Consider the following 228,084-nt stretch of genomic DNA (forward strand, 5'->3'; position numbering starts at 1 on the left):
AGTGTACCGGTACGTTCGCCGGGAAGGCGATTTCGTTAACGGTAGCAATACCCTGTTCCGGATAGATAAAGAACCATTTCCAGTCCATCGATACGACTTCGATGGTGATTGGCTTCTCGTCATGGACAAGCGGTTTGCTTGGTTCCAGTGCGTGAGTGGTTTTCCAGGTCAGAACGGCCAGGAACAGGATGATCAGAATAGGTACCGTCCAGACCACAGCTTCCACTTTGTTGGAGTGTGACCAGTTCGGGCTATACTTCGCATCTTTATTGCTCGCGCGATACTTCCAGGCAAATCCTACTGCCATCAAGACGGCGGGAATAACGACAATCATCATCAGGCCGAAGGCCGTCAGAATCAAAGAGCGTTGCTCCAGTCCAATCTGTCCTTTTGGGTCAAGGAGTGCAGAATCACAACCACTGAGTAATACAGTACCTGCGATTAATGACATCCATCCCAAACTTTTATTGTATTTCCTGAGTCTCATTGAACGACCTCAATTCCACGGGATCTGGTGGCGTTTAAAGTGTATGGGCATTTTACGGTAAGGTTGCATTACTGTAAACATGATTGGATCTCTGTCAGTTCTGTGTTAGCGGCTTCTGCTTGGTTTGTCACATATGTAACGTAGTGTTACTTAATCGCTTGCAAAGCCTGATTTTCGTGGGATTGATAACGAAAGGGATAAGAAAAGGAGTGCTTAGCGGCTAATGGGCATAACCACCCACAAATTAGAACAATTGTTTAACATTTAATTATCAAATAAAAGACATTGTGAAAACGAAAAATAAAATCCCCGGAGCTGAATCGGTTAAATTATTTAAAGAGTCGAACGAAAACTGTCAATAATTTCCAGAAATCAAAAACGCACAAAACAACAAATAGCGCGGCGGACAATATAAAAGCGTTAATAAGCCGTTATAATTACGTTTCGTAATTACAACGGCTAATAATGATGCTGGATCCTTAAATCAGGCGGGTTTTACGCAGCGCCAGATAGTCAAGCAGGCCGCCGAACAAAATCCCGCCGACGGCGGTGAGCGCGGCAACCTCCAGCAGGCCGGACAGGAAGGAGAACGACGTATAATCCAGCGCGTTGAGGATCAGCAGCGCCAGCCACACCGCGAGCAGCAGGCAGCCCAGTGTCAGGATCCCCAGCGCCAGCGCATAGGCCTGCGGGAACTCGCTACGCGGCATAAAGCTTGCGGTGCGTTGGGTATGCTCAAGCGTTTGCCGGCACAGCAGCAATAGGGCAATCCCCGGCACCGCCGCAACGACAGAGAAGAGATAGAAGGTCGACCAGCCGTGAGCCTCGACAAACCAGCCGGCAATCGGCCCAACGTATACGCGACCGACCGCAGAGAGCGCCGAGAGCAGCGCGAACTGGGTGGCGGAGAACGACTTATTGCATAGCGTCATCAGCAGCGCGACAAATGCCGCCGTCCCCATTCCCCCGCACAGGTTTTCAAAGAATACCGCGGTCGCCATGGAATAGAGGTGCTTATCGGTAATCGACAGCAGCCAGTAGCCGGCGTTAGAGACCCCCTGCAGCAAACCGAAAATGAGCAGTGCCCGAAACAGCGTCAGCCGCTGCATCAGGACGCCTCCGTACAGGGCGCCGAGAATGGTGGCGAACAGGCCTAAGGTTTTGTTCACCATTCCCACTTCGCCAGCGTCAAATCCCACGCCGCGGATCAGGAAGGTGGTGGTCAGGCTCATGGCAAACGCATCGCCAAGCTTATAAAGGACGATGAGCAGCAGAATCAGCCAGGCGTTGTTGCGGCCGAAAAAATCGCGCAGCGGTTCGGCTACCGCCTGCTCGAGCGATCTGGGAACCGGGATAACGTCGCTCGGTTCGGGCGCCAGCAGCGTGGCGATAATGCAGGGCACCAGCAGCGCCGCCATCAGCCAGTACATCCCCTGCCAGCCGAGATAGCGGTCGGCAAGCCACAGGGCCAGTCCACCGGAGACCAGCATCCCCAGGCGATAGCCCAGCACGCTGATCGCGGCGCCGGCGCCACGCTCTTCTGCTGGCAACACGTCGGTTTTCCAGGCGTCGAACACAATATCCTGCGACGCCGAGCAGAATGCGATCACCACCGCCAGCGCCGCCATCCAGCGTAATTGGGTGACCGGCTCAAGAAAGCCCATCGTCGCGATCGCCAGCAGGAGTAATACCTGGGTGGTCAACAGCCAACCGCGACGACGCCCAAGAAACGGCGGCGTGTAGCGGTCCATCAGCGGGGACCAGAGGAATTTAAAGACATAGGCCTGGCCGACGAGCGAGAAAAAACCGATCGTTTTCAGATCGATATTTTCCACCGTCATCCAGGCCTGCAGGGTACCGGAGGTGAGGGCCAGCGGCAGACCGGAGGCGAAGCCAAGGATCAGCAAAATGGCTGATTTCGGCTGCTGAAAAATGCGTAAGTAATGACTGGACATAGCATAAAGCACGAACCCGGCGGAGGCCGGGTTCGCGATAGCATTAACGCGCGTTTTGCTTGATGAAATCGTGGATGCTGGTGTCCTGCGCCATATCGGCGATGGTATCGGTCAGGACGCTGTTGACGGCATCAGCGATGTTTTTGTTCGAGGCCTGGAAGGCGCCTTCAACGGAGTAGCTGGCACGGTAGTTTTTGGTCATTTTCGTGCCGTTTGCCGCGGTGGCGATGATGGCGATATCGGCTTTGGTGGCGATGTTATAGCGCACGTTACCCTGAGAGACGTCAGCATAGAGTTTGTTGACGATGATCTGCAGATCGACCGCGCCGTTCGGGCCAATCATGTAGCCGCGAGACGTCATCTGTTTCTCCAGCACTTCCTGCAGCAGGAAGCGCAGATCGCGGGAGGCGGTGAGAGTGACCAGCTGATTGTCACGCGTCACTTTCGCCAGCGCCTGGTCCGGACGCTGATCGGCGCCGTTGATGCTGACGGTCACGCCCATCAGGCTTGGATCCTGCTGCGGCAGCGTGATTTTCGGCGATACTTCAATGGTGGTCGGCGGCGTGGCGCATCCTGCCAGCATAAACATGGCGACCAACGGGAAAAGAATCTTCTTAAGCATGTTCAGGTCTCAACGCATGGTGTTGTTATAAGGAAAATTACCGCCATCATAGCATTGCCAACGGCAAGGGGAAGTGGCAACGCGTGTAAATCCATCGTGCTGGCGGTTTTCTGAGCGTCCCGCCACGGTTAATGGCTCGTTCCCCGACGGATTTGGCGACCAGAGCCAGTAAACGTGATACTTTTGAATGAAAATATCAGAACAATGCTAATTTTTTGTTGTTTTCTCCTAATGGAAGCGGTAAAAGCGGCTAACATTTAAATGGAGTGGCGGCATCTCAGCGTTGTCGGAGGAGAAAATTCATGATGATACGTGAACAGATCGAAGCAAAACTTAGAGCAGCGTTCGACCCGATGTATCTCGAAGTCGTGGATGAAAGTTATCGTCACAACGTCCCTGCGGGCTCTGAAAGTCATTTTAAAGTGGTGTTAGTGAGCGATCGCTTCACTGGCGAGCGTTTCCTCAATCGCCACCGTATGATCTACGGCACGCTAACCGAGGAGCTGTCGAATACGGTGCATGCCCTGGCGCTGCACACCTACACGATTAAAGAATGGGAAGCATTACAGGATACGGTATTTGCTTCGCCGCCGTGCCGCGGCGCAGGGAGTATCGCTTAGAAATCCCATTTGCAACCGCTGGCGCTTTTCCAGTATGTTGCTTGCAGATTTAGCAAAAACGGCCTACGGGCCGTTTTGTTTTGCCTGGAAAATGCGCAAAGTCAGCGCTTTTGCGGGCAAATTTGAGCGGGAAATGTGAAAAATGCCGCAGCACCAGGCGACAACCGTTCTCGACTCACAAAAGTGATGCCGCTATAATGCCGCGTCTTATATATGAATGTCTTCGGGATGATTCTGACGACAGGGAATGTGTTTCTGATTTGAAGAGGGCATCCCGGTTCTGCGAAGCCACCTACACGCGCTTCCAGAGTTGACCGAGCACTGTGATTTTTTTGAGGTAACAAGATGCAAGTTTCAGTTGAAACCACTCAGGGCCTTGGGCGCCGTGTAACGATTACTATCGCCGCTGACAGCATCGAGAATGCTGTCAAAAGCGAGCTGGTCAACGTAGCGAAAAAAGTTCGCATTGACGGCTTCCGTAAAGGCAAAGTGCCGATGAATATTGTTGCTCAGCGCTATGGCGCTTCCGTTCGCCAGGACGTGCTGGGCGACCTGATGAGCCGTCATTTCGTTGACGCGATCATCAAAGAAAAAATCAATCCGGCCGGCGCGCCGAACTACGTTCCGGGCGAATACAAACTGGGCGAAGACTTCACCTACGCGGTAGAGTTCGAAGTGTATCCGGAAGTTGAACTGCAGGGTCTGGACGCGATCGAAGTTGAAAAACCGGTTGTTGAAGTCACCGACGCTGACGTTGATACCATGCTGGAAACTCTGCGCAAGCAGCAGGCGACCTGGAAAGAAAAAGAAGGCGCGGTTGACGCTGAAGATCGCGTAACCATCGACTTCACCGGTTCTGTTGACGGCGAAGAGTTCGAAGGCGGCAAAGCCTCTGACTTCGTACTGGCGATGGGCCAGGGTCGCATGATCCCGGGCTTCGAAGACGGTATCAAAGGCCACAAAGCGGGTGAAGAGTTCACCATCGACGTGACCTTCCCGGAAGAGTACCACGCAGAAAACCTGAAAGGTAAAGCGGCTAAGTTCGTTATCAACCTGAAGAAAGTCGAAGAGCGTGAACTGCCTGAGCTGACCGAAGAGTTCATCAAACGTTTCGGCGTGGAAGATGGTTCCGTCGCTGGCCTGCGCGCTGAAGTGCGTAAAAATATGGAACGCGAGCTGAAAGGCGCTGTGCGTAACCGCGTGAAGTCTCAGGCTATCGAAGGTCTGGTTAAAGCCAACGAGATCGACGTTCCGGCTGCCCTGATCGACAGCGAAATCGACGTGCTGCGTCGTCAGGCTGCTCAGCGTTTCGGCGGCAACGAGAAACAGGCTCTGGAACTGCCGCGCGAGCTGTTCGAAGAGCAGGCTAAACGTCGCGTCGTTGTTGGTCTGCTGCTGGGCGAAGTGATCCGCACCAACGAGCTGAAAGCTGACGAAGAGCGCGTAAAAGCCCTGATCGAAGAGATGGCTTCTGCGTACGAAGATCCGTCTGAAGTCGTTGAGTTCTACAGCAAGAACAAAGAGCTGATGGACAACATGCGCAACGTGGCGCTGGAAGAGCAGGCTGTTGAAGCCGTGCTGGCGAAAGCCAAAGTGTCTGAAAAAGCCACTTCCTTCAACGAACTGATGAACCAGCAGGCGTAATTTCGCCGCTATCGTTTAAGGTTCGAGCAAAAACCCGTTGCCGAAAGGCGGCGGGTTTTTTTTTAAGATAATGATAGCCACAGGCACGGTGCGAAAACGCATTAACCATGATAGCGTTACAGCAAAAGCTTGTTATGCTTGAAATATGGCAACACCATCCCCATTACCGGGGGAGGCAACTGCATCCGCAATCGCACGCGTATTGAAGAGGCGGTGACGCATTCAGCGGATAGAAACTGTGGCTGATAATCCGTCCGTAAGGTTACAATCAGTGCAGCAGGTATTTTAAAATTACTCCAGGAGACGGAAATGTCATACAGTGGCGAACGAGACAACTTTGCACCCCATATGGCCCTGGTGCCGATGGTCATTGAACAGACCTCACGCGGTGAACGTTCTTTTGATATCTACTCCCGTCTGCTTAAGGAACGCGTCATTTTTCTGACCGGCCAGGTCGAAGACCACATGGCAAACCTGATCGTGGCGCAGATGCTGTTTCTGGAAGCGGAAAACCCGGAAAAAGACATTTACCTGTACATTAACTCTCCGGGCGGGGTAATCACCGCCGGGATGTCGATTTATGACACCATGAAGTTCATCAAGCCGGATGTCAGCACCATCTGTATGGGGCAGGCCGCTTCTATGGGCGCGTTCCTGCTGACCGCCGGGGCGAAAGGCAAGCGCTTCTGCCTGCCGAACTCCCGCGTGATGATCCACCAGCCGCTGGGCGGCTATCAGGGACAGGCGACGGATATTGAGATCCACGCCCGTGAAATCCTGAAGGTGAAAGGACGCATGAATGAGCTGATGGCGCATCATACCGGCCAGTCTCTTGAGCAGATTGAGCGTGACACCGAGCGTGACCGCTTCCTGTCTGCTGCGGAAGCCGTGGAGTACGGGCTGGTCGACTCTATTTTGACCCATCGTAATTGATGCCCAAGGCGCAAGGGTGCCGCTTTACGCTTCATCCTTCTCGCCACGTCTGTGCGAGCGGTTGGCTTTTATTCGGCCGCTTGTCTGGCAGGCTTGCGGCCGGTGGCTTCGCTACCGGCTCGATGTAGCGCGAAGGATTTTGTGTATATACTAATGAAGGGCGGCACAACGCTATATGGCGGCTTGCGCCTGAGAATGGCATTTGCGTCGTCGTGTGCGGCACAAAGAACTTAAAAAGAGGTTTGGACTCATGACAGATAAACGCAAAGATGGATCGGGCAAATTGTTGTATTGCTCTTTTTGCGGCAAAAGCCAGCATGAAGTGCGTAAGCTGATCGCCGGGCCATCCGTGTATATCTGCGACGAATGCGTTGATTTATGTAACGACATCATTCGCGAAGAGATTAAAGAAGTGGCGCCGCACCGCGAGCGCAGCGCGCTGCCGACGCCGCACGAGATTCGCCACCACCTTGATGACTACGTCATCGGTCAGGAACAGGCGAAGAAGGTGTTGGCGGTCGCGGTATACAATCACTACAAGCGTTTGCGCAATGGCGATACCAGCAATGGCGTAGAGCTGGGTAAAAGCAACATCCTGCTGATCGGGCCGACCGGTTCCGGTAAAACGCTGCTGGCGGAAACGCTGGCGCGCCTGCTGGATGTGCCGTTTACCATGGCGGACGCCACTACCCTGACCGAAGCCGGTTATGTGGGTGAGGACGTCGAAAATATCATTCAGAAACTGCTGCAGAAGTGCGATTACGACGTGCAGAAAGCGCAGCGCGGCATCGTTTATATCGACGAAATCGACAAAATTTCGCGTAAATCCGATAACCCGTCGATTACGCGCGACGTCTCAGGCGAAGGCGTGCAGCAGGCGCTGCTGAAGCTTATCGAAGGGACCGTTGCCGCCGTTCCGCCGCAGGGCGGGCGTAAACATCCGCAGCAGGAGTTCCTGCAGGTTGATACCTCCAAGATCCTGTTTATCTGCGGCGGCGCGTTCGCTGGCCTGGACAAAGTGATTTCCCACCGTGTGGAAACCGGCTCCGGCATTGGTTTTGGCGCGACGGTAAAAGCGAAGTCCGACAAAGCGAGCGAAGGGGAACTGCTGGCTCAGGTCGAGCCGGAAGATCTGATCAAGTTTGGTCTGATCCCGGAGTTCATCGGCCGTCTGCCGGTAGTGGCGACCCTGAACGAGCTGAGCGAAGAAGCCCTGATCCAGATCCTGAAAGAGCCGAAAAACGCCCTGACCAAGCAGTATCAGGCGCTGTTTAGCCTTGAAGGCGCAGAGCTCGAATTCCGCGACGAAGCGCTGGACGCTATCGCCAAGAAAGCGATGGCGCGTAAAACCGGCGCCCGTGGCCTGCGCTCAATTGTGGAAGCGGCGCTGCTGGATACCATGTATGACCTGCCTTCGATGGAAGATGTCGAAAAAGTGGTCATTGATGAGTCGGTTATCGCCGGTCAGAGCAAACCGCTGCTGATCTACGGCAAACCGGAAGCTCAGCAGGCATCTGGTGAATAATTAACCATTTCACTCAAGCAGTTAACAAAAAGGGGGGATTTTATCTCCCCTTTTATTTTTCCTGCATTCCCGCCGTTGAATGTGTGGAATACATCCCCATATACTGGATTACATATTAACGACGATGCAGTGGAGTGTGGCGTCGTCGGCTACCTGGCGGACTTTAAACTAAGAGAGAGCTCTATGAATCCTGAGCGTTCTGAACGCATTGAAATCCCCGTATTGCCATTGCGCGATGTGGTGGTTTATCCGCACATGGTCATACCCCTGTTCGTAGGGCGGGAAAAATCTATCCGTTGCCTCGAAGCGGCCATGGACCATGATAAAAAAATCATGCTGGTTGCGCAGAAAGAAGCGTCGACGGATGAGCCGGGTGTAAACGATCTTTTCACCGTTGGAACCGTGGCGTCTATTTTGCAGATGCTGAAGCTGCCGGACGGCACCGTGAAGGTGCTGGTCGAAGGGCTGCAGCGTGCTCGCATTTCTGCGCTGTCTGATAATGGCGAGCATTTCTCGGCGAAAGCGGAGTATCTCGACTCGCCGGCGATTGACGAACGCGAGCAGGAAGTGCTGGTTCGCACCGCTATCAGCCAGTTTGAAGGCTATATCAAGCTGAACAAGAAGATCCCACCGGAAGTGCTGACGTCGCTGAACAGCATCGACGATCCGGCGCGCCTGGCGGATACCATCGCGGCGCACATGCCGCTGAAGCTGGCTGACAAGCAGTCTGTGCTTGAGATGTCCGACGTTAACGAACGTCTGGAATATCTGATGGCGATGATGGAATCGGAAATCGATCTGCTGCAGGTTGAGAAGCGCATTCGCAACCGCGTCAAAAAGCAGATGGAGAAATCCCAGCGCGAGTACTATCTGAACGAGCAAATGAAAGCGATTCAGAAAGAACTCGGCGAGATGGACGACGCCCCGGACGAAAACGAAGCGCTGAAGCGTAAGATCGATGCGGCGAAAATGCCGAAAGAGGCGAAAGAAAAAACCGAAGCGGAACTGCAGAAGCTGAAGATGATGTCGCCGATGTCTGCGGAAGCGACCGTCGTGCGTGGCTACATCGACTGGATGGTGCAGGTGCCGTGGAATGCGCGCAGTAAGGTCAAAAAAGACCTGCGTCAGGCCCAGGAGATCCTCGATACCGATCACTATGGCCTGGAGCGCGTGAAGGATCGCATCCTTGAATATCTCGCGGTGCAGAGCCGGGTGAACAAAATCAAGGGGCCAATCCTTTGTCTGGTGGGACCGCCGGGGGTAGGTAAAACCTCGCTGGGTCAATCCATCGCCAAAGCGACCGGACGGAAATACGTTCGTATGGCGCTTGGCGGCGTGCGCGATGAAGCGGAAATCCGCGGTCATCGTCGGACCTACATTGGCTCGATGCCGGGCAAACTGATCCAGAAAATGGCGAAAGTGGGGGTCAAAAACCCGCTGTTCCTGTTGGACGAGATCGACAAAATGTCTTCCGACATGCGCGGCGACCCGGCTTCCGCGTTGCTTGAGGTGCTGGATCCGGAACAGAACGTGGCCTTTAACGACCACTATCTGGAAGTGGATTACGATCTCAGCGACGTGATGTTCGTGGCGACTTCCAACTCCATGAACATTCCGGCGCCGCTGCTGGACCGTATGGAAGTGATTCGTCTCTCCGGCTATACCGAAGATGAAAAACTGAACATCGCCAAACGTCATCTGCTGCCGAAGCAGATCGAACGTAACGCGCTGAAGAAAGGCGAGCTGACCGTCGACGATAGCGCCATTATCGGCATTATTCGTTACTACACGCGGGAAGCGGGGGTACGTAGCCTGGAGCGTGAAATCTCCAAGCTGTGCCGCAAGGCCGTTAAGCAACTGCTGCTGGATAAATCGCTGAAACACATCGAAATTAACGGTGAGAATCTGCATGATTATCTCGGCGTACAGCGCTTCGACTATGGCCGCGCCGATAGTGAGAACCGCGTCGGTCAGGTGACCGGTCTGGCGTGGACGGAAGTGGGCGGCGATCTGCTGACCATCGAAACCGCCTGCGTGCCGGGCAAAGGCAAGCTGACCTACACCGGCTCGCTGGGCGAGGTGATGCAGGAGTCGATTCAGGCTGCGCTGACGGTGGTACGTTCGCGGGCTGACAAGCTGGGCATTAACGCCGACTTCTACGAGAAGCGTGACATTCACGTGCACGTGCCGGAAGGGGCGACGCCTAAGGATGGTCCGAGCGCGGGGATCGCCATGTGCACGGCGCTGGTCTCCTGCCTGACCGGCAACCCGGTACGCGCTGATGTGGCGATGACCGGTGAAATCACTCTGCGTGGTCAGGTGCTGCCGATCGGCGGTCTGAAGGAAAAACTGCTGGCGGCGCATCGCGGCGGCATTAAGACTGTTCTGATTCCTGATGAGAACAAACGCGACCTTGAAGAAATTCCGGATAACGTTATCGCCGATTTGGATATCCATCCGGTGAAACGAATCGAGGAAGTTCTGACACTTGCGCTGCAGAACGAACCGTTCGGCATGCAGGTTGTGACCGCGAAATAGTGATTCTGCGCAAATTGCGCTAATAAAAATAGGGCTGGTAAGTCATTTCGGACTTGCCAGCCTTTTTTTGTGTAGCTAACTTAGATCGCTGGCAGGGGGGTCATCGACAACTGCTGTTGTAAGGGCATGACAGTCCTGATATAACTGCTGCGCGGTCGCACTATGAAGGACTCAGGTGCGATATAAATTATAAAGAGAGGAAGAGAACAGTGAATAAATCTCAACTGATTGACAAAATTGCTGCGGGTGCGGACATTTCTAAAGCTGCAGCTGGACGTGCGTTAGATGCTTTAATCGCTTCTGTTACTGAATCTCTGCAGGCTGGGGATGACGTTGCGCTGGTAGGTTTTGGTACCTTTGCTGTTAAAGAACGTGCCGCCCGTACTGGTCGCAACCCGCAAACAGGTAAAGAAATTACTATCGCTGCCGCAAAAGTGCCGGGCTTCCGTGCTGGTAAAGCGCTGAAAGACGCGGTGAACTGATCGGCTTTCCCGTCAGGGAATGTGACGAAGTACAAGGGCGCATCGTGAGATGTGCCTTTTTTATTGCCTTTTCAGACCACTTTATGTGTGTTTATCGCCACTTGTGGGCTGACAATCACCCTGTTTTCTTGTCAAAATACGTCCTCACGCGCGGCGGCCATCACGTGCTATGCTGCGCGAGCTAAAGTCATCTACAGCGGAGCGTTGTTACACCATGATGGACAACCTACGCACGGCCGCCAACAGCGTCGTGCTCAAGATTATTTTCGGTATCATTATCGTCTCGTTCATTTTGACCGGGGTGAGTGGTTACCTGATTGGCGGTGGCAAAAACTATGCCGCAAAAGTGAATGGCCAGGAGATTGGCCGTGGGCAGTTTGAAAACGCCGTCGCCAGCGAACGTAACCGTATGCAGCAGCAGCTTGGCGATCAATTCTCCGAGCTGGCGGCGAACGAAAACTACATGAAAACCATGCGCCAGCAGGTGCTGAACCGCCTGATCGATGAGTCGCTTCTGGATCAGTATGCCCGCGAGCTGGGCCTCAGCATCAGCGATGAGCAGGTGAAGCAGGCGATCTTCCAGACCCAGGCGTTCCAGACGAACGGTAAGTTCGACAACCAGCGTTTCAGCGGTATTGTCGCCCAGATGGGGATGACCACCGATCAGTACGCCCAGGCGCTGCGTAACCAGCTGACCACGCAGCAGCTGATTAACGCCATTGCGGGTACCGACTTCATGCTGCCGGGCGAGTCCGATCAGCTGGCGGCGCTGGTATCTCAACAGCGGGTGGTCCGCGAAGCGACCATCAACGTAAATGCCCTGGCGGCAAAACAGACCGCCAGCGATGAGGAAATCAACGCCTTCTGGCAGCAGAATCAGGCCCGTTTTATGGCGCCGGAGCAGTTCCGCGTCAGCTACATCAAAATGGATGCCGCCAGCATGCAGGAGAGCGCCTCTGACGAAGAGATTCAGTCATGGTACGACCAGCACAAGGATCAGTTCACTCAGCCGCAGCGCAACCGCTACAGCGTGATTCAGACCAAAACTGAAGCCGATGCGAAAGCGGTACTGGCCGAGCTGCAAAAAGGAGCGGACTTCGCCACGCTGGCGAAAGAAAAATCGACCGATATTATCTCTGCCCGCAACGGCGGCGATATGGGGTGGATGGAAGATGCCTCTACCGTGCCTGAGCTCAAAGATGCCGGGCTGAAAGAGAAAGGCCAGCTGTCTGGCGTGATCAAATCCTCGGTTGGCTTCCTGGTGGCCCGTCTGGACGACGTCCAGCCGGCGCAGGTGAAGCCGCTGGCTGACGTGCGTAATGACATTGCGGCGAAAGTGAAGCAGGAAAAAGCGTTGGATGCTTACTACGCGCTGCAGCAGAAGGTGAGCGATGCGGCCAGCAACGATAATGAATCGCTGGCGAGCGCAGCGCAGGTCGCCGGGCTGAAGGTCGTAGAAACCGGCTGGTTTGGCCGCGATAACCTGCCGGAGGAGCTGAACTTTAAACCGGTCGCTGACGCTATTTTCAACGGCGGTCTGGTGGGTGAGAACGGCGCGCCGGGCAGCAACTCCGATATCATTACCGTTGACGGCGATCGCGCTTTTGTTCTGCGCATTAGCGAACACAAAGCCGAGGCGGTGAAGCCGCTTGCCGAAGTGAAGGCACAGGTTAGCGATATCGTTAAGCACAATAAAGCGGAACAGCAGGCGAAACTGGAGGCCGACAAGCTGCTGGCGGCGCTGAAAGACGGCAAAGGCGATGAAGCGATGAAGGCGGCTGGCCTGAGCTTTGGCGCGCCGCAGACGCTTTCTCGTACCGGCCAGGATCCGCTGAGCCAGCTGGCATTTACCCTGCCGCTGCCGCAGCAGGGTAAACCGGTCTACGGCGTGGGCAGCAATATGCAAGGCGATGTGGTGCTGGTAGCGCTGGATGAGGTGAAAGCCGGCAGCATGCCGGAAGAGCAGAAGAAGGCCATGGTTCAGGGGATCACCCAGAACAATGCCCAAATCGCTTTCGAAGCGCTGATGAGCAACCTGCGCAAGGCGGCGAAAATTAAGCTCGGCGACAGCATCGACCAGCAGCAGTAATTTCGCGTCGTCTCGCAAAAATGAGCAACACGATGTAATCCTCAAGGGCCGCTTTCGCGGCCCTTTCCATTTCTGTGATTTGCCTTTTGTCGACCATCCGCACTGACGCTATCGTGACCTTGCTGTCTACACACAAGGAGATATCAGCATGAAATATGGAATAAAAGCACTGATGGCCGCGGGCGTTCTGGTTTTTGCGGTAGGGGTACAGGGGGCGCTGGCGGCACCCGCCAGCGGCAAAGCGGCGGTGAATAAAGAAAATGTGCAGGCGTCCTCTTCGGCGAAGGCGGAAGCGGTGCCCGGCGAGTCTGACATCGGGGCGACAAAGGTCAGCATTAACCGCGCCAGCGCCGAACAGCTGGCGCAGGCGTTGAATGGCGTAGGATTGAAAAAAGCCCAGGCTATTGTCAGCTACCGCGAAGAGTACGGGCCGTTCAAAACCCTCGATGATCTGAAGCAGGTCCCGGGAATGGGGAGCGCGTTGGTGGAGCGCAATTTAGCCCATCTGACGCTGTAAATTTTATGCCAGACCTTGCACAGCGGTGATTTTTTGCCAGGATAAAGAGGTTGCATCAAGTGGTGTGACCTCTTACCTCATAAACAACAATAACAGAAAGGCATTAATGCTATGCAGACACAAATTAAAGTTCGCGGCTATCATCTGGACGTCTACCAGCATGTGAACAACGCTCGCTACCTGGAGTTCCTTGAGGAAGCCCGCTGGGACGGCCTGGAAAACAGCCCAGCGTTTCAGTGGATGATGGAGAAAAACATCGCCTTCGTGGTGGTGAATATCAATATTAACTATCGTCGTCCGGCGGTACTGGGCGATGTGCTGACGGTGAGCAGCAAACTGGAGCAACTCAACGGCAAAAGCGGCACCCTAAGCCAGGTGGTCACCCTCAACCCCAATGGCGAAGTAGTGGCCGATGCGCTGATTACCTTCGTTTGTATCGATTTGAAAACCCAGAAGGCGCTGCCGCTGGAAGGGGAATTGCGTGCGAAACTTGACCAGATGAACCTGCGCTGACAACCGTCGTGCGAGTGGCGGGCCCACGGCAGGTGATGAACCCGTAGCCCCGCTAAGCATCGCGCCACCGGGGAATTTGAGTCAAAGCTCCGGTAAATCGATCCCCGGAGATTATGCCTGCGCCAGTCCGGTTTTTTGCTGCATAACCGCCATTACCCCGACCTTGTCCGCCAGATACTGGTTGAGTCCGTTTGCGCGCAGGTTACAGGCGGCGCACTGGCCGCAGCCATCGCCCTTAATGCCGTTGTAGCAGGTGAGGGTTTCCCGGCGCACCAGATCCAGCTGACCCCAGTAGTCGGCGAGCGCCCAGGTCTCGGCCTTATTCAGCCACATCAGCGGCGTCTCAAAGCGAATGTCTTTCGCCATCCCCAGGCTGACGGCGTGGTGCAGCGCTTTGACAAACTCATCGCGGCAGTCCGGGTAGCCAGAGAAGTCGGTCTCGCACACGCCGGTGATGATGGCTTCGGCTTTTACCTGATAGGCGTAGATTGCCGTCAGGGTTAAAAACAGAATATTACGCCCGGGGACAAAGGTGTTGGGAATGCCCTCGGCATCAGGCTGATAGTCCGGTACCGGAATGTTATCGCGGGTCAGGCTGCTGACTGCCAGTTCGTTGAGCAGAGTGACGTCCAGCACTTTATGCGCGACGGCGCCCAGTTTCAGGGCGAGTTCGCGCGCAACGTCGATTTCCGCGCGGTGGCGTTGGCCATAATCAAAAGTGACGCAATGCACTTCATCATACTGTTGCAGAGCCTGCACCAGACAGGTGGTTGAATCTTGTCCTCCGCTGAAGACAACTACGGCGCGTTTCATGGCAATTCCTGACTAAATGAATAAAGGCGATATGGTAGCGCCAGACGCCCTCCATCACCAGCTCTCTCACGTCGACGAGGCCGGCAGCCAGGCGCTGGCGAAGTCGAACCAGCCCCGGGCGTTGAGGCGCAGACCATTGACCCCCGGTGGCGCGCTGATCCGATAGTTATACTTGAACAGCGGCGTCATGATGGCGTCTTCCATCAGGCTGTTAAATACGTTGTGCAGCGCATCGTTGCGGCTGCGAGCGTCGGGCTGAGACTGCACCGCGTCTAATGTCGCCTGCAGATGAGCATATTGCGCCCCGGTCAGCAAATTAGGCCACAGCATATCGCAGCGCAGCCACTGTTCCAGGGCGTACTCCGGCGCTTCGCCGATCAGACGGTCGCCCATCATCAGGTCGGCCTGACCCAGATGCTGGCAGCCTTCCCAGTTTTTAGCGTCGTGAAACATGAGCGTCAGCTCGCAGCCCAGCAGAGCCAGACGTTGCCTCAGCTGTTCGGCCATCGCATGTAGCTCGACCGGCAGATGATAGAGCAGGGTGAGCCTGGCCGGCAGCGGTACCGCGTTGTTTGCCGGTCCCTGCGGGATGGACCATCCCGGCAGCACCTCATGGCTTGGCGTAATCAGATCCTCCTCCAGCGGCAGCGTATCCAGTAGCGACGAGTGATGGATTATCGACACCAGCCGCTGGGCCTGCGCTTTGCTAAGCCGAGGGCTGTGGCGCAGGGTCAAATAGCAGAAGCCAAGGCTGATACGGTTGCTGACCTGACGCAGATTATGCAGCTCTTCGCGATCGCCGATGGTGATCTGCACCGGATGGCGGCAGCTGGTGCCGAGATCGCGGTCAAAGAGCTGAGGAGTGATCCAGTACTCCACCGCCTGGATCAGCGGATGCTGCAGGTGGTAGCGGGGATGGTTTTCCAGGCGGACGAGTTCCGGACTAAACCGCTTCAGGCGGAACGGTCCGCAGCCAATGGCCGGATCGTCGGGATGCGCCAGCACGCTGCAGTAGCTGGCGAGGCGGAACGGCAGCCAGTAGTCAGGGCGATGCAGGGTTATTGTTAAACACTGGGCATGGGTGACATCGATACGGCTGATGCTGGCGAAGAGGGTCCGCAAGGCGGGCAGCTCAAGCAGCAGCAGTAACCGCTGTCGCAACTGCGCGGTTTCCACCGTATCGCCATTGTGCCAGCACAGCGTGGAGCGGATATAAAAATGCCAGCGCAGGCCGTCCGGGGAGACCTGCCAGTGGTGCGCCAGATCGCCGATCGGCATATTGTCGCCTTCGTCGAAGCGCGTCAGCCCGGCATAGATTTGTCCGGCCAGATGCTGCTCGGCGCGGCCGGGGAGAAAGCCGGGACGCAGCGGCTCCAGCGGGCGATAGTAAGGAATACGCAGCGTGGGGGTATTGTTTTGCCACTGACCGCCGAGGAAGGGATGGAGCAGGGCTTTCAGCTCCACCGGGGCAAGCTGCGCCAGCTCCAGCGCGGTTTGTTGCTGACCGTTGTTCAGCGCCTGCTCCATCATCTCGTTGCGCAGACTTTCCGGGGTTTTGTGAAATAAGAGCTGTCCGCGTTTGCCGCGCCCGGAGTTGGCCTGCCAGCTTAGCCACCCGGCCTCCTGCGCCTGACGCAGCAGAGTACGGACGTGGCGCTCGCTGCAAAAACAGCGCTCCGCCAGTTCGCCGACGGTGACCTGCTGCGGCGCCCCGGCTGAGGGTTGCCATAGGCGCTGGTACTGATTTAAACGGTGTAAGAGTCGCATGGGGGCCGTCGTCCACCGGGCCGCTGTAAACCCGGAACAATTAATAATATCTATTCACTATTACTTCCGTATATCCCAGGTGATACTGCAACACAAGCGAAGCCCATCACACATCGGGGAATATACCATGGCAAAACTGGCGGCATTTGATATGGACGGCACCCTGCTGATGCCGGACCATCGTCTTGGAGAAAAGACGCTTTCCGCGCTGAAACGGCTGCGTGAGCGCGATATCACCTTGACCTTCGCCACCGGCCGCCATGTGCTGGAGATGCACCATGTGATTGGCGAATTTTCCCTTGATGCATTTCTGATCACCGGCAACGGGACGCGCATCCATTCGCTGGAAGGGGAGGAGCTTTATCGCCAGGATCTCGCTCCCGAGGCGGCGGAAGCGGTGCTGCACGGCAAATGGGATACCCAGGCCAGCATGCACGTCTTTAACGATGGCGGCTGGTTCACCGGCCAGGCAAGGCCTGAATTGTTGCAAGCGCATGTATTCAGCGGCTTTCACTATCAACTGTGCGATCTGAAGCGTATGTCGGCGCAGCATGTCACCAAGATCTGTTTCTGCGGCGATCATGACGATTTGCGCCGTCTGCGGATCCAGCTGAATGAGACGCTGGGCGATCGCGCATTTCTCTGCTTCTCGGCAATGGACTGTCTGGAGGTGCTGCCGGTTGGCTGCAATAAAGGCGCGGCGCTGGCGGTGCTCAGCCAGCATTTAGGCTTCACCCTGCAGGAGTGCATGGCCTTCGGCGATGCGATGAACGACCGCGAGATGCTGGGCAGCGTTGGGCGGGGGTTCATCATGGGCAACGCGATGCCGCAGCTGAAAGCCGAGCTGCCGCATCTGCCGGTAATTGGCGACTGCCGGAATCAGGCAGTCTCCCATTTTTTAACTCATTGGCTGGATAATCCTGATCTTCCTTATTCCCCCGAATAGAGAGACCCTTCCAGCAAGCCAGATAGGCTTCTATCTGGCTTTTTTTATCGCCTTTCGACCAGACCGGCGATCTCCGCCTGCCAGGGCGCAATATCGCCGATATTGTCCGCCACCCACTGCGGGTTGTAATAGCTTTCCAGGTAACGCTCGCCGCTGTCGCACAGGAGTGTCACTATCGAGCCGGTGCGACCTTCCTCGCGCATCCGCGTGGCCAGCTGCAATACGCCCCACATATTGGTGCCGGTCGAGGCGCCGACCTTGCGCCCAAGCTGCGTTTCCAGCCACAGGGCGGTGGCTACGCTCGCCGCATCCGGCACGCGCAGCATCTCATCGACAACGTCGGGAATAAACGACGGCTCGACGCGCGGCCGTCCGATGCCTTCAATTTTGCTGCCGACCGGGCTGCGCAGGCTGGCGTCGCGGGTCTGCCAGTAATCGAGGAACACCGAATTCTGCGGATCAACGACCATCAGCTGCGTCTCGTAGCCCTGGCTGCGAATATAGCGGCCAATGGTCGCTGAGGTGCCGCCGGTGCCGGCGCTCATGACGATCCATGACGGCTGCGGGTGCGGCTCATGGCTCATCTGGCGGAAAATACTGTCGGCGATATTGTTGTTGCCGCGCCAGTCGGTGGCCCGCTCGGCGAAGGTAAACTGATCCATATAATGGCCGTTCAGCTCGCGGGCCAGCGTTTCGGAAGCCGCGTAGATTTCGCCGGCGCTCTGCACAAAATGGCAGCGTCCGCCGTAGAACTCGATCTGTTCGATTTTGCGCTTGGCGGTGCAGGAAGGCATCACAGCGATAAACGGCAGCCCCAGCAGGCGGGCGAAATAGGCCTCCGAAACGGCGGTTGACCCTGAGGAGGACTCTATAATTGGCGTGCCTTCTTTGATCCAGCCGTTGCACAAGCCATAGAGAAACAGCGACCGCGCCAGGCGATGCTTCAGGCTGCCGGTGGGGTGGGTGCTTTCATCTTTCAGATACAGGTGGATGCCCGGAAAAGCGGGCAGCGGCAGACGGATCAGGTGCGTGTCGGCGGAGCGCTGATAGTCAGCGTTGATTTCGCTAATGGCATGTTTAACCCAGGCGCTATTCATCGTGATTTCCTGTTTGTCATTTTGTGCCTAGCTTAGCGGAAAGCGCAGGAAAAATTGTTGCCATTTAACCTGTGGATTACCATTATGAGAGCAAAATTTTCTCTTAGGATTCCCAATGCTAGATAAAATTGACCGTAAGCTGCTGGCGCTACTGCAGGAAGATTGCACCCTCTCTTTGCAGGCGCTGGCCGATGCCGTTAATCTGACCACCACGCCCTGCTGGAAACGCCTGAAACGGCTCGAAGACGAGGGCATTCTCCGCGGGCGCGTCGCCCTGTTGGACGCGGAAAAGGTGGGGCTTGGGCTGACGGCGTTCGTCCTGATCAAGACTCAGCATCATAGCAGCGAATGGTACTGTCAGTTCGTGAGCGAAGTGACGCAGATGGCGGAAGTGCTCGGCTTCTGGCGGATGGCGGGGGAGTATGACTACCTGCTACGGGTGCAGGTGGCTGATATGAAACGCTATGACGACTTTTATAAACGTTTAGTGAACAGTGTGCCCGGTTTGTCGGATGTCACTTCGAGTTTTGCCATGGAACAGATAAAATATACCACCGCCTTGCCTGTCGAATAACGGTATTGCGCCGTAACCCATTACAAAATCAGGATTTTATTGCTTGCGATTATTTGCTCAACTCAGCTGGTACTTCCGCCGGGAGTGGCGCCGCTATCTTGGCGCAATTGCCCTGCTGGTCATTATTGCCGTCCTGCAGCTTATTCCACCGAAGGTGGTGGGCATTGTGGTCGACGGCGTGACGCAACAGCATTACACCGCGGAGAAGGTGTGGATGTGGATCGGCGCGCTGGTGCTGATCGCGGTGATGGTCTACCTGCTGCGCTATGTCTGGCGCGTGCTGTTGTTCGGCGCTTCTTACCAGTTGGCGGTTGAGCTGCGGGAAGATTTTTACCGGCAACTGAGCCGCCAGCATCCGGCGTTCTATTTGCGCCATCGCACCGGGGATCTTATCGCCCGCGCCACCAATGACGTGGACCGGGTGGTGTTTGCCGCTGGCGAAGGAGTATTAACCCTCGTGGATTCCCTGGTGATGGGCTGTGCGGTATTGATTGTAATGTCGACGCAGATTAGCTGGCAGCTTACTCTGCTGGCGCTGCTGCCGATGCCGCTGATGGCCCTGGCGATCAAACGCAACGGCGATGCGCTTCACGAACGTTTTCGCGTTGCTCAGGCGGCCTTTTCCAGCCTCAACGATCGCACGCAGGAGAGCCTGACCAGCATCCGCATGATTAAGGCGTTTGGGCTGGAGGATCGCCAGTCGGCGCAGTTTGCTGCCGATGCTGCCGATACCGGCGCGAAAAACATGCGCGTGGCACGCATTGACGCCCGCTTCGACCCCACCATCTATATCGCCATCGGGGCCGCTAACCTGCTGGCCATCGGCGGCGGCAGCTGGATGGTGATCCACGGCAGCCTGACCCTGGGCCAGCTGACCAGCTTCGTGATGTATCTTGGCCTGATGATCTGGCCGATGCTGGCGCTGGCGTGGATGTTTAACATCGTGGAGCGCGGTAGCGCGGCCTATGGTCGTATCCGCACGATGCTTGAAGAGGCGCCGGCGGTGGATGACGGGACCGAGGCGGTGCCGGCAGGCCGCGGCGTCCTGCAGGTTGCTATCCGCGATTTCATCTATCCGCAGGCGAGCAAACCTTCGCTGGAGCAGGTAAATTTTACTCTCCAGCCGGGGCAAATGCTGGGCATCTGCGGGCCGACGGGCGCCGGCAAAAGCACCATTCTGGCGCTGCTGCAGCGCCATTTTGACGTCACTCACGGCGAGATCCGCTTTCACGATCTGCCGCTGCCGATTCTGCAGCTCGACAGCTGGCGCGCCCGGTTGGCGGTGGTCAATCAGACGCCATTTTTATTCTCCGATACCGTCGCCAATAATATCGCGCTGGGAAAACCGGACGCGACGCAGGCGCAGATTGAGCGGGTTGCTCAACTGGCCAGCGTGCATGACGACATTCTGCGTCTGCCTCAGGGCTACGAGACCGAAGTGGGCGAGCGCGGCGTGATGCTCTCCGGCGGCCAGAAACAGCGCATCTCTATTGCTCGCGCCCTGCTGCTGGAGGCCGAAATTTTGATCCTCGACGATGCCTTATCGGCGGTGGATGGCCGCACCGAGCACCAGATCCTGCATAACCTGCGCCAGTGGGGGGAGGGGCGGACGGTCATTATCAGCGCCCACCGCCTGTCGGCGCTCACCGAGGCCAGTGAAATTTTGGTACTGCAGCATGGGCATATTGCCCAGCGAGGCCGCCACGAGGCGCTGGCCGTGCAGCCCGGCTGGTACCGCGACATGTATCGATATCAGCAGCTGGAGGCCGCGCTCGACGAGGTTCCGCAGACGCAAGAGGAGGCCCTGGATGCGTAGCTTTACCGAACTCTGGCCGACGCTTAAACGCCTGCTGGCCTATGGTTCACCGTGGCGCAAGCCGTTGGCCATCGCGGTGGCGATGATGTGGATTGCGGCGGCGGCGGAAGTGAGCGGCCCGCTGCTTATCAGCTATTTCATCGACAACATGGTGGCGAAACATACGCTGCCGCTGAAGCTGGTGGCCGGCCTGGCGGTAGCCTATATCGGCCTGCAGCTGCTGGCGGCGCTCCTGCACTATAACCAGTCGCTGCTGTTTAACCGCGCCGCGGTCGGCGTCGTCCAGCAGTTGCGCAGCGACGTGATGGATGCCGCCCTGCATCAGCCGCTCAGCGAGTTTGATACCCAGCCGGTTGGGCAGCTTATCTCACGGGTAACCAACGATACGGAAGTCATTCGCGATCTGTACGTGACGGTGGTGGCTACGGTACTGCGCAGCGCCGCGCTGATCGGCGCGATGCTGGTGGCGATGTTTAGCCTCGACTGGCGGATGGCGCTGGTGGCGATCGCGATTTTCCCGGCGGTGCTGATCGTGATGATTATCTATCAGCGCTATAGCACGCCGATCGTGCGGCGGGTGCGCGCCTGGCTTGCCGACATCAACGATGGCTTCAACGAAGTGATCAACGGCATGGGCGTCATCCAGCAGTTCCGCCAGCAGGCGCGCTTTGGCGAACGGATGCGCGAGGCCAGCTATGCCCACTATCTGGCGCGGATGCAGACGCTGCGCCTGGACGGTTTTCTGCTGCGCCCGCTGCTGAGCCTTTTTTCCTCGCTGGTGCTGTGCGGGCTGCTGATGCTGTTCGGCTTTAGCGCGGTGGGCACGATCGAGGTTGGGGTCCTGTACGCGTTTATCAGCTATCTTGGACGCCTTAACGAGCCGCTTATCGAGCTGACCACCCAGCAGTCGATGCTGCAGCAGGCGGTGGTCGCCGGCGAGCGCGTTTTCGAGCTGATGGATCGCCCGCGCCAGGCGTGGGGTAGGGATGACGCGCCGCTGAGCAGCGGTCGGGTGGAAATTGACCATCTCTCCTTTGCTTACCGGGGGGACCGTCTGGTTCTCCAGGATATCACGCTGGATATTCCCTCCCGCAGCTTCGTGGCGTTGGTCGGACATACCGGCAGCGGAAAAAGTACCCTCGCCAGTCTGATGATGGGCTATTACCCGTTAACCCACGGCGAGATCCGCATCGATGGTCGACCGCTCGCATCCCTCAGCCACAGCGCGTTGCGTCGGGGCATCGCGATGGTGCAACAGGATCCCGTAGTGCTGGCGGATACCTTCTACGCCAACGTCGCGCTGGGTCGGGACATCAGTGAGGCGCAGGTTTGGGAAGCGCTGGAGGCGGTGCAGCTGGCGGCGGTGGCGCGCAGCATGAGCGATGGGCTATACACCCAACTGGGCGAGCAGGGCAATAATCTCTCCGTCGGGCAGAAGCAGCTGCTGGCGCTGGCGCGCGTGCTGGTGGACACCCCGCAGGTACTGATTTTGGATGAGGCGACGGCAAACATCGACTCCGGTACCGAGCAGGCGATCCAGCAGGCGCTGGCGAAGGTCCGCCAGCATACCACCCTCGTGGTTATTGCCCATCGGCTGTCGACCATTGTGGAGGCCGATACCATCCTGGTTCTGCATCGAGGTCAGGCTGTCGAGCGGGGCACCCATCAGCAGCTGCTGGCGGCGAAAGGCCGCTACTGGCAGATGTATCAGCTGCAGCTGGCCGGCGAAGAGCTGGCGGCCAGCGCCAGAGAGGAGTCGCTCAGCGCCTGATGCACCACCAGCAGGCAGGGAACGCTGGGCGGCCTGCCATGGTGCAAAAACGTTACATCAAATGCACCGTTGTGGTGCATTTTTGCGCGCCAGGCGCCGTTGCGCAGGATATTGCCTGACCTGTCCCCTGTTTTTTGCCATCAAAGGGCCGCTTTGCGGCCTTTTTTCATTTCTGGCATAGCCCTTGCTTTATATCCATCGTGTTAGCTGCGGCCATTACCGAATACTGACTGGAGGGGACTTATGAAGCTGGTTACCGTGGTAATCAAACCATTCAAACTGGAAGACGTGCGTGAAGCTTTGTCTTCCATCGGCATTCAGGGCCTGACGGTCACTGAAGTCAAAGGATTTGGCCGTCAGAAAGGTCACGCGGAGCTCTACCGCGGCGCCGAGTATAGCGTCAACTTTCTGCCAAAAGTGAAGATTGATGTGGCGATTGCCGACGATCAGCTGGATGAAGTCATCGATATCATCAGCAAAGCGGCTTACACCGGAAAAATTGGCGACGGCAAAATTTTCGTCGCTGAATTGCAGCGCGTCATTCGCATCCGTACCGGCGAAGCTGACGAAGCGGCACTGTAATTTCCAGACCACACAGTGATGGGGAACGAAACAATGAAAATGGCAACAATGAAATCGGGTCTGGGGGCATTAGCCCTTCTGCCGGGGCTGGCGATGGCCGCGCCTGCGGTGGCGGACAAAGCCGATAACGCGTTTATGATGATTTGCACCGCACTGGTTCTGTTTATGACTATCCCGGGGATTGCGCTGTTTTACGGCGGCCTGATCCGCGGTAAGAACGTTCTGTCCATGCTGACTCAGGTGATTGTCACCTTTGGCCTGGTCTGCGTATTGTGGGTGATTTATGGCTATACCCTGGCCTTCGGCACTGGCGGCAGCTTCTTCGGCAGCTTTGACTGGGTGATGCTGAAAAATATTGAGCTGAAAGCGCTGATGGGCACCTTCTATCAGTATATCCACGTGGCCTTCCAGGGCTCGTTCGCCTGCATCACCGTCGGGCTGATTGTCGGGGCGCTGGCGGAACGTATTCGTTTCTCCGCGGTACTGATCTTCGTGGTGGTGTGGATGACACTCTCCTACGTGCCGATTGCGCATATGGTTTGGGGCGGCGGTCTGCTGGCGACCCATGGCGCGCTGGACTTCGCCGGCGGCACCGTTGTGCACATCAACGCCGCGGTCGCCGGGCTGGTGGGCGCCTATATGATGGGCAAACGCGTGGGCTTCGGCAAAGAAGCGTTCAAACCGCATAACCTGCCGATGGTGTTCACTGGCACCGCTATCCTCTACGTGGGCTGGTTCGGCTTCAACGCCGGCTCTGCCAGCGCAGCGAATGAAATTGCGGCCCTGGCGTTCGTTAACACCGTCGTGGCGACCGCTGCGGCTATCCTGGCGTGGACCTTTGGCGAATGGGCTCTGCGCGGCAAACCTTCACTGCTGGGCGCCTGCTCCGGGGCAATTGCCGGTCTGGTTGGCGTTACGCCGGCGTGTGGTTATATCGGTGTCGGCGGGGCGCTGATCGTCGGTATCGCCTCTGGCCTGGCGGGTATCTGGGGCGTGACTGCGCTGAAACGCTGGCTGCGTGTGGATGATCCTTGCGACGTCTTCGGCGTTCACGGCGTCTGCGGCATCGTCGGCTGTATCCTGACTGGTATCTTCGCGGCGACTTCTCTGGGCGGCGTCGGTTATGCGGAAGGCGTCACCATGGGCCATCAGCTGCTGGTGCAACTGGAAAGTATCGCCATCACCGTGGTCTGGTCCGGCGTTGTGGCGTTCATCGGCTACAAGGTGGCGGATATGACCGTCGGGCTGCGCGTGCCGGAAGAGCAGGAGCGCGAAGGGCTGGACGTCAACAGCCATGGCGAAAACGCCTATAACGCCTGATAAAAAAGCCATTCTCTCCTGATAGCGAAAAGCCTCCCGTCCGGGAGGCTTTTTTTATGCGTTGCGGTTGCGCATCACCCCTTCCTGAACCGTTGAGGCAACCAGCGTGCCATCCTGGGTGTAGAATTCGCCGCGAACGAAGCCGCGGGCGCTGGAGGCCGAGGTGCTTTCGACGCTATAAAGCAGCCATTCATTAATATTAAACGGCCGGTGGAACCACATAGAGTGGTCGATGGTGGCGACCTGCATGCCGGGCTCAAGGAAACCAACGCCGTGCGGCTGCAGCGCCACCGGCAGGAAGTTAAAGTCTGAAGCATAGCCCAGCAGATACTGATGAATACGCAGATCGTCAGGGACGGCGCCGTTGGCGCGCAGCCAGACCTGGCGCACCGGTTCGGCGATATGGCCTTTCATTGGGTTATGAAACTCCACCGGACGGATCTCCAGCGGTTTATCGCAGAGGAATTTGTCTTTCACCTGCGGCGGCAGGAGATGCGCCAGCTTGCGAGCGATATCGGTTTCCGAAGGCAGGCCGTCAGGGGAGGGGGCGGCCGGCATTGCTTTCCGATGCTCATAGCCATTCTCTGGCGCCTGGAAGGAGGCGGTCATATAGAAAATCGGCTTCCCGTTCTGGATGGCGGCGACCCGACGGGCGCTGAAGCTGTTGCCGTCGCGCAGCACCTCCACATCGTAAACGATCGGCTTCTGGCTATCGCCGGGGCGAAGAAAGTAGCTGTGAAACGAATGAACCAGACGCTCAACGGGCACGGTCTCTTTTGCCGCATACAGCGCCTGACCCACTACCTGGCCGCCAAAAACCTGACGTAACCCCAGGTCTTCGCTCTGCCCGCGAAACAACCCTTCCTCAATTTTTTCCAGATCTAATAATGCCAGCAGGTTAGAGAGTGCCTGACTCATACTTATCCTCAATTAACAATAGCGGCGCAGCGCGCGTAATGTGGCCAAGTATAACCTGGAATCGCAAGTGGTCCGATGGGTGTAATAATCTGAATAACGACCAGTTAACAGGAACAAATCTGAGATCTGTGCCACACTTATTGACGACACGAAAGTTCCTGCCGGCGAAGCGGCGGAACATCCTCCTGGGTATTAAGGGATGATAAGGAGAACATCATGAAATTTGCCTATATGTTTAGTGCCTTAGCCGTCGCCGCGACGCTGACCGCCTGTGCTAATCACCACTCGAACAATTCTTCGACGCAGGCGGCCGCGCCCGACCCTTACGGTATCGCGACGCTGAGCGTGGCGCAGCAGCAGCCGAGCGTCACGGGGACGATTAATATCCGCCAGAGAATCGCTTTACCGCCGGATGCGGTACTGACGGTGACCCTGTCGGATGCTTCTCTGGCAGATGCGCCAGCCCGCGTATTGTCGCAAAAAGCGGTGCGTACCGAAGGCAAACAGGCGCCATTTAACTTTGCGCTGCCTTACAACCCGGCAGATATTCAACCGAACGCTCGCATTCTGCTAAGCGCGGCGATCACGGTTAACGGCCAGTTGATGTTTATTACCGATACCGTGCAGACGGTAATAAACCAGGGCGGCACTCATGCCGACCTGACGCTGGTTCCGGTCCAGCAGACCGCCGTTCCTGTCGCCCAGTAAGCTCGCTACGCCCCCGGATGGGGGCTTTTTTTTGCCTTCAATAAACCCAGCGATAATGCTGGAGATCGATATGGCCGCTGCCGGAGACCTGCACACCCTCGGCCAGCAGCGCCTGACGCTGCCGCTGTAGATCGGGGCCGGTGAGGGAGATATCGCCATGGCGATTGACCACCCGATGCCATGGCAGGGTGGACCCTTCCGGCAGGCGCTTCAATACGCCGCCCACCTGGCGCGCCGCGCGCGGTGAACCAGCCAGCCGGGCGACCTCGCCGTAGGTCGTGACATACCCTTCTGGTATCGACGCCACGATGTGCCAGACGCGTTGGGGAAATGTGTCGTGCGGAGCCATTTTCTGTCCTGTTACCGGCAAAACGTCAGCATAAGCGCTAAGCCAGGAGCTGTACAGCCGGCCTGGGTCAGGCGGCCTGTTCGACGGTGAACGTCAGAGCGAGGCCGAGGATCTGCATGCCATGGACATTGTCGGAGGCTGAGCTGGCGATGAGACTCTCAAGAAATTTCAACCGCTGCGAAGTGGCGTTGATGATCAGCCTCGCGCGCAGGCCCGGCATGGTTAACGACGAGATAGGGTACACCACCCGACCGCTGATATAGACCGGCAGCTTGCGTAGCTCCACCTGGCGCAGCACGCCGACGGTGGAATAGAGCAGCGCCAGCGGCGTAACCGCCCGCACCGGCGCGGGACTGATGGTCGCGAAGTCGAGCATTTTTTCAGGACGCAGGTAGTTTACGCCCTGAAAGGCGATGGTCATCCCTTCAATAGCAGGTAAAGGCAGAGTGATGGTCTGTGGTGATGAGTCAGTCATTCGATTACCGTCGAGACAATGTACTGGTGATAAAAGAGGACGAAGAGGATAAGTATGGTGGATAACCCGGATGTGTGCTGAGCGCGGGCTCGCAATCTCACAGGCTGACCGTGAGTGGCTGGTTTTATTCGCGTTATTGCGCAATAAACCAGCAGGCGGACGGTGTGAGCTTGCAATTCACCAGGTCAGCAGGGATAATGCGCCAGCGCGTTAGGCAACTAACGCTCTCAATGGGGGCTCTGTTGGTTCTCCCGCAACGCTACTCTGTTTACCAGGTCAGGTCCGGAAGGAAGCAGCCAGAGCAGACGACGTGTGTGCCGGGATGTAGCTGGCAGGGCCCCCACCCATTTCTCCCGCCTGGTGTTTCCCTTATATTTGTCCGGTTTTTACTCCTGCAATAATTAATTTCTGATAAAGATCGCATATTAGTTTTTGTTGTTAAAACCCCCTGCTTTTATTCCATAATATTTACTTGTCATAAATCTGAAATACTACTGAAATATTAATGTCATTTGCACGTCATAAATAAAGCGCATCTTACTGATGGGAATTTGTTGCCAGGCTCATGCTGTAAAATATATCTCTGGATCAGCATGTTAACTTCGTGTATTAATTATGATGATTTTATTGCACGGGAAGCGTAGCTATGACCACAGTGGTTTTGAATGTAAAAATTGACGCAGAGCTAAAAGAAAAGTTGCGTCATTTTGCGGAAGTTAATAACGAGAACCTGGGAACGGCAACGGAAAAGCTGCTGCAGCTGGCTTTTCAGCTGGAGGAGTCAGCAGGTGAGGCGGGGGTGACGGAAGAGGACATTGACAGCCAGCATACCGAAGAGGAAGCGACGCCACTTACCCCTAAAGAAATCAAAGCATTAAGAAAACTTCTGAAGAAGAAAAAATGAAACAACAATTCTCTACAGCCAGCAACTATAGCGAAGCTTGCGATATGTTGCGCTCAGGATACGTAAAACACGTCCGCCTGAACTGGAATATCGGTAGTGATGAGTTCTTTCGCATTGCTTCCGACTGGTGTGACACCGGCGCTAAAATCAAAAAAGATGAAGATGGCTTTATTATTTCCCTGAAAGGGTTTCCTATTCCGCGCCAGCATTAATGAAATTGCCTTCTTTCTGTCATTGGGTTGCCATAACCAGAGGGCAGGATAGCCAGGCAATTTTATAAAAACATCTCATATACCTCATGGATGAAGGTCATTTGACGGGCTGAAGTCAGCCCGTCGCTATTTTCTTATATTATTTTTCGCAAACGTGTATTTTCCTTCTGTTCAGCAAGGCTTTGCCACAGCGGTTGTAGCGTGGAGAAGGCCCGGCGCAATGCTTCATCCGGCAGCGTAAACGGCAGACGTAAATAGCGATCGAACGCCCCTTCCAGCCCAAACCGCGTACCGGTGCCGATATGGATCCCCTGGCTTTCCGCACGCGCAGAGAACAGGGTGGCCAGCATGTCAGGAAGTTCCACCCAAAAAGAGAGCCCACCTTCCGGTGGCGAAAACCGCCAGCGGGGAAAATATTCCGCCATCAGCGTTTCGCACATGTCCCGGCGCGCCTTGAGCATATTCCGCCGCGGCGGCAGCAGTGTGGCGGCATTTTCCAGTAGCCAGCTGCAGGCCAGTTGCTCCAGCAGCGGCGTACCCAAATCCAGCGAATCGCGGGCCTGAATAAGCGAGGCGATGGTCCGCGCGCTGGCGCGGATCCAGCCGATACGTAGTCCCCCCCAGAAGCTTTTCCCGGCCGAACCAATGGTGAGCACCGCGGCATCGGGATTAAAGCTGGCCAGCGGCGGAGGAGGCGGCGCGTTATACCAAAGGTCGGCCATGGTCTCGTCGATTACCAGCGTTGTTCGCGTCCTGGTGGCGATGTCCGCGACCCGCTGGCGGGTGGGGGCATCCATACAGCGTCCGGTGGGGTTGTGAAAATCCGGCATCAGCCACGCCAGCCGCGGCGCAGTCTGCGCAATAGTCGCCGCCAGTCCATCGCAGTCCCATCCCTGCTGCGGAAGCGCGACCCCGACGGGGCGGCAGGAGGCGCCCTGAATGGCGCTGATGGCCATCGGATAGGTTGGAGCGTCAATAACCACCCGATCGCCCGGCCCGGTGAACAGGCGCAGGATCAGCGCGAAGGCGCTGAGGGCGCCGTTGACCACCATCACCTCATCGGGCCGCGTCGGCAGACCGCGTTCGCTGTAGCGCCGGGCAATCGCCTCCCGCAGCACCGGCAGCCCCTGCTGGTCATAGCCAGTCTGTGCGAGATAGGGCGGCAGCAGGGTCATAGCGTGCTGGAAGGCCTGATGGACCTCCGGCCCGGCGCTGAGGGCGGCGGTAGAGAGATTAAGCGTAGATGAGATACCGGCAGGCAGAGGAAGATCGGCGGGGCGTTCCGGCAAAACAATGCGTGACCCGCTCCCCTGGCGGCTGTAGAGAAAGCCCTCCTCCCGCAACTGGCCGAGGGCGCTGGCGATGGTGGTCCGGCTGACGTTCAGGGCCGCCGCCAGCTCGCGCTCGCCGGGCAGGCGCGTTTGCAGCGTCAGGCGACCATCAAGGATCAGCAGGCGGAGCGCTTCCGCCAGCTGGCGCCATAGCGGCGTGCGTGAGCTGGTCTCCTGCCAGTTGCCGAGCAGGCGTACCAGCGATTGGGTTCCAAAGCGTCGGGCTGACATAGCGATCCACTTTTCCAAAACTGGCCATTAATTATCAGTCCATTTTTGCTGATGATGAGGGCATTCGCAATGATGTTGAGGAAAAAATATGCTTCGTCGCCTGCTGCAGTTATATATTGGTCTGGTGCTTTACGGCGTGTCCACGGCGCTCTTCGTGCATGCCAATCTCGGCGCCGATCCGTGGGATGTTTTCCATCTCGGGGTGGCTAAACAGCTGGGTATCAGTTTCGGTACGGTGATTATCCTGACCGGCGCGGCGGTACTGCTGCTGTGGATCCCGATCCGGCAAATGCCGGGGCTCGGTACGGTGAGCAATGTCATCGTGCTGGGACTGGCGGCGGACGCCACGCTGGCCGTCCTGCCGCCGCTGGAGTCGATGGTGGCGCGCAGTGCGCTGCTGGTAGGAGCGATTGTGCTGAACGCTATCGCTACCGGAATGTATATTGGCGCGGGCTTTGGCCCCGGGCCGCGCGATGGCCTGATGACCGGTCTGCATGCTCGCACTGGTTGGTCACTGCGCGGTATCCGGACGGCGATCGAGCTTTCCGTACTGCTGATTGGCTGGCTGCTGGGGGGCAAATTTGGCGTCGGAACCGTCATCTACGCGCTGTCGATTGGGCCGCTGATCCAGCTGTGCCTACCGTGGTTCAGCCAGCCCCTCAGCCGCAACGCGGTCAGCCCTCCCCGGGAAATAGTCTCCTGAATTAACCCATCGCCCTCTTCATCATGGAGAGGGCCTTTCATCGCTTACAGGCCGCTCAGGCCATGAAGCATCATGTAGATCCCCACCACAATAATCAGTAAGCCTGAGAACCAGGGCGCCTTGCGCGAGAGGTCGTTAAGCCACGGCCAGCGGCGGGTGGCATGTTTAAGGCTCAGGGCGGCGATGGCCCCGGAAGCCACCAGCGTCAGCGCCAGACCAACGCTAAAGCCCAGCACCAGCGTGGCGCCCAGCGAGAATTTCTTCAGCTGTAAACAGATAAGCAGCACGGTAATGGACGCCGGGCAGGGGATCAGCCCGCCGGTCAGGCCAAACAGCACGATCTGCCCGGTCGTCACCTGGCGGCCATCAAAGCGCCGGTTGATCTCCTGAGCATGGGCCCGCTGATGCGCGTCCTGCCACTCCTCCGCCACCAGCGGCGCGGCGGATGAGGACGCATGGTGATGGTCATGGTGATGGTCATGGTGGTGATCATGTTCGTGGTGATGATCATGTTCGTGATGGTGATCGTGGTGCGTGTGGGGCTGCGATTCGCGCCAGGTGCGCCAGAGCATCCAGCAGGCAATCAGCACAATGACAATCCCTGAGACCAGTTGAAACCAGGGTTCAGAGGTCTGCGCGTTCCAGCCGCGGCCAAACCACAGGCCGGCCATGGCGATCAGCCAGACCACTGCCGTATGCGAAACCGTGGCCGCCAGCCCCAGCAGTACCGCCTGTTTTAACGTTCCCCGTACCGCCACGATAAAGGCGGCCATCATCGTTTTTGAATGGCCCGGTTCAAGGCCGTGCAGGGCACCGAGCAGTATCGCGCTGGGAATAAACAGCCAGGCATTGCCCTGCTGCAGAAGGGAAGTGAAATCGTTCATATCGGGATCCTTGCCAAAAGTGCGTTTATCCTACTCCCCCCCAGTAGTAAAATACTACCCCCCAGTAGAAAAAGCGGCTGACAAAAGGGATCATGGTATGCTGGCAGGCGTTGCTGACCACGCAGGTCGGTAATCCCGGACAGAATGAAACGGTGGATCGTGCAATGTCACATACAGTTCGACACAAAAAGATGTTACTGACCCGGCTGAAGAAAATTCAGGGGCAGAGTACCGCGTTAGAGAAAATGCTTAATCGCGAGCATGAGTGCGCTGAAATATTACAGCAGCTGGCGGCGATCCGCGGCGCGGTCAACGGCATGATGCTGCAGGTTATTCAGGGGCATCTTACCGACCATGTGGTGAAAGAGCCTGACGAGACGCAGCGCGAAGCGGATCTGGAGACGGTGATGCAGGTGATTAAATCCTATCTGAAGTAGCGCCCCCTGACGTTCCGCTCAAGCCACCCGCCGCTTAATGCGCATGGAGGTTATGCTCTGCCCACAGAATGAACTGCTCTTTTGGCAGCGCTTTGCTGTAAAGCCACCCCTGGGCGTACTGAACGCCATGCTGGCGCAGCCAGTCGCGCTGGCTTTCGGTTTCCACCCCTTCGGCGACGGTGGCCAGATTGAGCGCTTTGGCCATTTCAATAATGTGCGGCGTCAGCGGCCGGTACTCGAGGGTATCGACAAAAGATTTATCGATTTTCAGCGTGTCGACGTCCAGTTTCTGCAGATAGCTCAGGCTGGAGTAGCCGGTGCCAAAGTCATCAATCGAGATCCGATGCCCGGCCTGACGGTAGTGAGCGATCACCGGCATGGTGGTCTCCGGGTCGACAAACCCGCGCTCGGTGATTTCAAGGATGATCTGTTCGGCGGCGATCCCCCAGTGCTGCAGCTGATCGTGTAACAACGTCGGTAGGGTGGGCGAGCGTAAATCATCTACCGACAGGTTGATGGATATGTGCACTTCCGGCCGCTGCCGCAGCCAGGGACCGAGATCGGTAAAAATTTTCCTGACGATATCTTCCGTCAGCTGCGTAATCAGCCCGGTCTGCTCGGCCAGGGGAATAAAGATATCCGGCGATAAAAAAGTGCCATCGGGCTGCTGCCAGCGGGCCAGGGCCTCCGCCCCGGCAATTTTCCCGTCCTGCAACGAAATAATCGGCTGATAGTGAACCTGAATCGCTTCGGAATTGAGGGCGTCCAGCATGCTGTTGCGCGGTGAGCGCAGGTGCCTTAGCAGACGCAGCAGCAGCCAGGTGGCGAGCAGGCTGGTGAAAATGCCGGCAGGGAGCCAGAAGAACAGCTGCTGTCGAATGCGCTGCTGCAGCGGCAAGGTTGAAGACCAGGTTACGATGCCAGAGCCCAGCTCGGGAATGCGCTGGATCCGGTAGACTGTGTTATCCAGAGTAAGCATATCCACATGCGGATCTTTAATGCGTTGCCAGACTTTCGCCGGCAGCGGCTGACTGCTGATCACCATTTTTGGTGGTCCAGGCCAAACAGCATGGTATGGATCTTCTCTTCGCTGGCGGGAACGACATCAATAAAGGAGACGGGGTCGATCATCACCATGTGCTGCCGGCTGCCCATGGCCGTCATCTGATGATCGAGGCCAAGATCGTTAATTGAGGTCAGCCAGGTGCGATAGCCGTCGGGGGCAATGTGGTCCGGCGGGGGGAAGGTGACCGCGACGCTATGGTCTTCCAGGGAGGAGCATTGCGGCACGGAATCACGCAGCCAGAGCACTTCCTGAATGTAGCGATGGGTATAGGCGATGCGGCGGAGCGTAAGCAGATGTTCAGGGCTACAGGAGGCGGCGGTGTGTGCGTCAGCCTCTCGTAACGCTTCCCGGGCCTGGTCGGCAACCTGCAGCGTCCGAACGACGATACGGTTGGAATAGTCATCCAGTTCACGATAGAACTGCATTTTGGCCTGCCGCGCCGCCTGCCAGATGCTGAGTGAAATGGGCAGGATGATGGCCAGTATCAGCACTCCTGTAAACAGCGCCATCAGATGCCGGGTCCTCATGCCTGTGTCCTTATCGTTCGCCGGGTGTCATCAGTATATGCGAAAGATAATTCGGGCGCAGCGGGAGAAAACGCGTCGTTTGGGGAAAAAGCCGGCATCACAACAGGCTGCGATGCCGGGAGAGAAGGATGATTCCGATGTAGCAGAATAAAAATGAGGGTGTGAATGCCGGGCAGGGTGTGTTCCGGCATTCAGTCGCAGCATACGCTGCGCAGATGACAGCAATATGTTAGCTAGTGTGCATCCGGCGCCGGGATATCAGCGCTGATGCGCAGGTCGTTCTCATCAAACACCATGCAGAAGCGCTCATCGAAAGCCAGCTTAATTTTCTGCCAGGGGCGGAAATGGACGTCGCCGGGCAGCAGAACCTTGACGTTGTCGTGGCCGTAGCACTGGCCGAACAGATAGGTATTGTTGCCCAGACGCTCCACCACTTCACATTGAAACTCCACCACGGTACCGGTGGCGACTTCCGGGGTGAGGTGCTCCGGCCGGATCCCCAGCGTCACCGCAGCGCCGGGCTTCAGCGGCTGGGTGGCGATATTCAGGGCCAGCTGATGGTCCTGCGCGAGGGTGACCGTTAAGCGTTCCGGCTGCCAGTCGCTGACGATAGCCGGCAGAAAGTTCATCTTCGGCGAGCCGATAAAGCCGGCGACGAATTTGTTGACCGGATTGTAGTACAGCGCCATCGGCGAACCCATTTGTTCGACTTTCCCGTAGTTCATGACCACGATTTTATCGGCCAGCGTCATCGCCTCCACCTGATCGTGCGTGACATACACCATAGTGGTCTTCAGCTCCTGGTGCAGACGGGCAATATGCAGGCGCATATCGACGCGCAGCTCCGCATCAAGGTTAGAGAGCGGCTCATCGAACATAAATACCCGGGGATTACGCACGATCGCCCGGCCAATGGCCACGCGCTGCCGCTGGCCGCCAGAGAGCTGCTTCGGTTTACGATCCAGCAGGTGCGAGAGTTGCAGCGTTTTAGCCACCATTTCCACCTGGCGACGGATCTCCGTTTTCGGCACTTTATTCACCTTCAGCCCGTAGCCCATGTTCTCTGCCACCGTCATGTGCGGATAGAGCGCATAGGACTGGAAGACCATCGCCACGCCGCGGCGGGCGGGCACGACATCATTCATCACCTCATCGCCGATCAGTACTTCTCCTTCGCTGACCTCTTCCAGCCCGGCAATCATGCGCAGTAGCGTCGATTTTCCACAACCGGAAGGGCCGACGAAGACGGCAAACTCGCCATCTTCAATATCGAGATTGACCTGGTGCAGCGTCACCGTGCTGCCGAACCTTTTGGTGACATTCCTCAGTCGTATATTGGACATCCACATTCCCCGGAGTGAGTAGCTGTTATTTGCCGTTGGCTTATCGCTATGTTGAGTGTGATTTGTATTACGTGTAACAAATCAGTGTGACGATGTTCAACAGCAGTAAAATCATGCCCTGACTATAACTTCCGCGGATTTTGCGCCATACAGGGACGTTTCATTTCTGCAAGGATGATCACACAACTGGCAGCTTATGGTAGTTTTATCAACGATCAAAGCGTAGCGTATAACAAAAGCGCATCAGAACATGTTTTCCATGTAATACGGCAGTTTGAAAAGATTTATTTTTCTAACTGGCAGACGGAATTCAAATAAAAACCATTAAATTGTTATACCTTCACATGAGGTTGATAATGAAAAAGAACACGCTTGCTGCACTGATCCTTACCACCCTGGCGGCGGGGCAACTCGCCAGCCTGCAGGCGCATGCCGCCGGGCAGCTTAACGTCTGGGAGGACATTAAAAAATCCGCTGGCATCAAAACCGCGGTTAGCGATTTTGAAAAGCAATACAACGTGAAGGTCAATCTCCAGGAGATGCCCTACGCCCAGCAACTGGAAAAACTGCGCCTCGACGGCCCGGCGGGCATTGGGCCGGACGTGCTGGTGATCCCGAATGACCAGCTCGGCGGCGCCGTGGTTCAGGGACTACTCTCGCCGCTCAGCGTCGATCAGGCGAAACAGGATGCCTTTACGCCAGCCTCCATCAATGCCTTCCGCATGGACAACGCGCTGTATGGGATCCCGAAGGCGGTGGAAACCCTGGTGCTTATCTACAACAAGGACCTGATCGACAAGCCGCTGGACAGCCTGCAGGCCTGGCTGGACTACTCGAAAACCCAGCGCGAGCAGAACAAATACGGCCTGCTCGCCAAGTTTGACCAGATCTATTACAGCTGGGGGGCGATTGGCCCGATGGGCGGCTATATCTTTGCTAAAAACGACAGCGGCGGCTTTAACCCGCAGCAGGTGGGTCTCAATACCCCCGGCGCCGTGGAAGCCGTCACCTTCCTGAAAAAATTCTATGCCGAGAAGGTCTTTCCGGCGGGGATCCTCGGCGATAACGGGCTGAATGCCATCGATTCCCTGTTTACCGAGAAAAAAGCGGCGGCGGTGATCAACGGCCCCTGGGCCTTCCAGCCGTATGAAGCCGCTGGCATTAACTATGGCGTGGCGCCCCTGCCGACCCTGCCGGACGGCAAGCCGATGAGCTCCTTCCTCGGCGTCAAAGGCTATGTAGTATCGACCTGGAGTAAAGACAAAGCGCTGGCGCAACAGTTTATCGAGTTCATCAACCAGCCGCAGTATGTGAAAGCCCGCTATGTCGCCACTGGCGAAATTCCGCCGCTGAAGGCGATGATTGACGATCCGGTGATTAAAAACGACCAAAAGGCCAGCGCCGTCGCCATCCAGTCGGCGCGAGCGGTGGCGATGCCGGGCATTCCCGAGATGGGGGAAGTGTGGGGGCCGGCCAACGCCGCGCTTGAACTGAGCCTCACCGGTAAGCAGGCGCCGCAGGCCGCGCTTGATAACGCGGTGAAACAGATCACGATGCAGATCGAAGCGATGCAGGCCAGCAATCAGTAATTCACCGTCACGTGAAGTCACCGAGCGGGAGGGGGACCTCCCGTTTGTAGAAGGAGTCGAGTGTGAGCATCCATTCCAGCGAAAATTTTAGCGACGCACGCGGGCCCGGGCGCCATGCTTGGTGCGGCCTGCTGCTGGCAATCGTGCCGGGTTTCGGTCAGTTTTATCATCGCCGGTGGCTGAAAGGGCTGGTCTTCCTGGTGCTGTTGAGCAGCTTTCTGGGGATTTTTTATGATTTCCTGCGTGAGGGGTTGTGGGGGTTATATACCCTGGGTGAAGAGGTACCGCGGGATAACTCTATCTTCCTGTTAGCCGAGGGGATTATCAGCGTGCTGATCGTCGCTTTCGGCGTGCTGATCTATTTTCTCTCGCTGCGGGATGCGTGGCTCAACGGCAAAAAACGCGATGAAGGGATCGCCCTCAACAGCGTGCGTAAGCAGTACCAGATGCTGCTGAGCGACGGCTTTCCGTACCTGATGATCACCCCGGGCTTTATTCTGCTGGTGTTTGTGGTGATCTTTCCGATTCTGTTCGGTTTCGCCATCGCCTTCACCAACTACAACCTGTACCACACCCCGCCGGCGAAGCTGGTGGACTGGGTGGGGCTGAAAAACTTTATTAATATTTTCACCCTCTCCATCTGGCGCTCCACTTTCCTGGATGTGCTGCAGTGGACCGTGGTGTGGACGCTGCTGGCGACCACCCTGCAGTGTACGGTGGGCGTACTGCTGGCGATTCTGGTCAACCAAAAAGATCTGCGCTTTAAGCCGCTGATCCGCACCATCTTTATTTTGCCGTGGGCGGTGCCGGGGTTTGTCACCATTCTCGTTTTTGCCGGCATGTTCAACGACTCCTTCGGGGTCATCAACAACGCGATCCTGTCCTTTTTTGGCATCAGTCCGAAGGCATGGCTCACCGATCCGTTCTGGACTAAAACGGCGCTGATCATGATGCAGACCTGGCTTGGCTTCCCGTTTGTCTTTGCCATGACCACCGGCGTGTTGCAGGCGATCCCGGACGATCTGTATGAAGCGGCGACGATGGACGGCGCCAGCGCCTTTACCCGTCTGCGCACCATCACCCTGCCGCTGGTGCTGTATGCGATCGCGCCGATCATCATCACCCAGTACACCTTCAACTTTAATAACTTCAACATCATTTACCTGTTCAACAACGGCGGCCCTGCGGTGGCAGGCTCTAACGCCGGCGGGACGGATATTCTGGTGTCGTGGATCTATAAGCTGACGATGTCTTCGTCGCAGTACGCCATCGCGGCGACCATCACGATCCTGCTGTCGATCTTTGTCGTCGGCCTGGCGCTGTGGCAGTTCCGCGCCACCAAATCCTTCAAAAATGACGACATGGCGTAAGGGAAGCAACATGGCTCAATCACCCAGTATTAAACGCGAAAAGTGGATCCGACTCTCTCTCACCTGGCTGGTGGTCATCCTGGTCTCGGTGGTGATTATCTATCCGCTGGTCTGGACGGTCGGGGCGTCGCTGAACGCCGGCAATAGCCTGCTCAGTACCTCTATCATTCCGGAAAACCTGTCGTTCCAGCACTATGCCGATCTGTTCAATGGCAATGTGAATTACCTCACCTGGTACTGGAACTCGATGAAAATCAGCTTCCTGACCATGGTGCTGACCCTGATTAGCGTTAGCTTTACCGCTTACGCCTTCTCCCGCTTCCGCTTTAAAGGGCGGCAGAACGGGCTGATGCTGTTCCTGCTGCTGCAGATGATCCCGCAGTTTTCCGCGCTGATTGCCATCTTTGTCCTGTCGCAACTGCTTGGCCTGATTAACAGCCATCTGGCGCTGGTGCTGATCTACGTCGGGGGGATGATCCCGATGAATACCTGGCTGATGAAAGGGTATCTCGACGCGATCCCTAAAGACCTGGATGAGTCCGCTCGCATGGACGGCGCCAGCAGCTTTCGCATCTTTATCGAGATCATCATGCCGTTGTCGAGGCCCATCCTCGCGGTGGTGGCGCTGTTCTCGTTCACTGGGCCGCTGGGGGATTTCATCCTCTCCAGCACCATCCTGCGTACCCCGGATAAATACACGCTGCCTATCGGTCTGTATAACCTGGTGGCGCAAAAAATGGGTGCCAGCTACACCACCTACGCGGCGGGGGCGGTGCTGATCGCCGTACCGGTGGCGATCCTCTACCTGGCGCTACAAAAATACTTCGTCTCCGGCCTGACCTCGGGCAGTACTAAAGGATAAGCACATGAAAAGATTCACACCCGCATGGCTTGCGGTTTGTCTGGCATGCAGTTTCTCCACCTCTTCTCAGGCCGCGGACGCGCTTGCAACCCGCGCGTTTCAGGGCATGCCGGCGGACTTTATCAAAGGCGCGGATATCTCCACGCTGCTGGACGCCGAAAAGCACGGGGCGACGTTCTACGATCAGAATAATCAGCGCAAGGATCCGATCGCTATTCTGAAAGAGAACGGCGTCAACTATGTCCGCCTCCGTCTGTGGGTGGATCCGCAATCGGCGAGCGGCGAGGACTATGGCGGTGGGAACAATGATCTGGCCACCACCCTGGCGCTGGCGAAACGGGCGAAAGCCCAGGGGATGAAGCTGTTGCTTGATTTTCACTACAGCGATTTCTGGACCGATCCCGGCAAGCAGTTCAAGCCGAAAGCCTGGGAAAAGCTGGATTACCCGCAGCTGAAAACGGCGATTCATGACTATACCCGCGATACCATCGCCCGCTTTAAGCAGGCGGGCGTGCTGCCGGATATGGTGCAGATCGGCAACGAAATCAACGGCGGCATCCTGTGGCCGGAAGGGAAAAGCTGGGGGCAGGGCGGCGGAGAGTTCGACCGGCTGGCTGGCCTGCTGAACGCGGCTATCGCTGGCCTGAAGGAGAACCTGCGCCAGGGCGAGCAGGTGAAAATCATGCTGCATCTGGCCGAAGGGACCAAGAACGATACCTTCCGCTGGTGGTTTGATGAGATCGACAAGCGCCATGTACCGTATGACGTGATTGGTCTGTCGATGTACACCTACTGGAATGGCCCGATCAGCGCCCTGAAGGCCAATATGGATGACATCAGCAAACGCTATAACAAAGACGTCATCGTCGTCGAGGCGGCCTATGCCTATACCCTGGCCAACTGCGATAACGCGGAAAATAGTTTCCAGGCGAAAGAGGAAAAGGATGGGGGATATCCCGCCAGCGTACAGGGGCAATATAACTATATTCACGATTTAATGCAGGCGGTGGTTGATGTGCCAGACCAGCGTGGCAAAGGTATTTTCTATTGGGAGCCTACATGGATTGCCGTGCCGGGAAATACCTGGGCCACCCCGGCGGGGATGAAATATATCCACGACGAGTGGAAAGAGGGTAATGCACGTGAAAATCAGGCGCTATTTGATTGCCAGGGAAAAGTATTGCCGTCGGTAAAAGTTTTTAATTAATTTTTTTGTCGTCTTTTTCAGGAAGTTTATTATGAATAAATTTGCACCTTTACATCCGAAGGTTAGTACGCTGCTGCATGGCGCGGATTATAATCCGGAGCAATGGGAGAATGACCCCGATATTATTGATAAAGACATTGCCATGATGCAGCAGGCAAAATGCAATGTGATGTCGGTGGGAATATTTAGCTGGGCGAAACTGGAGCCACGCGAAGGGGTATTTAATTTCGCCTGGCTGGATATTATCCTCGATAAACTGTATGCCGCCGGCATTCATGTCTTTCTGGCCACGCCGAGCGGCGCGCGTCCGGCGTGGATGTCGCAGCGCTATCCGCAGGTTCTGCGGGTGGGGCGCGATCGGGTGCCGGCCCTGCACGGCGGCCGTCACAACCACTGTATGTCGTCACCGGTCTATCGCGAGAAAACCCTGCAAATCAATACCCTGCTGGCAGAACGTTATTCCTCACACCCGGCGGTGCTGGGCTGGCATATTTCCAACGAATATGGCGGTGAATGCCATTGCGATCTCTGCCAGAACCGTTTTCGCGACTGGCTGAAGGCGCGTTACCAGACCCTGGAGAACCTCAACCAGGCCTGGTGGAGCACCTTCTGGAGTCATACCTATACCGACTGGTCGCAGATTGAATCGCCTGCGCCGCAGGGCGAGATGTCGATCCACGGTCTTAATCTTGACTGGCATCGCTTTAACACCGCTCAGGTGACCGATTTCTGCCGCCATGAAATTGCTCCGCTGAAGGCGGCGAATGCCTCCCTGCCGGTGACTACCAACTTTATGGAGTATTTCTACGATTACGACTACTGGCAGCTGGCGGAGGCGCTGGATTTCATCTCCTGGGACAGCTATCCGATGTGGCACCGCGATAAAGACGAAACCGCGCTGGCCTGTTACACCGCGATGTATCACGACATGATGCGCAGCCTGAAGGGCGGCAAACCGTTTGTGCTGATGGAGTCCACCCCGGGCGCCACCAACTGGCAGCCGACCAGCAAACTGAAGAAGCCGGGAATGCATATTCTTTCCTCGCTGCAGGCGGTGGCGCATGGCGCCGACTCGGTGCAGTATTTCCAGTGGCGGAAAAGCCGCGGTTCGGTTGAGAAATTTCACGGCGCAGTGGTCGACCACGTCGGACATATTGATACCCGCATTGGCCGCGAAGTCTGCCAGCTCGGCGAGATCCTCAGCAAGCTGCCGGAGGTGAGGGGCTGTCGCACCGAGGCGAAAGTAGCGATTATCTTCGACCAGCAGAACCGCTGGGCGCTGGATGACGCCCAGGGGCCGCGCAATCTTGGGATGGAATATGAGAAGACGGTCAACGAGCACTACCGCCCGTTCTGGGAGCAGGGCATCGCCGTCGATGTGATTGACGCCGATGTCGATTTAACGCCGTATCAGTTAGTGATTGCCCCGATGTTATATATGGTGCGCGACGGCTTTGCCGGTCGGGCGGAGGCGTTTGTCGCCAACGGCGGCCACCTGGTGACCACCTACTGGACCGGTATCGTCAATGAGTCCGATCTCTGCTATCTCGGCGGCTTCCCGGGCCCGCTGCGCAATCTGCTGGGGATCTGGGCGGAAGAGATCGACTGCCTGAATGACGGCGAGTTTAATCTGGTGCAGGGGCTTGCCGGGAATCAGTGCGGTCTGCAGGGCCCTTATCAGGTGCGCCATCTCTGCGAACTGATCCATATCGAGAGCGCCCAGGCGCTGGCCACCTACCGGGATGATTTTTATGCCGGACGGCCGGCTGTGACGGTGAACGCGTTCGGGAAAGGCAAAGCCTGGCATGTGGCCTCCCGTAACGATTTAGCCTTCCAGCGCGATTTCTTTACCGCCCTGAGCAAGGAGCTGGCCCTGCCGCGGGCGATAGCGACGGAGTTACCACCCGGCGTGGTGGCGACTGCGCGCACCGACGGTGACAACGCATTTATCTTCCTGCAGAACTACAGCGCGCAAAACCATACCCTGACCCTGCCGCAAGGGTATTGGGATTGCCTGACCGACGCGGCGGTATCGGCTCCACTGACCCTGACGGCATGGGATTGCCGTATTCTCCGTCGTCACGCGTAATTTCTTCTTCTCCACGCCTGCTCTGACGAGCAGGCTTTTTTTATCTTAAACCTGGAGTTTATTATGGTGAGTTTAAAATCCTTCCTGCACTATTTCTCCCCAGCGCGTCCGGCACAGCCATTAAGCGAGGCGGAAAAACAGCAAATCGAGGCGCTGATTCAGGCCTTTGGTGGCGAAGCGAATATTACGCAAGTGGACGCCTGTATTACCCGTCTGCGGGTTAGCGTTCGCCATCTTGCGGCCGTGGACTCCGAAGCATTACAGCAGCAGGGCGCGCTAGGGGTTATTATTCTTGGTCAGCAGGTGCATGCTATTTTCGGTAAACAGTCCGATGCGCTGCGTCAGCTTCTGGATGAACATTTTGCCGCCCGGAAATAAATAAAACGGGATAACCTGAAAGCAGGTTATCCCGAAAATAAGACAAAGACAGCAGTGGCAATAAAGTTTACCGGAAGATAATTAACAGTCTTACAGCAGGAGATAAAAATAACGTATGAGTCTTAGCCGTGCGCGATTACCACCAGGCCTCAACCTGCACGCCGAAATTCCAGGTATTATTCGCCGTCTGGTCTTCAAACGGTTTACCATCTTCGGAATCATTCAAATATGAAGCAAAAATGCGTAATTCCGGACGTGACATAAAGTCTGGCCCGTCCGCCAGGCCCAACGCAATGGTGTATTTCTCACCGGCCTGTTTGTAGCTGGTGCCATTGTTGTAGCTGTCTTTCTGATAGAAACCGCCGACTTCGCCAATCAGGCGCACGTAGTCGGTGAACTGGTACTGCCCGCGGGCGACCAGCGACAGCATCCGCGTTTTGTCGGTATAGTCGGTAATGTCATCCGCCGAGCCCCAGGTCAGAACGTGGTTGATAGAAAACTTCTCTGTAATCGGGATCAGGCCGGTGTTAATCACGCGATAACCGGTGGCGTCGTTCACGTAGTTCCACATATCGTACCAGCCGCCGCCCTGGGAGACCATGTTCTGCGCCAGGCCTTTGTTGGCGTACTGCAGCACGGTTTTGTTATAGCCGCCCAGCATATCCTGACTGATTTCACCGGTCAGCATGACGCCGTTGTCAGCATCGTACAGTCCGCCGTAGCTATCCTGTTTTTTGGTGGTGTTTGGCATCGCGTAGTCGATACCGAATTCGGTCCACGAGCCCGCCCATGGCTTCCAGCCCGCGTAGCGTAAATCGATATAGTTGATATTGACGTTGCTGTCGCCATCGACGCGATAGTCAACATCGTTGGCATCGCCGCGGATCCAGGCCAGCGAGACGGCGCCCGGGCCGAGGGTGTAGTTTTCCACCCCGGCTCCGGAGCCGGAAATGTTCCAGTATTTGGTATCGATGATATGCAGATCATGGCGCTGGTAGTAACGTTTACCGCCCCAGATCACCGCATTCGGATCGCCAGGGATCAGCCCCTTTATCTGCAGGTTCAACTGACGTAAGCCGAACTGTGCATCATCGTTCAGCGTGGTTTCATTATCGTTAGAGCCGTCGGAGACCATGCTGACCATACTGTCGAGATAGAAGCTGACGTCATCTTTCTTATAGACCTCAGAGCCCAGCTCCAGCTCGCCGTAGGTATCCGACTCGTTCCCCAAACGGCCCAGCTTATTTTTTTGCCATTCCGCTTCGCTACCGTCGCCGGAGACCCCAACCCCGGCGCGCATATAGCCATGGAAATCGATCGTTGGGATCGCGGCGGTGGCCGCAAACGCGGAAGGAGCGATTAGCGCAGCGGCTAACGCGACTGAAAGGGCGCGCAGTGTAGTGTTCATCTCTATCCTCTTATTGTTTTGTATTACGTTCACATAACTGGTGTCATAAAATGCCTAAATGTAACTTCAGGCAAATGAGATATGATTATTGTGTGACTAACTGCAAATAATTACGGTGGTTTTTGTTGCGATGGGTGAGATGATTCACAATTCGTTGTATTGTGAACGTAATACTTTTATCGCTATTGTTTTGCAGTGAGAGGTGGCGGTGAGCGTTTTTTCAAATGGCCCCTGTTACAATCATGGGATAACAACATAAGGAACCGGACCATGAAGTCTAAAAGCGCTACTCTGGAAGACGTCGCACGCCATGCGGGCGTCTCTTACCAGACCGTGTCCAGGGTACTCAACAAATCAGCTAATGTATCCGAAGCGACGCGTCGCAAGGTGGAGAAATCGATAGAGGCCTTACGCTATGTGCCAAACCGGCTGGCGCAGCAGCTGGTGGGGAAGGAGAGCCAGACGGTCGGGCTGGTGACTATTTCTCTGGCCTGGCATGCGCCTTCCCAGGTGGCGGCGGCGGTAAAACGCTATGCCAACCTGGAAGGTTACCAGGTTCTGATTTCGATGATCGATGAGAGCGTCAACCAAAGCATCCAGGATTCCATCAATGAGCTGAAATCTCAGCGGGTGGATAAAGTCATTATCAACGTGCCGCTGGAGACCGAACAGGCGCAGAAAATCGCTGCTGACAACGATGATATCGTCTGCCTGTTTCTCGACGTTGATCCCTACAGCTCCGTGTTTAACGTTTCGTTTAACCCGGCGGACGGCACCCGGGCCAGCGTCAAATATCTCTATGAGATGGGGCATCGGGAGATCGCCCTGCTGGCGGGGCCGGACAGCTCAGTCTCGGCCAAACTCCGGTTAAAAAGCTGGCTGGAGACCCTGGATGGTTACGGTCTGAAGCCGGTGACCGTCCTGCACGGCAACTGGGATGCGCAGAGCGGCTACGCCGGCGCGCTGCAGATGCTGCGCGAAACGCCTAATTTCAGCGCTGTGCTGGTGGGTAATGATCAGATGGCGCTGGGGGTGCTCAGCGCCTTCCATCAGCATCAGGTGGCGGTGCCGGGTGAGAAGTCGGTTATTGGCTATGACGATACCTACGAAAGCTCCTTTTTCTATCCGGCGCTGAGTACCGTGTCGCTCGACCTCGACCTGCAGGGGAAAGAGGCGGTGCGGCGGATCCTCGCCAGCACCAGCGGGGCGCCTCATACCTCATCCATTCTGCCGGCGCGCCTGGTGATACGCCATTCCAGCGGCGCCCGAATCGAGCAGGGAAAAGATCTGCAGGCCATTGCAGAACAGCTCCGCGCCATCGCCCACCGTCTGGCACCCTGACGCCAAAGGCGGGGAAACTCGCCTTATCACCTTACTCTTAAATTGAGCAGGGTTGATCTTTGTCACAGCACGGCGTACCTTTAATGTTATGTTATAACGTAATGAAGAGGTCAGCATGAAAGCCCATATCCATCCTCCCTATCGTACGGTGGTGTTTCACGACACCAGCGCGAATGAGTATTTTAAAGTCGGCTCAACTATCCGCACCGATCGCGTGATTGAACTCGATGGCGAAACTTTTCCGTATGTGACGATCGACGTCTCCTCGAAATCGCATCCGTACTACACGGGCAAACAAAAAACTTTCGCCAATGAAGGCAGTGCAGCCCGATTCCGCCAGCGCTTCGGCGGCTTTATTGATGCGAAAAGGAAAGCATGATGCAGGTCGTCAACTCATTACGTAGCGCTAAACAGCGCCACCCGGATTGCCAGCTGGTTAAACGCAAAGGGCGGCTGTACGTTATCTGTAAGAGCAACCCCCGCTTCAAAGCGGTACAGGGGCGCAAAAAACGCCGTTAACGGAAACTCTCCAGCGAGCGGCGCTGTTGGCCGTCGGCGGTAAAATTGTCGGCGGCCAGCCATTGGCGCATGGTGTAATCCAGCTCCGGCCATTCGCCGTCTATCACCGAAAACCAGTCCGTGTCCCGGTTGTGTCCTTTACTCACCAGCGCCTGGCGAAAACGTCCTTCGTACTGAAACCCCAGCCGCCTTGCCGCCCGGGCTGATGGGATATTAAGACTGTTGCATTTCCATTCATAGCGACGGTAGCCGAGCGTATCAAAGACATACTGCATCAACAGCCAGTGCGCTTCGGTGGCCATGGCCGTTCGGCTCAGTAACGGTGAAAAATGCACATGCCCCACCTCTACCACACCGTGAGCGATATCGATACGCATTAACGCCAGCGAGCCGACCGCTTTCCCTCGCTGCTGGTCAACGACGGCAAAATGAATCGGGTCTGCCAGCGTGGCGACCTGCTCCACCCAGGCACTGAATTCTGCAAGGTTGCTCTCAGGTTCACGCAGCAGCCACGTCCAGCTGCGGGCGTCTGGCGCCAGCTGGTGAGCGGCGAACAGATCGCTGGCATGAGCAAGAGTCAGCGGTTCGAGTCGACAACGGCTGCCCTGTAATACCTGTCGTGTCGGCCAGGGGCGCGGCTGCCAGTCAGGCAGCGCGACGCCGAGCGCCTGGCCAAACTGATTATATTCACACATTGCGGTTTCCTTATTGGGGATTTACAGGCAGCGTACGCGCTCGCTGGTTCCATAAAAAGTGCCATTAGAGTATGTTTTTATGGGGCCACGAGGGGGCAAAATGAATATACCGGACGAGGGGTTTTTTACGCTGTTGACGCAGGGGATGCGGAACCGCACGGTCGAAACCTTACAGCGCGCCCTTTACCACACCTTACGTGACGCTATCCTGCAGGGAACCCTGACGGCCCGCTGCCGTTTACCCGGATCGCGGGTGATGGCCGAACGGCTACACCTGTCGCGGAATACGGTCAATGCCGCACTGGAACAGCTGGCGCTGGAGGGGTACCTGACACGGAGCCGTCAGGGAACGCAGGTGGCACCACTCGCCTCCTGCCGCCAGGAGGCGGGTCAGATGCCGCCCGTCGTGCTGCCTGAGCGGCTGCAAAGGCTGCCAGCCGCGATGCGCCGCGACTCACCGACGCTGGCATTTACGCCAGGCATGCCGGCGGTAAACTATTTCCCGCTGCCGCTGTGGCGGCGACTGATGGATAACGTGCTACGCGAAGATGGTAGCGCGCTGCTGGGTTATGGCGAAGCCGCGGGCGATCCTTTGCTGCGAGAGGCTATCGCTCGTCATCTGGCGCTCTCCCGGGGCATCCGGTGCGATATCCGGCAGATCGTCATCACCGAAGGCGCGCTGGAAGGCGTCAACTTATGCGCCTCGCTACTGACCAACCCGGGCGACAGCGTGTGGCTGGAAGAACCGGGGTACCTGGGGGCGAGGAGTGGCTTTCAGCGGGCGGGACTGCGGGTCAGAGGAATGGCTGTCGACGATGAAGGGATGTGTATTGCCAACGGCGTCGCGGAGCCGCCCCGGCTCATTTTCACCTCTCCTTCACACCAGTATCCCTGTGGGAGCATCATGAGCGCCGGGCGCCGTCTGGCGCTCGTGGAATATGCCCGCCGGCACGGGGCGTGGATTGTGGAGGATGACTACGACAGCGAGTTTCGCCATAGCGGAGAACCGATCCCGGCGATGCTGGGAATGGTGCCTGATGCCCCGGTGGTCTATCTCGGCACCTTCAGCAAAACGCTGTTTCCGGCGTTGCGTATCGGTTTTATGGTTATGCCGCCCGCGCTGGCGGATGCTGCTCAGGACGCCATTGGCGCGCTGCTGCGCGGGGGACACCGTGCTGAACAGCGGGCGCTGGCCAGCTTTATCGAGAAGGGACACTATGCGCGCCATCTGGCGGCGATGCGCCGCCTGTACCGTAAACGTCAGCAACAGCTGCGCGAGGCGCTGGCGCAAGAGATAACCGTGCCGTGCGACGTTCTCGGCGGGGGAGGGGGGATGCACCTGACGGTGGCGATGGAGGGCGTTAATGACCGGACGCTTGCGCAGCAGGCGCGCCAGTTTCAGCTGGCGCCCGCCGCGTTAAGTCATTTCTATCTCGACCCGCAGCGAGCGCGGAGCGGACTGGTGCTTGGGTATGGCAATACCTCTGCTTCTCGCTATCTCCCGGCGCTGCGGACCCTAAATCGCCTTATTGCGCAGCACCGGCGCGCGTGAGGGTAAAGACATCGTAGAAGGAGAGCTCGCCTTTGGTGGCGACCATCTTTTTGAGCTGCGCCTTCTGCTCGCTATCGACGTCTGGCGACTGCAGGATACGGTCGATCAGCTGCCGGGGGACAAAGCGGGTGTTGTACCATTCCCCGTTGTAGCACACGCGAAAGTCGAGGACATCGATATCCTCGTAGCGATAGCGTGGATAGACGTCAAAGAAGAAAAAGGCGTTGAACAGAATGAACAGCACCACCAGCAACCAGACCGAGTCTACCAGCGTTTCAGAGCGCAGCATGACCACCAGCGTCGCCAGAAACGCGGCATACATGGCAACAAACAGTCCCGGATGATTGCGGATAAAACTGATGCTAAAACGCGGGCGATTATCGCGTTTTTCCTGGACGTTGAGTTCGTCAATGGTGTGAATCAGCAGGCGTTGTATTTCTGTCATCTTGGTCCTCGAATTCTGCAATGAGCCTGCCGCGCCCGGCGGACCAGGCGCGGCAGGCTCAGCCTGAAGGCTATTTTATGTTGCAATATTCTGCGGAGAAAGTAACAGATCAGTTACAGAAAAGCATAACAGTTACGGATTTGTCGGCGGAAGGCGCTTAATGATCTGTGCCGGGTTACCGCCGACGACGGTACAGGCAGGGACGTCTTTGGTGACCACCGCGCCGGACGCAATGACCGCATTATCGCCAATGGTCACGCCGGGATTGATCACTGCCCGACCCCCAATCCACACATTGTGGCCAATAGTTACCGGCTTGCCGTATTCCTGGCCGCTATTACGCGCATCGGCGTCCAGCGGATGAGTGGCGGTATAAATATGGACGCCTGGCGCCAGCATACAGTTATCGCCAATATGGATAGGGCAGACGTCGAGCATCACGCAGTCAAAATTGGCGTAAAAACCGGCGCCGAGAAAAATATTATAACCATAGTCGCAGCGAAAGCTTGGCTCGATATACGCATCGCCGGCGCGAGCGAACAGCTCGGCCAGAATATGCTGACGTTGTTCCTGGTCATCCGGGGCGGAATGATTATAAGGGTGCAACAACTGTCTGGCGCGCAGGCGATCGGCGCGAAGCGTTGGGTCGCCAGATAAATAGAGCTCACCGGCGATCATTTTGCGTTTTTCTTCACTCATGGGTCTTCCTTATACCTGACTGTTGATGGCCGTAGCAGTATAAAAAAGAAACCGGTTACAGGGTTGCTGTTGGCTGAATGATGTGATGTCTATCACAAAGATACCCTATGGCGGCTGACCCGTACCGTCCGGCCAGCAGACCACGTAGTACGCGTAAATTAGCGGATAAATTTCCAGACAGAAGTCGGGATTTTATCGTATAGCTTATTCATGGTCAGTTCCGCCAGACGATGGTCGGCAGCTGAGTAAAATACCGACAGCTCATTATCAGACAGTTCATATTTATTTTTTTCAATGACGCGCTCCAGCGTGTCAATTGTCTGGCAACGACGTAAGCGCATCAAATAGTCTGTTTTAGTTAATGGCTTATCAGACATAATTCCACCTTTTGATTGTAATAATTCTAACACGATAGACTGGCCGGGTTTTCCCGGCTGGCGTTGACAAAGCAACGAAATAGTCGGTTACCGGATTTTTTCCACTTTTGCAAATCCGTAGAGTTAATGCCGTAGTTACTGAACAACGTAAAAGTGTCGTCCAGATATTCGTCAACCTGAGCGATCAGCTTATTATCCTCTGCATACTTAATTTTATAATTAAGAGCGAATGTGGCAATGTGCTCGATCAATTCATTTAACTGGAGATTGACAGCCGACGTCGGGTCGTTGACCCAGCCATGGTTGCTCTCTTCCAGGTTTGCAAGGCAGTCATGATACAGCGTTTCGCAGAGAAAGCGTAGCTGTGCAATATCATGTCTTTTTGGCGAGTATTCGTCCATAACGCATCCCCTTTTGAGTGGTTTAAACGACGACTAGCAAACACCGTTGTGGGATGAACACGACTAACTGACCTGACACTAACTGAGTAATCCTGCTGATTTAACTATAATCCACTCTCCAACAGATTTCATCGTGCTATTACGAAAAATTACAATTATCAGCGAGAAATTATCTTAAAAATAGACGAATTAATTTCGCAGGCGCTGGCCCACAGCCGGAGAAATAGAGAAATCTTATGAATCATTGGTTTAAGGCAGGCAGCTGTCGCGTTCAGAAACCGCCGACCCGTGGATAATGATAGTAAGATTATTCCTGGTAAATGAGTGTTTGCCGATCCCGAGTTGTTGAACAAGCTGCTAAAAATAGCCTGCGCCATATCAATATATATTAAATGAAGAACGAAAAATAAACAATGGCAATATGTGCCTTGCCAGCCAGTGATAAAAAAGGGCCGCGGTAGCGGCCCTTTGTTCAGGAGTGAAGATTAATGATGCTCAACCTGATGGCTGTGCTCTATATCTTCCGTTTTTTTGCTAAAGCGGCGACGAACCACCACAAAGAACACCGGCACGAAGAAGATCGCCAGGATCGTCGCGGTCACCATCCCGCCCATTACGCCTGTACCGACGGCGTTCTGCGCACCGGAGCCGGCGCCGGAGCTGATAACTAGCGGCATTACCCCGAGGATGAACGCCAGAGATGTCATCAGGATTGGACGTAGACGCATACGTACTGCTTCAAGCGTCGCCTCAATCAGCCCTTTGCCCTCTTTCTCCATCAGGTCTTTGGCGAATTCAACGATCAATATTGCGTTCTTCGCCGACAGGCCGATGGTGGTCAGCAGACCCACCTGGAAGTAAACGTCGTTGGTTAGCCCGCGGAAGGTGGCGGCTAACAGCGCACCGACCACACCCAAGGGGACGACCAGCATAACCGAGAACGGAATCGACCAGCTCTCATACAGCGCCGCCAGACACAGGAAGACGACAATCAGCGAAATGGCATACAGGGCAGGGGCCTGGTTGCCGGACAGTCGCTCCTGATAAGACATCCCGGTCCAGTCGTAGCCGATACCGGAAGGCAGTTTACCCGCCAGCTCTTCCATCAGCGCCATCGCCTCACCGGTACTCTTGCCTGGCGCGGCCTGACCGAGGATTTCCAGTGACGGCAGACCGTTGTAGCGTTCCAGACGCGGCGAACCGTATTCCCAACGCGAGGTCGAGAAAGCAGAGAACGGCACCATCTGACCATCGCTGCCGCGAACATACCACTTGCCGATATCTTCCGGCAGCATACGGTATTTCGCTTCGGACATGATGTACACTTTCTTCACGCGGCCGCGGTCGATAAAGTCGTTGACATAGCTTCCGCCCCAGGCTGCGCCCAGCGTGGTGTTAATGTCGCTGATGGAGACGCCCAGCGCCTGAGCTTTCTCCTGATCGATATCGATTTTAAACTGCGGTGTATCTTCCAGACCGTTAGGGCGCACGCCGGTCAGCACGTCAGGATGCTGCGCCACCATGCCAAACAGTTGGTTACGCGCCTGGGTCAGTTTTTCGTGGCCCAGACCGCCCTGGTCAATCAGCTCGAAGTCAAAGCCGGTCGCGGTACCCAGTTCAACGATAGCCGGCAGGTTAAAGGCGAAGACCATCGCATCTTTAATCTGCGAGAAGTAGCCCATTGCTCTCGCGGTGATCGCTTCAACTTTGTTTTCCTCACCCGGACGCTGGCTCCAGTCTTTCAGCGAAACGAACGCGATACCGGTGTTCTGGCCGCGGCCGGCGAAACCGAAGCCGTTAACCGCAAACACGGATTCCACGTTATCCTTCTCTTTGGTGAGATAGTAATTCGTCATCTCATCCAGCACTTTCTGCGTACGCTCCTGGGTGGCGCCGGCAGGCAGCTGCGCCATACTCAGGAATACACCCTGGTCCTCGTCCGGCAGGAACGAGCTCGGCAGACGGACGAACAGCCATGCCATACCCACCACGATGATCAGATACAGCACCAGATAACGACCGGTGCTGCGCAGAATGTTGCCTACGCTGTCGGTGTAATGGTGCGTGCTCTTATCAAACATGCGGTTAAACCAGCCGAAGAAGCCGGTGGTCGCGCCATGGCTGCCTTTCTGAATGGGTTTCAGCATCGTGGCGCACAGCGCCGGCGTCAGGATTAACGCCACCAGTACCGACAGCGCCATCGCGGAAACGATAGTGATGGAGAACTGGCGATAGATGGCCCCGGTTGAGCCGCCGAAGAACGCCATCGGGATAAATACCGCCGACAGCACCATCGCGATACCTACCAGCGCGCCCTGAATCTGTCCCATCGATTTACGCGTCGCTTCTTTCGGCGGCAGACCCTCTTCCGCCATCACGCGCTCGACGTTCTCTACCACCACGATGGCGTCATCCACCAACAGGCCGATGGCGAGCACCATCCCGAACATCGTCAGGGTGTTTATCGAGAAGCCAAACGCCGCCAGCACCGCGAAGGTGCCTAACAGGACCACCGGTACCGCGATGGTGGGGATCAGGGTGGCGCGGAAGTTCTGCAGGAACAGATACATGACCAGGAACACCAGGATGATCGCTTCCACCAGCGTTTTAACCACTTCGTGAATAGAAATTTTCACGAACGGGGTGGTGTCATACGGGTAAACGATCTTCATCCCCGACGGGAAAAACGGCTCCATCTTCGCCAGTTCAGCGCGAATAGCGTTGGCGGTATCCAGCGCGTTCGCGCCGGTAGCCAGTTTAATACCCAGACCGGATGCCGGCTGGCCGTTAAACTTCGCCACTACGTCATAGCTTTCGCCGCCCAGCTCAATTTTGGCGACATCACGCAGACGAACCTGGGAACCGTCCTGGTTCACCTTCAGCAGGATGTTGCCAAACTCTTCCGTATTGGTCAGACGCGTCTGCGCGATGATCGAGGCGTTAAGCTGCTGGCCTTTCACCGGCGGCGTACCGCCTAACTGGCCCGCGGCCACCTGGGCGTTCTGCGCTTTCAGGGCGCTGATCACATCCACCGGCGTAAGCTGGAAGTTGTTCAGTTTGTTTGGATCCATCCAGATACGCATCGCATACTGGGAACCGAATAGCTGAACGTCGCCGACGCCGCTGGTACGGCTAATCGGATCCTTCATGTTGGCCGCCACGTAGTCCGAAATATCGTCCTGGTTCATGGTGCCGTTGGTGTTAATGACGCCGACAACCATCAGGAAGCTGCTGGACGCTTTCTCAACGCTAATCCCTTGCTGCTGTACTTCTTGCGGCAGCAGAGGCGTCGCCAGCGCCAGCTTGTTCTGAACCTGAACCTGGGCGATATCCGGATCGGTACCGGATTCGAAGGTCAGCGTAATGGTTGCCGTACCGGTGGAGTCGCCATTTGAGGACATGTACATCAGGTGATCGATACCGTTCATATTCTGTTCGATAACCTGAGTGACGGTGTTCTGCACCGTTTCGGCGTCAGCACCGGGGTACATGGCGGTAATGGAAATTGCTGGCGGCGCAATCGTCGGATATTGCGCCACCGGCAATTTGAGGATTGATAATCCCCCAGCCAGCATGATGATAATGGCGATCACCCATGCAAATATGGGGCGATCGATAAAGAAATTAGGCATGTCTTAACGGCTCCTGTTTAAGTTAAGACTTGGTTTGTTCTGATGGCGCGTTGCCTGCGGCTTGCTGTTTATCATCAGAAGCTACTTCCTGCGCTTTTACCTGCACACCTGGTTTGATTTTTTGCAGGCCGGTGACGATAACGCGATCGCCGGATTTCAGACCGTCAGTGACCAGCCATTTATCGCCGATCGCCTGAGAAGCAGTGACCTGGCGGACTTCGACTTTATCGCCTTCCCCCACTACCATGACGCTGGCGTCGCCGCGCGGCGTACGGGTAACACCCTGTTGCGGTACCAGCAGGGCGTCAGGGTTAATCCCTTCTTCCAGACGGGCACGGACGAACATCCCCGGAAGCAGGGTGTGATCCGGGTTCGGGAAAATAGCGCGTAGCGTGATTGAGCCGGTGGTCTGATCAACAGTGACATCCGAGAATTCCAGCGTGCCGGACTGCGGATACTTAAGACCGTCATTAGTCACCAGCTCCACTTTCGCTTTGCCGTTTTCCTGTTTCAGGCGGCCGTCGGCTAGCTCCTGCTTCAGGCGCAGGAAATCATTGCTCGACTGGGTGACGTCAACATAGATCGGATCCAGCTGCTGAACGGTTGCCAGGGCGGTCGTTTGACCATTCTGTACCAGCGCCCCTTCGGTCACGGCGGATTTACCGATCCGGCCGCTGATCGGCGAGGTGACTTTGGTGTAGGCCAGATTGATGCGCGCGGTTTCAACGGCCGCTTTCGCCGCGACCACGGCCGCATTGCTCTGCTGCGCCGTCGCAACGGCGGTATCGTAGTCTTGTTGACTAATATATTTGGTGCCCAACAGTTTCTGATAACGCTTGACCGTCAGTTGATCCATGTTTGCCGCCGCCTGGGCTTTTGCCAGGTCGCCTTTGGCGCTGTCATAGCTGGCCTGATAGGTGGCTGGATCGATCTGATACAGGGAGACGCCGGCCTGGATATCGCTACCTTCCATGAAGTTACGTTTTAAAATAATGCCACTGACCTGAGGACGGACTTCCGCAATGCGATAGGCGCTGGTGCGGCCTGGCAGTTCGGTGGTTATTTGTAGAGGTGCGGATTTGAGCGTCACAATACCGACTTCCGGCATGTGCTGGGCTCCCTGTTGAGCCGGTTTATCGTCACATCCTGTTAGCGCTAAGCTGCCTGAGAGCATCAGAACGACCGCCAGAGGCGTTAACCCTCTGTTTTTGTTCATATGTAAACCTCGAGTGTCCAATTTCAAAATGTTCAGTGGCTCAAACAACCACAAACCCACTACAGTCTTTCTATTATGGTCATGCTATGGTACATACATTCACAAATGTATGTAAACGTAACCTCTGTAAAGTCATTAACCTATGGCACGAAAAACCAAACAACAGGCACGTGAAACCCGGCAACTGATTCTGGATGTTGCTCTGCGTCTGTTTTCGCAGCAAGGCGTATCATCTACCTCGTTGGCAACAATTGCAAAAGCTGCGGGTGTAACGAGGGGGGCTATCTACTGGCATTTCAAGAATAAATCAGATTTATTCAACGAAATTTGGGAGCTGTCAGACGCCAGTATTAGCGATCTCGAAATTGAGTATCGGGCAAAATTCCCCAACGATCCACTCTCAGTTATCAGGGAGATTCTAGTCTATGTTCTTGAAGCGACAGTGACAGAAGAACGTCGACGATTAATGATGGAGATTATCTATCATAAGTGTGAGTTCGTCGGTGAAATGACCGTGGTGCAGCAGGCCCAGCGGCAGCTCTCCCTGGCGAGTTATGAGCGTATCGAGCAGACCTTGAAAGAGTGCATCGCGGCGAAGCTGCTGCCCGCCAATTTACTCACCCGGCGGGCGGCCGTGTTAATGCGCAGCTACCTTTCCGGACTGATGGAAAACTGGCTGTTTGCCCCCGATTCGTTCGACCTGCATGCGGAAGCGCGGGACTACGTCGCTATTCTGCTGGAGATGTATCAATTCTGCCCGACGCTACGCGGCCCGGAGAGCTTGTCAGCTTAAAGGTAGCGCGCGGATGGGCGTGAATTTTTAGCGCCGTCCGCCGCTATTCGCCAGCGCTGAGAAGTGCTATTCTGCGCGCTTGCGACGACCCCCGGTATTCTCCGGCATTTGCATTCATTCATATTAACTATGCTGCACACGATCTCCAGGCAACGCGCCACGTTCATCTTTATTATCACGCTGCTCTGTTTTATTGGCCTTTTCAGCCCAGTCCAGGGCCGCGCCGCGGATCTCCCCGATCGGGCAGAGGTGCAGAGCCAGCTCAATACGTTAAACAAGCAAAAAGAACTGACTCCGCAGGACAAACTGGTCCAGCAGGATCTGACTCAGACGCTGGAAACGCTGGATAAAATCGAGCGTATCAAAAGCGAGACGGCACAGCTGCGACAGCAGGTCGAGCAGGCGCCGGCGAAGCTGCGCCAGGCGGTGGAGAGCCTCAATAACCTGAGCGATGTCCCGAACGACGACGCGACGCGCAAAACGCTAAGTACGCTCTCCCTGCGTCAGCTGGAGTCGCGCGTCACCCAGACGCTGGACGATCTGCAGAATGCGCAAAACGATCTGGCGACCTATAACAGCCAGCTGGTTTCCCTGCAAACGCAGCCGGAACGCGTGCAAAATGCGATGTTCAACGCCTCCCAGCAGCTGCAGCAGATCCGCAATCGTCTGAATGGCACCTCGGTGGGCGACGAGACCCTACGCCCGACCCAGCAGGTGCTGTTGCAGGCTCAACAGGCATTGCTCAACGCGCAGATCGAGCAACAGCGCAAGAGCCTCGAAGGCAACACTATCCTGCAGGATACCCTACAGAAGCAGCGTGACTATGTCACCGCCTGGAGCAACCGGCTGGAGCATCAGCTACAGCTGCTGCAGGAGGCCGTGAACAGCAAACGGCTGACCCTGACCGAGAAAACCGCCCAGGAGGCGGTTACCCCCGACGAAACGGCGCGTATTCAGGCCAACCCGCTGGTCAAGCAGGAGCTGGATATTAACCATCAGCTCAGCGAGAAGCTGATCCAGGCAACAGAGAACGGTAACCAGCTGGTGCAGCGCAATATCCAGGTCAAAAACTGGCTCGACCGCGCGCTGCAGTCTGAACGGGATATTAAAGAGCAAATTTCAGTTCTACGGGGGAGCCTGCTGCTGTCGCGTATTCTTTACCAACAGCAACAGACATTACCGTCGGCGGATGAGCTGCAGGATATGACCAACCGCATCGCCGACCTGCGGCTTGAACAGTTTGAGGTGAACCAGCAGCGCGACGCGCTGTTCCAGAGCGATGCCTTTGTCGCCAAACTGGAGGAGGGGCACAGCAGCGAAGTGAACGATGAAGTCCACGCCGCGCTACTGGAAGTGATCGACATGCGTCGCGAACTGCTTGATCAGTTCAACAAACAGTTGGGCAACCAGCTGATGATGGCCATCAACCTGCAGATCAACCAGCAGCAGCTGATGAGCGTCTCGAGCAGTCTGAAGGAAATTCTGACCCAGCAAATTTTCTGGGTGAACAGCAATAAACCGATGGACTGGGAGTGGATTAAGGCCTTCCCGGAGGCGCTGAAAGGTCAGTTTAAGGCGATGAAAATCACCGTGAACTGGGAAAAAGCGTGGCCTGCGGTGTTTGTCGCTTTCCTGGCCGGTTTACCGCTGCTGTTGATTGCCGGCCTCATCCGCTGGCGTCTGCAGTGGCTCAAGGATTATCAGGCAAAGCTTGCTTCCCAGGTGGGACAGCTGCGCAACGATACCCAACTGCATACGCCGAAGGCGATCCTGATCGATCTGATCCGCGCCTTACCGGTGGTGCTGTTGATTCTGGCTATCGGTCTGATCTTACTCACCATGCAGTTAAATATTAGCGGACTGCTGTGGGCATACAGTAAAAAGCTGGCTATGTTCTGGCTGGTGTTTGGCCTGTGCTGGAAAGTGCTGGAAAAGAACGGCGTCGCGGTCAACCACTTTAATATGCCGGCGCAGTTGACCAGCCACTGGCGGCGGCAGATTGTTCGCGTCAGCCTGGCGCTGCTGCCGCTGAATTTCTGGTCGGTGATTTCCGAACTGTCGCCGCTGAACCTGATGGACGACGTGCTGGGGCAGTTGGTGATTTTCTTCAACTTACTGCTGATCGCGGTGCTGGTTTGGCCGATGTGCCGGGAAAGCTGGCGCGATAAAGAGTCGCACAGCCTGCGCCTGCTGACGATCACGGTGTTGTCTATCGTTCCGGTGGCCCTGATGGTGCTGACGGCAACCGGCTACTTCTACACGACGCTGCGTCTGGCGGGACGCTGGATCGAGACCGTGTATCTGGTGATGATCTGGAACCTGCTGTACCAGACCGTGCTGCGCGGCCTGAGCGTGGCGGCGCGGCGTATCGCCTGGCGCCGCGCGCTGGCGCGCCGTCAACATCTGGTGAAGGAAGGGGCGGAAGGCGCCGAGCCGCAGGAAGAGCCAACTATCGCTCTCGAGCAGGTCAACCAGCAGACGCTGCGCATCACCATGTTGGTGATGGTCGCGCTGTTCGCAGTGATGTTCTGGGCGATTTGGTCTGATTTGATCACCGTTTTCGCCTACCTCGACAGCATTACCCTCTGGCACTACAACGGCACCGAGGCGGGGGCCAGCGTGGTGCGCAGCGTGACGATGGGCAGTTTGTTGTTCGCCATTGTGGCGTCAATGGTCGCCTGGGCGCTGATCCGCAACCTGCCGGGTTTGCTGGAGGCGCTGGTGCTGTCGCGGCTCAACATGCGTCAGGGGACCTCCTACGCCATCACCACCATTCTCAACTATGCGATTATCGCTATCGGGGCGATGACGGTATTCGGGGCGCTGGGCGTCTCCTGGGATAAACTGCAATGGCTGGCGGCCGCGCTGTCGGTTGGTTTAGGTTTTGGTCTGCAGGAGATCTTCGGTAACTTTGTCTCCGGCCTAATCATTCTGTTCGAACGTCCGGTGCGCATTGGGGATACGGTCACTATCGGAACCTTCTCGGGGACGGTAAGCAAAATCCGTATTCGCGCCACCACCATCACCGACTTCGATCGCAAAGAGGTGATTATCCCGAACAAGGCGTTCGTTACCGAGCGCTTGATCAACTGGTCGCTCTCCGACACCGTGACCCGGGTGGTGATCCGCCTCGGCGTCGCCTATGGCTCAGACCTGGATAAGGTGAAAGAGGTGCTGCTGAAGGCCGCGCACGATCATCCGAAAGTGATGCAGGAGCCGGCGCCAGCGGTTTTCTTCACCACCTTCGGGGCCAGTACCCTGGATCATGAACTGCGTCTGTATGTTCGAGAACTGCGCGATCGCAGCTACACGGTGGATGAGCTCAACCGCGCCATCGACCGCCTGTGCCGGGAGAATGACATCAACATTGCCTTTAACCAGCTGGAAGTTCATCTGCGCAATGAAAAAGGCGATGAAGTCACCGAAGTGAAACGGGACGGGAAAGGCGACGATCTGGCGCCCACCACCGCGTCCTGATCGAAGAGGGGCGGCGCAAAGCCGCCCCTGCTGTATCAGGGCGCCAGCGCGGCGAGTTCTTCATCGCTCAGCCCGGTGAGCTCCTGCACGGTTTGACGTTCGAGGCCGCGCGCCAGCATTCTGGCGGCGATGCTGCGGGTAGCTTCCTGCTCACCCTCTTGCTGTCCCTGTTTACGGCCTTTCTCTTCCAGCCATTCGGCAATGGTCATCATCAGCTCCTTATGCCTGGGCGACTGCGCCGCCAGCGTGCGGATCAGCGCCCCCGGATGTTCCGTAGTTCCCGCCTGCAACATATAGCGCAGCAGCGTATTCAGCTGCGCTTCTGTCAGATAGCCTTGCGTCATCAGCGCAATCAGCGGCACCTGCAGCTCGGCCAGATCGCGATGGCGGATATGCTTTTGCAGCAGCTCCAGCATGGCCATCCGCCGATGACGGGCGATCTGATTATCTGGCATTACGGTGAGGTCCACCAGCGGAAAATCATTGCTATAGAGCGCCTTCGCCAGCGCCGGATCGGCGAATAGCTGTTGCCAGTTGCGGGCCCAGGGCCAGGGGCTCACTTTGCCGTGATAAAACAGAATCGGCACCACCAGCGGCAGCGTGTCGTGGCCGGCGTCCAGATGACGCTGCATGGCGGCCAGCGCATAGCGCAGCAGGCGAAACGCCATCAGCTTGTCCGGGGTACTCTGGTGCTCAATCAGCGCGTACACATAGCCCGCTCCATGACGCGTGCGCAGTGAGTAAAGGATATCGGAATAGCTGGCGCGCAGGTCCTCTTCAACAAAGCTACCGGAGACCAGCTGCAGCGAATCCAGTTCGCAGATCGCCAGAAACGGCGCGGGGAGGTACAACTGCAAAAAATCCTTCGCGACCGCCTGATGCATGAGCATCTGGCGAAACACCGCGTCGTGTGGGGTTTGACTGACTTTTTCCATCAATATTGTCTCCAGTGGCGTCATGCGCAGAGGACCAGACTGCCAGCACACTGCCGGAGACAACATCCTACTTCTCTGGGTTTTGCGACCCGCTTTCCGCGTTTTTTAACTTGTTTGCATAATCCCGCCGGACAATTTCCAGCGCGCTCAGCACGGTTTGCGCCGGGATCTGATGCGATTCCAGCAACATGATTAAATCGACGGCCAGTTTGACCTCATCGGATGCATTTTCCAGCGACATCGGGCTCTCCTGTTAGCGCGTCAGCCGCGCCAGTACGTTTTCAATCTTGTCCAGCGCCTGTCGGCAGCGCGCCAACCGGCCGCTGTAGGCTTCAACTTCTTTCCCCAGCCGCTGCTGCTCGTCAAGGCTGGTCGCCTGCGCCAGCTGACGCTGGCGTTGGTCGCGCATCGCCAGCAGGCGGCGCTCATACTCCTGATGCTGCAGGCGACGGCGCTGCCAGCGGCTCAACGTTGGCGACGCGTGGTCCCAACTGCGCAAGGACCAGGTGGCGGTTTCACGGCGCAGCGCGGCGATTTGTGCCGCCAGACGCTCGGCAATCCAGACCACCTGCGGCAGCTGCTGGCGCTCGACGGCCTGGCGGAGCTGGTTAAAGTTGTGTTGGGCTTCCGCCAGATAGGCCTGCATCAGCGTGCTGCGGGTGTGGAAGAGCTGGCGGTCAAAGCGCGGGCTGAGGGTCGCGTGCTCCGCCAGCGGCGCCACCAGCGCGGCCAGCTCACTCAGCTGGTCGTTCAGCGTTTGTAAAAGTTGAGCAGTTTTCACCAACCCCCTCCATTTTCCGTCAGCCAACTGTGCTACAGTAGCCTCATCTGTTTGATAACGATTCGCATTATGCCACCTGTTATTTTAACCATTATCGGCTGGCTGGCGGTAGCGCTGGGTACGCTGGGCGTCTTCTTACCGTTGCTGCCGACGACGCCGTTTATTCTGCTCGCCGCCTGGTGCTTTGCCCGCTCATCGCCGCGCTTTCACCAGTGGCTGCTGTATCGCTCCTGGTTTGGCGGCTATCTTCGCCACTGGCAACAGTACCGCGCCATGCCTCGCGGCGCTAAACCGCGCGCCATTGCGATGATCGTGGTGACTTTTGCTATTTCGCTATGGCTGGTTAAGCTTACGTGGGTGCGCATCATGCTGTTGGTCATTCTGGCCTGTCTGCTGATCTTTATGTGGCGCATTCCGGTGGTTGACGCAAAGCAACAAAAGCACTGATGCGCAATAATGCCTGTTGCAATTGTTGCCGACAGCCAGTAAATTCTGGCGTTTTCGAGCGCGGGCAAGCCTGGTCAAAGGTTAAACAAATGTTTCTTTGGCCCCTTTTGCACGCCCGTGGGTAATACCGTTTCAATCAGGCATACACTTATGACCGCAACTGCACAGCAGCTTGAATATCTGAAGAACAGCATCCAGAGTATCGAGGATTATCCAAAACCTGGCATTCTTTTCCGCGATGTCACCAGCTTACTGGAAGACCCGAAGGCCTACGCGCTTAGCATTGAACTGCTGACCGAGCGCTACAAAGACGCGGGTATTACCAAAGTGGTAGGGACTGAGGCGCGTGGCTTCCTGTTCGGCGCCCCGGTCGCGCTGGCGCTGGGCGTGGGCTTTGTTCCGGTACGCAAGCCGCGTAAGTTGCCGCGTGAAACCATCGCCGAGACCTATGAGCTGGAGTATGGCACCGATCAGCTGGAGATCCACGTTGACGCCATTAAACCGGGCGATAAAGTGCTGGTGGTTGACGATCTGCTGGCGACCGGCGGCACTATCGACGCCACGGTCAAACTGATCCGCCGCCTCGGCGGCGAAGTGCACGATGCCGCTTTCATTATCAATCTCTTCGATCTGGGCGGCGAACAGCGCCTGGAGAAGCTGGGGATCCACTGCTACTGTCTGGTGCCGTTCCCGGGCCACTAAGCAAATCCCTCCACATAGCCTCGCCGATCGGGCGGGGCTGTGATAGCATGACCCCTTCGTGATTTCACCTTCCAGCGTTTCAGAGCCAGCCCATGAGTTATCAGGTCTTAGCCCGTAAATGGCGCCCACAAACCTTTGCTGACGTCGTCGGCCAGGAACATGTGCTGACCGCACTGGCGAACGGCTTGTCGTTAGGGCGCATTCATCACGCTTATCTTTTTTCCGGTACCCGCGGGGTCGGGAAGACCTCCATCGCCCGTCTGCTGGCGAAAGGGTTAAACTGTGAAACCGGCATCACCGCCACCCCCTGCGGCGTGTGCGATAACTGCCGGGAAATTGAACAGGGGCGCTTTGTCGATCTGATTGAGATTGACGCCGCCTCGCGAACCAAAGTCGAAGATACCCGCGATCTGCTGGACAACGTCCAGTACGCGCCGGCCCGCGGCCGCTTTAAGGTCTATCTCATCGACGAAGTCCATATGCTGTCGCGTCACAGCTTCAACGCGTTGTTAAAAACGCTGGAGGAGCCGCCGGCGCACGTCAAATTCCTGCTGGCGACAACGGATCCGCAGAAGCTGCCGGTAACGATCTTATCCCGCTGCCTGCAGTTCCACCTGAAGGCGCTGGACGTTGAACAGATCCGCCATCAGCTGGAGCATATTCTTGGCGAAGAGCAGATTGCCTTTGAGCCCCGCGCGCTGCAGCTGTTGTCGCGGGCGGCCGATGGCAGCCTGCGCGATGCCTTAAGCCTGACCGATCAGGCGATTGCCAGTGGGGAAGGGCAGCTGACGGCCGCATCGGTGAGCACCATGCTCGGCACCCTTGATGACGATCAGGCGCTGTCGCTGATTGAAGCGCTGGTTGCTGCCGACGGCGAGCGGGTCATGGCGGGCGTCAATGACGCCGCCGCACGCGGCGTCGAGTGGGAGGCGCTGCTGGTCGAGATGCAGAGCCTGCTGCACCGCATCGCCATGGTTCAGCTGTCGCCTTCGGCGCTGGGCGCCGACATGGCCGCGGTCGAAGTGCGGATGCGCGAACTGGCGCGAACCGTACCGCCCGGCGACGTTCAGCTCTACTACCAAACGCTGCTGATTGGCCGCAAAGAGCTGCCTTACGCCCCGGACCGGCGGATGGGCGTCGAAATGACGCTGCTGCGTGCCCTGGCGTTTCATCCGCGTAAGCCGCTGCCGGAGCCGGAGGTGCAGCCGGCACAGGCCGCCGCGCCCGCGCCGCGTCAGCCGGTTGCCCCCGCCGCGCCGCCGCCACAGTCGCCGCAGAGTTTGCCGCCGACCACCAGCCAGGTGCTGGCGGCCCGCAGCCACCTGCAGCGCAGTCAGGGAGCAACCACCCCAAAAAAGAGTGAACCGGCAGCCGCTTCCCGCGCGCGGCCGGTGAATAACGCTGCGCTGGAGCGACTGAGTTCGATTACCGAGCGCGTCCAGGCTCGTCCGGCCGCGGCCGCGCTGGAGCAGGCCCCGGCGAAGAAAGAGGCCTATCGCTGGAAGGCGACGACGGTGGTGGAAGAAAGCAAAGTCGAAGTCGCCACGCCCAAAGCGCTGAAAAAGGCGCTGGAGCATGAGAAGACGCCGGAGCTGGCGGCCAAGCTCGCCGAAGAAGCGGTCGAGCGCGACAGCTGGGCGGCGGAAGTGAGCCAGCTGGCGGTACCGAAGCTGGTCGAGCAGGTGGCGCTCAACGCGTGGAAAGAGCAGGAGGGCAGCCGCGTCTGTCTGCATCTGCGTCCCAGCCAGCGCCACCTCAATTCCGCCAGCGCGCAGCAAAAGCTGGCTGAAGCGCTGGGGGTGTTGTACGGTACGCCGGTTGAATTGACCATCGTGGAAGACGATAATCCCGCGATGCGTACGCCGCTGGAGTGGCGGCAGGCTATTTATGAAGAGAAGCTCGCGCAGGCGCGCGAAGCCATTATCGCGGATAATAACATTCAGACCCTGCGTCGTTTCTTCGACGCCGATCTGGATGAAGAGAGTATTCGCCCCATTTGAATGCCAGTCTGACTGGCATTCAGTACCTTTAACGATGACTGACTGAGAGAGAAGCCTATGTTTGGTGGAAAAGGCGGCCTGGGTAACCTGATGAAGCAGGCCCAGCAGATGCAAGAGAAAATGCAGAAGATGCAGGAAGAGATCGCTCAGCTGGAAGTAACCGGCGAATCCGGCGCGGGTCTGGTGAAAGTGACCATTAACGGCGCGCACAACTGCCGCCGTGTGGAGATCGACCCAAGCCTGCTGGAAGACGACAAAGAGATGCTCGAAGATCTGGTGGCTGCCGCGTTCAACGACGCCGCGCGCCGTATCGAAGAGACCCAGAAAGAGAAGATGGCTTCCGTTTCTGCCGGTATGCAACTGCCGCCAGGCTTCAAGATGCCGTTCTGATGCAAACCAGCCCGCTGTTAACTCAGCTTATGGAAGCGCTGCGCTGTCTGCCGGGCGTCGGCCCGAAGTCAGCGCAGCGCATGGCGTTTACCCTGCTGCAGCGCGATCGCAGCGGCGGGATGCGCCTGGCGCAGGCGCTGACGCGTGCGATGTCGGAGATCGGCCACTGCGCCGATTGCCGCACCTTCACCGAGCAGGAGGTGTGCAATATCTGCAGCAACCCGCGTCGCCAGGAAAACGGCCAGATCTGTGTGGTAGAGAGTCCGGCGGACATCTATGCCATTGAGCAGACCGGGCAGTATTCCGGCCGCTACTTCGTGCTGATGGGGCACCTGTCGCCGCTCGACGGCATCGGGCCTGATGACATCGGGCTCGATCGCCTGGAGCAACGGCTGGAGGCGGAGTCGATCACCGAGGTGATCCTCGCCACCAACCCGACCGTTGAGGGCGAGGCGACGGCCAACTACATCGCGGAGCTGTGCGCGCAGTATGGCGTCGACGCCAGCCGAATCGCCCACGGCGTGCCGGTGGGCGGCGAGCTGGAGATGGTCGACGGCACCACGCTGTCCCACTCCCTGGCCGGTCGCCACAAGATTACTTTCTGAACAAATGGAGGCGGCCTTCGCCGCCTCCGCTTGAAAAATTTCCCCGCTGTCCCCATCTCCCACTCAACGGTTTTTTACCCATTTAAAATGGCATTGTTGAGGTTGAATCAGATGAAAGGACAAGAAACTCGTGGTTTTCAGTCAGAAGTAAAGCAGCTTCTGCACCTGATGATCCATTCCCTCTATTCCAACAAAGAAATCTTTCTGCGTGAGCTGATTTCCAACGCCTCTGATGCGGCCGATAAGCTGCGTTTCCGCGCGCTGTCGCAGCCGGATTTGTATGAGGGAGACGGCGAGCTGCGCGTGCGGGTTTCGTTTGATAAAGACAACCGCACCCTGACCATCGCCGATAACGGTATCGGTATGAACCGGGAAGAGGTTATCGACCATCTCGGCACCATCGCCAAATCCGGCACCAAAGCGTTCCTCGAATCGATGGGTTCTGACCAGGCGAAGGATAGCCAGCTGATCGGTCAGTTCGGCGTCGGCTTCTATTCGGCCTTCATCGTGGCGGACAAAGTGACCGTGCGTACCCGTGCGGCGGGCGACAAGCCGGAAAACGGCGTGTTCTGGGAATCCGCCGGCGAAGGCGAATATACCGTAGCTGATATCACCAAAGCCGATCGCGGCACCGAAATCACCCTGCATCTGCGCGAAGGCGAAGATGATTTCCTCAACGACTGGCGCGTGCGCTCTATCATCAGCAAGTATTCCGACCATATCGCGCTGCCGGTTGAGATTGAAAAACGGGAAGAGAAAGACGGCGAAACCGTGATTTCGTGGGAAAAAATCAACAAGGCGCAGGCCCTGTGGACCCGCAGCAAATCCGAAGTTAACGACGACGAATACAAAGAGTTTTATAAGCATATCGCTCACGACTACAGCGACCCGCTGACCTGGAGCCACAACCGCGTGGAAGGTAAGCAGGAGTACACCAGCCTGCTGTATATCCCGTCGCAGGCGCCGTGGGATATGTGGAACCGCGATCATAAACACGGCCTGAAGCTGTACGTCCAGCGTGTGTTCATCATGGACGACGCCGAGCAGTTTATGCCGAACTACCTGCGCTTCGTGCGCGGCCTGATCGATTCCAACGATCTGCCGCTGAACGTCTCCCGTGAAATCCTGCAGGACAGCAGCGTGACCCGCAACCTGCGCACCGCGCTGACCAAACGCGCGCTGCAGATGCTGGATAAGCTGGCGAAAGACGACGCTGAAAAATACCAAACCTTCTGGAAACAGTTCGGCCTGGTGCTGAAAGAGGGCCCGGCGGAAGATCCGAGCAACCAGGAAGCGATCGCCAAACTGCTGCGTTTCGCGACCACCCATACCGACTCCTCCGCGCAGACCGTATCGCTGGAAGAGTATGTCTCGCGGATGAAAGAAGGCCAGGAGAAGATCTACTACATCACAGCCGACAGCTATGCGGCGGCGAAGAGCAGCCCGCACCTCGAGCTGCTGCGTAAGAAAGGGATCGAAGTGCTGCTGCTCTCCGATCGCATCGACGAGTGGATGATGAGCTATCTGACCGAGTTCGACGGCAAAGCGTTCCAGTCTGTCGCTAAAGCCGACGAGTCGCTGGACAAGCTGGCGGATGAAGTAGACGAGTCCACCAAAGAAGCCGAAAAAGCGCTGGAGCCGTTCGTTGAGCGGGTGAAAAACCTGCTTGGCGACCGGGTGAAAGAGGTGCGTCTGACCCATCGTCTGACCGACACCCCGGCGATCGTCACCACCGACGCCGACGAGATGAGCACTCAGATGGCGAAGCTGTTCGCGGCAGCGGGCCAGGCGGCGCCGGAAGTGAAATACATCTTCGAACTGAACCCGGCGCATCAGCTGGTGAAACGCGCGGCCGATACCCAGGACGACGCGCAGTTCGGCGAATGGGTGGAACTGCTGCTGGATCAGGCGCTGCTGGCCGAGCGCGGCACGCTGGAAGATCCGAACCAGTTTATCCGCCGTATGAACCAGCTGCTGGCTTCCTGACGCGAACCTGAACGAGTAGCCCGGCCGAGCGACGCGACACCGGGAACGGGATAAATGCCCCGTCTGAGCGATGTGCTCAGGCGGGGCATTTCACATTGGATTGCATAAAATATCTCACCATTAACCGTTTCAGCCGCACCGCCTTCCTTGAGCCATCGCCGTTCTGGTGGTATGGTTTAGCGTTTTTGAAAAATTGAATCGACTTTTGAGGGGATTTTCGTAATGCGTATTATTCTGCTTGGCGCTCCGGGCGCGGGTAAAGGAACTCAGGCTCAGTTCATCATGGAGAAATACGGTATTCCGCAAATCTCCACCGGCGATATGCTGCGCGCGGCGGTAAAATCCGGCTCTGAGCTCGGTAAGCAAGCGAAAGACATTATGGACGCTGGCAAGCTGGTGACCGATGAGCTGGTCATCGCGCTGGTGAAAGAGCGTATCGCCCAGGAAGATTGCCGTAACGGCTTCCTGCTGGACGGCTTCCCGCGGACCATTCCGCAGGCTGACGCCATGAAAGAGGCGGGCATTACCGTTGATTACGTGCTGGAATTCGATGTGCCGGACGAACTGATCGTCGACCGCATCGTTGGCCGTCGCGTCCACGCGGCATCCGGTCGCGTATACCACATCAAATTCAATCCGCCGAAGGTGGAAGGCAAAGACGACGTGACCGGCGAAGAGCTGACCACCCGTAAAGACGATCAGGAAGAGACCGTGCGTAAGCGTCTGGTAGAATACCATCAGATGACAGCGCCGCTGATCGGCTACTACACCAAAGAAGCGCAGGCGGGCAACACCAAATACGCCAAAGTCGACGGCACCAAAGCGGTAGCTGACGTGCGCGCCGAACTGGAAAAAATCCTCGGCTGATAAAGCCTTTTCTCATCCTGCTGCGGCAGGATGAGAACTCCTCTCATTTCTACCTTTTGCTATGATTGGTTCCGTTTAGCGCCATTTCAGCTACAATTGGCTGCGATTCAAATGGTTAAGAGGCGGTAATGCATCAGACGAAAACAGGTATCTTGCTGGCCAATTTAGGCACTCCCGATGCGCCCACCCCCGGGGCGGTGAAGCGCTATCTGCGACAATTCCTCAGCGACAAACGGGTGGTGGATACGTCTCGTCTGCTATGGTGGCCGCTGCTGCGCGGCGTCATACTGCCGATTCGCTCCCCGCGCGTGGCGAAGCTGTATCAGTCCGTGTGGATGGAAGAGGGATCGCCGCTGATGGTGTATAGTCGTCGCCAGCAGCAGGCGCTGGCTGCCAGGCTGCCGGATACCCCGGTGGCGCTGGGCATGAGCTATGGTTCACCGTCACTGGCCAGCGCGGTGGATGACTTACTGGCGCAGGGGGTGGAGCACATCGTGGTGCTGCCGCTGTATCCGCAATATTCCTGCTCGACGGTGGCCGCCGTCTGGGACGAACTGGCGCGGATTCTGGCGAAAAAGCGCGCCATTCCGGGTATCTCGTTTATTCGCGACTATGCCGAACATCCGGACTATATCCATGCGCTGGCGGCCAGCGTGCGCGCTTCCTTCGCGGTGCATGGGGAACCGGATCTGCTGCTGCTCTCCTATCATGGGATCCCGCAGCGCTATGCCAACCAGGGCGATGATTATCCTCAGCGCTGTCGCGATACGACGCGGGAACTGGTTTCCGCGCTGGGGCTGCCGCCGGAGCGGGTGATGATGACTTTCCAGTCGCGCTTTGGCCGGGAACCCTGGCTGACCCCGTACACCGATGAAACGCTAAAGATGCTCGGCGAGAAAGGGACGAAGCATATTCAGGTGCTGTGCCCGGGGTTTGCCGCCGACTGTCTCGAAACGCTGGAAGAAATCGCCGTCCAGAACCGGGAAATATTCCTCGAAGCAGGCGGCAAGCAATATGAATATATTCCGGCGCTTAATGCGGACGCAGCGCATATTGAGATGATGGTCAATCTGACGGCGCCTTATCGCTGATCGCGCGCAGGGCGGGGAATATGCTACTATTTCCCGCTTGTTCCCTGTTATTTAAGCGCCACTATGAAATTTCCCGGTAAACGCAAATCTAAACACTATTTTCCCGTTAACGCCCGCGATCCGCTGCTGCAGCAAATTCAGCCGGAGAATGAATCCAGCGTCTCCTGGGTGGTCGGTATCGACCAGACGCTGGTGGATATCGAAGCGAAAGTGGATGAGGCGTTTATCGTGCGCTACGGCCTGAGCGCGGGCCATTCGCTGGTGATTGAAGATGACGTCGCCGAGGCGCTGTACCAGGAGCTGGTGCGCAACAATCTCATTACCCATCAGTTTGCCGGCGGCACCATCGGCAATACCATGCACAACTACTCGGTGCTGGCGGACGATCGCTCGGTGCTGCTTGGCGTGATGTGCAGCAATATCGAAATCGGCGGCTACGCCTATCGTTACCTGTGCAATACCTCCAGCCGCACCGATCTGAACTATCTGCAGGGCGTCGACGGCGCCATTGGCCGCTGCTTTACCCTGATCGGTGACAGCGGCGAGCGCACCTTCGCCATCAGCCCGGGCCACATGAACAAGCTGCGTCCGGAAAGCATTCCGGAAGCGGTGATCGCCGGCGCCTCGGCGCTGGTGCTGACCTCTTACCTGGTCCGCTGCAAGCCGGGCGAGCCGATGCCGGACGCGACGATGAAGGCTATTGAGTATGCCAAAAAGCACGATGTGCCGGTGGTGTTAACCCTCGGAACCAAATACGTGATTGCCGATAACCCGGCGTGGTGGCAGGAGTTCCTGCAGGAGCATGTCTCTATTCTGGCAATGAACGAAGAGGAAGGGGAAGCGCTGACCGGCTTTGCCGATCCGCTGTCAGCGGCGAATAAGGCGCTGGACTGGGTCGACCTGGTGCTGTGCACCGCCGGCCCGGCGGGCCTGTATATGGCGGGCTTCACCGAAGAAGAGGCGAAGCGTAAAACCCAGCATCCGCTGCTGCCGGGGGCGATCCCGGAGTTTAACCAGTTTGAATTCAGCCGCGCGATGCGTCACCAGGATTGCGTTAATCCGCTGCGCATATATTCCCATATCGCTCCCTATATGGGCGGCCCCGAGAAGATCATGAACACCAACGGCGCAGGCGACGGCGCGCTGGCGGCGCTGCTGCATGACATCACCGCCAATAACTACCACCGCAATAACGTACCCAACTCCAGCAAGCACAAATGCAAATGGCTGACCTACTCCTCGCTGGCGCAGGTGTGTAAATATGCCAACCGCGTGAGCTATCAGGTGCTGAACCAGCACTCGCCGCGTTTAACCCGCGGCCTGCCGGAGCGTGAGGACAGCCTGGAAGAGGCGTACTGGGATCGGTAAGCGCGTCCCTCTCCCGGCGGGGAGAGGGCAGTACATCAGCCGGTGACCACTTCGCCGGCCGGTGGCGTTTCCAGAAGCCGCAGCATGGCGCGGGCAATTTCCCGTTCGCCCATCACCACCTGATTGGCTCCACGATCGATAATGTAGTCCACTTCGTCATCATAATGGGCGCGGGCGATAATCTCGATATTCGGACATTTTTCCCGTGCGGAAGCGACAATCTCTCCGGCCTCGTAGCCGTTAGGGATTGTCAGCAGCAGCCAGCGGGCGCAATCGAGATGCGCCAGCTCCATGATCTCTTCATTGGCGGCATTGCCGAGCACCGCGCTGATCCCGCGCTCGCGTAGCTCATCCACGCGGGTGCGCGAGGTTTCAACCACCACCAGCGGGATCCCCTGGGCCATCAGCTTCTCGCCCAGCAGGCTGCCGACGCGGCCGAAGCCGACCAACAGCGCGTGGTTGCAGATATCGACCGGCACCTGCTTCTCGTCTTCCAGGACCTCTTCCAGCGTCTGCTCGTCGAGGGTTTCGGTTTTATCGAGATATTTTTCCAGCAGGGTAAACAGCACCGGGTTGAGCATAATTGAGATGATCGCCCCGGCCAGCACCAGATTTTGTCCGGCCTGCGGCAGCAGGTTAAGCGCCATTCCCAGGCCGGCGAGAATAAAGGCAAACTCGCCAATCTGCGCCAGGCTGGCGGCGATGGTCAGCGCGGTGCGCGGCGAGTGACCAAACATCCGCACAAGGAAAAAGGCGGCTGCGGATTTACCAAAGATAATAATCGCCAGCGTCGCCAGCACCGCCAGCGGCTGTTGGACCAGCACCATCGGGTCAAACAGCATGCCGACGGAGACGAAGAACAGCACCGCGAAGGCGTCGCGCAGCGGCAGGGTGTCATGGGCGGCGCGGTGGCTGAGCTCGGATTCGTTAAGCACCATGCCGGCAAAGAAGGCGCCGAGGGCAAAAGAGACATCAAACAGCTCCACGGCGCCGAAGGCGATGCCCAGCGCCAGGGCCAGCACCGACAGAGTGAACAGCTCGCGTGAGCCGGTGGCGGCGCTGCGCGACATGATCCACGGCACCAGCCGGCGGCCGACCAGCATCATAATGGCGATAAAGGCCACCACTTTGCCAATGGTGATCCCGAGGTCGAGGGCCAGGGACGCGAAGCCGACGTTGCCTTTCTCCGCCATACCGGCAATCGCCGGCAGCAGGACCAGCGTCAGGACCATCACCAGGTCTTCCACAATCAGCCAGCCGATGGCGATTTGCCCGCGCTGGCTGTCAATCAGTTGTCGTTCCTCCAGCGCGCGCAGCAGCACTACGGTACTGGCGGTGGAGAGGCACAGGCCAAAGACGATGCCGGTCATCAGCGACCAGCCGAGGGCGGCGGAGAGCGCCATACCCAGCAGCGTCGCCACGGCTATCTGGGCGATAGCCCCGGGGATGGCGATCGATTTTACCGCCATCAGGTCTTTAAGTGAGAAATGCAGCCCGACGCCGAACATCAGCAGAATGACGCCAAGTTCCGCCAGTTCCGGAGCCAGTTTGGTGTCAGCAACAAAGCCAGGGGTGAAAGGTCCGGCCAGCACGCCCGCTAAGAGATATCCCACCAGAGGAGAAATACGTAGCTTATTGGCAATCATGCCGAGAATAAAGGCGAGCACGAGGCCGCCGACAATGGTGGTGATAAGCGGTGTTGCGTGGTGCATTCCGTCTCCTTTCCAGTGGTGTATCGGTCCATTTTGCTACCCTGTCCGGGTAATAGTTTATGACAAAAACGTTCACTTTGTTTATGAATAATTCTTGAGTTGTGCAAAAAAATGCAATTAGCCGATGAAAAGGCACAGAAGGGAAAATGGCGGGGGGAAATCGTGGAACAGGCTGATGACACAAGGGTTAACGGCGGCCAGGGTTGCACTTTGGCCGCCGAATAATCAGGCTTTTTGCCGGTTATCAGGAAGGAATATCGTCAGGAATCCCAGCAGCGGCAGGAAGGCGCAGATTTTATAAACCAGATCAATGCTGGTATGGTCCGCCAGCAGGCCTAACACCGCGGCGCCAAGGCCGCCCATGCCAAAGGCGAAGCCGAAAAACAGGCCAGAAACCATGCCGATGCGTCCCGGTAGCAGTTCCTGCGCATAGACCAGAATAGCGGAAAAGGCCGAGGCGAGGATAAAACCAATGATCACCGTTAAAATCCCCGTCCATTCAAGGCTGGCGTAGGGTAAAACAAGGGTGAAAGGCGCTACGCCGAGGATAGAACCCCAAATCACATATTTACGCCCAATTTTATCGCCAACAGGCCCGCCAATTACCGTCCCGGCAGCCACTGCGAACAGGAAGGCAAACAGATGAAGCTGGGCGTTTTGCACCGTTAAGCCGAATTTATGCATCAGATAAAAGGTGTAATAGCTGCTAATGCTCGCCATATAGAAATATTTCGAGAAAATCAGCATCAGCAGAATGCCTACCGCCAGAATAACCTTCTTGCGCGGCAGCGGATTAACGATGGCCGGTTTCGGTTTGCCCTTATTCATTCGATGCTGCGCGGCATACCAGCGGCTGATTTGCGACAGCACGACAATAGCCAACAGAGCGGCCAGCACGAACCAGGCGACGTTGCCTTTGCCGTACGGGGCGATGATCACCGCCGCCAGCAATGGGCCAAGCGAGCTGCCGAAGTTGCCGCCCACCTGGAACAGCGACTGGGCCAGGCCGTGACGGCCGCCGGAGGCCATTCGCGCTACGCGGGACGATTCCGGATGGAAAACCGAGGAGCCGGTACCTACCAGCGCGGCGGCCAGCAGCACCATGCCGAAGCTACCGGCCAGCGCGAGGAGAATCAAACCGCAGAGGGTGAAGCACATGCCCACCGGCAGCGACCACGGCATCGAGCGTTTATCGGTGATGTAGCCAATCACCGGCTGGAATAGCGATGAGGTGAGCTGGAAGGTCAGGGTGATCATGCCGATCTGCACGAAGGTAAGGGAGAACTCCGCCTGCAGCAGCGGGTAGATAGCGAGAATAAGCGACTGGATCATATCGTTAAGCAAATGGGACAGGCTGATCGCGCCTAAGATGCCAAACGAGGTGCGTGCTTTTTGCGGCGGCGCAGCGGGGCCGGACAAGGGTTGAGCGGTCTGATTTATTGCCATAGGTTCACGTCACTTTTTTATATAGCTTTCGTCTTTTGTCAGCCATGGCGACTGCCCTGATTTTCCCGGCTACTGCATGGGAAATATGACGAACGGGCTGACGCAATGCCATACAACGCGAAGGCGTATAGAGGATGCAGGTAGAATTATTATCCAACTAACATACCTGCTGATAAGGTTTGAAGGAAGTCGCAATTCTGAAAACATATTTGTCAACGCGACTAACTCGCTATACTTTCGGCACTTGGGATTAAGTCAGGGAGTGAAGCATGCATTATTTCAAACACAGCGTAGCGCTGGCGCTATTCGCCGCTTTATCGCTGGGCAGCTTGTCGGCACAGGCCTATGAGCAGGATAAAACCTATAAAATTACCATCCTGCACACCAACGATCACCACGGCCATTTCTGGCGCAATGACTACGGCGAATATGGCCTGGCGGCGCAGAAAACGCTGGTCGATGGCATCCGGAAAGAGGTGGCGGCGGAAGGGGGAAGCGTCCTGCTGTTATCCGGCGGCGATATTAATACCGGCGTACCGGAGTCTGATTTACAGGATGCAGAGCCCGATTTTCGCGGCATGAACCTCATCGGCTACGACGCGATGGCGGTGGGAAACCATGAATTCGATAATCCGCTGAGCGTACTGCGCCAGCAGGAAAAGTGGGCTAAGTTCCCGTTCCTGTCGGCCAATATTTATCAGAAAAGCACCGGCGAACGGCTGTTCAAACCCTGGGCGTTGTTTAAGCGCGGTGGGCTGAAAATCGCGGTGATTGGCTTAACCACCGACGATACGGCCAAGATTGGCAATCCGGAATATTTCACCGATATTGAATTCCGCAAACCGGCGGAAGAGGCGAAGCTGGTTATCCAGGAGCTGCAGCAGAATGAAAAGCCGGACGTGATCCTGGCCACCACCCATATGGGCCATTACGACAATGGCAACCACGGCTCTAACGCGCCGGGCGATGTTGAAATGGCGCGGAGTTTACCTGCGGGATCGCTGGCGATGATCGTCGGCGGTCACTCGCAGGATCCGGTATGCATGGCGGCGGAAAATAAAAAGCAGGTCGATTATGTGCCAGGCACCCCGTGCGCTCCGGATCGTCAGAACGGCATCTGGATCGTCCAGGCGCATGAGTGGGGCAAATACGTCGGCCGCGCCGATTTTGAGTTCCGCAACGGCGAGATGAAGCTGGTGCACTATCATCTGATCCCGGTCAACCTGAAGAAAAAAGTGACTTACGATAACGGCCAAAGCGAGCGGGTGCTGTATACGCCGCAGATCGCCGAGAACCCGCAGATGATGTCGCTGCTGACGCCGTTCCAGAACAAAGGCAAGGCGCAGCTGCAGGTCAAAATCGGCAGCGTGAATGGTCATCTGGAGGGCGACCGCAGTAAAGTGCGCTTTGTGCAGACCAATATGGGCCACCTGCTGCTGGCGGCGCAAATAGCGCGCAGCAACGCGGATTTCGCGGTGATGAGCGGCGGCGGGATCCGCGACTCCATTGAGGCGGGGGATATCACCTACAAAGATGTGATGAAGGTCCAGCCGTTCGGCAATGTGCTGACCTATGTCGATATGAGCGGCAAGGAGGTAGTGGATTACCTGACCGCCGTCGCGCAGATGAAGCCGGATTCCGGCGCTTATCCGCAGTTTGCCAACGTCAGTTTCGTGGCCAAAGACGGTAAGCTGAACGATCTGAAAATCAAAGGCGAACCGGTGGATCCGGCGAAGACCTATCGGATGGCGACGCTGAGCTTTAACGCCACCGGCGGCGATGGCTATCCGAATATCGCCGATAAACCCGGGTATGTGAATACCGGCTTTATCGATGCCGAAGTGCTGAAAGAGTATATCGAGAAGAACTCGCCGCTGGATGCCGCCGCCTATGAGCCGAAAGGCGAGGTGAGCTGGCAGTAAGCCTGGGCTTCAGGTTGGCTATTTCCCCGGTGGCGCTACGCTTACCGGGGCTACAAGTTGGGTATCCCGGATAAGGCGCGTGCGCCGCTATCCGGGATCGTTTTATCAATCGCGGCGGGCGATATCGGCGAACTTCGCATCGAGAAGCTGCGCCAGATCGCTGGCCGCCAGCTCAATATCCAGCCCGCGTTTGCCGCCGGAAATATAGATGGTGGCAAATTCCTGCGCCGGGGCGTCAATCACCGTCGGCAGGCGCTTCTTCTGCCCCAGCGGACTGATGCCGCCCACCAGATAGCCGGTGATACGCTGCGCCACCATCGGGTCGGCCATGTCGACTTTCTTAGCGCCCAGCGCTTTCGCCACTTTCTTCAAATCCAGCTGCCCGGCGACCGGAGTGACGGCCACCGCCAGATGCTTCATATCGCCGTTCACGGCGACCAGCAAGGTCTTGTAAACCTGGTCGGCATTGAGGCCGAGCTTGCGCACCACTTCATCTCCGAAGTTGGTCTCATTGGGATCGTGATCGTAACTGTGGATCTGAAAGGAAATTTTGTTTTTTTCGAGTAATTTAACGGCGGGAGTCATAGCTATCCTTCTTACCAACCGGTTTTGCGTGACGTCAGAATACGCCCGCAGGTTGTCTAAAAAATAGTACCATCTTGCGCAATAGTGTTGGCAGTGATGGTCACTTTGAGCGACAATCAGACGATCCGGGATGCAAATTCCGGGATAATAATAATGATGAAATTCCTCTTTGACGGGCCAATAGCAATATTGGCCATTTTTTTTATGTCAGCATATCCGGCAGATTCCCTTCGCCATACAGGTGCAGCGCGCCGACGGCAACCACGTAGCGCCCCGGCGGCAAGGCCAGCAGCGTCTCGCGCCAGGCGAGGTTGCGCTGGTGCATCAGCACATCATATAAAGACTGGCTAAAGGTCGTCGGCAGCGATACCGCGCCGCGCGACGGCGGTTGCTCCAGCCACCAGCCGATCATGACCTGCAGTAAACGGGCGTTGGTGCGCCAGTGGGTCAGCGTATCCTCCAGCAGCGCCATCCCCCCGTCGGGCAGATCGCGCAGCAGCGCGATTTGGCTGTCGGCGCCTTCCAGCTCCATCACCGCTATGTTGCTCTCGCGGGCGGCCATCAGCAACTGATAATCGATGCCGTAATCTGGTCGCAGCCCCAGCTTCTGCGCCTGGGTGGCCTGCAGGACCATCGCCACCTGCCACAGCGGCTGGCTGTCGAACAGCCCGACCGACAGGCCCAGCTCGCCGGTTCGCGCCTCTAGCTCGCTCAGCTGCGCATCGCTCAGGCGTTCCGCCAGCGGTGGGTAAGTGGGGAGATCGCTAAACGGTGTTTCATTGCCGCTGATATCGGCCTCGACGATTAACGCATCGGCCTGGCGTATTTTTTTCAGAAGCTTCGCCGGCGGCGGCGCCATGTCGCGGGTGCCCATATGGATACTGCCGACGAGGTGCAAATAGCGTTCGCCGGGCAGGACGATATCCATCGCAGGCCAGGAATAAGACGAGCCGACGGCGGCTCGCCACAGCATTTTTATCCGGTTTAACAGGCCCATACGCGCTCCGAAGTGTGAGGACTTCATGCTAGCGCATATGGTGATACACGTCACCCTTCCGGCGGGCTTTTCTTGTTCCGGCAAAAAAACGGGCGCCGAACAACGTCGGCGCCCGTTTCATCTGACAGCGTTTACTCTTTTGGTTTAAAGCGCAGCAGGCGGTTGGCGTTACTCACCACGGTGATCGACGACAGCGCCATCGCCGCGCCGGCGACCACCGGGTTGAGCAGGGTGCCGGTCAGCGGCCAGAGGATCCCGGCGGCAATCGGGATACCCAGCGAGTTGTAGACAAACGCGCCCAGCAGGTTCTGCTTCATATTGCGTAACGTTGCTTTCGAAATCGCCAGCGCATCGGCCACGCCGTGAAGACTATGGCGCATCAGGGTGATCGCCGCGGTTTCAATAGCGACATCGCTGCCGCCGCCCATGGCGATCCCGACATCCGCCTGGGCCAGCGCCGGGGCGTCGTTAATCCCATCGCCAACCATCGCCACTTTGTGCCCCTGGCTCTGCAGACGCTTAATGGCATCGGCTTTACCGTCCGGTAGCACGCCGGCGATCACTTCATCAATGCCGGCTTCTTTGGCGATAGCCTTCGCGGTGGTGGGGTTATCCCCGGTAAGCATCACCAGCCGGTAGCCCTGCCGATGCAAACGCGCCAGGGCGTCGACGCTGTCTTCGCGCAGCGGGTCGCGGATGGCGAACAGCGCGGCGGCCTGACCATCCACCGCCAGCAGCACCGGCGTGGCGCCGCGTGAGGCCTGGGCTGTCATCTCGCTTTCCACCTCGGCGGTATTGATATGCTGCTCGTTGAGCAGCGCCTGGTTACCGAGCAGCAGACGATGACCTTCCGCCTCGCCGCTGACGCCAAGGCCGCGCAGGGTGCGGAAGCCGCTGACTTCCGGCAATGGGCCGTCGGCAGCTTTATCAAGGATCGCTCGCGCCAGCGGATGGCTTGAGCCCTGCTCCAGCGCGGCGGCAAGACGCAGCGCGGTATGCTCATCAACGCCAGCGAAAGTTTTCACCGCCACCACCTGCGGCTTGCCTTCGGTCAGGGTGCCGGTTTTATCGAACACCAGGGTGTCGAGTTCACTGGCGCGCTGCAGCGCATCGGCATCGCGCACCAGCACGCCATACTCCGCCGCCCGGCCAACGCCGGAGATAATCGACATTGGCGTCGCCAGGCCTAAGGCGCACGGACAGGCGATAATCAGTACCGTGGTGGCAATGACCAGGGTATAGACGATCTGCGGCGCCGGGCCGAAGAAGTACCAGATCGCAGCGCTAATCAGCGCAATGACGACCACCGCCGGAACAAATACGGCGGAGATTTTATCCGCCAGCTGGCCGATCTCCGGTTTGCTGCTCTGCGCCTGGCGCACCATGCGGATAATTCTTGCCAGCGTGGTCTGGCTGCCGACGGCGCTGGCGGTAAACAGCACGCTGCCATCCTGCACCACGGTACCGGCGTGAATGGCGTCGCCATCGCCTTTTTGCTGCGGCACTGGTTCGCCGGTGAGCATCGCTTCATCAAACCAGGCTTCGCCCTGGCTTATCATGCCGTCGACCGGGACGCGGTCGCCGGTAGTCAGGCGCAGCGTCATGCCGGCCTGAACTTCCGCGAGCGGCAGATCTTTCTCGCCCTCGGGCGTGACGACCCGCGCCGAAGGCGGCGTCAGGTCGAGCAGTTTTTCCAGCGCTTTCGAGGAGCGCTGACGCGCGCGGGCCTCCAGCATATGGCCGAGGTTAATCAGGCCGATAATCATCGCGCTGGCTTCGTAATAGAGATGGCGGGCTTCCATCGGGAACCACTGCGGCCACAGGTTGACGCTCATCGAGTACAGCCAGGCGACGCCGGTGCCGAGCGCCACCAGCGTATCCATGGTGGCGGTGCCGTTTTTCAGGCTTTTCCACGCGCTGCGGTAGAAGTGGCCGCCGGCGAAGACCATGACGGCGAGGGTGACAAGGCCGATAACCAGCCACAGCGAACGGTTGTCGTCGCTGACCATCATGTTATCGCCGATCATGCCCCAGACCATCACCGGCACGCCGACCAGCAGGGCGACAATCGCCTGCCAGCGAAAACGTTTCATCGTCGCGAGGGCGGTTTCCTGCTGACGTTCGCGGCGTTGCAGATCGTCTTCGATCGCCTCCGCGCCATAGCCGGCTTTCTCCACCGCCTGCACTAATTCTGCGGCGGACGCACTGCCCATCACCAGCGCCGTGCGTTCCGCCAGGTTAACCCGCGCCTGTGAGACGCCCGGCACCGCGGCAAGCGCGTTTTGTACCCGGGAGACGCAGCTGGCGCAGCTCATGCCGTTGATCAGCAGCTGTTGACTGTCATCTTCGTCATGGGCTGCCGGAAGCTCAGGAGTGGCCGCTGTCAGTGCTTCCGACGGGATTGATGATTCTGCCAGCGGTTTAGCCTTTGGGTGGCTGAGCTCCGCGCCGTATCCGGCTTGTTTAACGGTATCAATCAGCGCTTGCGCGCTGGCGCTGCCCGTCACATGGGCTTCAGTGAGGGTGACTTCCGCTTGCTCAACGTCAGGACGCTGCTCCAGACTCTCTTTCACGCGTTTGACGCAGTGGCCGCAGGAGAGGCCATCCAGCGTCAGGTCGATAGTGTTAGACATAAATAACTCCTGAATAATTTTCCGGTCAACGATTGACCAGACCCACTCTTTCATCGAGTATTAAGAAGGTTAAACCTTCCAGCAAGGGGAAGGTCAAGGAGAAAAAATGAATATCAGCGATGTGGCGAAAAAAACCGGCTTAACCAGCAAAGCGATTCGTTTTTATGAAGAGAAGGGGCTGGTAACGCCGCCGTTGCGGAGCGAAAACGGCTACCGCACCTATAGTCAGCAGCATCTCGATGAGCTGACGCTGCTGCGCCAGGCGCGGCAGGTGGGGTTTAACCTGGAAGAGTGCCGCGAGCTGGTGGCCCTGTTCAACGACCCGTCGCGGCACAGCGCCGATGTGAAAAAACGCACGCTGGAGAAAGTGGCGGATATCGAGAACCATATCCGCGAGCTGCAAAATATGCGCGCGCACCTGCTGGCGCTGGCCGAATCCTGCCCCGGCGACGACAGCGCGGAGTGCCCGATTATCGATAATCTTTCCGGCTGCTGCCATCGCAAGGCGCAGGCTTAACGGACGGCGGGTCTGATTCGTAGCGTAATCCCTTCTACGGCAATCACTTCAACCTTGCTGCCCGCCGCGAAGTCTTCATCGGCAATCACCGGCCAGGAGCTATCGCCCACGCGGACGTGGCCGCGGCCGTTCACCAGCGGGGCATCCAGCGTCAGGCGGCGGCCCACCAGTTGCTGCCCTCGCTGGTTGAGCTGGGCATCGGCCGGGCGCTGCGTTTTGACGCGCTTGCGCAGCCATTTCGACCACAGCCACGCCGCCAGCAGGGTGAGAACGGCAAACAGCGTGCCTTGCCATTCCCAGCTCAGCGGCAGGAGCCAGGTCAGGGCGCCGGTCACCACGCCGGCGACGCCGCTCCACAGCAGGTATCCGCTGCCGCCCAGCATCTCGGCCGCCAGCAGCAGCCCGCCGAGGCTTAGCCAGAACAGATGGGGGTGTGCGAGGATCATGCCGATCATGATTTTTTCCGATCGCCAGCGCCTTCTTTGATCAGCTCGCTGATCCCGGCGATCGATCCCATCAGGCTGCTGGCATCCAGCGGCATCAATACCACTTTGCTGTTGTTAGCGGCGCCAATCTGCTGCAGCGCATCGGTGTATTTCTGCGCCACGAAGTAGTTGATCGCCTGAATATCGCCCGAGGCGATCGCCGAGGAGACCATTTGGGTGGCGCGGGCTTCCGCTTCGGCGGACCGTTCGCGAGCCTCCGCCTGCAGGAACGCGGACTGCCGTTCGCCCTCGGCCTTGAGGATCTGCGACTGCTTTTCCCCTTCCGCTTTCAGAATTTCCGCCTGTCGCACCCCTTCGGCCTCAAGGATGTACGCGCGTTTGGTACGTTCGGCTTTCATCTGGGCGTTCATCGAGGCGATAAGCTCCGCCGGCGGGCGAACGTCGCGAATTTCGACGCGGGTGATTTTCACCCCCCACGGGTTGGTGGCGTCGTCAACGATATGCAGCAGGCGGGTGTTAATGCTGTCGCGCTGGGAGAGCATTTCGTCCAGCTCCATTGAGCCGAGCACGGTACGGATGTTGGTCATCGTCAGGTTGACGATCGCCTGCTCAAGATTGCTGACCTCGTAGGCGGCCTTTGGCGCGTCGATCACCTGAATAAAGCAGACCGCGTCGATGGTGACGTTGGCGTTATCCCGGGAGATAACCTCCTGCGAGGGGATATCGAGCACCTGCTCCATCATGTTCACTTTGCGGCCGATACGGTCCATAAACGGCACGACTAAGCTTAATCCCGGCTGCAGCGTCTGGGTAAAACGCCCGAAGCGCTCCACCGTCCACTGGTAACCCTGCGGGACAATTTTCACCGCCGCGGCCACAATAACCAGCGCGACGAAAATAAGGATAGGAATAAAAATCAGCATCAAAAACCTCCTGTCTTGTTGCCTGGCGGGGCGCTACAAGGAAATAGCGCATGTTTAAACTGAGTATATCTTTCTCCTCATCCTGGAGAAAGGAAAGTGCGGTAAACTAGCGGTGTTTCAGAAAATAATCAGGAAGACTCATGAAGGAAAATAACGCGCTTTTGCGTCTCGACGGTGTGGGGTTTAAGACCGACGACGCCGTTATTTTACACAATATTAGTTTTCAGCTTCGCGCCGGAGAATTCAAGTTGATTACCGGCCCTTCCGGCTGCGGGAAAAGTACCTTGCTGAAGATTATCGCCTCGCTGCTCAGCCCAACCTCCGGGCGCCTGTTCTTCGACGATGCGGATGTCGCGACGCTGTCGCCGGAAAGGTATCGCCAACAGGTTTCTTACTGCGCGCAGACGCCGGCCCTGTTCGGTGATTCGGTTTACGATAATCTGATTTTTCCGTGGCAGATCCGCAATAAACAACCGGATCCGCAGGCGCTGCTGGCCGATCTGCAGCGCTTTGGCCTTGACGAAAATATGCTGGAAAAATCCATTAACGAACTGTCCGGAGGGGAAAAGCAGCGCGTATCGCTGATCCGCAATCTACAATTTCTGCCGCGCGTGCTGCTGCTGGACGAAATTACCAGCGCGCTGGATGAAAGTAATAAACAGAATGTTAATGAAATTATTCATGGCTACGCAACGGAAAAACAGGTCGCTGTTCTGTGGGTCACCCACGATCGCAATGAAATTTCGCATGCCGATGAAGTGATTACGCTGCAACCTGCCGGCGGAAATATGCAGGAGGTACAGCATGAACGGGCATAACATTACGAACGAATCGCTGGCGCTGTCGATGGTGCTGGTGCTGATCGCTATTCTGGTCAGCTATCGGGAAAAGCTGGCGCTGGAAAAAGATATTATCTGGAGTATTTGCCGGGCGATCGTGCAGCTGATAATCGTCGGCTATGTGCTGAAATATATCTTTAACGTCAATCATGCGGTTCTGACGCTGTTGATGGTGCTGTTTATCTGCTTTAACGCGGCGTGGAATGCGAAGAAGCGCAGTAAATATATCGACAAAGCTTTTATCTCGTCGTTTATCGCCATCACTACTGGCGCTGGACTAACGCTGGCGGTACTGGTGTTTTCTGGCTCGATCGCCTTCGTGCCGATGCAGGTGATCCCGATTGCCGGGATGGTGGCCGGGAACGCCATGGTGGCGGTGGGGCTGTGCTACAACAATATGGGCCAGCGCTTCAGCAGCGAGCAACAGCAGATTCAAGAGAAACTGAGCCTCGGCGCGACGCCGAAGATGGCCTCAGCGCGGCTGATTCGCGAGAGCATTCGCGCGTCATTGATTCCCACCGTCGATTCGGCGAAAACGGTCGGTCTGGTGAGCTTGCCGGGGATGATGTCGGGGCTGATTTTTGCCGGTATTGACCCGGTGAAGGCGATTAAGTACCAGATCATGGTGACCTTTATGCTGCTGTCGACCGCCAGCCTGTCGACGATTATCGCCGGCTATCTGACCTACCGGAAGTTCTTCAACGCCCGCCATCAGCTGGTGGTGACGCAGCTGAAAAAGCGCCCGTGAACGATCCCGGGTTGCGGCGTTCACGCCTTACCCGGGCTACTTAGGCTACGTTCCGCATAGTTCGCGTAGCCCGGATAAGCGCAGCGCTATCCGGGGAAGGCAACGGATTAGTACAGCAGCGAATAGAGCTGACGACGATATTTTGCGGCCAGCGCATCGCCGGTACCGAGGGCGGCGAGGATCTCCTGCAGCATCTTGCGCGCCTGGCCATCGCCGGCGCCTAAATCTTTCTGCAGATGGCTGAACAGCAGGGCCAGCGCTTCTTCATTACGCCCGACCTGATGCAGCTGCAGCGCCAGCTGGGAGGCCAACTGCGCATCCTCCGGATTCTGTTCCACCTGCTGCTGCAGCTGCTGGATTTCCGGGGTGTCGGCGGCCTGTTTGAGCAGCTCAATCTGCGCCACCAGACCCTGATAGTGGGTATCCTGATCCTGCAGAGGAATGGTTTTCAGCACGCTTTCCGCTTCATCGGAACGGTGCAGAGCAATCAGCGTTTCCGCCAGCAGCAGGCCAATCTGGCTTTCCTGATTCGACAGCTGCCAGGCTTCCTTCAGCAGCGGCAGGGCATCGGCGTATTTTTCTTCCTGCATCAGGGCCAGCGCCTGCTGAGCTTTCAGCTCCTCTTCACGGGGCAGGACTTTATCCAGCAGGGCGCGGATCGCTTCTTCCGGCTGCGGGCCTTCAAAACCATCCACCGGCTGGCCGTTCTGGAACAGATAAACCGTAGGGATGGCGCGCAGACCAAACTGTGAAGCGAGCATCTGCTCGGCGTCGCAATCGACCTTCGCCAGCGTGAACTGGCCGTTGTATTGGGCTGCCAGGCGCTCGAGCACCGGGGTCAGCTGTTCGCAGTGCTGGCTGCGGGCAGACCAGAAATAAAACAGCACCGGAACGTTCATGGACTGCTGTAGCGTCTGCTGCAGGTTCGCTTCGCTAATGTTGACAATATTCTGTTCGGACATGGGCTTTTCTCGTTAGTCGATTTCTGTTTTACATGGGGGCGGCATTCCGCGCTTCAACTCAGCCGTGGATAATTTTGTCCATCGCGCGGGCAGGCAGCAGGCGCTTAAGCAGCGCCACCGCGTGGGTGACCAGGGTGACCGGATAGCGCAGCTTTGGTTTATCGCTGGTAAAAGCATGGCGCACTTTTTCCACCACCGCCTCCGGCCCGAGGGTAAAGCGGGCGGCGATGCCCGGATTTTCTACGGGCTTATCGCTTTGCGTCTGGTTGACGTTATCGGTAAAGCGGGTGCGGATCGGGCCCGGTTCAATCAGGCTGACCTGAATACCGCTGTGGCGTAGCTCCATGCGCAGCGCGTCGGACCACGCCTCGAGGGCATATTTACTGGCGGCATAGGCTCCGCGGCCGGGACTGGCGATAAGCCCCATCACCGAGGAGGTCATCACGATGCGCCCTTCGCCGTGCGGCGTCATCGCCGGCAGCAGCAGCATGGTGAGCTGATGCGCGCCGAAAAAGTTAGCGGAAAATTGCTGTTCCATCTGCTGGCGGCTGATGGTGTTCAGCGGGCCATAGACGCCATACCCGGCGTTATTGAACAGGCCGTAGAGACGATTATCGGTCAGCGCAATCACCTCCGCTGCCGCGCGCTCCACGCTCTGCGGGTCATCCAGATCGAGCAAAATACCGGTTAGCCCCAGCTCCTGCATCCGCGCGACATCCTCTGCTTTGCGGCAGGCCGCCAGCACGCGAAAGCCCTGGCGGGTTAAATCCAGCGCGCTTTCCAGACCAATTCCGCTGGAACAGCCTGTCACTAAAACCGTTTTTTGCATAACTTTACCTGTCAGCGACCCCTGGCGTTCAGGAGTCATGATTAACTAAGGGAGCCAGCCGCTTCGCCATCCAGTCGGCGATAAACGGCTGCGCGTCGCGATTTGGGTGAATGCCGTCGTCCTGCATCCATTGCGGCTTGAGATAGACCTCCTCCATAAAAAAGGGCAGGAGAGGAATAGCGAACTCTTTGGCCAGGGCCGGGTAAATCGCGCCGAAGGCTTCATTATAGCGGCGGCCATAGTTCGCCGGCAGGTGAATTTGCATCAGCAGCGGCTCGGCGTTGGCCGCTTTGATATCTTTAATAATGGTGCGCAGCGTCTGCTCGGTCTGCTGCGGCGGAAAACCGCGCAGTCCGTCATTGCCGCCGAGCTCAACCAGCACCCAGCGCGGCTGGTGCTGCTTAAGCAGCGCTGGCAGGCGAGCCAACCCCTGCTGCGAGGTATCGCCGCTGATGCTGGCGTTCACCACCGGCGTTTTCGCCTGCCACTGCTCATTGAGCAGCGCAGGCCAGGCGGCGTTGGCCGCCATCCGATAGCCAGCGCTCAGGCTGTCGCCGAGGATCAGCAGCGTGTCCGCCGCCATCGCGCGGCAGGTAAACAGGAACAACAACAGGAAAGGCACATGCCAGCGGAAAACATACTTGAAGTTCATCATCTTAAGAAGTCCGTCGGTCAGGGGGAGCATCAGCTCTCCATCCTTACCGGAGTTGAGCTGGTTGTCAAACCGCGGCAGACCATCGCCCTGATCGGCGAGTCGGGTTCCGGTAAATCGACCCTGCTGGCGATCCTCGCCGGCCTCGACGATGGCAGCAGCGGGGAAGTATCGATGCTGGGCAAACCGCTGCACCGGATGGATGAAGAGGCGCGGGCGGCGCTGCGGGCGCAGCACGTTGGTTTTGTTTTTCAGTCGTTTATGCTGATCCCGACGCTCAACGCCCTGGAGAACGTCGAGCTGCCGGCGCTGTTGCGCGGCGCCAGCGATAGCCAGAGCCGGGGCGATGCCCGCGCGCTGCTTGAGCAGCTGGGACTTGGCAAACGCCTGCACCACCTGCCGGCGCAGCTCTCCGGCGGCGAACAGCAGCGGGTGGCGCTGGCCCGGGCCTTTAACGGGCGCCCGGCCATTCTGTTCGCCGATGAGCCCACCGGCAACCTCGATCGCCAGACCGGGGACAAAATTGCCGATCTGCTGTTCTCGCTTAATCGCGAACACGGCACCACCCTGATCCTCGTCACTCACGATCCGCTGCTGGCGGCGCGCTGCGATCGCCGTCTGCGCCTGGTGGATGGCCAGCTGCGGGAGGAAGCATGATCGCCCGCTGGTTCTGGCGCGAATGGCGCTCGCCGTCGCTGCTGATCGTCTGGCTGGCGTTAAGCCTCGCCGTGGCCTGCGTGCTGGCGCTGGGGTCGATAAGCGATCGGATGGAGAAAGGCCTTAGCCAGCAAAGCCGTGAGTTTATGGCCGGCGACCGTACGCTGCGTAGTTCGCGCGAGGTGCCCGCCGAGTGGATCGCACAGGCGCGGAAGTCAGGGCTGACCGTCGGCGAGCAGCTGAGCTTTGCCACCATGACGTTCGCCGGGGATACGCCGCAGCTGGCGGATGTTAAGGCGGTGGACGACCGCTATCCGCTGTATGGCACCCTCGAGACGCAACCGCCGGGGCTGAAGCCGCAGGCGGGGAGCGTGCTGCTGGCGCCAAGGCTGATGGCGCTCCTGAACCTGAAAACCGGCGATACGATTGACGTTGGCGATGCCACGCTGCGCATTGCCGGGGAGGTGATTCAGGAGCCGGATGCAGGGTTTAACCCCTTCCAGATGGCGCCGCGGCTGATGATGAATATGGCCGACGTGGCAAAAACCGGGGCCGTGCAGCCCGGCAGTCGCGTCGCATGGCGCTATAAGTTCGCCGGCGACGCTGAACAGCTGGCCAATTATGAGCAGTGGCTGCTGCCGAAGCTCGGCCCGGAGCATCGCTGGATTGGTCTTGACCAGGACGACAGCGCGCTGGGCAAATCCCTCGAACGCTCGCAGCAATTCCTGCTGTTATCCGCGCTGTTGACGCTGCTGCTGGCCGTCGCCGCAGTGGCGGTAGCGATGAGCCACTACTGCCGCAGCCGCTATGATCTGGTCGCCATACTCAAGACGCTGGGCGCCGGAAGGTCGCAGCTGCGCAAGCTTATCGTCGGCCAATGGCTGCTGCTGTTGACGCTGTCGGTGATAACCGGCGGGGTGGCGGGCCTGGCGCTGGAGCGTCTGCTGCTGCTGGTGCTCAAACCGGTGCTGCCCGCCGCGTTACCCGCTGCCAGCGGTTGGCCGTGGCTGTGGGCTATCGGGGCGACAGGCGTCATTTCCCTGCTGGTGGGCCTGCGACCCTATCGACTGCTGCTGGCGACCCTGCCGCTGCGAGTGCTGCGTCAGGATGTGGTGGCTAACGTCTGGCCGTTGAAAATCTGGATCCCGGCGGTTAGCGTCGTGGTGGTGGGCCTGTTGGCCTGGCTGCTGGGCGGCAGCCCGCTGCTGTGGTCGGTGCTGGCCGGGGCGGTGGTGCTGGCGCTGCTGTGCGGCCTGGTGGGCTGGGGATTGCTGTGGCTGCTCAAACGCCTGACGCTCAAAGCCTTGCCGCTGCGTCTGGCGGTGAACCGCCTGCTGCGCCAGCCGTGGTCGACCCTCAGCCAGCTGGCGGCGTTTTCCCTGTCGTTTATGCTGCTGGCGCTCCTGTTGGTGCTGCGCGGCGATCTGCTTGACCGCTGGCAGCAGCAGTTGCCCCCGCAGAGCCCGAACTACTTTCTGATCAATATCGCCCCTGAGCAGATAGTGCCGGTGAAGACCTTCCTCGCCGAACACCAGACGCGGGCGGCGGAATTCTATCCGATCGTCCGGGCCCGTCTGACGCAGATCAACGGTCAATCCACGGACGGGAACAAAGACGAAGCGCTGAATCGCGAGCTTAATCTCACCTGGAGCGAACAGCGTCCGGATCATAATCCGCTGGTGGCCGGCAGCTGGCCGCCGAAGCCGGGCGAGGTATCGATTGAGGAGGGGCTGGCGCAGCGGCTGGGGATAAAGATCGGCGATACAGTGACCTTTACCGGCGATACCCAGGAGTTCAGCGCGAAGGTCAGCAGCGTGCGCAAAGTAGACTGGGAGAGCCTGCGGCCAAACTTCTTCTTTATTTTCCCCGCCGGGGCGCTGGACGGGCAGCCGCAGAGCTGGCTCACCAGCTTCCGCTGGGATAACGGTCCCGCGATGTTGACCCAGCTGAACCGCGAGTTTCCCACCGTCAGTCTGCTGGATATCGGCGCCATCCTGCGTCAGGTCGGCCAGGTGCTCTCCCAGGTCAGCCGGGCGCTGGAGGTGATGGTGGGCCTGGTGACGGCCTGCGGCGTGCTGCTGTTGCTGGCGCAGGTGCAGGTCGGTATGCGTCAACGCCATCAGGAGCTGGTGGTCTGGCGCACGCTGGGGGCAGGAAAATCGCTGCTGCGCGCTACGCTGTGGGCGGAGTTTGCCCTGCTGGGGCTGGTTTCCGGCCTGGTGGCGGCGATAGGCGCGGAAGTGGCGCTGGCGATGCTGCAGACGAAAGTCTTTGATTTTCCCTGGGCGCCGGACTGGCGCCTGTGGGTGTTGCTGCCGCTGACGGGAGCGGTGTTGTTATCCCTGTGCGGCGGCGGGCTGGGGCTGCGTCTGTTAAAAGGAAAAGCGCTATTCCGCCAGTTTAGCCAGTAAGAATATTGCATTTTGATGATGCGCCGCCGTTTTTGGCGGCGCTTTTATTTTAAACGCACAAATTGATAAATAATTGATTTTTAAGAGCACAAAACATTAAAAACCCAACAACACGCTATGCTGATTCGCGGTTAATATTCAACTGGAAAATATAAGGTGGCTTATTAATCAAGGAAAAACTATGGCACACACAATAAAAGCGCTGGCGATCTCGATCGGCGCAGCATTAGCGTTAACGTCATTGCCTTCCCACGCGGAGATTACGCTGCTGAAACAAGATCCGCAGGCGGGCGATCCGTTAAGCCGGCTTAACTTTACCGTCGGCGGCAGTATCCGGCCGCAGTTCAACATGATGACCGGCGATGGCGACAAAGGCTCCTGTAAGCGTAACGGTTTTGACGGCGGCACCCGCTTCCGCTTCGCGGCGGATTACTACCTGTTCGATGATATTAGCTGGATCAGCTACTATGAGCTGGGCGTGAACATTCCGGCGCTGTTTGACTGGGATAACCACTACGCGGAAGGCGCGAACAATACCACCCGCCGCATGCTGTATACCGGCCTGAAAAGCGATACCTGGGGTACGTTAACCTACGGGCAGCAGAACAGCATTTACTATGATGTGGTGGGGGTGAAAACCGATATCTGGGACTACGATATGATCGGTCAGGCCCCGGGGAACGGTATTAATGGCGATTACGATGGCTCCTATCGTTCACGTAATATGCTGAAATATAAGAAAACTGTAGGTGATGTCGATCTTTACGGCTCTTATCTGTTCGAAGACAGCGAATACCTGCCGGGTAACGGCCTGCGTTACAAGCGTAAAGGCGGTGGTTCTGTTGGCGCGGACTACCACATCATGAAGGATCTGACCTGGGGTACCGCGTGGAACTACACCCGCGCCGAAATGCGCGACCCGTCAAGCGCCGACAGCAAAACCTATGACCAGAATATCGTCGGTACCGCGCTGAGCTGGACCCCGGATAACTGGACCTTCTCCTTCGGCGGCGGCTGGTATCAGAACTTCCTCACCACCAAGAAAACCGATGTGCATAATTACTTTGCCGGTGACGCCTGGGGGATTGAATATTTTGCGGGCTATAAATTCCCGATCAATCAATACGCTGTTAAATCTATTCAGCCGTACTTTATGGGCGACCGTCTGGAATATGTGAACGGCCGCAACTATCAGCGTATCGATAACGGTCTGGGGATTAGCTTCCAGCTGGATTACGGTTTCCGCGTTGACTACGAACACGTGTTTACCTCCAGCACCGACAACCTTGGCGATATGAACCTGGTCCGTCTACGCTACGACTTCTAAGCGGTCACAACTCCCCGGTCGCGCGCGCTTACCGTGGCTACAAATCGCGCCGACCGGTAGCCCGGCTAAGGCGTTTACGCCGCAAGCCGGGACAATAGAGCATGCGATTACTTCGCCAGCCAGGCTGCGACCTCCTGCCAGCTGCCGCGAAAGAGAATTTTCCCGGCTTTTTTCCCCAACTGATAGCGATACATCGGGTCGTAGTACTCTTCCAGCAGCGGTACCAGCCAGGCAAAGTGCGCCTCGGTGCTGGCGGTGCGCTGCTGCTGCACCAGCGCCTCATCGAGCCGTTCAGTGAGCTGAGCAAAACGCTGCAGCCCCAGGCGACGGCGGATGGCAAACAGGCCGTGATGCAGATACTCGCCGTATGCCTGCCAGCCTTTCTCTTCGCCATACGCGGCGATAAAGTCGCAATACATGCGATCGAAATACTCTTCGCGCAGCCGTTCGAGGCGAACGTCAAACGGATCTTCCACCACCGCCAGCGGCGACTGCGCCATGCGGAGGCGCAGGCTCTCCGGTAGATGATTGGCGCCGATCATATGGCCTTCATCTTCCAGCACCCAGCGGGTCTGCTGTTCGGCTTTTTTAAGCAGGCTGACCGCCAGGTGGTTTTCAAAGGTGGCCTGTGGATGCTGATCCTGCAGGGTTCGACCGAATGAAGAACCGCGGTGATGAGCAAGCCCTTCCAGGTCGATACCGTCCGGGCGCGAGCAGACCAGTTGAGTTTTGCCGTTGCCGGTACAGCCGCCAATCAGCACGATCGGGCGCTGCACCAGTTTGTCGGTGGCCTGGATCGCCGCCTGGCGTAGCGCTTTATAGCCGCCGACGATCAGGGGGTAATCCACGCCAGCTTCTTTCAGCCACTGCTGGACGATATGCGAGCGCTGGCCGCCGCGGGTGCAGCACAGGTAACCGTGTGGGTAACGGGCGCACGCTTCCAGCCACGCCTGAGTACGGCTGGCGCGCAGGTCACCCTGGACCAGTTTATGGCCGAGCGCCAGCGCCGCTTCCGGCCCCTGACGCTTGTAGCAGGTGCCGACCGCGGCGCGTTCTTCATCATTCATCAGCGGCAGGTTGATCGCCGCCGGCATCGCGCTTTGGCTAAACTCCACCGGGGCGCGTACGTCAATCAGTGGCGTATCGCTGGCGAGAATGGCGCGATAATCCGTCCCATTGGTCATGGGGTATCCTCTGAAGTCAAAACAGAAATGAGCTTTACAGCAAGGGGGGGATTGTACGCGCCTCAAGGTGTGCCGGGGAAGGGGATAGATCAAATCCCCGGCACGAAGGGCTTAGCTGAGCTGCGATTGCGCCCAGAACAGGCCGCTGGTGTACTCCGGCGGCAGCAGCGGCTTGATCGCTTCCAGCGTCGCGCTCAGGCGATCGGTATCGCTGTCGGTGAGGTTCAGGTGGCCGACTTTACGACCCGGGCGCACCTCTTTGTCATACCAGTGCAGGTGCACCAGCGGCAGCTTCAGCCAGTCGTAGTTAAGATCGGTGCCGATCAGGTTGATCATCACCGACGGGCTGTTGACCACCGGCGGCGGCAGCGGCAGGCCGGTAATCGCCCGCAGATGCAGCTCGAACTGGCTGATAGACGCCCCGTTCTGCGTCCAGTGGCCGCTGTTGTGCACCCGCGGCGCCAGCTCGTTAATCAGCAGCCCCTCGGCGGTAACGAAGCACTCCATCGCCATCACGCCGACATAGTTCAGCTCGTTCATGATCGCCGTCAGCATGCTTTCCGCCTGTTCCTGCTGGCGAGCGTTGGCCTGCGGGAAGGCGACGCTGGCGCGCAGAATACCGTCCTGATGCAGGTTACGGGTCAGCGGGTAGAAGACGGTGCTACCGTCATGAGCGCGGGCGCCTACCAGCGATACCTCGCCGGAGAAGTTAATCCCCTGCTCGACGATGCACTCGCCGTAGTTATCGGCCGGTAGCTGATCGATCTCGTTTTCCCGCAGACGCCACTGGCCGCGGCCGTCGTAACCGCCAACGCGACGCTTAACGATCGCCAGTTCGCCAAGGCGAGCAAACACCGCCGGCCACTCGCTTTTATCCGCCAGCAGCTGCCACGGGGCGGTGGCGAGGCCAAGCTTGTCAAACAGCTGCTTTTGCGTCAGGCGGTCGGCGATAATCGGGAAGACATCGCGGTTGACGAACGCCGGGTGGCGGGCCAGCTCGCGGGTGAGGGCGGTTTCCGGCCAGCGTTCAATTTCTGCCGTGATGACGCTCTGCTGGAACGGCACCGCTTCCGGGTCGGCTTCCAGCCCCACCGGCCAAACGGCGATGCCCAGCGGCTCGCCGGCCTGGCGCAGCATACGGCCTAACTGGCCGTTACCGAGCACGCATACCTGTTTCATGCCGCACCCCGCGGATCCGGATTATCCAGCACTTCATCGGTTTGCGCCTGACGCCAGGCGCTCAGGCGCTGGTGCAGTTCTGCATCATGCTGGGCAAGGATCTGCGCGGCGAGCAGGCCGGCGTTCGCAGCGCCAGCTTTGCCGATGGCCAGGGTACCGACCGGAATGCCGCGCGGCATCTGCACAATGGAGTAGAGGCTGTCGACACCGCTTAAGGCTGCGCTCTGAACCGGTACGCCGAGCACCGGCACCAGGGTTTTCGCCGCAATCATGCCCGGCAGATGCGCCGCGCCGCCTGCTCCTGCAATAATCACCTGATAACCGTGGCTTTCGGCGCTTTCAGCAAAGCTGAACAGCTTATCGGGCGTGCGGTGGGCGGAGACCACTTCGACATGGTACGGAACGTTCAGGGCATCAAGGATTTCTGCGGTAAATTGCATGGTAGCCCAGTCGCTTTTGGACCCCATCACGATGGCGATACGCGCCGAATTATTGCGGGAAGACATGCGTCTTAAAACTCCTGTGGGTGTGTTTCACACTGCTTTAGAGGCCACAGAGAATAGCATGAACTGCCAGCAAGGAAAACGGTTGCGTGCGCATGGTTAGCCGTCTTTTGTCTCGCCTGGAGGTGATGGCGTGGGTGCCTGATTGACCTTTATCTCTCTCATGATACAGGTGATAAGCAGCACTAACCCCCACGGGAGCATCAGGGTGCCCATAAGCAGTAAATAGATTTGTACCAGCCGGCTATCGTGAGGGCGGGTGCAGAGCAAATAAATGGCATAAAAATAGATAGCCCACGCCAGCATCGCACACCAGACAAACGTCAGCGTGTTGCCGATAACGACGCCGATTAAGGCGATATAACTTACCCCTAACGGATTGAGGATCGCGATGATCATTCCCCACATCAGCGGCTGACTCCACTTTTTCCTGCTCATGCTCGTTCCTTGAGAGTGACGTTGTGGAAGACTAGCATGCAGGGCGGGGGGAAGCGCGCACCTTCGCCCGGGCAAAAGGCGCTTTCGGAATTGTGCTCGCGCAGGAATTAGAACGGAAAGTGGATTAGTTCGACGTCGTCCGGCGTCACCTTGACCATCGAACCTTCGCTGTGCCAGGCGCCAAGTACCACGCGCCATGCGGGTTGGCCGTTGGCCTGCAGTTCATGGACCCCCGGGCGATGAGTATGGCCGTGGATCAGCCACTGCACGTGATGCCGCTCCATCGCGTCAACTACCGCCTGTGGATTTACATCCATAATTTCCATTGATTTACTGCTGTTGGCGGCTTTGCTGTCGGCGCGCATGCGGGCGGCGATGCGACGGCGGATAAACAGCGGCAGGGCCAGGAACAGACGCTGGATCCACGGGGTGTGGACTTTGGCGCGAAACGCCAGATAGCCTTGGTCATCGGTGCACAGCGTGTCGCCATGCATGATCAAGACTTCACGGCCATAGAGGTCCAGTCGCTCTTCTTCGGCGAGCAGGATCATCCCGCTCTGGCGGGCAAAGCGCTGGCCGACGAGAAAATCGCGGTTGCCATGGGTGAAGTAGCACGGCACGCCGGCGTCGACGACGGCTTTGATTGCCGAGGCAATTTGTTGGTGCAGCGGGTTAGGATCGTCATCGCCGATCCATGCCTCAAACAGATCGCCAAGGATATACAGAGCCTCCGCCTGGCGGGCTTCGCCCTGTAAAAAACGCAGAAAACCGGCGGTGATCGCCGGTTCTTCTGTTTGCAGGTGCAAATCTGCAATGAAAAGTGTCGCCACGAATTACTCGCTGACGGTGACGCTTTTGATGATCACATCATCTTTCGGCACATCCTGGTGCATGCCGCTGCGGCCGGTGGCAACCGCTTTGATTTTGTCAACCACGTCCATGCCTTCAACCACTTCCGCGAAGACGCAGTAGCCCCAACCCTGCAGGCTTTCGCCGGAGAAGTTCAGGAAGTCGTTGTCAACCACGTTGATGAAGAACTGCGCGGTGGCAGAGTGCGGCGCCTGAGTACGGGCCATCGCCAGCGTGCCGCGGGTGTTTTTCAGACCGTTGTTCGCTTCGTTCTGAATCGGAGATTTGGTCGCTTTTTGTTTCATGCCAGGTTCAAAACCGCCGCCCTGAATCATGAAGCCGTTGATAACACGGTGGAAAATGGTGTTGTCGTAGAAACCTTCGCGGCAGTAGTCCAGGAAGTTTTTAACTGTTTCCGGCGCTTTGTCGTCAAACGTTTTGATTACGATATCGCCATGATTGGTGTGGAAAGTAACCATTTTTGCATCCTGTTCCGATGAGTGTGGTGCCAGCACCCGGTGTCGGGTGAGATATAGGGGGGTGTTATAGCATAACCGCGGGGGTCGATGCACCTTGCAATGTGTGCTGCGTCCGGTCTGAATTATGGGTATTATAGAGACTTCATTACCCACACACGTCTACACGGAATCTTCGATGTTAAAAATTTTTAATACACTGACGCGCCAGAAAGAGGAATTTAAACCTATCCATGCCGGGGAAGTCGGCATGTACGTGTGTGGTATTACCGTTTACGATCTCTGTCATATCGGCCATGGACGTACCTTCGTCTCCTTTGACGTCGTGGCGCGCTATCTGCGTTTTCTTGGCTATAAGCTGAAGTACGTGCGCAATATCACCGATATCGACGACAAAATCATTAAGCGCGCTAATGAAAACGGCGAAAGCTTTGTCGCGCTGGTCGATCGCATGATTGCCGAAATGCACAAAGATTTTGACGCGCTGAATATTCTGCGTCCCGACAGCGAGCCGCGCGCAACGCACCATATTGCGGAGATCATTGAGATCACCGAGCAGCTGATCGCCAAAGGCCATGCTTACGTGGCAGATAACGGCGACGTGATGTTCGACGTGCCGACGGACCCGAACTACGGTTTGCTGTCACGCCAGGATCTCGATCAACTGCAGGCGGGGGCGCGCGTCGACGTGGTTGACGTCAAGCGTAACCCGATGGACTTCGTCCTGTGGAAAATGTCGAAAGAGGGCGAGCCGAGCTGGCCGTCGCCGTGGGGCGCGGGCCGTCCGGGCTGGCATATCGAGTGCTCGGCGATGAACTGCAAGCAGCTTGGCAACCACTTCGATATTCACGGCGGCGGTTCGGATCTGATGTTCCCGCACCATGAAAACGAAATCGCCCAGTCCACCTGCGCCCACGACGGCGAATACGTCAACTACTGGATGCACTCCGGCATGGTGATGGTTGACCGCGAGAAGATGTCGAAATCGCTGGGTAATTTCTTTACCGTCCGCGACGTGCTGAAGTATTACGATGCGGAGACGATTCGCTACTTCCTGATGTCCGGCCACTATCGCAGCCAGCTGAACTACAGCGAAGAGAACCTCAAGCAGGCGCGTTCGGCGCTGGAGCGTCTGTACACCGCGCTGCGCGGGACGGACAAATCCGTCGACGCGGCGGGGGGCGAAGCCTTCGAAGCACGCTTTATCGAGGCGATGGACGACGACTTCAACACCCCGGAAGCCTATTCGGTGCTGTTCGATATGGCGCGTGAAGTAAACCGCCTGAAAACCGAGGACGCGGCCGCGGCGAACGCCATGGCGGCCCACCTGCGTAAGCTTGCTGCGGTGCTGGGTCTGCTGGAGCAGGAGCCGGAGGCGTTCCTGCAGAGCGGCGCGCAGGTTGACGACGCGGAAGTGACGGAGATCGAATCGCTCATCCAGCAGCGTCTGGACGCACGCAAAGCGAAAGACTGGGCGGCGGCGGATGCGGCGCGCGACCGTCTCAACGAGATGGGCATTGTGCTGGAAGATGGCCCGCAGGGCACCACCTGGCGCCGGAAGTAAGCCATAAAAAAACGCCCGCAAAAGCGGGCGTTTTTATTTTCGTTGTCAGGCCGTGACGGTCACGCTCTGGCCTTCAAAGCTCACCGTCTGACCAGCGACGATTTTGCAGCGTTTGCGGGTTTCCACCGCGCCGTCGACTTTTACCAGCCCGTCGGCGATGGCGATCTTCGCCTGGGCGCCGCTTTCGCTCCAGCCTTCCAGCTTCAGCAGATCGCACAGCTCAACGTGCGGGTGTTTACCTAAGGAAAATGTCGCCATCTCAGGCCTCCTCAACGTCGTGATACTCTTCGCACGCCTGCAGCGTGTTCTGAATCAGGGTAGCGACGGTCATCGGGCCAACGCCGCCGGGAACCGGGGTGATGTAGGACGCGCGTTCGGCGGCATCTTCATACACCACGTCGCCGACCACTTTGCCGCTTTCCAGACGGTTGATGCCGACATCGACCACAATCGCCCCTTCTTTAATCCACTCGCCAGGAATAAAGCCCGGTTTGCCCACCGCGACGATCAGCAGGTCGGCGTTTTCGACATGATGGCGCAGGTTTTTTGTAAAGCGGTGGGTGACGGTGGTGGTGCAGCCGGCCAGCAGCAGCTCCATGCTCATCGGGCGACCGACGATATTGGAGGCGCCAATGACCACCGCATTGAGGCCGTAGGTGTCGATATTGTAGCGTTCCAGCAAGGTCACGATACCGCGCGGAGTGCACGGACGCAGGCGCGGCGCGCGCTGGCACAGGCGGCCAACGTTGTAAGGATGGAAGCCGTCGACGTCTTTATCCGGCGCGATGCGCTCGAGAACTTTGACGTTATCGATCCCTGCCGGCAGGGGCAGCTGAACCAGAATACCGTCGATGGTCTTATCGGCATTCAGAGTGTCGATAAGCTCCAGCAGCTCGGCTTCGCTGGTGGTTTCCGGGAGATCGTAAGAGCGGGAGACGAAGCCCACTTCTTCACATGCTTTGCGCTTGCTGCCGACATAAATCTGCGAGGCCGGGTTGCTGCCGACCAGCACGACGGCCAGCCCAGGGGCGCGTTTTCCGGCCGCAACGCGAGCCTTCACTTTTTCCGCAACCTCAGAGCGTACCTGCTGCGCAATCGTTTTACCGTCAATAATTTTTGCTGCCATCAGAGAGAGGATTCCATCTGTATCTTTACGAAAGGGGGATGAGGATATTTTGTCAGAAGCGGGCCTCGCTGTCAGTCCTCGTTTGCTGTTTTATCCTGTCTGAGGCTAATTTAGCCTGTTATGACCATGGTTATTACATGGTTATTGGTGCGTTGCGCCTGGCCACTGAGTCGATTTACGCGCGCATGAGCCCCAGCGGTATGCTTCTTGTACAGTTGGTGGGGGATATTTCGCCAGCGTCGTATAAGCCCGCAGTTTCCTGGCAAAATGGATTGACTCAACCGACGTGGACCGTATAATTCCACGCGTTTCACTCCGCGAAGCACTCGCTTCTCAGGGCGCCCTTAGCTCAGCTGGATAGAGCAACGGCCTTCTAAGCCGTAGGTCACAGGTTCGAATCCTGTAGGGCGTGCCATTTAATAATCAATCACTTATCAACTTCCTCCAGTCGCTGATTTTTCCTTGTGGGACATATTTGGGACATCTTCTGCAAAAATTTGCAAAAATTGAGTCAATTTGACGTGCGTGCTCAGTTAAATGGTTAGGTGCCAGGTGAGCATATCGACGGACCATTTCGATGATTCTAATGTCTTGTAGTATCTTTCGGACGATGGCCAGTCAGAGTACAGCATTACTGCTCTGTAATATCGAACAGAATGGTTAATGCTGGTTATAGCTGAGTGCAGAATAAGCGCTCTACAGGAATGTGAAAATATGTTGCCGGTAACAGGCTAATAGTCATTATAGCTTTAGGTTCTGTCTGACTGGGTTAAATATCGCATTTTAAGCTGGCGTGAAGTACAGTTGTTATAGATCAATATTGAACACTATTTGAAAGCATACCCTCGATGTTCATCCACTGCCTGGAAAGATCCGAATGAACATCAAATTCGTCGCCATCTCCGTATTCGCTGTTGTGTGCGTCTTTGCATCAGATATTTCCATCGCCAAATCGAATTCCTTAAGCGATGATCAGGTCAGTCAAAGGATTATTGATGACTCTGTCGCATCCTACCCCGGTACTTGTGCCTGTCCCTTCAATACCGCCCGGAACGGCAGCTCGTGCGGTGGCCGCAGTGCCTGGAGCAAAGCTGGTGGGTACTCACCTATTTGCTACAAGAAAGAGGTAACAAAGGAGATGGTTAAGGCGTGGCGACAAGAGAATCAATGATAACGATCAATATCTGAACCAGGTGATTACTTACACTGGAATAGTAGTTTAAATAATATTAAATGATTATTTCGAATACTGCAGCCCATTTGCAGTAAGCACTGTTCTGGTAGAGGCGGCAGAGGCCACGGCGTATATCTTTTTACCTTGTGATATTTGAACCCAGCAAATCTATTTCCCCTGCCTGATAGACTTAGTGTCACCGTATCCTGTTACTAAGAGCACGGGGCTACCTACTCATAAGACACTTCCTCTTCTTACGAGGAAACCGGTTCAGCGTGTTGTGTGTGGAGACAGTACCCATCAACTCAAACTGATAACAAAAAGTTTAATTTTTTTCCCCGCCGCGCTGACTATAGTTAGGGCACTTTCACTTGCCCAATAAGGTCACGATTATGAAATTAGTTATCGCCTCCGTAATTTCTCTGCTCAGCTTCAGCGCGCTGGCGGCGCCAGAGGGGACGCTCAGCGTACACATTCTTAATCAGCAAACCGGGCTCCCTTCACCGGGGGTGCAGATTGAGCTGGATAAACAGCAGGGGGAGAGCTGGCAGCATATCGCCACCGGTAAAACGGATGCCGATGGGCGGATTAAGTCGCTCTATCCGCAGGCGGAGAATATGGAGCCGGGGGTGTATAAAGTGACGTTTAAAACTGGTGACTATTTTAAAAGCCAAAATATGAATACGTTCTTCCCGGTGATTCCGGTTATTTTCAATGTTACAAAGCAAAATCAAAAACTGCATATCCCGCTGCTGCTCAGTCAGTACGGATACTCTACCTACCGCGGCAGCTGATGACCCAAGCCGCTATCCAGCCAACGCCTGCGCGGCTTCCGCAGGCGTCACGCTTTTCTCGCACCACGATGTCCACGCCTAACGCTCGGTCTCTTTCTCTTTAAAGTGTTTAACGGCTTCGTCGTACATCGCCAGCAGGCCGGAAATTTCGCCTTCATATTGCGGCACGCGCTGGGCGCGAACGAGCTCAATCAGTAGCGCATAGGCTGCTTCTTCCGGGGCCGCATGTGGATTAATAAGTCCAGACATATCACCTCCTTAACAGTGGGCCTTTAGCCTACCCCTCGGCGGGAAAACGCAACAGCCTGATATGCAACCAGTACTTCTTATATGGCTCTTATGAAACCTCAGAGGCGAAGACCACGGCGGAAATCAATTGAAGGAGGGGTTATCCAGACCACTGGCGTGGCGGTTAGCGGTGCATCTACACCGGCAGGAGGCTCATCATCAGCCAGGCGATGGCGATGCAGATAAGGGTCATCGACAGCACAAAATTCATGGTAGCTCCTCTTCATCCTTTCTTTACTCAACGTAAATTTTGACAGCGATGATCGCCTTTATCCTTGGCGATTTGTGCCGCTATCCGGCGGTGGGCTGGGGAAAGACGGCCTGTTTCCCCGTGAAGGCCAGCAAAATATCCTCTTTGCCAGGGTTATAGTGATGACATCAATGAATAAGCTGCATCACATTGGTTATGTTGGTCTTTCCGCCTGAAGAATGACTTCGGGTCGCTGATAAGCTTGCTGGGGGACTAACAGGATGAGCACTACACCGTTAACGCTTTCTTTTGCCGGACAACAACCGCCCATCGCCCTGCCGCAGGTGCCGGGAACGCGGGGGCCGGTGGGAGTTGACATGCGCGGGCTAAATCAGTCCGGATTCTGCAGCTATGACCCCGGCTTCGCCAACACCGCCGGATGCCAGTCGGCGATCTCGTGGATCGATACGGAAAACAGCGTGCTGCTGCACCGCGGCTATCCGGTAGATCAGCTGGCTCGCCAGTGCGATTTTCTCGAAGTGGCCTACATCATGCTGAACGGTGACGCGCCGGATGAGGCCAGCTATCAAACCTTTCGCGAGACCATCACCCGCCATACTCTGGTCCACGAGCAGATAGCCCGCATGTGCAGCGGCTTTCGTCGCGATTCGCACCCGATGGCGCTGATGTGCGCCCTGGTGGGGGCGCTGGCGGCGTTCTATCATGATGTACTGGATGTGGAAAATCCGCAGCACCGGGCGCTGGCCGCCACCCGGCTGCTGTCGAAAATGCCCACTATCGCCGCCATGAGCTACAAGTACACCATTGAACAACCCGCCGCGTATCCGCGCAACGATCTCTCCTATGCCGGAAATTTCCTGCAGATGCTGTTTGCTATCCCGGCGGAGAAATATGTTCTGAATCCGGTCATCGAGCAGGCGATGAACCAGATCCTGGTGCTGCATGCCGATCACGGGCAGTGCGCCTCGACCACTACGGTGCGCGCGGCGGGCTCCTCCGGGGCGAACTTATTCGCCTGCGTCGCCGCCGGGCTGGCGTCGCTGTGGGGGCCGATGCATGGCGGAGCAAATGAATCGAGCATGCGAATGCTGGAGGAGATTGAAAGCGTCGATCAGGTTCCGGCGTTTCTGCGCCAGGCGAAGCGCGATCCGCAGGCATTTCGCCGGCTGGGTTTTGGCAACTCGCGCTACCGTCACCGTGACCCGCGCGCCGATATCCTGCGTGAAACCAGCCATCGGGTGCTGGCGGAGGTAGGCATGTCTGACCGCCTGCTGCAGGTGGCGATGGCCCTTGAGGACGTGGCGCTGACCGACCCCTATTTTGTGGACAATGGCCTGTCGCCAAGCGTGGATTTCTATACCGCGGTGATCCTTAAAGCGATGAATCTGCCTTCGTCGATGTTTGCGGTGGTCACCGCGGTCGGTCGGACGGTCGGGTGGGTGGCGCACTGGAACGAGATGCACCAGGCGCCGCTGACCATCTACCGGCCACGGCAGATTTACGTTGGCGAGGGCTATCGGGATTACGTCTCCCGACGCGGCGAGCGGTCTGCTGAGCTAAGGTAATGCCTTACAGGCAGGAGGCGCGCGGCGTCTTCCTGCCCAGGCGGGTTACTACTCAGAGATGCCGGGAGAGCAGATAGTGCTCGACGGCGGTATATTCGGTTAACCGGGTATACAGCGCCAACAGGGCGCTGAGAAAAGCGCCTACCTCACAGGCCTGCGGCCTGGGCGTGGCGAGTAATTGCTGTAGCGTAGCTCTCAGTTGATCAAGGTCGGGCTTCAGCACATACGGTATATGCAGGGTGCTGAGGATGGTTTCAGTCTGCTGGAAATCATGACGAGATGGCAACGCCTCGTCTGCGCTTAGCCAGCTCAGAATAATCAACATGAGGCGATTTTTAGCGTAGAGATACGATTTCATGGCCTGTCTCCTGTCGGTAGTGGCGCAACACCATCCCCTGAACTTTGTTCATCAGTTCCACGTTATTTTTCACCGCCAGCTTGCTAAGGACGCGTGAACGGTAGTAGTAGACCCGTTTGATCGTGAGCTGCATGGTGCTGGCCACGTGACACAACGGCATTCCCCCCATCAGCAGGCTGATTAAAAAAGTTTCCTTACGGGTCAGGTTATAGCTGTCAGGTATGGCGATATAGAGCTTGTCGGCGGGGGGCGATGTCAAGCGCGGACCGCGGGCAAGGGCAGCGCTGAGCCCGGCAAAACTGGTGATGAACTCTGCGCCGAGCACAATGGCGAGGCTGCGTTCGAGCTCGCTCAACGGGTAGCCTGATTTGGCAAAAATAAAGATCCGGATCAGGGGATTAAACGATTTTAAACTGAGCGCGACCTGCAGTACTTCGATGCTGACGCTGCTGTAATCAATAAGGATGGTGCTTAGCCGGGCTCCGGCATCGGTCGCAAAAAAAGTATAGAACATCTCACTCTGTCCACTAAACGGGTAACAGAGTATTTCTTTAATATCCAGAGGCTTGCTGTTTGGTTCATTAATATACGCTTTCAGGGCAATATTAAAATATTCTGAATCCGCAATGCAGATCAACATAATGACCTCCTGGCATAAATACGCTGTGCATGCTGTCCTGCCTGATTCGACAATTTACTGTAGAGAATACCCACCTGAAATAACATACTCCCTGCGCTTTCAATCCAGGGGGGGAGAACGTGGGAGGAGGTGGTTAATAATGAGGGTGAGATAGTTAGATCGCATTTCTCGAATGTTTTTTAGAAAATAAAAAATAAAAATTACCTTTTATTTACAGTGAGTTGTGTTTTTATTGTGCGTCAGTTTTATTTCTTTTTCAAAGTGGTGTTAAGACTTTTCTATAAAAAGTAGAAATGGTCCTGGTGGCGAATTTGAATAATAAATAATGAAGTGAGTAGGATGTCAGTGCAGGGAAGGGGTTAAAAGATAACAGGTTAATCCAATGGACTGAGCATTAATAAATTGTACGTATAAAGTACGTCAGGGTATTTCCTGAACGATTCTCCATAAGCGTGGTGATGAGGAGTGAAGATGAAAAAATACAGCAGAGGAATGGCATCTTTCGTGGTGATGATGATGCTTTCTCCGGTAGCGGCACAGGCTGCTGATGGCAAAGTCACCTTTAATGGTGAAGTCATCGAAAATACTTGTACGGTAGTGAATAAAGACAAGACGGTAACCCTACCGACGGTCCAGCGTTCAGCGCTCAGCAGCGCGGGTGAAACGGCGGGCGTGGTTCCCTTCACCATCGATCTGACGAGCTGCACCCCAGGGGCTGATGTCTCGGTGTACTTCGAGAAAGATCAATACGTTTCCACGGAGGGTCGACTAAAAAACACTCTGTCTGACGGCACGGAAGCAGAAAACGTCGATGTGGAGCTGCTGAACACTCGGTTTACGCCGATTAACCTCGCGGAGACCCCGGCGGTCGCTGCAGACGGCACCATTGCTCGCCCGGACGTGATCCCGGTGGCGGTGGCTGAGCAGGATGGTTCCGCCTCGCTGCCTTTCTATGCCCGCTACTATGCGACCGACGCCGCTACGGCTGGAAAAGTCGCTACCTACGTCAACTTTACGGTGGTCTATCCGTAACCCCTGTCCACGGCCCCGTTCAGGGGCCGTTTATCCACCCGGCAAGGAGGAGGTGAATATGCGGCGTATGGTTCTGGCACTGCTGCTGTCCAGCTATTTACCCTCGGCGGACGCCAGCATGGTTATTGACGGCACACGGATTATTTTTTCCGGCGACAAAAAAGAGATCGCCGTCCGGGCCACCAATATGGGGGAGACCCCCTCTCTGACGCAGGTCTGGGTCGACGATGGCCGCGTGCAAAATCAACCGGAAAAGGATGCGGCGCCGTTTATTGTGCTGCCGCCGATTGTGCGCATCGAACCGGGAAAAGGCCAGAGCTGGCGCCTGGTGTTTAACGGCAGCCGCCTGCCGCAGGATCGGGAATCGCTGTTCTGGTTCAATCTTCTGGATATCCCACCTGAGCCGAAAAATGGCAAGACTGACAATTACCTGCAGCTCGCGATACGGTCGCGTATCAAGCTGTTTTACCGTCCGGCAGGCGTGGCGGCGGAAAAAATAGCCGCGGAAAAAGCCCTGAGCTGGGCGCTGGCTCCTACGGGCAACGGGCTGCGGGTGAGCAATGCCTCAGCGCGCTATATCACCATCGACAGCATCACCCTTAACGGAAAAAAACACGCTGCCGGCATGGTCGCCCCGTTTTCCTCGCTGGAGATCGCGCCTAAAGGGGTCGCGCTGCGCACGCTGCCAGCCAAATTCAGCTTCACCACCATCAATGATTACGGCGCGGTAGTGAATCATAATTATCCTCAGTAAGGACATTATTATGAAATTCAGGGAGATCAAGGTTGGGTTGATGCTGCTCCTTCCCTGGCAGGAGGCATGGGCGGCAGAGGCGTTTAGTTTTAACCGCGCCCATTTGCACGGCGCCGCGCAGGTTGATCTCCAGAAATATCAATACGGTAATCCACTACACGCCGGACAGTACCGCAGCACGCTCTCGGTGAATGGCCGGGACCTGGGGGAAGAAACGTTTGTTATCCAGGAACACGATGGCCAGCTTGAGCCCTGCATCTCACCCTCGCTGTTCGACGCTCTGCAGCTGAAGGATGCCCAGTGGCCAACCGCGGCCACCTGCCTGCGTTTTTCGCAGATCGATAAGGCGATCGGCTGGGAGTATGACAGCGGGGAAAACGTCCTGCGGGTAAATATGCCCCAGGCGCTGCTGCAACCCCATTATCGGGGGGCGGTGAACCTGAAAAAGGTGGATAGCGGCGTGCCCGCCGCGGTGCTGCGCTACCAGGCCAATAGCTATCAGAGCATCGTCGACGGGGACACCAGCAGCCATCATTATCTCGGGCTGGATGCCAGCCTGCGCGCCTTTGGCTGGCGGTTACATCACCAGTCCAGCTACCAGGCGCAGGAAGGGAATACGCACTGGGATAGCATTGCCACCTGGGCTGAGAGAAGTGTAGTGAACTGGGCGTCCACGTTACGGCTGGGTCAGGGATGGACCGACGGAACCTTCTTTGACAGCGTCAGTTTTATCGGCGGCAGGCTGGCTACCGATGTGCGCATGCTGCCGGGCTCTCGCCGCGGTTTTGCGCCGTCGGTCAGCGGCGTGGCGCGCACCAACGCCCGCGTAACGGTCACCCAGAACGGCGCTCTGTTGTACGAGGCAACGGTTCCGCCGGGCAAATTCACCTTCGACGATCTCTATCCCACCAACGCCGGCGGCGATTTACAGGTGACGATCCACGAGGCGGATGGCAGTCAGGACACCTTTACCGTGCCGTACGCCACGCTGCCTGGCCTGGTGCGGGCAGGCGCGGTCTATTATGATCTGTCGCCGGGCTATCTGGATGAGGACGGGATCGCCGGGCGGCCGGGATTTGGCGAAGCCACGCTGCAGTACGGCTTCAATGACTATATCAGCGGCTATACCGGCGCTAACGCGACGACAGATTATTACTCGACGCTGGTCGGCAGCGCCTTCAATACCTACTGGGGCGCGCTGGCGGTCGATCTTTCCCGTTCTGCGGCGAAGGGCAGGGATCACGGCTGGCAGGAGGGCTACCGCTGGCGGGTGTCCGCATCAAAATCGTTTACATCCGATACGCGAATGCTGCTCTCGATGAGCCACAGCAACGACGGCAATTATCGCTCCATTCGCGATGCCGCCTGGGAGCACGACCGGCACCCCAACGACTGGCGGGAGATGACCCGCTACAGCGCGACGTTGTCTCAGCAGGCCGGCAGCGGCAGTCTGTCATTTAACGGAATCTGGAGTGAGGATGTCCGCCACCACCGCTGGCGCTCATATCAGCTTGGCTATGCCAACCGCTATGGTCAGCTCAATTATTATCTGTATGCCCAGCAGAGCCAGGATATCCATCACCGCAATAATCAGGTGGTGGGCGTCTCCTTTTCGCTGCCGTTCGGGCAGGCGGGCAGCCTGACCACCCGCTTTAACCACGATAAAAACTACGGCAGCCAGCTGCAGTCCAGCTATACCGGCAGCGCAGGCGAGAAAAACGCCTTCAGCTACGGTTTGACCGCCAGCTACGACATGCCGCGGGAGAACCCAAATGAAGCCAGCGTTGCGGCCAACGGTAGCCTGCGGACGGATTATGCGTACCTGAACGCCAGCGCCAGCGCCGGTCGCCATCAGCAGCAGTACTCGCTGGGGGCATCGGGCGCCCTGGTAGCGCATCAGGGCGGCATGACCGCCACCCCCGAACTGGGGGAAACCTTCGCCATTGTGGAAGCGCCCGGCGCGGTGGGGGCCCGGGTGGCTAACCGCCTTGGACAGCCGATTAACCGCCAGGGTTTTACGATCATCCCTTACCTCGATCCCTTTACCGCTAACTGGCTGGATCTCGATCCGCAGGGTCTGAACGACCATGTGGAGATTGTCTCCAGCAGCACGACGGTGGTGCCCGATTCGGGCGCGGCGGTGAAGGTCAAATTTGTCACGCGTACCGGCTATCCCTGGTTTGCCCATGTCACGCTGCCGGATGGCGCGGCGCCCCCGCTGGGCGCGGAGGTGTTCGACGACAACGGCCGGGCGGTTGGCGCCGTCGGTCAGGGCGGGCTGCTGTATGCCCGGGTGCCGCAGGACCACGGCAGCGTCTCGGTAGTATGGGGCGAACGCAGCGGGCAACGCTGCCGGTTGGCCTATGCCATCCGCGACGACGCGGTGCAGCAGGTTAGCAGCGGCACGCCGCATCAGGTCTGCCGGCCGGGAATAAAGGAGAAGTAATATGAAAAAAATCATCGCATCAGGGGTACCTCTTCTGCTGGCCGGCGGGTACTGCGCTTCGCTGTCGGCAGCGTGCCAGATGGTCAGTGGCAAAACTATCGAGTATTCAGTGAACGTCAGCCAGGCCAGTATCAACCTTGACGTCAGCGATCTCCCCATCGGCTCCCTGCTATACAGCTACGGAGGGATGATTATCACTAATAACGAACGCTGGGAGATCGCCTGCAGCGGCAGCGAGCCCGGCGGGTTTCAGAGCATTGGCGGTTCCCGGGTCGGCCCGGCGGGAGACGGCAAGCCGGGGGATATCTACAGCATCGACCGCCTGCCGGGCATCGGCTACAGCTTTCAGATGGGGGAACAGGATGGCATTAATTTCGATCCCCTGTTCACGGCCTGGCCTTCCGCGCCGGTATTTTCCGGCCAGCGCGCATTTCAGGCGGAAAATAAAAAACCGACCATCTATTTCTGGCGGATTGCCGATAACGGCGGTCTACCGCCGCCGGGCGAATATTGCCTTAATGATTACCTTGGCGATATTTATCTTGGCGGAGTACAGGCGATGCGCTTCAGCGTCAGCGGACTCTGTATTCAGGTCAAATCACCCACCTGCAAGATTACTGACGACAGTAAAAACATTAACGTCTTCCTCGGACGGCATAACAAAACCGCATTTACCGGGCTCAACAGCACCACCGCCCCGGTTCCTTTTAACATCAACCTGACGAACTGTGAAAATGTCGGCAGCGTGTTTATGCAGTTTAACGCGACGGTGGACAGCGCTGTCGCCGCCAACGAAGTGATTAAAATCGATGACCAACCTGAAGGGGCATCCGGACTTGGCGTGCAGATCCTCAGTGCCGGCGGCTCGCTGGTGCCGCTAAACCAGGTGAGCCAGGTCTGGTCCGGGAAAAAAGGCAGTCAGACGAACTATCGTTTATCCTATCAGGCCCGCTATATCCAGACGCAGCCCGCAGTGACTGCGGGCGAAGCGAACGCCAGCGCGACCTTCGTGGTGACTTATAACTGATCTGCCTGGCGGCGCGGCGCCGTCAGGCATGCGCCAGTAAAGGAAACATCAACTTCCTGTCTTTAAACAGGTTTTCCTTCTGGTCATAGACGAAGAGGATATCTTCTCCCTCTATCTTCTCATACTCGCCGAGCCGGTCTTCACTGGGGGTAAAACCGAGGATGGCCTGGTAAACGTGGTCATCGGCCAGTTCGTTGACCAGCGTCGACAGGCTCTTGCCCACGTCGCAGAATAGATCAAAGCAGATCAGCACCGGACCGTTTTGCATGGCGATGACCACCGCCTCATTTTTTGCCGAGTAATAGACAAAATGCTTCATAAAGGCTGAGCAGTAAAACATCAGCAGGCCAAAGTTATGCTCCACCCGCAGCGGTGAGAACGGGTTGGATTTTTCATAGTAATGGCGGAGCAGGGCGACATCGTCAGCGCTGTCCATATCCAGTTTACGAAAATCACCGGCTCGCGGGGAGACCGGCATAATATATTGATACTCTTCGCTGCGGGTGAAGCCAAATTTGGGGTAAAAATCCACCGTGGTGGGATTGGCGAATAAAAAGAAGGCGTCCGCCTCCTGCTGCCAGTCCTGCAGGATGTGATGGATAAGCTGGCCGGCTAATCCCTTATTACGGTGGTCCGGCTCGGTCATCACGGTGCCAATCTGAATATAACGCCGGGGCTCGCCCTGCCAGCGCAGGTCGATGATGTTGGCCGAAGCGTTAGCGATAACTTTATTGCGTTCGACAAAAGCATAGGGGATATAGGCATCGGTCCAGTAACCTTGCTGATACCACTCTTCAAAAGACAGGTCAAAAGTCTTAACGGCAAGGTCAATGAAGCTTTTTCTTAATGGGTTATTTTCTCTGACTTGCTTCACTAATTGATAATTCATTGTCATAGTTCCTTCTCACTATGGCTTCTGAAAGCGGCGACGTCGGCAAAGGCACTTGCGTCGAATGAGCGCTGTAAACGTAGCATATCTGGGAAAAGGATCCGCAATGTCGATGCTTAACCTTTGCCCCAGTCACAAATAACCGCATGCTGGCCGTGTCAAACCGGGCGAAATGGACTGTTTGCGTTCGCTATCGCCATAATAAAGCGTGAGTAAAAGAGGTATTGGTCGAGAGACTGAGGCAAATGTACTGGCTATTTTATCGACAATCGGCCGAGCCGTAGAGGTTAGGTTTATTTATTTATGCATTAAACAGGAAATTTTACGCGTTGCGTCTAATAATAGAGTAGTCCCCAGCGTAAGGGCTGAATTTATCCTGGAATCGGCTTATAATAACGCGCTTTGTGATTGAGTATTACCGCACGAATTGGAAAAATACTACGTGCAGGATCCGCTACTTTATTTCGCGGTTTTTGCTCAGCTATTATTGAGTGAATTAACAGGATTACTATGTCAAATTTACCCAAATTTTCCCGCGCGCTGTTGCACCCGCGTTACTGGCTGTTGTGGCTGGGAATTGGCTTTTTGTGGCTGCTGGTGCAATTACCGTATCCGGTGATCTACCGTCTGGGAACGGCGCTTGGGCGGCTGGCAATGCGGGTGATGAAAAGCCGCGCGCGGATTGCCAGACGTAATCTCGAACTCTGCTTTCCCGAGATGAGCGCCGCCGATCGCGAGGCGCTGCTGGTGAAAAACTTTGAATCGCTGGGCATGGGGCTGATGGAGACCGGCATGGCCTGGTTCTGGCCGACGCACCGGGTAGCGCGCTGGACCGAGACCAGCGGCGTTAACGAGGTGGTGGAGCTTCTGGAAGAAAAGCAGGGCATTTTACTGATCGGTATCCATTTTCTGACCCTCGAAATGGGTGCGCGAATGTACGGCATGTTTACCCCAGGCATTGGCGTCTACCGTCCTAACGATAACCCGCTGATTGACTGGCTGCAAACCTGGGGACGCTTGCGCTCTAACAAGACCATGCTGGATCGAAAAAATCTGAAAGGGATGGTCAGGGCGCTAAAAGAGGGGGAAATTCTCTGGTACGCGCCGGATCATGACTACGGTCCGGCCAGCAGCGTCTTCGCCCCGCTGTTTGCCGTCGAACAGGCAGCGACCACCACCGGTACCTGGATGCTGGCGAAAATGTCCGGGGCGACGATTGTGCCGTTTGTTCCGCGGCGCAAGCCCAACGGCATGGGGTATGAATTAATCTCCCTGACGCCGGAGCGCACGCCGCCGCTGGCGAGCGCCGAGGTTACGGCGGCCTGGATGAATCAGATTATCGAACAGTGCATCCTGATGGCGCCCGAGCAATACATGTGGCTGCACCGGCGCTTTAAGACCCGCCCGGAAGGAGTACCGCCGCGTTACTGAACGCCTCGGCCAAAAAATAAGCGCATCGGTAGCACGCTTAGTAAATCGCCGTCTATACTGAAAGGGCCTGACTGAAGGCTAATTCCAAGGAGATTGCAGGATGAAAAAAGTGATAGTCGCGTTAGCCCTTTCCGCCGTTGCATTTGGCGCCTCCGCCGCGCAGTTGATTACCAAAGAAGAAGTGAAACACTTCAAACTGACCAAAGTCGGGCCGATCTCGGTGGGGCCGTCCGGTGGCGAATTCTCTTCGCCTTCCGATCTGCACGATCAGCTCTCCAAGCTGGCCGATGAGAAAGGCGGAAAGTACTACGTGATCACCGCTGCGCGTGAGCATGGCCCTAACTTTGAAGCCACAGCGGAAGTGTATAAATAACCTTTTTTTAAAGCGTGCCGTATCGGCGCGCAACGCATTGAGCCTGGAGCGCGTTAAGCCTCCGGGCTTATTTTTTTCTGCTATCGGAATTGCCTTAGGCAATAGCGGCAGCGGAAATGCGTTTTTATCGCTATATATAGATTTCATGATCACGATGTTAATGAATTATTGCTTTTTATTGTTAATAAAGAGCCAATTCCGGCCTAATGCCTGAGGGAGTGACCCCTGGCAAAAATAGGTAGGACAAATGTGTTATCATCGCGCCTTTCCCTTTTTGTCTGGGGCTTTCTTGTATGCTACAACCTGTTGTTCGCGTCGGTGAATGGCTGGTAACCCCCTCTGTAAACCAAATCAGCAGGAAGGGGCGCCAGCTTACCCTTGAACCGCGTTTAATCGATCTTCTGGTCTTTTTTGCCCGCCATCCGGGGGAAGTGCTTAGCCGGGACGAGCTTATCGAAAACGTCTGGACCCGGAACGTTGTGACCAGCCACGTCGTCACGCAGAGTATTTCTGAACTGCGCAAGTCGCTCAAAGACGGCGACGACGTTAGCCTTGAGTACATCGCGACGGTACCCAAACGGGGGTATAAGCTCACGGTGCCGGTGATCTGGTGCACCGAAGAGGGGGAGGAGCTAGCCCCGTCGATGGAGGCGCTGACGCCTTCGCCGTCGACCGCCGTTCCTGCGCCGCCGGCCGCCGGTGCGCCATCCGACGTCTCTGTCCCTCTCCCTGATGCCGCCGCGCCGCCACCGGCTCCTACCGTGGCCAGCGCGCCGTCAGGCCGCAAGCGCCTCACTACCGCCCTGGTGTGGGGGCTGTTCCTGTTGGCGCTGGGCACCTGCGTGGCGCTGGTGGCGCTGTCGAGCATGGAATCGCGGCCGCCGGTCAACAAGGCGCGTCTGCTGCTCAATCCGCGCGATATCGATATCCACCTGGTGAATGGCAACTCCTGTGCTAACTGGTCGTCGCAGCACTCCTACGCCGTAGGACTGGCCAGCCTGATCACCACCTCGCTGAACACCTTCTCGACCTTTATGGTGCATGACAAAACGGACTACAACATCAATGAGCCGAGCAGTTCCGGCAAAACGCTGACCATTGAGTTCGTTAATCAGCGCCATTATCGGGCGCAGCAGTGCTTTATGTCGGTCCAGCTGGTGGACAACGCCGACAGCTCGACGATGCTGGATAAGCGCTACTTTGTGACCAACGATAACCAACTGACCATCCAGAACGATCTGATGAACAGCCTGTCGGATGCCCTGGCGCAGCCGTGGCCGGCGCGAATGCAGGCGATGCTCAGGCAATATCAGCCCTCGCAAAGCGTGGCGTTAACCTATTTCTACCAGTCGCATCAGCTGTTAATGAAGGGCGACGTCGATTCATTAAGTAAGGCCAGTAGCCTGCTGGATGATGTGATTAAGCGGGCGCCGGATTTTATTTACGCCTATGCCGAAAAAACGCTGGTGGATGTATTGCGCCATTCGCAACAGCCGCTGGACGATAAACAGCTGGCCGCCCTCTACAGTGAAGTCGAGCGGGTAGGGGCGATGCCGGGTATAAAAGACATGGCGATTTATTATCAAATAAAAGCGGTGGATTCATTGGGGAAGGGCAAAGTCGACGAAGCAAATACCGCAATTAATAGTGCGATTGATTTAGAGATGTCATGGCTAAATTATGTGCTGTTAGGCAAAGTCTATGAGATGAAAGGTGAGAACCGTCTGGCTGCCGATTCTTACATCACGGCGTTTAATTTACGTCCTGGCGAAGATACCCTGTACTGGATTGAAAATGGGGTTTTCCAGACATCGGTTAACCGAGTAGTTCCATATCTCGACAACTTTCTCTCTTCAGAATAAGTAAACCCTCATCATGCGCAAGGTTTTGGGCATGGTGAGGTTAAATTTATGTTTCTCATGAAGCCTCTTGTTGTTATTTTTATTTAGCATTCAGGAGGCTTTAAATAACAGTCAGATAACACGCCATCCTTCTTCTAACTAACTGTAATTCAACGATGTTTATCTTTTTCTGACACCCTGTTGTCATGTTTATATGTTAAGCGAAAAAGGTCAAAATATCATTTGTCTGATGTTTGTTTTTATATCACTTTATCTTTAGGACTTATCTCGTACAAATCAGTAATCTTGTTGGCAGTTGGTCGGGTCAATTAATGGTTCTGTATCATGATCTGTACCTCCCAAATAAACTTAGGAGAAAAACAACCATGAGTTCTGCCAAGAAGATCGGGCTATTTGCCTGTACCGGTGTCGTCGCCGGTAATATGATGGGGAGCGGGATTGCATTATTACCTGCGAACCTGGCCAGCATCGGTGGTATTGCCATTTGGGGCTGGGTAATTTCAATTATTGGTGCGATGTCTCTGGCTTATGTTTATGCCCGACTGGCCACTAAAAACCCGCAGCAGGGCGGTCCTATTGCCTACGCTGGCGAAATATCTCCGGCATTCGGTTTCCAGACCGGTGTCCTTTATTATCATGCAAACTGGATTGGTAACCTGGCCATCGGGATTACCGCAGTTTCTTATCTCTCTACGTTCTTCCCAATTTTAAATAACCCGGTGCCAGCAGGTATTGCCTGTATTGCCATCGTGTGGATCTTTACTTTCGTTAATATGCTCGGCGGGACCTGGGTCAGCCGTCTGACCACCATTGGTCTGGTACTGGTGCTTATTCCGGTAGTCATGACCGCGGTCGTCGGCTGGCACTGGTTTGATGTCGCTACCTATCAGGCGAACTGGAATACCTCCAGCACCACCGATAGCCACGCGGTTATTAAAAGTATCCTGCTCTGCCTGTGGGCCTTCGTTGGCGTAGAATCCGCCGCCGTGAGTACCGGGATGGTGAAAAACCCGAAACGTACCGTGCCGCTGGCTACCATGCTGGGCACCGCGATGGCCGGTATCGTCTATATCGCCGCGACTCAGGTTATCGCCGGTATGTATCCTGCTTCTCAGATGGCCGCGTCCGGTGCGCCGTTCGCAATTAGCGCCTCTACCATCCTCGGCGGCTGGGCTGCACCGATGGTATCCGCTTTCACCGCCTTTGCCTGCCTGACTTCTCTGGGCTCGTGGATGATGCTGGTTGGCCAGGCCGGTGTACGTGCCGCCAACGACGGTAACTTCCCGAAAGTGTATGGCGAAGTTGATAACAACGGTATTCCGAAAAAAGGCCTGCTGCTGGCCGCAGTGAAAATGACCGCGCTGATGGTGCTGATTACCCTGATGAACTCCGCCGGTGGTAAAGCCTCTGACCTGTTCGGCGAACTGACCGGTATCGCGGTACTGCTGACCATGCTGCCTTACTTCTACTCCTGTGTTGACCTGATTCGTTTCGAAGGCATCAACATCCGTAACTTCGTTAGCCTGATTTGTTCGGTACTGGGTTGCGTGTTCTGCTTCATCGCGCTGATGGGCGCAAGCTCCTTCGAACTGGCCGGCACCTTCATCGTTAGCCTGATTATCCTGATGTTCTACGGTCGCAAAATGCACCAGCGCCAGAACAACGCATCGGATAACAACACCACCGCTAACGCGCACTAATCAGTAACCCGTTTTCCTGAGGCTCCTTCCATCACCTGTCATCACGCGACGGGAGGGGCTTTCTACATCTGGAGATTTGACTATGAACGTTATTGCAATCATGAATCACATGGGGGTTTACTTCAAAGAAGAACCCATCCGTGAACTGCATCGTGCTCTCGAACGCCTGGACTTCCGTATTGTCTACCCGAACGACCGTGACGACTTATTAAAACTTATTGAAAACAACTCTCGTCTGTGCGGCGTGATCTTCGACTGGGATAAATACAATCTCGAACTGTGCGAAGAAATCAGCAAAATGAACGAGTACATGCCGCTGTATGCGTTCGCTAACACCTACTCCACTCTGGACGTTAGCCTGAACGATCTGCGCATGCAGGTTCGCTTCTTCGAATATGCGCTGGGCGCTGCGGAAGATATCGCGAACAAAATCAAACAGAACACTGACGAATACATCGACACCATTCTGCCGCCGCTGACCAAAGCGCTGTTCAAATATGTCCGTGAAGGTAAATATACCTTCTGTACCCCAGGCCACATGGGCGGTACCGCGTTCCAGAAAAGCCCGGTAGGCAGCATCTTCTACGATTTCTTTGGCTCCAACACCATGAAATCCGATATCTCCATTTCGGTTTCTGAACTGGGTTCCCTGCTGGACCACAGCGGCCCGCACAAAGAAGCGGAAGAGTATATCGCTCGCGTGTTTAACGCAGAACGCAGCTACATGGTGACCAACGGTACTTCTACCGCTAACAAAATCGTCGGCATGTACTCCGCGCCGGCCGGCAGCACCGTGCTGATTGACCGTAACTGCCACAAATCGCTGACTCACCTGATGATGATGAGCGACATTACGCCGATCTACTTCCGTCCGACCCGTAACGCCTACGGTATCCTCGGCGGTATTCCGCAGAGCGAATTCCAGCACGCGACTATCGCCAAGCGTGTGAAAGAGACGCCGAATGCGACCTGGCCGGTACACGCGGTTATCACCAACTCAACCTATGATGGTCTGCTGTACAACACCGACTTCATCAAGAAAACCCTGGATGTGAAATCCATCCACTTTGACTCCGCGTGGGTGCCTTACACCAACTTCTCGCCGATCTATGAAGGCAAATGCGGGATGAGCGGCGGCCGCGTCGAAGGGAAAGTGATTTATGAAACCCAGTCCACGCACAAACTGCTGGCGGCGTTCTCCCAGGCGTCGATGATCCACGTGAAAGGCGACGTTAACGAAGAGACCTTCAACGAAGCCTACATGATGCACACCACCACCTCTCCACACTACGGGATCGTGGCCTCCACCGAAACCGCGGCGGCGATGATGAAGGGGAACGCTGGTAAGCGTCTGATCGACGGCTCTATTGAACGTTCCATCAAGTTCCGTAAAGAGATCAAACGTCTGAAAGGCGAGTCTGACGGCTGGTTCTTCGACGTCTGGCAGCCGGAGCATATCGATGGTCCTGAATGCTGGCCGCTGCGTTCCGACAGCGCATGGCACGGTTTCAAAAACATCGATAACGAACACATGTACCTCGACCCGATCAAAGTCACGCTGCTGACTCCGGGGATGAAGAAAGACGGCACCATGGATGACTTCGGTATTCCGGCAAGCATCGTGGCGAAATATCTCGATGAACACGGCATCGTGGTAGAGAAAACCGGTCCGTACAACCTGCTGTTCCTGTTCAGTATCGGTATCGATAAGACTAAAGCGCTGAGTCTGCTGCGTGCGCTGACCGACTTCAAACGCGCGTTCGACCTGAACCTGCGGGTGAAAAACATGCTGCCGTCGCTGTACCGTGAAGATCCTGAATTCTATGAAAACATGCGTATTCAGGACCTCGCGCAGAACATTCACAAACTGATTGAGCATCACAACCTGCCGGATCTGATGTTCCGCGCGTTTGAAGTGCTGCCATCGATGGTGATGACCCCGTATGCCGCGTTCCAGAAAGAGCTGCACGGTCAGACGGAAGAAGTGTATCTCGAAGAGATGGTCGGCCGCGTCAACGCCAACATGATCCTGCCGTATCCTCCGGGAGTGCCGCTGGTGATGCCGGGTGAGATGATCACCGAAGAGAGCCGTCCGGTGCTGGAGTTCCTGCAGATGCTGTGCGAAATCGGCGCCCACTATCCAGGCTTCGAAACCGATATCCACGGCGCCTATCGTCAGGCGGATGGTCGTTACACCGTTAAAGTGCTGAAAGAAGAGAATAACAAGTAATAGACGCACACCAGGGAAGTGGCTTGCCACTTCCCTTTTTCACGCTGCAAGGAGAACACATGAAAACACCCTCACAGCCGCGCGCGATTTACTACATCGTTGCGATCCAGATCTGGGAGTACTTCAGCTTTTACGGCATGCGCGCCTTACTCATCCTTTACCTTACCCACCAGCTTGGCTTCGACGACAGCCACGCCATCAGCCTGTTCAGCGCTTACGCATCTCTGGTTTACGTTACCCCTATTCTCGGCGGCTGGCTTGCCGACCGCCTGCTCGGCAACCGCACGGCGGTAATTGCCGGGGCGCTGTTGATGACCCTCGGCCATGTGGTGCTGGGCGTTGAGTCGACCTCCGCATGGAGTTTGTACGTCGCGCTGGCGATCATCATCTGCGGCTACGGCCTGTTTAAATCCAATATCAGCTGCCTGCTCGGCGAACTGTACGCTCAGGACGACCCGCGTCGCGACGGCGGTTTCTCGCTGCTGTACGCCGCCGGCAACGTCGGCTCGATTGCCGCGCCCATCGCCTGCGGACTGGCGGCGCAGTGGTACGGCTGGCATATCGGCTTCGCCCTTGCGGGGATCGGTATGTTTATCGGCCTGATGATTTTCTTAAGCGGCAGCCGCCACTTCCGGCATACCCGCGGCGTCGATAAACCGGCGCTGCGGGCGGTGAAGTTCGTGCTGCCGACCTGGGGCTGGCTGCTGGTGATGCTCTGCCTGGCGCCGGTATTTTTCACTCTGCTGCTGCAAAACAACTGGTCCGGCTATCTGCTGGCAATCGTCTGCCTGTTCGCCGCCCAGATGGTGGCGCGGATCATGATCAAAGCCCCAGAGCATCGTCGCGCGCTGTGGCAGATCGTCCTGCTGATGCTCGCCGGAACGTTGTTCTGGGTGCTGGCGCAGCAGGGCGGGAGCTCGATTAGCCTGTTTATCGACCACTTCGTCAATCGTCGTCTGCTGAACTGGGACGTGCCGACCGCGCTGTTCCAGTCAGTTAACGCGATAGCGGTGATGGCGGCCGGCGTGGTGCTGGCGTGGCTGATGCGCCCGGAAGGCAGCGTGCGTTCTGTGCTGCGCGTCTGGCTGAAATTTTCTTTCGGCCTGTTGCTGATGGGCGGCGGCTTTATGCTGCTGGCGCTCAATGCCCGCCATGGCGCGGCTGACGGTCAGGCCTCAATGGGCATGATGGTCGCCGGGCTGGCGATGATGGGCTTTGCCGAACTGTTTATCGACCCGGTGGCGATGGCGCAAATCACCCGTCTGAACATGCCCGGCGTCACCGGCGTATTGACCGGCATTTATATGCTGGCCACCGGCGCGGTGGCCAACTGGCTGGCGGGCGTGGTCGCCCAGCAAACCACCGAATCGCAAATCAGCGATACGGCGATTGCCGCCTATCAGCATTTCTTCGCGCAGATGGGCGAATGGACCCTCGGCTGCGTGGCGGTGATGGTCATTATCGCCTTTGCCGCGGCCTGTAGCGTCGGCAAACGTCGTGCGGCTGCCGGTGAAATTACCGGCGGCGGCGCCTGACGCTCGTCCCGGCTCGTGGCGTAAACACTTTGTCCGGGCCGCGATTCGTAGCCCCGGTAAGCGCAGCGCGACCGGGGGCATTACCTCAACAGCGGAGCGCGAAGTCGCTCCTTGCACAGCTTAGTGAACAGGAGGAGGATATTCTGGCATGCGCGGAGGCCAACGATAAAAAATACCGTTACTGAAGCCATAGCTGAGTGAGATCAGCTTGGAGTGAATCCAGGATCGTTAAGATTGTGCTCTGGTGTCTTCCCAGAGACAGGCCGCGCGGAAGGGTGACCTGGTTCAATTTATCGAAGCTAGTTTGAAAGCAAGGTTATGAGGAATCCATATGTCTGAACAACAAGCACAAGGTGCCGATGAGGCCATTGACCTTAATAATGAACTGAAAGCTCGTCGCGAAAAACTGGCTGCGCTGCGTGAGCAGGGCGTAGCTTTCCCCAACGATTTCCGTCGCGATCATACCTCTGACCAATTGCATGCTGAATTCGATGCGAAGGACAACGATGAACTCGCTTCCCTGAACGTTGAAGTTGCGGTGGCTGGTCGGATGATGACCCGTCGCGTGATGGGCAAAGCCTCCTTCGTCACCCTCCAGGACGTCGGCGGCCGCATTCAGCTGTACGTGGCGCGCGATGACCTGCCGGAAGGCGTCTACAACGAACAGTTTAAGAAATGGGACCTCGGCGATATCATCGCCGCCCGCGGCAAGCTGTTCAAAACGCAAACCGGCGAACTCTCGATCCACTGCACCGAGCTGCGCCTGCTGACCAAAGCCCTGCGCCCGCTGCCGGATAAATTTCACGGCCTGCAGGATCAGGAAGTTCGCTATCGCCAGCGCTATCTGGATCTGATCGCCAACGAAGAGTCGCGTCATACGTTCCGTATCCGTTCGCAGATCCTCGCCACCATGCGCCAGTTCATGGTGGCCCGCGGCTTTATGGAAGTCGAAACGCCGATGATGCAGGTGATCCCTGGCGGTGCGTCAGCCCGTCCGTTCATTACCCATCACAACGCCCTGGATCTCGATATGTACCTGCGCATCGCGCCGGAACTGTATCTGAAACGTCTGGTGGTTGGCGGTTTTGAACGCGTGTTTGAAATCAACCGTAACTTCCGCAACGAAGGGATCTCGGTACGCCATAACCCAGAGTTCACCATGATGGAACTGTATATGGCGTATGCGGACTACAAAGACCTGATCGAACTGACCGAGTCGCTGTTCCGCACCCTGGCGCAGACGGTGCTGGGCAAAACCGAAGTGCCGTATGGCGACCAGGTGTTTGATTTCGGCAAGCCGTTTGAAAAACTGACCATGCGGGAAGCGATCAAGAAACACCGTCCGGAAACCAACATGGCGGATCTGGATAACTTCGACGCGGCGAAAGCGCTGGCGGAATCTATCGGTATTCAGGTAGAGAAAAGCTGGGGGCTGGGACGCATAGTTACCGAAATCTTTGACGAAGTGGCGGAAGCGCATCTGATTCAGCCGACCTTCATCACCGAATACCCGGCGGAAGTTTCTCCGCTGGCGCGCCGTAACGACGTCAACCCGGAAATCACTGACCGCTTTGAATTCTTCATCGGCGGCCGCGAAATCGGTAACGGTTTCAGCGAGCTGAACGATGCCGAAGACCAGGCGCAGCGCTTCCAGGATCAGGTGAACGCCAAAGCGGCGGGCGATGACGAAGCGATGTTCTACGACGAAGACTACGTGACCGCCCTCGAGTACGGCCTGCCGCCGACCGCGGGTCTGGGTATTGGTATCGACCGCATGGTGATGCTGTTTACCAACAGCCATACCATCCGCGACGTGATCCTCTTCCCGGCCATGCGTCCGCAGAAGTAATCCGTTGCACTCCCTCCCGGCCTGCGCCGGGAGGTTCTGTCTGCATTATCCCCGGCCTGTCGGCAGAGCGATGTTATTACAGGACTTTTTGCAACGTGCCGCGCTGGCTGCCGTTTGCCCATACGCCGTTAAAGGCGTCGTTCAGCGTAAAGGCTGAGCTTTTCACCCGGAAGGTCAGTTTACCCTGGCTGGCTTTCGCCGCCTCAACCAGATGGCCGCGGGTTTTCACCGTTTTAGCGGTGACGGTAATCTCATCAATTTTATCGCCATACTCCGTATAAACATACCAGGTGCCCACCCAGGGGCCGAAGCCGCTGTCGGCCTGCTGCGCGGCGGCGGCATTCTCGGCTTTGGTTTTATGAATATCGCAGGTGATCCCGTCGGTCATCTGCGTGCAGCCGGAACGTTCAAGCTGTTCCCGGTATTTCGCGCTAATGGCGTGGGCCGGCGCGGCGGCGACCAGCGCCAGGGTGAGGGTGGTGAAAAGCCAGGTCTTATTCATCTTATTGTTTCTCATCGCGATAGCGGCGTGCCGGGCCAGAGAGAGGGATACACGTTGGTGTATTCTCCCGTTGGCGTCAGAATAAAATAACCCAACCAGTCCTGATAAGTAATTAGCAAGACGCTCTGGGGTTATTTATTAGTAAAACATCAAAGTTTCATGCTTATTTCGCAAGCCAACCTTCCCACTGCTTGTCATATTATTGCAGAGAGAATGTTAATTATTTGATGTTTTAAAAGCGGCTATGTGTCATTCAGGCAAATAACAGCAGGCCTGTCTTTGGCGCACGGCAAAAGCCCGCGCTGGTGCGGTGTTGAGTTTTTTTCATATTGCTATCATCATATTTCGAATGAAAGGGATAACCTCTGAAGCGGGTTATTAAGCCAGTAATTTTTATCCGCAAAATAAGCCGGCGGCAAGCATTATTTCCATTTATTTTTCAGGGTTACCTGAAATAGCGAATATACCGCCAGCGCAATGATGGATTTCCATCATTTCTCCGTTTTCATCGTCGGTCGTCACCTGCTTATAGTGACGCCAGACAAGACCACAGGGTGGAAAGGAGAACAAGATGGCGACAGAGCAACTGCGGTGGGGCGTGAGCCCCCTGTGCTGGACCAACGATGTACTCGAGGATTTAGGCGGTGATATTCCCCTGGATACCTGCCTGCGCGAGGCGCGGGAGGCGGGCTATCAGGGCATTGAGTTAGGACGGAAATTTCCCCGCCAGGCAGCAACCCTGGGCCCGCTGCTGGCGGCGGCCGACCTGCACCTGGCGTCCGGCTGGTACAGCGGCATGCTGGCCGACCGCAGCGTGGAAGCGGAGCTGGAGGCGGTGCGGGAGCACGCCCAGCTCCTCCGGCAGCTCGGCGCGAAGGTGATGGTTTACGGCGAATGCGGGCAACTGCCAGGTGAAACCCCGCTTGATGAGCCTATTTCGCTCTCGCCGCCGTTAAGCCGCGTCAGCCTGGCGGCGTATTGCCACAAGCTGAATACCTTTGCCGACCTGCTGCTGCGCGACTATGACCTCCAGCTGGCCTATCACCATCATCTGATGATGCTGGTGGAGCACGATGACGAGCTGGAGCGGTTTCTGTCTCACACCCATGACAACGTCGGGCTGGCGTTTGATACCGGGCACGCCTTTGTCGCCGGGGTCGAGATCCCGCGCGTACTGCACAAATATGGCCACCGTATCCGCCATCTGCATCTGAAAGACGTGCGTCCCCAGGTGCTGGGGCGTCTGTATCGTGAAAACCTGAGCTTTAACGAGGCGGTGCGCGCCGGGCTGTTTACCATCCCAGGCGACGGCTGCATCGACTATGCGCCGATCCTCGACTTTGTCCGGGACAGCGACTACCGCGGCTGGCTGATTATCGAAGCCGAGCAGGACCCGGCGATGGCGCCGCCGCTGGCCACCGCCAGCCGCGCCTATGCCTGGCTGGCGCACCATTTACCTTCCCCTTCATCGTCAGAGGAGTACGCATCATGAGCGCGCGGTTAAATATCGGCCTTATCGGCTCAGGTTTTATGGGGCAGGCACACGCTGACGCTTACCGTCGCGCGGCGATGTTCTATCCCGATCTGCCCAAGCGCCCGCATCTCTACGCGCTGGCGGATCAGGATCAGGCGATGGCCGAACGCCACGCGGCGAAACTGGGGGCGGAAAAGGCCTACGGCGACTGGCGCGAGCTGGTAAACGATCCGCAGGTTGATGTGGTGGATATCACCTCGCCGAACCATCTGCACTACACAATGGCGATGGCGGCGATCGCGGCGGGTAAACATGTCTATTGCGAGAAGCCGCTGGCGGTCAATGAGCAGCAGGCGCAGGAGATGGCGCAGGCGGCACGGCGCGCGGGGGTGAAGACCATGGTGGCCTTTAACAACATCAAAACGCCGGCGGCGCTGCTGGCAAAGCAGATTATCGCCCGGGGCGATATTGGCGAACCGGTGCGCTTTCGCGGCACCTTTGATCAGGGGTTTTATAACGACCCGAACCTGCCCTGGTCCTGGCGCTGCTCGAAAACTCTCGGCGGCAGCGGGGCGCTTGGCGACCTCGGCGCCCATACCCTGTCCGTCGCCCAGTTTTTGCTGGGCGGGATCCGTGAAGTGACCGCCAGCGCGCAAACCTGCCTGCGCCAGCGTCCGGTGCCGCAGACCGATGTCGGGTATGCCAGCCAGGTCGCGGTCGATGCCGAGTGGCGGGAAGTGGAAAATGACGATCAGGTTCAGTGCCTGGTCAATTTCGACAGCGGCGCCGCGGGGGTGATTGAGGCCTCGCGCATCGCCGCCGGGCGGATCTTCGGCGTGTTCTGGGAGGTCTCCGGCACCGAAGGCACGCTGTATATGGACGGGGAGCGCTTTAACGAGCTGCAGGTCTATCGCTTCAACGATGATAAACATGACCGCGGCTTTAAGACGCTGTATGCCGGGAGCCAGATCCCGGCCTATGCCGGCTTCTTCGGCTTCGATTTTGGCGGCGGCGGGCTGGGCTATTTTGACGTCAAGGTGATCGAAGTGCATGACCTGGTGCAGGGGATTTGCGGGGAGGGCGACTGCTATCCCAACTTTGAATTTGGTTTGCAGAATCAGCGCGTGCTGTCGGCGATTGAAGCCTCGATGGCCAGCCGTCGCTGGGTGAACGTGGTTAAAGACTAAGGAGCCGCTATGTTTCCGTCACACTTACCAACCCCGCGCCGCCCGGCGGCGCAGAGCATTCCCATCCTGCGCTGGGGCATTATCGGTCCTGGCTGGATCGCCGAGCGCTTTGTGCACTCATTGAAAACCTACAGCCGGCAGCAGGTGGTGGCGGTGGTTTCCCGCAGCCAGGCGAAGGCCGACCGGGTGGCCGCGGAATGGGGGATCCCCCAGGCTTACGGCCAGGTGGAGGAGATGCTGGCGCGTCCGGATATTGATGCGGTGTATATTGCGACGCCGCACAACCATCACTTTCCCGACGGCATGCAGGCGCTGAAGGCGGGCAAACACGTGCTGATAGAGAAACCCTTCGCCCTCAACCTCGGCGAAGGGCGTGAGCTGCAGGCCGAAGCCGCCCGCCAGGAGAAGCTGGCGCTGGAGGCAATGTGGTGCGATTACGCGCCGAAATATGATGTGATCCGCCAGCTGCTGGAGGATGGGGCGCTCGGCGACCTGCATACCCTGCTGGCCGATCACGGCGAGTATTTCACCCGCGACCACCGCATCTTCAATGCCGATCTTGCCGGCGGGCCGATGATGGACCTCGGCAGCTATGTGACCTCGTTTGCGCTGATGGTGGGCGGCATGCCGCAGGAGATTGTCGCCCGCGGCAGCGCCACGGCGGAGGGGCTGAACGGTCAGACGTCGATGCTGTTTAGCTGGCAGAACGGGATGCAGGGGTTGTTAAACACCACTTTGTTCAGCAACACGCCGGGCGGGGCGGTGGTGGCCGGACGCCAGGCGACCCTGACGATCGACGGCCAGTTTTACGCCCCCGGCGGCTTCACGCTCGCCGCCAGCCAGGGCGGGCAGGTGCTGCGCTGGGAAGAGCCGCGCAATCGTTACGACCAGCTGTTCTGGCAGGCGGAGCATTTTGCCTGGTGCATCGGGCAGGGGTTGCAGGACTCGCCGCTGCGGCCGCTCAGTCGGGTGCTGCAGAATCTGCAGGTGATGGATGAGGTGCGGCGCCAGGTGGGCGCGGTGTTTAACGAAGAACGCTAAGGAGCCGGCCGGGCATTGGTTTGCAGATAGCGCGAGCGTATCTGCCATTGCCCGGCAAAAGGACGCGTACGATGCCTGATGTCTGTTGCCCGGCGGCGCTGCTGGACTGCACCCCAAAAGTTGGACACCCAACTGAGTAAGGTGCAATTTTATGGCTAAACCAAAGTATTCCCCTGAAACAAAACTGGCTGTGGTTAATCATTATTTGTCCGGTAAAGACGGAGAACAGAGTACAGCCGACCTTTTTGGTATTGAAAGAACATCTGTCCGTCGCTGGGTCAGGGCATGGCAGTTCCACGGTGCAGAAGGCCTGACTGCAAAAAATAATCATTATTCCGATGAATTTAAACTCGTGGTCGTCCGGGCGGTTATCAGTGACCGCCTGACGATGCGTGAAGCGGCTGCCCGGTTTAATCTCTCCGCAGAAATACTTGTCCGGCGCTGGCTCGACGTGTACAACGATGCCGGAGCGGAAGGTCTTTTAAACATGCAATGCGGACGGCCCGGACAAATGACAAAGCCAAAAAATATCCCACCACTGACAGATAAAGAGCTGGAAAAACTCTCCCCCGAAGAACTCAGGGCCGAACTGCGTTATCTGCGGGCAGAGAATGCCTATCTAAAAAGTTGAAAGCCTTGGTTCAGAGCGAAAAAAATGGCAAAAAGCCCTGATAATCAGTGAACTAAGGCATGAACACGCTCTGCGGGACCTTCTGCGGGCGGCCGGTATGTCCCGTAGCACGTGGTATTACAATATGAATGCACTGAAGCAAGGGGACAGATATGCGGGTCTTAAAGAGAACATCAGGAAGATATACCACTATCACAAAGGTCGTTATGGCTACCGCAGGATCACGCTCGCACTGAGAAAACAGGGGCTGCGGATAAACCATAAAACAGTGCAGCGGCTGATGGCAGAACTGTCACTCCGGTCTGTGATAAGGGCGAAAAAATATCGTGCCTGGAAAGGGAGAACGGGCGAGGCCGCGCCCAATATCCTGAGCCGGAACTTCGGTGCGTCAAAAGCCAACGAAAAATGGGTAACAGATGTGACAGAGTTCCCGGTACAGGGAAAAAAGCTTTACCTGTCGTCAGTTCTCGATCTGTTTAACCGGGAGGTTATCGCCTACAGCCTGTCGGAAAGGCCGGTGATGGAGATGGTGAATACGATGCTGGACGGTGCGTTCCCGAAGCTCAGACCGGGAGATGCTCCGCTGCTGCACTCGGATCAGGGCTGGCATTACAGGATGAGGAGCTATCAGGAACGTTTAAAGGCGCATGGGATGACGCAGAGTATGTCGCGTAAAGGAAACTGCCTGGATAATGCAGTGATGGAAAACTTCTTCGGGACCCTGAAATCGGAGTGTTTTTATCTGAGGGAGTTCAGGAGTGTCAGTGCGCTAAGAAAAGCCGTAGAGGACTATATCCATTACTACAACAACGAGCGGATAAGCCTGAAATTAAAAGGCCTGAGTCCGGTAGAGTACCGAACCCAGGCTCTGAGAGCCGCTTAATATGAACCATCCAACTTTATGGGGTCAGTCCAGCAGCGCCGCCGGGCAAGATATCAGGCACGGTATCCTTGTATCTAACAGTTTGTGGTGATTAGCTACCACCACTGAAGCAGAGTGAGCCGCCCCCTTCCCTTAAGGTCAGAAAAGTCGGCACCGCTGAACCTTGTTTAGCAGCACATGGCCCTCCGCTTCACCTTTCACGCCAGCACATCAGGTTGAACGGTTACCGGGAGCTCGACTCCGTATGTACAAGGCGAACAGGCGTGACGGTTTATGTGAGAGGAGTTTAACCATGTTTCCAGTCGGCATTGACGTAAGTAAAAACACTCTGGATCTTTGCATGCTTTATGACGGCATCAAAGGACGCATAAAAACCCGTAACATCCAAAATAACAGACATTCAGTTGAAAATATTCTTCGCTGGCTGAGGCTTCAGCACTGCGGCCCGGAAGATGTTCATGTTGTGATGGAAGCCACCGGTGTTTATCACGAACGGCTGGCCACTGAGTTACATGACGCCGGTTTCCGGGTTTCTCTGGCCAACCCTCACCGCAGTCGGGAGTTTGCACGTGGCATGGGAATAATGACAAAAACGGATAAGGTGGATGCTTATATGCTGGCCTGTTACGCATTCCTTAAGAAACCACACCGCTGGGAGCCGCCGGCACCCGAAATCAGATATCTCGGTGCACTCCTGCGACGACGGGATGTTTTGCTGGGCGATGCCCTGCGTGAGGAAAACTGGCTGGAAAAATACCTGTCGACAGACACACCTGCAGATATTATCAGTTCCTGCAGGCGTATGGCGCAGCTTCTACGCGAGGAGGTAAGTAATATCGAGCGGCAGATTAAAGCACATATCAAAGCCTGCCCTGCACTGAGGCGTGATTATACACTGCTGACCTCAATTAAATCGGTTGGTCCCCAGCTGGGGATGCATATGCTGGTCGTGCTTCGCAGCCATAACTTTGCATCAGCAGAGCAGGCTGCCGCCTTTCTGGGCGTGGTGCCGATCGAGAAACGCTCAGGCACATCGGTCCGGAGTCGACCCCGGATGTCGAAAATTGGCCCCCCTCAGTTGAGAGCGAAGCTTTACATGTCCGCCCTGTGCGGAAAAATCTACAATAAGCGAATGCGTAATATTTACGATGAGATGTGCCTGCGGGGTAAACCTAAAATGGTGGCCATTGGCGCGCTGATGCGGAAACTGGTGCACTGGTGTTATGGCGTCCTGAAGACCGGAACCGTTTTTAATGACGAAAGCCTGAAACAAGTACTGTCAACCTGACTGTACCAGGCTGGCATTAAACTCAAGGTAACGCCCACTGCAATAAGTGAGCGCAGTCCGCTATGAGCGAGGAGCTGACCTTTGGAATACGTGGATCTGTATATATTCAGATGCCAATTTTCCGCAAGCCGTCCTGCCGTGACACTAATCATAAGAGTTATTATTCCTGTCAACACCTGGCATTTGAGATGACAGATAATATTGTCTTTCCCGGCTCTCTAGAAAAGTCCGGAGCCAGCTGTGCCGCCAGTGTTGCAAGGGATGTTATTACAGCGCCAGCCTTTTCAGCCTGTTTAAGTACCACCGTTTCAGTTCTCAGTGACTGGCTACCAACACAATCAACCGGAATAAATACGTTATACCCCTGACGAAGGCCTCCAAGTGCAGTCAGCAACACTCCAACTTCTGCGCTATACCCGCATATAATCAATGTTTTACGCGCTAAATTATCCAGTGCGATGGTGATTGAATTGACCAGGAACGGATCGGCGATGACTCGATAAAAGGTATTACTGTCATTTGCATATCCCTGGAGTTTTGGCAGTGGCTCACCTTCCTTAGCCTCCTGAGGAACGGTAAAAAAAAGAGCGGGGGCACTGATTGCATGGGCAACCTGAGCCAAACCTGCCGTGTTTGAGGACAGTGCGTTAGGCTCCATTGTTTTACTCTTTCGTATCAGACCTTCCTGAAGGTCGACAAAAATAAACACAACATCATCCCTGTTTATGGCAAAAAGTTCTTTGTCTCTATTACTCATATGTCCCGCACTCGAAAGATGCTCAATGTAGTCGGTTTTGTGTTGATTCAAGTCTGCCTGCCGTCAGGTATTGAATTTTCGGGTTGCCACGTTCCTGATACGCTCAGGGTCGGTATGCTCAGTAAAGAGTGTTCTTCCCGTGTCGAGAGACTGAATTGAACGCATTTCTTCATCACTCAAAGAAAAATTGAAAACATCGAAGTTTTCACGCATACGCTCGGGCTTTACTGACTTAGGTATGACCACAATTCCGCGCTGAATTAACCAGCGAAGCACAACCTGAGCCACACTTTTGTTGTGCGCGCGGGCGATAGGCAGTAGAACAGGATGGGTGAATATTTGATTTTTACCTTCCGCAAAAGGCGCCCACGATTCAGGCTGAACACCAGATGCTTTCATAAATTCAGCATTATTAATTTGTTGATGGAAAGGGTGTGTCTCGACCTGATTGACAGCAGGAACAATGCGGCTGAAGGTTATTAAGTCAGTTAGTCGGTCGGGAGCAAAATTACTCACGCCAATTGCACGAATTAAACCTTCTTCATAAAGTTCCTCCATCGCACGCCAGGAGCCAAATACATCTGAATAGGGCTGATGAATCAGGTAAAGATCCAGATAGTCGAGCTTGAGCCTTTCAAGGGAGCGGAAAAATGCTTTGCGCGTATTTTCGTAACCTGCATCCTGAACCCACACTTTGGTTGTTATAAATAACGCTTCACGCGAGACGTCACTGCGAGCAATTGCCGCGCCAACGGCCTCTTCGTTTTCATAGGCCGCAGCCGTATCAATAAGTCGATAACCTGCTTTTATGGCATTAAAAACAGCGGCTTCGCATTCGTGAAGGTCTACCATCTGGTAGACGCCAAAGCCGAGTAAAGGCATTTTAACGCTGTTGTTGAGAGTAGTGTAGAGCATCAATATTCTCCTTAATGGGGAGGAACGTTGTGTGTGTTACATCAATGGCAGCTATTGTAATGTACCTTTTTTGGCTTAATAATAATGTAAAGTCTATTTTTCTTTACTAAGAGTCCAATGGATCCCTTTTCTGATATCTTAAACCTGCTCTCTGCTACGAGTTATACAACTGCCGGTCTTTCTACAGGCAACAACTGGGCAATGACATTTCCGGGGTTTCATGGGTTCAAATTTATTGTTGTCAGAAAAGGATCTTTTTTGTTTCGGCTCGAAGACGAACTGACATGGAAGACATTAGGTGTTGGTGAAGGGGTCATTCTCACCAGAAAAATGAGATTTGTGATGGCAACCAACCGGGAATGCGCGCCATTAGAATCTACCGAAGAGAAAAGACCCCGCGTTCGCGAAACCATCAATTACGGCGGAGATGACAACATACTGATCGCTGGAAAAATGGAGATCGATCTCGTTTCATCTGAGCTTTTACTACAAGAATTGCCTGAAACAATCTTCTTTCAAACCCAGCCTGATGAGCCTACCGGGCTTAGCCCACTGATGAAGTTGTTATTTATAGAAAAGCTTTCAAACCGACCGGGTGCATCTCAGGCATGTAATCATCTGATGCACCTGATTATGATTGAAGCGCTACGTGCCTGGTATGAAAGCAGCTCCACTTCCCATAAGGGAATTCTCAAAGCATATAAAGACCCGCGGATTGTTGCAGCGCTTAATGCCATACACAACGAACCAGAAAAAAACTGGCGGCTGCATGAATTAGCGTCCACAGCCGGTATGTCGAGGGCTGGATTTAGCAAAACATTCAGTGGCCTGACCGGGCAGACCCCGATTGGTTATGTAACAAACTGGCGCATGCTGCTTGCAAGTAAAATGCTTCGCTTAGGAAACAGAAGCGTCAAAGACATCGGTTTCAGTTTAGGTTATCAGTCAGAAAGTATTTTTAGCTCAGCTTTCAAGCGTATCTATGGGCTATCGCCTAAAACTTATAGAGCAACAATGCGTTGCTTATGAAACTAGCTTCGCTGTAATAATTCTTAGTTGATCTCTATCGCATAATTGCAACGTCCGCACCTGGCACAAAGCAGACATTAAGACTTACAGCATCGGGAAGCTTCTCGATGCCGCGTCAGCGGCATGGAGGCGCCAGATGAGGTTACATGTGTCTGTGGAGTGAAATGGCGCCGAAAGCCCGGCGTAGCCGGTTGCCGGGCTATAAATTCTGCCACCCTCCCCCCTGCCCTGATTAGCTTTAACCCGCTAACAGCAATGAAGAAGTTAAAGTAATCCCTTTTAACCCCGGTGAGCGGGCTTTACGGCGTTTACGACGTAAAGGGCGTGATTTCCGGGGCCTTAGCGGCGGCAGCTTGCTGCTGACGCTTAGGGGGATGTTCTTCAATTAATTCAGCGACAGCAGGGAACTTAACACGGTAGCTTGATTTCGCCGGGTGGCGGCTGCGCCTTACCCGGCCTACAGCCCCAAATCACAACTGGCGCTGGGGCTGCTGAAACTGCCGGGGCTGGCGGCCTCAACATCGCTGAGACGTTCCCGGAAGGCCGGGGCAGCCCGCATGGATGCGGGCTGAGGGCCGTGTTTTGCACGGACGCTGCCTCGGCCCGACCCGAAGCCTGCAGGGAAAAGTCGAAGGTACCGCGCAGCGGCGATGTTGCTGGCCGGAGCCCGGGGGTACAGGGGGCGGCGGCGACTGGCCGCCCCCTGTGCGCTCCCTGCGCCATGAATGACATAACGCAGAAGAAATATTGGGAGCGCAATCTGCCCGGAATTAACACAGAAGCTGTAGCCCTGCCAGACGCAGCGCGAACAGGGAAATATTCAGTTGTGACGTTATTTCGCCGGGTGGCGGCTGCGCCTTACCCGGCCTACAGGATCCACTCACAGGCTCACACCCCGTAGGCCCGTGCAAGCGCGCCGCCGGGCAACAGTATCCGGCCCCCTCCCCTACTTCGCCAGACTGGCAAAGCGAGCGAAGACCGCATCAAAAATCGCCAGCCCTTGCGCCACCTGCTCAGCAGTAATGGTGCACGGCGGCACCACGTGAATGCGGTTCTCCACCACAAAGGCCAGCAGCCCGGCTTCGGTCAGGGCCCCTTTGATCGCGGCCATGTCGGCGGCGGTCAGCGGCGTTTTTTGTTCACGGCTGCTCACCAGCTCCAGCGCCTGGAACAGGCCGCGACCGCGCACCTCGCCGATAATGGCGTACTTCTCCGCCAGCGCCTCGAGACCGGGGCGCAGCACCTCGTTGCCGATAGAGGCCGCGTTCTCAACCACCTTCTCCTCTTTCATCGCGTCGATGGTGGCGACAATCGCCGCCATCGCCAGCGGATGGCCGGAGTAGGTCAGCCCCCCGGCAAAGAAGTGGTCGTCAAAGTAGCGGGCAATCGGCTCGCTAATCAGCACCCCGCCCGCCGGCACGTAGCCGGCGTTAACCCCCTTGGCAAAGGTCACCAGATCCGGCACCACGCCATCCTGCTCGAAGGCGAACCAGCTGCCGGTGCGGCCAAAGCCGGCCATCACCTCATCGAGGATCAGCACGATGCCAAACTCGTCGGCCAGGGCGCGCACGCCCTGCATATAGCCTGCCGGCGGCACGAGGATCCCGGCGGTGCCGGGGATGGACTCCAGCAGGATCGCCGCGATGGCCGTCGGCCCCTCGCATTCAATGATCCGCCGCAGATGCGCCAGCGCGCGCTGGCACTCCTCTTCCTCAGTCGCGGCGTTGAACTCGCTGCGGTAAAGGTAGGGGTTGAAGAAGTGAACGTGGCCGCGGGAGAACTCATTCGGCACCCGGCGCCAGTCGCCGGTAGCGGCGATCGCGCTGCCGGTGTTGCCATGATAGGAACGATAGGCCGACAGCACCTTGTCGCGCCCGGTATAGAGCCGCGCCATGCGAATCGCGTTCTCATTGGCATCCGCCCCGGCGTTAGTGAAGAACACCTTACTGAAGCCCGCCGGCGCCAGGTCGACGATGCGCTTCGCCGCTTCTCCGCGGGCAAGGTTGGCGGTGGCGGGCGCGATGGTGACCAGGGTCTCCAGCTGCGCCTTTATGGCCGCCAGTACCCGGGGGTGCTGATAGCCAATGTTGACGTTCACCAGCTGGCTGCTGAAATCGAGCCAGGTGTTCCCCTCATAATCCCATAGCTCGCAGCCTTGCGCCCCGGCGATGACCAGCGGGTTGAGATTGCCCTGCATCGACCATGAATGAAACACATAGGCGCGATCTAATTGCCGAACTTCGTCATTGCTTACCGCGACCTCGTTGTGAATTGCCAGCTTCATACCCTGCCCTCTCTCATGTCGTAGTGGTTGGCTTCATCATTGGCCTTGGCCGCGCAAATCGGATAGAGCCAGTGCGCGCATAACGATGTGACACGGTGTCACATCCCCGCCCGTCGTCTGGCCCTGTGCCTTGTCGTCCGGCGTTTTTATAGTGAAGGGACAACCGCACAGGAGAATGAGATGGCAACGAGCAACGTAGTGTTTATCACCGGGGCGACCTCGGGTTTTGGCGAAGCGGCAGCGCAGGTGTTTGCCGACGCGGGCTGGTCGCTGGTGCTGAGCGGGCGCCGCTATCCGCGACTGAAGGCCTTGCAGGACAGACTCGCCGCCAGGGTGCCGGTGCATATTATTGAGCTTGACGTTCGTGACAGCGAGGCGGTGGCTGCCGCCGTGGCGTCTCTGCCCGCCGATTTCGCCGATATCACCACCCTGATCAACAACGCCGGGCTGGCGCTGTCGCCGCTGCCGGCGCAGGAGGTGGCGCTGGAGGACTGGAAAACGATGATCGACACCAACGTCACTGGTCTGGTGACGATGACCCACGCCCTGCTGCCGACGCTGATCCGCCATGGCGCCGGGGCGAGCATTATCAATATCGGCTCGATCGCCGGGCAGTGGCCCTATCCCGGCAGCCATGTGTATGGCGCCAGCAAGGCGTTTGTGAAGCAGTTCAGCTATAACCTGCGCTGCGATCTGCTTGGCACCGGCGTGCGGGTCACCGATCTGGCGCCGGGGATTGCCGAGACCGAATTTACCCTGGTGCGAACCAAAGGCGACCAGGCGGCATCGGATAAGCTCTATCGCGGCACCACGCCGCTGAGCGCGCGCGATATCGCCGAGCAGATGTTTTATATCGCCACGCTGCCGGCGCATATGAACATTAACCGGGTGGAGGTGATGCCGGTGCGTCAGGCGTGGCAGCCGTTCGCTATCGACCGGGATTAAGCGAAACCCGACGCATCCCCTGTCGGCGATACCGGCAGGGGATGCAGGCCGGACTAACGGCTGCTTTGCAGAAACTGCCTGACGCGTTCGGAGTCAGGCTGAGTGAAGAACTTCTCCGGCGGCGCCTTCTCAATCAGCAGTCCCTTCTCCAGAAACACCACCTCATTGGACACCTGGCGGGCAAAATCCATCTCGTGGGTCACCACCACCATGGTGTAGCCCTCGGCGGCAAGGGCTTTCATTACCCCCAACACCTCATTAACCAGCTCCGGATCCAGCGCCGACGTCGGTTCATCGAAGAGAATAACTTCCGGCGACATCGCCAGCGAACGGGCGATCGCTACCCGCTGCTTCTGTCCGCCGGAGAGAGTGATCGGGTAGACATCGGCTTTGTGCGCCATGCCGACTTTCTCCAGCTGCTGCATGGCCATGGCGTTCGCCTCGTCTCGTTTCATGCCCTTAACGCGCAGCAGCGCCTCGCTGACGTTCTGCTGCACGGTCAGGTGCGGCCACAGGTTAAAACTCTGAAAGACCATCCCCACCCGCTCGCGAATTTTGGCCAGCTGGCGGTGCGACATCGCCCGGCCGCGCTGTTCATCAATCCCCAGTCGCTGACCGCCGATATGAATTTCACCGCGGTCCGGCTGTTCCAGCCAGTTCATACAGCGCAACAGGGTGGATTTTCCCGACCCGGACGAGCCGAGAATACTCACCACGGTCCCCTTCTCCACCGTCAGGTTAATATCCCGCAGGACTTCCACATTATCGAACTGTTTGGAGACGTTTTTGACGCTTACGGCAATAGACTCAGGCATGGCTCATTCCTCTTTTGGCTCCCCAGGCGGTCAGGCGCTTAATCAGCAGCTCCAGCAGAATGCTGATCGCCCAGTAAAGCCCAATGGCGACGATAAAGGCGTTAAACGGAATAAAATAGGTCGCCTGGACGCTGTTGGCGGCGGCGGTGATCTCCTGAACGGTAATAATGCTCAGGAAAGCGGTGTCCTTCAGGCAAATAATCAGCTGATTGCCGATCAGCGGTAAGGCGGAAGAGACGATATTGGGTAAAATAATCCGCCGAAAAATGGCATAGCGAGAAAAGCCCTGAGCAATTGCCGCTTCAATATATCCGCCGGAAAATACCCGCCGCTGGCTGCGCAATATTTCAAAGAAATAGGCGCCATGATAAATAATCAGGGCCAGTAAACCGGCGGTCCACGGCTCCATGCTAATACCGAGCTGCGGCAGTCCGTAATACAGAAGATAAGCGAGGATCAAAAAAGGGATCGCGCGCATCAGGCTGACGAAACCAATAATAATCCGGTTAATCACTTTCTTTTGATATTCGCTAAAATAACACAGCACAATACCGATAATCAGCGCCGCCAGGGCGGCGGTAATAAACAGTTCGAGGGTCGCGAATAACCCGGCAATAAAGCTATCGCGAACCGACCAGATAACGCCCCACTGATTCATAATGCCTCCCGTTCCTAGCGCGCCAGACGCCTGGCTTTACGTTCCGCGATACCCTGCAGCTTCAACAAACAGCCGATGATCGCCACATACAGCAGGCCGGCGGCGAGGATCGGCGACAGCGGCTCGTAGGTGACCGAGGAGATACGGTTGGTGACCCGGGTGAGATCCACCACGCCAATCACGGCGATCGCCGGGCTACCTTTGATCAAAAAGGACATCTCATTGACCAGCGCCGGCAGGCTCTCGATCCACATCTGCGGCAGCATGATGTAGCGGAAGTAGGTCCAGCGGCGCATCCCTACCGACTCCGCCGCCTCCCGCTGTTCGCGCGGAAAGGTGCGGAAGGCATTGCGCCAGATCTCAGCGTTAAACGCCGACGTGTTAAGCGTCAGCGCCACGATGGCGGCCACGTTCTTGTCGAGGTTAATGCCCATCGTGGGCAGGGAAAGGAACAGAAATAGCACCAGCGTCACCAGCGGCGTCGCGCGGGCCAGACTGATATAGACCACCAGCAGCTGGTCGATCACCGGCAGGCGCAGCATCCGTACCAGGGCGATCAGCAGGCCAGCCACCACCCCGAAGGCGATAGCGATGGCCGAAATCCAGAGGGTCGTCCATGCGCCTTCGATTAATAACTGCCAGGAAATTGCATCCATGAGGCCCTCCTTCTCAACAACAGGCGGCGGTCGCCCGCCGCGGAATATTACAGTCCGGCGAGTTTGTGAAACTGTTCCGGGCTGGTGATCGCCTCGGTCGGCAGGTTGTCATAGGTTTCGCCGAACCATTTTTTCTGCAGCTCGGCGAGCTTGCCGGTCTCCTTCATGTGGTTCATAAACCTGGTCATATAGGCCAGCAGCTGCGGCGAGTTTTTCGGGATCGGCCACGCCATATACCCCGGTCCGGAGACGGCCAGCCCTTTGGCGAAGACCTTCGGTTTGGCTTTCGCCAGGTCGTTTACCGAGATCACCACGTTAATCACGTAATCCAGTCGCTTGTTCGCCAGGTCGGCGTAGGCTTCCGGATAGGAGGGATACTCCACCACCGGCCCCAGCTTGCCGCCGGTCTTCTCCAGCATCGCCTTCAGCTCCGGCAAACGCGCCAGCAGCGCGCTCCCGGCCTGTAACCCCACTTTTTTGCCGCTGAGATCGGCAATGGTATTTAGCGAGGTATCGCCAGCGCGTTTGACGAAATAGTGCTGCGCGGAGGCCCACGGTGGGGTGAAATCAAAGACCTTCAGCCGCTCATCGGTAATAACCGCCCCGGTTAAGGCCATATCGTATTGCCCAGTGGAGACAGCCGCTAATAATCCGGTCCACGGTAATATGCTCTGGTCGACATGGAATTTTGCGTACTTACGTAATTCCTCAAGCATATCTTTGTTAAAGCCATCAGCCTGGCCATTATTCATAAAGTTAAACGGCGCATAATCATCTTCCGTCGCCACTTTCAAGGTGCCGGATTTTTCTATTTCCGGAAGATCGGCCGCGACGGCGTGATAAGAAAAAGCGACCGTTAATACAGCGCTCAGACACATTGATGCCAATGATTTTTTCATTATTTCACCCCTGATGGATTGGCCAGACGGGTTCATTCCAGAACGCGAAAAGGTTTCTGCAAAATAGTGGCCGGGGACGTTCCGGTCCACGGCGGCTGAATACGTTTTTAATGTGGGAGCGTTTTTCAATTCCGTATAGAGCCAGATGGGCCGCATCGCTGTGTCAGATGGCGGCAGGGTGGTATGGAATTTGCTGAGTGTAACGGGTGGTCGCAATGCGTTATTGCCAGAGGAGCCCCGTATGATCCGTCACCTGTTACACGTTGATTTTCAGCCTGGCCGCGGTTTGCAGGAACAGGTGCGAGAGACGCTGGTGAATGCCATTCTCAGCGGGATCTTCGCCGCCGACACCCCGCTGCCCTCCTGTCGCCAGCTGGCCAGCCAGCTTCGCGTCTCGCGTAACACCACCGCGCTGGTGTTTGAAAGTCTGGTCAACGAGGGCTACCTGATTAGCCGCCCACGCAGCGGTTACTACCTGCATCCCGACTATCATGAAGCTTCGCCTGCCGCCGTCGAGAGTGCACCGCAGCGCGAAGCGGCTGCACCACGCTGGGGCGACCGGCTGCAGATGACCCCCAGCCAGCAGGAGTCGATCCTCAAACCGGCGGGCTGGATGCACTACCGCTACCCGTTTATCTACGGCCAGCCCGATACCCGGCAATTCCCGCTGGCCACCTGGCGCTCGGCGGCGAACTGGCTGCACGGCGGGGTGCGCGACCCGGCGTGGGTCATCGACCATATTGACCAGGATGTGCCGATGCTGATCGAGCAGATCCGCACCCGGGTGCTGCCCAAGCGCGGCATTGTCGCCGCGCCGGATGAAATTCTCATCACCCTTGGCTCGCAAAATGCGCTCTACCTGCTGACCCGACTGCTGCTCTCTTCCACCACCCGCATTGGCGTCGAAAACCCCTGCTTCCGCGAAGCCATCAACACCTTTCTGCTCGCCGACGCCGAGGTGGTGCCGCACCCGGTGGATGAAGAGGGGATCGTGCTTAATGAGCGTCCCTGCGATTACTACTATGTCACACCAGGCCATCAGGTGCCCACCGGGGTGACCATGAGCAGTGCGCGGCGTCGCCAGCTGCTGGAGCATGCCGCCCGCCATGACGCGGTCATTATTGAAGATGATTATGACTCGGAGAGTAACTTTACCCTCAACCCGCTGCCGGCGCTGAAGGCCAGCGATCGCAGCGGCCGGGTGGTGTATGTCAGCAGCCTGTCAAAAGCGCTGTCACCGGGGCTGCGGTTGGGGTTTATGGTCGCCGACCCGGACCTGATCGACGAGGCGCGCGCCCTGCGCCGGCTGGTCTATCGCCATCCGCCGACCAACATTCAGTACCAGATGGCCCACTTCCTTGCCCAGGGCCATTATGAAACCCATCTGCGGCGCTACCACTATGACTCCGCCCAGCGCTGGGAGCGTCTGCACGCCGCCCTGCAGCGCTATCTGCCGTCGTGTCGCGCGCTGGCGGGGAGCGAACATGCTAACGCCTTCTGGCTGCAGACCCCGGCGCAGATCAACACCCAGCAGCTCACCTGGCGCGCCGCCCACGCCGGCGTGCTGATTGAGCCCGGGGCGCGCCATTTTCTCAGCGCCGCGCCGCCGGATAACTATTTTCGCATGGGATTCCACGCCATTAACCCCGACGCCATCGCCCAGGGGGTGGAGGTCCTGCGCGGCCAGCTGGAGCAGATGGGTTAGCGGTATTGTTCATACTCAACGGCGTCGCGCACGCTGAGCAGCGCCGGGCGCAGGCTGTCGAAAGGCACCGATCCGAGCGCAATGCGCAACGCCTGCGGGATCGTGGCGGAGACGCAGAACGGCTCGGCGGTCGACACCGAAATACGGCGTTCCATCAGCGCATTCGCCAGCCGATCGGCCCGGCTCTCTTCACCCAGCGGCAGCCAGACGAAGTACGAATCGGGATGACTGACGACGGGAAGCCCACAAAGCACCTCGCGGGCCACCTGCTGTCGCTGTCGCGCATCCTGGCGTTTCTGCGTTTCAAAGCGCGCCACCGTGCCATCTTCAATCCAGGCGCAGATCAGCGAACTTATCAGCGTCGGCGTATTCCACGTCGTGGCCCGGATGGCGCGCTCAATCTCCGGCCGATAGCGCGGCGGAGAAATCACCACCCCCACGCGCAGTCCGGTGGCGATATTTTTTGAAAATCCGGTGACATACACCGTTCTTTCCGGCGCATAGCTGACCACCGGCGGCGGCGGACGGCTCACCAGCCGGGCATAGGCGGCATCTTCAATAATCAGCAGATCGTGCTGGCGCGCAAGATCGGCCAGCGCCTGCCGCTGACCGGTGTTGAGCACCCAGCCCAGCGGATTGTGCAGCGTCGGCATGGTATACACCGCCCGCACCCGCCGCTGCTGGCACAGCGTCTGAAGCGCCTGAAGATCCGGTCCCTCCGGCCGACAGGGGATCGCCGCCAGCTCCAGATGATACAGCGCCGCCAGAACCTTGAAGCCCGAATAGGTCAGCGCATCCACCGCCACCACATCCCCCGGACGTAACAGCCCCATGACGGTCACCGCCAGCCCGTGCTGTGCGCCGTTGACGATCAGGACATTTTCCGCGTCCGGCGCAAAGTGCTGGCAGGTCAAATGGCGGGCGATAATGTCCCGCTCGGCAAGCCGCCCGGCGTGAGGCTGATAGCGCAGATGCGAGTCAATATCGCCCGCCATCGCCAGCTGCCTGAGCGCCTCGCGCAGCGCATCGCCTTGATCCGGCAGCGAAGGGTAGTTGAAATTGAGATCCACGACATCGGCGGCCACCACCTGCTGATCGACCCCATGCCCCGGCGGCAGCGAGAGGTCGCGCACGAAGGTGCCGCGGCCGGTTTCGCCGCTGACCAACCCCATCTCTTCCAGTTCACGATAGACGCGCGTGGCGGTGGCCAGCGAGATGCGCTCCCCGGCGGCAAGGGTACGGTGCGTCGGCAGACGGCTGCCGGCGGGCAGCTGCCCGCTGCGGATCGCCTGCGCATATCGATCGACAACGGCTTTATATCGGGCTTTCATCGTGAAATGTATCTATGACAATAATTTGATTGTATTAGATTGGCCACATTACCATCGCCGCTGACGATGCTCAAGCGGGCGCAGCCCAATCAGATAACGCGAGGTTAACGTGGTAGATTCAGCACTGGATAAATCGGCGCCCGGTCCCTGGTCCGGATGGCTTCATGGTTTACTGGGGGTGATCATTTTCAGCGGTTCGCTGCCCGCGACGCGGCTGGCGGTGCAGGATATGGATCCGTTGTTATTGACCTTTCTGCGCGCCTCTATCGCCGGGCTGCTTGCCATCGCGCTGCTGGTGGGCTTTCGCCAGAAACGCCCGCGCCTGGCGCAGCTTGTGTCCCTGATCATCGTCTCATCCGGGGTGGTGCTCGGCTTTCCGCTACTCACGGCGCTGGCCCTGCAGCGCATCACCTCGGCGCATTCGATTGTGTTTATTGGCCTGCTGCCGCTGATGACCGCCCTCTTTGGCGTACTGCGCGGCGGCGAACGCCCGCGGCGGGCTTTCTGGATCTTTTCGCTGCTGGGCAGCCTGCTGGTGGTGGGATTCGCCCTGACGCAAAATGCGGCGGCCTCGCTCAGCGGCGATCTGCTGATGCTGGCGGCGGTTATCGTCTGCGGCCTCGGCTATGCGGAAGGGGCGAAGCTGACGCGGGAGCTCGGCGGCTGGCAGGTGATCTGCTGGGCGCTGGTGATTGCCCTGCCGTTGATGCTCCCCGCCTCGCTGCTGGTTCAGCCCGCCTCCTGGCATGCCATCTCGGCCTCCTCCTGGGTCGCGCTCGGCTATGTGTCGCTGTTCAGCATGCTGATCGGCTTCATCTTCTGGTACAAAGGGCTGGCCGCGGGCGGGATCGCCGCCGTCGGCCAGCTCCAGCTATTACAGCCGTTCTTCGGGCTTGGCCTGTCGGCGGCGCTGTTGCACGAAACCGTTAGCCCCTTGATGCTGGCGGTCACGCTGGGCGTGGTGCTGTGCGTGGTGGGCTCGCGCAAATTTGGCCGCCAGCGGGTTAGCGAAGAGAACGGGGGCAACAATTGACCTGACGCGTCGCCTAATATCGCGGGATGCGGCGCGAGGCGAATGGATAAGCTGCGTAGCAAAGCCAACGTAAATGTGTGACGGGTATATACTTCAGGGAACACATCGACCGGGAGAGACTATGCCTTTAGCCGATTTTCACCGCTCCGATCCTTTTACCCTCGGTATCGAACTGGAGCTGCAGGTGGTGAACCCGCCGGGTTACGACCTCAGCCAGGATGCCTCGACGCTGATTGCCGACGTCCAGCATGAGCTGACCGTGGGAGAAGCCAAACATGACATCACCGAGAGCATGTTGGAGATCGCCACCGGGGTGTGCCGCGACATCAGCCATGCGCAAATCCAGCTCAGCGCCATCCAGCAGGCGGTCCAGCGCGCGGCGCTGCGCCATCATCTGCAGATCTGCGGCGGCGGTTCCCATCCCTTTCATGCCTGGCAGCGCCAGCAAATCAGCGATAACCCGCGCTATGTCAAAACCGTCGAGCATTTTGGCTATCTGGCACAGCAGGCGACGGTCTTTGGCCAGCATGTGCACGTCGGCTGCCAGAGCGGCGACGACGCCATCTATCTGCTGCATGGCCTGTCGCGCTTTGTACCGCACTTCATCGCCCTTAACGCCGCCTCACCGTGGTTTGACAGCACCGACAGTCGCTTCGCCTGTTCGCGCCTGAACCGCTTCTCCTCCTATCCCGACAACGGTCCGATGCCGTGGGTGGCCGACTGGCAGGGGTTTCGTCGCCTGTTCCGCCAGCTGAGCTACACCAGCATGATCGATAGCATGAAGGATCTGCACTGGGATATTCGCCCCAGCCCGCAGTTTGGTACCGTCGAGGTGCGGGTGATGGACACCCCCCTGACCCTTGCCCAGGCGATCCACATCGCCGGCTTTATTCAGACCCTGGCCTGCTGGCTGTTGACGGAGCGTCCTTTTAAGCACCAGCCTGATGATTATCTGCTGTACCCCTTTAACCGCTATCAGGCCTGCCGCTACGGGCTGGACGGGACCCTCACCGACGTGCGCAGCGGGGAGCAGCGCAGCATCCGCCAGGAGATCCTGCAGCTCGCCGACCGGCTGGCCCCTTTCGCCCATCAGCTGAAGGCGACGGCAGCGCTGGAGGCGGTGGTTCGTCAGGCGAAATCGCCGCACAGCGAGGCGCAGCAGATGCGCGACTTTATCGCCAACGGCGGTTCGCTTTCCGGGCTGGTGCAAAAACACTGTGAGATTTGGGCGGCATAAGGCAGCGAGGCGGGTATACTCGGCGCAGACTATAGAAAGGACTGCCCATGTTATTACGTTGCCTGCTCCCTCTGGCGCTGCTGCCCCTGGCCGCCGTCGCCAGCGCCGCCTGTACCCTCACCGACCCGACGCTGACCCTGCAGAGCTATCGGGTGGATGCGCAGAAAGAGCGCATTGCGATGTACTGGCAGGATCGGCACGGCAAAGCCTGGGGTTCCCTGCGTTCGCTGCTGGCGGGTATCGATGGCGACGGCCGGGTGCAGATGGCGATGAACGGCGGCATTTACGATAAGGCCTACGCGCCGCTGGGGCTGTATATCGAAGACGGCAAACGGCTGACGCCGGTAAACCGCTCCGCCGGCGGCGGGAACTTCTTTATCCGCCCCGGCGGCGTATTCCTGGTGGAAAACGGCCGGGCGAAAATCGTGCCGCTGCCGGCGTACAAACCCTCTCCCGCCATCCGCTATGCGGTGCAGTCCGGCCCGATGCTGATTGAAAATGGCGTCATCAACTGGCGACTGAAGCCCTCCGCCAGTTCGCGCAAGCTGCGCAACGGGGTTGGTATCGATAAGCAGGGCCGGGTGGTATTTATGCTCAGCGATCGCGAGACCAACTTTTACGATTTTGCCTGCTATGCGCAGTCAAAGCTTGGCGTGCGGCAGATGCTTTATCTCGACGGCACCCTGTCGAAGATGTACCGCAAAGGCGGCAGCGTGCCGTGGCAGTATCATCCGTTCGTGACCATGATAACGGTGGAGAGAAAATAGCGGGCGCGTTTGGGGGCGGCCATTCCAGCCAGGAGAGTGAATAAATTAACGACAGGCCGGGCAAGGTATTGCCGCCGTGCCCGATGTCCTTGCCCGGTGGCGCTGCGCTTACCGGGCCTACAGAGTATGTTCGCTATGGTGTGGCTCCTGAAATCTACGGGCGTGCAGCAGGGCTGATTCCCGCTGAAATCAGCGAACCGGAGGTCGGCAGATAAGGCGGGGTTCACGCCCAAACGCAACGTGAACGCAAAACCCACCCTCACCCTCCCCCTCTCCCAAAGGGAGAGGGGACCGCCCGGTAGTCGTTGCAGCCTGGAGTATCCCCGTTACCGACCGGTAGCGCCGCGCTTAGCCCCGCCGATGCGCCCACTCACGCATACGCTGAAACAGTACATACAGCGAGGGGATAAACAGGATGCCAACCATCGTCGCCACCAGCATCCCGCTGAATACCGTGGTGCCGATGATCCGCCGGCTCTGCGCCCCGGCGCCGGTGGCGAGCATCATCGGCATGATGCCGATAATAAATGACACCGCGGTCATCATTACCGCGCGGAAGCGGCGGGTAGCCCCCTCGCGCGCAGCGTCGACTATCGACAGCCCCTCCTCGCGCCGGCTGCGGGCGAACTCAACGATCAGAATCGCATTCTTCGCCGCCAGGGCGATCAGCAGCACCAGCCCTATCTGAACATACACATCGTTGGCATAGCCCGCGGTCCACAGCCAGAGCAGCGCTCCGCCGATGGCGAACAGCACCGAGAGCATGACGCTCGCCGGCAGCGTCCAGCTCTCATACTGCGCCACCAGGAACAGCCACGCCATCGCCACCGCCGCCAGCACGATCCACACCGCCTGATTACCGGTCTGCTGCTCCTGCCAGGAGATCCCGCTCCAGGCATAGTCATATCCCGGCGGTAGATGGGCCTGCAAAATCTGCTCCATGGCCGCCATCGCCGTGCGGCTGCTGACCCCCTCGGCCGCTGAACCGCTCACCGACACGGACGGGAACTGATTGTACTGCTGAATAAACGGCGCCCCCACCGTCGGCGTAATGGTGACCAGATTGCTCAGCCGCACCCGCTCGCCGTCGCGGCTGCGGACGTACAGCTCGCTAATCTGCTCAGCCCGCTCGCGCCACTGCATCTCATTTTGCATCACCACATGATAGACACGATTGTTACGGCTGAAATCGCCGGCGCGCGTGCCGCCGAACGCCGTCTGCAGGCTGCTGAAGATCTGCGCCACCGGCACATCCAGCAGCGCCGCCCGGTCGCGGTCAACCGTCAGGGTCAGCTGCGGCACGTTGCTGCTCCAGGTGGTAAACACCCGGCTCAGCTGCGAATGCTGGTTCGCCAGTTGGAGGATCTCCCGCGTCACCTGCTCCAGCTCCGCCGACGACTGACCGGCCTGCGCCAGGATGCGCAGATCAAACCCCGAGGCATTGCCCAGGCCCGGCAGGGTCGGCGGTGCGAAGGTCATGATCGTCGCCTCCGGTAGCGACAGCAGCTGGCGCTGAATATCCGCCATCACCGCATCCAGCGGCGGCCGCTGATGCCAGTCCTTGAGCATTACCGAGATAAACCCGCCGTTAGAGGCGCTGGTGCCGTTGAGAATGTTGAACCCGGACACCTGAATCACATCCTCCACCGCCGGGTTAGCCATCAGCAGCTTGCGCGCCTGGGTCATCACCGCTTCGGTACGCTCCAGCGACGCCGCCTCCGGCAGCTGCACGCTGGCAAACAGGTAACCCTGATCTTCCTGCGGCAGGAAGCCTTTCGGCATCGAGGTGAAGCTGAACGCCACCAGCGCGCCTGCCGCCACCGTCGCCGCCAGCGCCAGCCAGGGACGGCGGTTCATCCAGCCTACCAGCCGGCCATAGCCGTCGCGGGTGCCGTCGAGAAGACGGTTAAACGCCCGCCACACCGCCGCTGGCCGGGCAGGACGCGGGCGCAGCAGCAGCGCGCAGAGGGCCGGCGTCAGGGTTAGCGCCACCAGGCTCGACAGGGCCACCGCGGTGGAGAGCGTCACGGCAAACTGCCGGTACAGCTCGCCGACGATCCCCGGGAGCAGCGCCACCGGCACAAACACCGCCAGCAGCACCAGGGTCGTGGCGATCACCGGCCCGGCGATCTGCCGCAGCGCCTGGGCGGTGGCCTGCAGGCGATCCAGCCCTTCCGCCATTTTGGTTTCCACATTCTCCACCACCACAATGGCGTCATCCACCACCATCGTCAGGGCGAGAATGATCGCGAACAGGCTGAGGGTGTTGGCGCTGTAGCCCAGCAGATAGAGCACCGCAAAGGTGCCGATCAGTGACACCGGGATCGCCAGCACTACGATCAGCGTCGCCCGCCAGCTCTGCAGAAACAGCGACACCACCACGACCACCGCCAGCAGGGTCAGCGCCAGCGAGACGCCGATCTCTTTGATCGTCGCCGCCACAAAGCGGGTGGTATCAAACTTCACCTCCCAGGTGAGATCCGCCGGAAAGCGAGTGTGCAGGCGGTTAAGCTCCGCACGCACTGCGCTGGCGACCTGCAGGGCGTTGGCGGTGGGCGTCGGATAGATCCCCAGATAGGCCGACGCTTTACCGTTCAGCTGGGCGCCGGAGCTGTAGCTGCGGGCGCCCAGCTCAATGGTCGCCACGTCGGCGAGGCGCACCAGCTGCCCCTGCGCGCCGCGGCGGATAATAATCTCGCCAAAGCTGGCCGCCTCGTTCAGTCGCCCCAGCCCGTTGATGGTCAGCGTCTGCTGCTGGCCGTTAAATACCGGCGGGGTGCCCACCTGCCCCGCCGCGCCCTGCACATTCTGCTCGCGCAGCGCCTGGGCGACATCATCCGTGGTGATGTTGAGCGCGTTCATGCGGTCCGGGCGCAGCCAGATACGCATGCTGTAATCCCGGGCGCCAAACATCTGCACCTCGCCGACGCCGGGCAGGCGGGCCAGCGCCTCGCGCACCTGGGTGCTGGCGTAGTTGCTGACAAACAGCGGCGACAGCGTGCCCAGCGGCGAGTAGAGGCTTACCCCCATAAGCAGATTGCTGGCGCGCTTGCGCACCTGGACGCCATTCTGCTGCACCTCCGCCGGGAGCTGCGCCAGCGCCTGCGCCACCCGGTTTTGCACGTCGATCGCCGCCAGGTCGGCATCGGTGCCCGCCGCGAAGGTTATGCTCAGGCGGTACGTCCCCTCATCCGAGCTGGTGGACTCCATATACAGCATATGATCGACGCCGTTGAGCTGGGTCTCCAGCGGGGCGGCGATGGCTTCCGCCACGTCTGACGCGCTGGCGCCCGGCCAGCTGGCGCTGACGTTCACCACCGGGGGGGTGATCGCCGGGTACTGCTCCACCGGGATCAGCTTCAGCGACACCGCGCCGACAAAGGTCAGCAGCAGCGCGATCACCATGGCAAATCGCGGACGACGGATAAAAAAGGCCAGCATCCCTTCTCCTTAGCTAGTTCAGCACCTGCACCGCGGCGCCTTCGCGCAACCGCTGCGCGCCGTCGGTGATCACCTGCTCGCCCGTCTGCAGCCCTTTCTCGACCGCAAACTGCTGCCCCTGCTGCCCCGCGAGGGTCAGACGACGCTGCCCGGCGGTGTGGTCCGGCTTCAGCACCCAGCTGAAAAAGCCCTGCGGATCCTGCTGCACGGCGGCGGCCGGGACCATCACCCGCGACGGCAGTTCCTGCGGACGGAACAGGATCGTCACGCTGCCGCCCGGCAGCAGACGGTGCTGCGGATTGGCAAACTCGGCCCGCACCGCTACGCTGCCGGTGCGGGCGTCGATCCGGTTATCGATAGAGGTCAACACCCCGTCGCGCCGTTTACCATCAACCTCAATCTGCGCCAGCCACGCCTGCTTCAGAGCGTGGATATCGGCGTGCTGGCCGGTTTTGCTGAAAAACGCGGCTTCGTCGAGGGCGAACGAGACCCGCACCGGATCCAACTGCACAATGTCCACCAGCACGCCGCTGGACGGATTGACCAGCGTCCCGACGTGAAAGGCGCTATGGCCCACGCGACCGGTCACCGGCGCCGCAATCCGGGTGTAGCTGAGCACAATCTGCTGGGCCTCGACGCGGGCTTTGGCCTGCTGTACGGCAGCGGCGGCGACGTCGCGCTGCATCCGGGCCGTATCGACGTCGTTGCGGCTGATGGAGTGGTTGTTGATAAGCCGCTCGTAGCGAGTGAGCAACTGCTGCGACTGACGTAATGAGGCTTCGGCGCTTTTCAGCTCGGCCTGCGCCAGGGCCAGCGCCGCGCGGGGCTGCGCGTCGTCGAGGGTAAACAGCAGGTCGCCTTCGGTAACATACTGCCCGTCCTGGAAGTGGCGCTGAACAATCACCCCTTCGGTGCGCGCGCGAATGTCGACGGCGCGGATCGCCTCGACCCGCCCGGGGATAGCGCGTTCTTCAGCATGAGGAGCCAGTTCAACCGTGGCGACGCGGACCGGCACCGCCGGCGCGGCGGTCGCCGTCAGGGCGCCGCCGACCAGACCGCAGGCCAGCAGAGCAAAGCGGAAGGTTTTAATCATAGAGGATCCTTGCGACAGTAACGCGCGCCTGCAGCGAGGCGCGCGAGATTGTTCAGGCCGTTTTGCGGAACCGGCGCGTCAGACGCTTCTCGATTTCCACCACCAGGAACATGGCGACGCCGATGACCAGAGTGACAAACCAGTAGCGCAGCGGCAGCGCTTCCGTACCAAACATGCTCTGCATCAGCGGGACATAGATAATGACCAGCTGCATCAGCAGCAGGACGCCGGTCACCAGCCAGATGCCTTTGTTGCGCAGCAGACCCATGCTCAGGGAGAAGCTGTCGCTGCTGCGGCAGTTGATCATGTAGACCCACTGCGCCGTCACCAGCATCTGCAGCAGCACGGTGCGGATAAACTCCGGACTGTGGCCGCGCGGTGCCAGCCAGGCCTCAAGGATAAAGGCGGCAATCGCGATCATCGACCCGACGAAAGCCACTCGCCACACGGCGAAACCATCCATCACATGCTGGCCGGTTTTACGCGGCGGACGGTTCATCACGTTGCGCTCTGCGGCCTCAAAGGCCAGGCCGAAGGAGAGCGTCGCCGACGTCGCCATGTTCATCCACAGGATCAGCACCGGGGTCAGCGGAATAATGTTCCCCGCCAGCAGGGCGATGATGATCAGCAACCCCTGCGCCAGGTTGGTCGGCATGATGAAGAGGATGGTCTTCTTCAGGTTGTCATAGACCCGACGGCCCTCTTTTACCGAGCTGGCGATGGTGGCGAAGTTATCATCGGTCAACACCATGTCGGCCGCCTCTTTGGTGACTTCGGTGCCTTTGATACCCATGGCGATACCCACGTCGGCCTGGCGCAGCGCCGGCGCGTCGTTGACGCCGTCGCCGGTCATGCCGACCACTTCGCCGTTATCCTGCAGGGCTTTAACCAGGCGCAGCTTATGCTCCGGGCTGGTACGGGCAAAGATGTCGTACTCCACCGCCGCCTTCGCCAGCGCCGCATCGTCCATGTGCTCCAGCTGGTAGCCGGTCATGGCCTGGCTGCTGTTGGTGATCCCCAGCATCTGGCCGATGCTCATCGCCGTCTGCGGGTGGTCGCCGGTGATCATTTTCACGCGGATGCCCGCGGTCTGGCAGGCGTGGATGGCGTCAATGGCTTCCGGACGCGGGGGATCCATCATCCCGGCGATGCCGAGGAAAATCAGTCCCTCCTGCAGGTCCTCATGGTTGAGGGTGGTGGCATCAAGGCTGGCCGGCTTACAGGCCGCCGCCACCATCCGCAGTCCCTGACGGGCGAAGCGCGCCATCTCCTCTTCCCAGTACTGCGCCTCGAACGGCACCGCGCCGTGGCGGCTCATCTGCTCGCGGCACATGGCGAAGATAACGTCCGGCGCACCGGTGATCAGCACCCGGGCATTGCCATCGATGTGCTGCAGGGTCGACATATATTTGTACTGCGAGTCAAAGGGGATCTTGGCCACCAGACGGGCCTCCACCGCCGGGAGCTGCGCTTTCGCCGCCAGCACTTTAAGCGCCCCTTCGGTCGGCCCGCCGGTGATCCCCCACAGACCGCGCTCATCCTGGGTAAGCTGGCTGTCGTTACACAGGTCGATGGTGCGCAGCCAGGTCTCCAGCACGGTGCCGGGCTGAACCTGCACGGGCTCATCGCTCCCCTCGAGGAAGATCCGCCCCTGCGGCTCGTAGCTGTCGCCTTCCACCCGATAGCAGCAGTCGGCGGTGATGATCGCTTTGACGGTCATTTCGTTCATCGTCAGGGTGCCGGTTTTATCCGAGCAGACCACGGTCATGGCGCCGAGGGTTTCCACGGTCGGCAGCTTACGAATAATCGCCCGCTTGCGCGCCATCGTCTGCACGCCGAGCGACAGAATAATCGAGATGATCGCCGGCAGTCCTTCCGGTACCGCGGCTACCGCCAGGCTAATCAGCGACAGCAGCAGCTCGCCCATCGGGATATCCCGCAGCGCGAGGCTGAAGATAAACAGCGCCACCATCATGGCGAGAATAATGGCGAAAATCGCTTTGCCGAGCTTATCCATCTGCACCAGCAGCGGGGTACGGTGCTTCTCAATACCCGCCATCATCTGGTTGATATGGCCGAGTTCGGTCTGTGCACCGGTGGCGGTCACCACGCCGACGCCGCCGCCGGCGCTGACGGTGGTCCCGGAGAAGACCATGTTCACCCGGTCGCCCAGCGGCAGATCGCCCTCCAGCGCGTCGGTGATTTTATCCACCACCGTCGACTCGCCGGTGAGGATCGCCTCTTCCACCCGCAGGTTGTGGGTTTCAATCAGGCGCATATCCGCCGGCACGCGGTCGCCGGCGCGCAGGATAACGATATCCCCCGGAACCAGGTCGCGCGTCGGGATAGTCTCATGCTTGCCGTTACGCTGGACGCGGGCATCGCTGGAGAGCATGTTGCGGATCCCCTGCAGCGATTTTTCGGCGTTACTCTCCTGGATATGGCCGATCAGGGCGTTAATCACCGTCACGCCGAGGATCACCAGGGTATCGACCCAGTGCCCCATGATGGCGGTCAGCGCCGCGGCGGCCAGCAGCACGTAAATCAGTACGTCGTTAAAGTGGGCGAGAAAGCGCAGCCAGCCCGGTTTGCCTTTCTTTTCCGGCAGCGCATTCGGCCCACAGGTATTCAGGCGCTCGGCGGCGTCTGCGGAACTTAACCCAGCGGCCTGGCTTTTGGTCTGCGCCAGCACTGCGTCAACGGTCTGCTGCCAGACCTGCCGTGGCGCGGTGTCGCCCGAGGGCGTCGTAAACTTTGGGTTATTCATCTTGGTCAATTTACATTTTCCTTATAAATTCCGTGAGTCGGAAAGCCTGAAATCATTCCTGGCCAATGAAGTAAAAGAGGGCAAAAATGCCGATAAAAATGTGAACCAATACAAGTCTAAATTTTTCGCAAAATAAAAATTTTGTGATAAGTTAATTCCACAAACCAACTATTACAGAATATTAATAAACCAAAACTAAACGAGGTAAAATATGTTTGGAATCTACCGCGGGCGCCGTCTGGCGCTGTACATCGCGTTAGCTATCATCATTGCTACGCTGGTGGGATATAGCACTTACAGTTTTGTAAAAGCGCTGGCATAATAATGACGTTAATTTACACCCGGCTGCAATTAACTTAATTACAAATTATTTCAGATTAATTAACATGAGAGCGAAAGGCAGGCGATAATATTTAAAATAGTCGTGTTATAGCGAGTAAAAAAACAAAGCATATTGCGTTAAGCATTATTTTACCGGACAATATGTTTTTTTAACTGATGATTAACATGACATGAAACATCCACTGGAAACGCTGCTCTCCGCCGCCGGGATCTTACTGCTGGCCCTGCTCTCCTGTCTGCTGTTGCCCGCGCCTTCGCTGGGCCTGACGCTGGCGCAAAAGCTGGTTGAGACATTCCATATGATGGATCTCAACCAGCTCTATACGGTGCTGTTTTGTCTGTGGTTCTTAGCGCTGGGCGCCATTGAGTATCTGGTGCTGCGCTGGGTGTGGCGTCGCTGGTTTTCCCTCGAGCGGTAAACCAGGAGAGGCGCGCCTCAGTGGGCGCGACTGTGGTTCTCTTTGCGGTAGGCGCCCGGCGGCTGATTGAAGGTCCGGGTGAAGACGCGGGTAAAGGTCTGTTGCGAATCGAAGCCATACTTCAGGCAGATATCGTAGACCCGCTGATCGGTGTCGCGCAGATCGCGGGCGGCCAGCAGCAGCTTCCTTTCGCGAATATAGCGCCCCAGGCTCTCCCCTTTGTACTGTAAAAACAGCCGTTGCAGATGCCATTTCGAATACCCGGCATGGCGAGCGATATCATCAATACGCAGCGGTTGATGCAGGTTATCATCAATCCACTCGACGATAGTATCAATCACCTGAGCGGAAATCGTCATATGCTCTCTCCTCTGATACTGCACTGGCGCTTAGCGCCACCAGGCGTTAAATGATTGCGTCTTATCGGCGACCCACACCGGCTCGCCCTGCACAGGCGTCAGCAGACGCCAGGCCCTTCCTTCGCTGGCAGCCGCCAGCCGTTGATACGGTTCATCCCAGCTGTGTTTCGCCAAAACGAATCGTCCTGCATGCCCAGGCAGCACCGCGCGAGCGCGCAGATCGTCGGCAGCCTGAGCCGTTTCATCCGGCATCATGTGGATATATTTCCAGTCCTGGTCATACTGCCCGTTCTCCATGATCGCCAGATCGACCGGACCGAACTCATCGCCTATCGCTTTAAAGTGCGGCCCATACCCGCTGTCGCCGCTGTAATAAATCTTTTGCTGCGGGGTAACGAACAGAAAACTGGCCCACAGCGTCTGGTTACGCTTCAGCCCACGGCCGGAAAAGTGCCGCGCCGGCAGCACGTGGACGGTGAGCTCGTCGCTGGCCGGTACCGCCTGCTGCCAGTCCGCTTCGGTAATCAGCGCCCCGTCCATTCCCCAGTAGCGCAGATGCGATCCGACCCCCAGCGGCGTAATGACCCGCTTAATATTCGGCAGTAAGGCGCGAATGGTGGCGTAATCCAGATGGTCGTAGTGATCGTGGGAGATGATCAGCAGATCGATCTCCGGCATCCCTTCCGCCCGCCACGGATAGTCGCCGGGGAAGGCTTTATTGATAAAAGAGAACGGCGCCGCGTAATCGCTGAACACCGGGTCGATCAGGATGCGTTTTCCCGCCAGCTGCAGGTACCAGGAGGAGTGGCCGAGCCAGACCATCACGTCCTGCCCGAGGGGCAGCGTCGCCAGATCGGTCTTCACCAGCGGCAGCGGTTGCGCGGGACGGGCGTTTTCCCGTTTGGTCATCAGGAAATCCCACCACGCCGCCAGCATATTTTTCTGCCCGGTGAACCCTGGCGTGGGCAATTGGTTATGGAACTGGCCGTCCCGGTAGTGGGGAGACGCTTCCACCTGGCTAAGCTGTGCCCCCTGCGGCGCTTTACCAAAACCGGCATTAAGAACAAACGGCAATGTCGTTGCTGCTGCGAGTAACATGATGGCGACCACGCTGAAAGTGACACGGTTCATATCCTGACCAGACAAAAGCCCCCATCCCGGAGGCTTTATGATATAACTTGATTATGAGTGAGTACGCACTCATTATTAGGAAAGCGATGAAAGTCGTCAAGACGATTTTCAATTTTTGCGTTCCGCCGTTGCAGCGACCTGGTCAGACGTGCCAAGATCGGCGGTTTGTTTAAACCTGCGTGAGGAAAAAAGTAGTGGCTCGTCCAAAGAGTGAAGATAAAAAGCAAGCGTTACTGGAAGCTGCCACCGCGGCTTTCGCCCAGTCCGGCATAGCCGCCTCGACGTCGGCCATCGCCCGCAGCGCCGGTGTGGCCGAGGGAACGCTGTTTCGCTATTTCGCCACTAAGGATGAGTTGCTCAACGAGCTGTACCTCGCGATTAAGCTGCGCCTGGTGCGCACAATGATCGCCGGGCTGGATCCGGACGAGAAGCGCCCGAAAGAGAACGCGCGCAATATCTGGAACAGCTATATCGACTGGGGCGTGCGCAACCCGATGGAGCACAAAGCGATCCGCCGGATGGCGCTCAGCGAGCGCATCACCGACGAAACCCGCCGCCAGGTAAAAGAGAGCTTTCCGGAGCTCAACGAAATGTGCCAGCTGTCGGTGAAAGAGATATTCCTCAGCGAGGCGTACCGCGCCTTTGGCGACGCCCTGTTTCTGTCGCTGGCGGAAACCACCATCGAATTCGCCAGCCACGATCCGCAGCGCGCCCGGGAGATTATCGCCCTCGGCTTTGAAGCCATGTGGCACGCCCTGCATGAGGCGGACGCCAAATGACCCCTGAGATGCTGCATCCCTGCGCTCACCGTATCGCCCTGACCTACCCGTTTACCGAACACTGCTGGCCCTTTGGGCCAGAGTACGACGTGTTTAAGGTCGACGGCCGCATCTTTATGATCACCATGACTATTCGCGGGCGGGCGCTGGTCAATCTCAAGGCCGAGCCGCAGAAGTCGCTGCTGAATCAGCAAATTTATCGCAGTATCGAACCCGGCTACCATATGAACAAGAAACACTGGATCACGGTGGTGCCAGGAGAGGATATTAGCGAGGATCTGCTGGCCGAGCTGATTGACGATTCGTGGCATCAGGTGGTGAACAAGCTGAGTAAAAAGGCCCAGCAGCGCCTGCGTCCGCGCTGATTTTCAGCCAAATGCGATAAGTGTTATCGCATTTTTCACCCTTATCATTTTGCGATCTTCGCTGTACTCTTCCTCTCCTGAACGCACCGGTAAGGTGCTGTAAACTGTGAGGAAGAGTTATGGATATCGTATCGGTCGCTTTGAAGCGCTATTCCACCAAGGCCTTTGACGCCACGAAAAAGCTGACTGCCGGGGAAGCGGAACAGCTGAAAACGCTGCTGCAGTACAGCCCGTCTAGCACCAACTCCCAGCCGTGGCACTTTATTGTCGCCAGCACCGATGAAGGCAAAGCTCGCGTGGCGAAAGCCGCCAGCGGCACCTACGTGTTCAACGAACGTAAAATTCTCGACGCCTCGCACGTGGTGGTGTTCTGCGCGAAAACCGCGATGGACGACGCCTGGCTGCAGCGCGTGGTGGATCAGGAAGAGGCCGATGGCCGTTTCGCCACCCCGGACGCAAAAGCCGCTAACCACAAGGGTCGCACCTTCTTTGCCGATATGCACCGCAAAGAGCTGAAAGATGACGATCAGTGGATGGCGAAACAGGTGTATCTCAACGTCGGCAATTTCCTGCTGGGCGTAGCGGCGATGGGTCTCGACGCCGTGCCGATTGAAGGGGTCGATTTTGCGATCCTCGATGAGGAATTTGACCTGAAAGCCCAGGGCTACACCAGCCTGGTGGTGGTCCCGGTCGGCCACCATAGCGTAGAAGATTTCAACGCTACCCTGCCGAAGTCGCGTCTGCCGCAGTCGACGACCATTACCGAAATTTAATTCCCTTCTGCCGGGAACGCCCGGGCCATGGCGCAGCAGCGTCTCGCCCGGGACTTTCTTCACCCACTCTTTCCCCCTCTTTTCTGCCGTTTGTGCCAAGTTTCTGGCGCTCATAATCCCGCTTGTGCCAGGAATAACGACTTTAGTGTGAACCAGACGATTTAATTAATTGATAAATAATACTTTTCATTTCTGGCACGCCCTTTGCTCTTAACAGATACCGCTATCTGGATGAAGGAGAAACCGGGTGAAACATATCTATGTGGCCAGCCACGGCCATTTTGCTCGCGGACTGGTGAACAGTTTGTCGCTGCTGATTGGCGACGAACACGGCGTTATCCCGGTCTGCGCCTATGACGAAGATATCGTGACCACCGAACAGCTGGAGCAAACCCTGGAGCATCTCATCGTCCAGGCGAATGGTGATGAAGTGGTGATCTTCACCGACCTGCTTGGCGGCAGTATCAACAATAGCGCCGTGAGCGTCTTGATGCGACATCGCAACGTTTTCGTGGTCGCCGGCATCAATCTGACTCTGCTGCTGGAGTTTCTGCTGTGCGAAGAAGCCACTACCGAGGCCGCGATTATCTACGCCACCAGCGCGGCGCGTGAATCCATTGTTTTCATCAATCCTCTAATAACACAACCATCCTCTGACCCACAGGGAGAATCTCATGATTAAACTCGTGCGCATTGATTATCGGCTGCTGCACGGCCAGGTGGTTTTTGCCTGGACCCGAGCGCTGGATATCGACCATATCATCGTCGCCAACGCCAAAGCCGCGGCGGATGCCTTCATTACGATGTCGCTTAACCTGGCAAAGCCAGCGGGCGTCACGCTGGACATCGCCACCGTTGAACAGGCGGCGGAAAAGCTTAACAGCGGCAAGTTGGATCATAAAAAAGTCATGGTGGTCCTTGGCAATACTGCGGAAACCCTCGCGCTAGTGGAAAAAGTCCCGGGAATTAGCGCAATTAATTACGGCGGTCTGCCACAGAAGGAAGGGGCAAGACAATTCGGCAAGGCCATCTATCTGACCGAAGAGGAAATCGCCCATAGCAGAGCGCTAAAAGAAAAAGGTATTCGGCTGGAGATGCGTCAGGTACCCGCCCACTCGGCTGAACTCCTTAACGACCAACTTTAACTTCGGAGGTCACTATGTTGCTCACCGCAACGTTACTCGGACTGATCGCTGCCCTGGGGATACTTGATGGCCGCCTGCTTGGGGTATCAATGATCGATCGACCGCTGGTGATGTGCGCCCTCACCGGTCTGGTCTGCGGTAATTTACATGAGGGGATTCTGATTGGCGCTACGCTGGAGCTTATTTTCCTCGGCAACGTCGCCATCGGCGCCGCGCACCCGCCAGATATCGTGACCGGCTCCGTATTGGCCACCGCGTTTTCGATCATGTCCGGTCGTGGTCCAGAGGCTGCGCTCACCATCGCCATCCCTGTCTCAATGCTGGCGCAGACGCTGGGAATCCTGGTGCGCGTGGTGAACGCCCGCTTTGGTCATCTGGCGGACCGCTATGCGGCACAGGGTAATACCCGAATGGTCGGCCTGATGCACCTCGCCGGTCCGACGCTACTCTATTTTTTAAACGGATTTCTACCGGTATTTTTTGCCATTCTGCTTGGTTCTTCGGCGGTAAGCTGGTTCCTGGAGGCCATTCCACCGGTGATAACCAATGGATTGATCGTCGCCAGTAAGATCCTGCCAGCGCTCGGCTTCGCCCTGCTGATCAGCATGATGCTCAGCAGCAAACTGATGCCGTACCTCGGTCTGGGATTTCTGATAGCGGCATATACCAAACTGGATATTATCGCCATCGCGCTGTTCGCTGTGGTGTTGGCATTTATCATCAGCCAGTTCCTTAATCTTAATCAGCAGGAGAGCTAATCATGAGCGAAATGACGCAAACTGTGACTGGCGCTACCCAGCCGCAAAGCGATGATGCAAGCCGCATCACCGCCCGCGATTTACGCAGCGTGTTCTGGCGCTCCTTTACGCTACAGGGCTCCTGGAACTACGAGCGCCAGCAGCATATGGGCTATGCCTTCGCAATGTCGCCAGCCCTGAAGCGCATCTATCAGGACCCAACGGAGCTGGGGCGCGCCCTGCAGCGTCATCTGGTGCTGTTTAACACCACGCCCCATCTCTCGACCTTTATCTTCGGCCTGTCGATTGCCATGGAAGAAGAGAACCAGCGTAACCCAGAATTTAATGAGGAGTCGATAAACGCGATTAAAACCAGCCTGATGGGGCCGCTGGCGGGCATCGGCGACTCCATATTCTGGGGATCATTAAAGGTTATCGCCGCCGGGATGGGTATCTATTTCGCCCAGCAGGGCAGCCTGCTGGGACCGATACTGGCGCTGTTAGTTTATAACCTGCCGCATCTTTTGTGCCGCTGGTATGGCCTGAAGCTCGGCTACCGGGCGGGTACGACCTGGCTGATGAGAATTTACCAAAGCGGCCTTATGGACCGGGTGACCTATATCGCATCAATTGTTGGCCTCATGGTCGTCGGCGCGATGACCGCCAGCATGATAGATATCACCACCCCGCTCAGCTTTACCGCCGGGCAGACCACCATGAAGGCGCAGGAGTTTATTGACAAAATACTTCCTTCGCTGCTGCCGCTGCTTTTCACCCTTGGGATGTACAAGTTGATCCGCAAGGGAGTCAATATTAACTGGATCCTGCTAGGAACCGTCGCGTTTGGCATGGCGGCCAGCGCGCTAGGCCTGCTTTAAGAAGAGGAATATCACCTATGCACGTAGAAGACTATATGAATGAAACACCCGCCTGTCTGCTCGCTATGCTGACGCAGACGCGGGAAGATCTCTGGCAGGCGGCAAAAGCGCTAACGGAGCGCGGCGTCACGCGTATTATCCTGACCGGCTCCGGTACCTCTTATCACGGCGCGCTGACCGCCCGCTCGTTTATGCAGCAGTGGTGCGGGCTACCCGTTGATGTCTACTGGCCTTTTCTGCTGGATGATTCGGCGCTGACCCTCAGCGACAAAGCGCTGGTCATCGGTATTTCTCAGGGAGGCGGCAGCCTCTCTACCCTCGCCGCAATGGAACGCGCCCGGGCAGCCGGGCATCTTACCGCTTCCATGGCCGGGGAAGCGCCAGCCGTTATCGACCGGGCGGCAGATTTGGTCTTAACAGTACCCTGTGGAGAAGAGCGGGCTGGCGCCAAAACCAAAGGGTATCACTGCACCATACTTAATCTGATGCTGCTGGGGCTTGCTGTCGCCAGTCGCCAGCGGCGCCTGAGCGATGAGGAGCGCAAGGCGCTACTCATCCGCATGGATACCACGTTTAATCATTTGCCGACGCTCATTGAGGCCTCGCAGGCGTGGGTTCTCAATCATGCCCGACCGCTTATCGACAGCGCGGACATTCGCCTGACCGGTCCGGCAAGGCTGTTTGGCACCGTTCAGGAAGGTGCGCTAAAGATGCTTGAAACGCTACGCTGTCCGGTTGCCGGTTACGAATTTGAGGAGTTCATCCACGGGATCTATAACGCCTTCGACGAGCGCTCTACCCTGATCATGCTCGATCCGTTTCCCGATGAGCGTCAGGATCGCCTGGCGGAAATACTTGGCGGCTGGACTCAGCATATTTATCGCATTGGTCCACAAGTCGAAAATAACGGCAAAAATATGCCCTTCGCATTTATTAACGATCCCGACTTTGCGGTCTTTGAATATATTATTCCGTTACAAATGGTTTGTGCCCGACTGCCGCCAGTGAAGGGCATCGATCCCGCAATACCGAAGGATCCGCATTTCCACCAGAAAATGAAAAGTAAACAACTCAATTAATTGACGCATAGTAAAAGTTATCCGCGTTTCAGCGGAGGACCCGTTACATCCCAAGGAGACCAATATGTCTATAGCTCATCAAAACGCACATACTATTATTCGCGATATTTTATCTAAGCAGCACATTGAGCGCGTATGGTTTGTTGGCTGCGGTGGTTCATTAACCGGTTTCTGGCCGGGGAAATATTTTCTCGATTGTGAAGCTAAAAAGCTGGCCGTCGGCTATGTTACCAGTAATGAATTTGTCCATGCGACGCCGAACGCGTTAGGTAAAAACAGCGTAGTGATCCTCGCCTCGCAGCAGGGCAACACCGCTGAAACGGTGGAAGCCGCCCGCATCGCGCGTCAGAAAGGCGCCGCCACTATTGGACTGGTATATACCCCCGGCACGCCGCTGTGCGAACACAGCGATTACACTATTGAATACTGCTGGGCGCGCTATCCCGAAACCGTCGATCCGACGCAGCAAAAAGCGGCATACAGCCTGTGGCTGGCGCTGGAAGTGCTTGCGCAAACTGAGGGATACGCCCATTACGATGAGATGGTCAGCGCCTTTGCCAGTTTTGAATCCGTGGTACGCGGCGCTCAGCAGCAGGTTCAGGCGGATGCGCGCCATTTTGCCGAAGCCTGGAAGACCGAAAAGGTCATCTACATGATGGGCAGCGGCCCCTCATTCGGCGCCGCGCATCAGGAATCCATCTGTATTCTGTTGGAGATGCAGTGGATTAACTCCGCCAGCATCCACAGCGGCGAGTATTTCCACGGCCCCTTTGAGATTACCGAAACGGGAACGCCGTTTATTTTATTAAAAAGCAGCGGCCGCACCCGCCCGCTGGATGATCGCGCGATCCGCTTTATCGAACGTTACCAGGGAAAACTGCAGATTATTGACGTGGAAAAGGTGGGAATCGACGCACTGCACGCCAGCGTGCGCGAATATTTCTGCGGCCTGCTGCACAACTGCGTACTGGATGTTTACAACCTGGCGCTGGCCACCGCTCGCAACCACCCGCTGACCACCCGCCGCTATATGTGGAAAGTCGAATATTGATTCGCTAACCGCCTGCCAGCCCCGGCGTAATTCTCCGGGGCTGCGTTGAGGATTACCAGCTAAAATCTTCAATACGTAATTCAAAAATATCGTGAATATAGCCAATTTCCGCTACCGGTAGCGCCACGTTATAGAGTATTTTCAGGCGCTGGAACGAGTGATTCACCATGGCAATAAATTCACCATGCTGGCGGGTAAATTGCTCAAGATCTTTATAATGGCTAATTTCATTACGCATTACCAGACGCTCAATCATACAGCTGAGATGCACATATAAACTGATAATTAAGTTATTATTAAAATGAAAACCAAGCGTATTTTGCCACTCAGCGATAATGGTTTCGATATGGCCCATGGTTTTTCCAGCATTCAGTATCGTCAGAGAGTTGACAACGTTATGCAGTGAAAACTCACGAACCATATTTTTATTAATCAGCGCAATTTGCTTTTCATTAAGATAGCCGCTTAAGAGCTGACTCAGATGTCGATGCCCCTGCTCGCCAAGTAGTTCCTCAATGCCAACCCAGGGCACTCCGGCCAGCTGCGGGTCGTGGGTACCCACGACCGCAATAACTTCATACTGGTGGAGCAACGATACCGCCGTACGACTGTTTTTTAAGCGCGTATACTCGCAGGCGATGATGTTAATATCAAAATCGTTGAGCAGGCTCTTCTCCATCAGATTTTTAAATTTAAATGCGGTACCGATACCTGTAATACAGGTCACCAGCAGCACACGCTCTTTTTTTTCTGCGGGCCAGAACACATCCCAACGCGACTGATTAAGCGGCACGATCTCTTCGGCGATTTGTTCGATGTTTTTTCCCAACGCGATCTCGCTGGCAACGTTCAGCGCCATGCGGGTCGTGACGTTATCCACCACTACCAGCGGGCCGTTAATCACCGACAAAAGCGCATCGGCAATCTCCTTGGTGTAGCCCATATCAATAAGCACCATCACACCCGCACGCGTGTCCGTATGCTGGAGATAATCAACCACGGCGCGACTGACATCGTTAAACGCCACCTCCATCGGCATATCCATGGCCTGGTAGATCTTCTCGCCAATCAGGCGGTTGGCAACGCCGGCAATGCTGCTGGCGGTCGAATAACCGTGGGCGATTATCAGCGCTTTCACTTTTCCGCCGCTGGTCGCATCGATAGCATTACTGACAATGGCGGTAATCGCCAGACGGTCAAGCGTATCGATGAGCAGATCGTATTTATTATTGACGACATCCAGTAGTTTCTCCGCGATGCGTTGCGCCAGCCCCGCCGAGGAGTCCAGCCAGCGCTGCATCACCAGACGCACGGGCTCAGCAACGCTGCGCGGCGCCAGAGGGAGGCTGGTGAGGTAGCGGCCGGTAAGATAAGCGAATTCGACATTTAGCTGAAGGTCATAATTGACAGCGATTGCTTTGCCCACATCTTCAATAAAGCGCAGCCGTTTGTCCTGCAGAGAGACCGTACTCTCCTGATTCATCAGCGCATCAAGATAGAGCGTCACGTTCTGATAAATAAGCTTTTCAAAGGTCCGCACGCTAATATTATCCTGAGCCAACTCCTCGCACAGGCTACAAATATTTTCCGTTAGCCGTTGGTATTCATGGTGACGACCAGAAAAAAGAGGCTGCGCGTCGCCATCGCGGTAAATCATAACCCGCTCGCTATTTTGCTGAAGGGTAAAAGGCGCATCCGCCAGTAATCGGTCGGGCAGCAAACCCGCTTTTATATGTAAAAGACCGCTATCACGTTCGCCAAATGTCCAGGCGCTGGCGCAAATATTGCGAATCAAATTTTCCAGCCCACCGACATTTCCTTCAAGCGTTTCACGCATTAGCTGGCTGACGATTTCGCCATCCAGCTCCAGATCGTGGTTCAAACGCTGGGCTTCACGGCGGAAAAAGTGGTGGATAAACGCCAGCCGCTCGAATTGGCCGCGTTCAGCGATCGGCAGAATTTTTACAATCACCGGAATACGGCGAATAAAGGTCGCCAGGAAGTGTTTTTCCAGATCCTCGGTTGAAGCAAAAATTAGCCGCACCGTGGCGCTGCGCTCGTCGGCGCTCTCCCCCAGCCGGCGCCAGCTACCGTTATCCATGAAATGAAACAACTTTTCCTGGCCTTCGGGCGGCAGCCGATGAACCTCATCGATAAACAACACCCCGCCGTTGCTGGTCTCGATAAGACCAGGAACGGCCTTATCGGCGCCGGTAAAGGCCCCCTTCGCATGACCAAATAACTTCGAGGTCAGTAGTTCTGGATTATTCGCGTACTCGGCGCAGTTAAATACGGTAAAAGGCGCATCGGCAGGTAAAATACCTTCATCTATTGCGTAGTGCCAGAGCTGGCGAGCTAGAAAACTTTTCCCGGTGCCAGTAGGGCCCCGCAGCAGCAGCGGCAGACCTGCGCCAGGGTAGCTGATGGCAGCCTTGCACTGGCGCAATGCTTCCTGCAGGCTGCCCTGCGCGCCAATCAGCTGCGCCAGACTATCCTGACGATCCGCGCACAGCGCCTGAATGGAGGCGTATTCGCCGTGCCGAACCGCCAGGCGGTGATGATCGCGCAGAACGGTAACGGGTAAAAACAGCACCGGGCGACCGTTCACTTTGACCACCCGCTGCTCGCGATGGAGATTATTCAGATGATGGCTGATGATGCTGCGTTTTTGCTTCAAGCTATCGGCGATGGCCATAGCGTTAAACTCGCCCAGCGCTTCCGCCGTCAGCGCTCGCCCGGCGATCCGTTGTTCTAGTTGGCGAAAAATCGACTCCTTATTCATCTCGCTCCCCTGTCAAAAGCGTAAAATTCGCTTATACGACAATTCGCGCAGGACGTCGCTGCCGCCAGCCACACTTCTTTAAAAACGCTTAATTTTTCATGGCTTAACGTTCCCCGCATGCCAGATGCGCTCGGCATAGCGGCCAATCACCGCCAGCGAGACGGCAAGGATCAGGAAAAACAGCACCTTGTGCATCCCGTTCCAGAAAAACTCAAAGAAACGGGTATAGAGATTGATCGCCAGGAAGGTTAGTCCGAAGCCGCGCAGCATTCCGTCATCGGTTTTCAGGCTGATAAAAATGCAGACGCCGGCCGCTACGGCAAACAGCAGCCCCCACGGCAGGAGTCGCGCCTGGCTCACCTGGTACCAGCTGTCTGCGTCGTAATTGCCGAAAATCGACATGATCCACAGCGCAATAAACAGGTACGTGAGGCCCATCGCCTTGCTGACGGTAAACAGCTGCCGCTGGCGAAGCAGGGATTGCGCGCCGTAGCAGAGCGCCAGCAGCGCGCCGCCGAACAGGACGAAGCGAATCGGGTAGTTCATGCCCAGCCAGTAGGCGCCCCACCCCGAGACGTAGCCGGTTTCCGCGCCGAACCAGTTGCCCAGCGCCAGCAGAAAAAAGAGCCACACCAGCCCGGAGCGGGCAATATAGCCGATGGCACCGTAAATCACGCATCCGGCCAGAAACAGCGGTGCGATATGGCCGCTGCCGTTATCCAGCCGTTCGCCAAGCTGCCATAGCGCCACCGCGGTAAAGACGACGCCCAGAAACAAAATCGCCTCGGTGCTGTAGTGCCACTGCGTCTCCCGCCGCTGGCGGCGAAAACCCCAGCCGTAGCAGACGACTGCCAGCAGCGCAGGCAGCAGGATCCGCATCAGCGCCGAGTGGCTGAACAGGCTCAGCAGCCACGCCACCAGCTCGCTGTCGGCGAACAGACTGCCCAGGGAAATCAGCACGCAGGCCAGCGCGGTCCAGAAGGCATAGCGGCTCAGGCGCCGCCAGTCAAAGGGGGAGACGCGCATCGTTTGCGCCAGCCGCTGGCTGTCCGAGGGGGTTAACTCCCCGCTGGCCTGCCAGGCATTCAGCGCGCGCTGAATAATGCGCTGCTCTTTTCGGGTTACGTTCATAGGCATTCCTTGAGACTGATGACAAACCTGTTTTCGCTAATATGCTCGCCTTTCTGCCGGGCAGCGGCTGTCGCCCTCCCCGGCCTACTTAACCATTTATATATCAGATTGTTACTCCTTACCGTAAGCCCGCGTAAGCGCAGCGCCGCCGAGCATGATATCAGGCACGGAGCCGCTTTATTGCCGGGTGGCGGCTGGCGCCTTACCCGGCCTACGGTCCGTATCAGCCAGCCGTTAACTTACCCACTAGTGCGACTGAAACTGCCGCTGTTGCGGCCTCAACATCGCTGAGACGTTCCCGGAAGGCCGGGGCAGCCCGCATGGATGCGGGCTGAGGGCCGTGTTTTGCACGGACGCTGCCTCGGCCCGACCCGAAGCCTGCAGGGATAAGTCGAAGGCACCACGCAGTGGCGATGTTGCTGGCCGGAGCCCGGGGGTACAGGGGGCGGCGGCGACTGGCCGCCCCCTGTGCGCTCCCTGCGCCGTAAGAGACATAACGCAGAAGACTAACCGGGAGCGCAATGTGCGCTGAAGCCACAGATAACATAAAAGACTTCCCGGCAGGGCTTTGCCTTCCCCCCTACTCCCGGAGGGAGAGGGAATCGTCCAGCAGCGCCGACCGGGCAATACCCGAAGATGGCACATTGCCAGCCATCTGATTCCCTGTGATTAATGTTGGTCCAGCCACGCCAGCGCCTGCTCGCCCGCCTCGTCCATCGGCAGGTAGACCAGCAGGCGCGAGCCGTTGCGCGGCGCCGAATACCAGTACATCTGCTGCAGGCTGAATCGCCCGAGCTGCGGGTGGTTAAAATGTTTAATCTGGTTTTCCACGCCGCGCACCTCGTAGCGCTGATGCCACAGCGCTTCAAACTCCGACGAGGCGGCGAAAAAGCGCGCCAGTTTGTTTTCCCACGCCGGATCGCCGCGGTGCTCGGCCATCGCGGCGCGGAAATAGGAGACGAAGGTCGGCAGCACATCGCGATTTTCGATCCGGCTGCGCCAGGTCTCATGGGTCAGATAGAGATAAATGCAGTTGCGATCTTCTTCCGGGAGGGTGGCGAAATCGATGCCCATCAGGCGGCAGAAGCTGTCGTTCCACGCCACAATATCAAAGTTCGGTTTCTGAATGCTGGCCGGCTGCGGCATCAGGCTGTCCAGCATCCGGCGGGTCCCTGGGCTGATGCCTTCGCACACCGTCACCTGGGTGGCTTCCGGCGGGGTCAGCCCGGCGAGCACGAACAGATGCCGGGTCTCCAGCGGACTGCACTGCAGGGCATTCGCCACCCCCACCAGCACCGCCTCCGACGGATTCACCTCCCGCCCCTGCTCCAGCCAGGTGTACCAGGTAACGCCGACGTCGGCGAGCATCGCCACCTCTTCCCGGCGCAGACCCGGCGTGCGCCGGCGGCCCACCCGGGGCAACCCCAGGCGCTGCGGATCGAGGCTTTCACGGCGGGCGCGCAGAAAGGCCCCCAGCTGTTTGCGTCGATCGTCCGGCACGGCGATCGTCGACTCCCGTTGCGGCATCGTGGTCATCACCCCTCCAGCATAGTAGTGCCAATACCAGTATAGACAGGAACTGGTACCCGTTTAATTTATCGGTAATGCTACGTCGGTCTGCTGAATGACGCAATGGAGAATCCCATGAATACGTCTGCTGTTTCACCCGGCCGCGCCGGTCTGTTGCTGCTGCTGAGCGGCCAGATGCTGCCGCTTATTGATACCTCGATCACCAATGTGGCGCTGGACGCCATCACCCACACCCTGGCGGCCAGCGCCACGCAGCTGGAGCTTATCGTCGCGCTGTACGGCGTCGCCTTTGCCGTCTGCCTGGCGATGGGCAGTAAGCTTGGCGATAACTATGGCCGCCGGCGCCTGTTTATGTGGGGCGTCGCCCTCTTTGGCATCGCTTCCCTGCTGTGCGGGATGGCGAACAGCATCGGCGCCCTGCTGGCGGCCCGCACCCTGCAGGGCGCCGGGGCGGCGCTGATTGTGCCGCAGATCCTCGCGACCCTGCACGTCACCCTCAAAGGCCCCGCCCACGCCCGGGCCATCAGCCTGTATGGCGGGATCGGCGGGATCGCCTTTATCGTCGGTCAGATGGGCGGCGGCTGGCTGGTGTCGGCGGACATCGCCGGGCTTGGCTGGCGCAACGCCTTTTTTATCAATGTGCCGATCTGCCTGCTGGTGCTGGCTCTGAGCCGCCGCTATGTGCCGGAAACCCGTCGCGAGACGCCGTCGCGGATTGACTGGCAGGGTACGCTGTACCTCGCGCTGATCCTCTGCTGCCTGCTGTTCCCGATGGCCCTCGGTCCGGAGCTGCACTGGCCGCTGTGGCTGCAGCTGATGCTGGTGGCGGTCCTGCCGCTGCTGTTCGCCATGCGTCAGAGCGCCCTGCGCCAGCAGCAGCGTGGCGACCATCCTCTGCTGCCGCCGCGTCTGCTGCAGTTGACCAGCATCCGCTTCGGGATGGCCATCGCCCTGCTGTTTTTCAGCGCCTGGTCCGGCTTTATGTTCTGCATGGCGCTGACCATGCAGGAGGGGCTGGGGATGGCGCCGTGGCAGTCCGGCAATAGCTTTATCGCCCTCGGCGTGGCCTATTTTATTTCGGCGCTGTATGCCCCGCGGCTTATCGCCCGCTACAGCATGGGGCGGATCCTGCTGACCGGTCTGGCGGTGCAGATCGCCGGTCTCCTGCTGCTGTGCGCCACCTTCTCCCGCTTCGGCGTCGCCACCAACGCCCTGACGCTGGTTCCCGCCACGGCGCTGATCGGCTATGGCCAGGCGCTGATCGTCAACAGCTTTTATCGGATTGGTATGCGCGATATCAGCGCCAGCGACGCCGGGGCCGGGAGCGCAATCCTCAGCACCCTGCAGCAGGCGACCCTCGGTCTCGGACCGGCTATCCTTGGTTCGCTGTTCCTGGCGCTGGCCCGTCGCGGCGGCGGAAACTATCCGCAGGCGCTGATTGATTTTCTGCTGGTCGAGGTGGCCATGATGCTGTTGCTGGGGGCGATAGCGCTGTGGCTACGCCATCATCTCAACCGACAGCCGGCGACGGTGGCCTCGTAATACCGGCGGCGGTAATTTGCATAATAGCTATCCAGCGGTCATCATACCCGCTGGATATTCAGGAGACGTTATGCAGGAATTAATATCGCAAATTGCCGCCTTAGGAATCGAAATAACCCCCACCCGCTCGCTGATGATTATCTTCGGCATTATCTTGTTCACCGCCGTGGTCGTGCATCTGATATTGCACAAAGTGGTCCTGCGCGCATTTGAAAAACGGGCGCTGGCCAGCAGCCATCTGTGGCTGCAAATCATCACGCAGAATAAACTCTTTCACCGACTGGCCTTTACCCTGCAGGGGATCATCGTCAATGTGCAGGCGGTGCTGTGGCTGCAAAAAGGCAGCGAGGCCGCGGAAATATTAACCACCGTGGCCCAGCTGTGGGTGATGATATATGCCATGCTGTCCTTCTTCTCGCTGCTGGATGTCATTTTAAAGCTGGCGCAGAAATTTCCCGCCGCCTCACAGTTGCCGCTGAAGGGCATATTCCAGGGAATTAAGCTGGTGACGGCGATTATTATCGGCATTCTGATTATTTCGCTACTGATAGGCCAGTCGCCAGCGATCCTGATTAGCGGGCTCGGCGCGATGGCCGCGGTGCTGATGCTGGTGTTTAAAGATCCGATCCTCGGTCTGGTGGCCGGTATCCAGCTCTCTGCCAACGATATGCTCAAGCTTGGCGACTGGCTGGAGATGCCGAAGTACGGCGCCGACGGCGCGGTGATCGATATAGGCCTCACCACGGTCAAGGTGCGCAACTGGGACAATACCATCACCACCATTCCGACCTGGTCGCTGGTCTCTGACTCGTTTAAAAACTGGAGCGGCATGTCGGCCTCCGGCGGCCGCCGCATCAAACGCAGCCTTAACATCGACACCACCAGCATTCATTTTCTTGATGAACAGGAGCAGCAGCGCCTGATCCGGGCGAAATTACTTAAACCCTATATGGATTCACGCCACGAGGAGATTAGCGCCTGGAACCAGCAGTACGCCGGGGAGCAATCGATCCTCAACGAGCGGCGGATGACCAATGTCGGCACCTTCCGCGCCTATCTGCAGGAGTATTTACGCCATCATCCGCGCATCCGCCAGGATATGACCCTGATGGTGCGCCAGCTGGCGCCGGATGCCAACGGCTTGCCGATCGAGATCTACTGCTTCACCAACACCGTGGTATGGGCGGAATATGAGGGGATCCAGGCGGATATTTTCGACCATGTATTCGCTGTGGTGGATGAGTTTGGCTTACGCATTCATCAAACGCCCACCGGCAACGATATTCGCGCGCTGACCGGCGCCTTCTCCCGCTGATCCTCAGACGCTGGCGCGGTCTATCACGCGCCAGTCCATCATCACCCGTTCGACGGCAGCGTCGGGATCGTCGATGCGTTTCATCAGTAGAGACACCGCCGTACGGCCGATCGCCCGGGAGGGCTGTTCGACGGTGGTCAGCTGCGGGGAGACCACTTCCGCCAGCTCGGTGCCATCGAAGCCGATCACCGCGATATCTTCCGGCACCCGCAGTCCGGCCTGGGCGATAGCCCGCAGCGCCCCGGCGGCGAGGGAGTCCGAAACGGCAAACACCGCATCGGGCTTCTCGTCTTGCGACAGCAGTTGCTCCATCGCCCGTTTACCGGCCGCCGCGCTAAGATCCTGCGCGTAGGTCACCTGCTGATACGCCAGACCGTGCACGTGCAGCACGCTTTTATAGCCGCGCTCGCGCAGACGGGCATAGCGATAGCTGAGGTCGTGATTAATGAGCGCGATGCGGCGGCGGCCGCTATCGGCCAACCGGGATACCGCCCCCTGAGCCGCCTCAACGTCGTTAATCCCGACGCAGGAGATGCTGCCGGTGTCGGCATACTCCGCGCACTGCACCCAGGGCGCGTCGCCAATCATGGTGGTCAGTTCCGGCAGGCTGGAGAGCGCGTTCATGGTAATAATGCCGTCGACCATTTTGCCGGAGAGCAGCTGCAGGCCCGAGGTCGAGCGGGCCAGATCCGACCCGGAGTTACACAGCAGAATGCGATAGCCATTCTTCTCCGCCTCTTCTTCTATCCCCTTCACCACCTCGGCGCAAAAGGGGTTAGCGATATTGGAGACCATCACCAGGATCATATTGCTGCGGGCGGTTCGCAGCTGACGCGCCAGCAGGTTCGGCTGATAGTTGCTCTCTTTGATCGCCTGCAGCACGCGCTCACGGTTTTTGGCTTTTACCGTATCGCTGTTGTTCAGCACCCGCGACACCGTGGCCACCGAGACGCCGGCCAGACGAGCAATTTTCTGAATAGACATAAACCCTGCACTTCCTGCGATAGAGGTGGATCCTGCAGGCTATCATAAATGACCTCTGATTGGCCTGCCAGCCTGGCGCGAAAGCGTAGCTCAGCGAGACGGTGTCCCGGGAAACTATTAATAATCAGGGCTTCTCTCCCGCCCCGTTAACGCGCATCCTTTTGCCGTTTCATATTCTCATTAGCGCAGGAGGCGCAACAGACCGCCTGCGCCCCATTTTTTCTTTTATGATTAAGGATGATATCCCCATGAGGCTCACCACCGCGGTTCTCGCCCTCAGCTGTGCCCTGGCAACGATCACCGGCTGCACCTCGTCAAAATCGTCACCGGAACGCCATGCCTACGCCTTCGTCGCCCACCGGTCCGATTTTGTCGGCGGCAACTTCACCGTCAACCGCCAGGAAAATTACCGTTTAAACCTGCCGACCTTTACGGCGATGTATGCCCGCGGACAGCAGGATAAAGCCGCTGGCATGAGCGAAAGCGATGCCCGCCGCACCGCGGAAGCCATCAAACAGCAGGCGGCGCAGGGCACCCGCACCGAGCACGCCTTCACCGGCAATGCCAGCGACAAATGGGATAATGCGATGGAAAATAAAGATGCCGTCCTGTTCGGCAACGAGCTCTCCGGTGCCTATCTCGACGGCTATCTTGGGGTGAAATAATCCTGCGCCCCACCTGCGCTCAGCGTTCGACGCTGACCCAGCGCTGTTCCTGATGGCTTTTGACGATCGCCTCGATGATGTACATCACATCGGCGCCGTCGTCGAAAGCGGCGAAGCGCCGGACCCCGGCCGCCGGCATCTTCCCGGCGCGCACCGCCTGATAAAAATGCCCCATCATATTCTTAAAGGCGTCCGGCCAGCCCTCAATATGGCCGCCGGGGTAATGGGCGCTGTCAGCGATTTCCGGCCGCAGCAGGCTCGGCTCATCGCTGAGCAGGCGATCCGGCTGCTCGCGGTGGCCGATCCACAGCCGCTGGGGCACTTCCTGATCCCAGGCCAGAGAACAGAGGCTGCCGTTAATCTCCACCGCCAGACGGTTTTTCCGCCCGGCGCTCACCTGAGAGACCATAAAGCTGCCTTTGCTGCCATCGTCAAAACGCAACAGCACCGAGCCAAAGTCCTCGGTATCGACAGGCCGCGTTTCATATGCCTGCGCCTCGTGAACGGCGCTGAAGGTCGCTTTGCCATTGACCGGCGCTTTACGCGTTGGCCAGACGATAGACAGATCCGCCATCACCTCGACAATCCGCCGACCGGTCATAAACTGCACGGTATCGCACCAGTGGGAGCCGATGTCGGCCACCGTCCGCGACGCGCCGCCCTGCGCCGAATCGACCCGCCAGTTGTAGTCGGTCTCCAGCAGCATCCAGTCCTGTAAATAGCTGCCGTGGGCCGCGAAGATTCTGCCGACCTCGCCATGGCGGATCATCGCCGCCGCCTGCTGGACCATAGCGAACTGGCGGTAGACGAAGCTGACGCCATGCACCACGCCGGCCCGGGCGGCAAGCGCCACCAGCTCCCGCGCCTCCTCCGCCGTCATACACAGCGGTTTTTCGGAGAAGACGTGCAGCCCGGCGGCGAGGATCTGCCGGTTAATCTGGGCATGTAGATGGTTGGGCGTACAGTTATGCACCACCTGCAGCCCCGGATGGGCCAGCAGCGCCTCCACGCTGTCGTAGGCATGGGCAATGTTCAGCGCTCGCGCCTTGCGCTGCGCCGCCTCAAGGCGGCTGTCGCACAACGCCACCACCTCGACATCTCCCAGCCGCCGCAGCGCCTCCAGATGCGCCGGGCCAATAAACCCTGCCCCGATAATCGCAACCTGAATCATGTTACTCCCTCCCGCCGGCGGCAAAGTCATCGAAGGCCCGTCCGGCAACGGGAATGATATGGCGGCGGATAAACTCGCTGCCCTCGCGCGCGCCGGTCTCACTATCCTTCAGGCAGCACTCCCACTCCAGCACCGCCCAGCCGGCAAAATCATATTCGGTCAGCTTACTGAACACCCCTTTGAAGTCGATCTGCCCGTCGCCGGGAGAGCGGAAACGCCCGGCCCGCTGCTGCCAGGGCTGGTATCCACCGTAGACGCCATTGCGCCCGTTGCGGCGAAATTCGGCGTCCTTGACGTGAAACGCTTTAATACGCGCATGATAGATATCGATATAGGTCAGGTAGTCCATCTGCTGCAGATGCAGGTGGCTCGGGTCATAGAGCATATTGCAGCGCGGATGGTTATCCACCAGCGTAAGAAAACGCTCAAAGGTCACGCCATCGTGCAGGTCTTCGCCGGGGTGGATCTCATAGCAGACATCGACCCCCTGCTCGTCGAAGAGGTCCAGCAGCGGCCGCCAGCGCCGGGCCAGCTCGGCAAAGGCCCCATCCAGAAGCGGCTGATTGTGCGGCGGCCACGGATAAAAAAAGGGCCATGCCAGCGCCCCGGAAAAGGTCGCGTGCGCCTGCAGCCCCAGGCGGCCGGAGGCTACCGCCGCCTGGCGCACTTTCTCCACCGCCCAGCGCTGGCGCGCCTGCGGATCGCCATGCAGCGCCGCCGGGGCAAAGGCATCAAACGCCGCGTCATACGCTGGATGCACCGCCACCAGCTGTCCTTCAAGGTGAGTGGACAGCTCGCTGATCACCAGCCCATGCTCCGCCAGGATGCCGCTGACCTCGTCGCAGTAGGTCTGGCTCGCCGCCGCCCGCTCGACATCAAAAATCGCCGGGTGGTTGCAGGGGATCTGCAATGCCTTGTACCCCAGGCCGGCGGCCCACTGCGCTATCCCCGCCAGGGTGTTGAACGGCGCCTGCGGCCCGATAAACTGCGCCAGAAAAATGCCCGGTCCCTTAATCGTTTTCATACACCCTCCTGAAAAATTAGTGCGGCTCTTTCTCGTTGTACTGGAAAGAGAAAAGGAAAATCAGCGCGATAACCGCGGCGGCCACCGCCGGGATCCACCAGAAGGTCACCCAGGCCTGAGGCACGCTCTGGCCGGCCACCAGATGGTTATACAGCGCGCCGGAGATCTGCGAGCCCAGCAGCATGCCGATCCCGTAGGTGAACATCACAATCATGCTCTGCGCCTGGCCTTTTACCTTCTCGCCCGCCACGCGGTCGGTGTAGATAAAGCCAACGACAAAGAAAAAGTCATAGCACACGCCATGCAGCAAAATGCCCAGATAGAGCAGGAAGCGCCCCTCCTCGCTGACTCCGAGAGCGAAAAAGGCGTAGCGGACGAACCACGCCGCCATGCCGATGAGCAGCATGTATTTCACCCCGAGGCGACGGAACAGCAACGGGATCACCAGCATAAAGACGATCTCTGACATCTGACCGAACGACATCGCGGTGCTGACATCTTTGACGCCGGCATCCGCCAGATACGACGCGGTATAGGCGTAATAGGTGCCTAACGGCACGGAAATTAAGGTGGCGCAGAGGGAGAAAATCAGGAAATGGCGGGTTTTCAGCAGCGCGAAGGCGTCCGCGCACAGCAGGTCGCGAAACTGAACCGGCATGCCTTTGGCCGGCGCCGGGGTGTGCGGCAGCGTCAGGCTGTAGAGCGCCAGCGCGACCGAACAGAGCGCCGCCAGCGTGAAGATGCCGGTGGTATCAGAGATACCGGTCACCCCGATGCAGATCCCGGCGATAATCCAGCCGATGGTGCCGAACACGCGGACCACCGGGAAGGTTTTATCGACATTGGCCAGGCTGTGGAAGGCGATATTGTTGGTCAGCGCCAGGGTCGGCATATAGCACAGCGTATAGCCGAACAGCAGGCCAATCAGCAGGGCGCCGTTCTGCGCCACCAGCGCCTGCGGGACAAACCACAGGATCGCCGCCCCGGCCAGGTGCATCACCGCCATCACCTTCTGCGAGGCGAAAAAGCGATCCACCAGCATCCCCAGCACAAAGGGAGACAAGATGGAGGCGATCGGCCCGGCGGAGAACGCATCGCCGATCAGCAATGACATCTCATAGCGGGTCATCACCAGCCCCAGGGTCACCGACCAGCTGCCCCAGATAAAAAACTGCATAAACATCATTAACGACAGCCGCGGCACCAGAAAACGGTGGCTCACGCGGACACTTTCCCGACCTTCTGTTGTTGTGACCATGTTGCTCGCCCTCAGAAAAGTAATCGATTACAAAACAGCTCAAAACAAAAGTAATCGATTACAAAAAGAAGATCGCCAGGCAAATGCGCCGCCTGCGAAGAGGATCACAATAAAAAGGCAGGCAGCCCCGCCGGACGGCGGGGCATCTCGCTTACGCCGGGCGGCGCAGCAGTTTGAAGGCGATAAACAGGAACAGGATCCACACCGGCAGCAGGATCGCCGACAGACGCATGCCGTCGATAGTGCACATCAGCGCCAGGATCAGCCCAAGGAAAGCAATGCAGAAGTAGTTGCTGGCGGGCGCCAGCAGCGCTTTGAACTTCGATTCGCGCCCTTTGCGGCGCTGGGCGGCGCGGAACTTCAGGTGCGCCATACAGATCATGATCCAGTTCAGCAGCAACGTCGCCACCACCAGGGCCATCAGCAGCCCCAGCGCTTCATGAGGCAGCAGGTAGTTCAGCACCACCACCAGCGAAGTGATAATCCCGGAGAGCAGCAGGGAGTTCACCGGCACGCCGCGCTTGCTGACGCGGGCGAGAAATTTCGGCGCATTACCCTGCACCGACAGGCCGAACAGCATCCGGCTGTTGGAGTACACGCCGCTGTTATACACCGACAGCGAGGCCACCAGAATGACGAAGTTCAGCGCGGAGGCCACCAGGTTGCTGTCCAGATTATGGAAAATCATCACAAACGGGCTGCTGTCGGATTTGATCTCCACCCACGGGTAGAGCGCCAGCAGCACCACCAGCGAACCGATATAGAACAGCAGGATACGATAGACCACCTGATTGACCGCTTTTGGAATGCTCTTTTCCGGGTTTTGCGCTTCGGCGGCGGTGATGCCGATAAGCTCCAGCCCGCCGAAGGAGAACATGATCACCGCCAGCGACAGAATAAGTCCGTGCCAGCCGGTGGCGAGGAAGCCGCCGTGTTTCCACAGATTGTCGAACCCGGCTTTGCTGCCGCCGTGGCCGCCGAACAGCATCCACAGGCCGAAGGCAATCATGCCGATAATCGCCAGCACCTTGATCAGCGCGAACCAGAACTCCGCTTCGCCATACAAGCGTACGTTGACCAGGTTGACGGCGTTAATAATGATGAAGAAAGCCGCCGCCCAAACCCAGGTGGGCACGTCGGGAAGCCAGTACTGCATATAGATCCCGGCGGCGGTCAGCTCCGCCATCCCTACCAGCACGAACATCACCCAGTAGTTCCAGCCGGAGAGAAAGCCGGCGAACGGCCCCCAGTACTTATAGGCAAAGTGGGCAAAGGAACCGGATACTGGCTCTTCCACCACCATTTCGCCCAGCTGGCGCATGATCAGAAAAGCGACAATCCCGGCCACGGCGTAACCCAGTAAGACCGCCGGGCCGGCCATTTGAATCGCGGGACCAATGCCGAGAAACAGGCCGGTGCCAATCGCGCCGCCAAGGGCGATAAGTTGAATATGTCGGTTCTGTAAACCGCGATGAAGCGTCGGGCCACTTTCCGTGACGGTCTCCGACGACGTTGACGCGTCTTTCACGTCGTTCCCCTGTGTGTTTTTGTGAAGGGGCACCTTTTATCACTTAGGGGGGATTGTCGCAAGTTGCGTGGGGCGAGCGTCAGCCGCCCGCCCCGCTTTTTTTAGCGTCAGAAGTCGTAGCTCATTGAGACGCGGACGGTACGCGGATCGCCTTCGAACAGGTAAGTACCGGTATCGTCAATGCCAGACCAGTACTTCTCGTTGGTCACGTTGGTCACCCCGACGCGCCAGATCATTTCGTTCTGGTCGGCGTTCAGACGCATACGATAGCGCAGGCCTAAATCCAGGGTGGTGTAGCTATCCAGCTTCTTGGTATTGGCCGCATCGGCATACTGCGAGCCGCTATGATTGACGCGCGCGGTAGCGGTCAGGCCTTCCACCGGCTTGATATCATACTCGGCGCCGAGCACCGCGTAGAAGTTAGCCACCCCGATGGCATCTTTACCGTCGGTTGCGCCTTCAGCGGTTTTAGTCTGTTTGGCATCCAGCCAGACGGTACTGGCGTTAAGACGCAGTCCCAGCATCGGCTCGCCAAAGACGTTCATCTCTACGCCGCGGTTACGCTGCTCGCCGTCGAGGCCGTAATTGCCAGCGGTATCGGAAATGGCGTTCGGTTTTTTGATTTCAAACAGCGCCAGCGATCCGCCGATCGTACCGTAGTCGATCTTGACGCCCACTTCGTCCTGCTTCGAGTGCGCGATCCCGGTACTCTGCCCGGCATTGGCCGCCGTCGTCGGCGCCACAGAGCCCGGCTGCAGCGCTTCGGTATGGTTAGCATACAGCGACAGCTGCTCCCACGGCTTGTACACCAGGCCAAACGTCGGCATCCAGCGGCTTTGGGTATAACGCGAAGAGGTATCTTCCAGCCCGGTGGCGTTGCTGTAGTTGCGCACAACCACTTTCTGATGACGAGCAGCGGCGGTAAACAGCACTTTATCGTTAAAGAAGCCGAGGGTATCACTCAGCAGCCAGCCCTGCGTACGGCTGCGCGAGGTGACCAGCGGATCGTGGTAGTTGCCGCCAAAATAGGCGTTATCCGGCATCGCCACATCATGGTTGTCATAGATATTAGTGGTCGGGTTCCTGGCCGACATCCGCCAGGCGGTCGCATCGGTATGCACCTGCGCCGCATAGCCGAGGTTCACCTTATGCGAAATCGCGCCGGTATTGAAATCGCCGCGTACCCCGCCCATGCCGCTGATCGCGTCGATAATGCGGTTAGTATCCAGGCGGCCCACCGTCGCATCGCCGTTTTTATTCAGAAGTTTCGGCGCGCTGTAGGTACCAATTTCATGCGAATGCTGGCCGCCGAGGGCGCTGTATACCGTCCAGCTATCGGTCAGGTCATATTCTGCCTTCGCCATGCCGAACTCGCTTTCAATATCGCTATAGCCCCACTTCTGGCTGTAGTTTTTGCTGTTGTCCGGCAGCGCCGGAACGAAATCCACGCCGCTGATATTGACGCCCATCGTACCGCCGTGGAACGTTTTCTTCTGATAGCCGAAATCGAGCGAGGAGCGGAAACGGTCGCCGCGGTAATCAAGCCCCAGCGAAGCCAGCGTGGTACGGCGTTTATCATTATCGATAGCGCCTTCACCCTCGCGGTGCACCAGGTTGACCCGGGCGCCGAACTGGTTGTTGTCGCCGAAACGACGCCCCAGGTCGAGGGTGCCGCCCACCTGAGAATCAGAGGTATAGTCGACGCCAACGCGTGCGGTCGGCAGATCTTCCGCCCGCTTCGGCTCGAGGTTAATCATCCCGCCGACGCCGCTGCTGGCCGCGCCGTTAAGCAGGCTGTTAGCCCCTTTGAAAATTTCAACGCGCTCCAGCATCTGGGTGTCCATCACCTGACGCGGCACCACGCCCGCCAGGCCGCCCATCGTCATGTCATCGCCATCGAGCTTAAACCCGCGGATTCGATAGGTCTCGGCGAAGTTGCCGTAGCCCTGTACGGCCTGCACGCCAGCGTCGTTACTGACGACATCGGCGATAGTTTTCGCCTGCTGATCCTGAATCAGCTTCGAGGTATAGCCGATGACGTTAAACGGGACGTCCATCGCTTTTTGTTCGCCAAGCATCCCCAGACGGCCGCCGTGGGCGATCTGGCCATCGAGGAATGCCGGAACCACCAGGTCGCCGCCGGATTTAAAATCGCTGGTTTCGTTAGCCTCGACGATGAGGGTCTCTTCGCCAGGCTGCTTCGCGGCGGCAGCTTCCGCGGCCATCACCGTTTGACTGGCGGCGCCGATGGCTAAGGCCAGCAGCGTTTTACGCAGCGGGAAGGATGAATAGTGCGTGGTGTGCATAATTTGCCCCATGGATGAGGATAAATGAATCAAAGGGCCCGTCGCCGGACCCGTTATTTTTATTGCGCGTTCAGGTCGATACGTACGACGCTGTCCGGGCCTTTAGTGGAGTGGTCTTTATTGAAGGGCTGTTTGACGGTGACAAACAGCGTCTGACCATCGGCGGAAAGCAGCAAGCTGTTGGGATTGGCCGGCAGCGCCCAGCTTTTCTTCAGCGTGTAGCGGCTGGCGTCAAGGCTGATGACCTTGCCGGATTCACGCTGTGAAATATAAATTTCGTGGCGTTTCTTATTGAACTGCACCGCCAGCGAATCGCCGACGTCGAGCTGTTTAAGCAGCTTGCCGCTGTGGATATCCAGCACCAGAGTGGTTTTCGCTTTCGAGTTGTCGGTCACGAACAGACGGCCGGTGTCGCTATCTTCGGCCATATTAAGCAGCAGCGCCGGCTTGTCGCCCAGCGGCTTCCAGCGCTGTTCAATGCGTTGGTTACGCGGGTTGATCACCAGAATTTCACCGCTGCCGTTAGCGGCGTACACGCGACCGGTTTGCGCGGAGTAGTGCAGGCCGGTCATCCATTTACCGGTATTTTTAATCCGCGTTTTCAGCTTCAGGGTAGTGGCGTCAACCACCCAGATTTGCGCCGGGTCGGCGACCGCGCCAACGTAGAGAGTATTATTCAGCAACAGCAGCTGACGGGCCCCATAAGGGCGACCTTTTTCATTGCGCTCGCTGAACAGCAGGCGGTTTTTTACCTTGCCGGTGGCGGTGTCGATAGCGCTGATGCCGCCGTCCAGCGAATTGCTGACATACAGCGTTTTACCCTCCGCAGAGAGCTGTAAAGCGAAGTTTTTCAGATCGGTATGCGTCAGGCCGATGGTATTGAGGGTGTGCGGATCCAGTGTGTAAACCGCCCCGCCCTGTACATTTTTAAAGCCTTCAGCGCTGGCGACGTACAGCGCATCACCCTGCGGGCTTAACGCCATCTCGTACAGCCCTTCCGCTAGCTGGCGCTGCAGCGGTTGCGCCACGTTAGGGACTGGCGAGTCGACAACCGGTTGGGAAACGGCAGAGGAATGAGGCGTCGCGCAGCCGCTTAACGCCGCGCTGATGGCCAGCGTCAACGCCGGAAGTGTGTATTTCATTGGATCAACCCTATAAAAAATCAATGACCCGATGGACGCGCAGCGGCCGATATTGTGTGTTTCCAGCCTGCTGTCTTTACGTCACCCTACGCCTTCGCGACTCTTAGTGAACGACTCACTGGCGCAGCTCGAACCTTGCCAAAATTACGAATGAAAAAGAGAATGAGAACTATACTCATTATCTAATATCAAACAAGTCCTGGCGGGCAAAAAAGATAATCTGCTGATTTTTTTTACGGCAATGGCGGATTAGGAGGGGAAGAAAGGATCCGTGACGGGAAAAGCGTCCCGGAAGCGATGCCGTGCACCGCCCGGATTGCAGGCCAGAAGGCACACAATGTGTTGCCTATCTGGCGCAAAGCGACACACGACAGCGCTATGTCGCTGAACGGCGATTAATAGCGCACCATCACCGACTTCAGCTCCGTATAATCATCGATAAACGCGCTGCCGAATTCGCGCCCGATGCCCGAGCCCTTCATGCCGCCGAACGGTACCGCCGGGTCGAGGAAGGTATGCATATTGACCCATACGATGCCGGCCTCAATCGCCTCCGAGTAGCGTAGCGCCTGACGAATATTATCCGACCAGACACTGGCCGCCAGGCCATACGGTGAGGCATTCATCCGCGCCAGCGCCTCTTCTTCACTGCGATAGCCGATAAAACTGCACACCGGACCGAAGGTCTCCTCGCGCATCAGGGTGCTCTCTTCGCTGCGCACTTTGACCGCGGTCGGCTGCAGGAAATAGCCCTCCCCCGGCAGCGCTTCGCCGCCGCAGACGATGGTATCCCCCTCGTCGCGGGCGGTCTGAATGAGCCGCAAAACTTTGTCATACTGCTGGCGGTTGGCCAGCGGCCCCATCAGCGTCCGTTCATCCAGCGGCGACCCCGGCGCAAAAGCGCTGAGCTTGTCTTTCAGCAGCGCCAGTACCGCATCCAGTTTTCCCTGCGGCAGATAAAAACGTTCCGCAGCGGCGCAAATCTGCCCCTGGTTCAGGTAGCCAGCTTCAATAATGCCGTTGACCATCGCCTCCGGCGTCAGGTCATCGAGGAACAGCGCGGCGTTTTTGCCCCCCAGCTCAAGGGTCACCCGTTTACCTGACGCACTGGCCGACTGCTGGACTTTTTCACCGGTGGCCACCGAGCCGGTGAAGCTCACCTTGGCGCAGGCCGGATGCGTAATCAGCCGTTGGGCAATCTCGCCGCCGGCGCCGTTGACCACGTTAATCACCCCATCCGGGATACCCACCGCTTTTGCCAGCTCCGCCACGCGCAGCAGCGTCAGCGGCGTATATTCGCTCGGCTTGAGGACGATGGTGCAGCCGCAGACCAGGGCCGCCGCCAGCTTCCAGATGGCAATCATGATGGAGAAGTTCCACGGCACGATGCCAACCACCACCCCCAGCGGCTGGCGGCGGGTAAAGGCGGTATATTTCTCCCCGGCTATCGATGGCAGCGAGACATCCAGCGTTTCACCGGTGACTTTCCCCGCCCAGCCGGCGAAGTAGCGCAGGAACGCCACCGACTGGTCCAGCTCGAGCATCCGCGCCAGCGTGATAGTTTTGCCGGAACAGAGACTTTCCAGCTGCGCCAGCGCTTCGCGATGCTCTGCCAGCGTGTCCGCCAGCTTCAGCAGCAGCGCGCCGCGCGCCAGCGTCGGCATCTCGCGCCACTGACTAAACGCCTGGCGGGCGCTCTCCATAGCGCGATCCGCCTGGTCACTATCCGCCGCGGTGACCTCGGCAATCGCCTGCCCGGTCGCCGGGTTGATCACCGCGAACGGCGCGCCGCGGCCCGCCTCACGTTGACCGGCAATAAACTGCCCGTGCGGCTGGCGTAAGAAGGCGGTCACTTCCGCCAGTAAGGTTATCTCGCTCATCGTCAGCACCCGTTTTTCAGCAAAGTTAACCCATCACAGCACGGCTTCCCGCCGCAGCCTATCGTTCTAAAGAACGTCATTCTTCCGGACGATATTCAACGCCCGCGCGGCGTGCTGTGATGAGGGTCTTGAGCCAGGCAAGACCACAGGGTAACGCGATGAACATCAAGATCGATGCGCTGAACTACTACGGCGCGACGAAGAAATATCACCTCCATTTCCCGGCGCTACGGGAAGATATTGAAGCCGATGTGGTAATTATCGGCGGCGGCTTCTCTGGCATTAACACCGCCCTTGAGCTGGCGGAACAGGGGATCACCAACGTGGTGGTGCTGGAGGCGCGCCATCTCGGCTACGGCGGCACCGGGCGCAACGGCGGCCAGGTGATGGCCGGTATCGGCCACGATATCGAAGCGGTAAAAAAGCACGTCGGCAAAGAGGGGCTGGAGACGCTGTTTAAAATCGCCAACCTCGGCGCGGGCATCATTCGCGAACGCATCCGCAAATACAACATCGACGCCGATTTCGTGCCCGGCTACGGCTATCTCGCCTATAACCAGCGACAGCTTAAAACGCTGCGCCAGTGGGAGAAGGAGTTTAAAGCCGCTACCCCGGATGAAGAGATCGAACTGTATACCGGAAAAGAGGTGCAGCAGGTGGTGGGCTCCGAGGTCTACTGCGGCGCGCTGAAACATATGGGCGGCGGCCAGATCCATTCACTCAATATGCTGCTCGGTTCGGCGCAGGCCGCCCATTCGCTGGGGGTGAAGATTTTCGAATCCTCGCCGGTGGTGGAAGTGAATTACGGCAAACAGGTGCGGGTACGCACCGCGATGGGCAGCGTCAAAGCCGCCAAACTGCTATGGGCCTGCGACAGTTTCCTCAACAATATGGAGCCGGAGATCTACAACAAGACGCTGGTCACTTACTCCTACCAGGTGTCGACCGAGCCGCTCTCCGATGAACTGATCGAGCGCATCAGCCCGCTGCGCGGCGCCTTCAGTGATATTCGCCCGGTAATTAACTACTACCGCGTCACCCGGGAAAACCGCCTGCTGTTCGGCAGCGCCACCCGCTTTGTGGAGTATACGCCGAACGATTTCGCCGCCTGGAACCGCACCTTGCTGGCGGAGGTCTTCCCCTATCTCAGGGATGTGAAGATCGATTTTGCGTGGGGCGGGCCGATGGCCTGTAGCGCCAATCTGTTCCCGCAGATCGGCACCCTACGCGATCACAACAACGTCTTTTACGTCCAGGGGTACTCCGGCTTCGGCGTCACCCCGTCGCACATCGTGTGCAAAATCCTCGCCGAAGGGATCAACGGCGGTTCCGACCGCTATCGCCTGCTAAGCAGCATTCCTCACGCGACCATCCACGGCCGTGACAGCCTGCGTCTGTTATTAGTCACGGCCGGAAAACTGATGCATCAAACCGCCGGTTTCTGGAAAGGCCGGAGTTAACCAGGAGAACGCTATGCACGCTTTTAAACTTAAACACCCGGTACCTGATCTGCAGCCGATCGGCAGCGTCAGCCTGCTCGGCGCGACGCCGACCGCCGGCGACCCGCAGGTAGCGGGCGCGATGATCTACGGCGAGCCGCAGGACGCCTTTACCTGCGGACTGTTTTCGTCCACTGAGGGGAGCTTTACCATGACCTATCCGTTTACCGAGCACGCCACCGTGCTGGAGGGCGAAGTGGAGCTGACCGTCGCCGGCGGCGAGCCGCAGCGCTTTGCGCCGGGTGACAGCTGGTTTGTTAAACAGGGCACCGAAGTGGAGTGGAAAATTCTGACGCCGCGCTTTGTGAAGCACTACCTGGCGAACGTCGAGACCCGCTAACAAACTGATAATGCCCGGCGGCGCATTACGCCTTCTCCGGGCTACCAAATCGCACAGCGCTGTAGCCCCGGTAAGCGGCAGCGCCACCGGGGGGGTTGAGGCCAAATTAAAGGCAGGCCGCACGGACCGTAGGCCGGATAAGGCGCAGCCGCCATCCGGCAGAAACAGGCGCAACGTGGCAAGACGGATGGCCCCGGTTTTCGGGGTCATATTGTTTATCCGCCGCGACATTCATCGACTGCGTCACAGAATCATGCGCCGCCCTCCACCTTCCGGACGATATTCGTTGAGCAGGATGCCCGCCTAAATTATGACTATCCGGGAGTGGCGCTGGCTATTCCCTGCCCTACCCCATTATTGTGCAGAGGTTGACTATGTTTAGTAACAGACTCGCCAGCCATCTTGAGCGCGGCGTCGTCGGCTTCCCGACCACCCTCGCCAGCTCCGTCGGGCTGATCATGGCCAGCCCGGTGATCCTGACGGTCACCAGCGGCTTCGGCATGGGCGGCGATACCTTCGCGCTGGCGGTGCTGCTGGCCTTTATTATGATGCAGGCGCAGGTCACCACCTTTGCCGAGGCGGCGACGCTCATTCCCACCACCGGTTCGGTGTACGACTATATCTCCTGCGGCATGGGCCGCTTCTTCGCTATCACCGGCGCGCTGTGCGCCTATCTGATCGTCCATATCTTCGCCGGGACGGCGGAGACGATCCTGGCGGGCATTATGGCGCTGGTGAACTTCGAGTCGATTAACGCCCAGATGGCCGCTCACCAGAATACCTGGATGGTGGGCGTCGGCATGGTGGTGATTTTCGGCTTGCTCAACGCCATCGGCGTGGAAATCTTCGGCAAGGTCGAAGTGGTGCTGACCTTCGGCATGTGGACCACGCTGACCATTTTCGGCCTGTGCGGCATTTTTATGGCGCCGGTGACTCATCTTTCCGGCTGGTTCGGCACGCCGCTGAACGTTAGCGATATCAACGGCCTGTTCGGCTATATCGGCATGGCGATGTTTATGTTCGTCGGTTGCGAACTGGTGACGCCGATGGCACCGGAGATCAAACAGGCCCACCGCACCATACCGCGGGCGATGGCGCTGGGCCTGCTGGGGGTCGCCAGCTGCATGTTTATCTACGGCGCGGCGATCAACCGCCAGGTGGAGAATACCGTGCTCGACGCGGCCAACAACGTCCATCTGCTGGATACACCGATGGCGATCCCGGCCTTCGCCGAACGGGTGATGGGCCACGCCGGCCAGTACTGGCTGGGGGTCGGGCTACTGTTGGCCGGCTGCGCCACCATCAATACGCTGATGGCCGCCGTGCCGCGTATTATCTACGGCATGGCGCTGGACGGCGCGCTGCCCCGTTTCCTGACCTGGCTGCATCCGCGCTTTAAGACGCCGGTGATCGCCATTGCCATCGGGGTGGCGATCCCCTGCCTGCACGCCTGGTATCTGAACGGCGATCTGGACCGCATCGTGCCGCTGATCCTCGCCGCGGTCTGCGCCTGGGGCGTCGCCTATCTGCTGGTTACTCTGTCGGTGGTGATGCTGCGCATTCGCCGCCCGGACCTGCCGCGCGCCTACCGCTCGCCGTGGTTCCCGCTGCCGCAGATTATCTCCAGCGTCGGGATCATCATCGCTATCGTCAATATCACGCCGCCCGGGATGGACAGCCGCCAGGTGCTGGTGCCGTTCGGCATAATGCTCGGCCTGACCGCCGCTTACGCCCTGTTCTGGACGGTGTGCGTGCAGCGCGTCAATCCGTTCAAGCCGCTGGTAGTGGAAGAGGTGGTTGAACGCGCCATCAACAACTATGAAAAACAGACCCGCGGGGAGATGACGCCAGATGTCCTCCGTCCCCTGGTTTGAAACGCCGTTAATGAACGCGGTGCAGCGCGATCTGGCGGGCTGGCCCAGCGAAAAGCTGAGCGAACGCAGCGCGCTGCTGCGCTTGAACGACGCCACCGCCGTCACCTTCAGCGTGCGTCAGAAGCGGCTGTTTATGGCCAGCATTCACAGCTGCGAGTTTGTCGTCGAGGGGCCGGTTACCCGGCCCGCTCGCGGCAAGATCCGCGCCCACCAATCCGGCTGGCTAAAATGCCTGCCAATCCGTTTTATCGGCAGTAAAGAGAGCGCGGAACTCGCCGGCTATCTCAACGGTTTTCCTAATCTCCAGCAGACCTTAAGCGAGCTGGACTACCGCCGCTTTTCGTTGACCTTTGACGATAGCGGCTGGCGCTGCTGCATTGAACCCTGGGCCGCCAGCGAAGTGGTCTGTAAAATGCCGCCGCTGCGCCGTTATCTGCGGCTCGAAGCGCAGCAGCGGATGCTGCTGCTCAGCGTACTGGCGATGATTAATCAGGCGGTAAGTCAGTGGATGCGCGGTGAAATCGCAGAAGAGAAAGCATTGACTTCCCCGCCATCACCGCGGGGAAGCTGAGGTGGTTTATAGCAGACCAAACTGCTGCGCCAGCCGATCGATGGCCTCGCGCTGGAACTGCGCAAATGCGGCGCGCGGCTGCTGCTGCTGAATAAATTCCAGCAGCGGATCCTGAACCTCGGTGCGCACGCCGCTCAGCGTTTCCATCACCGCCAGGCCGCAAAACGGCACGTAGGACTCGGCGTAGCCGCCTTCGTGCACCATCACCAGTTTCCCGCCGCACAGGCGATCCGCCGCCTGCTGGACCTGTTCGGTCATCGCCCGGAAGCTATCGCTGTGCAGCTGCATCCGCGCTAATGGATCCATGGCGTTGGCGTCATAGCCGCAGGCGATAATAATCAGCTCCGGCTCAAAACGCGCCAGCGCCGGAATAACGATAGTTTCCAGCGCATAGCGCCAGCTGTCATCCCCCGCCCCGGCCAACAGCGGAATATTGATGTTGTAACCTTCGCCCGCGCCCACGCCGCGATCGTCCTCGCCGGCGTAGCCCGGCGGGAAGCAGCCGTCCTGATGCAAGGAGATAGTCAGTACGTCGTCGCGCTGCAGGTAGATATGCTGGGTGCCGTTACCGTGGTGAACATCCCAGTCAATGATCGCCACCTTGCCCAGCCCCAGCTGCGCTTTCGCTCGCTCGACGGCAATGGGAATATTGGCGAGGAAACAAAATCCCATCGACTGATCCGGCAGGCAGTGGTGTCCGGGCGGGCGCGACAGCGAATAGGCGTTATCCAGCTCCCCCTTCAGCACCGCTTCCACCGCCGCACAGGCCAGCCCGGCGGAAAGACAGGCAATTTCATAACTGCCCGGCCCCAGCGGCGCCTCTTTGCCGAGCATGCCGCCGCCGTTATCGCTTATCGCCTTGAAGCGCTCCAGATAGCTGTCGGGGTGGATCCGCCGCAGGTCCTCAAGGCTCGCCGGCGCCGCGCTGCGCAGCGCCAGCTGCGGCGTCAGCCCGGAGACATCCATCAGGTTTTTCATCCGCCGTTTGGTCTCTGGCGATTCAGCATGACCGCCGCCGGCGGGCGGCTGTACCCACCCGCCCACCGGCAGCGTCACCGCGTGCAGACCGGTACTGTGCCAGAAACAACGTTCATCAAAGAAGAAACCGGTTTTTCTTTTCACTCTATCCTCCCGTGGGCTAAGCCTTCCCGGCGGCGGACGCCGCCACAATTAAAATCAGTGACAGCAGCGCGCAGACGCCTGCCGCCGCCAGCAGCGGGTCGGCGCTGGCGAAGTGTTGTAGTAAGGCCCCCGCAAGCGCCGGGCCAGCCGCCATGCCGCCGCCGATCACCAGATTGATGCTGTTCATCAGCCGACCGCTGTTATCGAGCCCGGCCACGCGGGCGAGAATAAAGGGCAGCACGAAGGTCCAGGTGAACTTAAACAGCAGCGCCGCGATGGCGTAACGCACCAGCAGCGGCTGGCCGATCAGCAGCCCAACGCTGACGATCAACAGGCCGTAGCCCAGCCACACCGGTAAACGATCGGCCCGCCGGGTGCCGCGCAGGGCCGCGCCGCCGGCGCCGATAATGCCGCAAACCGTCGCCGCCGCCAGCACCAGACCGACCTGCGTCGGGCTCAGCCCCGCCGCGCTGCCGATGGTGCCGATAAAGGTCCACACGGCGCTGAGGCTGATATAGAAAGTGAGCACCGCCAGCACCGCCAGCGCCTGACGCCACAGCGCCGTCGACGGCTGCTGGCGGGAGACTGAAAGCGGTTGAAAGCGCGGAGGGAAAGCGGATACCAGCGGCAAACAGCAGAGCATGATGGCGGCGAGGATCAGATACACCACCTTCAGGCCAAAGGTCGCGAACAGGCCGGGCAGCGCCAGCAGGCCAAGCATCCCTAACAGCAGTTGCCCGAGCACCCAGAAGGCGTAGACCCGCGACGGGTTCGGCGTTCCGGCCGCGCAGCTGATGCACAAAATCATCAACGTGCCGCCCGCCAGCGAGGCGATAAAGCGCGCCGCCAGCAGCGTCTCATACTGGGTGACCACCGCCGAGACGAGGTTGGCGGCCAGAAACACCACCCCGGCCGTCAGGGCAACCCGCCGCCAGTCGAGGCGGCTCATCCACCACCACGCCGGGAGCGTCGCCAGGCTCATCGCCCCCAGCTCCGCTGAGAACAGCCAGCCGATCTGCCCGGGTTTTAGCTGCCATTCGCTGGCCAGCTGCGCCGCCACCGCCGGCGCGGTCATCAGAATACCCGGCGCAATAGCGGCAAAAATCACGATCGCCGCCAGCAAACGCAGGGACACCACCAGCCCGGCGGGCCGGGAAAGCGCATTATCAGTGAGAGGTGTACTCGACATCGTAGGGCGTGCTCCGGTCAAAAAAGCCTCCCCCCGGAGGATCCTCCAGGGAGTGATACCCACAGGCATCAGGAAAACGCCGTGCTGCCACGGCGCGCGCGGGATGCGAAAGTCAGATTACAGATGCAGCGTACGCTGAGCGGCCGGCATCCAGGTTCGGGAAACCAGTTCGGTACGATTGACCACTTCGGTCTTGGCGAAAATATTGCGCAGGTGCGTTTTCACCGTCGAGAGCGAGATATCCAGCTGGCGGGCAATCAGCTTATTGCTGGCGCCTTCGCGCACCATGCCGACGATTTCCCGCTCTTTCGCCGTCAGGATGGCGGGCAGATCATCTTCTTCCTGCAGGCAGTCGCGAATGGCCAGCTCTACCAGCGGCAGCACCGCCTGGGCCCGCTGGCGCTCTTCGCTGGAGAAAGGCACGTCGCGCATCAGCGAGATACCGGCGACGATCCGCCGCTCGCGGCGGATAAAGATCTCGGTCATGTCGCGCACGTTATTCGGCAACATAAATTCATGATAGTAATGCCGGTTGCGGTCGCAGAGCCGCGGCGTCATCGCCGCCACGGTGGTGTTCTGGTGGCTAAAGTGCGACGGCAGAAGCGGATCCAGCGGCTGAAAGTTTTCCAGATATTGTTGGTGCGTATTATCGGAAATATTATGCAATATATAGTTTTCGGGTTTTAAACGATTATTTACTCGATAAAACACCGCTGAAGTTAGTGGAATTAACTGGGAAATAGTCTGTAAACAACGGGCTATTATCGCATCATTACGGCTGGCTTTTAACAAAGCAGACATGATAGGGCCTCCCCGTCGAGATGATGGTACATGACACATGGATGACTACTGATAATTGAAGCATACATTTCACATTTAAGTAACACAATCATTAACATATTAACAATGTGATAGCCGTTACAAAATTTTCAGCAATACATTGTTATATAAAGCATTTAAAAAACACCCCGGCCATGCTTTACGATAGCGGCGTTAAAACATAAACAAATAAGATTAACACCCGGCGTACCTGCCCCTGGTGATAAAAAAACCCTATTCCCGACGCGTGATTCTCATCCTAAAGAACGATGGATTTTTGTTTTTTTTCACTTATACCCTTAACAGGATGCATTTAATTTTCGCCGCGGCTTAATCATGTGATTACGCCTGACCCGCTGTTGCCAAAATAATATCAACAGTACCGGTCATTAACCGAGGATAAGCCGATGCTGAATATCGCCGCCCTGCGCCAGCAGCAAATTCCGCTGGCCGCTGAGCCGCGCTCGCCGGTGCCGTTTCATATTCTGATGAAGCCGATTGGCCCCGCCTGCAATCTCGCCTGCCGCTATTGCTATTACCCGCAGGACGAAACGCCGGTCAACAAGATGGATGACGCGCGGCTGGAGCAGTTTATCCGCCGCTATATTGCCGCCCAGCCCGCCGGCGCGCGGGAAATCAACTTTGTCTGGCAGGGGGGCGAGCCGCTGCTGGCCGGCCTGAGCTTCTACAAAAAAGCGCTCGCCCTGCAGGCGCGCTATGCCCCCGACGGCGTGACTATCAGCAACAGCCTGCAGACCAACGGGACGCTGATCAACGACGCATGGTGCCGACTGTTCCGCGAACATGGCTTTATTATCGGGTTGAGCCTCGAAGGCAACGAAGCGCTGCAGGACTACCATCGTCCGGATAAACGCGGCCGGTCGACCTGGTCGGCGGCGCTGCGCGGCATTGACCTGCTCCATCAGCATCAGGTGGACTTTAATCTGCTGGTGGTGGTGCATAACGAGATGGCGGCCCACGCGGCGGCGATTTATGACCGGCTGGTCAGCCTCGGCGCGCGCTATCTGCAGTTTCAGCCGCTGATGAGCGAAGGCGCGGCCCTGCGCGAAGGATACCAGCTCAGCGCCGATAACTGGGGACGTTTTATGGTCGGCATCTGGCGGCAGTGGCGGAAGCGCTGCGATAGGGGGCGGGTGTTCGTTATCAATATCGAACAGGCGTGGGCGCAGTATTTCACTCATACCAGCGGCAGCTGCGTGCACAGCGCCCGCTGCGGCAGCAACCTGGTGATGGAGCCCGACGGGCAGCTCTACGCCTGCGACCACCTGATCAACGCCGAACATCGGCTGGGCCGCCTTGACGAGCAGACGCTCGCCGCCGCGGTCGACGCCTCGGTGCAACTGCCTTTCGGTCAGCAGAAAAGTCTGCGCCGCGAATGCCAGACTTGCTCGGTAAAAATGGTCTGCCAGGGCGGCTGCCCGGCGCATCTCAACGCCGCAGGCAACAACCGCCTCTGCGGCGGCTACTACCGCTTCTTTAGCGACATCCTCGCGCCATTACGCCCCTTTTCCCGCGACCTTAATGGCCTGAAGGCCTGGCGGGCCGCGTTTGTTGGGACTGCGCATACTGCGTAGCGCCTTACCCTGATGATATCCCCCTCTGAACAGGAGAGTCAGTCGTGAACAAAAAAGCCATGGCCGCGGCGGTCAGCATGATCCTCGCCGGCGGCGCGCACGCCGCGCAGCAGGAGCGTCCAAACGTCATCGTGATTATCGCCGATGATATGGGCTACTCGGACATCAGCCCCTTTGGCGGCGAGATCCCCACCCCCAACCTGCAGGCGATGGCCGAGCAGGGAATGCGCATGAGCCAGTATTACACCTCGCCGATGTCGGCCCCGGCGCGCTCAATGCTGCTCACCGGCAACAGTAACCAGCAGGCTGGGATGGGCGGCATGTGGTGGTACGACAGCACCATTGGCAAGGAGGGCTACGAGCTGCGGTTGACCGACCGCGTCACCACCATGGCCGAGCGCTTTAAAGACGCGGGGTATAACACCCTGATGGCCGGTAAATGGCACCTCGGTTTTGTTCCCGGCGCCACGCCGAAAGATCGCGGCTTTAATCACGCCTTCGCCTTTATGGGCGGCGGCACCAGCCACTTTAACGACGCGATACCGCTGGGGACCGTTGAAGCCTTCCACACCTACTACACCCGCGACGGCGAGCGCGTCTCCCTACCGGATGATTTTTACTCCAGCGAAGCCTACGCCCGCCAGATGAACAGCTGGATTAAAGCGACGCCGAAGGAACAGCCGGTCTTCGCCTGGCTGGCCTTCACCGCCCCTCATGATCCCCTGCAGGCGCCTGACGAGTGGATTAAGCGCTTCAAAGGCCAGTATGAGCAGGGTTACGCCGAGGTCTATCGCCAGCGCATCGCCCGCCTGAAAGCGCTGGGAATTATCCATGACGATACCCCGCTGCCGCATCTGGAGCTGGATAAAGAGTGGGAGGCGCTAACGCCAGAGCAGCAGAAATATACGGCGAAAGTGATGCAGGTGTATGCGGCGATGATCGCCAATATGGACGCGCAAATCGGCACCCTGATGGAGACGCTGAAACAAACCGGGCGCGATAAAAATACCCTGCTGGTCTTTTTAACCGATAACGGCGCCAACCCGGCGCAGGGTTTCTACTACGAATCTACCCCGGAATTCTGGAAGCAGTTCGATAACAGCTATGACAACGTCGGCCGCAAAGGATCATTTGTCTCCTACGGCCCGCACTGGGCCAACGTCAGCAACGCCCCCTACGCCAATTATCACAAAACCACCAGCGCCCAGGGCGGCATCAATACCGACTTTATGATCTCCGGTCCCGGGATCACCCGCCACGGTAAAATCGACGCCTCGACGATGGCGGTGTATGACGTGGCGCCGACGCTATATGAATTCGCCGGCATCGATCCGAACAAGTCGCTGGCGAAGAAGCCGGTGTTGCCGATGATCGGCGTCAGCTTTAAGCGCTATCTCACCGGCGAAGTACAGGAGCCGCCGCGCGGCAACTACGGGGTTGAACTACATCATCAGGCGGCCTGGGTCGATGGCGAATGGAAGCTGCGACGGCTGGTGCCGCGCGGCCTCACCGCCGGCGACGCGCCGTGGCAGCTGTTTAATCTGCACGACGACCCGCTGGAGACGCATGATGTCGCGGCCGAACATCCCGATCGGGTCAAAGTCATGAGCGAGGCCTACGAGGCATTTGCTAAGCGCACCATGGTTACCAAAGCGCAGGGCAAAATGATCGACTACGTCGGCATCGACAGCAAAACCGGGCGCTATCTGGCGGTCGACCCCGCCACCATGAAGCCGGTGCCTGCGCCGCAGGCGATCCCTGTGAGCGAGATCCATTAACCACCACGGCTATCGTTCTTGCGGGCGATAGCCGGGACCTGACGCGCTTTTTAAGGTAATCGGAAACCCCATTACAGGAGAGTGCGGATGGCGAGAGTCGTGGTGATAACCGGTGGCGGAACCGGAATTGGCGCCGCCTGCGCGCGGCTGATGCGCGCCGCGGGCGACCGGGTGTTTATTACCGGACGGCGCGAAGCGCCGCTGCAGGCTGTCGCCAATGAGACCGGCGCCACGGCGCTGGTGGGCGATGCCGCCGACGGCGAGGTGTGGCGCCAGCGGCTGCTGCCGGCCATCCTCGACCAGACCGGCGGGATTGATGTCCTCATCTGCAGCGCCGGCGGGATGGGCAACAGCCCCGCCGCCGAGACCAGCGACCGCCAGTGGCGCGAGGCGCTGGACGGCAATCTCACCAGCGCCTTCGCCAGCGTTCGCGCCTGTCTGCCTTCGCTGATTGCCCGCCGCGGCAATGTGCTGTTTGTCGCCTCCATCGCCTCTCTGGCCGCCGGGCCGCAGGCCTGCGGCTACGTCACCGCCAAACACGCTTTAATCGGCCTGATGCGCTCCGTCGCCCGCGATTATGGCCCCCAGGGGGTACGCGCTAACGCCATCTGTCCCGGCTGGGTCACGACGCCGATGGCGGATGAAGAGATGCACCCGCTGATGCAGGCGGAAGGGCTGTCGCTGACTGAGGCTTATCAGCGGGTCTGTCGTGACGTTCCGCTGCGCCGCCCCGCCAGCCCCGAGGAGATAGCCGAGGCCTGTCAGTTTCTCTGTTCGCCGCAGGCCGCCATCATCCGCGGCGCTACGCTGGTCGCCGACGGCGGGGCCAGTATCGTCGATGTTCCCACTCTGGCGTTTGCCTAACGCCCTACTCTGTTCAGGAGCCCCTATGACTTCAGAAGCCGTATTTATCCAGGTCGGCGCGCTGGCCGATGGTTTTGCGCCGCACGGTAACCTGCTGGCTACCGCCAGCCTGCCCGCAGGCGAAAACTTTACCTTTTATGTCGCCGGGAGCGAGCCGCAGCAGCTGGTTATCGAAGATGAGCAGACGCTAAGCTGGAACGGCAAGCGCGCCCCCTGGCGGGCGACCGCCCTGCGCCCGGACATTCTGTTTATCGACTTCCTTGACCCGGAGCGGGATAACGCCAGCATTAGCGCGGTATGCAACCTGACGCAGCGCAATGCCACGCTGGTATACGGCCAGCTGCCGGACGAAGCCGCCGCGCGGCTGGACGCCTTCAGCCGGGTAGAACAAGGGTTGCCGCTGACCGCCGTCGAGGCGCGATTTGTCTTCGCCCGCCTGGATACCCAGCCGGGGCCGCTGCCGGACTTTACCACCGCGCTGGTCGGCATGCGCAATCAGTACACCTATAGCCCGACCGAGCGCTATGAGCACATCTATCTCAACGATAATTTTTACGCCTGGCAGTGTCTGGACGGCGTGGAAAAGGGGCTGGCGGATGTCGATCGCTGCCACTATGTGCAGGTGGCGGAGGATCTCTATTTGTTCGTCTGGCGGGAGAAAATCATCCCCACGCTGGGGGTGATCCTCATCGATCTGCAGCAGATGCGCACTGACGGCAAGATCATGGGCTATCAGGGCAGCGATTTCGGCGCCCTCAGCAATTTTCCGGTCGGCGCCAGCGCGAAGATCCTCAACGTCACCCGCCATCAGGAATAGTAGGGCGCCGCCGGGCACGCTTTCAGGCACCGCACCCGTCATTTCGCCGGGTGGCGGCTGCGCCTTACCCGGCCTACGGTCCGTAGCAGCCAGCCGTTAACTTACCCACTAGTGCGACTGAAACTGCCGGTGTTGCGGCCTCAACATCGCTGAGACGTTCCCGGAAGGCCGGGGCAGCCCGCATGGATGCGGGCTGAGGGCCGTGTTTTGCAGGGACGCTGCCTCGGCCCGACCCGAAGCCTGCAGGGATAAGTCGAAGGCACCGCGCAGCGGCGATGTTGCTGGCCGGAGCCCGGGGGTACAGGGGGCGGCGGCGACTGGCCGCCCCCTGTGCGCTCCCCGCGCCATGACTGCCATAACGCAGACAATTAACCGGGAGCGCAATCGGCCCGGAAGTAACATAGAAGCTGTAGCCCTGCTAAGCGCAGCGCGAACAGGGACATTTCCGGTTGCGCCGTTATTTTGCCGGGTGGCGGCTGGCGCCTTACCCGGCCTACGGTCCGCGTCATGTTTAGCCTTCCCCCCTCTCCCCGCCGGGAAGAGGGATTGCCTCAGGCGCTGGCGCCGTCCAGCCGCGCCACTTGCTCCGCGCTCAGGCTCAGCGCCGCCGCGCGGGCAAAACTCTCCACCTGAGCCACGCTGGTGGCGCTGGCGATCGGCGCGGTCACCCCTTCGCGGCCGATCAGCCACGCCAAGGCCACCTCAGCCGGCTTCGCGCCCTGCTCGTCCGCGACCGCCGCCAGGGTATCGATAATCCGCATGCCGCGCGGATTCAGGTACTTACCAATCCCGCTTCCGCGCTGGCTCTGTGTCAGATCCGACGGCTGGCGGTACTTACCGGTTAAGAACCCCGAGGCCAGGCTGTAGTAGGTCACCACCCCGATATCGCGGCTGACGCAGAGATCGCACAGCGCGCCTTCAAACGCAGAGCGGTGGTAGAGGTTATATTCCGGCTGCAGCACCTGCCACGCAGGCAAGCCGCCCTTACGCGCCACCTCCAGCGCCCCCGCCAGCTGCATCGCATCGAGGTTAGAGGCCCCCATCGCGCGGATTTTTCCGGCCTGCTGCAGGCTGTGGAAGGCCTCCAGCGTTTCCGCCACCGGGGTTTGCGGATCCGGCCAGTGGGAGAAGTAGAGGTCGATATAATCGGTATTCAGGCGACGCAGAGAGTCGTCAACCGCCTGTTGGATCCAGGCTTTGCTGAGCCCTTTATGGCCGGGGAGGCCGAGATCGGAGCCGACTTTGGTGAAAATTTTGACTTTATCACGCATGCCGGGGCGCGCCTGTAGCCAGCGGCCGATTATGGTTTCAGATTCGCCGCCCTGGTTGCCCTCCGCCCAGCGGGAATAAACATCCGCCGTATCGATAGCGTCAAAACCGTGGTCAACGAAAGCATCAAGAAGAGCAAAACTGGTTTTTTCATCGATGGTCCAGCCAAAGACGTTGCCGCCAAAGACTAATGGGGCGATGGAAAATCCGGTTTTGCCCAAAGGACGTGTCATCATGCCGAGTACTCCTTAGCTTATATTCTGCTTCCCTCAGGTAACCACAGGGGTCAGGAGAGGAGGTCGATTGGATAATCAGAAAAGGAATCTTACGGCGGGCGCTCCACGCCCGCAGGTACACTCTGACATTATGTCCCGGAATAAACATCAAAGCTAAAATATTTGCCAGCTAATTTTTTATAGGTGCCGTCGGCAAGAATCTTCGCAATCGCGCCGTTAATTTCCTGACGCAGCGCCTCATCGTCTTTACGCAAACCTATCGCCGCCCCGGCGCCAAACAGCGTATCGTCCTGCAGATGGCCGCCGACAAAGGCGAATTCTTTACCCTGCGGCTGCTGCAGGAAGCTGTAGTCGGCCATCATCCCGGAGAGCACCGCGCCGTCGATGCGCCCCGACTCCAGGTCACGCACCACGCTATCGGCCCCCTGGTAGGCCACAATGTTTATCCCCTGCGGCCGCCAGTGCTGGTTAACATACGTCTCCTGCGCCGAGCCCTGCTCCACGCCGATGGTTTTGCCCTTCAGCTGTTCCGGCGTATTGCCTTGCAGGGTATTTTTACGCGCCACGAGGAACACCGGCCCGTTATACAACTTGTCGCTAAAGGCAATCTGCGCTTTGCGCTTCTCGGTCATGTACATCCCGGAAAGGATCGCGTCGAATTTACGCGCCTTCAGCGCCGGGATAATGCCGTCGAAATTGCTTTCCACCCACACGCATTTCGCCTGCAGCTGCTGACAAATGGCGTTGCCTAAATCGATATCAAACCCCGCCAGCTTGCCCTGCGGATCTTTCCATTCAAACGGCGCGAAAGTCGGGTCGACGCCGAAGCGGATCTCCTTTCCCCCTTCGGCCAGCGCCGACGTCGACGCCATTAATGCCAGCCATAGCAACAGTGATTTTTTCATTCGCGTTCTTCTCCAGAGATTAGCGACAGTGTTTTTCCACCAGACGGGCGAACAGCGTCGCGCCGATGGTGATAATGTCATCGTTAAAGTCGTAGCCGGGGTTGTGCACCATGCAACTGCCCTTCTCCCCTTTCTCGCCATTGCCGAGCAGGAAGTAGCTGCCCGGGCGTTCGCGCAGCATAAAAGCGAAATCCTCGCTGGCGTTCATCGGCGAGACCGACTCCAGGACCCCTTCGCGGCCAAACACCTCCAGCGCCAGCGCCCGGGCGAAATCGGTCTCTTCAGGACTGTTGGTTAATACCGGATAGGAGTCGTAAACCTCCACTACGCTGCTGGCGCCATAGCTTTTGGCGGTAAAGTCAGCGAGCTCGTGAATACGCTTGATCAGCAGGTCGCGGATTTCCGGCTTCATCGCCCGCACGCTCAGCTCCATCACCGCGCTCTCCGGAATGACGTTGGAGGCGATACCGGCCTGGAAGGTGCCGACGCTGACCACTGCCGTTTCCCCCGGCGGCACGTTGCGCGCCACAATGCTCTGCAGGGCCATCACCAGCGCCGCACCGGCGACGATCGGGTCGACGGTGCGCTCGGGGTGGGCGCCGTGGCCGCCGTAGCCGGTAATCGTGATTTTGACGGTGTCCGCCGAGGCCATGAAGTTGCCGGCGTAGAAGCCCAGCTTGCCTACAGGCAGGCCTGGCATGTTGTGCAAGCCAAAGATGCGTTCGCAGGGGAACTGCTCGAACAGGCCGTCTTTAATCATTAAATCCGCGCCGCCGATAGCCTCTTCCGCCGGCTGAAAAATCAGATGCACCGTGCCGTTGAACTGACAGGCCGGCGAGGCGATATATTTCGCCGCCGCCAGCAGAATGGTGGTGTGACCGTCATGGCCGCAGGCGTGCATTTTTCCTGGCGCCGTGCTGGCCCAGGGTAAACCGGTGGTTTCCTCGATCGGCAAGGCATCCATATCGGCGCGTAAACCCATGGTGCGCGGAGAATCGCCTTTGCTCAGGCTGCCGACCACGCCGGTCTTGCCGAGACCGCGCGTCACCTGATAGCCCCACTCCGTCAGCTTGCTGGCGACCAGTTCGCTGGTATTAAACTCTTCAAGACTTAATTCCGGATTGGCATGTAAATAATGACGGATAGAAATCATTTCCGCTTCCGTCGCTTTAATTTCTGGAATTACATAATCACTCATGCCGCTCTCCGGGAAATAAATTAAGGACTTATCACGGTATCGCGATGAAAAGTTTATGCAAGCAGCATTTCTAATACCTGGAATGGACGCATCTTATTTAATAATTCACTCATCACAGCGCAATGAATAATAAAAATAGTGCAATTAAAAAATAAAAGTTTATTTTTTTGAGGATTTTCCGTTATTTACCCTACCCTGCACGGCCACATCCAGCGTTATATAAAATAAACGGGCAGGCAATTACAGAGGCTTTTCCTTCTCGCAATCGTTGCGCTGGCGGGCTGCAGCGCGCCGATCGCCGCCGCTTCCAGCGGCGTGGCGTCAGATACCGCCTCGTTGTCCTCGAAGGTCAACGTTTATCATCTGACCGAAAAAGAACTGTCCATCCAGGCAACGATCAATGGTTATAAATACTGGCCGGATGCTGCGCTGGATCCGTAGCTTTCCGCGAGTGCGCCATCGCCGGATCAGGCTTTTCCTGACCCGGCGTCGCGGAGCAGCGCATTTAGTGGCCGAGGGCGCCGCTCACCAGAATCGAGGTGATGATCCCGGTCGCCGCGGCGATCAGCACATAGTTACCGTCGATATAGGACCAGTGATGGCCTTCCGGCGGGGGCGGCAGGCCGCGGTCGCTCCAGTCGCGGACGCGATATTCATCGCCACGGAACGGCGCCGGAGCCGGGTGGCCTTTGCGGAAATCGTTCCCGCGCCAGGCGAAATGGTCCTGCTCATGACGTGCCAGATCGCGTTTGTCATGGCCGTCGCGATCCGGGCCACGCTGGTCATGGTCGCCCTGATGATGCGCGTCAGGTCCGCCCTGCGGTGCATGCCCGTCATGGTCCGGACCGTTCTGCCACACCGTGGGTTGCCCCGGACGATGGCCGTCGTTCGGGCCATCGGCAAAGGCCGGGACGCTCAGCACACAGGATAAAATTACTGCCAGAGAAATCATCTTTTTCATGGTACACCTCCTGATTCAGCTCCTTTGTACCGGGCAAATGTGAAGAAAGAGTGAGTAACTGGTTAACCAGGACGATTCCTGGCATCGGCAGTTGCTGTGCTGCGCAACAGCCAGGCTGCGGGAGGAAGGACAATAAAAAAGGCCGCTTTCGCGACCTTTATTCAGACAGGTTAAAGGACTTATTCAGTCACTTTATTTTTTAATTCTTCGGCGCCGGTTTTGGTTTTATCCCAGCCCTTTTCCGCACCGGATTTGGTGGCATTCCAGCCTTTTTCACTGACCTCTTTGGTCTTATCCCACCCCTTCTCGGTGCCTTCTTTGGTCTTGTTCCAGGTTTTCTGCGCGCCTTCGCTCACCTGGCTGCCGACGCTGTCCTGCTTGCCTTCGGCGGCGTGTTTCGCCTTCAGCTGCTGCTCTTCGCCCTCGTGCTGGGCCTGATGCAGCTTCTCTTTAGCGGTGTTGGCGTTGGCATTCGCCGCCGCGACGGTATCATCTGTTGCATGTGTTGTCGCAGCAAAAACCGGAGCCGCAACCAGAATAGCCGATAACGCAATCATTGCTTTTTTCATAATATCCTCTCTCACGTGTCGTGTTATGAGTCGCATTCAGGATGGCACAACGAACCGGGGATGACATTAGGAATTAGCCTGAAAAACGTCTTCGACCTCCAGCCTTGGCAGAAAATGCTGCCGCCGCGCGCGCCCTGTCGGCGTTGGCATAATTTCCAACATGTTTGTTACATTTTATGAAATTTGCCCTTGATATACTTGCCGTTGACGTTTACTCGAGAATAATTCTCAGAATCATTATATTTATAAATTGGCAAACGGAACTCATTTTATGGCAAGAAAATCAGTAAGATCGCTGTTACTTACTGCGCTGCTCGCGACGCCCCTCCTCAGCTATGCAACCCAATATCCCCTGACGGTCACGGACCTTGACGGCCGGCAGGTCACCCTCGCCAAAGAGCCGCAGCGTATTATTTTGCAGGATGGTCGCGACATTATGACCCTCGCCCTGCTGGACCGGGACAATCCGTTTAAACGGCTGGTGGCATGGAATAATCTGGCGAAAAAGCAGGATGTTGCCACCTGGCAGATGCTGAAAACGACGTGGCCGCAGTCGGCCACGATCCTTGACATGGGCTTCAGCGATAAAGGGAACGTCGATCTTGAAAGCGTCATCGCCCGTCAGCCGGATCTGATGATCGCCCAGCTGCGCGCCAGGCCAGCGCTGATGGAGAGCGGCGTCATCGACAAGCTCAGCGCCCTGCACGTTCCGGTGCTGTTTGTCGACTATGAGATCGACCCGGCGAAAGATACCGCCCCCAGCATCGACCTGCTGGGCAAAGTCCTTAACCGCGAGAGCCAGGCCAAAGCCTTTACCGATTACTATCGTCAGCAGCTGCAGTCGATTCGCCAGAAGACCGCGACCATCACACCGAAGGCCCAACGTCTTCGTGGAAGCGCTGGCCGGCAACAGCGACGCCTGCTGCTTTACCCACGGCCACAGCGGCTGGGGCGGGCTGGTGGAGGCGGTCGGGGCGAACAATATCGGTTCGCAGCTGCTGCCGGGCGCCTCCGGGTTCGTCTCGCTGGAGAAAATCATAAGCATGAAGCCCGACGCCTGGATCATGACCGGCTCGAAGCGCGGCAACAGCCAGGTGTTGCCCCTGGGTTATGCGGTTAAGCCAGAGGCGGTGAAGGCCCAGGCGCAGACGCTACTGGCGCGACCTGGGGTCAGCCAGATCCCGGCGGTACAGGAAAAGCGGGCCTATGGCGTTTATCACCACTTCTATAACCACCCGTGGAATATTGTCGGCATGGAATACCTGGCGAAAGATATCTACCCGCAGGCCTTCGGCGATCTCAACCCGGATGAGACGTACCATTATATCGTGCGCCATTTCACCGACCTGCCGGACCAGCCGTTCGTCTTCTCCTGGCAGCAGAGCGAGTAAATACAGCATGCGTTTAACCTCCGACTCCGTGCTCGACGGGCTGCCCGCCGGGACCTCTGGCGTGATGGATCACTATCGCCGTATCGTGCGTCGCCGTCTGCTGCTGATCCTCCTGCTGGCGCTGTTGATTGTCGCGTCGCTGCTGCTCGATTTTATGCTCGGCCCCTCCGGTCTGCCGCTGCAGAGCCTGTGGCAGACGTTAACCGATCCGGCCAGCGCAGATCCGGGCACGCGCGCCATCGTCTGGGATATCCGTCTGCCCTATGCGGTGATGGCGATTATCGTCGGTCTGGCGCTGGGACTGGCCGGCGCCGAAATGCAGACCATCCTCAATAACCCGCTGGCCAGCCCGTTTACCCTCGGCGTCTCCTCGGCTGCGGCGTTTGGCGCCGCGCTGGCGATTGTGCTCGGTATTGGCCTGCCCGGTATTCCCGGCCAGTGGTTTATCTCGGCCAACGCCTTTATCTTCGCCCTGCTGGCTGCCCTGCTGCTGGACGGCATCACCCGCTGGACCCAGGTGGCCACCTCCGGCGTCATTCTGTTCGGCATCGCGCTGGTCTTTACCTTTAACGCTCTGGTCTCGATGCTGCAGTTCATCGCCAACGAAGACACGCTGCAGGGGCTGGTGTTCTGGACCATGGGCAGCATCGATCGCGCCTCCTGGAGCAAAGTCGCCATCCTGTTGGTCGCCCTGGCGCTGGTGATGCCCCTGTCGCTGCGCAGCGCGTGGAAGCTGACCGCCCTGCGGTTGGGCGAGGACCGGGCCATCAGCTTTGGCATTAACGTTCGCCGTCTGCGCCTGACCACGCTGCTGCGGATCAGCATTCTGTCGGCGCTTTCGGTGGCCTTTGTCGGGCCAATCGGCTTTATCGGCCTGGTGGCGCCGCATATTGCGCGGATGCTCTTCGGCGAAGACCATCGCTTTTACCTGCCCGCCAGCGCGCTGATCGGCGCCCTGGTGCTCTCCCTGGCCTCCATCGCCTCGAAAAACCTGATCCCCGGGGCCATTATTCCGGTGGGGATCGTCACTTCCCTGGTCGGGGTCCCGTTCTTTTTGAGCATCATTTTACGTCATCGGGGGCAGGTATGAGCGACCAGACATTATCCGGGCTGTCGCTGTCTCACTTCAGCGCCGGCTACCCCAGACGCAAGGTGATCGAGAACCTGACGGTTCCCCATCTGCCGCGAGGGAAAATCACCGCGCTGCTGGGGCCAAACGGCAGCGGTAAATCAACGTTAATGCGGGCGATGGCGGGTCTGGGCCCCTGCCGCGGCGAGCTGCTGCTGGAGGGGGAAAATCTGCTGACGCAGCCGTTCTCACGTCGCGCAGAGCAGGTGGTCTATCTTCCGCAGACGCTACCCGCCGGCGTGCATCTGCATGTGCTGGAGTCGATAATCGTTGCCCAGCGCGCCGCCGGAGGACGCCACAGTCCGCAGCGCCAGGAGGAAGTGATGGCGCTGCTGCGACAGCTGGGGATTGCCCATCTGGCGATGAGCTACCTCGATCAGCTCTCCGGCGGGCAAAAGCAGCTGGTGGGTCTCGCCCAGTCGCTGATCCGCCAGCCGCGCCTGCTGCTGCTCGACGAACCGCTCAGCGCCCTTGACCTCAACTACCAGTTTCACGTGATGGATCTGGTGCGCCGGGAGACCCGGCGGCGCAACATCGTGACCCTGGTGGTGGTGCACGACATCAATATTGCCCTGCGTCACGCCGACCACGTGCTGATGCTCAAGGCGGGCCAGCTGCTCGGCGACGGCACCCCGGCCGCGGTCATCACCCCCGAGACTCTGGCGGCCGTCTATGGGGTGCGCGGGCGTATTGAACCCTGTTCGCAGGGGGTGCGGCAGGTGATTATTGACGGCCTGGTGGACAGCGAGGCCTGACCGCGGCGCGGGGCGGTTCGTCCGCCCCGCGCCCGCCGGCTTAGTGATCGAGATAGATATAGTTTTCCCAGCTTTTCATACGGATCAGGATCTTCCTGATCAGCGACAGCTCTTTCAGATGATCCGAGTAGACCGCCGCCTCGAGGGTAGCCCCCTGCGGCAGAGCGTATTCGGCAAATCGCGGATCGGTCACCTTCAGCACCACCAGCGCCCGGCCATGGGTATTGAGCGCGTCTGTGGTCAGCAATTTGCCCTGCCCCTGGAACTGGCTCTCGCCAATCGCCGGCAGCACGTCGGCCACTTCTCCGCGAAAGACGGTGCCCGGGATAGCCGGAAACATCAGCTCCGCGGGCTCGCCTTTGTGCAGACGCTGCAGGGCGTTCTGGCGAAATGCCGCGACGTACTCCCGCGAGGCGGCGCCCTCCACCGGCACAAAGGTCATCAGCGGGATCATCCCCAGCGCAGTGGACATGGTGCCCGGCCGTAAGCCGACGGTACTGACATAGCCATCCTCCGGGGCGCGGACGACGGTGTTCTCCAGCTGAAACTGCGCCTTTTGCAGCTGCGCCAGCAGGGAGGCCACGGTGGTGTTTTTGCCCTTCACCACCGAGTCCAGCGCATTACGCGCCTGAACCACCTTCGCCTGAGCCGCGCTGACGCTGGCTTCATCGGCTTTCCACGTCTGCAGACGGGTATCAACCATTTGATCGGAGAAGGCGCCCTGGGCATGGCCCTCCCGATAGCGGGCATACTCCCGCCGCGACTGGTCGCGCTGGGCCACCGCACGGCTCAGCTCGGCCTGCGCCTGGCTTAACGCCGCGTTTAAGGAGAGCGCATCCTGACTGGCTGCTTTTATCTGCGCCTGCAGATCGTCCACTTTCGCCTGGAACGGCGTCGGGTCGAGGGTAAACAGCACATCGCCCTTATGCAGCATCTGGTTAGGCTTCACCGGTACGCTCTGCACCCGGCCGCGTACCTGCGACACAATCGGCACGGTGCGAAACACCTGGTTACCGACGTCGGTATAAGGGAAGTTGTAGTTCATCCCGAAGATCACCGCGCCAATCAGGGCGATACCGCCGAGCACCGCCGTCGGCACGGTCCACTTATTGAGCGGGATGCGAAAAACTTTAAACACCACGATGCATAGCGCGGCGTAGGTCAGCAACATTAACGTTTCCATTATTTTGCCTCCTTCGCTTTCAGAACGTCCACCTCGCGCTGGACCTGTTCCAGCTGCTGGACCACCGTTTCCAGACGCTGATGCAGCGCCTGCTGCTCGTCGGCAATGTGGCGCATCCCCCATCCGCGGTCTTCGCGCCACAGCGTCGCCCAGATCCATAACAAGGGCCACAGCGCGTGGAGGGTAAATAAGCTGACCCAACCGGCATAATGAATCGCATCCTGATGAGGATGACGCCGCTCTTTGGCGATTTCATAAGGAATATCGTGAATAACAATCACGCCATAAAAAAGTATTAAGGCCACGGCGATCAGAATGGCCAGCGCCACATAGTCCAGGGTCATAAAATAACTCCAGAGTGCAAGGTTAAATAAATAAAACAGCCAGATTCAGGCGTAACGGGGCCGGGGGAAAAAGCGCGCTTAGCGCTTTCCCTGGCGGTAATAGCAACGTGATGGCGTGAATCTGCCGAATCGGATTCAGAATTTCTCAGGAATATGACGGTCGATGGAGATCAGCTTGCCTTTTTTCACCGTGATATATCCCCCCTCGCGCAGCGCGGCCAGCACCTGGTACACATAGCTGCGCGAGAGATTGGTTCGTTTAATAATAAATGCCGACAGGCTCTCATGCTGACCCCCATCAATTTCGCCGCGATATAAATAGCGCGACAGCATCGATTTAATGGTCTGAAAGCTGGTCTGGCTGCCGCGTTCATAGTGGGCATCAAGGGCAAATATGCCCATATAGGCCAGGATCGTGGTCAGCTCTTGCATATAGCCCGGCGACGAATGAAAGAATATTCGCTCAAAATCGCTGGCGGTTATTTTCGCCAGCTGGCACTCGCCCAGACACTGATAATAGAGCGCGACCGACGGACAATAATGTTCCAGTAATCCTAACGGCATATGCGCGATAACAATCCCGACCAGGTTCTGCTCATCGCCAAAGGCCAATGTCATTTGCCCCTGCAGCAGAAAGTAGAGATAGCCCGGCTGCGGAATAAAGCCCTGGTCTTTGCCCAAACTCAGCGTTTCACTGCAGGCGATCACCGCCGGCAGATGCGTAGTCAGCGTCAGCTTCTGGTACCGATCGTAAATATCGCCAAAACTGGGGTTCATCGCGCTACGCACTCCTTTACCTTTGGCCACCGCGGCGGGGCTAACCGCGACCTGTTGAACTATACCTAAGCGGGTGGGGAAGGAAAAGTCCAGATCTGGAGTGGCGAAATATTCCGCCTGGCTCACATTTTTTACCCTCGCCTCCCTGTTTCGTGACCCAATCGTTCCGCTTATCGGTGGGCTGTGCTTTAATGAGCTAAACCGGTTTAATAAAGTTTAGCTTAGAGGAGCTTGTCGTATGAATGGAAAAATCTGGGTACTCGGCGATGCGGTCGTCGATCTCCTGCCCGATGGAGAGGGCCGCCTGCTGCAATGCCCCGGCGGCGCGCCGGCCAACGTGGCGGTCGGCGTGGCGCGGCTCGGCGGTGACAGCGGGTTTATCGGCCGCGTCGGCGACGATCCCTTCGGCCGTTTTATGCGTCACACCCTGGCGCAGGAGCAAGTGGATGTGAACTATATGCGCCTCGATGCGGCGCAGCGCACCTCCACGGTGGTGGTCGATCTCGATAGCCACGGGGAGCGCACCTTTACCTTTATGGTCCGTCCGAGCGCCGACCTGTTCCTTCAGCCCGAGGATCTCCCGCCGTTTGCCGCCGGTCAGTGGCTGCACGTCTGCTCCATCGCTCTCAGCGCGGAGCCGAGCCGCAGCACGACATTCGCGGCGATGGAGGCGATAAAGCGCGCCGGGGGCTATGTCAGCTTCGACCCCAATATCCGCAGCGACCTGTGGCAGGATCCGCAGGACCTTCGCGACTGTCTCGACCGGGCGCTGGCCCTCGCCGACGCCATAAAACTTTCGGAAGAGGAGCTGGCGTTTATCAGCGGCAGCGACGACATCGTCAGCGGCATCGCCCGGCTGAACGCCCGCTTCCAGCCGACGCTACTGCTGGTGACCCAGGGTAAAGCGGGGGTCCAGGCCGCCCTGCGCGGGCAGGTTAGCCACTTCCCTGCCCGCCCGGTGGTGGCCGTCGATACCACCGGCGCCGGCGATGCCTTTGTCGCCGGGCTACTCGCCGGCCTCGCCGCCCACGGTATCCCGGACAACCTCGCAGCCCTGGCTCCCGACCTCGCGCTGGCGCAAACCTGCGGCGCGCTGGCCACCACCGCCAAAGGCGCCATGACCGCCCTGCCCTACAGGGACGATCTTCAGCGCTCGCTGTGATCCCCTTGGGCCGGTTAACGGCCCACTTTGCTGGCGACATCACAATTCTTAAACCGGTTTAGCAATTTTTATTTTCACCGCGTTACCGACATGTTTACCATATCAACTAAACCGGTTTAGCAAACATTAGCACACTCACTGATTTACCTTTGGATGTCACCAACATGTATAAAAAACGGAAGTTAGCCATTCTTATTGCTTTGCTAACCGGCACCGCCGCCGCCCATGGGCAGACAGACCTGAACAGCATTGAAGCGCGTCTCGCCGCCCTGGAAAAACGCCTGCAGGATGCCGAGACCCGCGCCAGCACTGCCGAAAGCCGCGCCGCCTCAGCGGAGCAGAAAGTTCAGCAGTTAACCCAGCAGCAGCAACAAACCCAGGCCACCACCCAGCAGGTGGCCAGGCGCACCACTCAACTGGAAGAAAAAGCCGAACGGCCCGGCGGCTTTGAGTTCCACGGCTATGCGCGTTCCGGGGTGATCATGAACGACTCGGCCGCCAGTACCAAATCCGGCGCTTATATGACCCCCGCCGGGGAGACCGGCGGCGCCATTGGTCGCCTGGGCAACCAGGCCGACACCTATGTGGAAATGAACCTCGAACATAAACAGACCCTGGACAACGGGGCGACCACCCGTTTCAAAGTGATGGTGGCCGACGGACAGACCACCTATAACGACTGGACGGCAAGCAGCAGCGATCTGAACGTGCGCCAGGCGTTCGTCGAGCTGGGCAACCTGCCGACCTTCGAAGGCCCGTTCAAAGGCTCGACCCTGTGGGCCGGGAAACGCTTTGACCGCGACAACTTCGACATCCACTGGATTGACTCGGATGTGGTGTTCCTCGCCGGGACCGGCGGCGGGATCTACGACGTGAAATGGAACGACAGCCTGCGCAGCAACTTCTCGTTATACGGCCGCAACTTTGGCGATATCGCCGACAGCAGCAACAGCGTGCAGAACTATATCGTCAGCATGAATAACTTTGCCGGCCCGGTGCAGATGATGGTCAGCGGGATGCGGGCGAAAGATAATGACGACCGCCAGGACGCGAACGGCAATCTGGTGAAAGGCGATGCCGCTAACACCGGGGTTCATGCCCTGCTGGGCCTGCACAATGAGAGCTTCTATGGCCTGCGCGACGGGACCAGCAAAACGGCCCTGCTGTACGGCCACGGGCTGGGCGCCGAGGTTAAAGGCATCGGCTCCGACGGCGCGCTGCGCCCGGGGGCCAATACCTGGCGCTTCGCCAGCTATGGCACCACGCCGCTGAGCGATCGCTGGTTTATTGCCCCGGCCGTGCTGGCGCAGAGCAGTAAAGATCGTTATGTCGATGGCGACAGCTATCAGTGGGCCACCCTCAACCTGCGTCTGATTCAGGAAGTGACGCAGAACTTCGCCCTCGCCTGGGAGGGCAGCTATCAGTACATGGATCTGCAGCCTGAAGGCTACAACGATCGCCATGCGGTCAATGGCAGCTTCTACAAGCTGACCTTCGCCCCGACCTTCAAGGTGGGCAGCATCGGCGACTTCTTCTCGCGGCCGGAGATCCGCTTCTATACATCGTGGATGGACTGGAGCAAAAAACTGGACAACTACGCCAACGATGACGCGTTAGGCAGCAACGGATTCAAATCGGGCGGCGAATGGTCGTTCGGTATGCAAATGGAGACCTGGTTCTGACGGCAACCGGGGCGACAGGGTAAATAACACATAAATATAAGGTTCGCGGCGCCTGCCACGGCTGGCGCCGCCCACGCCATATCATCATGCATTTAGAGGGTACTATGGATTTTGAACAGATTTCCCGCTCACTGCTTCCCCTGCTGGGCGGCAAGGAAAATATCGCCAGCGCCGCGCACTGCGCCACCCGCCTGCGGCTGGTGCTGGTCGACGACGCGCTCGCCGATCAGCAGGCGATTGGCAAAATCGACGGGGTGAAAGGCTGCTTTCGCAATGCCGGACAGATGCAGATCATCTTCGGCACCGGGGTGGTCAATAAAGTCTATGCCGCCTTTATCCAGGCCGCAGGCATCAGCGAATCGAGCAAATCCGAAGCCGCCGACCTGGCGGCGAAAAAGCTGAACCCGTTCCAGCGCATCGCCCGCCTGCTGTCCAACATCTTCGTGCCGATTATTCCGGCCATCGTCGCCTCCGGCCTGCTAATGGGCCTGCTGGGGATGGTGAAAACCTACGGTTGGGTCGACCCGAGCAACGCTCTCTATATCATGCTGGATATGTGCAGTTCGGCGGCGTTTATCATTCTGCCGATCCTGATCGGCTTTACCGCCGCCCGCGAATTTGGCGGTAACCCCTATCTGGGCGCGACCCTCGGCGGGATCCTCACCCATCCGGCGCTGACCAACGCCTGGGGCGTCGCCGCCGGCTTCCACACCATGAATTTCTTCGGCATCGAAGTGGCGATGATCGGTTACCAGGGCACCGTCTTCCCGGTGCTGCTGGCGGTGTGGTTTATGAGCATGGTCGAGAAGCGGCTGCGCCGCGTGATCCCTGACGCGCTGGACCTGATCCTCACTCCGTTTCTGACGGTGATTATCTCCGGCTTTATCGCCCTGCTGCTGATCGGCCCGGCCGGTCGCGCGCTCGGCGACGGCATTTCGTTTATCCTCAGCACGCTTATCAGCCACGCCGGCTGGCTGGCGGGCCTGCTGTTCGGCGGCCTCTATTCGGTGATCGTCATTACCGGTATCCATCACAGCTTCCATGCCATCGAGGCCGGACTGCTGGGCAACCCATCGATTGGCGTCAACTTCCTGCTGCCGATCTGGGCGATGGCCAACGTCGCCCAGGGCGGCGCCTGCTTTGCGGTGTGGTTTAAAACCAAAGATGCCAAAATAAAAGCCATCACCCTGCCGTCGGCGTTTTCGGCGATGCTGGGGATCACCGAGGCGGCAATCTTCGGGATTAACCTGCGCTTTGTGAAACCGTTCATCGCCGCGCTGGTGGGCGGTGCCGCCGGCGGCGCCTGGGTGGTGTCGATGCACGTCTACATGACCGCGGTGGGCCTGACGGCGATCCCGGGGATGGCTATCGTGCAGGCCAGCTCGCTGCTGAACTACATTATCGGAATGGCGATCGCCTTCGCCGTGGCCTTCGCGCTCTCTCTGACGCTGAAATACAAAACGGACGCTGAATAATGTCATTACCGTCACGCCTGCCTGCGATCCTGCAGGCCGTTATGCAGGGCCAGCCGCAGGCGCTGGCCGACAGCCATTATCCGCAATGGCATCTGGCGCCGGTCAACGGACTGCTGAACGATCCTAACGGCTTTTGCCAGGTCGCCGGGCGTTACCACCTGTTTTATCAGTGGAACCCGCTCGCCTGCGACCATACCTATAAGTGCTGGGGACACTGGAGCTCTGCCGATCTGCTGCACTGGCGGCACGAACCTATCGCCCTGATGCCGGATGAAGAGTATGACCGCAACGGCTGCTACTCTGGCAGCGCGGTCGAGTTCGAGGGTGCCCTGACTCTGTGCTACACCGGCAACGTGAAATTCCCCGACGGCGGGCGCACCGCCTGGCAATGTCTGGCGACCGAGAATGCCGATGGCACCTTCCGCAAGCTGGGGCCGGTGCTGCCGCTGCCAGAAGGCTATACCGGCCATGTGCGCGACCCTAAAGTGTGGCGGCAGGACGGGCGCTGGTACATGGTTCTTGGGGCGCAGGATGTGCAACAGCGCGGCAAAGTGCTGCTGTTTACCGCCAGCGACCTGCGGGAGTGGCGCCTGGTGGGCGAGATCGCCGGGCACGACGTGAACGGCCTGGCGAACGCCGGCTACATGTGGGAGTGCCCGGATCTCTTTCCGCTGGCGGACACCCACCTGCTGATCTGCTGCCCGCAGGGGCTGGCCCGCGAAGCGCAGCGCTTTCTCAATACCTATCCGGCGGTGTGGATGGCAGGCCGCTTCGACGCCGAACGCGGGATCTTCGACCACGGCCCGCTGCACGAGCTGGACAGCGGATTTGAGTTCTACGCGCCGCAGACCATGCAGGCCGATGATGGCCGCCGCCTGCTGGTCGGCTGGATGGGCGTCCCCGACGGGGACGAGATGCATCAGCCCACCCGCGCGCAGGGCTGGATCCATCAGATGACCTGCGTGCGTGAGCTGGAGTGGCAGGCTGGCACTCTGTATCAGCGTCCGCTGCGCGAGCTGGTCGCCCTGCGCGGGGAAGCCCAGGGCTGGCGCGGAAAGACCCTGCCCCTCGCCCCGATGGAGCTGGCCTTTGACATCGCCCCCAACAGCACGCTGGGGCTGGACTTTGCCGGCGCCCTGCAGCTCACCGTCAATCGCGACGGCCTACGTCTGTCGCGCCGCGGCCTGCAGACGGCAGAGATGCATCACCGCTACTGGCGCGGCGAGGCGCGACGCCTGCGGATCTTTATCGACCGCTCCAGCGTGGAGATTTTCATCAACGATGGCGAGGGGGTGATGAGCAGCCGCTTCTTTCCGGGCTATCCGGGGCAGCTCATCTTCAGCGGTGCGACGCCGGTGGCATTCTGCCGCTGGCTGCTGCGGCCATGCATGGTAGAATAAGCGTTTTGCTTTCAGGCTCCCGGGTGCTGATGAAAACCAAACGCGTAACTATCAAAGATATCGCCGAACTGGCGGGCGTCTCCAAAGCGACCGCTAGCCTGGTACTCAACGGTCGTGGTAAAGAGCTGCGCGTGGCGCAGGAGACGCGCGAGCGCGTGCTGGCGATCGCTCGCGAACATCACTATCAGCCGAGCATTCACGCGCGCTCGCTGCGCGATAACCGCAGCCATACCATTGGTCTGGTGGTGCCGGAGATCACCAACTACGGGTTTGCCGTTTTCTCCCACGAGCTTGAGACGCTCTGCCGGGAAGCCGGCGTGCAGCTGCTTATCTCCTGCACCGACGAAAACCCAGGCCAGGAGAGCGTGGTGGTCAATAACATGATCGCCCGCCAGGTCGACGGCCTGATAGTCGCCTCTTGTATGCACAGCGATGCCGACTATCAGAAACTTAGCGAACAGCTGCCGGTGGTGCTGTTTGACCGCTCCCCCAGCGACAGCGCCCTGCCGCTGGTGATGACCGACTCGGTCACCCCAACGGCCGAGCTGATCTCCCGTATCGCGCCTCAGCATGCGGACGAGTTCTGGTTTCTCGGCGGCCAGCCGCGGCTGTCGCCGTCGCGCGACCGGCTGGCGGGGTTCACCCAGGGCCTGACCCAGGCGGGGATCACGCTGCGCCCCGAGTGGGTGATCAACGGCAACTACCACCCCAGCTCCGGCTATGAGATGTTCGCGGCGCTCTGCGCGCGGCTGGGGCGTCCGCCGAAGGCGCTCTTCACCGCGGCCTGCGGGCTGCTCGAAGGGGTGCTGCGCTATATGAGCCAGCATCATCTGCTGGATTCCAATATTCATCTCGCCAGCTTCGACGATCACTATCTGTATGATTCGCTTTCCCTGCGCATTGATACCGTGCAGCAGGATAATCGCCAGCTGGCCTGGCACTGCTACGATCTGCTCAGCCAGCTGATCGACGGTCAGGCCCCGGAGCCGCTTCAGCGCTATCTGCCCGCCACCCTGCAAATTCGCCATCCCTGACGGCGCGGTTGGCAATTAGCGTTTTCGCCTGGCGCGCGCCGCCTGCCTCAGCGCCAGCAGCGCGCTGGCGAGCACCGCGCCAAGGCCGATCGTTACCGGCCAGCGGTAAGCCACCAGCAACGAGGGCAATCCACCATCCGGCGCCAGCATCACCAGATTCCAGCCCGCCAGCCCCGCGTTGCCGTTCAGCGCCCGGCTTAACATCCGCTGATGCGGGGCGAATGGCTGAATGGTCTGGTAGTGGCTGCCGAACAGCGGGGGCTGCATCTCTCGCGGGAACTGCGCCTGCACCTGGGCCAGCACGCTGGCCGGCAGCGCGTGCGATGCCGCCAGCAGATGCTCGTCGCCATTCACCAGCAGCAGCTGATAATGCCGCTCCTGGGCGAGGGTCTGGAGAGCGGCGCGCATCGCCGCCAGCGGCCAGGTCGCTTCCCGCTGCGGCGCCGGAATGTTCATCCGCCGCTCAAGGCGTTCCGCCACCCACTGCGCATCCTCCTCCAGCTGGCGGATCTGCCTCTCACGGTAAACCTCTCTGGCCGGCAAATTCATGCCCCGACCGAGCGCCAGGATCGCCAGCCCCGCGAGCAGCGTGACGATAAGGCCCCTTTTTCCCGCTAGCCAGCGCGGCGAGAATTTGCCAAAGGATGGTGTATTCATACGACTCCAGAAACCGCAGGCCACGCGTGGCCCCTGACGAATGGACAACGGAAGTGGCGAAACTGTACAGGATGCGCAGCGCGGGCAAAACAGACAGGCGGAGCCTGGCGGGGAGTATTTTGTTTATTTCTGGACAGGACGGGCGGCAACGACATCCTTCGCCGTTGCCGCCCGTTGATAAGATTAGTGTTTTTTCCGGTTGCGACGCATATCGATGGTTACCGCCGCAACGATAATGATGCCTTTAATAATATCCTGCACATAGGCATCGACGCCGACAAAGGTAAAACCGCTTTTGATCAGGCCAAGGATCATCGCGCCAATCAGGGTGCCGGTAATGCGCCCCACTCCGCCCATTAAGCTGCTGCCGCCGATCACCGCGGCGGCAATCGCGTCCAGCTCGTAGGACATCCCCATACTCGACTGGCCGCTGCTGACGCGCGCCGCCAGCACCACCCCCGCCAGTCCGGAGAGCGCCCCGGCGATGGTGTAGACGATCACCAGATATTTATTCACGTTGATGCCGGACACTTTGGCCGAGGTCATGTTGCCGCCGATGGCATACACATATTTGCCATACCGGGTATGCTTCAGCGCAATGTGAAACACGGCGGCGATCACGAAGAAGATAATCACCGGCATCGCCCCCTGGCCTATCGCCGTAAAGCTGTCGGAGAGGAAGCTGATCGGGTTGCCCTGAGTGTAATACTGCGCCAGACCGCGCGCCGAAACCATCATCCCGAGGGTGGCGATAAACGGCGGGATACCGGTCCGCGTCACCAGGAAACCGTTGGTCAGGCCGCACAGCAGGCCGACGCCGATCCCCGCGCAAATGGGGATCACCGCCGGCAGGTTGACCAGCGCCGGGAACATTGGCGACAGGCTGTCGGAGGTTTGCGCCAGGCTGGCCGCCACCACCGCCGCAAGGGCAATAACCGAGCCGGAGGAGAGGTCAATCCCGGTGGTGATGATCACCTGGGTGACGCCGACGGCGATGATGCCGATAATCGCCACCTGCAGCACAATCAGCACCAGCCGGTTGGTATTGAGCAGGAACGACTGGTCGCGAACATACCAGCCGGCGATTTCAAAGGTCAGGGCAATCACCAGCATCACCACAAAGATGCCGGTATCTTTCGGCATTTTATGCCGCAAATTAGCGAAGAAGGAGGAACCCTCGCTGGCCGGAGCCGCCGTTAATTTCATATTACTCATTCTCTGTGCCTCAATGGGATGCCAACGACAAAATGGTTTCCTGGTCGGCTTCGTCTTTTTCCAGGATGCCGGTGATACGACCTTCATGCATCACCATGACCCGATCGCTCATGCCAAGGATTTCCGGCAGTTCAGAGGAGACCATAATCACCGCCACCCCCCGATTCGCCAGTTCACTGATAAGATGATAAATCTCCGCCTTCGCCCCGACGTCGATACCGCGGGTCGGCTCATCGAGAATTAAGATTTTCGGTTGCGCTAACAGCCAGCGCGCAATCAGGACTTTTTGCTGATTCCCCCCGCTGAGGTTATTAATAATTTGATCCATCGTCGGCGTTTTAATATTGAGCCGGCGTATTTGCTCCATGCAGTCTTCGGCCATTTTCACGTGCTGGACAAAACCGCTCTTGCCGATATATTCCGGCATTTTGACGATACTCATATTTTCCAGCACCGACAGCACCAGAAACAGGCCCGACTTTTTCCGGTCTTCGGTTAATAATGCCATCCCCTTTTCAATCGCCACGGAGGGGGAATCGATGGTCACCGGCGCCCCGTCGATCAGCACTTCGCCGCTGTCGAAGCGCTCCATACCGAACAGGCTTTCCATAACCTCGCTGCGCCCGGCGCCCACCAGCCCGGCCACGCCCAGGATTTCGCCACGGCGTACGCTAAAGCTGACGTCATGGAACACGCCCTGACGCGTCAGGTTGCGCACCGTCAGCACCTCTTCGCCGATGGTGTTATTAAATTTCGGAAACAGCTGGGTTAATTCGCGGCCCACCATCTGGGTGATCAGCGACTGCCGGGTAAATTCGGTGGTGTTTTTGCTCCCTACCCAGGTGCCGTCGCGAAAGACGCTGATCTCATCGGTGATGGCAAAGATCTCATCCATTTTGTGGCTGATATAGATGATCGCTTTACCCTGGGCGCGCAGGTCGCGGATGATGGTGAACAGGTGAGCCACCTCGCCTTCGGTCAGCGCCGAGGTGGGCTCATCCATGATCACAATATCCGCGTTCCATGAAACCGCTTTGGCAATCTCCACCATCTGCTGGGCGGCGATGCTCAGGTCGCCCACCAGCCGGTCAGCGGTTAAGCGGATATTGAGCTTATCCAGCAGCGCCTGGGTCTGGCGGGTCAGCTGGCCGTGGTCGACAAAGCCGTACTTCATCGGCTCGCGCCCCAGCCAGATATTCTCCGCCACCGTCATATGCGGCACCAGATTGAGCTCCTGGTGGATCATCGAGATCCCCGAGCGCAGCGCATCCATGGTGTCGGTAAACTCCACCGGCTCCCCTTTCACGCGAATCGACCCTTTATCGGGGCGATAGATACCGATCAGGCATTTCATCAGCGTGGATTTACCGGCGCCGTTCTCGCCCATCAGGGCATGCACCGTTCCCGGACGCACGCGCAATGAGACATTATCGAGCGCCTTCACGCCGGGGAAGAACTTACTGATACCTTCGGCTTCAAGGGCAAAAGCGTTCATACATCCACCTCCGTACCACAGGTTGGCCAGGACTATTTCTGATTACGGTTGGTAAATTCAGCCATGTTCTCTTTGGTGATCAGCTGATACGGCACGTCGATGATTTTTTCCACTTTCTCGCCGTTCGCCAGCTTGATGGCCGCGTCGACTGCGCCTTCACCCTGGCCTTTCGCATCCTGGAAGATGGTGGCGATCATCTTGCCGCTCTTCAGCATCTGCAGGGCATCCGGGGTGCCATCCACGCCGGCGATGAGAATATGGTTCGGGTTTTTGCCCAGCGCCTGCAGGGCGCCGATCGCCATTTCATCGTTGTTGGAGGCGATGGCCTGGATATCCTCACCGCTGGTCATCCAGTTGCTGACCACATCCACTGCGTCATTGCGGGTAAATTTCGCGGTCTGCTTCTGGACGATTTTGATGTTCGGGTATTTCGCTACCACCTCTTCCACCCCTTTGGTGCGGTCGCGAGTGGATTCATTCGCCAGGTCGCCGAGCAGGATCGCCACATTGCCCTTACCGTTCATCGCTTTCGCCAGCGCTTCCATCTGCAGACGGCCGGCAAGAATGGAGTCCGATCCCACATAGGCCATCTTGTCGGTCAGCTCCGCCTGCGGACGGCGGTTCACAAACACCAGCGGGATCCCGGCTTTGGTGGCCTGATCCATGATCGGTTTCACCGCGTTGGTATCCACCGGGTTGACGATAATGGCGTCCACCCCCTGGCCGATAAAGTTCTGCACCTGCTGCAGCTGCTGGGAGACATCCCCTTTCGCGTCCTCGATCTGCGATTTAACGCCATCTTTTTTCATCTCTTTTTGCATCGAGGTACGCAGGATCGTCAGGAAGTTATCGTCAAACAGCGCCATCGAGACGCCAATGGAGACATCTTTTGCCATAACCACCGCAGGCAGCATGCAGGCTAACAAAGAGGCAACAATCGTTTTCTTAATATTCATAGTTGATCCTTGATTTTGTAGGTACGCCGGTGAATGAAACAAAATGAAAAATTAATTTCAGTTACGTTGCGGCAAATGTCTGCTGGTATATCGACGACGCTGCGGCACCTCTCGCACTCCATCGTGATCTAAATCACAAATAACGGCTGTTTTATCATCACTATTTTGAAACATCAGTCCATTTACGCCGCAACCTGGATTTCAGACCATTTATTTCATTAACAAGACATTTGAAACTTTTATAAGTAAATAACTGAAATGAAAATTTTAAAACTATGCAGTAACAGAATTTTGACAGACATCTAACATTGCCGCATAAATGAGCGAAAAATGAGAAGCAGACAACGCTTTGAAGCGATCCCTCCCGGCGGGGTGGTCATTTACCCGCCGGGGAAATCCGTGTTGTCAGGAAGGGAGGCGCCGCACGCCTTAGTCCACGTTCTCGGCGCTGTAGAGGATAAAGTCGACTTTACCGTCGGCATAGGTTTGCGGCTGGTAGCCGGACTCCAGATGGCGCAGCATCAGGTCGATCGCCAGCTGGGCGTGCTGGCGGGTGTTCTGATCGAGCGTTAACGCCAGGCTGCCCTTCGCCAGCTGCTGCCGGGTGGTGTTGTAACGCTCATGGGTGATCCAGCAGACGTCGCCTTCGCGGCGGTGGCGGGCCAGCGCCTCGGCAATCTGGGTATTGCCAAGCCCGGTGTTATAGATCCCAACAATATTTCGGCTGCGGCACAGGGCTTGCTCCACCAGGCGGGTGATCTGCTCCCGCCGCTCCTCGCCCGCCAGCACGTCGCTGAGCTGCAGGTGGGGAAAGCGCTGGCTCAGCACCTCGCGGAACCCCTGAATGCGCAGGCGATGCGCGCTGTAATCTTGCCGGCCGCTGACCATCAGCACCTCGCCGGGCCGTGGCGTCATTCTCCCCAGCATTAACCCCGCCGTGCGGCCAGCCTGTAGCTGATTGATCCCCACGTGGCAGAGTCGGTCGGCGCCGGGCAGGTCCGTCGCCAGGGTGATCGCCGGGACGCCAGCCTCCCGGCAGCGGCGCAGCGCGTCGTGCACCGCGGGATGGTCATTGCCGAAGACGATGATCCCCTGACGCTGCTGGCAACTGCGCGCAATGCGCCGGGCCAGTGTCGTCGGCTGCGACTCCGGGACAAAGGTACGGTGCAAGGTCAGACGGCGATAGCCGAGGCTATCCGCCACGGCGGCAAAATCCTGCGCCAGCTGCGGAAAGAAGAACGAGTCATTGCTGCTGAGAAAGACCTCAATCTGCCAGGGAAAGCGGTGCTCCTCCGGCAGGATCCGCTTCAGTCCCGCCTCGCGCGCCGCCTGCAGCACTTTGCGCGTGGTCTGCGGCGATACGCCGCCGCGCTCGTTCAGCACCCGGTCAACAGTGGCCACGCCGACGCCAATCTGTCTGGCCAGCATCGCCAGTGAAATGTTTTTCATCGCCCCTCTCTTCATGATGGAAATCCATCAAAACGGCAGTGTCAGTGAGTTTAGCAAACCGATTATGGTGGCAGCGTCCCCTCGCCATTCTGGAGAAAAAAATGATCTGCAAACGTTTTGCCCTGGTAGGCAGTGGTTTTATCGGTCAGGTTCATGCCGCCAGTCTTGCCCGTCATGAAGGAAGTGCGCTGACGATGGTGGCCGATGCCGCCCCGGAGCGCGCCCAGGCGCTGGCCGCCCGCTATGGCGCCCGGGCGGTGACCGTGAGCGAGGCGATCCATAGCGACGCCATCGACGCGGTGCTGATCGCCAGTTCAACCCCGTCGCATGCCGAACTGCTGGAAGCCGCCGCCCGGGCGGGCAAGGCGGTCTATTGCGAAAAACCGATCGACCTCTCCCTGGCGCGCGCCCGTGAGGTGGTGGAGCGGGTGCTCCCCCTGAACGTGCCGGTCACTGTCGGCTTTAACCGGCGCTTCGATAGCAGCCATCAGCAGCTCCGCCGCCAGCTGGAGCAAGGGCTGATCGGCCGGGTCGAGCTGGTGCAGATGGTCTGCCGCGCCTCCAGCATGCCGCCGCTCGACTATCTGCGCAGCTCCGGCGGCCAGATGCGCGATCAGGCGATCCACTTCTTCGATCTCCTGCGCTTTCTCACTGGCGATGAAGTGCGCACCGTAGCAGCGATGGGCGCGGCGCTGGCCCTGCCGGACATTGCCGAATTTGGCGATGTCGACACCTCCATCCTGATGATGCAGATGCGCGGCGGCGCGCTGGCGCAGCTGGACAATACCCGCCGCACCGGCCACGGGTACGATGAACGGATCACCCTGCTGGGCGCCGAAGGCGCGCTGGAGTCCGGTAGCCAGTCGCCGGCGGGCCCTACCCTGTGGCGCGGCAATCAGCGCATTGAGCCGGGCCTGTGGCCAGACTGGTTCAGCCGGGTACAGGGATCTTATTACCAGCATCTTGACGCCTTTATTCGCTCCCTGAATGGTGAAACCGTCGCCGACCTGCCCGGCCTGCTGGACGGCCTGCAGGCGCAGGCCATTGCCGAAGCGGCAGTTCAGTCCCTGCAGCATGGCCAGTTTGTCGCCGTCGACGACTGTCGCTGAGCGGGTGCGAGGCAACCGCTATCAGGCGCTGTACCTGCCTTTATGCCGGGCGGCGGCGATGCCTTGCCCGGCCTACAGAAGACAGGCATTAATACACCTTAATATCAATAGGTTGCATAGATATCCCAGGCCCGCGCAAGCGCAGCGCCGCCGGGCAAGGACAGCGGGCGCAGAGCCGCTTTTATGCCGGGCGGCGGCAACGCCTTGCCCGGCCTACATAACACAGGCATTAATCTGATTTAATATCAAACGGTTGCAGTAAAATCGTAGGCCCGTGCAAGCGCAGCGCCGCCGGGCAAGAACAGCGGGCGCGGAGCCGTTTTATGCCGGGCGGCGGCGTCGTCTTGCCCGGCCTACATAACACAGGCATTAATACACTGGAATATCAAACGGTTGCAGTAAAATCGTAGGCCCGTGCAAGCGCATGGACTGACCCCATAAAGTTGGATGGTTCATATTAAGCGGCTCTCAGAGCCTGGGTTCGGTACTCTACCGGACTCAGGCCTTTTAATTTCAGGCTTATCCGCTCGTTGTTGTAGTAATGGATATAGTCCTCTACGGCTTTTCTTAGCGCACTGACACTCCTGAACTCCCTCAGATAAAAACACTCCGATTTCAGGGTCCCGAAGAAGTTTTCCATCACTGCATTATCCAGGCAGTTTCCTTTACGCGACATACTCTGCGTCATCCCATGCGCCTTTAAACGTTCCTGATAGCTCCTCATCCTGTAATGCCAGCCCTGATCCGAGTGCAGCAGCGGAGCATCTCCCGGTCTGAGCTTCGGGAACGCACCGTCCAGCATCGTATTCACCATCTCCATCACCGGCCTTTCCGACAGGCTGTAGGCGATAACCTCCCGGTTAAACAGATCGAGAACTGACGACAGGTAAAGCTTTTTTCCCTGTACCGGGAACTCTGTCACATCTGTTACCCATTTTTCGTTGGCTTTTGACGCACCGAAGTTCCGGCTCAGGATATTGGGCGCGGCCTCGCCCGTTCTCCCTTTCCAGGCACGATATTTTTTCGCCCTTATCACAGACCGGAGTGACAGTTCTGCCATCAGCCGCTGCACTGTTTTATGGTTTATCCGCAGCCCCTGTTTTCTCAGTGCGAGCGTGATCCTGCGGTAGCCATAACGACCTTTGTGATAGTGGTATATCTTCCTGATGTTCTCTTTAAGACCCGCATATCTGTCCCCTTGCTTCAGTGCATTCATATTGTAATACCACGTGCTACGGGACATACCGGCCGCCCGCAGAAGGTCCCGCAGAGCGTGTTCATGCCTTAGTTCACTGATTATCAGGGCTTTTTGCCATTTTTTTCGCTCTGAACCAAGGCTTTCAACTTTTTTAGATAGGCATTCTCTGCCCGCAGATAACGCAGTTCGGCCCTGAGCTCTTCGGGGGAGAGTTTTTCCAGCTCTTTATCTGTCAGTGGTGGGATATTTTTTGGCTTTGTCATTTGTCCGGGCCGTCCGCATTGCATGTTTAAAAGACCTTCCGCTCCGGCATCGTTGTACACGTCGAGCCAGCGCCGGACAAGTATTTCTGCGGAGAGATTAAACCGGGCAGCCGCTTCACGCATCGTCAGGCGGTCACTGATAACCGCCCGGACGACCACGAGTTTAAATTCATCGGAATAATGATTATTTTTTGCAGTCAGGCCTTCTGCACCGTGGAACTGCCATGCCCTGACCCAGCGACGGACAGATGTTCTTTCAATACCAAAAAGGTCGGCTGTACTCTGTTCTCCGTCTTTACCGGACAAATAATGATTAACCACAGCCAGTTTTGTTTCAGGGGAATACTTTGGTTTAGCCATAAAATTGCACCTTACTCAGTTGGGTGTCCAACTTTTGGGGTGCAGTCCATGCGCTTGCACGGGCCTACGGGGTGTGAGCCTGTGAGTGGATCCTGTAGGTCGGGTAAGCGAAGCGCCACCCGACAAAACAACCGCACATCCGCTGACCTCACCTCATCCGGTGCTCTCCGTTGACCAACGCTTCGCGATCGAAAAAGCGCTGGATCACGCCCTCCGCCATAAACGCCGCCCGATCGGACATATGGGCGATGACGTCGGCATCATGGCTGACCAGCAGATAGGTCATGCCGTACTCCTGTTTCAGACGATTAAGTAGATTAAGGATTTCCGCCTGCACCGACATATCCAGCGCCGAGGTCGGCTCATCCAGCAGCAGGATCTGCGGGTGCAGCAGCAGGGCGCGGGCAATGGCCACGCGCTGCCGTTGGCCGCCGGAGAGCTGATGCGGATAGCGGCGCACGGCATCGGCGGCCAGACCCACCTGCTCAAGGGCGGTGGTCACTCGCGGGGTAACGTCGCGGATGCCGTGGATCTGCAGCGGCTCCGCCAGGGTGCGCCACAGAGTATGGTTGGGATGCAGCGAGGCATACGGATCCTGAAACACCATCTGCACGTTGCGCCGCAGATCGCCCTGAAAGCGGAAGCCCGGCGTAATGGTCTGGCCGAGCAGATCCACGCTGCCGCGCCATTCACGCTGCAATCCGGCCAGCACGCGCAAAATCGTCGATTTGCCGCAGCCCGAGGCGCCGATCAGGCTGAAGGTTTCCCCGGCGTCGACACGGAAACTGGCGGCGGAGACCGCCGTCTTCGCGCCGAATGTAACCTGTAAATCCTGAAGATTAACGATCGCCATGGGCTGTCTCCGTAAAGTCCTGGGTTCTGTCGAGGGTCGGCAGCATCTGGCCGTAGGTGTGGGCATTTGGCCGGCAGGTCCACAGGGTGCGGGTGTAAGGGTGCGTCGCGCTCGGCAGCGCCCGCGCCGGCATCTCGTCGACCTGTCTCCCCTGGTACATCACCAGCACGCGATCGCAATGCGCGGCCACCAGCGGTAGATCGTGGCTGATCAGTAACATGGCCATCTGCCGCTGCGCGCACTGCTCCACCAGCAGCTCGAGGATCTGGTTGCGCAGGCGGGCGTCGAGGGCCGAGGTCGGCTCGTCGGCTATCAGCACCTTCGGGTTATTGAGCAGCGCGAGGGCGATCATCACCCGCTGTCCCATCCCGCCGGAGAGTTCGCCGGGATAGCGGCTGAGGACCGGCAGATCCAGACCGACGGCGGCGATGGCGTCTTTGACCGCCTCAGCGCGCGCGCGGCGGCTGAGACGCTGATGCAGGGTTAACGCCTCCTCCAGCTGCGTCTGAATGGACTGCACCGGATTCAGTGCATAGCGCGGGTCCTGCAGCACCATGGCGATATCGTTGCCGCGCAGCGCGCGCCAGCCGCGGGCGCTGAGGGTCAGCACATCGCGCCCCAGCACCTCCAGCCGTTCAGCGCTCACCACCCCGGGCTTGCGCACCAGGCCCATCAGCGCCCGGGCGGTCATCGATTTGCCGGAGCCGGATTCGCCCACCAGCGCCAGCCGCTCGTTGCCGAGGGTGAAGCTGACGTTGTCCACCACCCGGGCGGTGGGATAGTCGACGGCGAGTCCCTGGACGGTCAGTCGGATGTCAGTCATGTTGCGGCTCCAGAATATCGCGCAGGCCGTCGCCCAGCAGGTTAAACGCCAGGCTGGCGAGCAGGATCGCCGCGCCGGGGATGGCGGCGATCCACCATTGGTCGAAAATCACCTGCATCCCGTCGGCAATCATCGCTCCCCACTCCGCCATCGGCGGGCGGGCGCCCAGGCCGAGAAAGCCGAGCCCGGCGGCGGCGAGGATAATACCCGCCAGATCGAGCGCCAGCCGAACAATCGCCGACGGCAGACACAGCGGCAGAATATGGCCGACCAGCAGCCGCCCGCCGCGGATGCCCAGCATCTCCGCCGCGGCGAGGTAGTCGCTATGGCGCAGGCGCTGAATTTCGCTGCGCGCCTGACGGGCGTAGGCCGGCCAGGTGGTCAGGGCTAACGCCAGCGCGCCGTTGACCAGCCCCGGGCCGAGCATCGCCACGAACGCGAAGGCGAGGATCAGGCGCGGCATCGACATCACCACGTCGGTAAAGCGCATCAGTATCCGCTCCAGCCACCCGCCATAGTAGCCGGAGAGGATACCCACCAGCAGACCGACGGGCAGGGTAATGGCGGTCACCAGCGCCACCAGACCCAGCGCCGGGCGGGCGCCGTAGAGCAAGCGCGACAGCAGGTCGCGGCCGTAGCTGTCGGTGCCGAGCAAGTGTCCCGCCCCGGGCCCCTGCAGACGAGCGGCGGCATCCTGCCAGTTGGGATCGTGCGGCGCCAGCCACGGGGCGAACAGCGCGGTCAGCACCAGCAGGATCACCAGGGTCAGGCCGCTGAAGGCGGCGGGTGAGCGGCGCAGACGGCGTAAAAACAGATAAGTCGGCATCAGCGCACCCTCGGATCGGTTAACCGTACCAGCAGGTCGGTCAGGTTATTGATCAGCACAAAACTCACGCCGATCAGCAGCGTGCCGCCCATGATCGCCGTGGTATCCCCAGCGAACAGCGCCGTGGTGAGGTAGCGGCCGATCCCCGGCCACGAGAAGACGGTTTCGGTGAGCACCGCCCCTTCGAGCATGGAGGTCCAGGCGAGAGCGGTCACCGTCAGCAGAGTGCCGCGGATATTGGGCAGGACATGGCGCAGCAGAATCGTCATCTCTCCGGCCCCTTTGGCCCGCGCCAGCAGAATGTACTCTTTGTTCATCTCGCTCAGACAGGCGGAGCGGGTCAGGCGGGTGATGCTCGCCAGCGAGTAATAGGCCAGCACCAGCACCGGCAGCGCCAGATGGCCGATCGCATTTTTAAACGCCGCGGTATCGCCGGAGAGCCAGGTGTCGATCAGCGCAAAACCGCTGCGTGGCTCGACGGTGTACTGATAAATATCGTCGAGGCGACCCGGGCCCGGCGCCCACTGCAGCCGGGCGTAAAACAGGGCCAGCATCAGCAGGCCGAGCCAGAAAATGGGCACCGAGTTGCCCAACAGGGTAAAGGTGCGAACCGCCAGATCCCACGGCGAACCGGCGTAACGGGCGCACAGCACCCCGGCGACGATGCCCAGTACCGCGCCGACGATCAGCGCCAGGGTCGCCAGCTCAAGGGTCGCCGGAAAGACCGCCAGCAGGTCGTGGAGCACCGGCTGGCCGGTAGCGCTGGCGATGCCAAGATCGCCATGGGCCAGGTTGACCAGGTAGTGCCAGAACTGCACCGGCAGCGGCTGGTCGAGACCCAGCTGATGGCGAACCTGGTCATAGGTCGACTGGCTGGCATGGTCGCCGACGATCTGCAGTACGCGGTCGACGGGCGACAGCGCGGAGAGCGAGAAGGTGACCAGCAACAGCCCGAACAGCGTGAGCAGCAGCGTAAACAGCCCCTGCAACAGGCGGGTAAGGTGAGTGGAAAACGATGGCATGGAAAATGGAAATTCCTGGTATATCAGCATTGTACCCGGCGGCGCGATGCCGACCGGGCCCGGGTGAGGAGTCGGTCATCCGGGCAGACAAGGCCGCCGTACCCGGTGACAAAACCCGCTTACTTGGTCACGTTATCGTACCAGACCATGTCGGCGTTCAGTCCCTGCTGATAGCCCTTCACGTTGTCACGCACCACGATCTGGGTTTTTCCCTGGTCAATAAAGACGTACGGCGAATGCTGGAGCAGGGTTTCCTGCATCGTTTTGTACAGGTCGAGGCGTTTCGCCGGGTCCGGCTCCGCCACCGCGGCGAGGGTGGCTTTATTCAGCTCAGGGATCTGCCAGCCGTTGAGCCCGGCCACGGTGCTGGATTTACCATCGTTCCAGGCAAAGGCGCTGGCATTGGAGTGGGCATCAAAGTAGTCCGGGATCCACAGGCGGATCGCCGCCTGATGCTGCTTCGCGCGCACCCGGGCATAGACCTGGCTGCCGGCGGCGGGTAGCAGATCCACCTTCACCCCGCCCTGGGCAAAGCTGGCCTGCAGCGATTGGGCGATGGTGATAAACGGCGGTTTGTTCTCCACATCGAGGGTGAAGTGGGCATCCTTAATGCCCGCTTTATCAAGGATAGCCTTAGCTTTTTGCGGGTCGAAGGTGAACGGATTAGTCTCCAGCGCCCCCGGCAGGCCGGCCGGCAGGAAGCTTTGGTGAATAAAGTACTGGCCTTTCAGCAGATTTTTGGTGATGCCCTCATAATCGACCAGCCAGCGCGCCGCCTCCCAGAAGGCCGGATTATTGAGCAGCGGGTTGGCACTGTTGGCGGTATTAAACACCAGGTAGTTCTGCTCGGCGGACGGGATGCTCAGCACCTTCACGCCGGGTTTATCCTGCAGGGCGGCAATCTGGTCAGCGCCGAGATCGCGCGCCACATCGGCATCCCCCTGCTGGATCAGCAGGCGGCGGGAAGCCGGGTCGGGGACGTTTTTAATAATGATGCTCTTGATCTTCGGCGCGCCGGTTGGGGAGCTGGCGTTGGCCTCCAGCACGATGGCCTGATGCGGCTGGTAGACGCGCATTTTATAGGCTCCGCTGCCCGCCGAGTGCATTTTCAGCCAGTCGTTGCCGAAGTCGTTATTTTTCGCGTTCGGCGCCACCTGTTTTTCATCAACGATAGAGGCGATGGGGGTGGAGAGAATATTCAGCGCCACCGCCGGGCTGACGTCGGCGGTCCAGTGCAGCGTCAGGGTATGGTCATCAACCTTTTTCAGCTGGCTGGCGATGTTGTCCGGCTGCCAGCCGAGCACGTTGAGAATAAACGCTGGCGATTTATTCAGCGTCACCGCGCGGGTGTAAGAGAAAATCACATCTTCCGGGCGCAGCGGATTACCGGAGGCGAATTTGGCATCCGGCTTCAGTTTAATGGTCAGGGTTTTCGCCGCCGGATCGGCCTGCCAGCTTTCGGCGAGGATCGGCACGATTTTTTCAGGGTTGTTGCGGTCCGGCTGCACCAGACGCTGATAGAGGCTAGGGACCGTCTGAATGCTGGAGAGTTCGTTCGCTTCCGCCGGGTCGAGGCTGACGATATCGTCGAGACCCTGGACGACCACCAGCGTGTTGGGCGGCGTGGCGGCATGCGCGGCGGCGGAGAGCGCCGACAGTAGCAGTAAAGGCAACAGTTTTTTGGTCATGTGCAATCCCTGAAGAATGGTTATTTTATTGTTTTATGCCTCGCTACGTTAGGCCGCTTGCCATAAGGCGTAAAGTCAAAATAAGGATATCCTTATGCTAAAAACGCATATTCAAGAACGACAGGTTATTGCCGGTCGCGCAGAAGCGCCTTTCTCCGCTGCGGGGTTCTTGCTATAACGCATTGTCTATTGCGAGGAGGTGGGTGTGCCGGAAATTAATGAGTATGGCCAGCAGGTGAACGACCTGGTCCCTGGCTGGCAGGGGGCGCAAGTCCTGCGGCGGACGGCGTTAAATGGCCGTTTTTGCCGCCTGGAGCCGCTGGACGTTGACCGTCATGCGGCGGATCTGTTTGCCGCCTATGCGCTCGGCGACAACAGCGACTGGACGTGGCTGGCGTCTACGCGGCCGGAGAGCGTGACGGCGACCGCCCACTGGATCGCGGGCAAGGTGAATGATGATGCCCTGGTGCCGTATGCGGTGGTTGACCTGCGTAGCGAGCAGGCGGTGGGCATCGTCAGCTATATGGCGATCGAGCGGGAAATGGGCACGGTTGAGATCGGCCATGTCACCTGGTCGCGACGGATGAAAAACACCCCGCTGGGTACCGAAGCGGTCTGGCTGCTGCTCAAAAACGGCTTTGACCATGGCTATCGTCGGCTGGAGTGGAAATGCGATTCGATGAATGTCGCCTCGCGCCGCGCCGCCGAGCGGCTGGGCTTTAGCTGGGAAGGACGTCTGCGGCAGAGGCTGGTGCGTAAAGGGCGGACGCGCGACAGCGATATGCTGTCCATCATCGACGGCGAGTGGCCTGCGCGCGATGCGGCGCTGCGGGCGTGGCTGGCGGCGGAGAACTTTACTGCCGACGGTCAGCAGATTAAGCGCCTGGAGGCGTTTCGCTAACATCAACCTATGGGGTCAAAACCCGGAACGGCACCCCGGTCGCGCTGCGCTTACCGGGGCTACGTTACATCGCCTCAGGGTAGGCCGGGCAAGGCGTAGTCGCCGCCCGGCATTGACCTGTTAACGGCGAACCGGCGCGTCGCCAGCGACATAATACGTCGCGGTGCTGCGCGGCAGCGGCTGGCGGCCGCGAATGGCGTCGGCCATCTTCTCGCCGATCATAATGGTGGTGGCGTTGAGGTTGCCGGTGATGATCTGCGGCATGATCGAGGCGTCGACCACCCGCAATCCTTCCAGACCGTGGACGCGGCCCTCGCCATCGACCACCGCCATCTCGTCGTAACCCATCTTACAGGTCCCGCACGGGTGGAACGCGGTCTCGGCGTGGTTGCGCACAAACTCATCCAGTTCGGCATCGCTCTGGCATTCTATTCCCGGACTGATTTCGCGACCGCGATACTTATCCAGCGCCGGCTGGTTCATGATCTCCCGGGTAATGCGGATGGCGTCGCGGAACTCCTGCCAGTCCTGCTCATGGGACATATAGTTAAACAGGATCGCCGGATGGGCGTGCGGGTCGCGCGACTTCAGGCGCACGTGGCCGCGGCTGGGCGAACGCATCGAGCCGACGTGGCACTGGAAGCCGTGCTCTTTCACCGCGTTGGAGCCATTGTAGTTAATCGCCACCGGCAGGAAGTGGTACTGAATGTTCGGCCAGGCGAACTCTGCGCGGCTGCGGATAAAACCGCCCGCTTCGAACTGGTTGCTGGCGCCGATGCCGGTGCCGCCGAACAGCCACTCGGCGCCGATCTTCGGCTGGTTCCACCACTGTAGCGCCGGGTAGAGCGATACCGGCTCTTTGCACTCGTACTGCAGATACATCTCCAGATGGTCCTGCAGGTTCTCACCCACGCCGGGGAGATCGTGCACCACCGGGATATCGAACTGCCTGAGCAGCTCCGGGTTACCCACGCCGGAGCGCTGCAGGATCTGCGGCGAGGCAATCGCCCCGGCGCACAGCAGCACCTCTTTGTTGGCCGTCGCTTTTGACGGGATCGTGCTCTCTCCCTCCAGCCACTCGACGCCCACCGCGCGCTTGCCGGCAAAAATAATGTGATCGGTCAGCGCATGGGTGCGGATGGTCAGGTTCGGGCGACCGCGCGCCTGGTCGAGATAGCCGCGGGCGGTGCTGGCGCGACGGCCCTGCGGCGTCACGGTGCGGTCCATCGGGCCAAAGCCTTCCTGCTGGTAGCCGTTGAGATCGTCGGTACGCGGATAGCCCGCCTGCACCCCGGCTTCAACCATCGCCTCGAAGAGCGGATTATTGCCCGGCTTCGGCGTCGTCACGCTCACCGGGCCATCGCCGCCGTGGTAGTCGTTAGGCCCGATATCGCGGGTTTCCGCTTTCCGGTAGTAGGGCAGGCAGTCGAGATAGCTCCAGTGTTCCAGACCCGGCTCTTTGGCCCAGTTATCCAGATCCATCGCGTTACCGCGAATGTAGCACATGCCGTTGATCAGCGAGGATCCGCCGAGCCCTTTGCCGCGTCCGCACTCCATGCGGCGATTGTTCATGTACGGCTCAGGTTCGGTCTCGTAGGCCCAGTTGTAGCGCTTGCCCTGCAGCGGATAAGCCAGCGCGGCGGGCATCTGGGTGCGGAAATCGAACCGGTAGTCAGGGCCGCCGGCTTCCAGCAGCAGGACGGTGGTGTTTGGATCTTCAGTCAGTCGTGTTGCCAGAACGTTGCCGGCGGAGCCGGCACCAATAATGATGTAGTCAAATTGCAAAAAAACCTCCCGGTTAAAATATGGACTGGAATTTACCCATCTCAACCTGGATGGACTTCACCTGGGTGTAACTCTGCAGCGTCATCACGCCGTTCTCGCGGCCAATGCCGGAGTGTTTGTAGCCGCCAACCGGCATTTCCGCCGGGGATTCCCCCCAGCTGTTGATCCAGCAGATGCCGGCTTCCAGCTGGTGGATAATTCGGTGAGCGCGGTTGAGGTTGGGCGTCACCACGCCGGCGGCGAGGCCGTATTCGGTGGCGTTGGCGCGGCGAATGACCTCCGCTTCGTCGGCATAGCTGAGGATCGACATCACCGGGCCGAAGATCTCTTCGCGCACGATGGTCATCTCGTCGCTGCAATCGGTAAACACCGTCGGGGCGACCCACGCGCCGTTATCGAAACCGTCGCCTTTCAGCGCCTCGCCGCCGCACAGCAGGCGCGCGCCTTCGCGTTTGCCACTCTCGATATAGCGCAGAACGTTGTCGCGATGGGGGAAGCTGACCAGCGGGCCGAAGTTGGTGTCGTCGGCAAACAGATCGCCGGCGCGGATGCGGGCCACCCGCTCGAGGATCTTGTGCTCGAATTCCGCCTTCTGTTTCGCCGGGACAAACACCCGGGTGCCGTTGGTGCAGACCTGGCCGGAGCTGTAAAAGTTGGCCATCATGGCAATATCGGCGGCGAGGTCGAGGTCGGCATCATCGGCGATAATCAGCGGCGATTTGCCGCCCAGCTCCATGGTGACCTCTTTCAGTGATGAAGCGGCCGAGTTGGCCATCACTTTTTTGCCGCTGGCGACGCCGCCGGTGAAGGAGATTTTGGCGATGTCCGGATGCTCGGTCAGATACTGGCCGGTTTCCGCGCCGATCCCTGGCAGGACGTTAAACACCCCGTCCGGCAGGCCCGCTTCGCTGTAAATTTCCGCCAGCTTGAGGGCGGTCAGCGGGGTGACTTCGCTCGGTTTGAAAATCATCGCATTGCCAGCGGCCAGCGCTGGCGCCGATTTCCACAGGGCGATCTGGATCGGGTAGTTCCACGCGCCGATCCCGGCTACCACCCCCAGCGGTTCGCGACGGGTATAGACGAAGGAACTGTCGCGCAGCGGGATCTGGCTGCCTTCCAGCGCCGGGATCAATCCGGCGTAATACTCCAGCACGTCGGCGCCGGTGACGATATCGACGGCGGCGGTTTCGCTGAGAGGTTTCCCGGTATCCAGGGTCTCCAGTCGCGCCAGCTCGTCGTTGCGCTGGCGCAGAAGGTCGACGGCGCGACGCAGGATACGCGAGCGTTCCATGGCGGTCATTGCCGCCCAGATTTTTTGCCCACGCTGTGCGCTCTCGACGGCGCGGTCGACATCCTCGCGTCCGGCAGCCTGAACGGTCGCCAGCACCTCGCCAGTGGCAGGGTTGATGGTCTCGAAGGTGCGACCGCTGGTGGCCGATGTATAACCACCATTAATATAAAGCTGCTGTTCTGCCATTCGGGACATAACGCCTCCTCGGTTATGGGTTCGGTAAATGCTGACGAATAAAGTGGCTGGTCAGCGACTGCGCCAGCGTTTTATCCAGCGGTTTGCCGCTGAGCGCCGCCCGCAGCCACAGGCCGTCTATCAGCGCCGCCAGCCCGTAGCCGGCCTCCTGCGCCTGCTCGCGCGGCAGCTCGCGGCGGAATTCGTACACCAGGTTCGACAGCAGGCGACGGCTGCTGACCTGCTGTAACCGATAAAGCATCGGCTGGTGCATGCTGCTGGCCCAAAAGGCCAGCCAGGCCTTCATCGCCGCGCTGCTGATCTGCGTCTCATCAAAGTTGCCGCCGACAATCGCCTGCAGACGCTGGCTGGCGCTGCCGTCCGGCAGAGCGTGCAGACGGTTGAGCACCGCGTCGCGCAGCTGGCTGGTGATGTCGCGCATGGTCGCCTCCAGCAGACCATTTTTGTCTTTGAAATAGTGACTGATGATCCCCGTCGATACGCCCGCCCGCCGGGCAATCTGCGCGATGGTCGCGTCGTGCATACCGACTTCATTTATTGCGTCCAGCGTGGCGTCGATCAGCTGCCTGCGCCGGATCGGCTGCATCCCCAGTTTGGGCATTTTTGCCACTCCATTCATCAGCGTTGGTTAACTATTAAAGCGGTTTTTGATTGGACGTTCAATATAAAATGTGTCTTAATTGTTGCGGATTTGGATTTTAATAGTTACAAAAACAGTGGGGATACTGGATGACAGATCTTTCGCAAAGCAGAGAAAAGGACAAAATCAATCCGGTGGTTTTTTATACCTCGGCCGGACTGATTTTGTTGTTTTCCCTGATGACGATCTTTTTTCGCGATTTTTCTGCCGAGTGGATTGGGCGCACCCTGGACTGGGTGTCGAAAACCTTCGGCTGGTACTATCTGCTGGCGGCGACGCTGTATATCGTCTTCGTCGTCTGCATTGCCTGCTCGCGCTTCGGCTCGGTGAAGCTCGGGCCGGAGCAGTCAAAGCCCGAGTTCAGCCTGCTGAGCTGGGCGGCGATGCTGTTCGCCGCCGGCATCGGCATCGACCTGATGTTCTTCTCGGTCGCCGAGCCGGTGACGCAATATATGCAGCCGCCGGAAGGGGCGGGGCAGACCATCGAGGCGGCGCGCCAGGCGATGGTCTGGACCCTGTTTCACTATGGCTTAACCGGTTGGTCAATGTATGCCCTGATGGGCATGGCGCTGGGATACTTTAGCTATCGTTATAATTTGCCGCTCACCATCCGCTCGGCGCTGTACCCGATTTTTGGCAAACGGATCAATGGGCCTATCGGCCACAGCGTCGATATTGCGGCGGTGATCGGCACCATCTTCGGCATCGCCACCACCCTCGGTATCGGCGTAGTGCAGCTCAACTACGGTCTGAGCGTGCTGTTCGATATTCCGGACTCGCTGGCGGCGAAAGCGGCCCTGATTGCGCTGTCGGTGATCATCGCCACCATCTCGGTCACCTCCGGGGTGGACAAGGGCATCCGCGTGCTCTCCGAGCTGAACGTCGCCCTCGCGCTGGGGCTGATCCTGTTCGTGCTGTTTATGGGCGATACCTCCTTCCTGCTCAATGCGTTAGTGCTCAACGTCGGCGACTACGTCAATCGCTTTATGGGCATGACGCTGAACAGCTTCGCCTTCGACCGGCCGGTGGAATGGATGAACAACTGGACGCTCTTTTTCTGGGCGTGGTGGGTGGCCTGGTCGCCGTTTGTGGGCCTGTTCCTGGCGCGCATTTCGCGCGGGCGCACCATCCGCCAGTTTGTGATGGGCACCCTGATTATTCCCTTCACCTTTACCCTGCTGTGGCTGTCGGTGTTCGGCAACAGCGCGCTGTATGAGATCATCCACGGCGACGCGGCCTTTGCCCAGGAGGCGATGGCCCACCCGGAGCGCGGCTTCTACAGCCTGCTGGCGCAGTATCCGGCGTTTACCTTTAGCGCGTCGGTGGCGACCATCACCGGTCTGCTGTTTTACGTTACCTCCGCCGACTCCGGCGCGCTGGTGCTGGGGAACTTCACCTCGAAGCTGAAGGACATCAACAGCGACGCCCCGAACTGGCTGCGCATCTTCTGGTCGGTGGCCATCGGTCTGTTGACCCTCGGGATGCTGATGACCAACGGCATCTCGGCGCTGCAGAACACCACGGTGATCATGGGGCTGCCGTTCAGCTTTGTGATTTTCTTCGTGATGGCCGGACTGTATAAATCTCTGAAAGTGGAAGATTACCGTCGGGTCAGCGCCAGCCGCGACACCGCCCCGCGCCCGATGGGCCTCCAGGATCGTCTGAGCTGGAAGAAGCGCCTGTCGCGGCTGATGAATTACCCCGGCACGCGCTATACCAAACTGATGATGGAGACGGTGTGCTACCCGGCGATGGAGGAGGT

203 protein-coding genes, 1 tRNA gene, 1 other RNA gene, 5 pseudogenes and 1 other annotated feature (2 of these 211 running past the window's edge) are annotated in these 228,084 nt (G+C 58.2%); of the genes and pseudogenes, 111 read left to right on the top strand and 99 right to left on the bottom strand.

The annotated features are described in order from the left end of the window. The 3 genes from cyoA to DR88_RS20530 all read right to left on the bottom strand — a co-directional run. Positions 1-487 carry the 5' portion of a cytochrome o ubiquinol oxidase subunit II gene (gene cyoA, locus DR88_RS20540; protein WP_002891641.1) on the bottom strand. The gene continues 458 nt to the left of window position 1, outside the view, so the window shows 487 of its 945 coding nt (coding positions 1-487); the start codon lies at positions 485-487; its stop codon lies beyond the left edge, outside the window. Between the two features lie 479 nt (positions 488-966). Then, positions 967-2,442, bottom strand: a complete 1,476-nt coding sequence (gene ampG, locus DR88_RS20535) for a muropeptide MFS transporter AmpG (RefSeq protein ID WP_004144673.1) — start codon at positions 2,440-2,442, stop codon at positions 967-969. Between the two features lie 43 nt (positions 2,443-2,485). Continuing rightward, positions 2,486-3,064 carry a lipoprotein gene (locus DR88_RS20530; protein ID WP_002891647.1) on the bottom strand — a complete coding sequence of 193 codons (579 nt, stop codon included), beginning with the start codon at positions 3,062-3,064 and terminating at the stop codon, positions 2,486-2,488. Between the two features lie 302 nt (positions 3,065-3,366). Here DR88_RS20530 and bolA point away from each other — a divergent pair, with 302 nt between their 5' ends. The 9 genes from bolA to DR88_RS20485 all read left to right on the top strand — a co-directional run bounded on the left by bolA (position 3,367) and on the right by DR88_RS20485 (position 13,925). Continuing rightward, complete coding sequence (gene bolA, locus DR88_RS20525) at positions 3,367-3,684, top strand: transcriptional regulator BolA (RefSeq protein ID WP_002891649.1); 318 nt, start codon at positions 3,367-3,369, stop codon at positions 3,682-3,684. A 345-nt stretch (positions 3,685-4,029) separates the two neighbouring features. After that, a complete protein-coding gene (gene tig, locus DR88_RS20520; protein WP_004147333.1) occupies positions 4,030-5,328 on the top strand; it encodes a trigger factor in 1,299 nt (432 codons plus the stop codon). A 309-nt stretch (positions 5,329-5,637) separates the two neighbouring features. Continuing rightward, positions 5,638-6,261 carry an ATP-dependent Clp endopeptidase proteolytic subunit ClpP gene (clpP, locus tag DR88_RS20515; RefSeq protein WP_025861679.1) on the top strand — a complete coding sequence of 208 codons (624 nt, stop codon included), beginning with the start codon at positions 5,638-5,640 and terminating at the stop codon, positions 6,259-6,261. Between the two features lie 250 nt (positions 6,262-6,511). Then, positions 6,512-7,786 (top strand): ATP-dependent protease ATP-binding subunit ClpX, encoded by a 1,275-nt coding sequence (gene clpX / locus DR88_RS20510; protein ID WP_002891807.1) that lies wholly within the window; start codon positions 6,512-6,514, stop codon positions 7,784-7,786. 183 nt (positions 7,787-7,969) lie between these two features. After that, positions 7,970-10,324, top strand: coding sequence for an endopeptidase La (gene lon / locus DR88_RS20505; RefSeq protein WP_004151336.1), 2,355 nt, complete (start codon positions 7,970-7,972; stop codon positions 10,322-10,324). 209 nt (positions 10,325-10,533) lie between these two features. Then, entirely contained in the window at positions 10,534-10,806 is a 273-nt protein-coding gene (hupB, locus tag DR88_RS20500) for a nucleoid-associated protein HU-beta (RefSeq protein WP_002444653.1), read from the top strand. A gap of 214 nt (positions 10,807-11,020) precedes the next feature. Continuing rightward, positions 11,021-12,895 carry a peptidylprolyl isomerase gene (ppiD, locus tag DR88_RS20495; protein ID WP_004177252.1) on the top strand — a complete coding sequence of 625 codons (1,875 nt, stop codon included), beginning with the start codon at positions 11,021-11,023 and terminating at the stop codon, positions 12,893-12,895. Positions 12,896-13,043: 148 nt separating this feature from the next. Continuing rightward, positions 13,044-13,412, top strand: coding sequence for a helix-hairpin-helix domain-containing protein (locus DR88_RS20490; RefSeq protein ID WP_002891859.1), 369 nt, complete (start codon positions 13,044-13,046; stop codon positions 13,410-13,412). 111 nt (positions 13,413-13,523) lie between these two features. Further along, positions 13,524-13,925 carry a YbgC/FadM family acyl-CoA thioesterase gene (locus DR88_RS20485; RefSeq protein ID WP_002891860.1) on the top strand — a complete coding sequence of 134 codons (402 nt, stop codon included), beginning with the start codon at positions 13,524-13,526 and terminating at the stop codon, positions 13,923-13,925. Positions 13,926-14,036: 111 nt separating this feature from the next. Here the strand turns inward: DR88_RS20485 and queC are convergent, their stop codons facing one another. Both queC and DR88_RS20475 read right to left on the bottom strand, forming a co-directional pair. After that, entirely contained in the window at positions 14,037-14,738 is a 702-nt protein-coding gene (gene queC, locus DR88_RS20480; RefSeq protein ID WP_002891863.1) for a 7-cyano-7-deazaguanine synthase QueC, read from the bottom strand. Between the two features lie 66 nt (positions 14,739-14,804). Further along, the gene (locus DR88_RS20475; RefSeq protein WP_004147341.1) at positions 14,805-16,505 is read right to left on the bottom strand and encodes an SgrR family transcriptional regulator; all 1,701 of its coding nucleotides are present in this window, start codon (positions 16,503-16,505) and stop codon (positions 14,805-14,807) included. A 127-nt stretch (positions 16,506-16,632) separates the two neighbouring features. Between DR88_RS20475 and cof the strand changes: the two genes are divergently transcribed. Beyond that, positions 16,633-17,451, top strand: coding sequence for an HMP-PP phosphatase (gene cof, locus DR88_RS20470; protein ID WP_004151335.1), 819 nt, complete (start codon positions 16,633-16,635; stop codon positions 17,449-17,451). Positions 17,452-17,495: 44 nt separating this feature from the next. On the opposite strand, the gene DR88_RS20465 is transcribed toward cof, so the two are convergent. Continuing rightward, the gene (locus DR88_RS20465) at positions 17,496-18,548 is read right to left on the bottom strand and encodes a PLP-dependent cysteine synthase family protein (RefSeq protein WP_004147342.1); all 1,053 of its coding nucleotides are present in this window, start codon (positions 18,546-18,548) and stop codon (positions 17,496-17,498) included. A 115-nt stretch (positions 18,549-18,663) separates the two neighbouring features. Here DR88_RS20465 and DR88_RS20460 point away from each other — a divergent pair, with 115 nt between their 5' ends. From DR88_RS20460 to amtB, 5 genes are all read left to right on the top strand, one after another. Beyond that, positions 18,664-19,122 carry an Lrp/AsnC family transcriptional regulator gene (locus tag DR88_RS20460; RefSeq protein ID WP_025861674.1) on the top strand — a complete coding sequence of 153 codons (459 nt, stop codon included), beginning with the start codon at positions 18,664-18,666 and terminating at the stop codon, positions 19,120-19,122. A gap of 43 nt (positions 19,123-19,165) precedes the next feature. Then, entirely contained in the window at positions 19,166-20,938 is a 1,773-nt protein-coding gene (locus DR88_RS20455) for a SmdA family multidrug ABC transporter permease/ATP-binding protein (RefSeq protein WP_004147344.1), read from the top strand. Beyond that, the gene (locus DR88_RS20450; RefSeq protein WP_004147345.1) at positions 20,931-22,709 is read left to right on the top strand and encodes a SmdB family multidrug efflux ABC transporter permease/ATP-binding protein; all 1,779 of its coding nucleotides are present in this window, start codon (positions 20,931-20,933) and stop codon (positions 22,707-22,709) included. Before DR88_RS20455 ends, DR88_RS20450 begins: the two co-directional genes overlap by 8 nt. A gap of 243 nt (positions 22,710-22,952) precedes the next feature. Then, the gene (gene glnK, locus DR88_RS20445) at positions 22,953-23,291 is read left to right on the top strand and encodes a P-II family nitrogen regulator (RefSeq protein WP_025861672.1); all 339 of its coding nucleotides are present in this window, start codon (positions 22,953-22,955) and stop codon (positions 23,289-23,291) included. 33 nt (positions 23,292-23,324) lie between these two features. Next, entirely contained in the window at positions 23,325-24,611 is a 1,287-nt protein-coding gene (gene amtB / locus DR88_RS20440; RefSeq protein WP_004152876.1) for an ammonium transporter AmtB, read from the top strand. A gap of 54 nt (positions 24,612-24,665) precedes the next feature. On the opposite strand, the gene tesB is transcribed toward amtB, so the two are convergent. Further along, positions 24,666-25,529: an acyl-CoA thioesterase II gene (gene tesB / locus DR88_RS20435; RefSeq protein WP_025861670.1), complete on the bottom strand. Its 864-nt coding sequence runs from the start codon at positions 25,527-25,529 to the stop codon at positions 24,666-24,668. 216 nt (positions 25,530-25,745) lie between these two features. Here tesB and DR88_RS20430 point away from each other — a divergent pair, with 216 nt between their 5' ends. Beyond that, the gene (locus DR88_RS20430; protein ID WP_002891903.1) at positions 25,746-26,237 is read left to right on the top strand and encodes a YbaY family lipoprotein; all 492 of its coding nucleotides are present in this window, start codon (positions 25,746-25,748) and stop codon (positions 26,235-26,237) included. A 37-nt stretch (positions 26,238-26,274) separates the two neighbouring features. Here the strand turns inward: DR88_RS20430 and DR88_RS20425 are convergent, their stop codons facing one another. Continuing rightward, on the bottom strand, positions 26,275-26,586 hold the full coding sequence (locus tag DR88_RS20425; protein WP_004142687.1) for an MGMT family protein: 312 nt from the start codon (positions 26,584-26,586) through the stop codon (positions 26,275-26,277). Positions 26,587-26,653: 67 nt separating this feature from the next. After that, positions 26,654-27,061 carry a dTDP-glucose pyrophosphorylase gene (locus tag DR88_RS20420; RefSeq protein WP_004178755.1) on the bottom strand — a complete coding sequence of 136 codons (408 nt, stop codon included), beginning with the start codon at positions 27,059-27,061 and terminating at the stop codon, positions 26,654-26,656. A 240-nt stretch (positions 27,062-27,301) separates the two neighbouring features. Between DR88_RS20420 and ffs the strand changes: the two genes are divergently transcribed. From ffs to DR88_RS20410, 3 genes are all read left to right on the top strand, one after another. After that, positions 27,302-27,398: signal recognition particle sRNA small type (ffs, locus tag DR88_RS27350), an RNA gene on the top strand. 309 nt (positions 27,399-27,707) lie between these two features. Continuing rightward, positions 27,708-27,965, top strand: a complete 258-nt coding sequence (locus DR88_RS20415) for a hypothetical protein (protein ID WP_004147352.1) — start codon at positions 27,708-27,710, stop codon at positions 27,963-27,965. Next, a complete protein-coding gene (locus DR88_RS20410) occupies positions 27,962-28,177 on the top strand; it encodes a hypothetical protein (RefSeq protein ID WP_004142688.1) in 216 nt (71 codons plus the stop codon). Before DR88_RS20415 ends, DR88_RS20410 begins: the two co-directional genes overlap by 4 nt. A 134-nt stretch (positions 28,178-28,311) precedes the next feature. Here DR88_RS20410 and yczR read toward each other — a convergent pair whose 3' ends face one another. Beyond that, a complete protein-coding gene (yczR, locus tag DR88_RS20405; protein WP_004147355.1) occupies positions 28,312-29,739 on the bottom strand; it encodes a MocR-like transcription factor YczR in 1,428 nt (475 codons plus the stop codon). An 88-nt stretch (positions 29,740-29,827) separates the two neighbouring features. On the opposite strand from yczR, the gene yczE reads away from it, so the two are divergent. Next, positions 29,828-30,442, top strand: a complete 615-nt coding sequence (gene yczE, locus DR88_RS20400; protein ID WP_009307948.1) for a membrane protein YczE — start codon at positions 29,828-29,830, stop codon at positions 30,440-30,442. A gap of 44 nt (positions 30,443-30,486) precedes the next feature. Here the strand turns inward: yczE and DR88_RS20395 are convergent, their stop codons facing one another. After that, positions 30,487-31,326: a nickel/cobalt efflux protein RcnA gene (locus tag DR88_RS20395; protein WP_009307949.1), complete on the bottom strand. Its 840-nt coding sequence runs from the start codon at positions 31,324-31,326 to the stop codon at positions 30,487-30,489. 164 nt (positions 31,327-31,490) lie between these two features. Between DR88_RS20395 and DR88_RS20390 the strand changes: the two genes are divergently transcribed. Beyond that, complete coding sequence (locus tag DR88_RS20390) at positions 31,491-31,763, top strand: metal/formaldehyde-sensitive transcriptional repressor (RefSeq protein WP_002891985.1); 273 nt, start codon at positions 31,491-31,493, stop codon at positions 31,761-31,763. Positions 31,764-31,797: 34 nt separating this feature from the next. On the opposite strand, the pseudogene pdeB reads toward DR88_RS20390, so the two are convergent. Both pdeB and DR88_RS20385 read right to left on the bottom strand, forming a co-directional pair. Further along, positions 31,798-33,356: pseudogene (pdeB, locus tag DR88_RS0125215) on the bottom strand (cyclic di-3',5'-guanosine monophosphate phosphodiesterase PdeB). 233 nt (positions 33,357-33,589) lie between these two features. After that, positions 33,590-34,699: an ABC transporter ATP-binding protein gene (locus tag DR88_RS20385; RefSeq protein ID WP_004178760.1), complete on the bottom strand. Its 1,110-nt coding sequence runs from the start codon at positions 34,697-34,699 to the stop codon at positions 33,590-33,592. A gap of 356 nt (positions 34,700-35,055) precedes the next feature. On the opposite strand from DR88_RS20385, the gene DR88_RS20380 reads away from it, so the two are divergent. The 6 genes from DR88_RS20380 (at position 35,056) to DR88_RS20355 (ending at position 42,194) form a co-directional block, all read left to right on the top strand. Then, the gene (locus tag DR88_RS20380; RefSeq protein WP_002891991.1) at positions 35,056-36,288 is read left to right on the top strand and encodes a maltodextrin ABC transporter substrate-binding protein; all 1,233 of its coding nucleotides are present in this window, start codon (positions 35,056-35,058) and stop codon (positions 36,286-36,288) included. Positions 36,289-36,350: 62 nt separating this feature from the next. Next, on the top strand, positions 36,351-37,658 hold the full coding sequence (locus tag DR88_RS20375; protein ID WP_004147363.1) for a carbohydrate ABC transporter permease: 1,308 nt from the start codon (positions 36,351-36,353) through the stop codon (positions 37,656-37,658). A 10-nt stretch (positions 37,659-37,668) separates the two neighbouring features. Then, entirely contained in the window at positions 37,669-38,520 is an 852-nt protein-coding gene (locus DR88_RS20370) for a sugar ABC transporter permease (protein ID WP_004204761.1), read from the top strand. A 4-nt stretch (positions 38,521-38,524) separates the two neighbouring features. Next, complete coding sequence (locus DR88_RS20365) at positions 38,525-39,727, top strand: glycoside hydrolase family 53 protein (protein WP_004147365.1); 1,203 nt, start codon at positions 38,525-38,527, stop codon at positions 39,725-39,727. 31 nt (positions 39,728-39,758) lie between these two features. Beyond that, positions 39,759-41,816: a beta-galactosidase gene (locus DR88_RS20360; protein ID WP_004147366.1), complete on the top strand. Its 2,058-nt coding sequence runs from the start codon at positions 39,759-39,761 to the stop codon at positions 41,814-41,816. A 63-nt stretch (positions 41,817-41,879) separates the two neighbouring features. Then, a complete protein-coding gene (locus DR88_RS20355) occupies positions 41,880-42,194 on the top strand; it encodes a PTS sugar transporter subunit IIB (protein ID WP_002892003.1) in 315 nt (104 codons plus the stop codon). 136 nt (positions 42,195-42,330) lie between these two features. On the opposite strand, the gene DR88_RS20350 is transcribed toward DR88_RS20355, so the two are convergent. Further along, on the bottom strand, positions 42,331-43,602 hold the full coding sequence (locus tag DR88_RS20350) for a maltoporin (RefSeq protein WP_004177240.1): 1,272 nt from the start codon (positions 43,600-43,602) through the stop codon (positions 42,331-42,333). 270 nt (positions 43,603-43,872) lie between these two features. Here DR88_RS20350 and DR88_RS20345 point away from each other — a divergent pair, with 270 nt between their 5' ends. From DR88_RS20345 to ykgO, 3 genes are all read left to right on the top strand, one after another. After that, positions 43,873-44,943 carry a LacI family DNA-binding transcriptional regulator gene (locus tag DR88_RS20345; protein ID WP_002892007.1) on the top strand — a complete coding sequence of 357 codons (1,071 nt, stop codon included), beginning with the start codon at positions 43,873-43,875 and terminating at the stop codon, positions 44,941-44,943. Between the two features lie 115 nt (positions 44,944-45,058). Then, positions 45,059-45,322 carry a type B 50S ribosomal protein L31 gene (locus tag DR88_RS20340; protein ID WP_002892011.1) on the top strand — a complete coding sequence of 88 codons (264 nt, stop codon included), beginning with the start codon at positions 45,059-45,061 and terminating at the stop codon, positions 45,320-45,322. Beyond that, positions 45,322-45,462 (top strand): type B 50S ribosomal protein L36, encoded by a 141-nt coding sequence (ykgO, locus tag DR88_RS20335; RefSeq protein WP_002892018.1) that lies wholly within the window; start codon positions 45,322-45,324, stop codon positions 45,460-45,462. Before DR88_RS20340 ends, ykgO begins: the two co-directional genes overlap by 1 nt. Here ykgO and DR88_RS20330 read toward each other — a convergent pair. After that, positions 45,459-46,157: a GNAT family N-acetyltransferase gene (locus tag DR88_RS20330; RefSeq protein ID WP_025861660.1), complete on the bottom strand. Its 699-nt coding sequence runs from the start codon at positions 46,155-46,157 to the stop codon at positions 45,459-45,461. The two genes, ykgO and DR88_RS20330, sit on opposite strands and share 4 nt — an antisense overlap. 100 nt (positions 46,158-46,257) lie before the next feature. Here DR88_RS20330 and pdxR (DR88_RS20325) point away from each other — a divergent pair, with 100 nt between their 5' ends. Then, positions 46,258-47,709, top strand: a complete 1,452-nt coding sequence (pdxR, locus tag DR88_RS20325; protein ID WP_002892023.1) for a MocR-like pyridoxine biosynthesis transcription factor PdxR — start codon at positions 46,258-46,260, stop codon at positions 47,707-47,709. Here the strand turns inward: pdxR (DR88_RS20325) and DR88_RS20320 are convergent. Continuing rightward, positions 47,684-48,154 (bottom strand): YlaC family protein, encoded by a 471-nt coding sequence (locus DR88_RS20320; RefSeq protein WP_002892026.1) that lies wholly within the window; start codon positions 48,152-48,154, stop codon positions 47,684-47,686. The genes pdxR (DR88_RS20325) and DR88_RS20320 overlap by 26 nt on opposite strands. A gap of 20 nt (positions 48,155-48,174) precedes the next feature. Between DR88_RS20320 and DR88_RS30375 the strand changes: the two genes are divergently transcribed. Continuing rightward, positions 48,175-48,315: a hypothetical protein gene (locus DR88_RS30375; protein ID WP_004147370.1), complete on the top strand. Its 141-nt coding sequence runs from the start codon at positions 48,175-48,177 to the stop codon at positions 48,313-48,315. Here the strand turns inward: DR88_RS30375 and maa are convergent. The 5 genes from maa to acrA all read right to left on the bottom strand — a co-directional run bounded on the left by maa (position 48,287) and on the right by acrA (position 54,479). Then, entirely contained in the window at positions 48,287-48,853 is a 567-nt protein-coding gene (maa, locus tag DR88_RS20315) for a maltose O-acetyltransferase (RefSeq protein WP_032443798.1), read from the bottom strand. The two genes, DR88_RS30375 and maa, sit on opposite strands and share 29 nt — an antisense overlap. A 158-nt stretch (positions 48,854-49,011) precedes the next feature. Further along, positions 49,012-49,230: a hemolysin expression-modulating protein Hha gene (gene hha, locus DR88_RS20310; protein WP_025861658.1), complete on the bottom strand. Its 219-nt coding sequence runs from the start codon at positions 49,228-49,230 to the stop codon at positions 49,012-49,014. Positions 49,231-49,256: 26 nt separating this feature from the next. Further along, positions 49,257-49,631, bottom strand: coding sequence for an Hha toxicity modulator TomB (gene tomB / locus DR88_RS20305; RefSeq protein WP_002892066.1), 375 nt, complete (start codon positions 49,629-49,631; stop codon positions 49,257-49,259). A 485-nt stretch (positions 49,632-50,116) separates the two neighbouring features. Then, positions 50,117-53,263 (bottom strand): multidrug efflux RND transporter permease subunit AcrB, encoded by a 3,147-nt coding sequence (gene acrB / locus DR88_RS20300; protein WP_004147373.1) that lies wholly within the window; start codon positions 53,261-53,263, stop codon positions 50,117-50,119. A gap of 22 nt (positions 53,264-53,285) precedes the next feature. Then, on the bottom strand, positions 53,286-54,479 hold the full coding sequence (gene acrA, locus DR88_RS20295; RefSeq protein WP_004147376.1) for a multidrug efflux RND transporter periplasmic adaptor subunit AcrA: 1,194 nt from the start codon (positions 54,477-54,479) through the stop codon (positions 53,286-53,288). Positions 54,480-54,621: 142 nt separating this feature from the next. Between acrA and acrR the strand changes: the two genes are divergently transcribed. Together acrR and mscK are read left to right on the top strand one after the other, a co-directional pair. Next, positions 54,622-55,272, top strand: coding sequence for a multidrug efflux transporter transcriptional repressor AcrR (gene acrR, locus DR88_RS20290; protein ID WP_002892080.1), 651 nt, complete (start codon positions 54,622-54,624; stop codon positions 55,270-55,272). Between the two features lie 129 nt (positions 55,273-55,401). Further along, positions 55,402-58,749, top strand: coding sequence for a mechanosensitive channel MscK (mscK, locus tag DR88_RS20285; RefSeq protein WP_025861655.1), 3,348 nt, complete (start codon positions 55,402-55,404; stop codon positions 58,747-58,749). 35 nt (positions 58,750-58,784) lie between these two features. Here the strand turns inward: mscK and DR88_RS20280 are convergent, their stop codons facing one another. The 3 genes from DR88_RS20280 to priC all read right to left on the bottom strand — a co-directional run bounded on the left by DR88_RS20280 (position 58,785) and on the right by priC (position 60,465). Then, a complete protein-coding gene (locus DR88_RS20280) occupies positions 58,785-59,684 on the bottom strand; it encodes an Rpn family recombination-promoting nuclease/putative transposase (RefSeq protein ID WP_020325194.1) in 900 nt (299 codons plus the stop codon). A 67-nt stretch (positions 59,685-59,751) separates the two neighbouring features. Continuing rightward, positions 59,752-59,925: a pleiotropic regulatory protein RsmS gene (rsmS, locus tag DR88_RS20275; protein WP_002892136.1), complete on the bottom strand. Its 174-nt coding sequence runs from the start codon at positions 59,923-59,925 to the stop codon at positions 59,752-59,754. A gap of 12 nt (positions 59,926-59,937) precedes the next feature. Further along, positions 59,938-60,465, bottom strand: a complete 528-nt coding sequence (gene priC, locus DR88_RS20270; protein WP_002892142.1) for a primosomal replication protein N'' — start codon at positions 60,463-60,465, stop codon at positions 59,938-59,940. Between the two features lie 69 nt (positions 60,466-60,534). Between priC and DR88_RS20265 the strand changes: the two genes are divergently transcribed. The 9 genes from DR88_RS20265 (at position 60,535) to DR88_RS20225 (ending at position 69,921) form a co-directional block, all read left to right on the top strand. After that, positions 60,535-60,912: a DUF454 family protein gene (locus tag DR88_RS20265; protein WP_002892144.1), complete on the top strand. Its 378-nt coding sequence runs from the start codon at positions 60,535-60,537 to the stop codon at positions 60,910-60,912. A gap of 150 nt (positions 60,913-61,062) precedes the next feature. Continuing rightward, entirely contained in the window at positions 61,063-61,614 is a 552-nt protein-coding gene (apt, locus tag DR88_RS20260) for an adenine phosphoribosyltransferase (protein WP_004177230.1), read from the top strand. Between the two features lie 92 nt (positions 61,615-61,706). Continuing rightward, positions 61,707-63,614 carry a DNA polymerase III subunit gamma/tau gene (dnaX, locus tag DR88_RS20255; protein WP_004147381.1) on the top strand — a complete coding sequence of 636 codons (1,908 nt, stop codon included), beginning with the start codon at positions 61,707-61,709 and terminating at the stop codon, positions 63,612-63,614. Beyond that, positions 62,947-63,011, top strand: a sequence feature (DnaX frameshifting element). Its footprint overlaps the gene before it by 65 nt. Before the next feature lie 57 nt (positions 63,615-63,671). Beyond that, positions 63,672-64,004 (top strand): YbaB/EbfC family nucleoid-associated protein, encoded by a 333-nt coding sequence (locus DR88_RS20250; RefSeq protein WP_002892173.1) that lies wholly within the window; start codon positions 63,672-63,674, stop codon positions 64,002-64,004. Next, complete coding sequence (recR, locus tag DR88_RS20245; protein WP_002892177.1) at positions 64,004-64,609, top strand: recombination mediator RecR; 606 nt, start codon at positions 64,004-64,006, stop codon at positions 64,607-64,609. The genes DR88_RS20250 and recR overlap by 1 nt, the downstream gene beginning before the upstream one ends. A 111-nt stretch (positions 64,610-64,720) precedes the next feature. Then, positions 64,721-66,595 carry a molecular chaperone HtpG gene (gene htpG, locus DR88_RS20240; RefSeq protein WP_004177228.1) on the top strand — a complete coding sequence of 625 codons (1,875 nt, stop codon included), beginning with the start codon at positions 64,721-64,723 and terminating at the stop codon, positions 66,593-66,595. A gap of 222 nt (positions 66,596-66,817) precedes the next feature. Next, a complete protein-coding gene (adk, locus tag DR88_RS20235; protein ID WP_002892184.1) occupies positions 66,818-67,462 on the top strand; it encodes an adenylate kinase in 645 nt (214 codons plus the stop codon). A gap of 128 nt (positions 67,463-67,590) precedes the next feature. Continuing rightward, positions 67,591-68,553, top strand: a complete 963-nt coding sequence (gene hemH / locus DR88_RS20230; RefSeq protein ID WP_002892189.1) for a ferrochelatase — start codon at positions 67,591-67,593, stop codon at positions 68,551-68,553. A gap of 63 nt (positions 68,554-68,616) precedes the next feature. After that, positions 68,617-69,921 (top strand): inosine/guanosine kinase, encoded by a 1,305-nt coding sequence (locus DR88_RS20225; RefSeq protein WP_002892192.1) that lies wholly within the window; start codon positions 68,617-68,619, stop codon positions 69,919-69,921. A 35-nt stretch (positions 69,922-69,956) separates the two neighbouring features. On the opposite strand, the gene ybaL is transcribed toward DR88_RS20225, so the two are convergent. Together ybaL and DR88_RS20215 are read right to left on the bottom strand one after the other, a co-directional pair. Next, entirely contained in the window at positions 69,957-71,633 is a 1,677-nt protein-coding gene (gene ybaL / locus DR88_RS20220; protein WP_002892195.1) for a YbaL family putative K(+) efflux transporter, read from the bottom strand. Positions 71,634-71,858: 225 nt separating this feature from the next. Beyond that, a complete protein-coding gene (locus tag DR88_RS20215; RefSeq protein WP_004147385.1) occupies positions 71,859-73,079 on the bottom strand; it encodes an MFS transporter in 1,221 nt (406 codons plus the stop codon). Positions 73,080-73,348: 269 nt separating this feature from the next. On the opposite strand from DR88_RS20215, the gene ushA reads away from it, so the two are divergent. Next, the gene (gene ushA / locus DR88_RS20210) at positions 73,349-75,001 is read left to right on the top strand and encodes a bifunctional UDP-sugar hydrolase/5'-nucleotidase UshA (RefSeq protein WP_004147386.1); all 1,653 of its coding nucleotides are present in this window, start codon (positions 73,349-73,351) and stop codon (positions 74,999-75,001) included. Positions 75,002-75,106: 105 nt separating this feature from the next. Here ushA and ybaK read toward each other — a convergent pair whose 3' ends face one another. The 3 genes from ybaK to copA all read right to left on the bottom strand — a co-directional run bounded on the left by ybaK (position 75,107) and on the right by copA (position 79,216). Beyond that, complete coding sequence (gene ybaK, locus DR88_RS20205) at positions 75,107-75,586, bottom strand: Cys-tRNA(Pro)/Cys-tRNA(Cys) deacylase YbaK (RefSeq protein WP_002892205.1); 480 nt, start codon at positions 75,584-75,586, stop codon at positions 75,107-75,109. A gap of 202 nt (positions 75,587-75,788) precedes the next feature. Next, complete coding sequence (locus DR88_RS20200) at positions 75,789-76,583, bottom strand: TraB/GumN family protein (protein ID WP_004178774.1); 795 nt, start codon at positions 76,581-76,583, stop codon at positions 75,789-75,791. A gap of 131 nt (positions 76,584-76,714) precedes the next feature. After that, the gene (gene copA / locus DR88_RS20195) at positions 76,715-79,216 is read right to left on the bottom strand and encodes a copper-exporting P-type ATPase CopA (RefSeq protein ID WP_004178775.1); all 2,502 of its coding nucleotides are present in this window, start codon (positions 79,214-79,216) and stop codon (positions 76,715-76,717) included. A gap of 106 nt (positions 79,217-79,322) precedes the next feature. On the opposite strand from copA, the gene cueR reads away from it, so the two are divergent. Next, on the top strand, positions 79,323-79,733 hold the full coding sequence (cueR, locus tag DR88_RS20190; RefSeq protein WP_002892208.1) for a Cu(I)-responsive transcriptional regulator: 411 nt from the start codon (positions 79,323-79,325) through the stop codon (positions 79,731-79,733). Here cueR and DR88_RS20185 read toward each other — a convergent pair. After that, positions 79,730-80,188, bottom strand: coding sequence for an NfeD family protein (locus DR88_RS20185; RefSeq protein WP_004142979.1), 459 nt, complete (start codon positions 80,186-80,188; stop codon positions 79,730-79,732). The two genes, cueR and DR88_RS20185, sit on opposite strands and share 4 nt — an antisense overlap. Beyond that, the gene (locus DR88_RS20180; RefSeq protein WP_002892258.1) at positions 80,185-81,102 is read right to left on the bottom strand and encodes an SPFH domain-containing protein; all 918 of its coding nucleotides are present in this window, start codon (positions 81,100-81,102) and stop codon (positions 80,185-80,187) included. Before DR88_RS20180 ends, DR88_RS20185 begins: the two co-directional genes overlap by 4 nt. Positions 81,103-81,242: 140 nt before the next feature. Here DR88_RS20180 and fetA point away from each other — a divergent pair, with 140 nt between their 5' ends. After that, positions 81,243-81,920 (top strand): iron efflux ABC transporter ATP-binding subunit FetA, encoded by a 678-nt coding sequence (fetA, locus tag DR88_RS20175; protein WP_004893793.1) that lies wholly within the window; start codon positions 81,243-81,245, stop codon positions 81,918-81,920. Continuing rightward, the gene (gene fetB, locus DR88_RS20170; RefSeq protein ID WP_004177223.1) at positions 81,907-82,689 is read left to right on the top strand and encodes an iron efflux ABC transporter permease subunit FetB; all 783 of its coding nucleotides are present in this window, start codon (positions 81,907-81,909) and stop codon (positions 82,687-82,689) included. The genes fetA and fetB overlap by 14 nt, the downstream gene beginning before the upstream one ends. Before the next feature lie 107 nt (positions 82,690-82,796). Here fetB and DR88_RS20165 read toward each other — a convergent pair whose 3' ends face one another. From DR88_RS20165 to tesA, 3 genes are read right to left on the bottom strand one after another with little or no spacing between them, the layout of a single operon-like run. Further along, positions 82,797-83,651, bottom strand: coding sequence for a co-chaperone YbbN (locus DR88_RS20165; protein ID WP_002892263.1), 855 nt, complete (start codon positions 83,649-83,651; stop codon positions 82,797-82,799). A gap of 58 nt (positions 83,652-83,709) precedes the next feature. Further along, positions 83,710-84,519, bottom strand: a complete 810-nt coding sequence (locus DR88_RS20160) for an SDR family oxidoreductase (protein ID WP_009484702.1) — start codon at positions 84,517-84,519, stop codon at positions 83,710-83,712. Further along, positions 84,509-85,132 carry a multifunctional acyl-CoA thioesterase I/protease I/lysophospholipase L1 gene (gene tesA / locus DR88_RS20155; protein WP_004196998.1) on the bottom strand — a complete coding sequence of 208 codons (624 nt, stop codon included), beginning with the start codon at positions 85,130-85,132 and terminating at the stop codon, positions 84,509-84,511. Before tesA ends, DR88_RS20160 begins: the two co-directional genes overlap by 11 nt. Between tesA and ybbA the strand changes: the two genes are divergently transcribed. Both ybbA and ybbP read left to right on the top strand, forming a co-directional pair. Beyond that, entirely contained in the window at positions 85,103-85,789 is a 687-nt protein-coding gene (ybbA, locus tag DR88_RS20150; protein WP_004146399.1) for a putative ABC transporter ATP-binding protein YbbA, read from the top strand. The genes tesA and ybbA overlap by 30 nt on opposite strands. After that, positions 85,786-88,200 carry a putative ABC transporter permease subunit YbbP gene (gene ybbP, locus DR88_RS20145; RefSeq protein WP_004147400.1) on the top strand — a complete coding sequence of 805 codons (2,415 nt, stop codon included), beginning with the start codon at positions 85,786-85,788 and terminating at the stop codon, positions 88,198-88,200. Before ybbA ends, ybbP begins: the two co-directional genes overlap by 4 nt. On the opposite strand, the gene DR88_RS30390 is transcribed toward ybbP, so the two are convergent. Next, positions 88,177-88,290, bottom strand: a complete 114-nt coding sequence (locus DR88_RS30390) for a hypothetical protein (protein ID WP_004147401.1) — start codon at positions 88,288-88,290, stop codon at positions 88,177-88,179. The two genes, ybbP and DR88_RS30390, sit on opposite strands and share 24 nt — an antisense overlap. A 91-nt stretch (positions 88,291-88,381) precedes the next feature. On the opposite strand from DR88_RS30390, the gene DR88_RS20140 reads away from it, so the two are divergent. After that, a complete protein-coding gene (locus tag DR88_RS20140) occupies positions 88,382-89,527 on the top strand; it encodes a porin (RefSeq protein WP_004147402.1) in 1,146 nt (381 codons plus the stop codon). A gap of 107 nt (positions 89,528-89,634) precedes the next feature. Here the strand turns inward: DR88_RS20140 and mnmH are convergent, their stop codons facing one another. The 6 genes from mnmH to ppiB form a co-directional block, all read right to left on the bottom strand. Further along, entirely contained in the window at positions 89,635-90,711 is a 1,077-nt protein-coding gene (mnmH, locus tag DR88_RS20135; protein WP_025861754.1) for a tRNA 2-selenouridine(34) synthase MnmH, read from the bottom strand. Positions 90,712-90,822: 111 nt separating this feature from the next. Continuing rightward, on the bottom strand, positions 90,823-91,890 hold the full coding sequence (purK, locus tag DR88_RS20130) for a 5-(carboxyamino)imidazole ribonucleotide synthase (protein ID WP_004143002.1): 1,068 nt from the start codon (positions 91,888-91,890) through the stop codon (positions 90,823-90,825). After that, positions 91,887-92,396, bottom strand: a complete 510-nt coding sequence (purE, locus tag DR88_RS20125; protein WP_004151322.1) for a 5-(carboxyamino)imidazole ribonucleotide mutase — start codon at positions 92,394-92,396, stop codon at positions 91,887-91,889. Before purE ends, purK begins: the two co-directional genes overlap by 4 nt. A 96-nt stretch (positions 92,397-92,492) precedes the next feature. Then, entirely contained in the window at positions 92,493-92,831 is a 339-nt protein-coding gene (locus tag DR88_RS20120) for a hypothetical protein (protein ID WP_004893771.1), read from the bottom strand. A 107-nt stretch (positions 92,832-92,938) separates the two neighbouring features. After that, positions 92,939-93,661 (bottom strand): UDP-2,3-diacylglucosamine diphosphatase, encoded by a 723-nt coding sequence (gene lpxH / locus DR88_RS20115; protein ID WP_032443799.1) that lies wholly within the window; start codon positions 93,659-93,661, stop codon positions 92,939-92,941. A 3-nt stretch (positions 93,662-93,664) separates the two neighbouring features. Then, on the bottom strand, positions 93,665-94,159 hold the full coding sequence (gene ppiB, locus DR88_RS20110; RefSeq protein ID WP_004151319.1) for a peptidylprolyl isomerase B: 495 nt from the start codon (positions 94,157-94,159) through the stop codon (positions 93,665-93,667). 175 nt (positions 94,160-94,334) lie between these two features. On the opposite strand from ppiB, the gene cysS reads away from it, so the two are divergent. Next, complete coding sequence (cysS, locus tag DR88_RS20105) at positions 94,335-95,720, top strand: cysteine--tRNA ligase (protein ID WP_032443800.1); 1,386 nt, start codon at positions 94,335-94,337, stop codon at positions 95,718-95,720. A gap of 45 nt (positions 95,721-95,765) precedes the next feature. Here cysS and ybcJ read toward each other — a convergent pair whose 3' ends face one another. Beyond that, complete coding sequence (ybcJ, locus tag DR88_RS20100) at positions 95,766-95,978, bottom strand: ribosome-associated protein YbcJ (RefSeq protein ID WP_004143016.1); 213 nt, start codon at positions 95,976-95,978, stop codon at positions 95,766-95,768. 1 nt (position 95,979) lies between these two features. Then, positions 95,980-96,846 carry a bifunctional methylenetetrahydrofolate dehydrogenase/methenyltetrahydrofolate cyclohydrolase FolD gene (gene folD / locus DR88_RS20095; RefSeq protein ID WP_004143017.1) on the bottom strand — a complete coding sequence of 289 codons (867 nt, stop codon included), beginning with the start codon at positions 96,844-96,846 and terminating at the stop codon, positions 95,980-95,982. A 338-nt stretch (positions 96,847-97,184) separates the two neighbouring features. Between folD and DR88_RS20090 the strand changes: the two genes are divergently transcribed. Next, positions 97,185-97,261: transfer RNA gene (locus tag DR88_RS20090), tRNA-Arg, on the top strand. 19 nt (positions 97,262-97,280) lie between these two features. Here DR88_RS20090 and DR88_RS31400 read toward each other — a convergent pair. Then, positions 97,281-97,425: pseudogene (locus DR88_RS31400) on the bottom strand (integrase); the annotation flags it as partial. A gap of 298 nt (positions 97,426-97,723) precedes the next feature. Here DR88_RS31400 and DR88_RS0125245 point away from each other — a divergent pair. Both DR88_RS0125245 and uraH read left to right on the top strand, forming a co-directional pair. Then, positions 97,724-98,017 carry a hypothetical protein gene (locus tag DR88_RS0125245; RefSeq protein ID WP_002892360.1) on the top strand — a complete coding sequence of 98 codons (294 nt, stop codon included), beginning with the start codon at positions 97,724-97,726 and terminating at the stop codon, positions 98,015-98,017. Positions 98,018-98,412: 395 nt separating this feature from the next. Continuing rightward, on the top strand, positions 98,413-98,814 hold the full coding sequence (uraH, locus tag DR88_RS20085) for a hydroxyisourate hydrolase (RefSeq protein WP_002892366.1): 402 nt from the start codon (positions 98,413-98,415) through the stop codon (positions 98,812-98,814). A 78-nt stretch (positions 98,815-98,892) separates the two neighbouring features. Here the strand turns inward: uraH and DR88_RS20080 are convergent, their stop codons facing one another. Continuing rightward, entirely contained in the window at positions 98,893-99,063 is a 171-nt protein-coding gene (locus DR88_RS20080; protein ID WP_002892370.1) for a hypothetical protein, read from the bottom strand. Positions 99,064-99,387: 324 nt separating this feature from the next. Here DR88_RS20080 and DR88_RS30395 point away from each other — a divergent pair, with 324 nt between their 5' ends. Together DR88_RS30395 and DR88_RS20075 are read left to right on the top strand one after the other, a co-directional pair. Continuing rightward, positions 99,388-99,528 carry a hypothetical protein gene (locus DR88_RS30395; RefSeq protein ID WP_020316410.1) on the top strand — a complete coding sequence of 47 codons (141 nt, stop codon included), beginning with the start codon at positions 99,388-99,390 and terminating at the stop codon, positions 99,526-99,528. A gap of 45 nt (positions 99,529-99,573) precedes the next feature. After that, complete coding sequence (locus tag DR88_RS20075) at positions 99,574-100,878, top strand: citrate synthase (protein WP_004147414.1); 1,305 nt, start codon at positions 99,574-99,576, stop codon at positions 100,876-100,878. Positions 100,879-100,930: 52 nt separating this feature from the next. On the opposite strand, the gene DR88_RS20070 is transcribed toward DR88_RS20075, so the two are convergent. Both DR88_RS20070 and DR88_RS20065 read right to left on the bottom strand, forming a co-directional pair. Then, complete coding sequence (locus DR88_RS20070; protein WP_002892375.1) at positions 100,931-101,236, bottom strand: hypothetical protein; 306 nt, start codon at positions 101,234-101,236, stop codon at positions 100,931-100,933. Further along, the gene (locus DR88_RS20065; RefSeq protein ID WP_002892378.1) at positions 101,214-101,876 is read right to left on the bottom strand and encodes a LuxR C-terminal-related transcriptional regulator; all 663 of its coding nucleotides are present in this window, start codon (positions 101,874-101,876) and stop codon (positions 101,214-101,216) included. The genes DR88_RS20070 and DR88_RS20065 overlap by 23 nt, the downstream gene beginning before the upstream one ends. A gap of 471 nt (positions 101,877-102,347) precedes the next feature. Here DR88_RS20065 and DR88_RS20060 point away from each other — a divergent pair, with 471 nt between their 5' ends. From DR88_RS20060 to DR88_RS20045, 4 genes are read left to right on the top strand one after another with little or no spacing between them, the layout of a single operon-like run. After that, positions 102,348-102,908 carry a fimbrial protein gene (locus DR88_RS20060; protein WP_004151792.1) on the top strand — a complete coding sequence of 187 codons (561 nt, stop codon included), beginning with the start codon at positions 102,348-102,350 and terminating at the stop codon, positions 102,906-102,908. A gap of 58 nt (positions 102,909-102,966) precedes the next feature. Then, a complete protein-coding gene (locus tag DR88_RS20055) occupies positions 102,967-103,662 on the top strand; it encodes a fimbrial biogenesis chaperone (protein WP_002892383.1) in 696 nt (231 codons plus the stop codon). A 10-nt stretch (positions 103,663-103,672) separates the two neighbouring features. Further along, positions 103,673-106,108, top strand: a complete 2,436-nt coding sequence (locus DR88_RS20050) for a fimbria/pilus outer membrane usher protein (RefSeq protein WP_004147416.1) — start codon at positions 103,673-103,675, stop codon at positions 106,106-106,108. Between the two features lies 1 nt (position 106,109). After that, the gene (locus DR88_RS20045) at positions 106,110-107,135 is read left to right on the top strand and encodes a fimbrial protein (protein ID WP_004147417.1); all 1,026 of its coding nucleotides are present in this window, start codon (positions 106,110-106,112) and stop codon (positions 107,133-107,135) included. Between the two features lie 22 nt (positions 107,136-107,157). Here the strand turns inward: DR88_RS20045 and DR88_RS20040 are convergent, their stop codons facing one another. Beyond that, on the bottom strand, positions 107,158-108,024 hold the full coding sequence (locus tag DR88_RS20040) for a GNAT family N-acetyltransferase (RefSeq protein WP_020316411.1): 867 nt from the start codon (positions 108,022-108,024) through the stop codon (positions 107,158-107,160). Positions 108,025-108,534: 510 nt separating this feature from the next. On the opposite strand from DR88_RS20040, the gene DR88_RS20035 reads away from it, so the two are divergent. From DR88_RS20035 to lysS, 7 genes are all read left to right on the top strand, one after another. Then, positions 108,535-109,455 (top strand): Kdo(2)-lipid IV(A) acyltransferase, encoded by a 921-nt coding sequence (locus DR88_RS20035; RefSeq protein WP_002892400.1) that lies wholly within the window; start codon positions 108,535-108,537, stop codon positions 109,453-109,455. Positions 109,456-109,555: 100 nt separating this feature from the next. Beyond that, complete coding sequence (locus DR88_RS20030) at positions 109,556-109,828, top strand: YdgH/BhsA/McbA family protein (protein ID WP_002892402.1); 273 nt, start codon at positions 109,556-109,558, stop codon at positions 109,826-109,828. Between the two features lie 293 nt (positions 109,829-110,121). Continuing rightward, positions 110,122-111,690, top strand: coding sequence for a lysine decarboxylation/transport transcriptional activator CadC (cadC, locus tag DR88_RS20025; RefSeq protein ID WP_004147422.1), 1,569 nt, complete (start codon positions 110,122-110,124; stop codon positions 111,688-111,690). Between the two features lie 365 nt (positions 111,691-112,055). Further along, entirely contained in the window at positions 112,056-113,390 is a 1,335-nt protein-coding gene (gene cadB, locus DR88_RS20020; protein WP_002892484.1) for a cadaverine/lysine antiporter, read from the top strand. A gap of 82 nt (positions 113,391-113,472) precedes the next feature. Then, positions 113,473-115,620 carry a lysine decarboxylase CadA gene (cadA, locus tag DR88_RS20015; RefSeq protein WP_002892486.1) on the top strand — a complete coding sequence of 716 codons (2,148 nt, stop codon included), beginning with the start codon at positions 113,473-113,475 and terminating at the stop codon, positions 115,618-115,620. Between the two features lie 59 nt (positions 115,621-115,679). After that, positions 115,680-117,155 (top strand): dipeptide permease DtpD, encoded by a 1,476-nt coding sequence (gene dtpD, locus DR88_RS20010; protein ID WP_004147424.1) that lies wholly within the window; start codon positions 115,680-115,682, stop codon positions 117,153-117,155. A gap of 331 nt (positions 117,156-117,486) precedes the next feature. Further along, a complete protein-coding gene (gene lysS / locus DR88_RS20005) occupies positions 117,487-119,004 on the top strand; it encodes a lysine--tRNA ligase (protein ID WP_002892491.1) in 1,518 nt (505 codons plus the stop codon). 76 nt (positions 119,005-119,080) lie between these two features. Here the strand turns inward: lysS and DR88_RS20000 are convergent, their stop codons facing one another. After that, positions 119,081-119,506: a hypothetical protein gene (locus tag DR88_RS20000; protein ID WP_020802605.1), complete on the bottom strand. Its 426-nt coding sequence runs from the start codon at positions 119,504-119,506 to the stop codon at positions 119,081-119,083. Between the two features lie 571 nt (positions 119,507-120,077). Between DR88_RS20000 and iolE the strand changes: the two genes are divergently transcribed. From iolE to DR88_RS19970, 5 genes are all read left to right on the top strand, one after another. After that, entirely contained in the window at positions 120,078-120,998 is a 921-nt protein-coding gene (gene iolE, locus DR88_RS19995) for a myo-inosose-2 dehydratase (RefSeq protein WP_004147425.1), read from the top strand. Next, positions 120,995-122,167, top strand: a complete 1,173-nt coding sequence (locus DR88_RS19990; protein ID WP_004215102.1) for a Gfo/Idh/MocA family protein — start codon at positions 120,995-120,997, stop codon at positions 122,165-122,167. The genes iolE and DR88_RS19990 overlap by 4 nt, the downstream gene beginning before the upstream one ends. Before the next feature lie 9 nt (positions 122,168-122,176). Next, positions 122,177-123,208, top strand: coding sequence for a Gfo/Idh/MocA family protein (locus tag DR88_RS19985; protein WP_004147428.1), 1,032 nt, complete (start codon positions 122,177-122,179; stop codon positions 123,206-123,208). Positions 123,209-123,359: 151 nt separating this feature from the next. After that, positions 123,360-124,722 (top strand): IS3-like element ISKpn1 family transposase gene (locus tag DR88_RS29685; RefSeq protein WP_076611151.1). Its coding sequence is split into 2 segments (ribosomal slippage): positions 123,360-123,832 and positions 123,831-124,722, totalling 1,365 coding nucleotides; the frame shifts between segments, so codons are not numbered across the junction. Positions 124,723-125,014: 292 nt separating this feature from the next. Then, positions 125,015-126,010, top strand: coding sequence for an IS110 family RNA-guided transposase (locus DR88_RS19970; RefSeq protein ID WP_022615459.1), 996 nt, complete (start codon positions 125,015-125,017; stop codon positions 126,008-126,010). Positions 126,011-126,179: 169 nt separating this feature from the next. Here the strand turns inward: DR88_RS19970 and DR88_RS19965 are convergent, their stop codons facing one another. Together DR88_RS19965 and DR88_RS19960 are read right to left on the bottom strand one after the other, a co-directional pair. After that, positions 126,180-126,767, bottom strand: a complete 588-nt coding sequence (locus DR88_RS19965; protein WP_004214561.1) for an isochorismatase family protein — start codon at positions 126,765-126,767, stop codon at positions 126,180-126,182. A gap of 63 nt (positions 126,768-126,830) precedes the next feature. Beyond that, positions 126,831-127,682: an aldo/keto reductase gene (locus DR88_RS19960; RefSeq protein ID WP_004214563.1), complete on the bottom strand. Its 852-nt coding sequence runs from the start codon at positions 127,680-127,682 to the stop codon at positions 126,831-126,833. 117 nt (positions 127,683-127,799) lie between these two features. On the opposite strand from DR88_RS19960, the gene DR88_RS19955 reads away from it, so the two are divergent. Then, positions 127,800-128,711 (top strand): AraC family transcriptional regulator, encoded by a 912-nt coding sequence (locus DR88_RS19955; RefSeq protein WP_004147492.1) that lies wholly within the window; start codon positions 127,800-127,802, stop codon positions 128,709-128,711. 946 nt (positions 128,712-129,657) lie between these two features. Here DR88_RS19955 and DR88_RS19950 read toward each other — a convergent pair. Next, positions 129,658-130,995 carry an aspartate aminotransferase family protein gene (locus DR88_RS19950; protein ID WP_004147490.1) on the bottom strand — a complete coding sequence of 446 codons (1,338 nt, stop codon included), beginning with the start codon at positions 130,993-130,995 and terminating at the stop codon, positions 129,658-129,660. A gap of 180 nt (positions 130,996-131,175) precedes the next feature. On the opposite strand from DR88_RS19950, the gene DR88_RS19945 reads away from it, so the two are divergent. Next, the gene (locus DR88_RS19945; protein WP_009485410.1) at positions 131,176-131,940 is read left to right on the top strand and encodes an SDR family NAD(P)-dependent oxidoreductase; all 765 of its coding nucleotides are present in this window, start codon (positions 131,176-131,178) and stop codon (positions 131,938-131,940) included. A 53-nt stretch (positions 131,941-131,993) separates the two neighbouring features. Here DR88_RS19945 and DR88_RS19940 read toward each other — a convergent pair whose 3' ends face one another. Genes DR88_RS19940 through DR88_RS19925 form a run of 4 tightly spaced genes read right to left on the bottom strand, consistent with a single transcriptional unit; the run spans position 131,994 to position 134,968 of the window. Then, a complete protein-coding gene (locus tag DR88_RS19940) occupies positions 131,994-132,755 on the bottom strand; it encodes an amino acid ABC transporter ATP-binding protein (RefSeq protein ID WP_004142516.1) in 762 nt (253 codons plus the stop codon). Beyond that, on the bottom strand, positions 132,748-133,413 hold the full coding sequence (locus DR88_RS19935; RefSeq protein WP_025861764.1) for an amino acid ABC transporter permease: 666 nt from the start codon (positions 133,411-133,413) through the stop codon (positions 132,748-132,750). The genes DR88_RS19940 and DR88_RS19935 overlap by 8 nt, the downstream gene beginning before the upstream one ends. Positions 133,414-133,427: 14 nt before the next feature. Beyond that, a complete protein-coding gene (locus tag DR88_RS19930; RefSeq protein WP_002893187.1) occupies positions 133,428-134,069 on the bottom strand; it encodes an amino acid ABC transporter permease in 642 nt (213 codons plus the stop codon). 47 nt (positions 134,070-134,116) lie between these two features. Further along, the gene (locus DR88_RS19925; protein ID WP_004178926.1) at positions 134,117-134,968 is read right to left on the bottom strand and encodes a transporter substrate-binding domain-containing protein; all 852 of its coding nucleotides are present in this window, start codon (positions 134,966-134,968) and stop codon (positions 134,117-134,119) included. Positions 134,969-135,209: 241 nt separating this feature from the next. Here DR88_RS19925 and pdxR (DR88_RS19920) point away from each other — a divergent pair, with 241 nt between their 5' ends. Beyond that, positions 135,210-136,673: a MocR-like pyridoxine biosynthesis transcription factor PdxR gene (gene pdxR / locus DR88_RS19920; RefSeq protein WP_004176948.1), complete on the top strand. Its 1,464-nt coding sequence runs from the start codon at positions 135,210-135,212 to the stop codon at positions 136,671-136,673. Here pdxR (DR88_RS19920) and DR88_RS19915 read toward each other — a convergent pair. After that, a complete protein-coding gene (locus DR88_RS19915) occupies positions 136,670-138,004 on the bottom strand; it encodes an aminotransferase-like domain-containing protein (protein WP_004147486.1) in 1,335 nt (444 codons plus the stop codon). The genes pdxR (DR88_RS19920) and DR88_RS19915 overlap by 4 nt on opposite strands. A 124-nt stretch (positions 138,005-138,128) precedes the next feature. Here DR88_RS19915 and DR88_RS19910 point away from each other — a divergent pair, with 124 nt between their 5' ends. From DR88_RS19910 to DR88_RS19900, 3 genes are all read left to right on the top strand, one after another. After that, the gene (locus DR88_RS19910) at positions 138,129-139,037 is read left to right on the top strand and encodes a DMT family transporter (protein ID WP_032444010.1); all 909 of its coding nucleotides are present in this window, start codon (positions 138,129-138,131) and stop codon (positions 139,035-139,037) included. A gap of 121 nt (positions 139,038-139,158) precedes the next feature. Then, positions 139,159-140,274 carry a YbdK family carboxylate-amine ligase gene (locus DR88_RS19905; protein ID WP_004176954.1) on the top strand — a complete coding sequence of 372 codons (1,116 nt, stop codon included), beginning with the start codon at positions 139,159-139,161 and terminating at the stop codon, positions 140,272-140,274. A 47-nt stretch (positions 140,275-140,321) separates the two neighbouring features. After that, the gene (locus DR88_RS19900; RefSeq protein WP_004176956.1) at positions 140,322-141,041 is read left to right on the top strand and encodes a phosphodiester glycosidase family protein; all 720 of its coding nucleotides are present in this window, start codon (positions 140,322-140,324) and stop codon (positions 141,039-141,041) included. Positions 141,042-141,389: 348 nt separating this feature from the next. Here the strand turns inward: DR88_RS19900 and DR88_RS19895 are convergent, their stop codons facing one another. From DR88_RS19895 to DR88_RS19885, 3 genes are read right to left on the bottom strand one after another with little or no spacing between them, the layout of a single operon-like run. Next, positions 141,390-144,482, bottom strand: coding sequence for an efflux RND transporter permease subunit (locus DR88_RS19895; protein WP_032443802.1), 3,093 nt, complete (start codon positions 144,480-144,482; stop codon positions 141,390-141,392). A 13-nt stretch (positions 144,483-144,495) separates the two neighbouring features. Beyond that, positions 144,496-145,575 (bottom strand): efflux RND transporter periplasmic adaptor subunit, encoded by a 1,080-nt coding sequence (locus DR88_RS19890; protein WP_004147482.1) that lies wholly within the window; start codon positions 145,573-145,575, stop codon positions 144,496-144,498. Positions 145,576-145,627: 52 nt separating this feature from the next. Further along, positions 145,628-148,351, bottom strand: coding sequence for a cation-transporting P-type ATPase (locus tag DR88_RS19885; protein ID WP_019704896.1), 2,724 nt, complete (start codon positions 148,349-148,351; stop codon positions 145,628-145,630). Positions 148,352-148,854: 503 nt separating this feature from the next. Between DR88_RS19885 and DR88_RS19880 the strand changes: the two genes are divergently transcribed. Then, positions 148,855-149,103, top strand: coding sequence for a DUF1158 domain-containing protein (locus DR88_RS19880; protein WP_002893037.1), 249 nt, complete (start codon positions 148,855-148,857; stop codon positions 149,101-149,103). A gap of 17 nt (positions 149,104-149,120) precedes the next feature. Here DR88_RS19880 and DR88_RS19875 read toward each other — a convergent pair whose 3' ends face one another. Together DR88_RS19875 and DR88_RS19870 are read right to left on the bottom strand one after the other, a co-directional pair. Continuing rightward, a complete protein-coding gene (locus DR88_RS19875; RefSeq protein ID WP_002893035.1) occupies positions 149,121-149,462 on the bottom strand; it encodes a RamA family antibiotic efflux transcriptional regulator in 342 nt (113 codons plus the stop codon). A gap of 30 nt (positions 149,463-149,492) precedes the next feature. Beyond that, positions 149,493-150,608 (bottom strand): MBL fold metallo-hydrolase, encoded by a 1,116-nt coding sequence (locus DR88_RS19870; RefSeq protein WP_073980601.1) that lies wholly within the window; start codon positions 150,606-150,608, stop codon positions 149,493-149,495. A gap of 179 nt (positions 150,609-150,787) precedes the next feature. On the opposite strand from DR88_RS19870, the gene DR88_RS19865 reads away from it, so the two are divergent. The 9 genes from DR88_RS19865 to DR88_RS19825 all read left to right on the top strand — a co-directional run bounded on the left by DR88_RS19865 (position 150,788) and on the right by DR88_RS19825 (position 157,400). Further along, positions 150,788-151,372, top strand: coding sequence for a TetR/AcrR family transcriptional regulator (locus tag DR88_RS19865; RefSeq protein ID WP_002893026.1), 585 nt, complete (start codon positions 150,788-150,790; stop codon positions 151,370-151,372). Further along, entirely contained in the window at positions 151,369-151,737 is a 369-nt protein-coding gene (locus tag DR88_RS19860) for an MmcQ/YjbR family DNA-binding protein (protein ID WP_002893024.1), read from the top strand. The genes DR88_RS19865 and DR88_RS19860 overlap by 4 nt, the downstream gene beginning before the upstream one ends. A gap of 119 nt (positions 151,738-151,856) precedes the next feature. After that, positions 151,857-152,510 carry an oxygen-insensitive NAD(P)H nitroreductase gene (nfsB, locus tag DR88_RS19855; RefSeq protein WP_004178896.1) on the top strand — a complete coding sequence of 218 codons (654 nt, stop codon included), beginning with the start codon at positions 151,857-151,859 and terminating at the stop codon, positions 152,508-152,510. A 247-nt stretch (positions 152,511-152,757) separates the two neighbouring features. After that, a complete protein-coding gene (locus tag DR88_RS19850) occupies positions 152,758-153,192 on the top strand; it encodes a PTS sugar transporter subunit IIA (protein ID WP_002893017.1) in 435 nt (144 codons plus the stop codon). After that, positions 153,185-153,655 carry a PTS sugar transporter subunit IIB gene (locus DR88_RS19845; RefSeq protein ID WP_004176974.1) on the top strand — a complete coding sequence of 157 codons (471 nt, stop codon included), beginning with the start codon at positions 153,185-153,187 and terminating at the stop codon, positions 153,653-153,655. Before DR88_RS19850 ends, DR88_RS19845 begins: the two co-directional genes overlap by 8 nt. Before the next feature lie 14 nt (positions 153,656-153,669). After that, positions 153,670-154,413: a PTS mannose/fructose/sorbose/N-acetylgalactosamine transporter subunit IIC gene (locus DR88_RS19840; RefSeq protein WP_002893012.1), complete on the top strand. Its 744-nt coding sequence runs from the start codon at positions 153,670-153,672 to the stop codon at positions 154,411-154,413. 2 nt (positions 154,414-154,415) lie between these two features. Next, a complete protein-coding gene (locus DR88_RS19835) occupies positions 154,416-155,270 on the top strand; it encodes a PTS system mannose/fructose/sorbose family transporter subunit IID (RefSeq protein ID WP_004176976.1) in 855 nt (284 codons plus the stop codon). A 17-nt stretch (positions 155,271-155,287) separates the two neighbouring features. Then, positions 155,288-156,349: an SIS domain-containing protein gene (locus DR88_RS19830; protein WP_004147472.1), complete on the top strand. Its 1,062-nt coding sequence runs from the start codon at positions 155,288-155,290 to the stop codon at positions 156,347-156,349. 64 nt (positions 156,350-156,413) lie between these two features. Next, a complete protein-coding gene (locus DR88_RS19825; RefSeq protein WP_004147471.1) occupies positions 156,414-157,400 on the top strand; it encodes an SIS domain-containing protein in 987 nt (328 codons plus the stop codon). A 52-nt stretch (positions 157,401-157,452) separates the two neighbouring features. On the opposite strand, the gene DR88_RS19820 is transcribed toward DR88_RS19825, so the two are convergent. From DR88_RS19820 to DR88_RS19810, 3 genes are all read right to left on the bottom strand, one after another. After that, positions 157,453-160,182 carry a sigma-54-dependent transcriptional regulator gene (locus DR88_RS19820; protein ID WP_004147470.1) on the bottom strand — a complete coding sequence of 910 codons (2,730 nt, stop codon included), beginning with the start codon at positions 160,180-160,182 and terminating at the stop codon, positions 157,453-157,455. Positions 160,183-160,278: 96 nt separating this feature from the next. Further along, positions 160,279-161,313 (bottom strand): DUF2157 domain-containing protein, encoded by a 1,035-nt coding sequence (locus DR88_RS19815; RefSeq protein ID WP_002892998.1) that lies wholly within the window; start codon positions 161,311-161,313, stop codon positions 160,279-160,281. 669 nt (positions 161,314-161,982) lie between these two features. After that, positions 161,983-162,849 (bottom strand): helix-turn-helix transcriptional regulator, encoded by an 867-nt coding sequence (locus tag DR88_RS19810; RefSeq protein ID WP_004151823.1) that lies wholly within the window; start codon positions 162,847-162,849, stop codon positions 161,983-161,985. A gap of 108 nt (positions 162,850-162,957) precedes the next feature. On the opposite strand from DR88_RS19810, the gene DR88_RS19805 reads away from it, so the two are divergent. Together DR88_RS19805 and DR88_RS19800 are read left to right on the top strand one after the other, a co-directional pair. Beyond that, a complete protein-coding gene (locus DR88_RS19805) occupies positions 162,958-164,385 on the top strand; it encodes an MFS transporter (protein ID WP_004176980.1) in 1,428 nt (475 codons plus the stop codon). Between the two features lie 70 nt (positions 164,386-164,455). After that, the gene (locus DR88_RS19800; protein ID WP_004142570.1) at positions 164,456-165,700 is read left to right on the top strand and encodes a mechanosensitive ion channel family protein; all 1,245 of its coding nucleotides are present in this window, start codon (positions 164,456-164,458) and stop codon (positions 165,698-165,700) included. Positions 165,701-165,703: 3 nt separating this feature from the next. Here the strand turns inward: DR88_RS19800 and DR88_RS19795 are convergent, their stop codons facing one another. Continuing rightward, positions 165,704-166,684, bottom strand: coding sequence for a LacI family DNA-binding transcriptional regulator (locus tag DR88_RS19795; RefSeq protein ID WP_004176981.1), 981 nt, complete (start codon positions 166,682-166,684; stop codon positions 165,704-165,706). Positions 166,685-166,932: 248 nt separating this feature from the next. Here DR88_RS19795 and DR88_RS19790 point away from each other — a divergent pair, with 248 nt between their 5' ends. Beyond that, entirely contained in the window at positions 166,933-167,349 is a 417-nt protein-coding gene (locus DR88_RS19790; protein ID WP_004151814.1) for an Exc2 family lipoprotein, read from the top strand. 19 nt (positions 167,350-167,368) lie between these two features. Here DR88_RS19790 and DR88_RS19785 read toward each other — a convergent pair whose 3' ends face one another. The 7 genes from DR88_RS19785 to DR88_RS19755 form a co-directional block, all read right to left on the bottom strand. Continuing rightward, positions 167,369-168,520 carry a Gfo/Idh/MocA family protein gene (locus tag DR88_RS19785; protein ID WP_025861771.1) on the bottom strand — a complete coding sequence of 384 codons (1,152 nt, stop codon included), beginning with the start codon at positions 168,518-168,520 and terminating at the stop codon, positions 167,369-167,371. A gap of 1 nt (position 168,521) precedes the next feature. Beyond that, positions 168,522-169,544, bottom strand: coding sequence for a sugar phosphate isomerase/epimerase family protein (locus DR88_RS19780; protein WP_032443803.1), 1,023 nt, complete (start codon positions 169,542-169,544; stop codon positions 168,522-168,524). Between the two features lie 16 nt (positions 169,545-169,560). Then, positions 169,561-170,766 carry an MFS transporter gene (locus tag DR88_RS19775; protein ID WP_004198867.1) on the bottom strand — a complete coding sequence of 402 codons (1,206 nt, stop codon included), beginning with the start codon at positions 170,764-170,766 and terminating at the stop codon, positions 169,561-169,563. 187 nt (positions 170,767-170,953) lie between these two features. Next, positions 170,954-172,330 carry a phenylalanine transporter gene (pheP, locus tag DR88_RS19770; protein WP_004151811.1) on the bottom strand — a complete coding sequence of 459 codons (1,377 nt, stop codon included), beginning with the start codon at positions 172,328-172,330 and terminating at the stop codon, positions 170,954-170,956. A gap of 107 nt (positions 172,331-172,437) precedes the next feature. Beyond that, positions 172,438-174,636: a TonB-dependent receptor gene (locus DR88_RS19765; protein ID WP_025861773.1), complete on the bottom strand. Its 2,199-nt coding sequence runs from the start codon at positions 174,634-174,636 to the stop codon at positions 172,438-172,440. A gap of 59 nt (positions 174,637-174,695) precedes the next feature. Continuing rightward, complete coding sequence (locus DR88_RS19760) at positions 174,696-175,778, bottom strand: YncE family protein (RefSeq protein WP_004147457.1); 1,083 nt, start codon at positions 175,776-175,778, stop codon at positions 174,696-174,698. A gap of 395 nt (positions 175,779-176,173) precedes the next feature. Then, positions 176,174-177,658, bottom strand: coding sequence for an aldehyde dehydrogenase family protein (locus DR88_RS19755; protein ID WP_004147455.1), 1,485 nt, complete (start codon positions 177,656-177,658; stop codon positions 176,174-176,176). Positions 177,659-177,816: 158 nt separating this feature from the next. Between DR88_RS19755 and DR88_RS19750 the strand changes: the two genes are divergently transcribed. From DR88_RS19750 to DR88_RS19735, 4 genes are all read left to right on the top strand, one after another. Next, positions 177,817-179,118: an NAD(P)/FAD-dependent oxidoreductase gene (locus DR88_RS19750; RefSeq protein ID WP_004176990.1), complete on the top strand. Its 1,302-nt coding sequence runs from the start codon at positions 177,817-177,819 to the stop codon at positions 179,116-179,118. 13 nt (positions 179,119-179,131) lie between these two features. After that, positions 179,132-179,497, top strand: a complete 366-nt coding sequence (locus DR88_RS19745; protein ID WP_002892824.1) for a cupin domain-containing protein — start codon at positions 179,132-179,134, stop codon at positions 179,495-179,497. 374 nt (positions 179,498-179,871) lie between these two features. Continuing rightward, complete coding sequence (locus DR88_RS19740; RefSeq protein ID WP_002892820.1) at positions 179,872-181,371, top strand: APC family permease; 1,500 nt, start codon at positions 179,872-179,874, stop codon at positions 181,369-181,371. Beyond that, complete coding sequence (locus DR88_RS19735; protein ID WP_025861776.1) at positions 181,349-181,942, top strand: DUF3156 family protein; 594 nt, start codon at positions 181,349-181,351, stop codon at positions 181,940-181,942. The genes DR88_RS19740 and DR88_RS19735 overlap by 23 nt, the downstream gene beginning before the upstream one ends. A 6-nt stretch (positions 181,943-181,948) precedes the next feature. Here the strand turns inward: DR88_RS19735 and DR88_RS19730 are convergent, their stop codons facing one another. The 3 genes from DR88_RS19730 to DR88_RS19720 form a co-directional block, all read right to left on the bottom strand. After that, positions 181,949-183,064, bottom strand: a complete 1,116-nt coding sequence (locus DR88_RS19730) for a histone deacetylase-like amidohydrolase (RefSeq protein WP_025861778.1) — start codon at positions 183,062-183,064, stop codon at positions 181,949-181,951. 16 nt (positions 183,065-183,080) lie between these two features. Continuing rightward, positions 183,081-184,253, bottom strand: coding sequence for an MFS transporter (locus DR88_RS19725; RefSeq protein ID WP_020316359.1), 1,173 nt, complete (start codon positions 184,251-184,253; stop codon positions 183,081-183,083). A gap of 117 nt (positions 184,254-184,370) precedes the next feature. Next, entirely contained in the window at positions 184,371-185,054 is a 684-nt protein-coding gene (locus tag DR88_RS19720) for a helix-turn-helix transcriptional regulator (RefSeq protein ID WP_002892774.1), read from the bottom strand. Positions 185,055-185,479: 425 nt separating this feature from the next. Here DR88_RS19720 and DR88_RS19715 point away from each other — a divergent pair, with 425 nt between their 5' ends. The 4 genes from DR88_RS19715 to DR88_RS19700 all read left to right on the top strand — a co-directional run bounded on the left by DR88_RS19715 (position 185,480) and on the right by DR88_RS19700 (position 190,126). Next, complete coding sequence (locus DR88_RS19715) at positions 185,480-186,667, top strand: anaerobic sulfatase maturase (protein ID WP_004176995.1); 1,188 nt, start codon at positions 185,480-185,482, stop codon at positions 186,665-186,667. A 44-nt stretch (positions 186,668-186,711) separates the two neighbouring features. Beyond that, positions 186,712-188,445: an arylsulfatase gene (locus DR88_RS19710; RefSeq protein ID WP_032431587.1), complete on the top strand. Its 1,734-nt coding sequence runs from the start codon at positions 186,712-186,714 to the stop codon at positions 188,443-188,445. Between the two features lie 87 nt (positions 188,446-188,532). After that, positions 188,533-189,309 (top strand): SDR family NAD(P)-dependent oxidoreductase, encoded by a 777-nt coding sequence (locus DR88_RS19705; protein WP_032443804.1) that lies wholly within the window; start codon positions 188,533-188,535, stop codon positions 189,307-189,309. A 25-nt stretch (positions 189,310-189,334) separates the two neighbouring features. Further along, a complete protein-coding gene (locus DR88_RS19700) occupies positions 189,335-190,126 on the top strand; it encodes a MoaF C-terminal domain-containing protein (RefSeq protein WP_023282253.1) in 792 nt (263 codons plus the stop codon). A gap of 551 nt (positions 190,127-190,677) precedes the next feature. Here the strand turns inward: DR88_RS19700 and DR88_RS19695 are convergent. The 4 genes from DR88_RS19695 to DR88_RS30400 all read right to left on the bottom strand — a co-directional run bounded on the left by DR88_RS19695 (position 190,678) and on the right by DR88_RS30400 (position 194,087). After that, positions 190,678-191,631: an aldo/keto reductase gene (locus tag DR88_RS19695; protein ID WP_004147443.1), complete on the bottom strand. Its 954-nt coding sequence runs from the start codon at positions 191,629-191,631 to the stop codon at positions 190,678-190,680. A 128-nt stretch (positions 191,632-191,759) separates the two neighbouring features. Beyond that, entirely contained in the window at positions 191,760-192,536 is a 777-nt protein-coding gene (locus tag DR88_RS19690) for an ABC transporter substrate-binding protein (RefSeq protein ID WP_002892707.1), read from the bottom strand. 19 nt (positions 192,537-192,555) lie between these two features. After that, entirely contained in the window at positions 192,556-193,734 is a 1,179-nt protein-coding gene (locus DR88_RS19685) for a M20 aminoacylase family protein (protein ID WP_004147442.1), read from the bottom strand. A gap of 215 nt (positions 193,735-193,949) precedes the next feature. Further along, positions 193,950-194,087: a hypothetical protein gene (locus DR88_RS30400; protein ID WP_004217907.1), complete on the bottom strand. Its 138-nt coding sequence runs from the start codon at positions 194,085-194,087 to the stop codon at positions 193,950-193,952. Between DR88_RS30400 and DR88_RS30405 the strand changes: the two are divergent. Continuing rightward, positions 194,023-194,175 (top strand): annotated as a pseudogene (locus DR88_RS30405) (lipid-binding SYLF domain-containing protein); the annotation flags it as partial. The gene DR88_RS30400 and the pseudogene DR88_RS30405 overlap by 65 nt on opposite strands. 64 nt (positions 194,176-194,239) lie before the next feature. Here the strand turns inward: DR88_RS30405 and DR88_RS19680 are convergent. Both DR88_RS19680 and DR88_RS19675 read right to left on the bottom strand, forming a co-directional pair. Next, a complete protein-coding gene (locus DR88_RS19680; RefSeq protein ID WP_002892701.1) occupies positions 194,240-194,695 on the bottom strand; it encodes an RcnB family protein in 456 nt (151 codons plus the stop codon). A 179-nt stretch (positions 194,696-194,874) separates the two neighbouring features. Next, positions 194,875-195,264: a KPN_00521 family repetitive protein gene (locus tag DR88_RS19675; protein ID WP_002892699.1), complete on the bottom strand. Its 390-nt coding sequence runs from the start codon at positions 195,262-195,264 to the stop codon at positions 194,875-194,877. Positions 195,265-195,535: 271 nt separating this feature from the next. On the opposite strand from DR88_RS19675, the pseudogene DR88_RS0125280 reads away from it, so the two are divergent. From DR88_RS0125280 to DR88_RS19665, 3 genes and pseudogenes are all read left to right on the top strand, one after another. After that, positions 195,536-196,655, top strand: a pseudogene (locus DR88_RS0125280) (ABC transporter substrate-binding protein). A gap of 61 nt (positions 196,656-196,716) precedes the next feature. Further along, entirely contained in the window at positions 196,717-197,745 is a 1,029-nt protein-coding gene (locus tag DR88_RS19670; protein ID WP_073980606.1) for a FecCD family ABC transporter permease, read from the top strand. Next, positions 197,742-198,539 (top strand): ABC transporter ATP-binding protein, encoded by a 798-nt coding sequence (locus DR88_RS19665; protein ID WP_002892698.1) that lies wholly within the window; start codon positions 197,742-197,744, stop codon positions 198,537-198,539. Before DR88_RS19670 ends, DR88_RS19665 begins: the two co-directional genes overlap by 4 nt. A 40-nt stretch (positions 198,540-198,579) precedes the next feature. On the opposite strand, the gene DR88_RS19660 is transcribed toward DR88_RS19665, so the two are convergent. From DR88_RS19660 to DR88_RS19650, 3 genes are all read right to left on the bottom strand, one after another. Continuing rightward, positions 198,580-199,722, bottom strand: a complete 1,143-nt coding sequence (locus DR88_RS19660) for an HlyD family secretion protein (protein ID WP_002892697.1) — start codon at positions 199,720-199,722, stop codon at positions 198,580-198,582. After that, positions 199,722-200,066, bottom strand: coding sequence for a DUF3302 domain-containing protein (locus tag DR88_RS19655; RefSeq protein WP_002892695.1), 345 nt, complete (start codon positions 200,064-200,066; stop codon positions 199,722-199,724). Before DR88_RS19655 ends, DR88_RS19660 begins: the two co-directional genes overlap by 1 nt. A gap of 135 nt (positions 200,067-200,201) precedes the next feature. After that, positions 200,202-200,843: a helix-turn-helix domain-containing protein gene (locus DR88_RS19650; protein WP_004151802.1), complete on the bottom strand. Its 642-nt coding sequence runs from the start codon at positions 200,841-200,843 to the stop codon at positions 200,202-200,204. Between the two features lie 238 nt (positions 200,844-201,081). Between DR88_RS19650 and cscK the strand changes: the two genes are divergently transcribed. From cscK to DR88_RS19625, 5 genes are all read left to right on the top strand, one after another. Beyond that, on the top strand, positions 201,082-202,005 hold the full coding sequence (cscK, locus tag DR88_RS19645; RefSeq protein ID WP_004142652.1) for a fructokinase: 924 nt from the start codon (positions 201,082-201,084) through the stop codon (positions 202,003-202,005). Between the two features lie 164 nt (positions 202,006-202,169). Further along, entirely contained in the window at positions 202,170-203,687 is a 1,518-nt protein-coding gene (locus tag DR88_RS19640; protein ID WP_004147437.1) for a carbohydrate porin, read from the top strand. A 104-nt stretch (positions 203,688-203,791) separates the two neighbouring features. After that, complete coding sequence (locus DR88_RS19635; protein WP_002892640.1) at positions 203,792-205,162, top strand: sucrose-specific PTS transporter subunit IIBC; 1,371 nt, start codon at positions 203,792-203,794, stop codon at positions 205,160-205,162. Further along, positions 205,162-206,562, top strand: a complete 1,401-nt coding sequence (locus DR88_RS19630) for a sucrose-6-phosphate hydrolase (RefSeq protein ID WP_032443806.1) — start codon at positions 205,162-205,164, stop codon at positions 206,560-206,562. The genes DR88_RS19635 and DR88_RS19630 overlap by 1 nt, the downstream gene beginning before the upstream one ends. A gap of 23 nt (positions 206,563-206,585) precedes the next feature. Further along, positions 206,586-207,596: a LacI family DNA-binding transcriptional regulator gene (locus tag DR88_RS19625; protein WP_073980605.1), complete on the top strand. Its 1,011-nt coding sequence runs from the start codon at positions 206,586-206,588 to the stop codon at positions 207,594-207,596. Positions 207,597-207,643: 47 nt separating this feature from the next. Here the strand turns inward: DR88_RS19625 and DR88_RS19620 are convergent. The 5 genes and pseudogenes from DR88_RS19620 to DR88_RS19600 form a co-directional block, all read right to left on the bottom strand. Further along, positions 207,644-208,253: pseudogene (locus DR88_RS19620) on the bottom strand (hypothetical protein). A gap of 183 nt (positions 208,254-208,436) precedes the next feature. Further along, the gene (locus DR88_RS19615; RefSeq protein ID WP_004152946.1) at positions 208,437-209,459 is read right to left on the bottom strand and encodes an ABC transporter permease; all 1,023 of its coding nucleotides are present in this window, start codon (positions 209,457-209,459) and stop codon (positions 208,437-208,439) included. A 19-nt stretch (positions 209,460-209,478) separates the two neighbouring features. After that, entirely contained in the window at positions 209,479-210,963 is a 1,485-nt protein-coding gene (locus tag DR88_RS19610) for a sugar ABC transporter ATP-binding protein (protein ID WP_004142660.1), read from the bottom strand. A 32-nt stretch (positions 210,964-210,995) separates the two neighbouring features. Then, positions 210,996-211,919 carry a sugar ABC transporter substrate-binding protein gene (locus DR88_RS19605; protein WP_002892597.1) on the bottom strand — a complete coding sequence of 308 codons (924 nt, stop codon included), beginning with the start codon at positions 211,917-211,919 and terminating at the stop codon, positions 210,996-210,998. A 429-nt stretch (positions 211,920-212,348) separates the two neighbouring features. Next, on the bottom strand, positions 212,349-213,368 hold the full coding sequence (locus tag DR88_RS19600; RefSeq protein WP_004191476.1) for a LacI family DNA-binding transcriptional regulator: 1,020 nt from the start codon (positions 213,366-213,368) through the stop codon (positions 212,349-212,351). A 101-nt stretch (positions 213,369-213,469) separates the two neighbouring features. Here DR88_RS19600 and DR88_RS19595 point away from each other — a divergent pair, with 101 nt between their 5' ends. Continuing rightward, a complete protein-coding gene (locus DR88_RS19595; RefSeq protein ID WP_004177011.1) occupies positions 213,470-214,477 on the top strand; it encodes a Gfo/Idh/MocA family oxidoreductase in 1,008 nt (335 codons plus the stop codon). Positions 214,478-214,934: 457 nt separating this feature from the next. Here the strand turns inward: DR88_RS19595 and DR88_RS29700 are convergent. The 6 genes from DR88_RS29700 to DR88_RS19560 all read right to left on the bottom strand — a co-directional run bounded on the left by DR88_RS29700 (position 214,935) and on the right by DR88_RS19560 (position 221,510). Continuing rightward, a protein-coding gene (locus DR88_RS29700; RefSeq protein ID WP_085955203.1) for an IS3-like element ISKpn1 family transposase occupies positions 214,935-216,298 on the bottom strand; the annotation gives its coding sequence in 2 pieces (ribosomal slippage) (positions 214,935-215,830 and positions 215,830-216,298; 1,365 coding nt in all). A 148-nt stretch (positions 216,299-216,446) separates the two neighbouring features. Continuing rightward, positions 216,447-217,151 carry an ABC transporter ATP-binding protein gene (locus DR88_RS19580; RefSeq protein WP_009483809.1) on the bottom strand — a complete coding sequence of 235 codons (705 nt, stop codon included), beginning with the start codon at positions 217,149-217,151 and terminating at the stop codon, positions 216,447-216,449. Then, the gene (locus tag DR88_RS19575; RefSeq protein ID WP_004147499.1) at positions 217,138-217,974 is read right to left on the bottom strand and encodes an ABC transporter ATP-binding protein; all 837 of its coding nucleotides are present in this window, start codon (positions 217,972-217,974) and stop codon (positions 217,138-217,140) included. The genes DR88_RS19580 and DR88_RS19575 overlap by 14 nt, the downstream gene beginning before the upstream one ends. Beyond that, positions 217,967-218,800, bottom strand: a complete 834-nt coding sequence (locus tag DR88_RS19570) for an ABC transporter permease (protein WP_022615460.1) — start codon at positions 218,798-218,800, stop codon at positions 217,967-217,969. Before DR88_RS19570 ends, DR88_RS19575 begins: the two co-directional genes overlap by 8 nt. After that, a complete protein-coding gene (locus DR88_RS19565) occupies positions 218,800-219,822 on the bottom strand; it encodes an ABC transporter permease (RefSeq protein WP_004176937.1) in 1,023 nt (340 codons plus the stop codon). The genes DR88_RS19570 and DR88_RS19565 overlap by 1 nt, the downstream gene beginning before the upstream one ends. Before the next feature lie 119 nt (positions 219,823-219,941). Next, entirely contained in the window at positions 219,942-221,510 is a 1,569-nt protein-coding gene (locus tag DR88_RS19560) for an ABC transporter substrate-binding protein (protein ID WP_004147501.1), read from the bottom strand. Between the two features lie 205 nt (positions 221,511-221,715). Between DR88_RS19560 and DR88_RS19555 the strand changes: the two genes are divergently transcribed. Further along, complete coding sequence (locus DR88_RS19555) at positions 221,716-222,411, top strand: GNAT family N-acetyltransferase (protein ID WP_004223536.1); 696 nt, start codon at positions 221,716-221,718, stop codon at positions 222,409-222,411. Positions 222,412-222,531: 120 nt separating this feature from the next. Here DR88_RS19555 and betA read toward each other — a convergent pair whose 3' ends face one another. From betA to betI, 3 genes are read right to left on the bottom strand one after another with little or no spacing between them, the layout of a single operon-like run. Further along, positions 222,532-224,196, bottom strand: a complete 1,665-nt coding sequence (gene betA / locus DR88_RS19550) for a choline dehydrogenase (RefSeq protein ID WP_004142489.1) — start codon at positions 224,194-224,196, stop codon at positions 222,532-222,534. Between the two features lie 13 nt (positions 224,197-224,209). Beyond that, positions 224,210-225,682 (bottom strand): betaine-aldehyde dehydrogenase, encoded by a 1,473-nt coding sequence (gene betB / locus DR88_RS19545; RefSeq protein WP_004147503.1) that lies wholly within the window; start codon positions 225,680-225,682, stop codon positions 224,210-224,212. Positions 225,683-225,695: 13 nt separating this feature from the next. Then, entirely contained in the window at positions 225,696-226,283 is a 588-nt protein-coding gene (betI, locus tag DR88_RS19540) for a transcriptional regulator BetI (RefSeq protein WP_004151671.1), read from the bottom strand. Positions 226,284-226,411: 128 nt separating this feature from the next. On the opposite strand from betI, the gene betT reads away from it, so the two are divergent. Continuing rightward, positions 226,412-228,084, top strand: the 5' portion of a protein-coding gene (gene betT, locus DR88_RS19535; RefSeq protein ID WP_004142478.1) for a choline BCCT transporter BetT. The gene runs 361 nt beyond the window's last position; only the first 1,673 of its 2,034 coding nucleotides appear in the window; its start codon is at positions 226,412-226,414; its stop codon lies off the right edge, out of view.

Source organism: Klebsiella pneumoniae, from assembly GCF_000742135.1.
GTDB lineage: Bacteria > Pseudomonadota > Gammaproteobacteria > Enterobacterales > Enterobacteriaceae > Klebsiella > Klebsiella pneumoniae.

What these genes read in the sequence shown, in the direction of transcription:
- ampG (WP_004144673.1), bottom strand. Translation starts at nt 2,442, where the DNA reads ATGTCCAGTCATTACTTACGCATTTTTCAGCAGCCGAAATCAGCCATT.
- DR88_RS20530 (WP_002891647.1), bottom strand. Translation starts at nt 3,064, where the DNA reads ATGCTTAAGAAGATTCTTTTCCCGTTGGTCGCCATGTTTATGCTGGCA.
- bolA (WP_002891649.1), top strand. Translation starts at nt 3,367, where the DNA reads ATGATGATACGTGAACAGATCGAAGCAAAACTTAGAGCAGCGTTCGAC.
- tig (WP_004147333.1), top strand. Translation starts at nt 4,030, where the DNA reads ATGCAAGTTTCAGTTGAAACCACTCAGGGCCTTGGGCGCCGTGTAACG.
- clpP (WP_025861679.1), top strand. Translation starts at nt 5,638, where the DNA reads ATGTCATACAGTGGCGAACGAGACAACTTTGCACCCCATATGGCCCTG.
- clpX (WP_002891807.1), top strand. Translation starts at nt 6,512, where the DNA reads ATGACAGATAAACGCAAAGATGGATCGGGCAAATTGTTGTATTGCTCT.
- lon (WP_004151336.1), top strand. Translation starts at nt 7,970, where the DNA reads ATGAATCCTGAGCGTTCTGAACGCATTGAAATCCCCGTATTGCCATTG.
- ppiD (WP_004177252.1), top strand. Translation starts at nt 11,021, where the DNA reads ATGATGGACAACCTACGCACGGCCGCCAACAGCGTCGTGCTCAAGATT.
- DR88_RS20490 (WP_002891859.1), top strand. Translation starts at nt 13,044, where the DNA reads ATGAAATATGGAATAAAAGCACTGATGGCCGCGGGCGTTCTGGTTTTT.
- DR88_RS20485 (WP_002891860.1), top strand. Translation starts at nt 13,524, where the DNA reads ATGCAGACACAAATTAAAGTTCGCGGCTATCATCTGGACGTCTACCAG.
- queC (WP_002891863.1), bottom strand. Translation starts at nt 14,738, where the DNA reads ATGAAACGCGCCGTAGTTGTCTTCAGCGGAGGACAAGATTCAACCACC.
- DR88_RS20475 (WP_004147341.1), bottom strand. Translation starts at nt 16,505, where the DNA reads ATGCGACTCTTACACCGTTTAAATCAGTACCAGCGCCTATGGCAACCC.
- cof (WP_004151335.1), top strand. Translation starts at nt 16,633, where the DNA reads ATGGCAAAACTGGCGGCATTTGATATGGACGGCACCCTGCTGATGCCG.
- DR88_RS20465 (WP_004147342.1), bottom strand. Translation starts at nt 18,548, where the DNA reads ATGAATAGCGCCTGGGTTAAACATGCCATTAGCGAAATCAACGCTGAC.
- DR88_RS20460 (WP_025861674.1), top strand. Translation starts at nt 18,664, where the DNA reads ATGCTAGATAAAATTGACCGTAAGCTGCTGGCGCTACTGCAGGAAGAT.
- DR88_RS20450 (WP_004147345.1), top strand. Translation starts at nt 20,931, where the DNA reads ATGCGTAGCTTTACCGAACTCTGGCCGACGCTTAAACGCCTGCTGGCC.
- glnK (WP_025861672.1), top strand. Translation starts at nt 22,953, where the DNA reads ATGAAGCTGGTTACCGTGGTAATCAAACCATTCAAACTGGAAGACGTG.
- amtB (WP_004152876.1), top strand. Translation starts at nt 23,325, where the DNA reads ATGAAAATGGCAACAATGAAATCGGGTCTGGGGGCATTAGCCCTTCTG.
- tesB (WP_025861670.1), bottom strand. Translation starts at nt 25,529, where the DNA reads ATGAGTCAGGCACTCTCTAACCTGCTGGCATTATTAGATCTGGAAAAA.
- DR88_RS20430 (WP_002891903.1), top strand. Translation starts at nt 25,746, where the DNA reads ATGAAATTTGCCTATATGTTTAGTGCCTTAGCCGTCGCCGCGACGCTG.
- DR88_RS20425 (WP_004142687.1), bottom strand. Translation starts at nt 26,586, where the DNA reads ATGGCTCCGCACGACACATTTCCCCAACGCGTCTGGCACATCGTGGCG.
- DR88_RS20420 (WP_004178755.1), bottom strand. Translation starts at nt 27,061, where the DNA reads ATGACTGACTCATCACCACAGACCATCACTCTGCCTTTACCTGCTATT.
- DR88_RS20415 (WP_004147352.1), top strand. Translation starts at nt 27,708, where the DNA reads ATGACCACAGTGGTTTTGAATGTAAAAATTGACGCAGAGCTAAAAGAA.
- DR88_RS20410 (WP_004142688.1), top strand. Translation starts at nt 27,962, where the DNA reads ATGAAACAACAATTCTCTACAGCCAGCAACTATAGCGAAGCTTGCGAT.
- yczR (WP_004147355.1), bottom strand. Translation starts at nt 29,739, where the DNA reads ATGTCAGCCCGACGCTTTGGAACCCAATCGCTGGTACGCCTGCTCGGC.
- yczE (WP_009307948.1), top strand. Translation starts at nt 29,828, where the DNA reads ATGCTTCGTCGCCTGCTGCAGTTATATATTGGTCTGGTGCTTTACGGC.
- DR88_RS20395 (WP_009307949.1), bottom strand. Translation starts at nt 31,326, where the DNA reads ATGAACGATTTCACTTCCCTTCTGCAGCAGGGCAATGCCTGGCTGTTT.
- DR88_RS20390 (WP_002891985.1), top strand. Translation starts at nt 31,491, where the DNA reads ATGTCACATACAGTTCGACACAAAAAGATGTTACTGACCCGGCTGAAG.
- DR88_RS20385 (WP_004178760.1), bottom strand. Translation starts at nt 34,699, where the DNA reads ATGTCCAATATACGACTGAGGAATGTCACCAAAAGGTTCGGCAGCACG.
- DR88_RS20380 (WP_002891991.1), top strand. Translation starts at nt 35,056, where the DNA reads ATGAAAAAGAACACGCTTGCTGCACTGATCCTTACCACCCTGGCGGCG.
- DR88_RS20370 (WP_004204761.1), top strand. Translation starts at nt 37,669, where the DNA reads ATGGCTCAATCACCCAGTATTAAACGCGAAAAGTGGATCCGACTCTCT.
- DR88_RS20365 (WP_004147365.1), top strand. Translation starts at nt 38,525, where the DNA reads ATGAAAAGATTCACACCCGCATGGCTTGCGGTTTGTCTGGCATGCAGT.
- DR88_RS20360 (WP_004147366.1), top strand. Translation starts at nt 39,759, where the DNA reads ATGAATAAATTTGCACCTTTACATCCGAAGGTTAGTACGCTGCTGCAT.
- DR88_RS20355 (WP_002892003.1), top strand. Translation starts at nt 41,880, where the DNA reads ATGGTGAGTTTAAAATCCTTCCTGCACTATTTCTCCCCAGCGCGTCCG.
- DR88_RS20350 (WP_004177240.1), bottom strand. Translation starts at nt 43,602, where the DNA reads ATGAACACTACACTGCGCGCCCTTTCAGTCGCGTTAGCCGCTGCGCTA.
- DR88_RS20345 (WP_002892007.1), top strand. Translation starts at nt 43,873, where the DNA reads ATGAAGTCTAAAAGCGCTACTCTGGAAGACGTCGCACGCCATGCGGGC.
- DR88_RS20340 (WP_002892011.1), top strand. Translation starts at nt 45,059, where the DNA reads ATGAAAGCCCATATCCATCCTCCCTATCGTACGGTGGTGTTTCACGAC.
- ykgO (WP_002892018.1), top strand. Translation starts at nt 45,322, where the DNA reads ATGCAGGTCGTCAACTCATTACGTAGCGCTAAACAGCGCCACCCGGAT.
- DR88_RS20330 (WP_025861660.1), bottom strand. Translation starts at nt 46,157, where the DNA reads ATGTGTGAATATAATCAGTTTGGCCAGGCGCTCGGCGTCGCGCTGCCT.
- pdxR (WP_002892023.1), top strand. Translation starts at nt 46,258, where the DNA reads ATGAATATACCGGACGAGGGGTTTTTTACGCTGTTGACGCAGGGGATG.
- DR88_RS20320 (WP_002892026.1), bottom strand. Translation starts at nt 48,154, where the DNA reads ATGACAGAAATACAACGCCTGCTGATTCACACCATTGACGAACTCAAC.
- DR88_RS30375 (WP_004147370.1), top strand. Translation starts at nt 48,175, where the DNA reads ATGAGCCTGCCGCGCCCGGCGGACCAGGCGCGGCAGGCTCAGCCTGAA.
- maa (WP_032443798.1), bottom strand. Translation starts at nt 48,853, where the DNA reads ATGAGTGAAGAAAAACGCAAAATGATCGCCGGTGAGCTCTATTTATCT.
- hha (WP_025861658.1), bottom strand. Translation starts at nt 49,230, where the DNA reads ATGTCTGATAAGCCATTAACTAAAACAGACTATTTGATGCGCTTACGT.
- tomB (WP_002892066.1), bottom strand. Translation starts at nt 49,631, where the DNA reads ATGGACGAATACTCGCCAAAAAGACATGATATTGCACAGCTACGCTTT.
- acrB (WP_004147373.1), bottom strand. Translation starts at nt 53,263, where the DNA reads ATGCCTAATTTCTTTATCGATCGCCCCATATTTGCATGGGTGATCGCC.
- acrA (WP_004147376.1), bottom strand. Translation starts at nt 54,479, where the DNA reads ATGAACAAAAACAGAGGGTTAACGCCTCTGGCGGTCGTTCTGATGCTC.
- acrR (WP_002892080.1), top strand. Translation starts at nt 54,622, where the DNA reads ATGGCACGAAAAACCAAACAACAGGCACGTGAAACCCGGCAACTGATT.
- mscK (WP_025861655.1), top strand. Translation starts at nt 55,402, where the DNA reads ATGCTGCACACGATCTCCAGGCAACGCGCCACGTTCATCTTTATTATC.
- DR88_RS20280 (WP_020325194.1), bottom strand. Translation starts at nt 59,684, where the DNA reads ATGGAAAAAGTCAGTCAAACCCCACACGACGCGGTGTTTCGCCAGATG.
- rsmS (WP_002892136.1), bottom strand. Translation starts at nt 59,925, where the DNA reads ATGTCGCTGGAAAATGCATCCGATGAGGTCAAACTGGCCGTCGATTTA.
- DR88_RS20265 (WP_002892144.1), top strand. Translation starts at nt 60,535, where the DNA reads ATGCCACCTGTTATTTTAACCATTATCGGCTGGCTGGCGGTAGCGCTG.
- apt (WP_004177230.1), top strand. Translation starts at nt 61,063, where the DNA reads ATGACCGCAACTGCACAGCAGCTTGAATATCTGAAGAACAGCATCCAG.
- dnaX (WP_004147381.1), top strand. Translation starts at nt 61,707, where the DNA reads ATGAGTTATCAGGTCTTAGCCCGTAAATGGCGCCCACAAACCTTTGCT.
- DR88_RS20250 (WP_002892173.1), top strand. Translation starts at nt 63,672, where the DNA reads ATGTTTGGTGGAAAAGGCGGCCTGGGTAACCTGATGAAGCAGGCCCAG.
- recR (WP_002892177.1), top strand. Translation starts at nt 64,004, where the DNA reads ATGCAAACCAGCCCGCTGTTAACTCAGCTTATGGAAGCGCTGCGCTGT.
- htpG (WP_004177228.1), top strand. Translation starts at nt 64,721, where the DNA reads ATGAAAGGACAAGAAACTCGTGGTTTTCAGTCAGAAGTAAAGCAGCTT.
- adk (WP_002892184.1), top strand. Translation starts at nt 66,818, where the DNA reads ATGCGTATTATTCTGCTTGGCGCTCCGGGCGCGGGTAAAGGAACTCAG.
- hemH (WP_002892189.1), top strand. Translation starts at nt 67,591, where the DNA reads ATGCATCAGACGAAAACAGGTATCTTGCTGGCCAATTTAGGCACTCCC.
- DR88_RS20225 (WP_002892192.1), top strand. Translation starts at nt 68,617, where the DNA reads ATGAAATTTCCCGGTAAACGCAAATCTAAACACTATTTTCCCGTTAAC.
- ybaL (WP_002892195.1), bottom strand. Translation starts at nt 71,633, where the DNA reads ATGCACCACGCAACACCGCTTATCACCACCATTGTCGGCGGCCTCGTG.
- DR88_RS20215 (WP_004147385.1), bottom strand. Translation starts at nt 73,079, where the DNA reads ATGGCAATAAATCAGACCGCTCAACCCTTGTCCGGCCCCGCTGCGCCG.
- ushA (WP_004147386.1), top strand. Translation starts at nt 73,349, where the DNA reads ATGCATTATTTCAAACACAGCGTAGCGCTGGCGCTATTCGCCGCTTTA.
- ybaK (WP_002892205.1), bottom strand. Translation starts at nt 75,586, where the DNA reads ATGACTCCCGCCGTTAAATTACTCGAAAAAAACAAAATTTCCTTTCAG.
- DR88_RS20200 (WP_004178774.1), bottom strand. Translation starts at nt 76,583, where the DNA reads ATGGGCCTGTTAAACCGGATAAAAATGCTGTGGCGAGCCGCCGTCGGC.
- copA (WP_004178775.1), bottom strand. Translation starts at nt 79,216, where the DNA reads ATGTCTAACACTATCGACCTGACGCTGGATGGCCTCTCCTGCGGCCAC.
- cueR (WP_002892208.1), top strand. Translation starts at nt 79,323, where the DNA reads ATGAATATCAGCGATGTGGCGAAAAAAACCGGCTTAACCAGCAAAGCG.
- DR88_RS20185 (WP_004142979.1), bottom strand. Translation starts at nt 80,188, where the DNA reads ATGATCGGCATGATCCTCGCACACCCCCATCTGTTCTGGCTAAGCCTC.
- DR88_RS20180 (WP_002892258.1), bottom strand. Translation starts at nt 81,102, where the DNA reads ATGCTGATTTTTATTCCTATCCTTATTTTCGTCGCGCTGGTTATTGTG.
- fetA (WP_004893793.1), top strand. Translation starts at nt 81,243, where the DNA reads ATGAAGGAAAATAACGCGCTTTTGCGTCTCGACGGTGTGGGGTTTAAG.
- fetB (WP_004177223.1), top strand. Translation starts at nt 81,907, where the DNA reads ATGAACGGGCATAACATTACGAACGAATCGCTGGCGCTGTCGATGGTG.
- DR88_RS20165 (WP_002892263.1), bottom strand. Translation starts at nt 83,651, where the DNA reads ATGTCCGAACAGAATATTGTCAACATTAGCGAAGCGAACCTGCAGCAG.
- DR88_RS20160 (WP_009484702.1), bottom strand. Translation starts at nt 84,519, where the DNA reads ATGACTCCTGAACGCCAGGGGTCGCTGACAGGTAAAGTTATGCAAAAA.
- ybbA (WP_004146399.1), top strand. Translation starts at nt 85,103, where the DNA reads ATGCCAGCGGAAAACATACTTGAAGTTCATCATCTTAAGAAGTCCGTC.
- tesA (WP_004196998.1), bottom strand. Translation starts at nt 85,132, where the DNA reads ATGAACTTCAAGTATGTTTTCCGCTGGCATGTGCCTTTCCTGTTGTTG.
- ybbP (WP_004147400.1), top strand. Translation starts at nt 85,786, where the DNA reads ATGATCGCCCGCTGGTTCTGGCGCGAATGGCGCTCGCCGTCGCTGCTG.
- DR88_RS20140 (WP_004147402.1), top strand. Translation starts at nt 88,382, where the DNA reads ATGGCACACACAATAAAAGCGCTGGCGATCTCGATCGGCGCAGCATTA.
- mnmH (WP_025861754.1), bottom strand. Translation starts at nt 90,711, where the DNA reads ATGACCAATGGGACGGATTATCGCGCCATTCTCGCCAGCGATACGCCA.
- purK (WP_004143002.1), bottom strand. Translation starts at nt 91,890, where the DNA reads ATGAAACAGGTATGCGTGCTCGGTAACGGCCAGTTAGGCCGTATGCTG.
- purE (WP_004151322.1), bottom strand. Translation starts at nt 92,396, where the DNA reads ATGTCTTCCCGCAATAATTCGGCGCGTATCGCCATCGTGATGGGGTCC.
- DR88_RS20120 (WP_004893771.1), bottom strand. Translation starts at nt 92,831, where the DNA reads ATGAGCAGGAAAAAGTGGAGTCAGCCGCTGATGTGGGGAATGATCATC.
- ppiB (WP_004151319.1), bottom strand. Translation starts at nt 94,159, where the DNA reads ATGGTTACTTTCCACACCAATCATGGCGATATCGTAATCAAAACGTTT.
- cysS (WP_032443800.1), top strand. Translation starts at nt 94,335, where the DNA reads ATGTTAAAAATTTTTAATACACTGACGCGCCAGAAAGAGGAATTTAAA.
- ybcJ (WP_004143016.1), bottom strand. Translation starts at nt 95,978, where the DNA reads ATGGCGACATTTTCCTTAGGTAAACACCCGCACGTTGAGCTGTGCGAT.
- folD (WP_004143017.1), bottom strand. Translation starts at nt 96,846, where the DNA reads ATGGCAGCAAAAATTATTGACGGTAAAACGATTGCGCAGCAGGTACGC.
- DR88_RS0125245 (WP_002892360.1), top strand. Translation starts at nt 97,724, where the DNA reads ATGAACATCAAATTCGTCGCCATCTCCGTATTCGCTGTTGTGTGCGTC.
- uraH (WP_002892366.1), top strand. Translation starts at nt 98,413, where the DNA reads ATGAAATTAGTTATCGCCTCCGTAATTTCTCTGCTCAGCTTCAGCGCG.
- DR88_RS20080 (WP_002892370.1), bottom strand. Translation starts at nt 99,063, where the DNA reads ATGTCTGGACTTATTAATCCACATGCGGCCCCGGAAGAAGCAGCCTAT.
- DR88_RS20075 (WP_004147414.1), top strand. Translation starts at nt 99,574, where the DNA reads ATGAGCACTACACCGTTAACGCTTTCTTTTGCCGGACAACAACCGCCC.
- DR88_RS20070 (WP_002892375.1), bottom strand. Translation starts at nt 101,236, where the DNA reads ATGAAATCGTATCTCTACGCTAAAAATCGCCTCATGTTGATTATTCTG.
- DR88_RS20065 (WP_002892378.1), bottom strand. Translation starts at nt 101,876, where the DNA reads ATGTTGATCTGCATTGCGGATTCAGAATATTTTAATATTGCCCTGAAA.
- DR88_RS20060 (WP_004151792.1), top strand. Translation starts at nt 102,348, where the DNA reads ATGAAAAAATACAGCAGAGGAATGGCATCTTTCGTGGTGATGATGATG.
- DR88_RS20055 (WP_002892383.1), top strand. Translation starts at nt 102,967, where the DNA reads ATGCGGCGTATGGTTCTGGCACTGCTGCTGTCCAGCTATTTACCCTCG.
- DR88_RS20050 (WP_004147416.1), top strand. Translation starts at nt 103,673, where the DNA reads ATGAAATTCAGGGAGATCAAGGTTGGGTTGATGCTGCTCCTTCCCTGG.
- DR88_RS20045 (WP_004147417.1), top strand. Translation starts at nt 106,110, where the DNA reads ATGAAAAAAATCATCGCATCAGGGGTACCTCTTCTGCTGGCCGGCGGG.
- DR88_RS20040 (WP_020316411.1), bottom strand. Translation starts at nt 108,024, where the DNA reads ATGAATTATCAATTAGTGAAGCAAGTCAGAGAAAATAACCCATTAAGA.
- DR88_RS20035 (WP_002892400.1), top strand. Translation starts at nt 108,535, where the DNA reads ATGTCAAATTTACCCAAATTTTCCCGCGCGCTGTTGCACCCGCGTTAC.
- DR88_RS20030 (WP_002892402.1), top strand. Translation starts at nt 109,556, where the DNA reads ATGAAAAAAGTGATAGTCGCGTTAGCCCTTTCCGCCGTTGCATTTGGC.
- cadC (WP_004147422.1), top strand. Translation starts at nt 110,122, where the DNA reads ATGCTACAACCTGTTGTTCGCGTCGGTGAATGGCTGGTAACCCCCTCT.
- cadB (WP_002892484.1), top strand. Translation starts at nt 112,056, where the DNA reads ATGAGTTCTGCCAAGAAGATCGGGCTATTTGCCTGTACCGGTGTCGTC.
- cadA (WP_002892486.1), top strand. Translation starts at nt 113,473, where the DNA reads ATGAACGTTATTGCAATCATGAATCACATGGGGGTTTACTTCAAAGAA.
- dtpD (WP_004147424.1), top strand. Translation starts at nt 115,680, where the DNA reads ATGAAAACACCCTCACAGCCGCGCGCGATTTACTACATCGTTGCGATC.
- lysS (WP_002892491.1), top strand. Translation starts at nt 117,487, where the DNA reads ATGTCTGAACAACAAGCACAAGGTGCCGATGAGGCCATTGACCTTAAT.
- DR88_RS20000 (WP_020802605.1), bottom strand. Translation starts at nt 119,506, where the DNA reads ATGAATAAGACCTGGCTTTTCACCACCCTCACCCTGGCGCTGGTCGCC.
- iolE (WP_004147425.1), top strand. Translation starts at nt 120,078, where the DNA reads ATGGCGACAGAGCAACTGCGGTGGGGCGTGAGCCCCCTGTGCTGGACC.
- DR88_RS19990 (WP_004215102.1), top strand. Translation starts at nt 120,995, where the DNA reads ATGAGCGCGCGGTTAAATATCGGCCTTATCGGCTCAGGTTTTATGGGG.
- DR88_RS19985 (WP_004147428.1), top strand. Translation starts at nt 122,177, where the DNA reads ATGTTTCCGTCACACTTACCAACCCCGCGCCGCCCGGCGGCGCAGAGC.
- DR88_RS19970 (WP_022615459.1), top strand. Translation starts at nt 125,015, where the DNA reads ATGTTTCCAGTCGGCATTGACGTAAGTAAAAACACTCTGGATCTTTGC.
- DR88_RS19965 (WP_004214561.1), bottom strand. Translation starts at nt 126,767, where the DNA reads ATGAGTAATAGAGACAAAGAACTTTTTGCCATAAACAGGGATGATGTT.
- DR88_RS19960 (WP_004214563.1), bottom strand. Translation starts at nt 127,682, where the DNA reads ATGCTCTACACTACTCTCAACAACAGCGTTAAAATGCCTTTACTCGGC.
- DR88_RS19955 (WP_004147492.1), top strand. Translation starts at nt 127,800, where the DNA reads ATGGATCCCTTTTCTGATATCTTAAACCTGCTCTCTGCTACGAGTTAT.
- DR88_RS19950 (WP_004147490.1), bottom strand. Translation starts at nt 130,995, where the DNA reads ATGAAGCTGGCAATTCACAACGAGGTCGCGGTAAGCAATGACGAAGTT.
- DR88_RS19945 (WP_009485410.1), top strand. Translation starts at nt 131,176, where the DNA reads ATGGCAACGAGCAACGTAGTGTTTATCACCGGGGCGACCTCGGGTTTT.
- DR88_RS19940 (WP_004142516.1), bottom strand. Translation starts at nt 132,755, where the DNA reads ATGCCTGAGTCTATTGCCGTAAGCGTCAAAAACGTCTCCAAACAGTTC.
- DR88_RS19935 (WP_025861764.1), bottom strand. Translation starts at nt 133,413, where the DNA reads ATGAATCAGTGGGGCGTTATCTGGTCGGTTCGCGATAGCTTTATTGCC.
- DR88_RS19930 (WP_002893187.1), bottom strand. Translation starts at nt 134,069, where the DNA reads ATGGATGCAATTTCCTGGCAGTTATTAATCGAAGGCGCATGGACGACC.
- DR88_RS19925 (WP_004178926.1), bottom strand. Translation starts at nt 134,968, where the DNA reads ATGAAAAAATCATTGGCATCAATGTGTCTGAGCGCTGTATTAACGGTC.
- pdxR (WP_004176948.1), top strand. Translation starts at nt 135,210, where the DNA reads ATGATCCGTCACCTGTTACACGTTGATTTTCAGCCTGGCCGCGGTTTG.
- DR88_RS19915 (WP_004147486.1), bottom strand. Translation starts at nt 138,004, where the DNA reads ATGAAAGCCCGATATAAAGCCGTTGTCGATCGATATGCGCAGGCGATC.
- DR88_RS19905 (WP_004176954.1), top strand. Translation starts at nt 139,159, where the DNA reads ATGCCTTTAGCCGATTTTCACCGCTCCGATCCTTTTACCCTCGGTATC.
- DR88_RS19900 (WP_004176956.1), top strand. Translation starts at nt 140,322, where the DNA reads ATGTTATTACGTTGCCTGCTCCCTCTGGCGCTGCTGCCCCTGGCCGCC.
- DR88_RS19895 (WP_032443802.1), bottom strand. Translation starts at nt 144,482, where the DNA reads ATGCTGGCCTTTTTTATCCGTCGTCCGCGATTTGCCATGGTGATCGCG.
- DR88_RS19890 (WP_004147482.1), bottom strand. Translation starts at nt 145,575, where the DNA reads ATGATTAAAACCTTCCGCTTTGCTCTGCTGGCCTGCGGTCTGGTCGGC.
- DR88_RS19880 (WP_002893037.1), top strand. Translation starts at nt 148,855, where the DNA reads ATGAAACATCCACTGGAAACGCTGCTCTCCGCCGCCGGGATCTTACTG.
- DR88_RS19875 (WP_002893035.1), bottom strand. Translation starts at nt 149,462, where the DNA reads ATGACGATTTCCGCTCAGGTGATTGATACTATCGTCGAGTGGATTGAT.
- DR88_RS19860 (WP_002893024.1), top strand. Translation starts at nt 151,369, where the DNA reads ATGACCCCTGAGATGCTGCATCCCTGCGCTCACCGTATCGCCCTGACC.
- nfsB (WP_004178896.1), top strand. Translation starts at nt 151,857, where the DNA reads ATGGATATCGTATCGGTCGCTTTGAAGCGCTATTCCACCAAGGCCTTT.
- DR88_RS19845 (WP_004176974.1), top strand. Translation starts at nt 153,185, where the DNA reads ATGATTAAACTCGTGCGCATTGATTATCGGCTGCTGCACGGCCAGGTG.
- DR88_RS19840 (WP_002893012.1), top strand. Translation starts at nt 153,670, where the DNA reads ATGTTGCTCACCGCAACGTTACTCGGACTGATCGCTGCCCTGGGGATA.
- DR88_RS19835 (WP_004176976.1), top strand. Translation starts at nt 154,416, where the DNA reads ATGAGCGAAATGACGCAAACTGTGACTGGCGCTACCCAGCCGCAAAGC.
- DR88_RS19830 (WP_004147472.1), top strand. Translation starts at nt 155,288, where the DNA reads ATGCACGTAGAAGACTATATGAATGAAACACCCGCCTGTCTGCTCGCT.
- DR88_RS19825 (WP_004147471.1), top strand. Translation starts at nt 156,414, where the DNA reads ATGTCTATAGCTCATCAAAACGCACATACTATTATTCGCGATATTTTA.
- DR88_RS19820 (WP_004147470.1), bottom strand. Translation starts at nt 160,182, where the DNA reads ATGAATAAGGAGTCGATTTTTCGCCAACTAGAACAACGGATCGCCGGG.
- DR88_RS19815 (WP_002892998.1), bottom strand. Translation starts at nt 161,313, where the DNA reads ATGAACGTAACCCGAAAAGAGCAGCGCATTATTCAGCGCGCGCTGAAT.
- DR88_RS19810 (WP_004151823.1), bottom strand. Translation starts at nt 162,849, where the DNA reads ATGACCACGATGCCGCAACGGGAGTCGACGATCGCCGTGCCGGACGAT.
- DR88_RS19805 (WP_004176980.1), top strand. Translation starts at nt 162,958, where the DNA reads ATGAATACGTCTGCTGTTTCACCCGGCCGCGCCGGTCTGTTGCTGCTG.
- DR88_RS19800 (WP_004142570.1), top strand. Translation starts at nt 164,456, where the DNA reads ATGCAGGAATTAATATCGCAAATTGCCGCCTTAGGAATCGAAATAACC.
- DR88_RS19795 (WP_004176981.1), bottom strand. Translation starts at nt 166,684, where the DNA reads ATGTCTATTCAGAAAATTGCTCGTCTGGCCGGCGTCTCGGTGGCCACG.
- DR88_RS19790 (WP_004151814.1), top strand. Translation starts at nt 166,933, where the DNA reads ATGAGGCTCACCACCGCGGTTCTCGCCCTCAGCTGTGCCCTGGCAACG.
- DR88_RS19785 (WP_025861771.1), bottom strand. Translation starts at nt 168,520, where the DNA reads ATGATTCAGGTTGCGATTATCGGGGCAGGGTTTATTGGCCCGGCGCAT.
- DR88_RS19780 (WP_032443803.1), bottom strand. Translation starts at nt 169,544, where the DNA reads ATGAAAACGATTAAGGGACCGGGCATTTTTCTGGCGCAGTTTATCGGG.
- DR88_RS19765 (WP_025861773.1), bottom strand. Translation starts at nt 174,636, where the DNA reads ATGCACACCACGCACTATTCATCCTTCCCGCTGCGTAAAACGCTGCTG.
- DR88_RS19760 (WP_004147457.1), bottom strand. Translation starts at nt 175,778, where the DNA reads ATGAAATACACACTTCCGGCGTTGACGCTGGCCATCAGCGCGGCGTTA.
- DR88_RS19755 (WP_004147455.1), bottom strand. Translation starts at nt 177,658, where the DNA reads ATGAGCGAGATAACCTTACTGGCGGAAGTGACCGCCTTCTTACGCCAG.
- DR88_RS19750 (WP_004176990.1), top strand. Translation starts at nt 177,817, where the DNA reads ATGAACATCAAGATCGATGCGCTGAACTACTACGGCGCGACGAAGAAA.
- DR88_RS19745 (WP_002892824.1), top strand. Translation starts at nt 179,132, where the DNA reads ATGCACGCTTTTAAACTTAAACACCCGGTACCTGATCTGCAGCCGATC.
- DR88_RS19740 (WP_002892820.1), top strand. Translation starts at nt 179,872, where the DNA reads ATGTTTAGTAACAGACTCGCCAGCCATCTTGAGCGCGGCGTCGTCGGC.
- DR88_RS19735 (WP_025861776.1), top strand. Translation starts at nt 181,349, where the DNA reads ATGTCCTCCGTCCCCTGGTTTGAAACGCCGTTAATGAACGCGGTGCAG.
- DR88_RS19725 (WP_020316359.1), bottom strand. Translation starts at nt 184,253, where the DNA reads ATGTCGAGTACACCTCTCACTGATAATGCGCTTTCCCGGCCCGCCGGG.
- DR88_RS19720 (WP_002892774.1), bottom strand. Translation starts at nt 185,054, where the DNA reads ATGTCTGCTTTGTTAAAAGCCAGCCGTAATGATGCGATAATAGCCCGT.
- DR88_RS19715 (WP_004176995.1), top strand. Translation starts at nt 185,480, where the DNA reads ATGCTGAATATCGCCGCCCTGCGCCAGCAGCAAATTCCGCTGGCCGCT.
- DR88_RS19705 (WP_032443804.1), top strand. Translation starts at nt 188,533, where the DNA reads ATGGCGAGAGTCGTGGTGATAACCGGTGGCGGAACCGGAATTGGCGCC.
- DR88_RS19700 (WP_023282253.1), top strand. Translation starts at nt 189,335, where the DNA reads ATGACTTCAGAAGCCGTATTTATCCAGGTCGGCGCGCTGGCCGATGGT.
- DR88_RS19695 (WP_004147443.1), bottom strand. Translation starts at nt 191,631, where the DNA reads ATGATGACACGTCCTTTGGGCAAAACCGGATTTTCCATCGCCCCATTA.
- DR88_RS19690 (WP_002892707.1), bottom strand. Translation starts at nt 192,536, where the DNA reads ATGAAAAAATCACTGTTGCTATGGCTGGCATTAATGGCGTCGACGTCG.
- DR88_RS19685 (WP_004147442.1), bottom strand. Translation starts at nt 193,734, where the DNA reads ATGAGTGATTATGTAATTCCAGAAATTAAAGCGACGGAAGCGGAAATG.
- DR88_RS19680 (WP_002892701.1), bottom strand. Translation starts at nt 194,695, where the DNA reads ATGAAAAAGATGATTTCTCTGGCAGTAATTTTATCCTGTGTGCTGAGC.
- DR88_RS19675 (WP_002892699.1), bottom strand. Translation starts at nt 195,264, where the DNA reads ATGAAAAAAGCAATGATTGCGTTATCGGCTATTCTGGTTGCGGCTCCG.
- DR88_RS19665 (WP_002892698.1), top strand. Translation starts at nt 197,742, where the DNA reads ATGAGCGACCAGACATTATCCGGGCTGTCGCTGTCTCACTTCAGCGCC.
- DR88_RS19660 (WP_002892697.1), bottom strand. Translation starts at nt 199,722, where the DNA reads ATGGAAACGTTAATGTTGCTGACCTACGCCGCGCTATGCATCGTGGTG.
- DR88_RS19655 (WP_002892695.1), bottom strand. Translation starts at nt 200,066, where the DNA reads ATGACCCTGGACTATGTGGCGCTGGCCATTCTGATCGCCGTGGCCTTA.
- DR88_RS19650 (WP_004151802.1), bottom strand. Translation starts at nt 200,843, where the DNA reads ATGAACCCCAGTTTTGGCGATATTTACGATCGGTACCAGAAGCTGACG.
- cscK (WP_004142652.1), top strand. Translation starts at nt 201,082, where the DNA reads ATGAATGGAAAAATCTGGGTACTCGGCGATGCGGTCGTCGATCTCCTG.
- DR88_RS19640 (WP_004147437.1), top strand. Translation starts at nt 202,170, where the DNA reads ATGTATAAAAAACGGAAGTTAGCCATTCTTATTGCTTTGCTAACCGGC.
- DR88_RS19635 (WP_002892640.1), top strand. Translation starts at nt 203,792, where the DNA reads ATGGATTTTGAACAGATTTCCCGCTCACTGCTTCCCCTGCTGGGCGGC.
- DR88_RS19630 (WP_032443806.1), top strand. Translation starts at nt 205,162, where the DNA reads ATGTCATTACCGTCACGCCTGCCTGCGATCCTGCAGGCCGTTATGCAG.
- DR88_RS19615 (WP_004152946.1), bottom strand. Translation starts at nt 209,459, where the DNA reads ATGAAATTAACGGCGGCTCCGGCCAGCGAGGGTTCCTCCTTCTTCGCT.
- DR88_RS19610 (WP_004142660.1), bottom strand. Translation starts at nt 210,963, where the DNA reads ATGAACGCTTTTGCCCTTGAAGCCGAAGGTATCAGTAAGTTCTTCCCC.
- DR88_RS19605 (WP_002892597.1), bottom strand. Translation starts at nt 211,919, where the DNA reads ATGAATATTAAGAAAACGATTGTTGCCTCTTTGTTAGCCTGCATGCTG.
- DR88_RS19600 (WP_004191476.1), bottom strand. Translation starts at nt 213,368, where the DNA reads ATGAAAAACATTTCACTGGCGATGCTGGCCAGACAGATTGGCGTCGGC.
- DR88_RS19595 (WP_004177011.1), top strand. Translation starts at nt 213,470, where the DNA reads ATGATCTGCAAACGTTTTGCCCTGGTAGGCAGTGGTTTTATCGGTCAG.
- DR88_RS19580 (WP_009483809.1), bottom strand. Translation starts at nt 217,151, where the DNA reads ATGGCGATCGTTAATCTTCAGGATTTACAGGTTACATTCGGCGCGAAG.
- DR88_RS19575 (WP_004147499.1), bottom strand. Translation starts at nt 217,974, where the DNA reads ATGACTGACATCCGACTGACCGTCCAGGGACTCGCCGTCGACTATCCC.
- DR88_RS19570 (WP_022615460.1), bottom strand. Translation starts at nt 218,800, where the DNA reads ATGCCGACTTATCTGTTTTTACGCCGTCTGCGCCGCTCACCCGCCGCC.
- DR88_RS19565 (WP_004176937.1), bottom strand. Translation starts at nt 219,822, where the DNA reads ATGCCATCGTTTTCCACTCACCTTACCCGCCTGTTGCAGGGGCTGTTT.
- DR88_RS19560 (WP_004147501.1), bottom strand. Translation starts at nt 221,510, where the DNA reads ATGACCAAAAAACTGTTGCCTTTACTGCTACTGTCGGCGCTCTCCGCC.
- betB (WP_004147503.1), bottom strand. Translation starts at nt 225,682, where the DNA reads ATGTCCCGAATGGCAGAACAGCAGCTTTATATTAATGGTGGTTATACA.
- betI (WP_004151671.1), bottom strand. Translation starts at nt 226,283, where the DNA reads ATGCCCAAACTGGGGATGCAGCCGATCCGGCGCAGGCAGCTGATCGAC.